The 230,686-nt window shown below is 70.3% G+C and carries 206 protein-coding genes, 6 tRNA genes, 1 other RNA gene and 8 pseudogenes (2 of these 221 only partly in view); 153 read left to right on the plus strand and 68 right to left on the minus strand.

Features of this window, described 5'->3' with window-relative positions:
• Together HNR16_RS05885 and HNR16_RS05890 are read left to right on the plus strand one after the other, a co-directional pair.
• Positions 1-416, plus strand: partial view of a diflavin oxidoreductase gene (locus HNR16_RS05885; RefSeq protein WP_158040912.1) — the 3' portion only. Its footprint begins 1,372 nt before the window's first position; the window shows 416 of its 1,788 coding nt (coding positions 1,373-1,788); its start codon lies off the left edge, out of view; it ends in the stop codon at positions 414-416.
• Between the two features lie 95 nt (positions 417-511).
• Positions 512-1,327, plus strand: coding sequence for a hypothetical protein (locus HNR16_RS05890; RefSeq protein WP_179558128.1), 816 nt, complete (start codon positions 512-514; stop codon positions 1,325-1,327).
• A 4-nt stretch (positions 1,328-1,331) separates the two neighbouring features.
• Here the strand turns inward: HNR16_RS05890 and HNR16_RS05895 are convergent, their stop codons facing one another.
• Positions 1,332-1,763: a hypothetical protein gene (locus tag HNR16_RS05895; protein WP_158040914.1), complete on the minus strand. Its 432-nt coding sequence runs from the start codon at positions 1,761-1,763 to the stop codon at positions 1,332-1,334.
• 154 nt (positions 1,764-1,917) lie between these two features.
• On the opposite strand from HNR16_RS05895, the gene HNR16_RS18765 reads away from it, so the two are divergent.
• From HNR16_RS18765 to HNR16_RS05925, 6 genes are all read left to right on the plus strand, one after another.
• Positions 1,918-3,123 (plus strand): sensor histidine kinase, encoded by a 1,206-nt coding sequence (locus tag HNR16_RS18765; protein ID WP_179558129.1) that lies wholly within the window; start codon positions 1,918-1,920, stop codon positions 3,121-3,123.
• Entirely contained in the window at positions 3,120-3,794 is a 675-nt protein-coding gene (locus HNR16_RS05905) for a response regulator (protein WP_158040916.1), read from the plus strand. The genes HNR16_RS18765 and HNR16_RS05905 overlap by 4 nt, the downstream gene beginning before the upstream one ends.
• 65 nt (positions 3,795-3,859) lie before the next feature.
• A complete protein-coding gene (locus tag HNR16_RS05910; RefSeq protein ID WP_158040917.1) occupies positions 3,860-4,264 on the plus strand; it encodes a TOBE domain-containing protein in 405 nt (134 codons plus the stop codon).
• Complete coding sequence (modA, locus tag HNR16_RS05915; RefSeq protein WP_225737890.1) at positions 4,261-5,109, plus strand: molybdate ABC transporter substrate-binding protein; 849 nt, start codon at positions 4,261-4,263, stop codon at positions 5,107-5,109. The genes HNR16_RS05910 and modA overlap by 4 nt, the downstream gene beginning before the upstream one ends.
• Positions 5,106-5,942 carry an ABC transporter permease gene (locus HNR16_RS05920; RefSeq protein ID WP_158040918.1) on the plus strand — a complete coding sequence of 279 codons (837 nt, stop codon included), beginning with the start codon at positions 5,106-5,108 and terminating at the stop codon, positions 5,940-5,942. Before modA ends, HNR16_RS05920 begins: the two co-directional genes overlap by 4 nt.
• A complete protein-coding gene (locus HNR16_RS05925; protein WP_179558130.1) occupies positions 5,939-7,138 on the plus strand; it encodes an ABC transporter ATP-binding protein in 1,200 nt (399 codons plus the stop codon). The genes HNR16_RS05920 and HNR16_RS05925 overlap by 4 nt, the downstream gene beginning before the upstream one ends.
• Positions 7,139-7,140: 2 nt before the next feature.
• Here HNR16_RS05925 and HNR16_RS05930 read toward each other — a convergent pair whose 3' ends face one another.
• Entirely contained in the window at positions 7,141-7,608 is a 468-nt protein-coding gene (locus HNR16_RS05930; protein ID WP_158040920.1) for a hypothetical protein, read from the minus strand.
• Between the two features lie 183 nt (positions 7,609-7,791).
• On the opposite strand from HNR16_RS05930, the gene HNR16_RS05935 reads away from it, so the two are divergent.
• Complete coding sequence (locus HNR16_RS05935; protein ID WP_158040921.1) at positions 7,792-10,338, plus strand: ATP-dependent Clp protease ATP-binding subunit; 2,547 nt, start codon at positions 7,792-7,794, stop codon at positions 10,336-10,338.
• Between the two features lie 137 nt (positions 10,339-10,475).
• Here HNR16_RS05935 and HNR16_RS05940 read toward each other — a convergent pair whose 3' ends face one another.
• Entirely contained in the window at positions 10,476-11,363 is an 888-nt protein-coding gene (locus HNR16_RS05940; RefSeq protein ID WP_158040922.1) for an ion transporter, read from the minus strand.
• A gap of 55 nt (positions 11,364-11,418) precedes the next feature.
• On the opposite strand from HNR16_RS05940, the gene HNR16_RS05945 reads away from it, so the two are divergent.
• From HNR16_RS05945 to HNR16_RS05960, 4 genes are all read left to right on the plus strand, one after another.
• Complete coding sequence (locus tag HNR16_RS05945; protein ID WP_158040923.1) at positions 11,419-12,243, plus strand: Nif3-like dinuclear metal center hexameric protein; 825 nt, start codon at positions 11,419-11,421, stop codon at positions 12,241-12,243.
• Positions 12,244-12,287: 44 nt separating this feature from the next.
• Entirely contained in the window at positions 12,288-13,025 is a 738-nt protein-coding gene (locus HNR16_RS05950) for a zinc ribbon domain-containing protein (RefSeq protein ID WP_158040924.1), read from the plus strand.
• Positions 13,026-13,060: 35 nt separating this feature from the next.
• An RNA gene (gene rnpB, locus HNR16_RS05955) (RNase P RNA component class A) lies at positions 13,061-13,413 on the plus strand.
• Between the two features lie 77 nt (positions 13,414-13,490).
• Positions 13,491-13,916 (plus strand): hypothetical protein, encoded by a 426-nt coding sequence (locus tag HNR16_RS05960; RefSeq protein ID WP_158040925.1) that lies wholly within the window; start codon positions 13,491-13,493, stop codon positions 13,914-13,916.
• Between the two features lie 66 nt (positions 13,917-13,982).
• Here the strand turns inward: HNR16_RS05960 and ppgK are convergent, their stop codons facing one another.
• Entirely contained in the window at positions 13,983-14,774 is a 792-nt protein-coding gene (gene ppgK / locus HNR16_RS05965) for a polyphosphate--glucose phosphotransferase (RefSeq protein ID WP_158040926.1), read from the minus strand.
• A gap of 19 nt (positions 14,775-14,793) precedes the next feature.
• Positions 14,794-15,672, minus strand: coding sequence for a type I methionyl aminopeptidase (map, locus tag HNR16_RS05970; protein ID WP_158040927.1), 879 nt, complete (start codon positions 15,670-15,672; stop codon positions 14,794-14,796).
• Between the two features lie 11 nt (positions 15,673-15,683).
• On the opposite strand from map, the gene HNR16_RS05975 reads away from it, so the two are divergent.
• Positions 15,684-15,875, plus strand: coding sequence for an SPOR domain-containing protein (locus HNR16_RS05975; RefSeq protein WP_158040928.1), 192 nt, complete (start codon positions 15,684-15,686; stop codon positions 15,873-15,875).
• A gap of 98 nt (positions 15,876-15,973) precedes the next feature.
• On the opposite strand, the gene panB is transcribed toward HNR16_RS05975, so the two are convergent.
• The gene (gene panB / locus HNR16_RS05980) at positions 15,974-16,807 is read right to left on the minus strand and encodes a 3-methyl-2-oxobutanoate hydroxymethyltransferase (RefSeq protein WP_158040929.1); all 834 of its coding nucleotides are present in this window, start codon (positions 16,805-16,807) and stop codon (positions 15,974-15,976) included.
• Between the two features lie 89 nt (positions 16,808-16,896).
• Here panB and HNR16_RS05985 point away from each other — a divergent pair, with 89 nt between their 5' ends.
• Both HNR16_RS05985 and HNR16_RS05990 read left to right on the plus strand, forming a co-directional pair.
• The gene (locus tag HNR16_RS05985; protein ID WP_158040930.1) at positions 16,897-18,234 is read left to right on the plus strand and encodes a glutamine synthetase family protein; all 1,338 of its coding nucleotides are present in this window, start codon (positions 16,897-16,899) and stop codon (positions 18,232-18,234) included.
• 4 nt (positions 18,235-18,238) lie between these two features.
• On the plus strand, positions 18,239-21,247 hold the full coding sequence (locus HNR16_RS05990) for a bifunctional [glutamine synthetase] adenylyltransferase/[glutamine synthetase]-adenylyl-L-tyrosine phosphorylase (protein ID WP_158040931.1): 3,009 nt from the start codon (positions 18,239-18,241) through the stop codon (positions 21,245-21,247).
• A gap of 85 nt (positions 21,248-21,332) precedes the next feature.
• Here HNR16_RS05990 and HNR16_RS05995 read toward each other — a convergent pair whose 3' ends face one another.
• The 3 genes from HNR16_RS05995 to HNR16_RS06005 form a co-directional block, all read right to left on the minus strand.
• The gene (locus HNR16_RS05995) at positions 21,333-21,653 is read right to left on the minus strand and encodes a putative quinol monooxygenase (protein ID WP_158040932.1); all 321 of its coding nucleotides are present in this window, start codon (positions 21,651-21,653) and stop codon (positions 21,333-21,335) included.
• An 81-nt stretch (positions 21,654-21,734) separates the two neighbouring features.
• Entirely contained in the window at positions 21,735-22,175 is a 441-nt protein-coding gene (locus HNR16_RS06000) for a hypothetical protein (RefSeq protein WP_158040933.1), read from the minus strand.
• A gap of 295 nt (positions 22,176-22,470) precedes the next feature.
• Positions 22,471-23,106 (minus strand): NAD(P)-dependent oxidoreductase, encoded by a 636-nt coding sequence (locus tag HNR16_RS06005; RefSeq protein ID WP_158040934.1) that lies wholly within the window; start codon positions 23,104-23,106, stop codon positions 22,471-22,473.
• Between the two features lie 112 nt (positions 23,107-23,218).
• On the opposite strand from HNR16_RS06005, the gene HNR16_RS06010 reads away from it, so the two are divergent.
• A complete protein-coding gene (locus HNR16_RS06010; RefSeq protein ID WP_158040935.1) occupies positions 23,219-23,677 on the plus strand; it encodes a MarR family winged helix-turn-helix transcriptional regulator in 459 nt (152 codons plus the stop codon).
• Positions 23,678-23,757: 80 nt separating this feature from the next.
• Here the strand turns inward: HNR16_RS06010 and glnA are convergent, their stop codons facing one another.
• Positions 23,758-25,182, minus strand: a complete 1,425-nt coding sequence (gene glnA / locus HNR16_RS06015; RefSeq protein ID WP_158040936.1) for a type I glutamate--ammonia ligase — start codon at positions 25,180-25,182, stop codon at positions 23,758-23,760.
• 171 nt (positions 25,183-25,353) lie between these two features.
• Between glnA and HNR16_RS06020 the strand changes: the two genes are divergently transcribed.
• A complete protein-coding gene (locus HNR16_RS06020) occupies positions 25,354-25,779 on the plus strand; it encodes an RDD family protein (RefSeq protein ID WP_158040937.1) in 426 nt (141 codons plus the stop codon).
• A 137-nt stretch (positions 25,780-25,916) separates the two neighbouring features.
• Here the strand turns inward: HNR16_RS06020 and HNR16_RS06025 are convergent, their stop codons facing one another.
• On the minus strand, positions 25,917-26,642 hold the full coding sequence (locus tag HNR16_RS06025) for a DUF4191 domain-containing protein (RefSeq protein ID WP_158040938.1): 726 nt from the start codon (positions 26,640-26,642) through the stop codon (positions 25,917-25,919).
• Positions 26,643-26,866: 224 nt separating this feature from the next.
• Here HNR16_RS06025 and HNR16_RS06030 point away from each other — a divergent pair, with 224 nt between their 5' ends.
• Positions 26,867-28,135, plus strand: coding sequence for a hypothetical protein (locus HNR16_RS06030; RefSeq protein ID WP_158040939.1), 1,269 nt, complete (start codon positions 26,867-26,869; stop codon positions 28,133-28,135).
• Here HNR16_RS06030 and sucB read toward each other — a convergent pair.
• The 4 genes from sucB to HNR16_RS06050 form a co-directional block, all read right to left on the minus strand.
• A complete protein-coding gene (sucB, locus tag HNR16_RS06035) occupies positions 28,132-29,907 on the minus strand; it encodes a 2-oxoglutarate dehydrogenase, E2 component, dihydrolipoamide succinyltransferase (RefSeq protein WP_158040940.1) in 1,776 nt (591 codons plus the stop codon). The genes HNR16_RS06030 and sucB overlap by 4 nt on opposite strands.
• Positions 29,908-29,957: 50 nt before the next feature.
• Positions 29,958-31,331: a dihydrolipoyl dehydrogenase gene (gene lpdA / locus HNR16_RS06040; RefSeq protein WP_158040941.1), complete on the minus strand. Its 1,374-nt coding sequence runs from the start codon at positions 31,329-31,331 to the stop codon at positions 29,958-29,960.
• A 123-nt stretch (positions 31,332-31,454) separates the two neighbouring features.
• Positions 31,455-32,945, minus strand: a complete 1,491-nt coding sequence (locus HNR16_RS06045) for a leucyl aminopeptidase (protein WP_158040942.1) — start codon at positions 32,943-32,945, stop codon at positions 31,455-31,457.
• Positions 32,946-32,955: 10 nt separating this feature from the next.
• Positions 32,956-33,612 (minus strand): hypothetical protein, encoded by a 657-nt coding sequence (locus tag HNR16_RS06050; RefSeq protein ID WP_158040943.1) that lies wholly within the window; start codon positions 33,610-33,612, stop codon positions 32,956-32,958.
• A gap of 162 nt (positions 33,613-33,774) precedes the next feature.
• Between HNR16_RS06050 and HNR16_RS06055 the strand changes: the two genes are divergently transcribed.
• The 3 genes from HNR16_RS06055 to HNR16_RS06065 all read left to right on the plus strand — a co-directional run bounded on the left by HNR16_RS06055 (position 33,775) and on the right by HNR16_RS06065 (position 37,675).
• Complete coding sequence (locus HNR16_RS06055; RefSeq protein WP_158040944.1) at positions 33,775-34,698, plus strand: proteasome assembly chaperone family protein; 924 nt, start codon at positions 33,775-33,777, stop codon at positions 34,696-34,698.
• A 42-nt stretch (positions 34,699-34,740) separates the two neighbouring features.
• Positions 34,741-36,072, plus strand: a complete 1,332-nt coding sequence (locus tag HNR16_RS06060) for an MFS transporter (RefSeq protein WP_158040945.1) — start codon at positions 34,741-34,743, stop codon at positions 36,070-36,072.
• 154 nt (positions 36,073-36,226) lie between these two features.
• Positions 36,227-37,675, plus strand: coding sequence for an RNA polymerase sigma factor (locus tag HNR16_RS06065; protein ID WP_158040946.1), 1,449 nt, complete (start codon positions 36,227-36,229; stop codon positions 37,673-37,675).
• A gap of 116 nt (positions 37,676-37,791) precedes the next feature.
• Here the strand turns inward: HNR16_RS06065 and HNR16_RS06070 are convergent, their stop codons facing one another.
• Positions 37,792-38,046: a DUF7455 domain-containing protein gene (locus HNR16_RS06070; protein WP_225737891.1), complete on the minus strand. Its 255-nt coding sequence runs from the start codon at positions 38,044-38,046 to the stop codon at positions 37,792-37,794.
• Positions 38,047-38,387: 341 nt separating this feature from the next.
• On the opposite strand from HNR16_RS06070, the gene HNR16_RS06075 reads away from it, so the two are divergent.
• Positions 38,388-39,677 carry a Mur ligase family protein gene (locus HNR16_RS06075; protein ID WP_225737892.1) on the plus strand — a complete coding sequence of 430 codons (1,290 nt, stop codon included), beginning with the start codon at positions 38,388-38,390 and terminating at the stop codon, positions 39,675-39,677.
• Positions 39,674-40,429: a type 1 glutamine amidotransferase gene (locus tag HNR16_RS06080; RefSeq protein WP_158040947.1), complete on the plus strand. Its 756-nt coding sequence runs from the start codon at positions 39,674-39,676 to the stop codon at positions 40,427-40,429. Before HNR16_RS06075 ends, HNR16_RS06080 begins: the two co-directional genes overlap by 4 nt.
• Before the next feature lie 77 nt (positions 40,430-40,506).
• Here the strand turns inward: HNR16_RS06080 and HNR16_RS06085 are convergent, their stop codons facing one another.
• Both HNR16_RS06085 and HNR16_RS18770 read right to left on the minus strand, forming a co-directional pair.
• Complete coding sequence (locus HNR16_RS06085; RefSeq protein WP_225737893.1) at positions 40,507-41,568, minus strand: alanine racemase; 1,062 nt, start codon at positions 41,566-41,568, stop codon at positions 40,507-40,509.
• A complete protein-coding gene (locus HNR16_RS18770) occupies positions 41,565-42,215 on the minus strand; it encodes an alanine racemase C-terminal domain-containing protein (protein ID WP_179558131.1) in 651 nt (216 codons plus the stop codon). The genes HNR16_RS06085 and HNR16_RS18770 overlap by 4 nt, the downstream gene beginning before the upstream one ends.
• A 189-nt stretch (positions 42,216-42,404) precedes the next feature.
• On the opposite strand from HNR16_RS18770, the gene HNR16_RS06095 reads away from it, so the two are divergent.
• A complete protein-coding gene (locus HNR16_RS06095; RefSeq protein WP_158040949.1) occupies positions 42,405-44,504 on the plus strand; it encodes a DNA gyrase/topoisomerase IV subunit B in 2,100 nt (699 codons plus the stop codon).
• A gap of 30 nt (positions 44,505-44,534) precedes the next feature.
• Positions 44,535-45,353, plus strand: coding sequence for an HAD-IIA family hydrolase (locus tag HNR16_RS06100; protein ID WP_158040950.1), 819 nt, complete (start codon positions 44,535-44,537; stop codon positions 45,351-45,353).
• Between the two features lie 42 nt (positions 45,354-45,395).
• Here HNR16_RS06100 and HNR16_RS06105 read toward each other — a convergent pair whose 3' ends face one another.
• On the minus strand, positions 45,396-46,358 hold the full coding sequence (locus HNR16_RS06105) for a hypothetical protein (protein ID WP_158040951.1): 963 nt from the start codon (positions 46,356-46,358) through the stop codon (positions 45,396-45,398).
• Positions 46,355-48,832 (minus strand): DNA gyrase/topoisomerase IV subunit A, encoded by a 2,478-nt coding sequence (locus tag HNR16_RS06110; RefSeq protein ID WP_158040952.1) that lies wholly within the window; start codon positions 48,830-48,832, stop codon positions 46,355-46,357. Before HNR16_RS06110 ends, HNR16_RS06105 begins: the two co-directional genes overlap by 4 nt.
• 60 nt (positions 48,833-48,892) lie before the next feature.
• Here HNR16_RS06110 and HNR16_RS06115 point away from each other — a divergent pair, with 60 nt between their 5' ends.
• The gene (locus HNR16_RS06115; protein ID WP_225737894.1) at positions 48,893-50,053 is read left to right on the plus strand and encodes an alkaline phosphatase family protein; all 1,161 of its coding nucleotides are present in this window, start codon (positions 48,893-48,895) and stop codon (positions 50,051-50,053) included.
• Between the two features lie 9 nt (positions 50,054-50,062).
• On the opposite strand, the gene sepH is transcribed toward HNR16_RS06115, so the two are convergent.
• Positions 50,063-51,280 (minus strand): septation protein SepH, encoded by a 1,218-nt coding sequence (sepH, locus tag HNR16_RS06120; protein ID WP_158040954.1) that lies wholly within the window; start codon positions 51,278-51,280, stop codon positions 50,063-50,065.
• Between the two features lie 211 nt (positions 51,281-51,491).
• Between sepH and HNR16_RS06125 the strand changes: the two genes are divergently transcribed.
• Entirely contained in the window at positions 51,492-51,788 is a 297-nt protein-coding gene (locus HNR16_RS06125; RefSeq protein WP_158040955.1) for a DUF4193 domain-containing protein, read from the plus strand.
• Between the two features lie 57 nt (positions 51,789-51,845).
• On the opposite strand, the gene HNR16_RS06130 is transcribed toward HNR16_RS06125, so the two are convergent.
• A complete protein-coding gene (locus tag HNR16_RS06130; protein ID WP_158040956.1) occupies positions 51,846-52,304 on the minus strand; it encodes a DUF3093 domain-containing protein in 459 nt (152 codons plus the stop codon).
• Between the two features lie 92 nt (positions 52,305-52,396).
• Between HNR16_RS06130 and dut the strand changes: the two genes are divergently transcribed.
• The 4 genes from dut (at position 52,397) to HNR16_RS06150 (ending at position 57,404) form a co-directional block, all read left to right on the plus strand.
• Positions 52,397-52,855 carry a dUTP diphosphatase gene (gene dut, locus HNR16_RS06135; protein ID WP_179558132.1) on the plus strand — a complete coding sequence of 153 codons (459 nt, stop codon included), beginning with the start codon at positions 52,397-52,399 and terminating at the stop codon, positions 52,853-52,855.
• Positions 52,842-53,624 (plus strand): DUF3710 domain-containing protein, encoded by a 783-nt coding sequence (locus HNR16_RS06140; protein ID WP_158040957.1) that lies wholly within the window; start codon positions 52,842-52,844, stop codon positions 53,622-53,624. Before dut ends, HNR16_RS06140 begins: the two co-directional genes overlap by 14 nt.
• Positions 53,572-54,447: a DUF3159 domain-containing protein gene (locus HNR16_RS06145; RefSeq protein ID WP_225737895.1), complete on the plus strand. Its 876-nt coding sequence runs from the start codon at positions 53,572-53,574 to the stop codon at positions 54,445-54,447. Before HNR16_RS06140 ends, HNR16_RS06145 begins: the two co-directional genes overlap by 53 nt.
• A gap of 116 nt (positions 54,448-54,563) precedes the next feature.
• The gene (locus HNR16_RS06150; RefSeq protein WP_158040958.1) at positions 54,564-57,404 is read left to right on the plus strand and encodes an aconitate hydratase; all 2,841 of its coding nucleotides are present in this window, start codon (positions 54,564-54,566) and stop codon (positions 57,402-57,404) included.
• Positions 57,405-57,572: 168 nt separating this feature from the next.
• Here the strand turns inward: HNR16_RS06150 and HNR16_RS06155 are convergent, their stop codons facing one another.
• The 4 genes from HNR16_RS06155 to HNR16_RS06170 all read right to left on the minus strand — a co-directional run bounded on the left by HNR16_RS06155 (position 57,573) and on the right by HNR16_RS06170 (position 62,829).
• Positions 57,573-59,714 (minus strand): 3-hydroxyacyl-CoA dehydrogenase NAD-binding domain-containing protein, encoded by a 2,142-nt coding sequence (locus HNR16_RS06155; protein ID WP_225737896.1) that lies wholly within the window; start codon positions 59,712-59,714, stop codon positions 57,573-57,575.
• Between the two features lies 1 nt (position 59,715).
• The gene (locus HNR16_RS06160; protein WP_225737897.1) at positions 59,716-60,942 is read right to left on the minus strand and encodes a thiolase family protein; all 1,227 of its coding nucleotides are present in this window, start codon (positions 60,940-60,942) and stop codon (positions 59,716-59,718) included.
• A 74-nt stretch (positions 60,943-61,016) separates the two neighbouring features.
• On the minus strand, positions 61,017-62,243 hold the full coding sequence (locus tag HNR16_RS06165) for an HRDC domain-containing protein (RefSeq protein ID WP_158040959.1): 1,227 nt from the start codon (positions 62,241-62,243) through the stop codon (positions 61,017-61,019).
• Positions 62,230-62,829, minus strand: a complete 600-nt coding sequence (locus HNR16_RS06170; RefSeq protein WP_179558133.1) for a DUF3000 domain-containing protein — start codon at positions 62,827-62,829, stop codon at positions 62,230-62,232. Before HNR16_RS06170 ends, HNR16_RS06165 begins: the two co-directional genes overlap by 14 nt.
• Before the next feature lie 102 nt (positions 62,830-62,931).
• Here HNR16_RS06170 and HNR16_RS06175 point away from each other — a divergent pair, with 102 nt between their 5' ends.
• Positions 62,932-64,191: an alpha/beta hydrolase family protein gene (locus tag HNR16_RS06175; RefSeq protein WP_158040960.1), complete on the plus strand. Its 1,260-nt coding sequence runs from the start codon at positions 62,932-62,934 to the stop codon at positions 64,189-64,191.
• Here HNR16_RS06175 and HNR16_RS06180 read toward each other — a convergent pair.
• Genes HNR16_RS06180 through HNR16_RS06190 form a run of 3 tightly spaced genes read right to left on the minus strand, consistent with a single transcriptional unit; the run spans position 64,143 to position 66,264 of the window.
• Entirely contained in the window at positions 64,143-64,922 is a 780-nt protein-coding gene (locus tag HNR16_RS06180; protein ID WP_158040961.1) for a RibD family protein, read from the minus strand. The two genes, HNR16_RS06175 and HNR16_RS06180, sit on opposite strands and share 49 nt — an antisense overlap.
• Positions 64,919-65,362 (minus strand): SufE family protein, encoded by a 444-nt coding sequence (locus HNR16_RS06185; protein ID WP_158040962.1) that lies wholly within the window; start codon positions 65,360-65,362, stop codon positions 64,919-64,921. Before HNR16_RS06185 ends, HNR16_RS06180 begins: the two co-directional genes overlap by 4 nt.
• Positions 65,359-66,264, minus strand: coding sequence for a sulfurtransferase (locus HNR16_RS06190; protein WP_158040993.1), 906 nt, complete (start codon positions 66,262-66,264; stop codon positions 65,359-65,361). Before HNR16_RS06190 ends, HNR16_RS06185 begins: the two co-directional genes overlap by 4 nt.
• A 118-nt stretch (positions 66,265-66,382) precedes the next feature.
• Between HNR16_RS06190 and zapE the strand changes: the two genes are divergently transcribed.
• The 3 genes from zapE (at position 66,383) to HNR16_RS06205 (ending at position 69,666) form a co-directional block, all read left to right on the plus strand.
• Positions 66,383-67,504 (plus strand): cell division protein ZapE, encoded by a 1,122-nt coding sequence (gene zapE, locus HNR16_RS06195; RefSeq protein WP_158040963.1) that lies wholly within the window; start codon positions 66,383-66,385, stop codon positions 67,502-67,504.
• Positions 67,505-67,748: 244 nt separating this feature from the next.
• Positions 67,749-68,984 (plus strand): ammonium transporter, encoded by a 1,236-nt coding sequence (locus HNR16_RS06200; RefSeq protein ID WP_158040964.1) that lies wholly within the window; start codon positions 67,749-67,751, stop codon positions 68,982-68,984.
• Between the two features lie 181 nt (positions 68,985-69,165).
• Positions 69,166-69,666 (plus strand): DUF456 domain-containing protein, encoded by a 501-nt coding sequence (locus HNR16_RS06205; RefSeq protein WP_158040965.1) that lies wholly within the window; start codon positions 69,166-69,168, stop codon positions 69,664-69,666.
• Positions 69,667-69,690: 24 nt separating this feature from the next.
• Here HNR16_RS06205 and HNR16_RS06210 read toward each other — a convergent pair whose 3' ends face one another.
• A complete protein-coding gene (locus tag HNR16_RS06210) occupies positions 69,691-70,350 on the minus strand; it encodes a CPBP family intramembrane glutamic endopeptidase (RefSeq protein WP_158040966.1) in 660 nt (219 codons plus the stop codon).
• Positions 70,351-70,510: 160 nt separating this feature from the next.
• Here HNR16_RS06210 and HNR16_RS06215 point away from each other — a divergent pair, with 160 nt between their 5' ends.
• Together HNR16_RS06215 and HNR16_RS06220 are read left to right on the plus strand one after the other, a co-directional pair.
• Positions 70,511-71,557 (plus strand): NAD(P)H-binding protein, encoded by a 1,047-nt coding sequence (locus tag HNR16_RS06215; RefSeq protein WP_158040967.1) that lies wholly within the window; start codon positions 70,511-70,513, stop codon positions 71,555-71,557.
• A 115-nt stretch (positions 71,558-71,672) separates the two neighbouring features.
• Positions 71,673-72,242 (plus strand): TspO/MBR family protein, encoded by a 570-nt coding sequence (locus HNR16_RS06220; protein WP_158040968.1) that lies wholly within the window; start codon positions 71,673-71,675, stop codon positions 72,240-72,242.
• A gap of 160 nt (positions 72,243-72,402) precedes the next feature.
• Here HNR16_RS06220 and HNR16_RS06225 read toward each other — a convergent pair whose 3' ends face one another.
• On the minus strand, positions 72,403-72,684 hold the full coding sequence (locus tag HNR16_RS06225; protein ID WP_158040969.1) for a hypothetical protein: 282 nt from the start codon (positions 72,682-72,684) through the stop codon (positions 72,403-72,405).
• On the opposite strand from HNR16_RS06225, the gene HNR16_RS06230 reads away from it, so the two are divergent.
• Positions 72,676-73,077, plus strand: coding sequence for a hypothetical protein (locus tag HNR16_RS06230; RefSeq protein WP_158040970.1), 402 nt, complete (start codon positions 72,676-72,678; stop codon positions 73,075-73,077). The two genes, HNR16_RS06225 and HNR16_RS06230, sit on opposite strands and share 9 nt — an antisense overlap.
• Positions 73,078-73,097: 20 nt before the next feature.
• Here HNR16_RS06230 and HNR16_RS06235 read toward each other — a convergent pair whose 3' ends face one another.
• The 6 genes from HNR16_RS06235 to HNR16_RS06260 form a co-directional block, all read right to left on the minus strand.
• Positions 73,098-73,547 (minus strand): NUDIX hydrolase, encoded by a 450-nt coding sequence (locus tag HNR16_RS06235; RefSeq protein ID WP_225737898.1) that lies wholly within the window; start codon positions 73,545-73,547, stop codon positions 73,098-73,100.
• Positions 73,548-73,563: 16 nt separating this feature from the next.
• A complete protein-coding gene (locus HNR16_RS06240) occupies positions 73,564-74,382 on the minus strand; it encodes an SDR family NAD(P)-dependent oxidoreductase (RefSeq protein WP_158040972.1) in 819 nt (272 codons plus the stop codon).
• A gap of 68 nt (positions 74,383-74,450) precedes the next feature.
• Complete coding sequence (locus tag HNR16_RS06245; RefSeq protein WP_179558135.1) at positions 74,451-75,194, minus strand: IclR family transcriptional regulator; 744 nt, start codon at positions 75,192-75,194, stop codon at positions 74,451-74,453.
• Between the two features lie 2 nt (positions 75,195-75,196).
• Entirely contained in the window at positions 75,197-75,985 is a 789-nt protein-coding gene (locus HNR16_RS06250) for an IclR family transcriptional regulator (RefSeq protein WP_158040973.1), read from the minus strand.
• An 89-nt stretch (positions 75,986-76,074) separates the two neighbouring features.
• Positions 76,075-77,058 (minus strand): alcohol dehydrogenase catalytic domain-containing protein, encoded by a 984-nt coding sequence (locus HNR16_RS06255; protein WP_158040974.1) that lies wholly within the window; start codon positions 77,056-77,058, stop codon positions 76,075-76,077.
• Between the two features lie 63 nt (positions 77,059-77,121).
• Positions 77,122-78,432 (minus strand): MFS transporter, encoded by a 1,311-nt coding sequence (locus tag HNR16_RS06260; protein ID WP_158040975.1) that lies wholly within the window; start codon positions 78,430-78,432, stop codon positions 77,122-77,124.
• A 150-nt stretch (positions 78,433-78,582) separates the two neighbouring features.
• Between HNR16_RS06260 and HNR16_RS06265 the strand changes: the two genes are divergently transcribed.
• The 3 genes from HNR16_RS06265 (at position 78,583) to HNR16_RS06275 (ending at position 81,366) form a co-directional block, all read left to right on the plus strand.
• Positions 78,583-79,377: an SDR family oxidoreductase gene (locus tag HNR16_RS06265; RefSeq protein WP_158040976.1), complete on the plus strand. Its 795-nt coding sequence runs from the start codon at positions 78,583-78,585 to the stop codon at positions 79,375-79,377.
• Between the two features lie 2 nt (positions 79,378-79,379).
• Positions 79,380-80,399, plus strand: coding sequence for an L-idonate 5-dehydrogenase (locus HNR16_RS06270; protein WP_158040995.1), 1,020 nt, complete (start codon positions 79,380-79,382; stop codon positions 80,397-80,399).
• Positions 80,400-80,778: 379 nt separating this feature from the next.
• Positions 80,779-81,366: a hypothetical protein gene (locus tag HNR16_RS06275; RefSeq protein WP_158040977.1), complete on the plus strand. Its 588-nt coding sequence runs from the start codon at positions 80,779-80,781 to the stop codon at positions 81,364-81,366.
• Positions 81,367-81,571: 205 nt separating this feature from the next.
• On the opposite strand, the gene HNR16_RS06280 is transcribed toward HNR16_RS06275, so the two are convergent.
• Positions 81,572-82,099 carry a hypothetical protein gene (locus HNR16_RS06280; RefSeq protein ID WP_158040978.1) on the minus strand — a complete coding sequence of 176 codons (528 nt, stop codon included), beginning with the start codon at positions 82,097-82,099 and terminating at the stop codon, positions 81,572-81,574.
• Positions 82,100-82,585: 486 nt separating this feature from the next.
• Positions 82,586-84,319, minus strand: a complete 1,734-nt coding sequence (locus HNR16_RS06285; protein ID WP_158040979.1) for an HNH endonuclease signature motif containing protein — start codon at positions 84,317-84,319, stop codon at positions 82,586-82,588.
• 1,242 nt (positions 84,320-85,561) lie between these two features.
• On the opposite strand from HNR16_RS06285, the gene dld reads away from it, so the two are divergent.
• On the plus strand, positions 85,562-87,271 hold the full coding sequence (gene dld, locus HNR16_RS06290) for a D-lactate dehydrogenase (RefSeq protein ID WP_158040981.1): 1,710 nt from the start codon (positions 85,562-85,564) through the stop codon (positions 87,269-87,271).
• A gap of 148 nt (positions 87,272-87,419) precedes the next feature.
• Here dld and HNR16_RS18990 read toward each other — a convergent pair whose 3' ends face one another.
• Positions 87,420-87,983, minus strand: coding sequence for a helix-turn-helix domain-containing protein (locus HNR16_RS18990; protein ID WP_420850443.1), 564 nt, complete (start codon positions 87,981-87,983; stop codon positions 87,420-87,422).
• On the opposite strand from HNR16_RS18990, the gene HNR16_RS06300 reads away from it, so the two are divergent.
• The gene (locus tag HNR16_RS06300) at positions 87,933-89,174 is read left to right on the plus strand and encodes an IS256 family transposase (protein ID WP_158042221.1); all 1,242 of its coding nucleotides are present in this window, start codon (positions 87,933-87,935) and stop codon (positions 89,172-89,174) included. The genes HNR16_RS18990 and HNR16_RS06300 overlap by 51 nt on opposite strands.
• Positions 89,175-89,217: 43 nt before the next feature.
• Here the strand turns inward: HNR16_RS06300 and HNR16_RS18775 are convergent.
• The 6 genes and pseudogenes from HNR16_RS18775 to HNR16_RS06330 form a co-directional block, all read right to left on the minus strand.
• Positions 89,218-89,385 (minus strand): annotated as a pseudogene (locus HNR16_RS18775) (ISL3 family transposase); the annotation flags it as partial.
• Positions 89,386-89,620: 235 nt separating this feature from the next.
• Entirely contained in the window at positions 89,621-90,901 is a 1,281-nt protein-coding gene (locus HNR16_RS06310) for an ISL3 family transposase (RefSeq protein WP_420850444.1), read from the minus strand.
• A gap of 235 nt (positions 90,902-91,136) precedes the next feature.
• A complete protein-coding gene (locus tag HNR16_RS06315; RefSeq protein WP_179558049.1) occupies positions 91,137-91,883 on the minus strand; it encodes an ATP-binding protein in 747 nt (248 codons plus the stop codon).
• Positions 91,880-93,445 (minus strand): IS21 family transposase, encoded by a 1,566-nt coding sequence (istA, locus tag HNR16_RS06320; protein ID WP_179558349.1) that lies wholly within the window; start codon positions 93,443-93,445, stop codon positions 91,880-91,882. Before istA ends, HNR16_RS06315 begins: the two co-directional genes overlap by 4 nt.
• Before the next feature lie 346 nt (positions 93,446-93,791).
• Entirely contained in the window at positions 93,792-95,078 is a 1,287-nt protein-coding gene (locus tag HNR16_RS06325; protein ID WP_218868388.1) for a hypothetical protein, read from the minus strand.
• Positions 95,078-95,920: a hypothetical protein gene (locus HNR16_RS06330; protein ID WP_158042185.1), complete on the minus strand. Its 843-nt coding sequence runs from the start codon at positions 95,918-95,920 to the stop codon at positions 95,078-95,080. Before HNR16_RS06330 ends, HNR16_RS06325 begins: the two co-directional genes overlap by 1 nt.
• A gap of 151 nt (positions 95,921-96,071) precedes the next feature.
• On the opposite strand from HNR16_RS06330, the gene HNR16_RS06335 reads away from it, so the two are divergent.
• The 7 genes and pseudogenes from HNR16_RS06335 to HNR16_RS06365 form a co-directional block, all read left to right on the plus strand.
• Entirely contained in the window at positions 96,072-97,322 is a 1,251-nt protein-coding gene (locus HNR16_RS06335; RefSeq protein ID WP_158042186.1) for a RecB family exonuclease, read from the plus strand.
• A 113-nt stretch (positions 97,323-97,435) separates the two neighbouring features.
• Positions 97,436-98,746, plus strand: coding sequence for an ISL3 family transposase (locus HNR16_RS06340; protein WP_158042187.1), 1,311 nt, complete (start codon positions 97,436-97,438; stop codon positions 98,744-98,746).
• 99 nt (positions 98,747-98,845) lie between these two features.
• Positions 98,846-100,038, plus strand: a protein-coding gene (locus HNR16_RS06345; protein WP_179558137.1) for an IS3 family transposase whose coding sequence is annotated in 2 segments (ribosomal slippage) — positions 98,846-99,130 and positions 99,133-100,038 — 1,191 coding nt in all. Because the reading frame shifts where the segments join, the coding sequence is not laid out codon by codon here.
• Positions 100,039-100,302: 264 nt separating this feature from the next.
• A pseudogene (locus tag HNR16_RS06350) lies at positions 100,303-100,791 on the plus strand (IS21 family transposase); the annotation flags it as partial.
• A 50-nt stretch (positions 100,792-100,841) separates the two neighbouring features.
• Positions 100,842-102,094, plus strand: a protein-coding gene (locus HNR16_RS06355; protein WP_179558138.1) for an IS3 family transposase whose coding sequence is annotated in 2 segments (ribosomal slippage) — positions 100,842-101,124 and positions 101,124-102,094 — 1,254 coding nt in all. Because the reading frame shifts where the segments join, the coding sequence is not laid out codon by codon here.
• Between the two features lie 34 nt (positions 102,095-102,128).
• Positions 102,129-103,214 (plus strand): annotated as a pseudogene (locus tag HNR16_RS06360) (Mu transposase domain-containing protein); the annotation flags it as partial.
• A pseudogene (locus HNR16_RS06365) lies at positions 103,211-103,558 on the plus strand (ATP-binding protein); the annotation flags it as partial. The pseudogenes HNR16_RS06360 and HNR16_RS06365, both read left to right, overlap by 4 nt.
• Before the next feature lie 63 nt (positions 103,559-103,621).
• Here the strand turns inward: HNR16_RS06365 and HNR16_RS06370 are convergent.
• Positions 103,622-104,874, minus strand: a protein-coding gene (locus HNR16_RS06370; protein WP_179558138.1) for an IS3 family transposase whose coding sequence is annotated in 2 segments (ribosomal slippage) — positions 103,622-104,592 and positions 104,592-104,874 — 1,254 coding nt in all. Because the reading frame shifts where the segments join, the coding sequence is not laid out codon by codon here.
• 31 nt (positions 104,875-104,905) lie between these two features.
• On the opposite strand from HNR16_RS06370, the pseudogene HNR16_RS06375 reads away from it, so the two are divergent.
• Positions 104,906-105,328, plus strand: a pseudogene (locus HNR16_RS06375) (ATP-binding protein); the annotation flags it as partial.
• A gap of 122 nt (positions 105,329-105,450) precedes the next feature.
• Here HNR16_RS06375 and HNR16_RS06380 read toward each other — a convergent pair.
• The 3 genes from HNR16_RS06380 to HNR16_RS06390 all read right to left on the minus strand — a co-directional run bounded on the left by HNR16_RS06380 (position 105,451) and on the right by HNR16_RS06390 (position 106,475).
• A complete protein-coding gene (locus HNR16_RS06380) occupies positions 105,451-105,837 on the minus strand; it encodes a hypothetical protein (protein WP_158040366.1) in 387 nt (128 codons plus the stop codon).
• A gap of 38 nt (positions 105,838-105,875) precedes the next feature.
• Positions 105,876-106,094 (minus strand): helix-turn-helix transcriptional regulator, encoded by a 219-nt coding sequence (locus HNR16_RS06385; protein ID WP_158040365.1) that lies wholly within the window; start codon positions 106,092-106,094, stop codon positions 105,876-105,878.
• Positions 106,095-106,399: 305 nt separating this feature from the next.
• Positions 106,400-106,475, minus strand: a tRNA-Val gene (locus tag HNR16_RS06390).
• Between the two features lie 190 nt (positions 106,476-106,665).
• On the opposite strand from HNR16_RS06390, the gene HNR16_RS06395 reads away from it, so the two are divergent.
• The 19 genes and pseudogenes from HNR16_RS06395 to HNR16_RS06485 all read left to right on the plus strand — a co-directional run bounded on the left by HNR16_RS06395 (position 106,666) and on the right by HNR16_RS06485 (position 124,916).
• Positions 106,666-106,738: transfer RNA gene (locus HNR16_RS06395), tRNA-Gly, on the plus strand.
• A gap of 47 nt (positions 106,739-106,785) precedes the next feature.
• A tRNA-Cys gene (locus HNR16_RS06400) sits at positions 106,786-106,856 on the plus strand.
• Between the two features lie 34 nt (positions 106,857-106,890).
• A tRNA-Val gene (locus HNR16_RS06405) sits at positions 106,891-106,962 on the plus strand.
• A gap of 596 nt (positions 106,963-107,558) precedes the next feature.
• On the plus strand, positions 107,559-108,293 hold the full coding sequence (locus HNR16_RS06410; RefSeq protein WP_218868391.1) for a hypothetical protein: 735 nt from the start codon (positions 107,559-107,561) through the stop codon (positions 108,291-108,293).
• Between the two features lie 286 nt (positions 108,294-108,579).
• Positions 108,580-108,652, plus strand: a tRNA-Gly gene (locus tag HNR16_RS06415).
• Between the two features lie 237 nt (positions 108,653-108,889).
• Complete coding sequence (locus tag HNR16_RS06420) at positions 108,890-109,882, plus strand: ADP-ribosylglycohydrolase family protein (protein ID WP_158040364.1); 993 nt, start codon at positions 108,890-108,892, stop codon at positions 109,880-109,882.
• Complete coding sequence (locus tag HNR16_RS06425) at positions 109,777-110,757, plus strand: metallophosphoesterase family protein (protein ID WP_218868392.1); 981 nt, start codon at positions 109,777-109,779, stop codon at positions 110,755-110,757. Before HNR16_RS06420 ends, HNR16_RS06425 begins: the two co-directional genes overlap by 106 nt.
• Positions 110,758-110,847: 90 nt before the next feature.
• On the plus strand, positions 110,848-111,267 hold the full coding sequence (locus HNR16_RS06430) for a hypothetical protein (protein WP_158040363.1): 420 nt from the start codon (positions 110,848-110,850) through the stop codon (positions 111,265-111,267).
• Between the two features lie 227 nt (positions 111,268-111,494).
• Positions 111,495-113,414, plus strand: a complete 1,920-nt coding sequence (gene thrS, locus HNR16_RS06435) for a threonine--tRNA ligase (protein WP_158040377.1) — start codon at positions 111,495-111,497, stop codon at positions 113,412-113,414.
• Positions 113,414-113,989 (plus strand): HIT family protein, encoded by a 576-nt coding sequence (locus HNR16_RS06440; RefSeq protein ID WP_158040362.1) that lies wholly within the window; start codon positions 113,414-113,416, stop codon positions 113,987-113,989. Before thrS ends, HNR16_RS06440 begins: the two co-directional genes overlap by 1 nt.
• Before the next feature lie 90 nt (positions 113,990-114,079).
• Positions 114,080-115,384 carry a M18 family aminopeptidase gene (locus HNR16_RS06445; RefSeq protein ID WP_158040361.1) on the plus strand — a complete coding sequence of 435 codons (1,305 nt, stop codon included), beginning with the start codon at positions 114,080-114,082 and terminating at the stop codon, positions 115,382-115,384.
• Positions 115,385-115,431: 47 nt separating this feature from the next.
• A complete protein-coding gene (locus HNR16_RS06450) occupies positions 115,432-116,193 on the plus strand; it encodes a YebC/PmpR family DNA-binding transcriptional regulator (protein WP_158040360.1) in 762 nt (253 codons plus the stop codon).
• A 127-nt stretch (positions 116,194-116,320) separates the two neighbouring features.
• A complete protein-coding gene (ruvC, locus tag HNR16_RS06455) occupies positions 116,321-116,914 on the plus strand; it encodes a crossover junction endodeoxyribonuclease RuvC (RefSeq protein ID WP_158040359.1) in 594 nt (197 codons plus the stop codon).
• Between the two features lie 88 nt (positions 116,915-117,002).
• On the plus strand, positions 117,003-117,623 hold the full coding sequence (ruvA, locus tag HNR16_RS06460; protein ID WP_158040358.1) for a Holliday junction branch migration protein RuvA: 621 nt from the start codon (positions 117,003-117,005) through the stop codon (positions 117,621-117,623).
• Positions 117,620-118,663, plus strand: a complete 1,044-nt coding sequence (gene ruvB, locus HNR16_RS06465) for a Holliday junction branch migration DNA helicase RuvB (RefSeq protein WP_158040357.1) — start codon at positions 117,620-117,622, stop codon at positions 118,661-118,663. The genes ruvA and ruvB overlap by 4 nt, the downstream gene beginning before the upstream one ends.
• A gap of 79 nt (positions 118,664-118,742) precedes the next feature.
• Positions 118,743-119,267, plus strand: coding sequence for a preprotein translocase subunit YajC (gene yajC / locus HNR16_RS06470; protein WP_179558139.1), 525 nt, complete (start codon positions 118,743-118,745; stop codon positions 119,265-119,267).
• A gap of 43 nt (positions 119,268-119,310) precedes the next feature.
• On the plus strand, positions 119,311-121,308 hold the full coding sequence (gene secD / locus HNR16_RS06475) for a protein translocase subunit SecD (protein WP_158040355.1): 1,998 nt from the start codon (positions 119,311-119,313) through the stop codon (positions 121,306-121,308).
• A pseudogene (gene secF / locus HNR16_RS06480) lies at positions 121,308-122,297 on the plus strand (protein translocase subunit SecF); the annotation flags it as partial. The gene secD and the pseudogene secF, both read left to right, overlap by 1 nt.
• A 384-nt stretch (positions 122,298-122,681) precedes the next feature.
• Positions 122,682-124,916, plus strand: coding sequence for a RelA/SpoT family protein (locus HNR16_RS06485; protein WP_158040354.1), 2,235 nt, complete (start codon positions 122,682-122,684; stop codon positions 124,914-124,916).
• 76 nt (positions 124,917-124,992) lie between these two features.
• Here HNR16_RS06485 and HNR16_RS06490 read toward each other — a convergent pair whose 3' ends face one another.
• From HNR16_RS06490 to HNR16_RS06500, 3 genes are all read right to left on the minus strand, one after another.
• Positions 124,993-125,526, minus strand: coding sequence for a hypothetical protein (locus HNR16_RS06490; RefSeq protein WP_158040353.1), 534 nt, complete (start codon positions 125,524-125,526; stop codon positions 124,993-124,995).
• Positions 125,527-125,653: 127 nt separating this feature from the next.
• Complete coding sequence (locus HNR16_RS06495; RefSeq protein ID WP_158040352.1) at positions 125,654-126,886, minus strand: DUF349 domain-containing protein; 1,233 nt, start codon at positions 126,884-126,886, stop codon at positions 125,654-125,656.
• Between the two features lie 118 nt (positions 126,887-127,004).
• On the minus strand, positions 127,005-127,772 hold the full coding sequence (locus HNR16_RS06500) for a peptidylprolyl isomerase (protein ID WP_225737830.1): 768 nt from the start codon (positions 127,770-127,772) through the stop codon (positions 127,005-127,007).
• A gap of 70 nt (positions 127,773-127,842) precedes the next feature.
• Here HNR16_RS06500 and HNR16_RS06505 point away from each other — a divergent pair, with 70 nt between their 5' ends.
• The 31 genes from HNR16_RS06505 (at position 127,843) to HNR16_RS06655 (ending at position 160,213) form a co-directional block, all read left to right on the plus strand.
• Positions 127,843-129,180 carry a replication-associated recombination protein A gene (locus HNR16_RS06505; protein WP_158040350.1) on the plus strand — a complete coding sequence of 446 codons (1,338 nt, stop codon included), beginning with the start codon at positions 127,843-127,845 and terminating at the stop codon, positions 129,178-129,180.
• Between the two features lie 39 nt (positions 129,181-129,219).
• Positions 129,220-130,482: an MFS transporter gene (locus HNR16_RS06510; protein WP_158040349.1), complete on the plus strand. Its 1,263-nt coding sequence runs from the start codon at positions 129,220-129,222 to the stop codon at positions 130,480-130,482.
• A gap of 207 nt (positions 130,483-130,689) precedes the next feature.
• Positions 130,690-131,319: a 30S ribosomal protein S4 gene (rpsD, locus tag HNR16_RS06515; RefSeq protein WP_158040348.1), complete on the plus strand. Its 630-nt coding sequence runs from the start codon at positions 130,690-130,692 to the stop codon at positions 131,317-131,319.
• Positions 131,320-131,421: 102 nt separating this feature from the next.
• Positions 131,422-131,781, plus strand: coding sequence for a DUF948 domain-containing protein (locus HNR16_RS06520; protein WP_158040347.1), 360 nt, complete (start codon positions 131,422-131,424; stop codon positions 131,779-131,781).
• Entirely contained in the window at positions 131,778-131,996 is a 219-nt protein-coding gene (locus HNR16_RS06525) for a hypothetical protein (RefSeq protein ID WP_158040346.1), read from the plus strand. The genes HNR16_RS06520 and HNR16_RS06525 overlap by 4 nt, the downstream gene beginning before the upstream one ends.
• Before the next feature lie 71 nt (positions 131,997-132,067).
• Positions 132,068-134,734, plus strand: coding sequence for an alanine--tRNA ligase (gene alaS / locus HNR16_RS06530; protein ID WP_158040345.1), 2,667 nt, complete (start codon positions 132,068-132,070; stop codon positions 134,732-134,734).
• Positions 134,735-134,736: 2 nt separating this feature from the next.
• The gene (gene ruvX / locus HNR16_RS06535) at positions 134,737-135,231 is read left to right on the plus strand and encodes a Holliday junction resolvase RuvX (protein WP_158040344.1); all 495 of its coding nucleotides are present in this window, start codon (positions 134,737-134,739) and stop codon (positions 135,229-135,231) included.
• Positions 135,232-135,382: 151 nt separating this feature from the next.
• Entirely contained in the window at positions 135,383-136,408 is a 1,026-nt protein-coding gene (gene mltG / locus HNR16_RS06540) for an endolytic transglycosylase MltG (protein WP_179558141.1), read from the plus strand.
• Positions 136,395-137,252 carry a shikimate dehydrogenase gene (locus HNR16_RS06545; RefSeq protein WP_158040342.1) on the plus strand — a complete coding sequence of 286 codons (858 nt, stop codon included), beginning with the start codon at positions 136,395-136,397 and terminating at the stop codon, positions 137,250-137,252. Before mltG ends, HNR16_RS06545 begins: the two co-directional genes overlap by 14 nt.
• Before the next feature lie 47 nt (positions 137,253-137,299).
• Entirely contained in the window at positions 137,300-138,568 is a 1,269-nt protein-coding gene (gene aroC, locus HNR16_RS06550) for a chorismate synthase (protein ID WP_158040341.1), read from the plus strand.
• Positions 138,565-139,071, plus strand: a complete 507-nt coding sequence (locus tag HNR16_RS06555) for a shikimate kinase (RefSeq protein WP_158040340.1) — start codon at positions 138,565-138,567, stop codon at positions 139,069-139,071. Before aroC ends, HNR16_RS06555 begins: the two co-directional genes overlap by 4 nt.
• Positions 139,068-140,165 carry a 3-dehydroquinate synthase gene (gene aroB / locus HNR16_RS06560; protein ID WP_158040339.1) on the plus strand — a complete coding sequence of 366 codons (1,098 nt, stop codon included), beginning with the start codon at positions 139,068-139,070 and terminating at the stop codon, positions 140,163-140,165. Before HNR16_RS06555 ends, aroB begins: the two co-directional genes overlap by 4 nt.
• 182 nt (positions 140,166-140,347) lie before the next feature.
• Entirely contained in the window at positions 140,348-140,647 is a 300-nt protein-coding gene (locus tag HNR16_RS06565) for a DUF4190 domain-containing protein (protein ID WP_179558142.1), read from the plus strand.
• A gap of 66 nt (positions 140,648-140,713) precedes the next feature.
• The gene (locus tag HNR16_RS06570) at positions 140,714-141,109 is read left to right on the plus strand and encodes a DUF4190 domain-containing protein (protein WP_158040337.1); all 396 of its coding nucleotides are present in this window, start codon (positions 140,714-140,716) and stop codon (positions 141,107-141,109) included.
• 89 nt (positions 141,110-141,198) lie between these two features.
• Entirely contained in the window at positions 141,199-141,774 is a 576-nt protein-coding gene (locus HNR16_RS17805) for a DUF4190 domain-containing protein (RefSeq protein WP_218868393.1), read from the plus strand.
• Between the two features lie 105 nt (positions 141,775-141,879).
• Positions 141,880-142,443, plus strand: a complete 564-nt coding sequence (gene efp, locus HNR16_RS06580) for an elongation factor P (protein ID WP_158040336.1) — start codon at positions 141,880-141,882, stop codon at positions 142,441-142,443.
• On the plus strand, positions 142,443-142,871 hold the full coding sequence (gene nusB, locus HNR16_RS06585; protein ID WP_158040335.1) for a transcription antitermination factor NusB: 429 nt from the start codon (positions 142,443-142,445) through the stop codon (positions 142,869-142,871). The genes efp and nusB overlap by 1 nt, the downstream gene beginning before the upstream one ends.
• A gap of 138 nt (positions 142,872-143,009) precedes the next feature.
• Positions 143,010-143,570: a bifunctional pyr operon transcriptional regulator/uracil phosphoribosyltransferase PyrR gene (gene pyrR, locus HNR16_RS06590; RefSeq protein WP_158040334.1), complete on the plus strand. Its 561-nt coding sequence runs from the start codon at positions 143,010-143,012 to the stop codon at positions 143,568-143,570.
• The gene (locus HNR16_RS06595) at positions 143,567-144,526 is read left to right on the plus strand and encodes an aspartate carbamoyltransferase catalytic subunit (protein WP_158040333.1); all 960 of its coding nucleotides are present in this window, start codon (positions 143,567-143,569) and stop codon (positions 144,524-144,526) included. Before pyrR ends, HNR16_RS06595 begins: the two co-directional genes overlap by 4 nt.
• On the plus strand, positions 144,523-145,884 hold the full coding sequence (locus tag HNR16_RS06600; protein ID WP_158040332.1) for a dihydroorotase: 1,362 nt from the start codon (positions 144,523-144,525) through the stop codon (positions 145,882-145,884). Before HNR16_RS06595 ends, HNR16_RS06600 begins: the two co-directional genes overlap by 4 nt.
• A complete protein-coding gene (locus HNR16_RS06605) occupies positions 145,874-146,407 on the plus strand; it encodes a PH-like domain-containing protein (protein ID WP_158040331.1) in 534 nt (177 codons plus the stop codon). Before HNR16_RS06600 ends, HNR16_RS06605 begins: the two co-directional genes overlap by 11 nt.
• Complete coding sequence (carA, locus tag HNR16_RS06610) at positions 146,404-147,576, plus strand: glutamine-hydrolyzing carbamoyl-phosphate synthase small subunit (RefSeq protein ID WP_158040330.1); 1,173 nt, start codon at positions 146,404-146,406, stop codon at positions 147,574-147,576. The genes HNR16_RS06605 and carA overlap by 4 nt, the downstream gene beginning before the upstream one ends.
• Positions 147,577-147,579: 3 nt before the next feature.
• Positions 147,580-150,885, plus strand: coding sequence for a carbamoyl-phosphate synthase large subunit (carB, locus tag HNR16_RS06615; RefSeq protein ID WP_158040329.1), 3,306 nt, complete (start codon positions 147,580-147,582; stop codon positions 150,883-150,885).
• Entirely contained in the window at positions 150,882-151,772 is an 891-nt protein-coding gene (gene pyrF / locus HNR16_RS06620; RefSeq protein ID WP_158040328.1) for an orotidine-5'-phosphate decarboxylase, read from the plus strand. Before carB ends, pyrF begins: the two co-directional genes overlap by 4 nt.
• Positions 151,769-152,665 carry a guanylate kinase gene (gene gmk, locus HNR16_RS06625; protein WP_158040327.1) on the plus strand — a complete coding sequence of 299 codons (897 nt, stop codon included), beginning with the start codon at positions 151,769-151,771 and terminating at the stop codon, positions 152,663-152,665. Before pyrF ends, gmk begins: the two co-directional genes overlap by 4 nt.
• Positions 152,662-152,991 carry a DNA-directed RNA polymerase subunit omega gene (rpoZ, locus tag HNR16_RS06630; RefSeq protein WP_158040326.1) on the plus strand — a complete coding sequence of 110 codons (330 nt, stop codon included), beginning with the start codon at positions 152,662-152,664 and terminating at the stop codon, positions 152,989-152,991. The genes gmk and rpoZ overlap by 4 nt, the downstream gene beginning before the upstream one ends.
• A 10-nt stretch (positions 152,992-153,001) precedes the next feature.
• Positions 153,002-154,243 carry a bifunctional phosphopantothenoylcysteine decarboxylase/phosphopantothenate--cysteine ligase CoaBC gene (gene coaBC / locus HNR16_RS06635; protein ID WP_225737829.1) on the plus strand — a complete coding sequence of 414 codons (1,242 nt, stop codon included), beginning with the start codon at positions 153,002-153,004 and terminating at the stop codon, positions 154,241-154,243.
• 49 nt (positions 154,244-154,292) lie between these two features.
• Positions 154,293-155,483: a methionine adenosyltransferase gene (gene metK / locus HNR16_RS06640; RefSeq protein WP_158040324.1), complete on the plus strand. Its 1,191-nt coding sequence runs from the start codon at positions 154,293-154,295 to the stop codon at positions 155,481-155,483.
• 5 nt (positions 155,484-155,488) lie between these two features.
• The gene (locus tag HNR16_RS06645; protein ID WP_158040323.1) at positions 155,489-157,489 is read left to right on the plus strand and encodes a primosomal protein N' family DNA-binding protein; all 2,001 of its coding nucleotides are present in this window, start codon (positions 155,489-155,491) and stop codon (positions 157,487-157,489) included.
• A gap of 190 nt (positions 157,490-157,679) precedes the next feature.
• The gene (fmt, locus tag HNR16_RS06650; RefSeq protein ID WP_158040322.1) at positions 157,680-158,615 is read left to right on the plus strand and encodes a methionyl-tRNA formyltransferase; all 936 of its coding nucleotides are present in this window, start codon (positions 157,680-157,682) and stop codon (positions 158,613-158,615) included.
• Positions 158,612-160,213, plus strand: coding sequence for an RsmB/NOP family class I SAM-dependent RNA methyltransferase (locus HNR16_RS06655; RefSeq protein ID WP_158040321.1), 1,602 nt, complete (start codon positions 158,612-158,614; stop codon positions 160,211-160,213). The genes fmt and HNR16_RS06655 overlap by 4 nt, the downstream gene beginning before the upstream one ends.
• Positions 160,214-160,306: 93 nt before the next feature.
• Here the strand turns inward: HNR16_RS06655 and HNR16_RS06660 are convergent, their stop codons facing one another.
• A complete protein-coding gene (locus HNR16_RS06660; protein WP_158040320.1) occupies positions 160,307-161,233 on the minus strand; it encodes a hypothetical protein in 927 nt (308 codons plus the stop codon).
• A gap of 253 nt (positions 161,234-161,486) precedes the next feature.
• Between HNR16_RS06660 and rpe the strand changes: the two genes are divergently transcribed.
• The 14 genes from rpe (at position 161,487) to pyk (ending at position 177,372) form a co-directional block, all read left to right on the plus strand.
• Complete coding sequence (gene rpe / locus HNR16_RS06665) at positions 161,487-162,179, plus strand: ribulose-phosphate 3-epimerase (RefSeq protein ID WP_158040319.1); 693 nt, start codon at positions 161,487-161,489, stop codon at positions 162,177-162,179.
• The gene (locus tag HNR16_RS06670; RefSeq protein ID WP_158040318.1) at positions 162,176-162,439 is read left to right on the plus strand and encodes a phosphoribosyl-ATP diphosphatase; all 264 of its coding nucleotides are present in this window, start codon (positions 162,176-162,178) and stop codon (positions 162,437-162,439) included. Before rpe ends, HNR16_RS06670 begins: the two co-directional genes overlap by 4 nt.
• A gap of 89 nt (positions 162,440-162,528) precedes the next feature.
• On the plus strand, positions 162,529-163,368 hold the full coding sequence (gene hisG, locus HNR16_RS06675) for an ATP phosphoribosyltransferase (RefSeq protein WP_158040375.1): 840 nt from the start codon (positions 162,529-162,531) through the stop codon (positions 163,366-163,368).
• Positions 163,369-163,376: 8 nt separating this feature from the next.
• Positions 163,377-164,174: an imidazole glycerol phosphate synthase subunit HisF gene (gene hisF / locus HNR16_RS06680; protein ID WP_158040317.1), complete on the plus strand. Its 798-nt coding sequence runs from the start codon at positions 163,377-163,379 to the stop codon at positions 164,172-164,174.
• A gap of 26 nt (positions 164,175-164,200) precedes the next feature.
• Positions 164,201-164,566: a phosphoribosyl-AMP cyclohydrolase gene (gene hisI / locus HNR16_RS06685; RefSeq protein ID WP_158040374.1), complete on the plus strand. Its 366-nt coding sequence runs from the start codon at positions 164,201-164,203 to the stop codon at positions 164,564-164,566.
• Positions 164,563-165,417, plus strand: a complete 855-nt coding sequence (locus HNR16_RS06690) for a Trp biosynthesis-associated membrane protein (protein WP_158040316.1) — start codon at positions 164,563-164,565, stop codon at positions 165,415-165,417. The genes hisI and HNR16_RS06690 overlap by 4 nt, the downstream gene beginning before the upstream one ends.
• A gap of 36 nt (positions 165,418-165,453) precedes the next feature.
• Positions 165,454-165,684, plus strand: coding sequence for an HGxxPAAW family protein (locus tag HNR16_RS06695; RefSeq protein WP_158040315.1), 231 nt, complete (start codon positions 165,454-165,456; stop codon positions 165,682-165,684).
• Position 165,685: 1 nt separating this feature from the next.
• Positions 165,686-166,459 (plus strand): indole-3-glycerol phosphate synthase TrpC, encoded by a 774-nt coding sequence (gene trpC, locus HNR16_RS06700; RefSeq protein ID WP_158040314.1) that lies wholly within the window; start codon positions 165,686-165,688, stop codon positions 166,457-166,459.
• Positions 166,456-167,679 (plus strand): tryptophan synthase subunit beta, encoded by a 1,224-nt coding sequence (trpB, locus tag HNR16_RS06705; protein WP_158040313.1) that lies wholly within the window; start codon positions 166,456-166,458, stop codon positions 167,677-167,679. Before trpC ends, trpB begins: the two co-directional genes overlap by 4 nt.
• The gene (trpA, locus tag HNR16_RS06710; RefSeq protein ID WP_158040312.1) at positions 167,676-168,482 is read left to right on the plus strand and encodes a tryptophan synthase subunit alpha; all 807 of its coding nucleotides are present in this window, start codon (positions 167,676-167,678) and stop codon (positions 168,480-168,482) included. Before trpB ends, trpA begins: the two co-directional genes overlap by 4 nt.
• Entirely contained in the window at positions 168,479-169,561 is a 1,083-nt protein-coding gene (gene lgt / locus HNR16_RS06715) for a prolipoprotein diacylglyceryl transferase (protein WP_179558143.1), read from the plus strand. Before trpA ends, lgt begins: the two co-directional genes overlap by 4 nt.
• Positions 169,562-169,871: 310 nt before the next feature.
• Positions 169,872-174,389 (plus strand): glutamate synthase large subunit, encoded by a 4,518-nt coding sequence (gene gltB, locus HNR16_RS06720; protein ID WP_158040373.1) that lies wholly within the window; start codon positions 169,872-169,874, stop codon positions 174,387-174,389.
• Entirely contained in the window at positions 174,382-175,842 is a 1,461-nt protein-coding gene (locus tag HNR16_RS06725) for a glutamate synthase subunit beta (protein WP_158040311.1), read from the plus strand. Before gltB ends, HNR16_RS06725 begins: the two co-directional genes overlap by 8 nt.
• A 72-nt stretch (positions 175,843-175,914) precedes the next feature.
• Positions 175,915-177,372, plus strand: coding sequence for a pyruvate kinase (gene pyk, locus HNR16_RS06730; protein WP_158040310.1), 1,458 nt, complete (start codon positions 175,915-175,917; stop codon positions 177,370-177,372).
• A 104-nt stretch (positions 177,373-177,476) separates the two neighbouring features.
• On the opposite strand, the gene HNR16_RS06735 is transcribed toward pyk, so the two are convergent.
• Positions 177,477-178,256 carry a LysE/ArgO family amino acid transporter gene (locus HNR16_RS06735; RefSeq protein WP_179558144.1) on the minus strand — a complete coding sequence of 260 codons (780 nt, stop codon included), beginning with the start codon at positions 178,254-178,256 and terminating at the stop codon, positions 177,477-177,479.
• A 104-nt stretch (positions 178,257-178,360) separates the two neighbouring features.
• Between HNR16_RS06735 and HNR16_RS06740 the strand changes: the two genes are divergently transcribed.
• The 5 genes from HNR16_RS06740 to HNR16_RS06760 are packed head-to-tail and all read left to right on the plus strand — an operon-like array spanning position 178,361 to position 184,621.
• Complete coding sequence (locus HNR16_RS06740) at positions 178,361-179,290, plus strand: ArgP/LysG family DNA-binding transcriptional regulator (protein WP_179558145.1); 930 nt, start codon at positions 178,361-178,363, stop codon at positions 179,288-179,290.
• Positions 179,291-179,300: 10 nt separating this feature from the next.
• Positions 179,301-180,566 (plus strand): glycosyltransferase family 2 protein, encoded by a 1,266-nt coding sequence (locus HNR16_RS06745; RefSeq protein WP_158040307.1) that lies wholly within the window; start codon positions 179,301-179,303, stop codon positions 180,564-180,566.
• On the plus strand, positions 180,563-182,491 hold the full coding sequence (locus HNR16_RS06750) for a glycosyltransferase (RefSeq protein WP_158040306.1): 1,929 nt from the start codon (positions 180,563-180,565) through the stop codon (positions 182,489-182,491). Before HNR16_RS06745 ends, HNR16_RS06750 begins: the two co-directional genes overlap by 4 nt.
• Positions 182,475-183,704, plus strand: a complete 1,230-nt coding sequence (locus HNR16_RS06755) for a cytochrome P450 (RefSeq protein ID WP_218868394.1) — start codon at positions 182,475-182,477, stop codon at positions 183,702-183,704. Before HNR16_RS06750 ends, HNR16_RS06755 begins: the two co-directional genes overlap by 17 nt.
• Positions 183,704-184,621, plus strand: coding sequence for an NAD-dependent epimerase/dehydratase family protein (locus HNR16_RS06760; RefSeq protein WP_225737834.1), 918 nt, complete (start codon positions 183,704-183,706; stop codon positions 184,619-184,621). The genes HNR16_RS06755 and HNR16_RS06760 overlap by 1 nt, the downstream gene beginning before the upstream one ends.
• Positions 184,622-184,655: 34 nt before the next feature.
• Here the strand turns inward: HNR16_RS06760 and HNR16_RS06765 are convergent, their stop codons facing one another.
• Positions 184,656-185,159, minus strand: a complete 504-nt coding sequence (locus tag HNR16_RS06765) for a phosphoribosyltransferase (protein WP_158040304.1) — start codon at positions 185,157-185,159, stop codon at positions 184,656-184,658.
• 19 nt (positions 185,160-185,178) lie between these two features.
• Positions 185,179-186,126: a LysR family transcriptional regulator gene (locus tag HNR16_RS06770; RefSeq protein WP_158040303.1), complete on the minus strand. Its 948-nt coding sequence runs from the start codon at positions 186,124-186,126 to the stop codon at positions 185,179-185,181.
• A 109-nt stretch (positions 186,127-186,235) separates the two neighbouring features.
• On the opposite strand from HNR16_RS06770, the gene HNR16_RS06775 reads away from it, so the two are divergent.
• The 7 genes and pseudogenes from HNR16_RS06775 (at position 186,236) to HNR16_RS06805 (ending at position 192,210) form a co-directional block, all read left to right on the plus strand.
• Positions 186,236-186,880 carry an SDR family NAD(P)-dependent oxidoreductase gene (locus HNR16_RS06775; RefSeq protein WP_218868395.1) on the plus strand — a complete coding sequence of 215 codons (645 nt, stop codon included), beginning with the start codon at positions 186,236-186,238 and terminating at the stop codon, positions 186,878-186,880.
• A 93-nt stretch (positions 186,881-186,973) separates the two neighbouring features.
• A complete protein-coding gene (locus tag HNR16_RS06780) occupies positions 186,974-187,702 on the plus strand; it encodes an SDR family NAD(P)-dependent oxidoreductase (RefSeq protein ID WP_158040302.1) in 729 nt (242 codons plus the stop codon).
• 58 nt (positions 187,703-187,760) lie between these two features.
• Positions 187,761-188,630, plus strand: coding sequence for an ABC transporter substrate-binding protein (locus HNR16_RS06785; protein WP_158040301.1), 870 nt, complete (start codon positions 187,761-187,763; stop codon positions 188,628-188,630).
• Between the two features lie 79 nt (positions 188,631-188,709).
• The gene (locus HNR16_RS06790; protein WP_276528842.1) at positions 188,710-189,480 is read left to right on the plus strand and encodes an amino acid ABC transporter ATP-binding protein; all 771 of its coding nucleotides are present in this window, start codon (positions 188,710-188,712) and stop codon (positions 189,478-189,480) included.
• Position 189,481: 1 nt separating this feature from the next.
• Complete coding sequence (locus HNR16_RS06795; protein ID WP_158040299.1) at positions 189,482-190,120, plus strand: amino acid ABC transporter permease; 639 nt, start codon at positions 189,482-189,484, stop codon at positions 190,118-190,120.
• A complete protein-coding gene (locus tag HNR16_RS06800) occupies positions 190,120-190,764 on the plus strand; it encodes an amino acid ABC transporter permease (protein WP_158040298.1) in 645 nt (214 codons plus the stop codon). Before HNR16_RS06795 ends, HNR16_RS06800 begins: the two co-directional genes overlap by 1 nt.
• Before the next feature lie 153 nt (positions 190,765-190,917).
• A pseudogene (locus tag HNR16_RS06805) lies at positions 190,918-192,210 on the plus strand (flavin-containing monooxygenase).
• 48 nt (positions 192,211-192,258) lie between these two features.
• On the opposite strand, the gene HNR16_RS06810 reads toward HNR16_RS06805, so the two are convergent.
• Positions 192,259-192,344: transfer RNA gene (locus HNR16_RS06810), tRNA-Leu, on the minus strand.
• 35 nt (positions 192,345-192,379) lie between these two features.
• On the opposite strand from HNR16_RS06810, the gene HNR16_RS06815 reads away from it, so the two are divergent.
• Positions 192,380-193,015 (plus strand): ANTAR domain-containing response regulator, encoded by a 636-nt coding sequence (locus tag HNR16_RS06815; protein WP_158040297.1) that lies wholly within the window; start codon positions 192,380-192,382, stop codon positions 193,013-193,015.
• A 175-nt stretch (positions 193,016-193,190) separates the two neighbouring features.
• Positions 193,191-193,742 (plus strand): GNAT family N-acetyltransferase, encoded by a 552-nt coding sequence (locus tag HNR16_RS06820; protein WP_158040296.1) that lies wholly within the window; start codon positions 193,191-193,193, stop codon positions 193,740-193,742.
• A 146-nt stretch (positions 193,743-193,888) separates the two neighbouring features.
• On the opposite strand, the gene HNR16_RS06825 is transcribed toward HNR16_RS06820, so the two are convergent.
• Positions 193,889-194,350, minus strand: a complete 462-nt coding sequence (locus HNR16_RS06825) for a PaaI family thioesterase (RefSeq protein WP_158040295.1) — start codon at positions 194,348-194,350, stop codon at positions 193,889-193,891.
• A 60-nt stretch (positions 194,351-194,410) separates the two neighbouring features.
• Here HNR16_RS06825 and polA point away from each other — a divergent pair, with 60 nt between their 5' ends.
• The 3 genes from polA (at position 194,411) to HNR16_RS06840 (ending at position 199,573) form a co-directional block, all read left to right on the plus strand.
• Complete coding sequence (gene polA / locus HNR16_RS06830; RefSeq protein WP_179558358.1) at positions 194,411-197,044, plus strand: DNA polymerase I; 2,634 nt, start codon at positions 194,411-194,413, stop codon at positions 197,042-197,044.
• An 80-nt stretch (positions 197,045-197,124) separates the two neighbouring features.
• Entirely contained in the window at positions 197,125-197,880 is a 756-nt protein-coding gene (locus HNR16_RS06835; RefSeq protein WP_263971454.1) for an EI24 domain-containing protein, read from the plus strand.
• Between the two features lie 10 nt (positions 197,881-197,890).
• Entirely contained in the window at positions 197,891-199,573 is a 1,683-nt protein-coding gene (locus tag HNR16_RS06840; protein WP_158040292.1) for a DUF885 domain-containing protein, read from the plus strand.
• Positions 199,574-199,634: 61 nt separating this feature from the next.
• On the opposite strand, the gene HNR16_RS06845 is transcribed toward HNR16_RS06840, so the two are convergent.
• Positions 199,635-200,690 carry an ABC transporter substrate-binding protein gene (locus tag HNR16_RS06845; RefSeq protein ID WP_158040291.1) on the minus strand — a complete coding sequence of 352 codons (1,056 nt, stop codon included), beginning with the start codon at positions 200,688-200,690 and terminating at the stop codon, positions 199,635-199,637.
• Positions 200,691-200,832: 142 nt separating this feature from the next.
• Here HNR16_RS06845 and HNR16_RS06850 point away from each other — a divergent pair, with 142 nt between their 5' ends.
• The 7 genes and pseudogenes from HNR16_RS06850 to rpsA all read left to right on the plus strand — a co-directional run bounded on the left by HNR16_RS06850 (position 200,833) and on the right by rpsA (position 209,330).
• Complete coding sequence (locus HNR16_RS06850) at positions 200,833-201,630, plus strand: AraC family transcriptional regulator (protein ID WP_158040290.1); 798 nt, start codon at positions 200,833-200,835, stop codon at positions 201,628-201,630.
• Between the two features lie 89 nt (positions 201,631-201,719).
• Positions 201,720-202,946: pseudogene (gene fdhA / locus HNR16_RS06855) on the plus strand (formaldehyde dehydrogenase, glutathione-independent).
• 123 nt (positions 202,947-203,069) lie between these two features.
• Positions 203,070-204,296, plus strand: a complete 1,227-nt coding sequence (locus HNR16_RS06860; protein ID WP_158040289.1) for a GAF domain-containing protein — start codon at positions 203,070-203,072, stop codon at positions 204,294-204,296.
• 137 nt (positions 204,297-204,433) lie between these two features.
• Positions 204,434-205,957 (plus strand): acetaldehyde dehydrogenase ExaC, encoded by a 1,524-nt coding sequence (gene exaC, locus HNR16_RS06865; protein ID WP_158040288.1) that lies wholly within the window; start codon positions 204,434-204,436, stop codon positions 205,955-205,957.
• A 115-nt stretch (positions 205,958-206,072) separates the two neighbouring features.
• Positions 206,073-207,107, plus strand: a complete 1,035-nt coding sequence (adhP, locus tag HNR16_RS06870) for an alcohol dehydrogenase AdhP (RefSeq protein ID WP_158040287.1) — start codon at positions 206,073-206,075, stop codon at positions 207,105-207,107.
• 158 nt (positions 207,108-207,265) lie between these two features.
• Positions 207,266-207,679, plus strand: a complete 414-nt coding sequence (locus HNR16_RS06875; protein ID WP_158040286.1) for a DUF779 domain-containing protein — start codon at positions 207,266-207,268, stop codon at positions 207,677-207,679.
• 199 nt (positions 207,680-207,878) lie between these two features.
• Entirely contained in the window at positions 207,879-209,330 is a 1,452-nt protein-coding gene (gene rpsA, locus HNR16_RS06880) for a 30S ribosomal protein S1 (RefSeq protein WP_158040285.1), read from the plus strand.
• Positions 209,331-209,658: 328 nt separating this feature from the next.
• On the opposite strand, the gene HNR16_RS06885 is transcribed toward rpsA, so the two are convergent.
• Positions 209,659-210,309: a DUF4126 domain-containing protein gene (locus HNR16_RS06885; protein ID WP_158040284.1), complete on the minus strand. Its 651-nt coding sequence runs from the start codon at positions 210,307-210,309 to the stop codon at positions 209,659-209,661.
• A 71-nt stretch (positions 210,310-210,380) separates the two neighbouring features.
• Between HNR16_RS06885 and coaE the strand changes: the two genes are divergently transcribed.
• Complete coding sequence (coaE, locus tag HNR16_RS06890) at positions 210,381-211,016, plus strand: dephospho-CoA kinase (RefSeq protein ID WP_158040283.1); 636 nt, start codon at positions 210,381-210,383, stop codon at positions 211,014-211,016.
• Positions 211,017-211,018: 2 nt separating this feature from the next.
• Here the strand turns inward: coaE and HNR16_RS06895 are convergent, their stop codons facing one another.
• Positions 211,019-211,738, minus strand: coding sequence for an IMPACT family protein (locus HNR16_RS06895; RefSeq protein WP_158040282.1), 720 nt, complete (start codon positions 211,736-211,738; stop codon positions 211,019-211,021).
• Between the two features lie 67 nt (positions 211,739-211,805).
• Between HNR16_RS06895 and uvrB the strand changes: the two genes are divergently transcribed.
• Complete coding sequence (gene uvrB / locus HNR16_RS06900) at positions 211,806-213,869, plus strand: excinuclease ABC subunit UvrB (RefSeq protein WP_158040281.1); 2,064 nt, start codon at positions 211,806-211,808, stop codon at positions 213,867-213,869.
• On the opposite strand, the gene HNR16_RS06905 is transcribed toward uvrB, so the two are convergent.
• Entirely contained in the window at positions 213,860-214,558 is a 699-nt protein-coding gene (locus HNR16_RS06905; protein ID WP_225737828.1) for an alpha/beta fold hydrolase, read from the minus strand. The two genes, uvrB and HNR16_RS06905, sit on opposite strands and share 10 nt — an antisense overlap.
• Positions 214,559-214,561: 3 nt before the next feature.
• Positions 214,562-214,729 carry an alpha/beta fold hydrolase gene (locus tag HNR16_RS17815; protein ID WP_218868398.1) on the minus strand — a complete coding sequence of 56 codons (168 nt, stop codon included), beginning with the start codon at positions 214,727-214,729 and terminating at the stop codon, positions 214,562-214,564.
• An 87-nt stretch (positions 214,730-214,816) separates the two neighbouring features.
• Here HNR16_RS17815 and HNR16_RS06910 point away from each other — a divergent pair, with 87 nt between their 5' ends.
• Positions 214,817-215,224 carry a MerR family transcriptional regulator gene (locus HNR16_RS06910; protein ID WP_158040280.1) on the plus strand — a complete coding sequence of 136 codons (408 nt, stop codon included), beginning with the start codon at positions 214,817-214,819 and terminating at the stop codon, positions 215,222-215,224.
• On the opposite strand, the gene HNR16_RS06915 is transcribed toward HNR16_RS06910, so the two are convergent.
• Entirely contained in the window at positions 215,211-216,137 is a 927-nt protein-coding gene (locus HNR16_RS06915) for a hypothetical protein (protein ID WP_158040279.1), read from the minus strand. The genes HNR16_RS06910 and HNR16_RS06915 overlap by 14 nt on opposite strands.
• A 138-nt stretch (positions 216,138-216,275) precedes the next feature.
• Between HNR16_RS06915 and uvrA the strand changes: the two genes are divergently transcribed.
• The 10 genes from uvrA (at position 216,276) to HNR16_RS06965 (ending at position 228,671) form a co-directional block, all read left to right on the plus strand.
• Positions 216,276-219,191: an excinuclease ABC subunit UvrA gene (uvrA, locus tag HNR16_RS06920; RefSeq protein ID WP_225737827.1), complete on the plus strand. Its 2,916-nt coding sequence runs from the start codon at positions 216,276-216,278 to the stop codon at positions 219,189-219,191.
• Between the two features lie 2 nt (positions 219,192-219,193).
• Positions 219,194-221,143 (plus strand): excinuclease ABC subunit UvrC, encoded by a 1,950-nt coding sequence (gene uvrC / locus HNR16_RS06925; RefSeq protein WP_158040277.1) that lies wholly within the window; start codon positions 219,194-219,196, stop codon positions 221,141-221,143.
• 39 nt (positions 221,144-221,182) lie between these two features.
• Positions 221,183-222,067: an RNase adapter RapZ gene (rapZ, locus tag HNR16_RS06930; protein WP_158040276.1), complete on the plus strand. Its 885-nt coding sequence runs from the start codon at positions 221,183-221,185 to the stop codon at positions 222,065-222,067.
• Between the two features lie 45 nt (positions 222,068-222,112).
• Positions 222,113-223,090: a DNA-binding protein WhiA gene (gene whiA / locus HNR16_RS06935; RefSeq protein ID WP_158040275.1), complete on the plus strand. Its 978-nt coding sequence runs from the start codon at positions 222,113-222,115 to the stop codon at positions 223,088-223,090.
• A 179-nt stretch (positions 223,091-223,269) separates the two neighbouring features.
• Entirely contained in the window at positions 223,270-224,271 is a 1,002-nt protein-coding gene (gene gap / locus HNR16_RS06940) for a type I glyceraldehyde-3-phosphate dehydrogenase (protein WP_158040274.1), read from the plus strand.
• A gap of 39 nt (positions 224,272-224,310) precedes the next feature.
• Positions 224,311-225,522 (plus strand): phosphoglycerate kinase, encoded by a 1,212-nt coding sequence (locus HNR16_RS06945; protein ID WP_158040273.1) that lies wholly within the window; start codon positions 224,311-224,313, stop codon positions 225,520-225,522.
• Positions 225,516-226,304 (plus strand): triose-phosphate isomerase, encoded by a 789-nt coding sequence (tpiA, locus tag HNR16_RS06950; protein ID WP_158040272.1) that lies wholly within the window; start codon positions 225,516-225,518, stop codon positions 226,302-226,304. The genes HNR16_RS06945 and tpiA overlap by 7 nt, the downstream gene beginning before the upstream one ends.
• Positions 226,305-226,548: 244 nt before the next feature.
• Complete coding sequence (locus tag HNR16_RS06955) at positions 226,549-227,943, plus strand: aspartate aminotransferase family protein (RefSeq protein ID WP_158040271.1); 1,395 nt, start codon at positions 226,549-226,551, stop codon at positions 227,941-227,943.
• A gap of 102 nt (positions 227,944-228,045) precedes the next feature.
• Positions 228,046-228,297 (plus strand): preprotein translocase subunit SecG, encoded by a 252-nt coding sequence (secG, locus tag HNR16_RS06960; protein WP_158040270.1) that lies wholly within the window; start codon positions 228,046-228,048, stop codon positions 228,295-228,297.
• A gap of 2 nt (positions 228,298-228,299) precedes the next feature.
• Positions 228,300-228,671, plus strand: coding sequence for an RNA polymerase-binding protein RbpA (locus HNR16_RS06965; protein WP_158040269.1), 372 nt, complete (start codon positions 228,300-228,302; stop codon positions 228,669-228,671).
• Positions 228,672-228,764: 93 nt separating this feature from the next.
• Here the strand turns inward: HNR16_RS06965 and HNR16_RS06970 are convergent, their stop codons facing one another.
• From HNR16_RS06970 to HNR16_RS06980, 3 genes are all read right to left on the minus strand, one after another.
• Complete coding sequence (locus tag HNR16_RS06970) at positions 228,765-228,995, minus strand: hypothetical protein (protein WP_158040268.1); 231 nt, start codon at positions 228,993-228,995, stop codon at positions 228,765-228,767.
• A gap of 86 nt (positions 228,996-229,081) precedes the next feature.
• Complete coding sequence (gene pgl, locus HNR16_RS06975; protein ID WP_158040267.1) at positions 229,082-229,864, minus strand: 6-phosphogluconolactonase; 783 nt, start codon at positions 229,862-229,864, stop codon at positions 229,082-229,084.
• On the minus strand, positions 229,861-230,686 hold the 3' portion of the coding sequence (locus tag HNR16_RS06980) for a glucose-6-phosphate dehydrogenase assembly protein OpcA (RefSeq protein ID WP_158040266.1). Its footprint extends 122 nt past the window's final position; only the last 826 of its 948 coding nucleotides appear in the window; the start codon falls outside the window, past its right edge; the stop codon is at positions 229,861-229,863. The genes pgl and HNR16_RS06980 overlap by 4 nt, the downstream gene beginning before the upstream one ends.

Below are 230,686 nucleotides of genomic sequence, written 5' to 3' on the forward strand. Positions count from 1 at the left end.
CGGGTATCGCGCCGTTCAGGGGCTTCCTGCAGGAGCGCGCCGCGTCCGGCGCGACGGGCGGCAACTGGCTCTTCTTCGGCGACCAGCACCGCGCGAGCGACTTCATCTACGAGGACGAGCTCACGGACTACCGCGAACGCGGGCTGCTGACGCGACTCGACCTCGCGTTCTCGCGCGACCAGACGGACAAGATCTACGTCCAGACGCGCATGCGCGAGGCGGCGACCGAGCTGTACCGCTGGGTGGACGAGGGCGCCTACCTCTACGTGTGCGGCGACGCGTCGCGCATGGCGAAGGACGTCGATCGAGCGCTCCACGACGTGGTCGAGTCGGTGCGCGGTCTCGGCGACGACGACGCCGCCGAGTACGTGGCCGCACTCAAACGCGAGAAGCGATACGTGAGGGACGTGTACTGATGGCCGAGCCGCGGGAGCACCGGGGGAGGGGACAGCCGTCAGGAGTCGAGGGCGGGTGCGGCTGCCGCCACGCCGTCCGGGCGTCCGCGGGTGCCGTGTCGACCCTGCTGCCGACGCTCGATCACGTGCTCGCGGTCACGCGCGGTCGCTGGGCGATGCTCGCTGCGGCGGGCCGCTACGCCGTGCCGAGCGTCCGTGGGAACGCGTTCGGGCCGGTGTCCGGACGGACGGTGCTCCGCCTCGATCCGGAGCGCCTCACGGTGGTCCACGAGTCGTGTCCCGGCGAATCGACGCTCTCGTTCGAGGCCACGACCGCGCACACGTCGCACCGTGTCCTCGCCCGGACGGCCGTCGATCGGCTCGTCCTCGACGGGCTCGCGCGACCCGATGCGTTCGACGGCTCGCCGGCGTGCGCCGCGGCCGCACCGGCGCCGCACTGGCGTGCGGGTGACCAGCTCGCACAGCTCGACGCGGGGCTCGCGGGTGAGGGACGTGAGCGGCGACGCGCGCTCACGGACGACGACGCGCCGCTCGCACGCCGATTCGACGATCGCCTCGTGCCCGAGATCCTCGAGCACCTGTGCGCGACCGGCGTCCCGATCGGGGTCGCCGTGTTCGCGCCCGGTGTCGTCCAGCTCGAGACGGGCGTGGTGCACGCGACGTCCGCGGATGAATCGGGCACGCTCACGACCAGGGTCGGCGACGCGACGCTCCGGGTCGCGCTCCCCGCGGTGCGTGACGGGCTGCTCGTCACGACGCACGGCCCTCACGGCCCGACGAGCGCCCTCGAACTGCACGACGACGACGGCGACGTCGTCGCGATGCTCGGACAGTTCGGTCTCGTCCATCCCGAGGTGCATCGCATGTGGGCGCACCTCACGGCATCGCTGCCGGCGGCCGAGCGCGGCTGATCGATCAGGGACGTCCGGCATCCGCCGGCCGCGTCGCCCCGCGCGCAGGCCACAAGCGCCGCACGAGGAGCGCGAGGCCGCCCGCGACGAGCCCCCACACCGCCCCCGTCAGGAGCACGGGCCCTATCGCGATCGGATTCGCGAGCGGGCCCGCGAGTTCGCCGTCGATGATCGGCGAGAGGACACCGCTCAGCAGGATGGCGAGGACGCCGTAGGCGAGCCCGGCGAGCACGAGGGTCAGCAGGGGCTGCGGTGCGCGACCGCGCCCGACGACGATCGCCCACACGAGTGTGATGACGACGGTCAGCCCGATCGGCAGCGCGGGGCCCGTCTCGACCCCGAGCACGGTCAGGACGATTCGAACAGCCGGGCGCACGAGGCCGATGAGTGCGAGGAGGACGACGAGGAGCGGACTGACGGAGCGCAGGCGATTCATGCTCGAGACGCTATGCGGGGCCCCGGGCCGAGCGGATCCGTCGTGCGACCCGATCCCGGTCGCGTCTCGACGACGCGCGGTGTCGTCGGGAGGCGACCGGTTCGACCGCCGGGAGGCCGACGGCGGCCACGGTCGTGCCTCGTACGCTGGAGGTGTGAAGCAGTGGTTCGATCGCGACGGACGCGACGGCGCGGTCGAGGCCCGTCGCCACGGGACGACGCGGCGCGATGTCGCCCTCGCCGTGCTCGTGACGCTCGTGCTCGCCGCCGTCATCGCGCTCTCGGCCGCGGGTTCCCGCACCGCCCCGCCTCCGCTCGCGTTCGTGTTCGCGCTCGGGTTCGGCGCCGTCCTCCTCGCGCGCCGCCGGTTCCCGGTGCTCGTGCTCGCCGTGAGCGTGCTCGCGACCTTCGGGTACTACACCCTCGGTCTGCCGACGATCGGCGTCGCACTGCCCGTCGTCGCCGCGCTCGGTTCGGCGGCCGAGCGTGGCCGGACCGCGTGGGCCATCGGGGCCGGCGTCCTCGTGTTCCTCGTCGCGCTCGCGTTCCGCCTGCGCGACGACCCGCTTCCACTCGGCGCCCTGCTCGGACCGGACGCGATGTCGAACATCGCGCTGCTCGCGGCGGGGATCGCGATCGGGGCCCTCGTGCGTGAACGACGGACGGGTCGTGCGCAACAGCGGCGCATCGCCCTGCTCCGGCAGGAGCAGGCCGAGCGGGAGAGCGCGGCCCGGGTGCAACTCGAACGCGAAGAGCTCTCGCGAGAGCTGCACGACACGATCGGACACGCGCTCTCGGTCATCGCCCTGCACGCGGGCGTCGGCGCGGAGTCGCTCGGTCGGGACGGGAGCGCCGCCGAGGCGGCGTTCGATCGGATCAGAACGCAGAGCACCGCCTCGCTCGACGAACTGCGGACGATGGTTCGCGTCCTCCGCTCCGGCGGCGGGCCGTCACCGGAGCGACGCATCGCCTCGCTCGCGGACGCCCCGCTGCTCGTCGAGCGGGCGAGGGCCACCGGTCTGGCCGTGGAGGCATCGATCGACCTCGACGGTGCGGTGCTCACGTCGGGTGTCGAGGCGGCCGCCTACCGCGTGCTCCAGGAGTCGCTCACGAACGTCCTGCGTCATGCGTGCGCCTCGCGGGTCGAGGTCCGTGTGCGGGTCGAGGACCGCGGGCTCGTCGTCCTGGTCGCCGACGACGGCCGAGGCCCCACCGACGAGGGCGACGACGGGTTCGGCGTCGTCGGCATGACCGAGCGGGTGCGGCTGCTCGGCGGCTCTCTCACGACGCGCCGCGGAACGGACGGCGGAACGGTCGTCGAGGCACGACTGCCGAGCGCTCCGCACGGGGACGACGCATGATCCGCGTCGTGATCGTCGACGACCAGGCGCTCGTCCGGACGGGGCTGCGCATGCTGCTGGAGCACGATTCCGACATCGAGGTGGTCGGCGAGGCCGCGGACGGCGGACGCGGCGTCGACCTCGTGCGCTCGTCGCACCCCGACATCGTGCTCATGGACATCCGGATGCCGCACCTCGACGGTATCGCCGCCACGTCGGCCATCGTCGCGGAGGAGGCCCTGGACGACGTGCGCGTCGTCGTGCTCACGACCTTCGACGACGACGAGGACGTGCTCGCGGCGGTCCGCGCGGGCGCCGTCGGTTACCTGTTGAAGGACGTCGCACCCGACGCACTGCGGGACGCGGTGCGGACGGTCGCGGAGGGAGGCTCGCTGCTCTCGCCCGCGATCGCGGCCACGGTCATGCGCCAGCTCGGCGACCGCCTCGGCGCCTCGGTGCGGCCCGAACTGCTCGAACCGCTCACGGAGCGCGAGCGAGAGGTGCTCGCAGCGATCGCCCGCGGACGGTCGAACGACGAGATCGGACGCGAGCTGCACCTCAGCCCCGCCACGGCACGGACCTACGTGGGGCGTCTGCTCACGAAACTCGGGGTGCGCGACCGCGCCCAGCTCGTCGTGCTCGGCTACGAATCCGGGCTCGTGGTGCCGGGCGACCGACGCGACGGGACCTGAGCCGAACCGCAGCCGCCACTCGTCCGACTTGATCCTGCCGCACATGCGGCCGTATGGTCTCGTTCATGACGCAGTATCGGATCAGTGATGCGGCTGCACTGCTCGGGGTCAGCGACGACACCGTGCGGCGCTGGGTCGCCGACGGCCATCTCACCGCCACCAAGGACGAGTCCGGGCGACAGGTCGTGCCAGGGGCGGAGCTCGCCGAGCGCGCCAAGGCGATCGCCCCGGAGGTCGTCGACCGGTCGCGGGTGCGCCGCAGTGCGCGCAACCGCTTCGTCGGCCTCGTGACCGAGGTCCGGATCGAGGGCCTCATGGCCCAGATCGAGCTGCAGTGCGGCCCGCACCGAGTGGTGTCGCTCATGTCCGCCGAGGCCGCCCGCGAGCTGCAGCTCGAGGTCGGGTCGACGGGTATCGCCGTGGTGAAAGCGACCACGGTCATCATCGAAACGGAAGAGGAAGCCTCGTGAACACGCGAACGGACACCCGCATCGGAACGGGGGCGCGACGCCGCCTCGCCACCGCGACCGCCCTGCTCGGCGCCCTGCTCCTCGCGGGCTGCTCGAGCACGCAGAGCCCGCCCGCGGCGACCGAGTCGACGGACGACTCGGCGCTCACGGGACAGTTGACGATCTACGCCGCCGCGTCGCTCACCGAGGCGTTCGACGAGCTCGCGACGCAGTTCGAGGCGGCGAACCCGGGAGTCGAGGTCGTCCCGATCACCTACGACGGATCGTCCGTCCTCGCGACGCAGCTCATCGGGGGGGCGCCCGCCGACGTCTTCGCGTCCGCCGACCAGAAGAACATGCAGAAGGTCGTCGACGCGGGTCTCGCGGACGAGCCCGTCGATTTCGCGACGAACGTCCTCCAGATCGCCGTGGCGCCGGGGAACCCGCTCGGCATCACGGGGCTCGCCGATCTCGCGGACGGCGTGAAGACGCGGGCCGACGGGAGTCCCGCGTCGGTCGTGCTCTGTGCCCCGGACGTGCCCTGCGGTGCCGCCTCGAAGACGCTCATCGACGCTGCCGGGATCACGGTCACGCCCGTGAGCGAGGAGCAGAACGTGACCTCCGTGCTCACGAAGGTGAAGTCCGGCGAGGCCGATGCCGGTCTCGTGTACGTCACCGACGTGACCGCGGCGGGCGACGCCGTCGAGGGCGTTGCCATCGAGGGGGCGGACGCCGCCACGAACGTCTACCCGGTGACATCGCTCAAGGCCGCGGCCAACCCGGAGGCGGCGGCGGCGTTCGTCGCGTTCGTGACGTCGGCCGAGGGGCAGCAGCTCCTCGACTCCTACGGCTTCGGCGCACCGTGACGAGTGGGCGGACGACGGAGGCGCTCCGCGAGCACACGCGTGCCGCGGGGCGCTTCCCCGTCTGGCTCTACGTCCCCGCCGCGATCGGTGCGCTCACGCTCCTGCTCCCGCTCGCGGCCCTGCTCCTCCGGCTCGACGGGCCCGGCGTCATCGCGTCCGTCACCTCGCCCGCCGCGCTGCAGGCCCTCGGCCTGTCGATCTCGACCGCGTCGGTCGCGACGGTCGTGTGTCTCGTGCTCGGTGTGCCGCTCGCGTTCGTCATCGCGCGCAGCGATCCGCGCCTTGCCGCGGTCCTGCGGACGCTCACGACCCTGCCACTCGTCCTGCCGCCCCTCGTCGGTGGTATCGCACTCCTCTCGCTGCTCGGACGCACGGGGCTGTTCGGCGAGGCGCTCGGCCTCGTCGGCATCCGGATCCCGTTCACGACCGCCGCGGTCGTGATCGCGCAGGTGTTCGTCGCCATGCCCTTCCTCGTCGTGTCCGTCGAGGGCGCGCTCCGCACGGCGGGAACGTCCTACGAGGGCGTCGCCGCGGGGCTCGGTGCGGGCCGGTTCACCGTGTTCCGCCGCATCACGCTGCCGCTCGTCGCCCCCGGACTCGTCTCGGGTGCCGTCCTGTGCTTCGCGCGGGCGCTCGGCGAGTTCGGTGCGACGGCGCTGTTCGCGGGGAACGCCGCGGGGACGACCAGGACCATGCCGCTCGCGATCTACACGGCCTTCAACGGTGCGGGCGTGAGCGAGGACACGGCGATCGCGCTCTCGCTCATGCTGATCGTCGTCGCGGTCGGTGTTCTCGTGCTCATGCGGGGCTGGCGAGCGGACGCGGCACGGTGACCGCGCCGGTCGGGGACACGCTCCGCATCGACGCCGCGCTCGACCGCCCGGGGTTCCGGCTCGAGGTCGCCGTGACCGCGGAGCCGGACGAGGTCGTCGCCGTGCTCGGTCCCAACGGGTCCGGGAAGTCGACCCTACTCGGCCTCGTCTCTGGCGACATCGACCCGACGGACGGGGTCGTGCGGATCGGCGCGCACGAACTGAGCCGGGCGGGGGAGCGCGGCGTTCCACCCGCCGCGCGCGGCGTGGGACTGCTCGGACAGCGCGCCCTGCTCTTCCCGCATCTCAGCGTGCTCGAGAACGTCGCGTTCGGCCCTCGCGCGCAGGGCCGGCGCGCGGCCGACGCCCGGGCCGCCGCGGCGGAGTGGCTCGAGCGCGTCGGCCTCGCGGACTTCGCTGCACGCAGGCCCTCGGAACTCTCGGGCGGCCAGCAACAGCGCGCCGCGCTCGCCCGCGTGCTCGCCGCCCGACCGCGTGTGCTGCTGCTCGACGAGCCTTTCGCTGCGCTCGACGTCGAGGCGGCCGTGCAGATGCGGCGCCTCGTCCGCGAACAGCGCGCCGCGCTCGGCGTCCCGATGCTCCTCGTGACCCACGATCCCGTCGACGTCGTCGTCCTCGCCGATCGGGCGATCGTGCTCGATGCCGGTCGTGTCGTCGACGAGGGCAGCGTGACGGACGTGCTCGGGGCGCCGCGGACCCCGTTCGCGGCTGCGCTCGCCGGAGTGAATCTGCTCGCGGGTCGCGTCGCCGACGACGGGTCGGTCCGGCTCCGCGACGGCCTCGTCCTGCATCCGTCACTCGACGGTGCCGGGGTCGGTGCCGGTGACGAGGTCTCGGTCTCCTTCGCACCGAGCGCCGTGCGCGTACGCGGCATCGCGGCGGGCGGCGGGGACGCGAACGACGCGGGTGCGAACGACGCGGACCGGGAACGGCACGACCACTGGCGAGGCGTCGTGTCGTCGCTCGAGCCCGTGCGGGGAGGCGTGCGTGTCGTGTGCGACGAGCACCCCGGGGTGTCCGCCGATCTGCCGACGGCGTCGGCGCTCGCGCAGGGTGTCGAGCCGGGCGTCGTCGTGCACTTCGCGATCGAGGTGCGTGACATCACGGTTCGGGCGGAGCGCCACGGGGACGGTGCGGAACAGCCGGACGAGCCGCTCGCGACCACGAACCACTCGAGGGACGGCTCGCGCCGCTGAGTTCAGATCGCGTCGTGGCTCGTGCGGATCCCGGCACCCGTGAGGGCCGCGACGAGCGCCGCGAGCGGTGCGAGGGGCGCGGGCACGCCGGAGGCGGGTCGTCCACTTCGCTCGACGACCTCACCGTGCGTGACCGTGCGGTCGCCGATCCGGGCGAGTGGCGAACCCGACCAGACGGCGTCGCGGGACGTCCCCGCGCTAGCCGGCGTCCCCGTGTCGGTATCGGTGTCCGTGAGGACGAGACCGAGGCTCGCGGCGGCGAGCGCACGGCACAGGCCCTCCGTCTCGTCGATCGGCGGCAGCCTGAGCGTGCCCGACTTCGCGTCGTCGGTGTCGGCGAGGTGGCGGACGAGCGTGTCGACCCGACGTGCGAGCTGGGCGATCGTCATGCTCGTGCCCGCCACGTCGACGGTCGCATCGGGTGCCGTCTCGACCGCGGATTCGAGCGCGAAGGGGATGGACAGGCTCATGGCGACCTCCTCGGTGGGTGACAGCACCGTAGTGGATGCGCCCGGGGAGCGCGTGAGGACCGCAGCCGTTCGCCGTCCGTGAACTTGAGCGGAATCGACTCAACAAGCCAGTCCGTGCGGAATACGCTGTGCTCCCCATCGTTGAGTTGAGTAACGCACACTCAAGTTCCAGGGAGGACCACCGTGCCCATTTCCTTCGGCCCGTCGGGCTCCGGCAACGGATCGTTCGACGAGTTCATGGCCCGCTATCTGCAGGGCCAGCGCCAATCCCGTGCGGGGCGTCCCGTCGACGTCTCCCGCCTGCTCAGCCGCCGCACCCACCAGGTCGTCGAATCGGCTGCGAACTACGCCCGCGAACACGGGCACACCGAGGTCGACGCGTTGCACCTGCTGCGCGTGATGATCGACCACCCCCTCATCCGCGAGGCCGTCGAGCGTGAGGGCGGCGACCCCGAGTCGCTCGTCCAGTCGGTCGAGCTCGCGCTGCCCGCCTCCGTCCCGGGCACCGCACCGGAGGAGTCGATCCTGACGACCTCCGCACAGCGCGCGCTCGTCGACGCCTACCAGCTCTCGCGTGCGTTCGGGTCGACCTACATCAACCCGGAGCACCTCTTCGGCGCGCTCGTGCTCGCCGAGGACACCCTGCCCTCGCGCCTGCTCGCGGGCGTCGGCATCACGCCGCGCTCCCTGCAGCGGAGCGCGGAGGAGGCCGCGCGCGCCGCGCAGGACCCCGAGGCGGAGCGTCCCGAGGCGAGCGACTCGGAGACCCCGACGCTCGATGAGTTCGGCACCGACCTCACCGCCCTCGCCGAGGCCGGTGAGCTCGATCCGGTCATTGGGCGTGCCGACGAGATCGCGCAGACCCTCGAGATCCTCGCTCGGCGACGGAAGAACAACCCCGTCCTCGTCGGCGAGGCCGGCGTGGGCAAGACCGCGATCGTCGAGGGGATCGCCCGTGCGATCGCCGCGGACGAGGTGCCCGAGCAGCTGCGCGGCGCGCGCATCGTGTCGCTCGAACTCGGGTCCATGCTCGCGGGCACCCGCTACCGCGGTGATTTCGAGGAACGGCTCACGAAGGTCGTCGACGAGGCGACCGCGCACGCCGACGAGATCATCCTCTTCGTCGACGAGCTCCACACGGTCGTCGGCGCCGGTGGGTCCGGCGAGGGCGGCGGCGTGGACGCGGGCAACATCCTGAAGCCGCGTCTCGCGCGCGGGGAGCTGCGCCTCATCGGCGCGACGACCCTCGACGAGTACCGCCGCATCGAGAAGGACAAGGCGCTCGAGCGGCGCTTCCAGCCCGTCCGCGTCGGGGAGCCGGGACTCGAGGACGCCGTGCGCATCCTGCACGGCATGCGTGATGCCTACGAGTCGCACCACGGCGTCCGGTACACCGACGAGGCCCTGCGTGCCGCGGTCGAACTGTCCGATCGCTACGTCACCGACCGGTTCCTGCCCGACAAGGCGATCGACCTGATCGACCAGGCCGGAGCCCGGCTTCGCCTCCGGCGCGGCCCGGGCACCGACACCGCGAAGCTCCGTGCCGAGCTCGAACACCTCGAGTCGGAGAAGCGCGCCGCGGTCGAGGCCGAGGACTACGAGGCGGCGTCCGAGCTGCGGGACCGCGTCGCGAACGCCCAACGAGCCCTCGACGAGGCGATCGCGGTCGTGAGCGACGACGGTGACGCGGTCATCGACGTCGCCGAGATCGAGGCGATCATCGCGCGTGCCACCGGCATCCCCGCCGGTCGCATCGGCGGCGACGACCGCCGCCGGCTGGCCGCGCTCGAGTCCGAGCTGCACGAGCGCGTGGTCGGACAGGACGAGGCGGTGCGCACGATCGCGACGGCCGTCCGGCGCAGTCGCGCGGGCATGGGCGACGCGAACCGCCCCGTCGGCTCCTTCCTGTTCCTCGGACCGACCGGCGTCGGGAAGACGGAACTCGCGAAGGCGCTCGCCGAGTCGGTGTTCGGTGACGAGCGCGCCTTGATCCGCTTCGACATGAGCGAGTTCGGCGAGCGGCACACCGTCAGTCGGCTCGTCGGTGCCCCTCCCGGATACGTCGGCTACGACGAGGCGGGGCAGCTCACCGAGCGCGTCCGCCGCAACCCGTACTCGGTGATCCTGCTCGACGAGATCGAGAAGGCCCACCCGGACGTGTTCAACCTGCTCCTGCAGGTGCTCGACGACGGTCGACTGACCGATGGTCAGGGACGCACGGTCGACTTCCGCAACACGATCGTCATCATGACCTCCAACCTCGGCAGCGAGTTCCTCGCGAGCCGCGGGGGAGCGCTCGGGTTCGTCGCGAACGACGCCACCGGATTCGGTTCGGACAAGGCGCTGCGCGACCGGGTGATGGGCAAGCTCCGCGAGGCCATGCGGCCGGAGTTCCTCAACCGCATCGACGAGATCGTGCTGTTCCGGAAGCTCGAGCGAGAGCAGCTGCGCGACATCGTCCGCCTGTTGCTGCGGGCCACGAGCGCGCGGCTCGCCGAGCAGGGCATCGGCTTCGAGATCGACGACGCCGCGGTCGACCTCATCGTCGACCACGGCCACGAGCCGGAGTTCGGGGCGCGTCCGCTCCGCCGGGTCATCCAGCGCGAGCTCGACGACCGCCTCGCGGGGCTCATCGTGGCCTCCGAACTCGGTGACGGGGACACGGCGATTGTCGACGTGGACGGCGACACGCTCCGTGTCGTCGCATCGCGTCTGCGACTCGCGGCCTGACCCGAGGACGGAACGACCCCGCCGTGCGCGCACACGGCGGGGTCGTTCGCGTTCGGACGCGTCGGGCGGCTCGGCACCCCGGACGGCTCGGCTCGTCGGACGGTTCACGCCTCGAGCGCACCGGCCCGTCGGACGATTCAGTGTCCCGCGTCGTCGGTGCCTGCGGCACGGGTCCGCGCGAGCTCCTGCGCCTCGCGGAGCCGCGTCACCTCGTCGCGCAGGGCCCGGATCTCCGTGAGGAGGAGGTCGTCGCGTTCGGCGGCGGCATCCCGAGCGGAGGTGTTCGCGTCCGCTCCCGCGACGTCGGTCGCGGCGGCGGCCTGTTCCTCGTCTCGCTGTGTGCTGAGTGCCTCCGTCGTGACCGCGATGAAGAGGTTCAGCACGACGAACGTCGACACGATCGTGTAGAGGATGAAGAACGGCCAGGCCACCGGCTCCTGCTCCGCGAGCGGCATGACGATGTCGAACCAGCCGTCGCCGATGAGCAGCCGGAACAGCGAGATGCCCGAGCGTGCGAGGTCACCGAAGTGATCGGGCCGGATCGACCCGAACAGCGTCGTCGAGACGATCACGAACACGTAGCCGATGATCACGAGCAGACCGGCGATCGACGCGATGCCCGGGATCGCGCTCAGCAGCGCACCGACGACACGGCGCATGGAGTGGACCTGCGACAGGAGCCGCAGCACCCGCAGCACGCGCAGCACACGGACGACCTGCATGCCGGGCAGTGCCGGGACGTACGAGACCGCGACGATGATGAAATCGAACACCGACCAGCCGTCCCGGAAGAACGACCACCCGTAGGCGACGAGGCGGAGCACGATCTCGACGGTGAAGACGCCCACGACGAACCAGTTGAACGCGACGATCACGCCGCCGAACCGGTCCATGACGGCGGGGTAGGTCTCGAGGCCGAGCACGACCGCGTTCACGAGGATGAGGGTCGTGATCGTGTTCTGGAACGTGCGGGACTCGACGATGGTCGCGACGCGTGCGCGAGCGGGGGAGGCTGGAGTCGGCACGGTGCGAGCCTATGAGCTCCCGACGACACGCTGCGTCCGACACTAGGCTGACGTCATGTCCGCGACGCTCCGAGACCTGCTCGACACGTTCGAGGCGATGTGGCCCGCGGGCCGCGCCGAGTCGTGGGACTCGGTCGGGCTCGTGACGGGCGACCCGGCCGCGCCCGTCTCGCGTATCCTGCTCGCGGTCGACGCCGTGGACGAGACGATCGTCGAGGCCGAGGAGCTCGGCGCGGACCTGCTCGTGACGCACCACCCGGTGCTGCTGCGCGGCGTGCACACGATCGCGGAGACGACCGCGAAGGGGAACCTGCTCGCCCGCCTCGTCCGCGCCGGCTGTGCGCTCATGGCCGCACACACGAACGCCGATGTCGTCGAGCGCGGCACGTCCGACGAGCTCGCCCGCCGACTCCGACTCGTCGACACCGAGCCCATCGAGCCCGCCGCCGACGACGCCACCCTCGGCCTCGGTCGCGTCGGTCGGCTGCCCGAGCCGCTCACGCTCGGCGCACTCGCGATCACCGTCGCCAAGATCCTCCCGGCCACCGCGACGGGCGTCCGCGTCGCCGGCGACTTCGACGCCGAGGTCGAGCGCATCGCCGTCTGCGGGGGTGCCGGGGACTCGTTCCTCGCGGACCCGGCCGTCGTCGGCGCCGACGTCTACATCACGAGCGATCTCCGTCACCATCCCGCCTCGGAGGCTCGCGAGCAGGCGCGGCTCGCGGGCGGCCGCCCGTTCCTCGTCGACACGTCGCACTGGGCGAGCGAATGGCTCTTCCTCGACGGCGCCGCCGAGGAGTTGCGTCGCCGCCACCCCGACGTCGAGGTGGTCGTGAGCGAACGCAACACCGACCCCTGGGACTTCGCCGTCCCGCAGTAGCTCCCGGCCGTCGCCCCGCGACGGTCGACGACAATGAGGAGAACATGAAAGCCGATCCCGCCATCCAGCGTCGCCTGCTCGACCTCGCGGCACTCGACGCCTCCCGGGCGCGTCTCCAGCACCGGGCCAACACCATTCCGGAGCAGAAGGCGCTCGGCGAACTCGAACAGGCCCGCGTCGAGCACCGTGCCTGGGTCGCACGCGCCGTCGGTGCGCTCGAGGACGCGCAGACCGAGCTCGCCCGCATCGAGTCCGACACGCAGCTCGTCGAGCAGCGACTCACGCGCGACCGGGACCGGCTCGAGAAGACCTCGTCGGTGAAGGACGTCGCCGCGCTCGAGAGCGAGATCGCGACGCTCACGCGGCGTCGCAGCGATCTCGACGACATCCAGCTCGAGCTGATGGAGCGGGTCGAGGAGCACGAGGCCGAACTCGCGCGCGCCCGCGACGCGCAGCTCGCGGTCGAGCAGGAGGCCGAGGTCCTCATCACGAAGCGCGACGAGGTGCGCCGGGAACTGCAGGCCGAGGCGAAGGTCATCGCCGGGGGACGCGCGACGGTCGTCGCGGACCTCCCCGCCGATCTGCTCGAGCTCTACGAGAAGCAGCGCACGCGCTACGGCGTCGGGGCGGCCGAACTCGTGGGTGCCCTCACGACCGGCTCGAACGTCACGCTCGACAACGTCGATCTCGCGCGCGTCCTCGCCGCGGCACCCGACGATGTCGTCCTGTGCCCAGATTCGAGCGCGATTCTCGTTCGGACGGAGCGTTCCGCGACGGCATGACCCGGCGAGCGTCGGGGTAGGATCGACGAAGCGAACGGGCCGGCCAGACGGTCGCGTCATCCGGCAACGGATGCCGAGGAACGTCCGGGCTCCACAGGGCAGGACGGTGGGTAACACCCACCCGGGGCAACCCGCGAGACAGTGCCACAGAAAACAGACCGCCCCCTCGGGGGTCAGGGTGAAAAGGTGGGGTAAGAGCCCACCGGGTGCCTGGTGACAGGCATCGCACGGTAAACCTCGTCCGGAGCAAGGTCAGACAGGGGACGGTGACGCTGCCCGCCGAGTCCCCGGGTGGACCGCTGGAGGCGTGCGGCGACGTACGCCCGAGAGAGATGGCCGTCACGGGCTTCGGCCCGGACAGAACCCGGCGTACCGGCCGACCCGTTCGCATCGACATCGGTCCGGGAACCACTGCCTCGGACCACGACGCACGCTCGTACGTCTCCGCTCGCGACGGGAGGGACCATGCCGGAGAGCGACGCCCGGGCCGTGCGGTCCGCGTTCATCACGAACGTCGAGGACAGCATCCGTCGCCGTGAGCCCGTCGAGCGGACGTGGGGCGACATCGTCTGGGCGTGGTGCGACGTGGACGGAGCGGTCGTCACGGCGGTCGCCCAGCTCGCGGACATGCCGTTCCCGCTCGGGATCCGGCTCGATTGCAACTGGTCGATGCGTCCCGACGAGTGGGAGTTCCAGGCATGGATGCTCGCCGAGGTCATCATCGAACCGCACGGCACCGACGTGTCGGTCTTCCGCTGCAGCCACGGTGGGATCGGGTGGATGGGGGACCTGGACGGCTTCGAGGATGCCGGGGAGCTCGCGCTCACCGAATCGCGGACCGACCCTGACGTGCCTCGTCCAGGAGCTCGGCGCATCCCCCTCGGGCGGTAGCGCTGATCGCGTACGACACGGACGCGGGGCCCGGCGAACAGGCGCCGGGCCCCGCGTCGCGATCGGTCAGCCCCAGTGCTGGCCCGCGAGCCAGGCCACTCCCACGATGCCCGCGTTGTTGCGCAGCTCCGCCGGGATGATCGGCGTCGTGATGTCGATGAGGTGCAGGAACTCGTCGGCCCGCTTCGAGATGCCGCCCGAGACGACGAACACGTCGGGGGCGAACAGACGCTCGAGGTGACGGTAGTACGGCGTGAGACGGGCCGACCACGTCGCCATGTCGAGGTCTTCGCGCTCACGGACCTTCGCGGACGCGAAACGCTCGTAGTCCTCGTGACCGTCGAGCTGGAGGTGGCCGAGTTCCGTGTTCGGGAAGAGGCGGCCGTCGTGGAAGAGCGCGCTGCCGATGCCCGTCCCGAGGGTCGTTACGAGCACGGCGTCGAGCCGGCCCTTCGCGGCACCATAGTGCACCTCGGCGACACCCGCCGCGTCCGCGTCGTTGACGAGCGTCACCTCGTGGCCGAGGGCGTCGCCGAACAGCGCGGCGGCGTCGAGGCCGAGCCAGCGCTGCGAGATGTTCGCGGCCGAGTGGCTCACGCCGTGCTTGAGGATCGTCGGCAGGCTCACGCCGATCGGCGACGACTTCTTGAGCGGCGTGTCGAGCTCGCGCAGTTCGCCGACCATCGTGACGACGGCGTCCCGGATGTCGCCCGGGTCGCCCCCCTCGGGAGTCGGGATCTTGTGGCGCTTCGTGAGGAGTTCGCCCGTCGCGAGATCGACGACCGCGCCCTTGATGCCCGTTCCGCCGACGTCGATGCCGATCGCGGTGGCGTGCGCTTTGTCCGTGGCCTTGCCCATGCGACGACTCTAGTGGGCGTCACGCACGCGGCGGCAGGGTGAGAATCTCGGTGCGGTCCCCGAGCACGACGATCGTGTGCTCCCACTGCGCGGTGCGCGAGCCGTCGTCGGTCACGATGGTCCAGCCGTCGTCCCACTGGCGCCACCCGGCAGCGCCGCCGAGGGTGAGCATCGGCTCGACCGTGAACACCATGCCGGGCTCGATCACGTCGGCGTACGACGGCGCGTCGTAGTGGGGGATGATGAGCCCCGAGTGGAACGCGGCGCCCACACCGTGCCCCGTGTAGTCCCGCACGACGCCGTAGCCGAAGCGGTTCGCGTACTTCTCGATCACGCGACCGATGACGTTCACCTCACGGCCCGGGCGGGCCGCCTTGATGCCGCGCATCATGGCCTCATGCGTCCGCTCGACGAGCAAGCGGCTCTCCTCGTCGACGTCGCCCACGAGGTACATGCGGTTCGTGTCGCCGTGCATGCCCTCCTGGTAGGCGGTGATGTCGACGTTGAGGATGTCCCCGTCCTCCAGCACGGTGTCGTCGGGGATGCCGTGACAGATGACCTCGTTGAGCGAGGTGCAGATCGACTTCGGGAAGCCCCGATAGTGCAGCGTCGAGGGGTACGCGCCGCGCTCGACCATGAAGTCGTGCGCGATGACGTCGAGCTCATCGGTCGTCACACCGGGACGCACGAACTGCTCGAGGTGCTCGAGGGCCGCGGCGGCGATCGCGCCGGAGCGCCGGATGCGCTCGATCTCGGCCGCGTCGTACACGTCACCGTGGTCGATCGGCTCGGGCCCCGGTCGCCCGACGTACGGCGGACGCGCGATCGACGGCGGCACGCGAAGCTCCGGTGCGACGTTTCCGGGAACGAGCAGGGTCGAGGAGGGGTCCTTGGGCATACGCTAAGCCTATGACCGAGCATCACGACGATCAGTACTGGTTCAACACCCGCACGGGCAAGGTCGAGCGCGGCAATCAGTCGATCGCGAGCGAGCTCCTCGGGCCGTTCGCGACCGAGGCCGAGGCCGCTCGAGCGACCGAGAAGCTGCAGGAGAACGCCCGCCGCTGGGCCGAGGAGGACGCCGCGGAGGACAACTCCTAGCCCCCGACCGATCCGCGACGGGGCCGGACGAGCGATCGCTCGTCCGGCCCCGTTCGTTCCCGGCGGCCCTCGTCGCGGGGCCGGCGCCCGGTGGGCGCTCAGTCGGCGGTCGGGTCGGAGAAGCTCTCAGACGCGGCGGGGAACGTGCCGTCCTTGACGGCGTCGCGGTACGCGGTGGCGGCGTCGAGGAACACGGCCCGTGCATCTGCGAAGGCGCGGACGAAGGACGGCACGCGCCCCGAGCCGAGCCCGAGGGCGTCGGTCCACACGAGGATCTGCCCGTCGCAGCCGGCGCCGGCGCCGATGCCGATCGTCGGGATCTCGAGCTGCGCCGAGACCTCGGCGGCGATCTTCGCGGGCACCATCTCGAGTACGACCGCGAACGCGCCGGCCTCCTGCACGGCGAGCGCATCGCGCAGCAACTGTGCGCGCCCCGTCTCGCCCTTGCCCTGGATGACGTGCCCGCCGAGGCCGTGCTCCGCCTGCGGGGTGAAGCCGATGTGTCCCATGACCGGGATGCCCGCGTCGACGATGCGCCGGATGACGTCGGCACTGCGCTCGCCGCCCTCGAGCTTCACCGCGGCGACCCCCGTCTCCTTCATGAAGCGGACGGCCGTGTCGAGCGCCTGCTCCGGCCCCCGCTCGTAGCTGCCGAACGGCAGGTCCGCGACGACGAGTGCGCGCGACGCGCCGCGGACGACGGCCTTCGCGAGCGTGATGATCTCGTCGACCGTGATCGGCAGCGTCGTGTCGAGACCGAGCACGACGTTCGCGGCCGAATCGCCGACGAGGAGCACGTCGATGCCCGCCTCGTCGAAGATGCGCGCCGTCTGCACGTCGTAGCTCGTGAGCGCCGTGATCTTCTCGCCGGACGCCTTCGCCTGTGCGAAATGACGGATTCGGACACGCTTACGGGCAGCTTGCTCGGACATGCGCTCAGTCTAGGACGCGTCGTCAGCCGCGAGGACGCCGGGACGGATAGCCTGGAGACGCGTTCACCGACGACGAGAGAGGGGTCCACGTGGACAAGCAACAGGATTTCGTGCTCCGCACCATCGAGGACCGCGGGATCAAGTTCATCCGCCTCTGGTTCACGGACGTCCTCGGCACGTTGAAGTCCGTCGCGATCGCCCCCGCCGAGGTCGAGGGCGCGTTCGCCGAGGGCATCGGATTCGACGGGTCCTCGGTCGAGGGCTTCACGCGCCGCACCGAGGCGGACATGCTCGTGCAGCCCGACCCGACGACGTTCCAGGTGCTGCCGTGGCGCGGCGAGATCGACCCGACGGCGCGCATGTTCTGCGACATCCTGACCCCCGAGGGGCAGCCCGCCGTCACCGACCCGCGCAACGTGCTGCGTCGCTCGCTCGACCGGGCCGCGGATCAGGGCTTCACGTTCTACACGCACCCCGAGATCGAGTTCTACCTCCTGAAGTCCGCCGACTACGGCCCCGACGGTCCCCAGCCGGTCGACTCCGCGGGCTACTTCGACAACGTCCCCGGCGGCACCGCGCACGACTTCCGCCGCCGCGCCGTGCGCATCCTCGAGGACCTCGGCATCTCGGTCGAGTTCAGCCACCACGAGGCCGGGCCCGGCCAGAACGAGATCGATCTGCGCTACGCCGACGCGCTCTCGACGGCCGACAACATCATGACGTTCCGCACGGTCGTGAAGGAGGTCGCGATCGAGCAGGGCGTGCACGCGACGTTCATGCCGAAGCCGATCTGGAAGTACCCGGGCTCCGGCATGCACACCCACCTGTCGCTGTTCGAGGGCGACACGAACGCGTTCTACGAGGCCGGTGCCCAGTACCAGCTCTCGAAGATCGGCAAGCACTTCGTCGCCGGCATCCTGCAGCACGCGGCGGAGATCACGGCCGTGACCAACCAGCACGTGAACTCCTACAAGCGCATCTGGGGCGGCGACGAGGCCCCGAGCTTCGTGTGCTGGGGGCACAACAACTCGTCCGCGCTCGTCCGCGTGCCGCGCTACAAGCCCAACAAGGGCGGCTCGGCTCGCGTCGAGTACCGCGGCATGGACGCGGCCGCGAACCCGTATCTCGCGTACGCCGTCCTCCTCGCGGCCGGACTCAAGGGCATCGAGGAGGAGTACGCGCTGCCGCCCGAGGTCGAGGGCGATGTACGTGACCTCACGCCCCGCGAGCGGTCCGTCCTCGGATTCCGCCCCCTGCCCGCGAGCCTCGACGAGGCGATCGCCGTCATGGAGGAATCGGAACTCGTCGCCGACACGCTCGGCGAGCAGGTGTTCTCGTACTTTCTCGCGAACAAGCGGCAGGAGTGGGACCAGTACCGTTCGCAGGTGACACCGTTCGAGCTCGACTCGAGCCTCCGGACCCTCTAGTCCGGTGGCGCGGAACGAGGGACGCGCGCGGCTCGTCCGCGCGGGGTTCGCGGCGCCGACCGCGGCCGAAGCCGACCTGACGCAGCTGTGCGAGCTCCTCGGTGTCGAGCAGGACACGGTGCTCGCGTTCTACGACGAGACGGTGCCCGACCCCGACCAGTCGCTGTGCGAACTCCTGCGGATCGCGCGCGATTCACGGGACGCGCTGCGTCGGGCCGCCGCCGATCCCGCGGTCATCCGCACCGCGGTCCGTGTGCTCGGCGGGTCGAGCGGCCTCGCGTCGTTCCTCCACCGGCACCCGGACCTCCTGCCGAGCGTCCACGACGGGGCTCGCGAACTCGCCGACCGCGCGACGCTGCAGGAGCGCCTCGCGACCGCCGTCGGCGTGACACCCGCCGACCTCGTCGAGGACCGCGGGTACGGTCTCGCGAAGGCGACGATCACGGGCGAGGAGGCGCGGCGCGCGCTGCGCATCGCGTACCGGCTCGAGCTCGCCCGCATCGCGGCCTACGACCTCGGCCGGGCGGCGCCCGCCGACGCGATCAGCCAGGTGAGCCACGCGCTCGCCGACCTCGCGGGCGAGGCACTCGATGCCGCCCTCATGGTCGCGCGCGCCGACGTCTCGGCACCACCGGCCGGATTCGGCCGGTTCCCTGCACACGAGGTCGAGCAGGTTCGCCTCGCCGTCATCGGCATGGGCAAGTCCGGCGCTGAGGAACTCAATTACCTGTCCGACGTCGACGTCATGTTCGTCGTCGCGACGACCGAGGACGGTGAGCTCACGACCGCGCGCGGCGTCGAGATCGGCACGCGCCTCGCGAGCACGACGATGCGCGTCATCGACGACGTCGGCGTGGAGCCCGCCCTGTGGGAGGTCGACGCGAACCTCCGGCCGGAGGGCAAGGACGGCGCACTCGTCCGCACGCTCGACAGCTACGTGTCGTACTACGGGCGCTGGGCGAAGAACTGGGAGTTCCAGGCACTGCTGAAGGCACGGCCGATCGCGGGCGACCTCGACCTGGGCGGCGAGCTCGTCGACCGGCTCTCGCCGCTCGTGTGGGCGAGCGCGGGACGCGACGACTTCGTGGGCCAGGTGCGCGCCATGCGCGAGCGGGTCATGGAGCACATCCCGGCGGACGAGGTCGACATCCAGCTCAAGCTCGGTCCGGGCGGTCTGCGCGATATCGAGTTCACGGTGCAGCTGCTGCAGCTCGCGCACGGCCAGACCGACGAGTCGCTGCGGGTGCGCGGCACGCTCGACGCGCTCGAACGCCTCGCGGACGGAGGCTACATCGCGCGCGACGACGCCTCGGAGTTCGCCGACGACTACCGGTTCCTGCGGTTGCTCGAACACCGCCTGCAATTGCGCGGGCTCCGTCGCACGCACCTCATGCCGCGCGACGAGGAGGGGCTGCGCATCCTCGCTCGTGGCGCGCGATACGAGAACGCCGAGGCGTTGCTCGAGCACTGGCGCGGTGTGAAGCGTCGCGTGCGCGGGTTGCACGAGAAGGTCTTCTACCGGCCGCTCATCGATGCCGTTGCGGCGCTCACGGCCGACAGTTTCCAGCTCACGAGCGACCAGGCCCTCGAACGACTGCGGGCGATCGGCTACCGCGATCCGCGCGGCGCGCTCGGGCACATCCAGGCCCTCATCCGCGGCGTCTCGCGGCGGGCCACCATGCAGCGGAACCTGCTGCCCGTCCTGCTCGACTGGTTCGCGCAGGGGAACGATCCGGATCAGGGCCTGCTCGCGTTCCGCAAGCTGTCGGAGCAGATCGGTGACGCGCCCTGGTATCTCCGATTGCTGCGCGACAGCGCGGCGGCGGCGAAGCGTCTCACGACGCTCCTCACGAACTCGAAGTTCGCGGCCGTGTTCATCGAGCTGTATCCCGAGGCCGTGCGGTGGCTCGACGATGATCGACTGCTCGTGCCGCGCTCGCTCGACGCCCTCCTCGAGGAGGTGCGCGGCACCGTCAAGCGCCACGACGAACCGGAGGCGTTGCAGCGCGCGCTGCGCACGTTCCGTCGCCGCGAGGTGCTCCGCCTCGCGATCGGCACGATGCTGCGCGTCAACGACATCGAGACGACGGGCCGGGGGCTGAGTGACGTCGCCACCGCGACGCTCGCGGGTGCCGAGATCTCGGTCCGGGCGATCGACGACGTCGTGTATCCGCCGTTCGCGATCGTCGCCATGGGCCGCTACGGCGGTGGCGAACTCGGTTTCGGCTCCGACCTCGACGTCATGTACGTCTACGACGACGGTGGCGTCGACGATCCGGCGAAGCTCGCGAAGCAGCTCGTCGCGCGCATCATCGAGTTCACGAGCGATCCGCGCATGCCGATCGACCTCGACGCGGATCTGCGACCGGAGGGCAAGAGCGGGCCGCTCGCACGCTCGTTCGAGGCGTACGTCAGCTACTACGCGAAGTGGTCGCTCGGGTGGGAGGCGCAGGCACTGCTGCGTGCCCGGGCCGTCGTCGGCGATCCCGAGCTGTGTGCACGCTTCGAGGAGCTCGCCGACACGGTGCGGTACCCAGCCGGACTCTCGGAGGACGGGCTCCGGGAGATCCGTCGCATCAAGGCGCGCGTCGAGTCCGAGCGGTTGCCGCGCGGGGTCGACCCGAGGCGGCACCTCAAGCTCGGCCGGGGCTCGCTGAGCGATGTCGAGTGGCTCGTGCAGACGCTCCAGCTGCAGCACGCGTCCGAGGTGCCCGAGCTGCGCACGACGTCGACGCTCGGCGCGCTCCGCGCCGCGACGGACGCGGGGTTCGTCGATGCGGACGACGCCGAGGTACTGCGGGAGGCGTGGGTGCTCGCGTCTCGCGTGCGTTCGGCCGTCTATCTGCAGGGCAACCGCCAGGCAGACGTGCTGCCCGATGTGAGCGCTCGTCTCGAGGGTGTCGCGCGCCTGCTCGGCTACGAGCCGGGCGAGGCACAGGAGCTCGAGTCCGACTACCTCGGCACGACGCGACGCGCGAGGCGCGTGTTCGAACACGACTTCTACGGCGAGTGAGTTCCGGGCGGTTTTCGGGGTTCCGGGGCACCCGGAACCCCGAAAACCGCCCGGAACGTCGTTGCGCGCCGTGGGCGGCGCGGTGTCAGTCGACCTTGAGCTCGCCCATCTCGTCCCAGCCCGAGCCGTCGACGGTGCGGCTGATGATGCGGGGCGTCGAGCGCAGTGCGGGCTTCATGTCGACCATCGCCTTCGCGAAGTGGTCAGAGGACACGTGCGCCTCGGCCGCGTCGTCCTGGAAGGCCTCGATGAGCGTGAACACGCCTGGCTCCTCGACCGAGCGGTTCCACTCGTAGAAGATGTTGCCCGGCTCGGCGCGCGTCGCCTCGGTGAACGACCGCGTGAGATCGAGCCACGAGTCCACGTACTCCGGCTTGACCTCGAACTTCACGACGATGAGGATCATGGTTCCACTCCTTCGGTTTTCGGTGCGCGGCCATGGTGCCGAGCCGGTCGACCCCGCGTCAAACCGAGGCCGGGCGAGTGCTCAGGAAGCGAGGACGACACGCCCCTGCTCCGCCGGATCGACGAGGACGGGCCAGGTCGAACCGGCCGTGTACGGGCCCGGCCCCGAACGATCGAACAGCGCCCCCACCCGCACCCGGTACGGGCCGCGATCGGGCAGCCGGACCTCGAGCACGAGCACGTGCGTGGGGCATCCGGGGCGTGGAGCGGGATCGTCGGTGCGCTTGAGGATCGTCGCCTGGCCACGCGGAGCGGACCCCTGCAGGCGGGCGGCCGCTTGCGCGTCGTCGAATCGGGGCAGACTCGCGGTGTCGTCCGAGGTCCCGGCGTGGGGGAGCGGGAGCCCGGGGTCCGTGTTTCCCGCTGCGCGCTGGGCTTCGAGGTGTGCCGCCCACTCCCGCTGCTGCGCGCCGGCGCCGGTCGCGTCGTTGAGGGCGTTCGTGAGCCGATCGAGGAATCCCATGCCGTGCGCTCCATCCCGAGACGTGTCCACGCTCCTCGTGGTCGGCCGTCGGGGACAGCCTATGCGCGCGTGGTGACGGCCACCGCATGCCGTGTCGCGGCCCGGTCCTCCGCGACCTGGCACGCCGGGCGTTCGATCGTGCGCGCCGTGCCTCACCCGCCGTGGGCTCGCACTCGTCGGGCCTCCCGCGGCCTGGGTCTCGCACGAGGCTCCCGACCGAGTCGGCCGTGACACGGCCTGCGGTCGTTCGCTCGTCGGTGGATTCTCGCCCGCGGCGCGGAGCGCTCCTCGAGTGTCAGTTCGCGACGTACACGTGACGACGGTCGAGGTCGTCGCGCTCGACGATGTCCAATAGCGCTGCGGCCATGTCGGGCGCGGTGATCGACCACCCGCGCCGCAACGGTCCGGCCGTGCTCGAGCGATAGCTCCCGCGGGGGTCGACGGGTCTGATCCGGGGCGCGCGGATGGCGGTCCAGCGCGCTGCGCTCTCCCAGAGCACGATGTCCATGCGACGCATGTCGTCGTACGTGGCGCCGAGGAACCGCTGGAGCAGCGGCAACACGATCCAGAGCTTGACGGGGCCCTGATGCGCCCAGTGCTCCGCCACCTCGGACGAGATCACCACGAGGCGTCCGACACCGTGTCGCGCCATACCGTCCACGATGTTCCGCGTCCCCTGCGAACAGAGCGTCGTCGGGGTCCGTGACGTTCCGATACCGACGCAGCTCACCACGGCATCGGCCCCCTCGAGGACGTTCTGTACGCCCTCGGCATCGAGGACGTCGACGGCCGCGACGCGGAGCCGCGGGATCCCACTGTCGAGCGCTCGAGGATCGCGGGCGACGGCGACCACCTCGAGATCGCGCGCGAGCGCCTGATCCACCACGTGTCGGCCGACGTTGCCGGTTGCCCCGGTCACCACGATGCGCATGTGTCCTCCGTGTGCCTCATCGATCCCGGTTCGGTAGCTAGACTCGACGCCGAACTCATTCTGAATCGGGATCATTCCGAATCGGTAGTAAGTGTAGCCCGAGGAGAGCGCGATGACCGATGAATCGATCGAAGGTGTCCGACGCGCGATGCAGCGGCACCTGGTGCATGCGGTGCTCGGCAACGATCGGGTGGCTCGGGAGCATGGTCTGCTCAGCGCGGACCTGCAGGTGCTCCACCTGCTGGTGCTGCGCGAGGACGTGCGGACCCCGAAGCAGATCAGTGAGGTCACCGGCACGCCGGCGAGTACGGTGACGAAGCTCGTGGACCGTCTCGAGACGGCAGGCTACGTGCGCCGCACGCCCGATCACGCCGACCGCCGCAGAACGCGCATCGAGCCGATTCCCGAGGCGATCGAGGCGCTGCACGTGCACTACGCACGTGCCGATGACGAGTTCGACGAGATGAGCAGCGCGTTCTCGGCGGACGAACTCGCGATCGTGCGGCGATATCTCGACGCCGCCACGGAGTTCTACACGAGGCAGGCGACGACGCCGTCCCGTCTGCCGTGACACGCATCCGACGATGAGCCCGCGTGCACGACGACGCCCCTCGCCGGAGGGCGAGGGGCGTCGTCGATCTGAGCGTCGGATCAGACGCCGTAGTAGAGCTCGAACTCGTAGGGGTGCGGGCGCTGCGCGAGCGGCTGCACCTCGTTCGTGATCTTGTAGTCGATCCAAGTCTCGATGAGGTCCTCGTCGAACACGTTGCCCTGCGTGAGGTACTCGTGGTCGTCCTGCAGCGCCTTGAGTGCCTCGGGGAGGCTCGTCGCGAGCTGCGGGATGCTCTTCGCCTCCTCCGGCGGGAGCTCGTAGAGGTCCTTGTCGATCGGCTCGTGCGGCTCGATGCGGTTCTGGATTCCGTCGAGGCCCGCCATGAGCTGCGCGGCGAAGGCGAGGTACGGGTTCGACGAGGCGTCGGGCGCGCGGAACTCGATGCGCTTGGCCTTCGGGTTCGAGCCCGTGATCGGGATGCGGATGGCCGCGGAGCGGTTACCGGCCGAGTAGACGAGGTTGATGGGGGCCTCGAAGCCCTTGACGAGGCGGTGGTACGAGTTCGCCGTCGGGTTCGTGAACGCGGCGAGCGAGTTCGCGTGGGCGAGGATGCCACCGATGTACCAGCGCGCGAGGTCCGACAGCGAGCCGTAGCCGGCCTCGTCGTAGAACAGCGGGTCGCCGCCCTTCCAGAGCGACTGGTGCGTGTGCATGCCCGAACCGTTGTCACCGAACAGCGGCTTCGGCATGAACGTCGCCGTCTTGCCCCACTGCTGCGCGACGTTCTTGACGATGTACTTGAACTTCAGGATGTCGTCCGCCGCGTGCACCATCGTGTCGAAGCGGTAGTTGATCTCGGCCTGGCCACCCGTGCCGACCTCGTGGTGCGCACGCTCGAGCTGCAGGCCGGCCTTGATGAGCTCGACCGAGATCGCGTCGCGCAGGTCGGCCTGCTTGTCGACGGGGGAGACCGGGAAGTAGCCACCCTTGTAGGGCGTCTTGTTGCCGAGGTTGCCGCCCTCTTCGACACGGCCGGAGTTCCAGGCACCCTCGATCGAGTCGACCTTGTAGAAGCTCTCGTTCGGGACGGTGCTGTAGCGCACGTCGTCGAAGACGTAGAACTCGGCCTCGGGGGCGAAGAACGCAGTGTCCGCGATGCCCGTCGACTCGAGGTACTTCTCGGCCTTCTTCGCGACCTGACGGGGGTCGCGGTGGTAGATCTCACCCGTGCGCGGGTTGTAGATGTCGAAGAGCATGACGAGCGTCTTCTCGGTGCGGAACGGGTCGAGGTACGCCGTCGTCACATCGGGGATGAGCTGCATGTCCGACTCGTGGATGCTCGCGAAGCCGCGAATCGAGGACCCGTCGAAGAGCTGCCCGACGCTGAAGAACTCCTCGTCGACCGTGCTCGCCGGGATGTTGAAGTGCTGCTGCACGCCGGGGAGGTCGGTGAAGCGGATGTCGAGGAAGACCACCTCCTCGTCCTTCAGGAATGCGAGGACTTCTGCGGGGTCTTTGAACATTGCGTCTCCAGATTGGTCGTGGCGGTGGAGGGCGGGACACGGTGCCCCGCGGTGATCACACGCTATGTGCGCGCTGTTGCCCGGTCGTGACTGCCGTGTTTCCTGAATGTTACGCGGAGCGCCCCGTCGCGCGCGGTGAAAGGGGTTGCGCGCGGCCGGTAGACTCGGCGGATGCCCTCGACTGCTCCCGACGCCTCGTTCGCCAGCGCGGAGAACAACTCGTATCCGGGCTACCGCCTCGGGTACCCGGAGGACGGGCCCGGTTCCATCGGCGGCATCGGTCGGCGCATCGGTGGCCTCGTCGTCGACTGGATCTTCGCGATGGGACTCGGCAATCTGTTCTTCGGGGGAGATCCCGTCGCGCTCATGGGCCTCTTCGTCATCGTCACGACCGTGCCGATCATGCTGTTCGGCTCGACGCTCGGTCACCGTCTGTTCGGCCTGCAGCTCACACGCCTCGACGGGGCGGCGCCGGGCCCGTGGCGCCCGCTCGTCAGGCAGGTCCTGCTCGTGCTCGTCATCCCGGCCGCCGTGTGGGACTCGGATCACCGCGGCGGGCACGACATCCTCACGCGGCTCGCACTGCGCCGCCGCTGAGACGCTCGCGGTCCGCCGGGGCCCGCAGCCCGACGTCGCCGGACGACGCACGATCTCCCCGCGGATGGACGGTGCGGCGCGATGCACGAACGCCCCGCCGGAGCGGGGCGTTCGTGTGTGCGAGTCGAGCTGCGGGACTAGCGCATCTGCGACCGCGAGGGACGCATCTTGTACGGGTCGATGCCCTTCGGGATGGGCAGCTGGTTGCCCGAGAGCGACTTGAGGCGATTCGCGACGGCGAGGATCTCGGGCTTCGTGAGCTTCTTGGGAAGCTTGCCGAGCTCGCGCCGCAGCTTCAGCAGCTTGACGTCGCCCTCGCCCGTGCCGACGTGCAGGTGGTGGACGGGGACGTTCGAGAGGAGCCGCTGCGTGCGACGGCGCTCCTCCTCGAAGATGCGCTTGACGCCGCTGGGGGACCCCTCCGTGATGAGGACGACGCCGGGCTTGCCGATCGCGCGATAGACGGCGTCCTGCGTCTTGGCGTTGAACGCGACGGGCATCTCGCTCGTCTGCCACTGACCGCGCAACGAGCTCTGCAGCACCTGGCCCGTCGCGCCCGCGCGGCCCTCGATCTGCGAGAACGCGACCTTCTCGGCACGCCAGTTGAGCGTGAACATGAACAGCAGCAGCCCCGACATCAGGCCGAGCACGATGATGAGGACGAGCATGATGATGTTCGTCCCGAAGAAGATGATCGCAACGGCCACCGCGATCGCGATCGGCACGATGACGGCACCGACGAGCAGCCAGACGGCCGCCTTGTCGTACTTGGCCGTCATCTTGAGAACCTGCCAGATCTGCTTGAACCGGCCGGGTTCCTTCGCAGACGAGTTCGACGATGCTGCGGTCGAGGATTTTGCCATAGTGCGTCCAGGATACCGTTCCGGTCACCATCCATTCACACCCGCGTGCCGACTCGTTCGTCCACAGCGGAGTCGTCGTCCTGACGCGCTGGGGCGGGCGTCCTGCATCCTCGTCCGACGGGCGTGGGGAGGGCGATGTGGACCGGTGGGGACGAGGGGGCCGAGGCCGTGCCGGTGACGTGCTTGCTCGCGTGCGACGCGGCGAGGCCCGTCCGCCGACCGGCGTGGCACCACCGCGAGGTGACGGTTTCGAGTGCGCGTCGGCGGTGGACGCCGACACGGTCGCTGCGCTGCTCGGCGAGGTCGCGGTCCTTCGCGCCCTCGAAGCGGCGGCGGTGGAGGCCGCACCACGTGTCGTGTCCTGTGTTCGGCGCTCCCGCGGCCGGCCCGGAACGAGTGCCGGTCCGGCAGCGGGGCTCGTCGCCGTCTTCGATGTCGCACGGGGGCCACAGCTCGCGGACGTGATCGGCACGCGGGCCGTCCGTCGTGCGGGTCAACTCGTCACCGTGTTCGCGCCGATCGCGGAGGCCCTCGCCGCCGCACATCATGCGGGCGCGGTGCACGGCGACGTCCGCGCCGAACGCGTCCGGTTCGATGCGTCGGGCCGTCCGGAGCTGCAGGGGTGGGGGAGGCCACGGACGGACGGCGCGGTTCCGACCGACGATTGGCGCGCGTTCGATGGGTTGCTCGACGCGGCCTGTCGGAGTGTGGCGGTGACTCCGCCCGGTGGCGTGCATCGCGCGCTCGTGAGCTTGGTCGCACGGGAGACGTCGCCGGACGCGCGTGCGCGCACGGCGGGTTCGCTCGTCGACGAGCTGTACGAGTGGGCGACGCCCGAGGCGGTGGAGCCGTTGGCGACGGACGAGGCGGAGACCACCGGTGACGACGTCGCAGGGGTGCCGCGCACACGGACCGCGTCACCCTCGACGCCGTCGCGGAGGCGGCCCGTCCGGCGGCGGACCGTGGTGCTCGGAGGGATGGCGGTGGTCTTCGGGGGAGCGGCCCTGTGGGTCACCCTCGCCGATCGGAGCGGAACGGAGCCGGACACGGGAAGCGCCGGCCCCGGGGTGACGACCGCACCGGCTGCACCGGCGTCCGCCGAACCAGCACCGGGCAGGACGAACGCAACCGATGCCGGCACGGCACCGGTCGAGGACCTCGTCGCGGGCGCCGAGCGACTGCTCGTCGAACGCGTCGCCTGTATCGAGCGGGGCGATGTGCGGGGGCTCACCGCACTCTACGAGCCGGGCGCGCCGAGCCTCGAGGCGGACCTCGCCGACGTCGCGACCGGACGCGCACCCCTCCTCGGCGCCCCCGAGGACGGCAGTGTCATCGAGCATCCCGACGACACCGAGCTCGCCGACGACACCGAGCACGCCGGAGCGCGCCGCGTCGACTTCGTGACCGTCGGGGAGGACGCCGAACGACATCCGGCCTCCGCCGTGCTCGCGCACGGGGAGGCCGGATGGCTGCTGCGTTCGGTGACGGGCTAGATGCCGAGGTCGCCCTCGAACGCGCCCGCCTCGAGGCGGGCCCGGATCTGGCCGAGGAACCGTGCGGCGTCGGCACCGTCGATGATGCGGTGGTCGTAGCTCAGGGCGAGGTACACGAGCGACCGGATCGCGATCGACTCCTGTCCGTCGTCCGTCTTCACGACCGCCGGACGCTTCGCGACGATGCCCGTACCGAGGATCGCGCTCTGCGGGAGGAACACGACGGGCGTGTCGAACAGCGCGCCGCGCGAACCCGTGTTGGTGACCGTGAACGTACCGCCCGCGAGCTCGTCGGGGAGCAGCTTGTTGTCGCGCGTGCGTCCCGCGAGGTCGGCGATCGCCGCGGTCAGACCCGCGATGTCGAGCGACGCCGCGTCCTTGATGACCGGCGTGAGCAGACCGCGCTCGGTGTCGACCGCCATCGACACGTTCTCCTGTGCCGGGTAGACGATCTCGTCCCCGTCGACCGTCGCGTTGATGATCGGGTACGTCTGCAGCGCCTCGATCGCGGCGAGCGTGAAGAACGGCAGGAACGACAGCTTGTTGCCGGTCTTCTCGAGGAACTGCTCCTTCACGCGGTCACGGAGCTTCGCGATGCGCGTCACGTCGACCTCGACGACCGTCGTGAGCTGCGCCGTCGACGTCATCGACTCGACGGCGCGCTGGGCGACGACCTTGCGCAGGCGCGTCATCTTGGCCCGCGTCCCGCGCAGCGGCGAGACCTCGAGCGGTGCCGGAGCGGCCGCCGCGGTGGGCTTCTCCGACGCGGCGGGCGCGGCCGACGCCTTCTCGGCCGCGGTCTGCACGTCCTCCTTGCGGATGCGACCGCCGACGCCGGTGCCCTGCACCGTCGCGAGGTCGACACCGAGTTCGCCCGCGAGCTTGCGCACGATCGGGGTCACGTAGCGTGCGTTCGACGTCGAGGCCGGAGCGCTCGACGCCGCGTCGGCCGCGGCCTTCGGAGCCGAGGCCGACGCGGCCTCGGACGGCTTCTGCGGTGCGGCCGGCGGCTGCTGCTGGCCGGGACGCTGCGGCTGCACGGGCTGCGTCGGGGCCGGCTCCGTGCGCGCGGGCTGCGGCTCGGGTGCGGCCTCGGGCTCGGGCGCGGGGGCCACGTCGGGCTCCGCGGCGGGCTCGGGCTCGGCCGGTGCGGACTGCGCGCTCGGCGCACCGCTGCCGACACGCGCGAGCACCGCGCCGACGTCGACCGTCTCGTCCTCGCCCACGAGGATCTCCTGCAGGGTCCCGGCGACGGGCGACGGCACTTCGGTGTCGACCTTGTCGGTCGAGACCTCGAGCAGCGGCTCGTCGACGGCGACCTCGTCGCCCACGGCCTTGAGCCAGCGGGTGACGGTGCCCTCGGTCACGCTCTCGCCCAGTGCGGGCAGCGTGATGTCCTGGCTGTCGCCACCGGCGGCCGGTGCCGCATCGGCCGCGGGGGCCGGCTCGGGGGCCGACTCCGCGGCGGGCTCGGCCTGGGCGGGCTCGGCCGCTTCCTCTGCCGGTGCCGCGGGCTCCGCCGACGACGCGCCGGAGCCGTCGCCGATGCGGGCGAGGACGCTGTCGACCTCGACCGTCTCGTCCTCGGGGACGAGGATCTCCTCGATCACGCCGGCGACGGGCGACGGCACCTCGGTGTCGACCTTGTCGGTCGAGACCTCGAGCAGCGGCTCGTCGACCTCGACGGTGTCGCCAACGCCCTTGAGCCACCGGGTCACGGTGCCCTCGGTCACGCTCTCCCCGAGTGCGGGGAGCTTGACGTCTACGCTCATGTTGTTCTCCTCACACGACGGCCCGTGGGCACGTCGTCGGTCTCAGTGGGTCAGATCGCGTGCAGCGGGCGGCCTGCGAGGGCCATCGAGGCCTCGCCGATCGTCTCGCCCTGGGTGGGGTGCGCGTGGACGAGCTGCGCGACGTCCTCGGGGTAGGCCTCCCAGTTGACGATGAGCTGCGCCTCGGAGACGAGCTCGCCGATCCGGGGACCGATCATGTGCACGCCGACGACCGGGCCGTCGTTGAGCCGGATCATCTTCACGAAGCCGCCACCGCCGAGGATCGAGCTCTTCGCGTTGCCCGCGAGGTTGTACTCGTAGCTCGTGATGCGGTCGGCACCGTACTCGGCCTCGGCCTTCGCCTGGCTCAGGCCGACCGAGGCGATCTCGGGCTCGCTGTAGGTGACCTTGGGGACGTTGATGTCGGGGGTCTGCACGGGGTCGAGGCCCGCGATCTGCTCGGCGACGAAGATGCCCTGCTGGTAGCTGCGGTGTGCGAGCTGCAGGCCGGGCGTGATGTCACCGATCGCGTAGACACCGGGCACGTTCGTCTGCTGGTGCTCGTCGACGAGGACGAAGCCGCGGTCGGTCTCGACGCCGACCTCCTCGAGGCCGATGCCCGAGGTGCTCGGGCCGCGTCCCACGGCGACGAGGAGCAGGTCGGCGTCGATCGTCTCGCCCGACTCGAGCGTCACGTGCACGCCCGTGTCGTCCTGCGTGACGCCCTGGAACCGGACGCCGAGCTTGAACGCGATGCCGCGCTTCTTGAACTGGCGCTCGAGCTGCTTCGAGATGGCCTCGTCCTCGGCGGGCGCGAGGTGCGCGAGGCCCTCGATGATGGTCACCTCGGCACCGAACGAGCGCCACACGCTCGCGAACTCGAGGCCGATGACGCCGCCGCCGAGGATCGCGACGCGCTCGGGCAGCCACGTGAGCTGGAGCGCCTGGTCCGAGGTGATCACGTTGCCCGTGATCTCGAGGCCGGGCAGCGACCGGGCGTACGAGCCCGTCGCGAGCACCACGTTCTTCCCGACGAGGGTGTCGTCGCCGACCTTCACGGTCGTGGGGGAGACGAGCGTTCCCGCGCCCTCGACGACGTGCACGCCCTTCGCCTTCAGGAGGCCCTGGAGCCCCTTGTACTTACCGGCGACGACGCCGTCGCGGAACGCGCCGACGCGGTCGATGTCGATGCCCTTGAACTCGGCGTTGACGCCGTAGTTCGACGCCTCGCGGGCGTTGTCGGCGAGCTCGGCCGAGTGGAGCATCGCCTTCGTGGGGATGCAGCCGCGGTGCAGACAGGTGCCCCCGAGCTTGTCCTTCTCGACGAGCGCGACCGTCGAGCCGAGCTGCACGGCTCGAATTGCCGCCGCGTAGCCGGCGCTACCGCCGCCCAGGACGACGAGGTCGAAATTCTGTTCTGACACCCAGGTGCTCCTTCGATCGAGGATTGCAACGGCTCCGGCGTGCGGAGTGGGCACGCCGAAACGCACGCGTACGCGTTCGCCCAGCCTACTACCTGACGGCTGTCGCGGGGACGGTCGAGCGAGTCAGTCGCGCGGCACGAGCGACTCGATGGCCGCGACGAGGGTGCGCACCATGACGCCCGTCGCCCCCTTGGGGGTGACCCCGTACGCGGACCCCGAGTTCATCGACGGGCCGGCGATGTCCAGGTGCACCCACGGGATGGGGCCGCTCCCGTCCGCACGATCACCGACGAAGCGGCTCAGGAACCATGCGGCGACGAGCATGCCGGCGGCACGGTGACCGGGCTTCGCGTTCTTGAGGTCGGCCACGTCCGAGGCCAGGACCGATTCGAGTTCCTCGGGGATCGGCATCGGCCACGCCGGTTCACCGACGGCTGCCGCGGCGTCGAGGACGCGCTGCGTCCAGGCGTCGTCGTTGCCGACGACACCGGTCGTCCGTTCGCCGAGCGCGACGACCTGGGCACCCGTGAGCGTCGCGATGTCGATGATCGCGTCCGGTTGCTCCTCGCTCGCGGTGACGATGCCGTCGGCGAGCACGAGGCGCCCCTCGGCATCCGTGTTCGTCACCTCGACGGTCGTCCCGCCGCGGATCGTGATGATGTCGTCGGGTCGCGTCGCCGAACCCGAGGGCATGTTCTCGGCGAGGCACAGGTACCCCGTGACCGCGACCGGGACCCCGAGCGAGGCGATCGTCGTGACGACCGCGAGCGCGATGGCGGCGCCCGACATGTCGGACTTCATACCGACCATCGAGGTCGGCGGCTTGAGCGAGAGGCCACCGCTGTCGAACGTGATGCCCTTGCCGACGAGCGCGATCCGAGCGACGGCGTGCTCGGGCGACCATGCGAGCCGGACGAACCGCGGCGGACGCACCGAACCGCGGCCGACGGCGAGGATCCCGCCGAAACCGTCCCGTTCGAGCGCCTCCACCCCGAGCGACGTCACGTCGATGCCGACCGCGCGAGCACTCGTTTCCGCCGCCGTCGCGAGCGCGTCCGGGGAGAGATCGTTGGGCGGCGTGTTGACGAGATCACGCGCGAGCCAGACCGCCGAGGCGATCGAGCGGACGCGGCCGAACACGTTCTCCGCCTCGTCGGCGTCGAGCCCGTGGATCGCGAGGCCGGGGACGTCCTGCGGGTGCGTGTCCTCCTCGGAGCGTCCCGTGCGATAGGTGTCGAAGCGATAGAGGCCGAGGGCGAACCCGAGTGCGGCCGCTTCGACGATGTCGGCCGTCGTGGACGGCAGGGCGAGGACGACGGCGCCGTCGTCGCTGCAGGACCTGGCGAGCGAGCCGGCGGCCTCGCGCCAGGACGCGGCCGACGCCTCGTCGCCGAGCCCGACGAAGAGGACGGGGGCGATCGCGTCGTCGATCTGCACGGTGCCCCGGGAGACGCGGCCGCGGGCGCCGCTCACCCGGAGGGGGCCGACGAGGGGGCGGACGGGGTCGAGGGCGTCGTCGCCGAGGACCTCGACGCCGTCCTCGGTCTCTCTCACGCCGACGGCGGTGACGGTGTCCGGGGCGAACAGGGTTTCGGTGGTTTCGAATCGGGGCATGCGCACCGCATCAGCCTACGGCGCCGTGTCCGTCCTGCGTGCGCTCGACGGGCGGGAGTCCGATGACGATCCACGCGTGGGGGAATCGCCGCAGGAGGACCGGCGTCCCGGGCGTGGGGAGGTCGACGTTGCGTCGGCTCCGGAGGTTCGGGCCGATGCGGGCGGACACGATCGTCTCGCCGCCGGCCCGGACCGCGAGGACGAGCGCACGGAGTGCGGCGGGGCGCTCGGGCGACGGGAGCGGTCGCGCCTCGATCACGACCGCCGGTTCGGCGTGCGCCGGGACGTCCAGCCGCGTGTACGCGGCGCGGACGTCCACGAGTTCGGGTCGTCGCCGCCACCGTCGGAGCCCCGTGACCACCGTGCCGACGAACGCGACGAGGAGGACCAGTGCGAGCACCGACACCGCGACGACGAATGCGACGTCGCCGACGAGATCCGAGACCCCGGCCTCGCCGGACAGGGCGAACACCCCGGCGGCGAACGCGATCGCCATGAGCGGATACAGCAGTGCGACGCCCCCGTACGCGAGCACGAGGCGGCGTGCGGAGAGAAGGGGGCCGAACACGAGATCGAGGTCGGCGGGGAGGGCCCCGGAGGGCTCGCTGGCGCACACCACGACCCGGCGCGCCGAGGGCGCCGCGGCGGCCCCGTGCGGCCCGGGCATCGGCCGTCGGGTTCGGTGGTCGGTCCTCGCCGTGTGTGCGTGACTCCTCGGCTGGCATGCGGCCATCCTGCGTCACCGTGTGACGCGTCCGCATCGTGCGACCGACGGAGGGCTCGTGCGACGTGGGGCGGGTGCGGAGGACCGCCCAATACGATCGGAGGCATGGTCGACGTCGGTTTCGTTCGAGAGGGTGCCGCATGGGCGGAGGTCCCGAAGGGGCTCCCGCTGCTCATCGCGCTCGCCGGATTCCGGGACCCGGGCTCGGCGGTCGCGCAGGTCGTCGAGGCGGCCGGTGCGGATCACGACCCGGAGGACGAACCGGAGGTCGTCGTCGCGACGTTCGATCCGGACGAACTGTTCGACTATCGTGCGCGTCGGCCGGTCGTCGAGGTCGACGGGGGCCGCATGGTCGCGCTCGAGACGCCGGGCCTCGTGCTCTCGTTGCGTCACGACGCTCTCGGCCAACCGTTCCTCCTGCTCGCGGGCTTCGAACCCGACTTCCGGTGGCGCGCCTTCACCGACGTCCTCCGCGATCTCGTCGCCGAGTTCGACATCGCGTCGACGACGTGGGTGCAGTCGGTCGCGATGCCCGTTCCGCACACGCGCCCGATCCGATTGAGTGCCGTGGGGAACCGCGCCGATCTCGTCGAGCGACTCGCCGTGTGGACGCCGCACACGCAGGCGCCGGCCCTCGCCGTCCACCAGCTCGCCTTCGCGCTCGCCCGCGACGGTCACCCCGTGCTCGGTCTCGTGGCACTCGTCCCGCACTACGTCGCCGAGGTGCCCGTCCCCGGTGGCGCCGTCGCGCTGCTCGAGGCGCTCACCGAAGCGACGGGCATCGTGCTCGCGACGGACGGGCTCCGCGACGCCGAGCGCGAGTTCCGTCGTGGTGTCGACGAGCAGATCGCGGGGAACGACGAGGTCGTGACGCTCATCGCGGCGCTCGAGCAGCAGCACGACGCGTATCTCGAGGACCTTCCCGACGGTTCCCGGCTCGCGGCGTCGGAGGGGGAACTCCCCGACGCGGAGGAGATCGCGGGCGAACTCGAGCGATTCCTCGCGACACGCCCCGACGACGACGCCTGACCTCCGTCCGGTCGGGGTGCGCGGCGCTGGCATCATGGACGGGTGAAGAGCAGTTCCGCGTACGCGATCATCGCCGTGACGAGTGGCGCGTACCTCGTGGCGGTCGCCCAGCGTTCGTCGCTCGGTGTCGTCGGCGTGCTCGCCGCAGAACGGTTCGAGGCGAGCGCGACCGCGCTGTCGACGCTCGCCGTCGCCCAGCTCGTCGTGTACGCGGGACTCCAGGTTCCCGTGGGCATGCTGCTCGATCGCTTCGGACCGACGAAGCTCATCGCGATCGGTGCCGGACTCATGGCGGTCGGGCAGACGGCGGTCGCGCTCGCGCCCGATCTCGGCGGTGCCGTCGCGGGACGCATGCTCGTCGGGGCGGGCGACGCCACCACCTACGTGTCGGGCCTCCGCCTCATCGCGGCATGGTTCCCGTCGAAACGCGTGCCGATCATGACGCAGTGGTACGGCTCGCTCGGCCAACTCGGCCAGGTCCTCTCGGCCGTCCCGTTCGCGGCACTCCTCGGCACGGTGGGCTGGGTTCCCGCGTTCTGCTCGATCGCGAGCCTCAGCGTCATCGTCCTTGTCGCGGTCCTGATCCTCCTCCGCGACTCCCCGGCGGCACGATCGACGGCACGTCCCGTCGCGTTCGCCGAAGCGTTCCGGGTGCTGCGTGGCGCGCTCGCGAGGCCCGGCACGCGGCTGGGATTCTGGACGCACTTCACGACGCAGTTCCCCATGACCGTGTTCCAGCTCCTCTGGGGCTACCCGTTGCTCGTCACGGGGCTCGGCATGGAACCACTCACGGCGTCCGCACTGCTCCCGGTCATCGTCGTCGCGGGCATGGTCGCAGGGCCACTCATCGGGATCGTGACCGCGCGATTCCCGTTGCGCCGATCGAACGTCGTGCTGCTGCTCGCGGCCATCATGCTCGTCGGGTGGGTCGCGTTCCTCGTCTGGCCGGGCTCACCCCCGTTCTGGGCGGTCGTCGTGCTCCTCGTGCTGATGGGCGCCTGCGGGGTCGGGTCCACCATCGGGTTCGACTTCGCGCGCACTGCGAACCCCGCCTCGAGCTTCGGCTCGGCCTCCGGCTTCGTCAACGTCGGCGGCTTCACCGCGACGTTCACGAGCATGTTCCTCATCGGCCTCCTCCTCGACCTCGGCTCCCGCGGCGGGCTCGAGCCCCTGGACGCCTATCGCGGTGCGTTCTGGGTCGTGCCCGCCGTCATGGTCGTCGGCATGGCCGCGATCGTGATCGTCCGACGGAAAGCGCGCCGACGGCTGGGAGAGGAAGAGGGCATCGTCGTCGATCCGCTCTGGGTTGCGCTCGTCCGTGCGTGGCGGCGTGGCGGGAAGGGCCGTTCCGGGCACGACAGCGCGCCGGAGTAGGCCCACGCATTAGTACGAATACGCTCACGGCGCAAGCGCGATCGAGCGGATCACGCAGAACCGTGACATACTGGATCCTCGGACCCATCATGCCCCTCCCAGGGCTTGACATGGGCCTTCCTTATGCTCGCAGCTCCATGCGAAGGGGTACACCATGCCAACACGCGCAACGCCCGCGGTCGAGACCGCGGAGGCCGAGCAGACGACGTCTGCCGGCACCGCCGCCCGTAAGCCTGCGGCGAAGAAGACGACGACGCGCTCGAAGGCCGCTCCCAAGACGACCACGAAGCGCGCAACCGCCGGTTCGAGCGGCACGAAGACCGCAGCGTCGAAGTCGAGCGGCACCACCGCCAAGACCGCCACCGCGAAGTCGGCCGGTACCAAGACGGCGGCGAAGGCCACGGCCCGGGGCCGCAAGTCGGCGGCCAAGCCCGAGGACGAGCAGGTCCCCGAGGACGACGAGGTCGACACCGAGGCCGTCGAGGACGACGCGGCCACCGACGGCGACGCCGAGACCGACGAGTCGGACGGCGACGACGACAAGGACGACGACGCCGAGAGCTCGACGGACGACACGAACGACGTCATCGCCGCCGGAGCCGCGGCCGAGGCCGCTCGCGCGGCGGGCGCCATCGTCCTCAAGGCGACGGACGACGAGGACGAGACCCCCGTCTACTCGGGCGTCATCACGGGTGCGACCGCCGACCCCGTGAAGGACTACCTGAAGCAGATCGGAAAGGTCCCGCTCCTCAACGCCGAGCAGGAGGTCGACCTCGCGATGCGCATCGAGGCCGGGCTCTTCGCGGAGGACAAGCTCAAGAACACCGAGGTCACCGACAAGAAGCTCGAGCGCGAGCTCAAGTGGATCGTCCGCGACGGTGAGCGCGCCAAGAGCCACCTGCTCGGCGCGAACCTCCGTCTCGTCGTGAGCCTCGCGAAGCGCTACACGGGTCGTGGCATGCAGTTCCTCGACCTCATCCAGGAGGGGAACCTGGGCCTCATCCGTGCGGTCGAGAAGTTCGACTACACGAAGGGCTTCAAGTTCTCGACCTACGCGACGTGGTGGATCCGCCAGGCGATCACGCGTGCGATGGCCGATCAGGCGCGCACGATCCGCATCCCCGTCCACATGGTCGAGGTCATCAACAAGCTCGCGCGCGTGCAGCGGCAGATGCTGCAGGACCTCGGGCGCGAGCCGACGCCCGAGGAGCTCGCGCAGGAGCTCGACATGACGCCCGAGAAGGTCGTCGAGGTGCAGAAGTACGGTCGCGAACCGATCTCGCTGCACACCCCGCTCGGCGAGGACGGCGACAGCGAGTTCGGTGACCTCATCGAGGACACGGAGGCGGTCGTCCCGGCCGACGCCGTGAGCTTCACGATGCTGCAGCGTCAGCTCGAGTCGCTGCTCGACTCGCTCTCGGAGCGCGAGGCGGGCGTCATCCGCATGCGCTTCGGCCTCGGCGACGGCATGCCGAAGACCCTCGATCAGATCGGTGACACGTTCGGTGTCACGCGAGAGCGCATCCGCCAGATCGAGTCGAAGACGATGGCGAAGCTCCGCCACCCCTCGCGTTCGCAGTCGCTGCGCGACTACCTGGAGTGACGTCAGCCGGGCCCGTGGCCCGGTGACACACGACGACGGCGGGGTCCTCTCGGACCCCGCCGTCGTCGTGTGTCGTGGGAACCGAACGGTATCGCCCGATCGGCCCCGCCGACGGATCAGTCGTCCGCGGGCTGGTGCGTGCGGGCGTCCGCGGCGCGGAGCTTCGACGTCTCGTCGTACCAGTCGATGGCCTGAGGGCGCAGCTTGTCGCTGTGCTTCGTCGCGTGGTGGGCGCAGAACAGGAACTCGCCGACATCGAGTCGGACCCGCACGTACGCCTGCGCGCCGCAGGCGTCGCAGCGGTCGAGCGACGTGAGCGGCGTCCTGCTGTCGGTCGCAGCGACTGCCCCGTAGGACATGGTGTCGTTCATGCTGCCTCCTCGTTGGGTCTGGTGGTGACACCATCGTAGGTGCCCGCGGCTCGGGAGCGGTGCACGGTGGCCGGGTTTCGCTGGACGCGTACCGGTCGGGGCGAGGCCCGAGCCGCGAACGAACCGGTTCCCGTCGGTGCGCGCGTCGACGGCCGCCCCGGCGAGTGACCCGCCGGAATCGACCGTGCGATACTTGAGCACCGTGCGCACGGCGTGCGACCCGCGCGGCGGCCGGCGCACATCGCTCGGGGCGTTGACGTCGCGTGCGACGCGAGAGGGGCACCGCGAGTTCGGTGCCGGAGACGAACCGCACCCGTCGGGTGCGTGAGAGGTGCGTGACGGTGGCCGGATTCGACGGCATCAGACGATCGGTCGCGACGGGGCTCGGGCGAGGCGCCCGAGCGGCCATGCGACTTCGCGGCGGAGGATCGGCGGTTCCCGGTCGGGTCGCGCTCGCGATCGACCCGGGCTTCCTGTCGAACGCGGTCGCCGGGCTCCCGCTCGGTGTGATCTTCGTCTCCGGCTCGAACGGGAAATCGACGACGACGCACTTCGTCACGAAGATCCTGCGCGCGCACGGCCTCACCGTCTTCACGAACTCGTCCGGCGGCAACCTGCCGCAGGGCATCGCGTCGTCGATGCTGCCCGACGTGGGGCCGGACGGCCGGCTGAAGGCGGATATCGCCGTGCTCGAGGTCGACGAGGCGTTCGGGCCACAGCTCATCCCGCACCTGCATCCGCGCGGCGTCCTCCTGCTCAACGTGCAGGTGGATCAGCTCAATCGCTTCTTCGACCCGGCCCGGGTCGCGGGATTCCTCGCGACGATCGCCGACGCCTGCGGTGATTTCGTCGTGCTCAACGCCGACGACGACTCGCTGCGTGGACTCGCGACGGGTGTGCGCGCACCGATCGGTTGGTTCGGTGTCGACGCGGCGCTCATCGACGCCTCGCCCAACGGACTCTCGAACGTCGAGGACCTCTCTGGTGGTGCGCCGCTCGTTCCCGTCGATGACCGCACGGTCGAGGTCGTCGCACTCGTCGACGGCGGCGCGCGACTGCGGATCGGCAGCGAGGTGCACGACTTCCGGCTGCCGGCCCGTGGGCTGCACTACGCGATCGATGCCGCGGGGGCCGTCGCGACGGCGGTCCAGATCCTCGGCGTCGACTTCCGTGCGAACACGGCGCGCGATGCGCTCGCCGTCACGGAGACCGTCTTCGGGCGCGGCGAGCTGCTGCGCAACGGTGACGAGGAGATCGAGATCGTCATGATGAAGAACCCGCCGAGCCTGCAGATGAACCTCGACGCACTCGACGAGGTGCCCGAGCAGGTGCTCGTCGCGGTCGACGAGGGCACCCCCGACCCCTCGTGGATGTACGGCATCGACCTCTCCAGGCTCGACCACGCGGACGTCGTGACGGGAACGAAGGCGTGGCAGGTCGCGACGGTGCTCGAGTACGCGGGCATCGACGTGCGGGCGGTCGAACCGTCGACCGGCGCCGCGCTCGACCAGTTCCTCGCCCTGCCGCGCCCCTCGCGGGGACGCAAGCTCATGATCGTGAACTACGAGCAGATGATGAACATCAGGCGCCGACTCGGCGCACCCGGCATCGAGGGGAAGGTCAACTCGTGACGCTCCGTATCGTCCACCTCTTCCCGCGCGAACTCGGCATCAACGGTGACGTCGGCAACGTGACCGCGCTCGTCGAGCGGGCTCGCGAGTACGGCATCGCGACCGAGGTCGTCGACGTCGGTCGCGGCGACGAACTGCCCGCGTCGGCCGACCTCGTGCACATCGGCTCGGGCCCGCTGTCCTCCGTCGAACTCGTGCTGCCGGACGCCGTGCGGCTCGGCGGAACCCTCCGCGCCTGGGCGGCCGACGGCGTTCCGTTCCTCGCGATCGCCGCGGGGTGGGAGGTGCTCGGTCGCTCGATCACGACCGAGGACGGCCGCGTGCTCCAGGGCGCCGGGGTGTTCCCGACCCGCGCGGTCCGGCAGAACGTGCAGGCAGTGGGGGAGACGGTGCTCCGCACGCGCGGCGGCCTGCTCGCGGGCTACGTCAACCAGAACTCGATCACGCAGCTCGAGGACGGCGCCGCCTCGCTCGGTGAAGTCGTCAAGGGCTTCGGCAACGGCGGGATCGAACAGCCCGATCTCGGTCTCGAGGGGGTCGTCGCGGGCTCGCTGTTCGGCACGCACCTGCACGGGACGGCACTCGCCATGAACCCCGGCCTCGCCGACCGACTGCTCACGATCGCCGTGCAACGGCAGGACGCGGGCGCACACCTGCAGCGGCCCTCGGCGGGCGGTCGCCTCGATCGGATCGACCACTTCGCGCGGGGTTCCCGCGAGGCGCTCATGCGGCGCGTCGGCGTCGCCGAGTAGTCGTCGGCGCGAACGCGGGAGGGGCCCGGTGCACTGCACCGGGCCCCCCCCCGCGTCACGTGTGCACGGGGTGCGACTCAGACGACGACGCGTGGCACCCGCGTGGTGACGCCGGTCACGAGCTCGTCCGGGACGGTGTCGTTCCAGGCGGCCCACTCCTCGGCCGTCGGCTCGCCGTCGTCACCGGTGCCGAAGACGATCGCCTCGTCGCCGACGGTGATGCGTGCACCGGAGAGCTCGACGACGGATTCGTCGACACCGACGTGCACGATCGGCTGACGGCGGCCCCCGAGCAGCACCTCGCGTTCGGCACCGGCGAGCGACTGGAGTCCGTCGCCGTAACCGATCGCGATCGTGGCGCGGGCGCCGTCGAGGTGCGTCACGGGCGCGCGCAGGGACATGACCGGCACGAGTCCGAGATCGCGTCCCGAGCGGTCGTGGAACGGGGAGATGCCGTAGGCCGCGATCCCGAATCGCACGAGGTCGAAGCGTGCCGCGGGGAGGTCGATCGCCGCGGACGACGCGGCGAGGTGCAACAGCTCGAACTCGGCACCGAGATCGCGCGCGACGGCGACCGCGGCCTCGAATCGTGCGAGCGCCTCGAGGTCGGCCTCGTGCGAGGTGTCGCTCAGGTGACTCCACGCGCCCACGATGCGGACGAGTCCGGCCCGCTGGAGTTCGAGGGCGTGCTCGACGAGCGTGGGCCAGTCCTCGGGGTTCGCGCCCGAGCGGTGGAGGCCCGTGTCGATCTTGAGATGGACGCGCGCCGGCCCCGCGTCGCCGGCCGAGCGAGCACCCTCCGCGGCGCCGTCGAGGTGCGCGATGAAGGCGGCACCGAGATCGATGCGCTGTTCGACCGCGCTGCGGAAGTCGGCGTCGCGCCCGTGCATCCACGCGAACATCGGCGCGTCGACGCCTGCCGCGCGGAGCGCGAGTCCCGTGCCGATCTCGAGCACACCGAGCCAGCTCGCACCGGATTCGAGTCCCGTCCGGACGCACGAGAGGAGCCCGTGCCCGTAGGCGTCGGACTTGACGGCGAGCATGGTCGCGGCGGGCGCGACGAGCCCCGAGAGCTGCGCGACGTTGTGCCGCAGTGCCTGCTCCGAGATGCGCGCCACAGCGCGCCCGGCCGCGCTCACGCGAGGATCCGCTCGACGGTGGGGGCGATGCGTGCGCAGATCGCGGCAGCGGCGATCCCCGTCGTTCCCGCCCAGTCGAGCACGTGCGGCTCACCGCGGGCCGGATCGCCGAAGAGCACGGCGTCGCTGCCGACCTCGACGTCGGCGCCGTGGACGTCGACCGAGAACTGGTCCATCGAGATCGCGCCCGAGATCGTGCCCGTCACGCCCCCGACGAGCACGGGGGAGCGGTTCGTGGCCCGTCGGACGGCACCGTGGGCGTAGCCGATGCCGACGAGCGCGAGGTTCGTCGCCGCAGTCGTGCGATAGCTGAAGCCGTAGGACACGCCTTCGCCCGCGGCGAGCGTCTTGACGGCGAGCACCTCGGCGGCGAGGCGCAGTGCGGGTGACAGGGAACGATCCGTGAGCCCGAGCAGGGCGGGGCCGACGGCCGCATCGGGCCTCGGGTCACCGGGCTCCGCGATGACCGGGTCGAGGCCGGAGCGGCGGACCTCGTCGGCGTCGTGCGGCGTGGAGACGTAGGCGGTGCGGGTACCCGATACTCCGAGGACGTCCGCGATCCGCCCGGCGCCGTGGCCGTAGGCGCCGGCGCGCAGGTCGACGGGATCGCCGGGTTCGAGGCCGAGCGATGCGATGTTGCGGAGCACCGCTCCACGATGGATGACGGCGACGCGCCGGACGGTTGCCGGCGCGGAGACAGGTGCGTTCACACGTCCCCTTCCTGAGTGCGGGCCAGGCTATCAGGCGGGGTGTCGGCGAGCGCATCGACCGCGCTCCGACTAGCCTCGGCAGGGCGCACGACGCGACGAGCGGCGATGCGGACAGCGAGGAGCACCATGGCCCAACCGACACCCGACGCCTACTCGGCCCGGCACCTCTCGGTGCTCGACGGGCTCGAGGCGGTCCGGAAACGGCCGGGCATGTACATCGGCTCGACCGACTCGCGTGGCCTCATGCACTGCCTGTGGGAGATCATCGACAACTCCGTCGACGAGGCGCTCGGCGGGCACGGCGACCGGATCGGCGTGCACCTGCACCCCGACGGTTCGGTCACGGTCTCGGACCGCGGGCGCGGTGTGCCCGTCGACATCGAGCCGAAGACCGGCCTCAGCGGTGTCGAGGTCGTGTTCACGAAGCTCCACGCCGGCGGCAAGTTCGGTGCCGACAACTACGGTGCGGCCGGTGGTCTGCACGGCGTCGGTGCGTCCGTCGTGAACGCGCTCTCGGAGCGGCTCGACGTCGAGGTCGACCGCGGTGGGCGCACGTACGCGATGAGCTTCCGGCGCGGTGAGCCGGGCCACTTCGAGGACGGTGCCGACGGTCCCCGGCCCGACGCCCCCTTCACGCCCTACACGGAACACTCCGAGTTGCGCGTCGTCGGCAAGGTCGCGAAGGGCGTCACGGGTACACGCGTGCGCTACTGGGCCGATCCGCAGATCTTCATCCGCGGTGCCGAGTTCAAGGCCGACGAGCTGGCCGCCCGCGCCCGGCAGACCGCGTTCCTCGTGCCCGGACTCGACATGGTGATCGAGGACGGTCGCAGCGACGACGCGGCACCCGAGGTGCAGTCGTTCCGCTACGACGGCGGCATCACGGAGTTCGCGGAGTACCTCGCGCCCGATGCCCCCTCGACCGACACATGGCGCATCCAGGGGGAGGGGACGTACGAGGAGACCGTGCCCGTCCTCGACGAACACGGCCACATGGTCTCGACCGACGTGAAGCGCACGATGCACGTCGATATCGCGATGCGCTGGGGAGTCGGCTACGACACGACGCTGCGCTCGTTCGTGAACATCATCGCGACGCCCAAGGGCGGCACCCACGTGACGGGCTTCGAGCAGGGCCTGCTGAAGTTCTTCCGGGCCGAGGTCGAGCGCAATGCCCGACGCCTCAAGGTCGGCAACGACAAGCTCGAGAAGGACGACGTGCTCGCCGGTCTGACCGTCGTCGTCACGGTGCGGCTGCCGGAACCGCAGTTCGAGGGGCAGACGAAGGAGGTGCTCGGTACGCCGCCCGTCCGCGCGATCGTCGCCCGCGAACTCACGAAGGGGCTCACCGCGAAGTTCGCCTCCACGAGCCGGCAGGACAAGGCCGAGGCCTCGCTCCTGCTCGACAAGGTCGTCTCGGAGATGAAGTCGCGCATCTCGGCCCGAGCCCACAAGGAGACGCAGCGACGCAAGAACGCGCTCGAGAACTCGTCGCTGCCGACGAAGCTCGTCGACTGCCGATCGAACGACGTGGCGCGCTCGGAGCTGTTCATCGTCGAGGGCGACTCGGCGCTCGGCACGGCGAAGCCCGCGCGCAACAGCGACTACCAGGCGCTCCTGCCCATCCGCGGCAAGATCCTCAACGTCCAGAAGGCGTCGATCAGTGACATGCTCGGCAACGCCGAGTGCGCGAGCATCATCCAGGTGATCGGTGCGGGGTCCGGGCGGTCCTTCGACCTGGGGGCGGCGCGCTACGGCAAGGTCATCCTCATGAGCGACGCCGATGTCGACGGCGCGCACATCCGAACGCTCCTCCTGACCCTCATCTTCCGGTACATGCGTCCGCTGCTCGACGACGGTCGCGTCTACGCGGCCGTGCCGCCCCTGCACCGAGTCGTCGTCATCAACCCCGGCTCGAAGCCGAACGAGACGATCTACACGTACTCCGAGACCGAGCTGCAGACGCTCCTCGCGAAGCTCCGCAAGCAGAACAAGCGCTACCAGGACCCCATCCAGCGCTACAAGGGACTCGGCGAGATGGACGAGGACCAGCTCTGGACGACGACGATGGACCCGAGCGCCCGACTCCTGCGACGCGTGTCGATCAGCGACGCGGCCGCCGCCGAGCAGATGTTCAACCTGCTCATGGGCACCGAGGTCGCACCCCGCAAGGAGTTCATCATCGACGGCTCCAAGGACATCACCCCGCAACTCATCGATATGTGAACGGTCATCGCCGCGCGGTAGCCTCGACCCATGGCGATCCGCGATCACGTTGAATGCTGGCTGACCGACATGGACGGCGTCCTCGTCAAGGAGGAACACGCTCTGCCGGGTGCGGCCGAGCTGCTCGAGCAGTGGCAGCGGGACGACACGCCCTTTCTCGTGCTCACGAACAACTCGATCTTCACGGCTCGCGATCTCGCGGCCCGCCTGCGGTCGAGCGGCCTCGACGTCCCCGAGCGGGCGATCTGGACGAGCGCACTCGCGACGGCCGACTTCCTGCGCCAGCAGGTGTCGGGCGGCAGCGCATTCGTCGTCGGCGAGGCCGGTCTTCTGACCGCGCTCCACGAGGCGGGCTTCATCATGACGGAGTCGGACCCCGACTTCGTCGTCGTGGGGGAGACGCGCAACTACTCGTTCGAGGCGATCACGAAGGCGATCCGGCTCATCGACCACGGTGCCCGCTTCATCGTGACGAACCCCGACGCGACGGGGCCGAGCACGCACGGCCCCATGCCCGCGACGGGTGCGATCGCCGCGCTCATCACGAAGGCGACCGGCCGGGAGCCGTACGTCGTCGGCAAGCCGAATCCCATGATGTTCCGCTCCGCGCTCAACAAGATCGGCGCCCACTCGCACAACACCGCCATGATCGGCGACCGGATGGACACCGACATCGTCGCGGGCATGGAGGCGGGCCTGCACACGGTGCTCGTCCTGTCCGGAATCGCGACGCGCGACGAGGTGGAACGGTACCCGTTCCGGCCCGACGAGATCATCTCGGGAGTGAGCGAGCTCGTCCGACGCGACGGCGACCCGGAGCCCGAGCAGGTCATCGAGGTCGTCGAGTAGTTCCCACGTCCGGTCGTTCCGCCCGGGCGACGGGCGGTGCCGTCACCGGGGTGCCCGTCGGAGCGCCGCGCGCACCTCGATCCGCTCACCGAGCCGCACGTCGAGCTCCGTGAACCGGACGTCCGGGTCCGCGTGTCCCTCGGGTGTCGCGGCGGCGTCGAGCGGGATGGTTCGCGGTGCGAGCTGCGCGATCCTCGAACGCAGCACGAGGAGGGGGACGGCGACGACCGGGTTCGCGCTCGTGATGCGCAGTCGATCGACGTGGAGCGCGTACGGCGGTCCCTCGAGGCGGGCCGACACGGCGACACGGGCACCGAGCGAGAGCGGACCGCGACCCACGCGCGCATGGACGGTCGCGTCGAAGCGCGTCGGGGACGTCTGAGTCACGTCGACATCGAATGCGCGCAGCCGGAGTCGCATGCGCGCGCACACGAGTTCGGCCACCTCGCGGAGCAGCTCCACGAGTGCGGCGAACGGAGCACCCGCACGGAGGCGCACCTCGAACCGGTCGTCCGCACCGGGGCGGATCCGGTCGAGGACGAGCGCCCCGTCCGCCGTCTCGGACCACTCGAACTCGACGAGCGACACGTCGAGCGTCGCGTCGAACGGGACCCCGGCGATCTCGGCACCCGGCACGTCGAATCGAGCGTGCCGGAGCGTGGCCGGTGTGCGCGTCACGATGTGCGGCTCGGTGTGGCGATCGCCCCGCTCCTGCGGAGCGGCCGGTGCCGGGGGCTCCTCGTCGAGGAGTGCGCCGAGGTCGACGGGCACCCGCAGCTCGCGGATCCCGAGTTCGAGGTCGATCCCTTCCGGGCCGTCGAGTGCGGCACGCCCGTCCGCGTCGAACGTCGCACCTTCGGGGAGCTCCTCGGCGAGGACGTCCCTGATGCGTGCGACGAACGCGTCGCCGGTCGCGGGGCGCGGGACCGAGCCGAACGGGATCCGATCGCTCGGTTCGGTCGCCGCCGACGGTGCCGACGGCGTGGCTCCCTCCCCGTCCGTCATGCGTCCTGCGCGGGTGCGTCGCCGATCGGACCACCGAGTGCGCCGATCACGCGATCGACGGGGATGCCCGAGCCGTCGCGGCGCGCACCACCGTCCGGCAGCGGGCGGGTCGCCCCGTCGGCGCCGAGCGCACGCGGGTCGGGACCGACCCACGCGTCACGCAGGCGGTCCTCGCCGCGCACGAAGCGCTGTGCGCGGACCCCGCCCGTCGCGCGCCCCTTCGCCGGGAACTCCGCGAAGTCGGAGACCTTGGCACTGCCCGGGTCGCTCGCGTCGGCGGAGGATTCGGCGACGGTCACGACCTCGGCGCGCTCCACATCGTCGGCGGGCAGCACGACGAAGCGCGCGACGCTCGCGTCGCCGGTGAGCTTGATGCCGGCCATGCCCGCGGCCTGGCGTCCCTGCGGCCTGACGGCCGAGCCCGCGAAGTGCAGCAACTGGGCGTCGCTCGTGACGAACACGAGCTCGTCGCCGTCGCCGGCCGGCCCGGCGCCGACCACCTCGTCGCCCTGCTTGAGTGCGATGACCTCGAACTCGCGATGCTTGCCGGGGTCGCCGACGGCGACCCGCTTGACGACGCCGAGGCGCGTCCCGATCGCGACCGGGGCCGGATCGTCGAGTGCCACGACCGCCACGACGCGCTCGGTGCGGTCGGTGAGTCCCACGTAGTCGCTCGCCTTCACGCCCGCCGAGAGCTGGACGGAGGCCGCAGGCGCCACGGGGAGCGCGACGACGGGAACGAGGAGGAGCCGTCCGCGGTTCGTGATCGCGCCGATCTCGGCGCGGACGCTCGTGCGGACCTCCGAGACGATCGCATCGTGCTTCGACCGCCGGGCCGGTCGCGGCAGCGGGGCGTCCGGTTTGACGTCGACGCGAAGGATCCGGCCGGTCGCCGACAGCAGGACGCGCGTCGGCGCGTCCGCCTCCTGCAGCGCCTCCGGATCGGTCGGGCCCGCGCGACGTGATGCGGTCACCGCGGTGCCGCCCTCGGTGAGGAGCGTGCGGCGGGGCGTCGCGAACCGTTCCGAGACCTCGGCGAGCTCGGCGCTCACCTGTGCGCGCAGGCGCGCCTCGTCGGCGAGCAGGGCCTCGAGCGTCGCGATCTCCCGACGCAGCTCGTCGGCCTCGGCCTCGAGTTCGAGGCGGGAGAACTTCGTGAGGCGCCGGAGCCGGAGCTCGAGGATGTACTCGGCCTGGGGCTCGGACAGATCGAACACCTGTCGCAGGCGCGCTCGTGCGGCCTCGGCGTCGTCCGAGGTGCGGATGACCTGGATGACCTCGTCGATGTCGAGGATCGCGATGAGCAGGCCCTCGACGAGGTGCAGGCGTTCGCGTCGACGTGCGAGCCGGTACTCGCTGCGGCGGCGGACGACGGACACGCGGTGACCGAGGTAGACGCGCAGCAGCTCCAGGAGGCCGAGCGTCTGCGGCCCGCCGTCGACGAGCGCGACGTTGTTGATGTGGAACGTGTCCTCGAGCGGCGTGTGGCGGTAGAGCTGCTCGAGGACGGCCTCGGGGGCGAAGCCCGTCTTGATCTCGATCACGAGGCGCATGCCGTGTTTGCGGTCCGTCAGATCCGCGACGTCGGCGATGCCCGCGAGCTTCTTCGACTGCACCCCCTGCTTGATCTTCTCGATGACCTTCTCGGGACCGACCATGTAGGGCAGTTCGGTGACGACGATGCCGCTCTTGCGGGCCGTGACCCGCTCGATGGACGTCGTCGCGCGCGTCCGGAACGATCCGCGGCCGGTCGCGTACGCGTCGCGCACGCCGTCGAGCCCGACGATCGTGCCGCCCGTCGGCAGATCGGGCCCGGGGACGAACGCCATGATCTCCTCGAGCGTCGCCTCGGGGTGGTCGAGGAGGTGGCGGGCGCCGGCGATCACCTCGCCGAGGTTGTGGGGTGCCATGTTCGTGGCCATGCCCACGGCGATACCGCTCGCACCGTTGACGAGCAGGTGCGGCCACGCGGCGGGCAGCACCTCGGGTTGCATGATCGAGTTGTCGTAGTTCGGGACGAACTCGACGACGTCCTCGTCGAGGTCGTCGGTCATGGCCATCGCGGCTTCGGCGAGTCGCGCCTCGGTGTACCTCGGCGCCGCGGGCCCGTCGTCGAGCGAGCCGAAGTTGCCGTGGCCGTCGACGGTCGCGAGCCGCTGCACGAACGACTGGGCCATGCGCACGAGCGCGTCGTAGATCGCCGTGTCGCCGTGCGGGTGCAGCTTGCCCATGACGTCGCCGACGACGCGCGCCGACTTCACGTGCCCGCGATCCGGCCGCAGCCCCATCTCGCGCATCTGGAACAGGATGCGTCGCTGCACGGGCTTGAGGCCGTCCCGGGCGTCGGGCAGGGCCCTGGAGTAGATCACCGAGTACGCGTACTCGAGGAACGACGTCGACATCTCCTGCGAGACGTCGACCTCCTCGATGCGTCCGACGGGGGTGTGATCTGGTTCAGCGGGGGTGCGGCTCATGGGACCTGTCGTGCGAGTCGGATCGAAGTTCCCTGTGGAAGACTGGGAACGATGCCGACCATGTTATTGAGTGGCGCGAGCGGTCGCCCGACGCTCGCCGACGTGTTGCCGAATTGTCTCGATGCGCTCCAGGGCGTGGAGGGGCCGCTCGCGCTCCCCGCCGCGAGGTCAGCGGTGGTGCTGCTCGTGGACGGGCTCGGTGCCTCGATGCTCCGTCGACGTGCGGGTCATGCCCGCCACATCATGTCGGGCTGGGCGAAGCGCGACACCGCGTTCTCGTTCCCCTCGACGACGGTCGCGGGCACGACGAGCCTCACGACGGCGGCGCCCGCCGGCGTGCACGGGCTCGTCGGCTACACGGTGTACGACCGCGCAGCGGGCATCGTGCGCAACCAGCTGCACGGCTGGGACGTCGACGGCATGGAGCCCGCACACTGGCAGCCGGCGCCCACGGTTTTCGAACGCCTGGCCGCGGCCGGCGGCCCCGAGCCCTACGTCGTCGCACAGTCCGACTACACCGACTCGGGCCTCACGCGGGCATCGCTCCGTGGCGCGACGTACGTCGTCGGTGAGTCCATGGCCGATCGGGTGGAGGCGACCCTCGACCTCGTCGCGGCGGGGCAGCCGCGCCTCGTGTACTGCTACGTCGCCGAGCTCGACCAGGCGGGGCACCGGTACGGATGGGAGTCCGACGAGTGGCTCATCCGACTCGAGGAACTCGACGCGGCCGTTGGGGACCTCGTCGCGGGACTCCCGCGTGACGTCGGGCTGCTCGTGACCGCCGACCACGGAATGCTCGACATCCCGCCCGAACGTCAGATCCTCGTCGACGAGGACTCGCCGCTGCTCGACGGCGTCGTCGCGGTCGCGGGCGAGCCGCGCCTGCGTCACCTCGCGCTCGACGACGATGCGTCGGCGGACCCGGCGTCGCGCGCGGCGCACGCGCTCGCCGAGCGGTGGCGGGAGTCGGAGGGCAAGCGCGCGACCGTCCTCCTGCGCGAGGAGGCGATCGCCTCGGGCTGGTACGGTGACCCCGCACTCGTGACGCCCGCCGCGGCATCGCGAGTCGGTGACGTCGTCGTCGCGGCGACGAAGCTCGTGACGTACTACCCGCCGGGTGTCCCCGATCGTGCACGACTCATGATCGGGCAACACGGGTCCATCACGCCCGAGGAGACGATCGTCCCCCTCATCAGGAAGGGCGCGTTCGCACGCGTCTGACGCCGTGCGTCAGCGATCGTCGTCGCTGCGTGTCCCGAAGACGATCTCGTCCCAGCTCGGCATCGCTGCCCGTCCGCCGCGCTTCCGACCCAGGGGGCCGGTCGCGTCCTGGCGCGACGAGCGCCCGGGTTCGGGTGTCGTATCGGACTCGAGGCCGGCGAGCGGCACGTCAACGACACGCTCGGTGGTCCGTTCGCTGCGCGGCGCCGGTTCCGGCGCCGACGGGGCGTCGTCCTCGGCGGAGTCGGGAGCGGCCGTCGTCGGGGTGAGCGTGTCGACGGTGTCGTCCTCGGCGTCGCGGGGATCGGCGGGTGTCGTCACGGCGATCGGCCGAAGCGGGGCGACGGGGGAGGTGCGGTGCGTCGGATCGGGCGTCGGCTCGTCGTCCTCGTCGAACTCGTCGTCGTAGGGCGCGAAGCGCTGCGGGTCCCGCTCGCCACGACGACGCCGGAGCGCCTCGAGCAGATCCGCCGTCTCGTCGCGCTGCGCGCGCGACTCGTCGCGAGGAGCGTGACCGATGCTGCTGACGGCAGGACCGAGCCAACCCGCACCACGGGACTCGTCGGCGCGGGAGAGCGGTGCCGACGGCGATGCCTCGTCGTCGACGTCGTCCGCGTCGTCGCGCCGGGCGTCGACCGCGCGGAGGCGCGGAGCCTGCAGCGACGAGAGCTCGCCCTGCTGTGAGAGCGTCACGGCGGAGGCGTTGAGGGGACCGAGCGCATGCGCCTTCGGGTCGAACGACCAGAGCGCGTCGCGCTCGATCTCGTCCACGACGAACTCGAGCGACACTCGCCAGCCGGCCTCCGGGTCCTTCCACGCGTCCCAGCGAACGCCCTGCGCCTCGAGTGATTCGAGTCGTTCGTCGAGTGCCGAGCCGAACGTCGCGTCGTCCTGGTCGAGCGGGTCGATGTCGGGGTGCACGCGAACCGCGACGGCCCTCGCCTGGGTCACGATGTAGTCACGTTCTGCGCGAACAGGGCCCTCGAACCGCTCGACGTCCGCCGGGTCGGCTCCCGTGATCGCGACGACCTCCTCGGCGGTCTTGCCGGCGCGGATGAGCTGCTGGATCTCGCGCGGCGGCACTTTCGGTGCTTCGGCCCGCGGGCGCGCCTTCGGGCGGAGGGCGTCGCGGAGCGCGTCATCGACGCGAAGTCTGAACTGTTCGCCGGAATCGGCGGTGACGATCAGGGCGTCGTCGTCGATGCCGATGAACCTCAGTTCGTGCATGTTCGTTCACCTGGTCCTGCTCGTGACGTGTCCGTGACGCGCACAGCTTCGCACGTTCGACACCGCGTTCCCGGAAGCGATTCCCGCGCGCCGTGGAACCGCTTCACGTGCGTTCGCTCCGGGCGCACGGGAATCGTTTTGCGAATCGTTCGAGGGTCGTGCAAAATGTCCGCGCCGAAGGGAACCCCCTTCGTGGAGAGAGTTGGATGGCATGGCAACTGATTACGACGCCCCGCGGAAGACCGACGACGACGCTGAGTCGATCGAGGCGCTGAAGGAGCGTGTCCCCGACCGGATGTCCGGTGCCGTCGACGCGGAGGACGCGGACAACCCCGGCAGCTTCGATCTGTCGGCCGCGGACCTCGCCGACGTCGAGCTCGAGACAGTCGTCATTCCGCCGCAGGCGGACGAGTTCACGTGTGTCGAGTGCTTCCTCGTGATGCACCGCTCGCAGATGGCCGAGCAGACCAAGCTCGGACCGATCTGCCTCGACTGCGCCTCGCACTGACCCACGCTGCGCCGACGCCGACCGACGAACGGACCCGCCCCGGGGCGGGTCCGTTGTTCACTCCGCGCGGGGTTCGGCGCGTCCGGCGACGATCGCGTCGCGGAGCCGCTCGGGGTGACGCGTCGAGAACAGCCAGTAGGGGACCGGGTCGTGCGGATCGGCGACGTCGACGCGCGCGGACGTGCCGGCCCATCCGCGTAGACAGAGCCACGCTCGCGCGTCGAGGCCGGGGCCCGCTGCCCGTCGCGCGTCGGCGCGAGTCGTGTAGGCCGTCACATCGCCCGTGACCGCGAGCGGCATGCGTGCGCTCCCGACCCGCAGGATCCGATCGGAGACCTCGACGACCGGCGAGGACGCGACGAGCGCGGCCACGACCAGCACGTACAGTGCGATCGCGATCATGGCCCCGACCGTGCGATTGATCGGGGTGAACACGAGGATGACGGCGGGGATGACGAGGGCTCCGGCGACGAAGAACCATACGGAGGGCCAGACCCGTTCCCGGTAACGAACCATGACACCATCACAGCAGATGGGGCGAGCGCTCGCCTGAGTCCCCGGCGAGCGCGGCGTGCACCGGTGACGCCGGGGTGCCGTACGCTCGAAGCGTGAGTACTGCGATCACGGTCCCCGTCGTGGGGCCCACACCCGTCTTCGCGCACCCGGACGACGCGGGTGCCGATCTCGCCGCCGCCGAGGCGGTCGTCCTCGGTCCCGGTGAGCGGTGCACGATCGGGACGGGCGTCCGGGTGGCGCTCCCGAGCGGCACGGTCGGCTTCGTCGTTCCACGCTCCGGCCTCGCCCACCGTCACGGGCTCACCATCGTCAACGCCCCCGGCACGATCGACGCGGGGTACCGCGGCGAGATCCGGGTCGTGTTGCTCAACACCGACCGGGAGTCGAGCTATCGCATCGAGGTCGGCGACCGCATCGCCCAGCTCGTCGTCCTGCAGCTCCCGAGCGTCGAATTCGTGCCCGTCGACGAACTGGACGCCGCCGAGCGCGGCGAGGCCGGGTTCGGTTCGACCGGTATCACCACGAAGGGAGCCCGGGATGGGGCTGTTTGATTTCCGCAAGCGCGGTGCCGACGAGCCCGTCGAGAAGGCCGTCCGCCTGACCGTCGACGACGAACAGCTCGACGAGGACGAGGACGACGACGAGCTCGAGGAGAAGTCGGCCCCGGCCGATCGGGCCGAGAAGGGGCCGTTCGACTCGTCCGAGGCGAACCCCGCGCGTCGATACGTCGATCTCGGCGGCATCAGGATCCCTGCTCGTGAGGGACTCGGCCTGCGCCTCGAGGTCGAGGAGTCGACGAAGCGGCTCGTCGCCGTCGCGCTCGAGTTCGAGGGCTCGCTTCTGCAGGTCCAGGCGTTCGCGGCGCCCCGCTCCGAGGGCCTTTGGCACCCCATCCGCCGGCAGCTCGCCGAGCAGATCACCAAGCAGGGGGGCACGGCGACGGAGGTGAAGGCGAAGATCGGTCCCGTGCTCGAGACGAAGCTGCCCGTCGTCGCACGCGGCGGCCAGGGCGGCCAGACGAGGTCGGCACGCTTCATCGGCGTCGACGGGCCGCGCTGGTTCCTCCGCGGGGTGCTCACGGGGCCGGCGCTCAGCGATCCCGCCGCCACCGCACGGCTCGAGCGACTGTTCCGAAGCATCGTGGTCGTCCGCGGTGACGGTCCGATCCCACCCCGCGAGCTGCTCAAGCTCGTCGTCCCGAAGGCGATGTCGTCGCAGGTGAACGCCGCCGACGCCACACCTGCGGCCAAGGCCGCAGCCGAACCGAGTGAACGCACCACCGGCCGACGACGCCGGTCACGCCGCGATGCCGACGCCTGAGCCGGAACGACGGGAGCCGGGCGATCCCGTCGACGGCACCCTCGACCCCGCCGCGAGCGAGCGCCCCGGTGCGCCTGACGGGGCGTCGGAGGCGGCCCCGGACGGTTCCTCGGACGACCGGGCGACGCCGGACGCGGATGCGCCGGGCGCCTCGGCCCTGACGGACCGGTTCCAGCAGATGGCGCAGGGCGGCCTCGACGGTCGCGCACTCCTCGACGCGATGGGCGGCGTGCGCGGGATCGTGGAGGCGCTGCTCCCGGGCATCGCGTTCCTCGTACTGTTCACGATCACGGGCGACCTCTGGCTCTCGGTCGTCGTGCCGGCGATCATCGGTCTCGGATTCGTCGTCGCGCGGGCCGTGGTCCGACAGAACGTCGGGCCGGCGATCGGCGGTCTCGTGGCGATCGCCGTGAGCGGGGTGCTCGCGCTCCGCACCGGCAACGGGGCGGACTACTACGTGCTCGGCTTCTACACGAACGCGGCCTACGGGGTCGGGTTCCTGCTGTCGATCCTCGTCGGTTGGCCGATCATCGGCTACGTCGCGGGCCTCGCGTACGGCACGGGTGGCCGGTGGCGTACGATCGCCCGCGTCCGCCGCCTCATGCGACTCGCGACATTCGCCTGGGTCGCCTTCTTCGCGCTGCGCCTCGCGGTGCAGTTGCCCCTGTACTTCGCGGGCAACGTCGAGGCGCTCGGCGTCACCCGTCTCGTCATGGGGACACCCATGTACGCCGTGCTCGCCGTGGGCACGGTGCTCTTCGCGCGCGCGGTGTTCCGCGCGTCGGGGCTGACGAATCGGGAGGAACAGGCTAAACTATCTTGATGTCGAGATAACACTCGTTCGTCCTGACCGACCGAACGGGTCGGCTCCGTCGTACCGGAGCCACAGTTCCGAGGTCGACGCGCGGCCGCGCGTCGACGTGCTACGAAGGAGACGACGTGACCGCAGTCAACAGCTTCGGCGCCAAAGACACTCTGCGTGTCGACGACACCGACTACGAGATCTTCCGGATCGACCGGGTGGAGGGCTACGAGAAGCTGCCCTTCAGCCTGAAGGTCCTCCTCGAGAACCTGCTCCGAACCGAGGACGGAGCCAATGTCACCGCCGACCAGATCCGCGCCCTCGGCGGCTGGGTGCCGAGCGCCGACCCCGACACCGAGATCCAGTTCACGCCCGCGCGTGTCGTCATGCAGGACTTCACCGGGGTCCCCTGCATCGTCGACCTCGCCACGATGCGCGAGGCCGTGACCGACCTCGGCGGTGACCCCAACACCGTCAACCCGCTCTCGCCCGCCGAGCTCGTCATCGACCACTCGGTCATGGCGGACCTCTTCGGCACGCCCGACGCGCTCGAGCGCAACATCGAGATCGAGTACCAGCGCAACGGTGAGCGCTACCAGTTCCTCCGCTGGGGCCAGACGGCGTTCGACGACTTCAAGGTCGTCCCGCCCGGCACGGGCATCGTGCACCAGGTGAACATCGAGCACCTCGCGAAGGTCGTCTACGACCGTGAGGTCGACGGCGTGCTGCGTGCCTACCCCGACACGTGCGTCGGTACCGACTCGCACACGACGATGGTCAACGGCCTCGGCGTGCTCGGGTGGGGCGTCGGCGGCATCGAGGCCGAGGCCGCCATGCTCGGCCAGCCCGTCTCGATGCTCATCCCGCGCGTCGTGGGCTTCAAGCTCACGGGCGAGATCCCCGCCGCCGTGACGGCGACGGACGTCGTCCTCACGATCACCGACATGCTCCGCAAGCACGGCGTCGTCGGCAAGTTCGTCGAGTTCTACGGCGAGGGCGTCGCGTCGGTGCCGCTCGCGAACCGCGCGACGATCGGCAACATGAGCCCCGAGTTCGGTTCGACCGCCGCGATGTTCCCGATCGACGACGTCACGCTCGACTACCTGCGCCTCACGGGCCGCGACCCGCAAGCGGTCGCCCTCGTGGAGGAGTACGCGAAGCTCCAGACGCTCTGGCACGAACCCGCCGTCGAGCCGAGCTTCAGCGAGTACCTCGAGCTCGACCTCTCGACGGTCGTGCCGTCGATCGCGGGGCCGAAGCGTCCGCAGGACCGCATCCTCCTCTCGGAGGCGAAGGAGCAGTTCGGCCGCGACATCCTCAACTACGCTACGCCCACGGAGTCGACCGAGATCGTCGACCTCGAGGTCGAGGGCTCGTTCCCGGCGTCCGACCCGGGCGGCGCGCCCGGCGACGAGGTGGCCACGACCTCACCCGTCCTGATCGGCAGCGGTGCACCCGAGGGCGCGTCGAAGCCCGTCCCGGTGACGACGCCCGAGGGGGAGTCGTACATCCTCGATCACGGCGCCGTCACCCTCGCCGCGATCACGTCGTGCACGAACACGTCGAACCCGTCGGTCATGCTCGCAGCGGGGCTCCTCGCGAAGAAGGCCGTCGACCGTGGCCTGCAGCGCAAGCCGTGGGTCAAGACGACCCTCGGCCCGGGCTCGAAGGTCGTCACCGACTACTACGAGAAGTCGGGCCTCGACAAGGCGCTCGAGGCGGTCGGCTTCTATACCGTCGGTTACGGCTGCACGATCTGCATCGGCAACTCGGGTCCGCTCATCGACGAGGTGTCGGCGGCGATCAACGAGAACGACCTCGCGGTCACGGCCGTCCTCTCGGGCAACCGCAACTTCGAGGGCCGCATCAGCCCCGACGTGAAGATGAACTACCTCGCGTCGCCGCCACTCGTCGTCGCGTACGCGCTCGCCGGGTCGATGAACTTCGACTTCGACGAGCAGCCGCTCGGCACCGACCCGTCGGGAGAGAAGGTGTTCCTCAAGGACATCTGGCCCACGCCCGAGGAGGTCCAGGCGGTCATCGACACGTCGATCTCGCGCGAGCAGTTCATCACGCAGTACAAGACGGTCTTCGAGGGCGACGAGCGCTGGCGCAGCCTGCCGACGCCCGAGGACGCGACGTTCCAGTGGGACGAGAACTCGACGTACGTCCGCAAGGCGCCGTACTTCGACGGCCTCGAGCTCGAGTTGACGCCCGTGAGCGACATCTCGGGTGCGCGCGTGCTCGCGACGCTCGGCGACTCCGTCACGACCGACCACATCAGCCCCGCGGGCTCGATCAAGGTCGGCACGCCCGCCGCGCAGTACCTGCAGGAGCACGGCGTGGACCGCAAGGACTTCAACTCCTTCGGCTCGCGTCGTGGGAACCACGAGGTGATGATCCGCGGCACGTTCGCGAACATCCGCCTCAAGAACCTGCTCGTGAGCGCGGTCAACGACGGCAAGGTGATCGAGGGCGGCTTCACGCGCGACTTCACGCAGCCCGAGGGGCCGCAGGCGTACATCTACGACGCGAGCGTGAACTACGCCGAGCAGGACACGCCCCTCGTGATCTTCGGTGGCAAGGAGTACGGCTCGGGCTCGTCGCGCGACTGGGCGGCGAAGGGCACGCGCCTGCTCGGCGTGAAGGCCGTCATCACCGAGAGCTTCGAGCGCATCCACCGCTCGAACCTCATCGGCATGGGTGTCGTCCCGCTCCAGTTCCCCGCAGGGGAGAGCTGGGAGTCGCTCGGCCTCGACGGCACCGAGCGGGTCTCGATCACGGGGCTCGAGCAGCTCAACGAGGGCGTGACGCCGAAGACGGTGCACGTCGTCGCGAACCCGACGGCCCACTCGCCCGAGGGCAAGGCGCCGGTCGAGTTCGACGCGGTCGTCCGCATCGACACGCCCGGTGAGGCCGACTACTACCGCAACGGCGGCATCCTGCAGTACGTGCTGCGGCAGCTCGCCACGGCGTAGCCGACCCACGACGACGGCCCGGTCTCCCTTCGTGGGGGCCGGGCCGTCGTCGTGGGGCCGCGTGAATCGGTTGAAAGCCGGACGTGTTGGCCGATCACTGGGACGGCGGTCGGAAAGAACGCAGTGGGGCCCGACCGTCCGGTCGGGCCCCACGTCTGCTGCTGCGGGTCAGCGGTTCACGGCACCGCGGATCGGTGGCGTGTGGAACGTGCCGCCGAACGCCTTCTCCGACGCGCCCACCCGGTCGAGGTACGGCGTGATGCCGCCCGCCTGGAACGGGTAGCCGGCGCCCAGGAGGAGGCACAGGTCGATGTCCTCGGCCGCGGCGACGACCTCGTCGTCGAGCATGCGCTTGATCTCGTCGGCGAGGCCGAGCTCGACGCGCTCCCGGAACTCCTCGGCCGTCATCGGGGTCGTCCCGCCGGACACGATCTTGAGGGCCTTCTTGTCGTAGCCTTTCACACGACCCTTGCTGTCGCGCTCGAGGATCTTGCCGTACTGGGCGAGCTCGTGCAGGTTCGTCGACTCGAAGAAGCGATCTGGGAACGCCGCGTGGTGCGTGTCGAGCACGTGCGCGCCGACCTTGAGCCCGACGAGCTCGAGCAGCTCGAACGGGGTCATCGGCAGCCCGATGCGGTCGAGCGCGTGGTCGACGACCTCGAAGCTCGTCCCCGTGTCGACCGCGTGCATCGCCTCACCGAGGACCTTCGCCAGGATGCGGTTGACGACGAAGCCGGGCGTGGCCTTCGTGATGACGGCCGTCTTCTTGAGTGCCCTCGCGGTCGCCATGGCGGTCGCGAGCGTCGCGTCGTCGGTCTCGGCCGTGCGTACGACCTCGATGAGCGGCATGACCGCGACCGGGTTGAAGAAGTGGAAGCCCACGAGCCGCTCCGGGTGCTCGAGCACCGAGGCCATCGCCTCGATCGAGAGACCGGAGGTGTTCGTCGCGAGCACCGCCTCGGGCGAGACGATCTTCTCGATCGACGCGAAGACCTCCTGCTTGACGCCGAGCTCCTCGAACACCGCCTCGATCACCCAATCGCAATCGGCGAACTCGGTGCGGTCAGTCGTGCCGTGCACGAGCGCCTTGAGCCGGTTGCGCTCGTCGTCCCCGATGCGGCCCTTGCCGTGCAGCTTGTCGATCTCGTCGTACACGTACGCGAGGCCCTTGTCGACGCGCGCCTGGTCGAGGTCGGTGATCACGACGGGCACCTGCAGGCGGCGCACGAAGAGCGTCGCGAACTGGCTCGCCATGAGACCCGCGCCGACGATGCCCACCTTCGTGACGGGTTTCGCGAGCTTCTTGTCGGGCGCACCGGCGGGCCGCTTCGCGCGCTTTTGCACGAGGTTGAACGCGTAGATCGACGCGACGAACTGGTCGCCCGAGATGAGGTCGGCGAGCGCCTCGTTCTCGGCCTCGAACCCCTTCGCGCGGTCGTTCGACTTCGCGAGCTTGAGGATGTCGAGCGCACGGTACGGCGCGAGCGCGACCGTCCCGAGCTTCTCCTCGAGCGACTTCCGCGCGATGCCGATCGCGATGTCCCACTTCGTGAGGCGCTCGATCTTGCCGGGCACGTTGGGGCGCTCGACCTTCCGGGCCCCCGTCAGGACCTCGTCGGCCCACGTCAACGAGTCCTCGAGGAAGTTGACGGACGGGAAGATCGCGTCGGCGAGCCCGAGCTCCGCGACCTGCGGGCCCTTGAGCATCCGGTTCTGCTTGAGCGGGTTCTCGATGATGACCTTGAGCGCGTTCTCGATGCCGATGAGGTTCGGGACGAGCGTCGCACCGCCCCAGCCGGGCACGAGGCCGAGGAACACCTCGGGCAGCGCGAAGGCGGGCACCGACGCGTCGATCGTGCGGTACGTCGAGTTGAGCCCGATCTCGACGCCGCCGCCGAGCGCGAGCCCGTTCGTGAACGTGAAGGTCGGCACCCCGAACTCGCTGAGCGAACCGAGGACCGTGTGTCCGAGCTCGCCGAGCATGCGCGCGACCTCACGGGACGGGATCTGGTCGACCTGCGAGAGGTCGGCACCCGCCGCGAAGTTGAACCGCTTGCCGGTGATGCCGACGGCCTGGATCTCGCCGCGCGCGGCGCGGTCCTTCAGCTCGTCGAACGTCTCGCCGAGGCCGACGAGCGTGAGCGGACCGAGCGTGTTCGGCCGCGTGTAGTCGTGTCCGTTGTCGAGCGTCACGAGCGCGAGCACGTTGCCCGACGGGAGGGTGACGTCACGCACGAGTCCGCGGGTGACCACCTCGTCGCCGGACGCGGCGAGCAGGGGAGCGAATCGGGTTCGCAGATCGGTCGTCACGTCAGTTCCGTCCCTTCGACGCCGCGGCGCGTGCGTGCTTCTTGCCGTTCCAGTTCGTGTTCTCCCAGATGATCGTGCCGCCCTGGCCGAGGCCCACGCACATCGCCGTCACGCCGTAGCGCACCTCGGGGTGCTCGGCGAACTGACGGCTCAGCTGGTTCATGAGGCGCACGCCCGACGAGGCGAGCGGGTGACCGAACGCGATCGCCCCGCCGTACGGGTTGACCGACGGGTCGTCGTCCGGGATGCCGAAGTGGTCGAGGAACGAGAGCACCTGGACGGCGAACGCCTCGTTGAGCTCGAACAGGCCGATGTCGTCGATCTTGAGGCCCGCACGCTGCAGCGCCTTCTCGGTCGACGGGATCGGGCCGAGGCCCATGACCTCGGGCTCGACACCTGCGAATCCGAAGTTGACCATGCGCATGCGCGGCTTCAGGCCGAACTCCTTCACGGCGGCCGTGGAGGCCAGGATCGACGCGGTCGCGCCGTCGTTGAGGCCCGACGCGTTGCCCGCCGTGACCCGACCGTGCGGCCGGAATGGGGTCTTGAGCGTCGCGAGCGTCTCGCGGTTCGTCTCGGGCCGCAGGCCCTCGTCACGCTCCGCGAGACCCCAGCCCGTGTCGCTCTCGATGGCGACGGGGACGAGGTCCGGTTGGATGAGCCCGGCCTCGTAGGCGGCGGCGGCCTTCTGCTGACTGCGCATCGCGTACTCGTCCGAGCGCTCGCGCGTGAGGCCCGGGAAGCGGTCGTGCAGGCGCTCGGCCGTCTTGCCCATGTTGAGCGCGTCCGCGCTCACGAGCTGCTCCGCGACGAAGCGCGGGTTCGGCTCGGCACCCGAACCGAGGGGGTGGTGTCCCATGTGCTCGACACCGCCCGCGATGGCGACGTCGTAGGCGCCGAAGCCCACGCCGGAGCCCATCGTCGTCGCCGCCGTGAGCGCGCCGGCGCACATGCGGTCGATCGCGAATCCGGGGACGCCGAGGGGGAGCCCCGCGAGGATCGCGGCCGTCCGACCGAGCGTCAGGCCCTGGTCGCCCTCCTGGGTCGTCGCCGCGATCGCGACGTCGTCATAGCGGTCGAGCGGAATCTGCGGGTTGCGGTCGAGCAGTGCCCGGATGGTCTTGACGGAAAGGTCGTCGGCGCGAGTGCGCCAGTACATCCCCTTTTCGCCGGCTCGGCCGAACGGGGTGCGGACCCCGTCGATGAACAAGACGTCGCGATCAGCCACGCTGCCTCCATTGATCGATGCGTGGGCCAATCCTACGAACGTCCGCTGCACGGGCCGATCGAGCGAGGGTGAAGCTACGAAGCCGTCTCGTCCGCGTGCGCAGGTGGTTGGCCGACCTCGACAAACGCGCGGGCCACGAGCTCCGAGACCGCGTCGACCTGCCACGGCCGCGCGCCCGACGCCGCGAGTGCGGCAGCGATCGTCGCCGTGTCGATCGTCGTGGGTGGCTCCCACGCGACGCGACGCAGGTAGTCGGGGGTCAGGACGTTCTCGACGGGCATGCCGAGCGTCTCGGCGACGCGTTCGACGGCGGCGCGTCCTGCCCGCAACCGTGCGTCGGCGTCGGGAGCGCGGTGCGCCCACGAGCGGTGGGGTGGGATCGCGGGGCGCTCGCCTCGTCGTGAGGGCAGATCGGTCGTGCTGCGGCCCGCCTCGATGGCCGCCCACCAGCGGTCCAGTTGCGAGCGCGACTCCCGACCCGTGAACTCCTTGAGCCCCTGGAGGGCGCCGCGGCTCGACGGCATCGCGGCCGCCGCGGCGGTGAGGGCACGATCCGGCACGATCCGGCCGGGTGCGTTGTCCGTCTCCCGTGCGTACGCGTCGCGCGCGAGCCACAGCTCACGGGCGATCGCCTGTGCGCGGGGCGTGCGCAACTTCGAGTAGCCGTTCATGCGGCGCCACGGCTCGGAGCGCTTCGCGCCCAGCTCGCGCACGAGGATGTCGTCGAACTCCTGCCGCGCGAGACCGTCCTTGCCCTGGTCGACGAGGCGCTGGGCCATGAGGTCGCGGACGTCGACGAGCAGTTCGACGTCGAGCGCGGCGTAGGCGAGCCAGCTCGTCGGTAACGGACGCACGGACCAGTCGTCGGCCGAGTGTGCCTTCGCGAGCGTGATGCCGAGCAACTCCTCGACGACCGCGCCGAGGCCGACGCGCTCCATGCCGAGCAGGCGCGCACCGAGTTCGGTGTCGAAGATGGTCGCCGGATCGAGGTCGATCTCGCGGAGGCACGGGAGGTCCTGCGTCGCGGCGTGGAAGACCCACTCCTCGTCGTGGATCGCCTCGCCGAGCGCGGCGAGCGAGCCGATCGGGAGCGGATCGATGAGCAGCGTCCCCGCACCGCGACGGTAGAGCTGGACGAGGTAGGCGCGATCCGAGTAGCGGTAGCCGCTCGCGCGCTCCGCGTCGACCGCGACGGGCCCCTCGCCCTCGGCGATGCGCGCGACGCCGCGCGCGAACGCCTCGGGCGTGTCGATGACCTCGAGGCCGCCGTTCGCGATCCGTGCTTCGTCAGCCTGCGTCACGGGGCCCCCGGCGGTGCCGGATGCTCACGACCCGGTCGGATTCGACGGGCGGGAGGCCGGCGAGCATGCAGACGAGCTCACCCCATGCGGCGGCGTGCGAGCCGAAGTCGTAGTTCCTGGGGGTCCAGGACGCACGCAATTCGATCTGGGAGCCCTCACCCTGCGAGTCGAGTTCGCCGAATCCCTTCGCGTTGACGATCGTCGCCGTGCCGGAGGGATGCTCGAACAGGGCGCCACGGGACTCGAGGGCCTCGACGAGCCACGACCACGCGACGTCCGAGAGGAAGGGATCGACGCCGATCTCGGGTTCGAGGGGCGCCTGAGCGAAGCACACGACGCGATAGCTCCCTCGCCACGCCTCGGGTTCGTCGGGGTCGTGCAGCAGGACGAATCGGCCGGTGCCGAATTCGGAGTCCTCCTCGTGATTCGCGGGGTGCACGTCGCCCGAGAGGGCGATCGCGTCCGGCGCGAGGTTGGAGGGCGGACGGATCTCCGCGACCTCGAGTTCTGAGCGGAAGGTCGCTTCACGGACGGACGCCGCAGCGACCTCGAACCCGTCCGGCGGAACATTCAGTGAGACAACCACGCGATGAGACTATGCTCGTCCTTCATTCGGGACCACGAGGCGCGCCGTCCGTTATCGCGCCGTGTCGGTCCTTTCGTCGTCCGCACCGCGAACGGAGTCCAGATGGTCGTGCGCAGCCGTTCGCCGATCGGGGTCGCCGTCACGTCGATCGGGCTCGGCCTCGGCGCGGGCCTGCTCGCGACGGCGTCAGCGGCGGTCACGGCGAGCGTGCTCATGGCCCGCTCGGTCGTGACGCCCCCGAGGCGGCCGCACGAGCCGCTCCGCGTGCACGCGGTCGATCGGCGAGCGGGCACCGTCACGCTGCGACGCACGCCGGAATCGAGTGCGCCCGGAACGTACTCGATGGTGTTCTCCGGTGGAGCCGGGCGCGCCGTCCTCGGTCCCGTGACGGCGACGAGCGAGCACACGGTGACGCGCCGCTTCGACGGCGAGGAGGGTGCACGCCTCGAGCGCGGCACGTCCGTGCGGGTCGCGTCGGCCCCACAGCGCGGGCCCGCGGACCTCGGCCTGCCCTGGGAATCCGTCGAGGTCCCCACCGTACTCGGCCCGGCACCGGCATGGCTGTTCCCGGCGGAGGGTCCGTCGACCGATTGGGCAGTGCACGTGCACGGCCGGGGCGCCCTCATGACCGAACCGCTCCGATCGATCGGTGCGTTCCACGAGGCCGGTTGGAACTCGCTCGTCATCTCGTACCGCAACGACCCCGGCTCGACGACGTCACCCGATCGCCGCTACGGGCTCGGTGGGACCGAGCGGCGGGACATCGACGCCGCCCTTGCGTGGGCGCGTTCCCGCGGGGCCCGGCGCATCGTGCTCGTCGGATGGTCGATGGGCGGCGCGGCCGTCATGCAGGCGCTCTTCGATTCACCGCACCGGGACCACGTCGTGGGAGTCGTACTCGAATCGCCCGTCGTCTCGTGGTTCTCGACCCTGCGCCATCAGGGAGCGCTCCTGCACATGCCACGCTGGGTGACCCGTCTCGCGATCGGGCTCCTCTCGTCGACGGCGGCCGCGCCGATCGTCGGCGTCGATGCGCCGATCCCGCTCGAGCGCTTCGAGGTGCTTCGACGCACCGACGAGATCCGTGTCCCCGTCCTCCTCATGCACTCGACCGCGGACACCGTCGTGCCGGTCGGTCCGAGCAGGGAGCTCGGGCGCCGGCTGCCCGACCTCGTGCGCTACGTGGAGTTCCCCGCGGGACTCCACACGCGTCTCCACAACGTCGACCCGGAGCGCTGGGATCGTGCCCTGCAGCGGTGGCTCGCGGATCTCGCGAGGGGGACGTGGGCGGGGATCGGGGCGCCTGCGGCCGGTCAGTCCGCCGACGTGGCCGCCCCGCGGCGGGCGACGAGCCGCGAGTAGGCGTATCCGGCGTCGTCGAGTGCGACGAGGACGCGCTCGAACCGGGTCGCGGCCGTCGACGCCGGAAGCTGCGGCGCATCCGAGGGCCCGAACAGCGGTGCCTGTGTGAGGCACGCCTCGTCGAGCAGTTCGGCATCGAGGAACTGGGCGATGAGTGATCCGCCCCCCTCGACGACCAGGCGCTCGAACCCGAGTGCGCGGCACCGTTCGACGACCGTCCCGACGGGGACGCCGCCGCCGGGTGCATCGACGATCTCGACGCGCGCGCCGGGGAGCGTGCGTTCGACGTTCGTCGTCGCGATCGGCGGGCACAGGACGACGACGCCGTGCCGGGCCTCGTCCGGGGTGATGCGGTGCCCCGCGAGTTCGCCCGAACGGGTCACGACGACGAGCGGCGTATCACCCGTCGCCGTGTGCCGCTCCTGACGGAGGGTCGAGGCGCCGACGACGATGGCATCGCTCATCCGCCGGATACGAGTGAGGATGCGGCGGTCGATGCGGTTCGTGACCGAGTCGCTCGTGCCGTCCGGGCCCGTGACGCGCGCATTCAGCGTGCCGAGCATGTTCATGCGGATCCACGGGCCGGCCGGCGTCGCGTACAGCGCATCGATCGCCGCGTCGGACGCGGGGGAGGCGAGGGCGAGCGGAGACGCGTCCGTCCCGCCCCCGAGCTCGTCCGAGCGCCAGAGAATCCGGAGCAGCGTCGCCGCGGGGGACTCGACGTCGGTCACGACGACGTGGCGACGCGCTCCCGCGCCTGCCGCTTCGTTCGTCCGAGCATGCCCACCATGCCGCGCAACCGCAGTGGCGAGACGACCTTCGTCAGCCCGAGGTCGAAGGGCACGTCCTCGGGGATCGCGAGGAGCTCCTCGACGCTCGCACCCTCCACACCCTGCGCCAGGATCGACGCGAAGCCGCGCGTCGTCGGAGCCTCCCGCGGCGCCGTCGCGTGCAGGTGCACGAGACCGGCCTCGTCGACCTCGGTGAAGAGGTAGACGGGGGACTGGCACTCGACGACGCGCTCCAGGAGGTCCGGGTGGTCGGCGTAGCGTGCGGGCAAGTCGGGCAACTCGTTCGCGAATTCCAGCAGGAGCGTCAGGCGCTCGCGCTCCGGGAGCGCGAGGAAGTCGTCACGGATCTCCGCGAACGCGGCGGGCAGCGTGGCCGTCATGCGCGCGGCGCGGGGGCGTCGCCGGGCTCCTCGCCGAGCGCGACGGGTGCGCCCACGAGGCTGCCCCACTCGGTCCACGAGCCGTCGTAGTTGCGCACGTGCTCGAGGCCGAGCAGGTGGGTGAGCGTGAACCACGTGTGGCTCGAACGCTCGCCGATGCGGCAGTACGCGATGACGTCGCTGTCGGGGGCGAGCCCGGCGCCGTCGAAGTAGAGCGCTTCGAGCTCGGCGCGCGGGCGGAACGTTCCGTCCTCGGCGACCGCCTTGCCCCATGGCACCGAGCGCGCCGACGGGATGTGGCCCGCGCGCAGCGCGCCTTCCTCGGGGTAGTCGGGCGCCGTCGTGCGCTCACCCGAGTATTCCTGCGGCGAGCGGACGTCGACGAGCGGCGACCCGAAGTGCGCCGCGACGTCGTCGCGGAACGCGCGGTACGTGCGGTCGTCGCGCTCGACGACCGGGTACTCGGTGGGGGGCGGGACGGGCACCTCGGTCGTGATCCGCCGGCCCTCCGCGATCCAGCGGTCGCGGCCCCCGTCGAGCAGACGCACGTCCTCGTGTCCGAAGAGCGTCGCGAGCCACAGCGCGTACGCCGCCCACCAGTTGTTGCGGTCGCCGTAGATCACGAGCGTGTCGTCGCGAGCGATGCCGCGCTCCGACATGAGCTTCGCGAACTGCTCGCCGTCGACGAAGTCGCGACGGACCGGATCGTTCAGGTCGACGTGCCAGTCGAGCTTCACCGCGCCGGGGATGTGCCCCGTCTCGTAGAGGAGGACGTCCTCGTCGGACTCGATCACGACGAGCCCCTCGTCACCGAGGTGCTCCGCGAGCCACTCGGTCGTGACGAGACGCTCGGGGTGAGCGAACGCCGCGAGTCGCGGATCGGGATCGTGGGCCACGGGCATGGGTGCCTCCTCGGGGTCGGTCACGTGCTCCTCCAGGGTATACACGGGCCGTGACGCGACGGCCGGGTGTGACGTCGCGCGCGACCCGTGGTGTCGGGCGCGCGAAGGGATGCCTAAGATGGATCGGCCGACGGCTGCAGCCGGGGCCACCGGTGCGCCGACGACAACAGGAGAGCTGCCCGTGAGCCCTAACGGCATCGTCCATCTGACCGAGCGATCGCCCGAGGTGTCGGCGCAGGAGATGGTCGCCGCACTCGTGCCGCCGCGGCAGTTCGACACGGCGCGGTTCAGCACCTACCGGCCGGATGCCGAGTATCCCTCGCAGGCCGAGGCTGTTCGTGCGGGTGAGCGGTTCTGCGGCAAGAAGCCGGACAAGTCGACCTCGCCCGGACGCGGATTCTTCTCGCGGCTCAAGCCGGCGCCGCCCGTCAAGCCGGGGCTGTACCTCGACGGCGGATTCGGTGTCGGCAAGACGCACCTCCTCGCGTCGATCTGGCACGACTACCCCGGGCGCAAGTACTTCGGGACGTTCATCGAGTACACGGCGCTCATCGGTGCCCTCGGGTTCCAGAAGGCCGTCACGCAGCTCACGGGTACGAAGCTCATCGCGATCGACGAGTTCGAGCTCGACGATCCGGGCGACACGATGATGATGTCGAAGCTCCTCGGCGAACTCGTCGCGACGGGCACGTCGGTGGCCGCCACGAGCAACACCCCGCCGAACGCACTCGGTGAGGGACGCTTCGCCGCACAGGACTTCCTGCGCGAGATCACGAAGCTCGCCGACGTGTTCGAGACGCTCCGCATCGACGGCACGGACTACCGTCGCCGCGCCATCGACGGCAGCGCGATCGTCACGACGCCCGACGGGATCGAGCGCGAGGTCGCCCAGCGCCTCGAGCTCGGCGAGACGGTCGCGCGCGACGACTTCGGCGCGCTCGTCGACCACCTCGCGAGCGTGCACCCGTCGAAGTACGTCCGGCTCGTCGACGGCCTCGACGCGATCGTCCTCGACGACGTGTTCGAGCTGACCGACCAGAGCCAGGCGCTGCGCTTCGTCGCGTTCGTCGACCGCGTCTACGACGCGCAGGTGCCCGTCATCGCCTCCGGCATCCCGCTCGACCAGATCTTCGGCGGCGGGATGGTCGACGGCGGCTACCGCAAGAAGTACCTCCGCGCGGTCTCGCGACTCATCGCGTCGACGGCGGCCGCCGGCGAACGCGCCGTCCGCGCGAGCTGACGCAGCCACCAACCACGAAACCGGGTGGTTCTCGGGGTTCCGGGCCGCCCGGAACCCCGAGAACCACCCGGTTTTCCGTTCGGGAACGAAACACACCCGTAACGAAGCGGCGCCGACCGAAACGTCGGGGAAACACTCCCGCCGCTCAGCCGATACGAACCGCGCCCAGACTCTTCCCAGGTATCCCGCGTCACGACGCCGACCCGTTCCCTGGGTCACCGCGGGGTGCGGAAGTGAGATTCCTATGGACACCGGTGGAATGGCCTGGCTCCTCATCAGTGCGGCTCTCGTGCTGCTGATGACCCCCGGGCTCGCCTTCTTCTACGGCGGCATGGTGAAGGAGAAGAGCGTCATCTCGATGATGATGCTCAGCTTCGGGGCGCTCGGCCTCATCGCCGTGCTCTGGATCCTCTACGGCTACAGCATGTCGTCCGTCTCCGGCGACAGCTTCTTCCAGTTCGCGGGCAACCCGTTCGCCGACTTCGCGATGACCGACCTCACGAGCGACAACGAGAGTCTCGCGGGCGCCGCATACGGAGCCACCTTCGCGATCATCACGACGGCGCTCATCTCGGGTGCCATCGCCGACCGTGCCAAGTTCGGTTCCTGGCTCCTCTTCGCGGGCATCTTCGCGACCTTCGTGTACTTCCCCGTCGCCGCATGGGTCTGGGGTGGCGGCTGGATCATGCAGCTCGGCACCGCACTCGGCTTCGACGGCGTCGAGGTCATCGACTACGCGGGTGGAACCGCGGTCCACATCAACGCCGGTGCTGCCGCACTCGCGCTCGCCATCGTCCTCGGCCGCCGCGTCGGCTTCGCGGACAAGGGCAAGGAGATGCTGAAGCCGCACAACGTGCCGCTCGTCATGCTCGGCACCGCGCTCCTGTGGTTCGGCTGGTTCGGCTTCAACGCCGGCGCCGAGGGGAACGGCAACCTCATCGAGGGCATCCCCGGCCTCATCTTCGTGAACACGATCGCCGCGCCCGCCGCCGCCATCCTCGGATGGATCGCGGTCGAGAAGATCCGCAACGGCAAGCCGACCGCGATCGGTGCCGCCTCCGGTGCCGTCGCGGGTCTCGTCGCGATCACGCCGGCGTGTGCCGTGCTCACGCCCGGCTGGTCGCTCCTGCTCGGCCTGCTCGCCGGTATCCTCTGCTGCCTCGCGGTGGACCTCAAGTACAAGCTCGGCTACGACGACTCGCTCGACGTCGTGGGACTCCACCTCGTCGGTGGTCTCCTCGGCTCGATCTTCCCGGGCTTCTTCGCCTTCGACACGGGCCTGTTCACGGGCGGCGACGCTCGCCAGCTCGTCGTGCAGGTGATCGCATCGCTCTCGGTGCTCGTGTACTCGTTCGTCGTCAGTTTCCTCGTGGCGTGGGCGATCCAGAAGACGATCGGCTTCCGGATCACGCACGAGGACGAAGCGGCCGGTATCGACGTGGTCGTGCACGGAGAGACCGGCTACGCGCTGGCCCGCTAGCCGGGGCCGGCGTGACCCGGAGCGGGCCGCGTGGAACGGAGTACCGTTCCCGCGGTCCGCTTCGGCGTTCGGGCCGCGCGGAACGGGTAACCGTTCCCGCGGCCCGTCTCGGCGTCCACGGGCCACGCGCCCGGGGTCGCCGCGTCGGGATCGGTGGCGGTCGATCGATACGATCGTGGGCATGACCCCCGATGCCATCGCCGCGATCGTCGCCGTCGTTCTCGCCCTCGTCGGGATCGTGGGGATCATCGTCCCGGTGCTCCCCGGCTCGATCACGATCATGGCCGGGCTCATCGTCTGGGGAATCTGGGGGAGCGGCTGGGCGTGGCTCGCGGTCGGGATCGGCCTCCTGCTCACCGGTACCGGAATGTTCTCGGGATGGATCCTCGCGAAGCGCGGCCTCGACGCCCGCGAGATCCCGAACTGGCCCATCGTCGTCGGCGCCGTGACGGGCATCGTCGGCATGTTCGTCCTGCCGGCGCTCGGGCTTCCGATCGGATTCCTCGCGGGCCTCGTCGTGTGCGAGTACATCCGGCTCCGGGACTGGCGCGAAGCGCTGTCGACGTCGTGGACCACGACGAAGGCGCTCGGCATCGGCATGCTCATCGAGTTCGCGTGTGCATGCCTCGCGCTCTTCGTGCTGGGCGTCTCGATCCTCGGGCACTTCGCTTTCGGCTGGTAGCGGCAGCTCGGCGGCCGCGATCGCTCACCGCCCGACGAGGACGGGGAAGATGCCGATCATCGCCACGGTCCACACGGCGTGCACGATGATCGGCGCCGGCCACCAGCGCGTCCGATCCAGCGTCCACATCGCGACGACACCGAGGACGGCCGCCATGAGCGCGAGTGCGGGAGTGCCCGAGCACAGCGTCACGATCGCGTAGAGCACGGTCGGCACGATCCAGCGCCACCAGCCGCGCAACAGCGTCGGGAACGCGAGGCGGAAGAAGACCTCCTCCGCCGCACCCGTCACGAACGCCACGGCGAGCAGCAGGGCGACGGGTTGCGAGGCCGCCGCGGCGAGCGGAGCAGCCACGAGCGGTGCCGTCGCGGGCCACGAGGACAGGACGAGGCCGCCGACGAGCGATGCGGTCGCGAGTGCGGCCCCCGCGAGCAGCGACGTCAGGACGCGGTGTCGAGCGGGTCGTGGCGGGCTGTCGTCCCGGTCGACCTGCCGACGGATCGCGAGGACGATGCCGCCACCCGTGAACCAGACGGCGCCGAGCAGGAGCGCCCACGCGGAGACCGCGACGCCACCGTCGTCGGCCGCACCGAACGACAGCACGAGAATCGGACCGGCCGCGAGGAGCGCGAGCAGGACGGTCGTCCAAGCACCCACATCGCGGGTGGTCGCGGGCGCGGTCATGATGGCAAGTATCGCGCACGCGCACGATCGATCCTCGAGCCGCGCTGTCGCCGTCACCTAGCACTCCCTGAGACCGGCACCCGGCAGGGGGTGCGAGGATCGGTGCGTCCGACGCCGGTGGTCTTCGACTTCCAGCGCACCGGCGACGACGGGAGTCGACATGCGCGTGCTCGTGATCGGGGCGACCGGCTACATCGGCAGCCGGACCGTCCCCGCGCTCGTCGCGGCGGGCCACGAGGTGACCGCCGGCGCGAGGGAGCCCACAACCCTCGATCGATTCGCGTGGGGTGATCGTGTCGATCGGGTCGAGCTCGACGTGCTCGACGCGGCATCCGTCGATGCGGCCCTCGCCCGCGGCGTCGATGCGCTCGTCTACCTCGTACACGGGATGGGCGGCACCGATTTCCGCCGGACCGACCGGACGGCGGCGACGACGGTCCGGGAGGCCGTGGACGCGCACCGGGTGCCGCGGATCGTCTACGTCTCGGGGATCATCCCGCCGATCGATGAGGGCGAGCTGTCGGAGCACCTCACGTCGCGCCTCGAGGTCGAGCGCCTGCTGTCGTCGGCGTCGGCGACGGTGATCACGCTCCGCGCGGCAATGGTGCTCGGCGCCGGGTCGACGAGTTTCGAGCTCATGGCGCAGCTCGCACAGCGACTGCCGGTGACGATCGTGCCCGATTGGATGGATCACGAGGTCGAGCCGATCGCCGTCGTCGATCTCGTGGCCGTGGTGGCCGGCGCGCTCGAGGCCCGCAGCGGTACCGATCACTTCGACATCGGCGGCGGTGAGCGAATGCCGTACCCGGAGCTCATCGAGCGGTACACGAGGGCCGCCGGGACCCCGAGGTCGCAGATCGACGTGCCCCTGCTTCCCCAGGGCCTCGTCGCGACCGTCGCGTCGTGGCTGGCCGACGTGCCCTCGCCCACCGTCACGGGGCTCATGGAAAGCCTTCGCGAGGACATGGTCGCGAGCGAGCGACGCTGGATCGGTGAACTGGTCGCCGATACGTATCGGACGGTCTCCGTCGAGGACGCGTTCGCCCGGAGCCTCGGTCCGTCGGTGGGGCCGGCGGCCGCGGCATCGGCGGATCCCATGCGGTTGCAACCGGGGGATCACGAGTGGGCGACCGCGGTGGGTGAAGTGCCCGAGCTCGGCGGCGTCCGTGACGCATCGGGGGCGAGGAATCCGTGGGGATCCGACTGATGGCGCGGGGCCGATACCGGGGCCGGTGCGAGGGCCACTCCCGGCGCCGGGGCACGCCGGACGTCGCGACGACGACCGGTGCGTGCGGCGTGGTCACCGAAGTCGGAGCACGACGGTGAGCGCCGACCGGAGGGCACGCAGCGTTTCGACGCCGGGCCCGGCCAGTGGGGCGACGCCGTCGGCCGGACGCCGGGTCGCGGTCGCGCTCCTGCTGGTCGTCACGGTCACCGCCGTCGCGGCTGTCGGCGCACTGAGCAATGCCCCGAACACGGACGGGTGGTACGCGTCGGTCGAGAAGGTGCCGTGGAGTCCACCGAACTGGCTGTTCGCGCCCGTCTGGACGGTGCTCTATCTGTCGATCGCGCTGACGGGGTACCTGTTGTGGCGACGCGGATTCGCGGGGCCGGGACGTCCATCGGCGATGCGACGGCAGCTCACGCTGTTCGTGAGCGCGCTCGTCCTGAACGCGCTGTGGTCGCCCGTCTTCTTCGCGGACTATCCGCTCGTCGGTGTCGCGGCGTGGTGGGGCGGGATGGCGATCATGGTGCTGCTCATCGTGAACGTCGTCGTGCTCGCGTTCGCTGCCCGCAGTGTGTCCGTCGTCGCGGCGGTGCTGCAGGTCCCGTACCTGGCGTGGCTGTGCCTGGCGGCCTCGCTCAACGCGGGCATCATCCTGCGCAACTGACGTCGTGGGCGCTCGCCTCCCGTACCTCATGGCGTCCGGAGCGACGTCACGCCCCGCTTGCGGTCCGCGCTCGGCTCATCGGGCCCGGCGCGGGGCCGGGCGCCCGGGAGCGGCACCCCGTCGGGTCCTCGAGATCGAGACCGGCCGGCTCGTCGTCCCGCTACGCGGCGGCTCGCCGCGCCCGACACGTGCTCAGCGCACCGCGACCGACACGTGTCCGGTACACCGGGACCGACACGCCGGGCGTGCGGCCCCGTTCCGCCATCGACGAGACGCGGCGGGAGTTCGATTTCAGCGTCCTCCGGCCGATGCCGAGCGACCTCGACGACAGCACCACCCACTCACGGTCGTCGAGACCGAGTCCGCCCGCGAGGGGGAGCTCGAACGGCAGCGCGCGGCCGACGCCGAGCTCGAGGAGCTCGCGCTCGACCCCGTGCCGCACGCCGAGGTCATCACGCGGCAGGAGTTCGATCGTCGCGTGGCCGCCTCCGGTGCCGCGGATTGGTTCGAGTGGCGAACCCGCAACTGGGCAACCATGTGGGAGGGGGTGCGCACGGAGGTGCTCCTCGACCGTGGGACCGACATCGTCGTGCGTTTCGAGACGGCGGGGGACGCGTCGCGCGGCGTACTCGAGGAGCTCGTGGGTCGTGGCGTGTCCGTCGTCGGTGGCTTCGTGCACGAGGACGGGTCGAGGTTCGAGCAGTTCGGTGACGCCGACGAGTTCGAGCGGACGTTCGTGCTCGTCGAGACCGAGGAGGACATCGACGGTGAGCCTCGAACGATGCGCCGGATCGAGCTGCGCGATGCGGATGCCCCGGGCTCGGTGTCGGCCTGAGACGAGCCGGACGAGTGCGGTCAGTCGCGCCCCGCCGCGGAGCCGCCCGGCGTGGGAGGGATGAGTCCCGCGCGTTCGAGGTGCTCGGCGAGCGCACTCGTGAGCGGCAGCGAACGGACGTCATCGACGGGGACCCAGCGCACGTCGTCCGCGTCGTCACCCGCGAGGAGCGTGCCGCCGATCGAGGTGGCGAGGAAGTCGTGGATCTCGAACACCCGCCCGTCACCGACGGGGACCGTCGCGACCGAGAGCTCGCGGCCGATGTCGACGAGCAGCCCGGTCTCCTCGAGCGTCTCCCGCGCCGCCGCCTGCGCGAACGTCTCACCGGGTTCGACCTTGCCACCCGGTACGGACCAGCGCCCCCGTTCGGGCTCGCGGCCGCGTCGGACGAGCAGCAGCCGTCCCGTCTCGTCGAACACGACGGCACCGGCCGCCGGCACCGGTTCGCCCACGGCGGGACGTCCGCTCACGAGTACTCCTCCACCCTCAGGTGCGTGCGAGCGTGGACGTCGACGCGGACACCTGATCGTCCACGGCATTGAAGCTGCCGTCGACCGTGATGCCCCCATCGGCATCGAGGACGGCGCCGTTCACGAAACTCGCGTCCGTCGAGAGCAGGAAGGCGATCACCGAGGCGATCTCCTCCGGCTCGCCGAGTCGACGCAGGGGGGTCCGCCCGACGAGCACGGACTCGTCGAGCGCTCCGGTGCGCAGGCCCGCTCGCACCATCTCCGTCGCGATGTAGCCCGGGGCCACCGCGTTGACCCGGACGCCGCGCGGGCCCCACTCGGTCGCGAGCGTTCGGGTCAGGCCGAGGACACCGGCCTTCGCGGTCGCATACGCGAGCCGTCCCGGCAGGCCGAACGTCGAGCCCACGGAGGCGATGTTCACGATCGCCCCGCTGCCGGCGACGAGCGCGGGATATGCCGCCCTGCTGCAGAGCATGGCACCCGTCAGGTGCACATCGAGCTGTCGACGCCACTCGCCGAGGTCGACTCGTTCCGCGGGCGACTTGACGAGGATTCCGGCACCGTTGACGAGACCGGCGAGCACGCCGTGCCGGTCGGCGAGGGAGGCGAATGCCGACTCGACGGCGTCCTCGTCGCAGACGTCGACGTCGGCGAACTCGTGACCACCACTCACGGGTGACGTCGCGTCGAGCTGCGCCGCCGCGTCGCGGGCTCGAGCCCGGGGCAGATCGAGGACGCCCACGCGCACGCCCCGCTCCGCCAGCAGCCGAGCGGTTGCGAGACCGATGCCCTGGGCGGCCCCGGTGACGACCACGACCGGCGGGGTTTCCGTCATGACGCGCATGGTGATGCTCCTTCGCTCTGTGCCCGTCCGCGAGGTCGCGGACGGTTTCGGTTTCGGTTTCACGGTCGATATGCGGCGGAGATCCGTTCGCTCGCCGTTCGCAGGGCCTCGAGCGAGCGGTCGAACGCGCCCATGATCTCGTCGCGCACGCCGGCGACGGAGATCGCGCCGAGGAGGGCCCCCGTGTCGTCGCGCACGTGGACGCCGAGCGCCGCGACCCCCGGGGTGACATCGCCGTCGGAGAGGGCGTATCCCCGTTCCCTGACGAGATGCACATCGGCCCGGAGCTCGTCGTGCGTGCCCATCGTGGCGGCGGTGAGTCGTCGTGAGGGCACGGCCGCGGGTGAGGCGAGCAGCTCGGGGTCGTTGGCGACGATCACCCGTGCGGTGGCACCGGCGTACGGAGGGAGGGTGCCGCCGGGCAACAGCTCCATGAGGCCGATGCTGAGGCCCTGGAACAGCAGCAGGCACACGATCTCGTCGCCGCGTCGGACGCAGAGGTAGACGCTCTGGCCGAGCAAATCGCGCAACTCCCGGAGGATCGGTGCGGCCGCGACCACGAGTGGGTTCTGTCGGGCGGCCGTCGCAGCGAGACTCAGCATCTCGATGGCGAGTCCGACCCGTCCGTCGTCGCCAGTTCGCACGAGTCCGACGTGCTCGGCGGCGTCGACGAGACGGTAGACGCTCGAGCGGGGAACGCTCACGGATCGTGCGATGTCCGGAACGGTTCGAGGACCGTGCGCGCCGAGGAATCCGAGCAGTTCGTCCACGTTGTCGAGGACCTTGATGGATGAGGATGCCACGATCACACTCCCGAGGTCGTGAGGTCCCGCGAGCCGCGGGTGTGTCCGAGGAGCGCACTCACACGGTCCGCCTCCTGCACGACGAGGGCGACCGTGCGGTCGTCGTCGACGATGCCGCGCGCGCGGAGTCCGCTGACGGAGATCGCGGCGACGATCGCCCCGCGGTGATCGAATACGGGCGCCCCGACCGAACGGATGCCGGTTCCCATGCCGTCGTCGGCGACGACGTGGCCGCGCTCGCGGATCTCGGCGAGCTGCGCCAGGAGGTGCGCGCGATCCGCGCCGCCGCGCCCGCTCGCCTCGACGAACGCGGCGACGACGTCGGGATCGGCGAAGGCGAGCAGCACGCGCGGGGTCGCACCGTCGTCGAGCGGCAGCGAGCCGCCGAGGCGCAGCCGTTGGATCTGGACGTCCTGCCCGTCGACGCGCTCGATGCACGTCGCCCGGTTCTCGGTTCGGATGCAGAGGAAGGCCGTCTGTGCGGTGACGTCGTTGAGCGTGCGGAGACTCGGCAGCGCGACGGAGCGCAGTTCGAGCTGCGCTTCGAAACGGTCGCCGAGCCAGATGAACCGCGTACCGAGGCGGTACTCGCCCCGGAGCTCGCCCCGCTCCACCCAGCGGAGTGCGGTGAGGCTCGAGAGCAGTCGGTACACCGAGCTGATCGGTTCGTTGATCTCCGAGGCGAGCATCGCGGCGGTCTTTCCTTCTTCTCCTGTGGCGAGGGCTCGGACGAGCGCCTGCGCCTTGTCGAGGACATGCAGCCCGGACGTCACCTCGGATCGACGCGACATAGGTTCCTCTCACTCTGTGGACATCAGTCGTTGCACAGTATGCGAGGACATACGCCGCTGCAATCAGCCGCTGCAGCCAGCCGCTGTAATCAGGGGGACGGTTCGAGTGCGGCCTTCACCGTGGTGCCCGAGCCGATCGCGTCGAACTCATCCGCGAACTCGGAGAATCCGAAGCCGCGGACGAGCTCGGCGCCGAGATCCGGGTGCCGGACGAGGCTCTCGATGGCGCGTTCGTAGTCGGCGCGGAACGAGCTGTAACTGGTGACGACCTCGATCTCCTTCCGGACGAGATCGTTCATCCGGATCGAGGGTGGGGCACCGTAGAGCGCGACGACGACGAGACGTCCCTGGACCGGGAGCGCGTTCGCGGCGTCGCCGAGCGCGGCGGCGGCGCCGGCCGCCTCGATCCACACGGACGGCACGAACCCCGGGGGGACGGCATCGCGCAGGGGGAGTCCGAGCGCCCCGGTGGGGGCGGACCGGTCGCGGACGTCGGCGGGCGTGCCGACGAGCACGACGTCGGCACCCGCGTCGCGTGCCGCGAGAGCGGCGAGGATGCCGACGGTTCCCGGGCCCGTCACGACGACCGTGTCACCCGGCCCGACGCGACCTCGGGTGACGGCCCGCGCTGCGATCGAGGCCGGTTCGGTGAGGACGGCGGTCACATCGGGGAGCCGGTCGGGCACACGAACGAGGGCGTCGGCCGCGACGACGACGGATGCGGCGGCGCCACCGTCCCTCGACAGGCCGAGGGTGCGCTTGTGCGCGCAACCGTTCGCGTAGTCCCGTGCGCAGGCGTCGCAGGCGCCGCAGCCGGTTTGCGCGATCGGGACGACGCGGTCCCCGACGGCCCACTCGGCGGGGACGTCGGGTCCTGTCCGGGCGATGACCCCGACGATCTCGTGGCCGAGGACGCGGCCGGTCGTCACCCAGTCGTATCCGTCGTCACCGCGCCAAATGTGCGCGTCCGAGCCGCAGAGTCCGCACAATCGGACGTCCAGCAGGACGTCGGTCCCGGTGACCGCGGGGACGGGCCGCTCGACCACCTCGATCCGTCGTGCCCCCGTGGCCACGCGAGCGACGGCTCGCTGTGTGAGAACAGCCGTACCGAGCGCGTTCCCGCCGAGCGCCGCCACTCAGACCACCTCCGAGAGCGGCACCCCGGTGTTCCGCCGCCAGGTCAGCACGATCGCCGACGCGACGAGTGCGAGGACGATGACGTAGACGTTGAACACCCACCCGAGGCCGATGCCGTAGAGCCACGTGCTCAGGTACGAGGCCGTCCCACCGAACAGTGCCACGCCGAGCGAGATCGAGACCCCGAACACGCGAGTTCGGTAGCGATTGGGGATCTGCTCGGAGATCGCGGCCGGTTTCGATCCCGTGATACATCCGACGAGCAGGAGTCCGATGCCCTGGGCGACGAGCAGCGTCCATGGCTCGGTCGTGATGAGGCCCCACAGGGGGAAGACCGTCACGGCGATACCGACGAGCGACACGAGGACGAGCGCGCGGCGACCGAAGATGTCGGAGAGGTGGCCGAGTAGCGGCAGCGCCAGGACGTAGACCACCTGCGCGATCGCGCTCATCATGAAGGCATCGGCCGGGTGCATGCCCACGATGCCGATCGCGTAGACGGCCGCCGACGTGACCCACGTGTAGTACGTGACGGTGGCGCCCGCCTCGACGAAGAAGAGTCGGATCCCCTCGACGACGATCTTGCGGGAACTCCATGTCGCCTGCGTGACCGTCGAGGCCTCGGGGTCGTCCGTCGTGGCGTGGTCGGCCGACTCGACCATGCCGCGCCGGAGGAAGAGGGCGACGACCGCGAGGGCGCCACCGATGAGGAACGGGACGCGCCAGCCCCACTCGTTCATCGCGTCCGTATCGAGCGCCGCCGTGAGCGCGGCCAGGAATCCCGTGGCGATGAGCGAGCCCGTCCCGACGGCGACGAACACGGCGCTCGACCACAGGCCCCGCCGGCGCGGCGGCGCGATCTCGGCGATGTATGCGTATGACGTCGTCGATTCGCCACCGTGCGCGAACCCCTGGATGAGGCGGGCGACGAGCAGCAGCAGCGAAGCGAGCGGACCGATCGCCTCGAACGACGGCGTCAGGCCGATCACGACGCTCCCTGCGGCCATGAGCAGCATAGTCGTGATCAGCACCGCGCGCCGTCCGCGCCGGTCGGCTATGCGTCCGAAGACGATGCCTCCGAGCGGGCGGGCGAGGAACCCGATCGCGAAGACCGCGAGGGTCTGCAAGAGCGCGGACAGCGGATCACCGGACTCGAACAGGGCGGCGGCTATGTACACCGATGCGACGGTGTAGACGGTCCAGTCGTACCACTCGAGGGTGTTCCCGACGCTCATCGCGAGCAGCGACTTGCGCTGGAGTCGCTTGTCGACGTCGGCCACGTGTGGGGCCTCGGTGCGTGCAGTCGTCATTGACTTCCTTCTCTCGTCGTGCCGATGTCCAGTTATTATCACTATGTGGACATCATGTCTGCATGTTGGTAATGTACATGTGTCGACGTGAAACACCTAGCGCCGATTTCGTGGGTCCGCCCGAAGCAGAACAACAACGGAGTGTTGGGTATGGCATTGCAAGACATCGCCGATCGCGTCGCGCTGGTAACGGGCGCGAGCACCGGCATCGGCGCCGGAATCGTGCACCGTCTCCTCGAGTCGGGAGTCCGCGTGCACGGCATCTCGCGGCGGGCGGACGCGCTCGAACGACTCGACCCGGCGGCCGTGCGTGAGGGCAGGTTCGTTCCGCACGCCCTCGACGTGGCCGACACCGCCCGCGTGCGCGCCCTCGCGGCCGAGCTCGCCGTCACTGACCCGATCGACACCCTCGTGTGCGCCGCCGGAACCAACGTCCCCGCGCGCCGGTTCGCCGAACTCACCGACGAGAGCTTCGGCGAGATCATGGCGACCAACGTGACCGGGGTGTTCGCGGTCCTCAGCGCCACGCTGCCGCAGTTGCGTGCGGCAGCGGGCGACGTCGTGATCATCTCGAGCGTGGCAGCGGCGTGGCCCGATCACAGTGGCGCCGCCTATGGGGCCTCGAAGTCCGCTCTGCTCGGGCTCGCGCGTGGGGCCTCGCGCGACGAGCACGGGAACGGGGTCCGGTTCTGTACGATCCTCCCCGGCATCGTCGACACCCCGATCCTCGACAAGCGTCCCTCACCGCCGCCCCGGGAGGTGCGCGACTGGGCGATCCATCCCGACGACATCGCGGAGGCGGTGCACACGGCGATCGCGTTGCCGCCGCGCACGAACATCGCCGAACTGACGGTCGTCGCCACTCGACTGCAGTCGCTCGGCAACACGCAGCAGGCCACGCCGAGTCTCCCTGCCGCACTGACGATCGAGGAGGTCGCGTCGTGACGATGCGAGCGGTCGTCGCTCACGGGGCGGGTGATCTTCGGGTCGAGGACGTTCCCGTTCCCGACGTCGAGGCCGGCGCGGTCCTCGTTCGTGTCGCGTTCGGCGGCATCTGCGGCAGCGACCTGCACTACTACCAGCACGGGCGCAACGGCATCTACGACCTGCGGCGGCCCCTCGTTCTGGGCCACGAGATCGTCGGGACGATCACGGCGGTGGGCGCGGGCGTCGGGGCACCGTACGACGTCGGGGCCGCGGTCGCCCTCCATCCCGCGCGGCCCACACCGAAGCCCGGTGCGACGAAGGCGCTGGGGCTGCACCTCGCGCCGGGCGGGAGCTATCTGGGGAGCGCCTCGACGGACCCGCACACGGATGGCGGGTTCGCCGAGTACGTGGCGGTCGATGCCGACCAGATCCGTCTCCTGCCCGCGGGACTCCCGTTGCGGCGGGCCGTCCTCGCGGAGCCGCTCGCCGTCGCGATCCACGGTGTCGCGCAGGCCGGTGATGTGCTCGGCAGAACGGTGCTCGTGTCGGGTGCTGGTCCGATCGGCTGCCTGAGCGTCGCGGCGTTGCGGGCCGGCGGCGCGGGCACGATCGTGGTGACCGATCTCGCGGAGGAACCGTTGCGGATCGCCCGCGGTGTCGGCGCGACACGGACCGTGCGTCTCGGGGGCGACGCGGTGCTCGAGGAGGAGTCGTTCGATGTGGTCGTCGAGGCATCGGGGGCGCCCGTGGCCCTTGCATCGGCCCTCGGCCTCGTCCGACGCGGTGGAACGATCGTGCAGTTGGGGATGCTTCCCGCGGGTGACCTGTCGTTGCCCATGGCGGCGCTCGTGAGTCGGGAGATCACGCTTCGCGGTTCGCAGCGGTTCGAGCTGGAACTCGATGACGCGATCGCGCTCCTGGCCGCGACGCCCGAGCTGGAGCTCGTCGTGACGCACGAGTTCCCGATCGACCAGGGGGTCGACGCGTTCGACGCCGCCGCGAGCCGTTCGGTCGCGGGGAAGGTCGTGATCGCGGTCTGATGCCGCGCCCGGGTCCCGCGGTCGCCGGCCTTCGGCCGGGACCTGCCGTGACACGGTTCCGCCGGGGCCGTGAGCAAGTGTGTCGATGTCGTGATGACGACACCGTCATGGCCGTTCGACGTATCGGGCCGGCGCGCGTGACGAGCGTCGTCCGGCTGATCGGAGATGACGCGGATGTGCGCGCGATCGCACGAGAGGCCCTCGCGGTACTGCGGAACGGGCCGGAGGCCGGTGCACCGCTGTTTCGGCACCGTCGGTCCTGCATACACGTCGCCGGCGACTCGGAGCGTGCGGTGCCGTCGATGCGCGGCGTGCGGGTGGGCGCACGGGGCGGGCGTGGCGTGGCGCGATATGGGGCGCGTTCCCGGGCGTCGGGCTGATGACGCTCCTGGTCTCGGCCGCGATGCACGGTCCGGCGGGTCGGAAGTATGCGCTCCTGGAGCCCGGTCTCGTGCCGACGGTCGCCCTAGTCGCAGGTGCGATCGCGCTCCTCGCGCTCCTGCTCGCGCTCGTGCTGCGACCGCCGGACCGGGAGAGCGCGCGGATCGGTGAGACCGTGTCCGTGCTCGTCGGCGTGTTCTGCGCAGCGATTCTCGTCCACCGTCTGCTCGTCGGCGCGAACGATGACCGCGGTTACACGCCCGGTGCCCTCGGACCGTCGCTCACGACGACCGGCGTGGCGGTGCCGCTCGTGTCGGGGATCGCGATTCGCGCGGACATCGTGCGTCGGCGTCCGGTGGCATCGGCGGCCGGCAGGGACTCGACCGGGTCGCGCGTCACGATGCGGCGATTGCGTGAGGACGCGGCCTGGGCCGCGACCGCCGCGGGAACGGACGAGGTCTCCGCTCGCGATCGGGCCGGCCGCCTCGATGCGCTCGCCGCGCGGGGGAGTGACCCATCGGCCGTCGCGCAGGCGGGGGCGATGAACCCGCGTGGCGTGGTTGGCGTGGCTCGCCCACGACGGTGAGGTCGACATCACGAACATCGTTCCGCGCACCTGATAGCCGTGTGCGATCCGTGGTCGACGTGGTTCCCGCGCGGACGTGCCGTCGAGCGTTCGTGTGCGAGTTCGTGTTCGTGCCATCGGGCGGGTCGCCGAGTCGGGCATCCGTGTGCGTCGCGCGGCGAAGCTGCGGCCTCCGACACGGCGGCGACCGCTTGGCGTGGGTGACTCACGCGAACGCGTAATAGAACGCGAGGTGCAGGGCCAGGATCAGGTGCAGGGTCGAGAGTCGGTCGCGGAGCGTCGCCTGTACCAGACCGAGCGCGAGGATCGCGAGGCTGGGAAGAAGGTTCGCGGGGGCGAAGCGATCCGGGATGAACAGGGCGTGTCCGAGCCAGAACACGATCGCGGTGGTGACGACGACGGGCCATCGACCGAGCCGTTCCGCGAGGTAACTCTGCAGGAGTCCGAACGTCAGGTAGTCCTGCCAGAACACAGAGACCGCCATCCACCCGATGTAGAGAGGGAGGGGCAGGACGAGTCCGTAGTGGAACGGGAGCGCGACCGCGAGGAGGGCGGGAAGCACGTACGCCCACATCCATCTCGATCTCGCGAACAGCGTCCGGTTGTAGCGGCGGTGGAGCGCGACGAGCACGATCGCAAGGAGCGCCGCGACAACCGTTTCGACGCGGACGGCGGCGCCGAGGTCTGAGCTGATGAGGTGACCGATGCCGTCGGTCAGGAGCCCGGGGGGCAAGGCCCAGAGTCCGAACCAGGCGACGACGGCGACGGGCAGCCCCCAGACGGGGACGCGGCGACCGTCGAGATGGGGGAGGGGGCTGCGCGGGGTCGTTCGAGGGGCTCTGGGGCGAGGTCACGTGAACATCGTGGCAGGCCGGTCGGGGACGTGGTGGACGACGCGGGGACGTGGTGGACGACGCGGCCGGGGATGATCCGCGGGGTCGACGACGTCGGCTGCGGGCGCATCGAGCGCATCGGGCGCATCGGGCGCATCGAGCGCAGGGTCAGGTCTCGCCCGCGTGTGGCGCGGGCGTGCCGTCATCGACGCGCGGGAGGACAGCATCGGGTGTGAGCCAACCGACCTCGCGCGACCTCGCGCGACCTCGCGCGCGCCGCTGTGTTTGGTGATCGTGCCGCTGGGTTCGGTGTGTGCGGGTCTACTTGGTGATCGTGCCGCTCGTGCCGGCCAGCGTCGCTGTTCCCGGTGGTCGTCGTGCCGCGATCAGCAGGGTGGTGGATCGTTCCCGCCGTCGGCTTCGGCATCAGTTCTCGCCCGACTCCGCCGTGGCCTGTGGGCGCCGCGTCGGCGCTGCGCGCTCGGAAGCGCGTCCACGGATTCCGGGCAGGGAGAAGTCTCGAGCTCGGGGTCGAACTCGAACTCCGCTTCCATGCTCGTGCGTGGCCGTTCGGTGACCGGTCGAATGGTCGGTGCGATCGAGTGTTCGGAGGTGTCGAGTGCGCGAACGAGCCCCGTCGGTGATACCGGGCGGTCGTCTCCGTCTGGTGGATGGTCGCCTCGGCCTGGTGGGTGGTCGTGTCCGTCGTCGTGGTAGGCCCATGAGGGTCTGAACCTGGGCCCGACGGGGTTGGGCCGGTCGGAGTAGCGATCGCCGCCCGGTGAGAACCAGACCAACCGTCCCGGTTCGCGTTGTTCGACTCGCCACCGGGTGGCGTGCTTGAAGGTGTGGTGTCGGCGGCACAGGTGCGCCATGTTCCCGAGCGAGGACGTGCCGCCGTCGGTGACCGCGATGGTGTGGTCGATATCGCACCGCCGTGCCGGGCGGGTGCAGCCCGGGAAGCGGCAGTGCCCGTCCCGCACGCGCAGGAACTCGCGCTGCGCCGCCGTCGGGAAGCGCGTGTCGCTCTCGCGAGCGACGCCCGTGATCGGATCGGTCAGCACCCGCAGGAACGACGGCGCACGCGCCGCGAGTTCCCGCGCCTGCTCCACCGGAACCGGCACCACCCCGTCGAGCAGCGCGGGGTCGTCGCCGCCATCGAGGAGTGAGAGCACGGGCACGGTGATCGCGACCCTGGCGTTGATGCCGCCGGCCGCGCCGTGCGGTGACCCGCACCCCTCTGCGGGGTCGCTGGTGAGGACGAGTTCGCACAGCAGGTCGGCGCGGATCTGATCATGCGTCCGGGGCTCATCCGGACCCGCGAGCGCTTTGGCCTGTTCGGTGAGCCGGTCGAGCATTGCCGCGCCGAGGAGGGTGGGGACGAGTGCTTCGAGTCGGCTCATGCCGTCGTCCTCGTGCACGACCCGCACCCCGCGCTGCTCGCGCGCGATCTTGTGGCGCTCGTCGAGACTCTCCCGCATGAGCGTCTGCGCTGCCCGCCGCGCGCGAGCCCGCAACCTGGCGGGCGTCTCCCGCGAGGCCCCGTCGACCACGGCCCGCTCGTACGCTTTGCGGGCGTCGTCGTCGGGGAGGCGTCGTCCTTCAGCGAGGATCACGCGCACGTGCGCGAGGGAGAGGTGCCCATCGCGGAGCATTCCTTCCGTGGCGGGGAACGCGTCGCGCAGCATGAGGCTCTCGCCGAGTTCCCGGGACACGACCGGCTCGGGCCGGCTGGTCGCGAGCGCGAGCTGGGCGGTGCGTTCACGCATCGCCGTCACCACCGCATCATCACTCCCAGGAAACTCCTCCCGAGCCGAAGCGAGGGTCGCTTCGTGGATGAACGCGAGCAGTTCCGCGCGGCGGGCCTCGGCTTTCGCGATGAGTTTGTCTTCGGCGCGGATCGCGTCGAGCGCCAGGTCGAAGGCTTCGTCGTGGGCGCCGATGCCGTCGAGGTGTTGCAGGTGCATCATGAACGCAACGTGCGGCGCGACCGTCGCCTGACCACGCGGCCGAGGACACGCGTCACCACCGGCCGACGGGCGCGCGTCACCGCCGACCGTCGGACGCGCGGTGGCGTCCGGGGCCGGTACGGCAGTGCCGTCGGGCTCGTGATCGTTCATACCCACACCCCATCACCGCCCTCGGACATTGCGATCCGTCGAGGGACACGGGCGGATGATGCCTCGGAACCCGGTAGGCGCGACCCCGAGATCACGATGCGGGGCACGAGACCACCGGCAGCGGGACACGCGCTGGCGTCCGGGGCCGGTACGGCGGCGGTGCCGTCGGGCTCGTGATCGTTCATACCCACACCCCATCACCACCCACGGATATTGCGATCCGTCGAGCGGCACGGACGGATGATGCCTCCGAATCCGGTAGGCGCGACCCCGAGATCGCGATGCGGGGCACGAGACCACCGGCAGCGGGACACGCGCTGGCGTCCGGGTCCAGTGCGGCAGCGGTGCCGTCGGGCTCGTGATCGTTCATACCCACACCCCATCACCACCCAGGGGCAATCCGACCCGGCCCCGGAGCGAAATCGGGAACGGGGTTCGGGCAAACCCGCGAATGGTGGCGCGTTCGACCACCTACCGCGCGAAGGCTCACGCCACCGCCACCGCCACCGCCACCGCCACCGCCACCGCCACCGCTACCGACCGTCGGACGCGGGGTCGCGTCCGGAACCGGTGCGGCGGCGGTGCCGTCGTGTTCGTGTTCGTTCATACCCACACCCCGTCACCACCCACGGACAATCCGACTCGGCCCAGGAGCGGGCGCTTGAACGAGCACGCGACCAGTGACGGCGGAAACCCTCGAACGCTGACAGCTTGACCCACGACCTCCAGCGCGACGGCGCCCGTCACCGGCGCCCGTCACCCGCGCCCGTCGGACGCGGGGAGGCGTCGGGGCCGGGGCTGTGGTGCCGTTGCGCGTGTGGTCGTTCATACCGACACCCCATCACCACCCACGGACATTCCGACCGGTCGCCGGAGCCGCGAGGCCGACCCCTCGGATGCAGGCACACTCGACCACCCCCACGCCACGACCACCCCACGCCGCGACCCCCGCGGCCCCCGTGACGAGTATCGGTCCCGAGTCGCCGTGAAGGACGGAGGACACGATCACCGATGTCCGCCTGCTCGCCGCCACCGCGTGAGGCCATCGGACGCCCCGATGTGACGGCACAGGTCACTCGTCGCCGACGTCCGGCCGTCCCGGGCGGCCCGTCCGACGCAGTGGGAATGACGCGGTGGGAATAGGGTGAATCCTGCACGACGAAGACGAAGCGAGTGTCAGGCGGTGGTGCGACGGATGCGCCTGGCGCCGCCGCGACCACCAGGGAAGGCAGCTGATCGAAGATGCATGATGAGGGATTCCGAGGCTCGAAGGACGCCCTGAACGCGTTCGTCGACATCCTGGGGAAGGCACACGTCCTGACCTCGTCTCGGAGAACGGCCCCGTACGCGAGCGGAAGCCGATTCGGTTCGGGGAAGGTCCTCGCCGTGCTCCGCCCGGGCAGCCTCGTCGACATGTGGCGTGTCCTGCAGGTCTGCGTCGACAAGAACCTCATCGTCATCCCGCAGTCCGCGAACACGGGCCTGACCGGCGGGTCCGGTCCGGGTGACCAGGACTACGACCGCGATGTCGTGATCATCTCGACGATGCGCATCGACGACATCCACCTCATCAACGATGCGCGCGAGGCGGTGTGCCTGGCCGGGTCCAAGCTCTTCGAGCTCGAGGACGCACTCGCTCCGCACGGGCGCGAACCGCACTCGGTGATCGGCTCGACCTCGATCGGTGCCTCGGTGATCGGCGGGATCGCGAACAACTCCGGTGGCAGCCAGGTGCGCAAGGGCCCGGCGTTCACCGAGCACGCGATCTACGCCCGCGTGAACGAGCAGAACAAGGTCGAGCTCGTCAACCACCTGGGCATCGAGCTCGGCGACGATCCCGCGACGGTGCTCGACCGGCTGCAGCGCGGCGACTGGACGGCCGCCGACGTCACGCCGCCGCCGGCCGACTCCGCCGAGACCGACTACGCCGAGCACGTGCGTGAGATCGTCGGCACGCCGGCGCGTTTCAACGCCGACCCGAAGTTCCTCTTCGAGGCATCCGGATGCGCGGGCAAGCTCATGGTGTTCGCCGTGCGGACGCGGACGTTCCCGAAGGATCGCCACACCACGACGTTCTACATCGGCACGAACGATCCCTCGGAGCTCGAGGACCTGCGGCGCGCGGTGCTCGGCGCGGACCGGCAGCTGCCCATCTCGGGCGAGTACTTCGACCGGTCCACGTTCGACCTCGCCGAGAAGTACGGTAAGGACACCTTCGTCGGGCTGAAGTACGCGGGAAGCCGCCAGCTCCGACGCATGTTCGCGCTCAAGACCTGGGCGAACGGCGTGTTCGCGAAGCTGCCGTTCTTCGGCCAGACGTTCGCCGACACGATCGCACAGAAGGCGTTCGGGCTGCTTCCCCAGCAGCTCCCGAAGCGGCTGCTCGACTACCGCGATCGCTTCGAGCACCACCTGATCGTCGAGGTCGGGGAGGACCAGAAGGCGGAGACCGAGGCGTTTCTCACCGCGTTCTTCGCCGAGCCGGGACGCGGCGGCGCCTTCCTCGTGTGCAACGACAACGAGGCGCAGAGCGCGATGCTGCAGCGCTTCGGCGCGGCCAGCGCGATCGCGCGATACTTCAACCTCTACCGCGAGCGTGTCGGCGGGATGATCACCTTCGACGTCGCCATCCGGCGGGACGACGACGACTGGCTCGAGGTCCTGCCGCCCGAGATCGCCGACCAGCTCGAGGTGAGCGCCTACTACGGACACTTCTTCTGCCACGTGCTCCACCAGAACCACGTCGCGAAGAAGGGCGTCGACACGCTCGAACTGAAGAAGCAGATGACGAAACTGCTCGAGGACCGTGGCGCCGCGATCCCCGCCGAGCACAACTACGGCCGCCTCTACGACGCGCCGCCCTCGCTCGTGGAGCACTACAAGGAGCTCGACCCGCTCAACGTCTTCAACGCCGGTGTCGGCAAGACGTCGCCGCACAAGAACTGGAGCTGATCGGGCGCGGCTCGTTGATCGAGCCGTCGCCGTGCACCGCTGTCCGGCAGGGCACCGCGATCGGCTCCGACCCGGACGGCCCCGGGCACGGAATTCGGGGCGGGGATGCGTGCGTTGTCGAGGGCGTCGGCGATCCGGATGGTCGGGGTCAGTCGGACGCCGACCATCCGGAATCCTGTTCCGCGTGTGTGTTCTCGGGGACTTGACGTGCTCGTGACGGTCGGAACCCGTCCCAGAGCGAGGGTTCGCGAACGGCGAGGGCTCTGAGTTCGTCGCGTGTGGAGACGCCGAGTTTTCCGTAGAGATGACGTCTGTGCGTCTTCAGTGTGTTCTCAGTCCGTCCCAGTTCGGCAGCGATCTGTCGGAGGCTGAGGTCTCCGAGCAGCATGCGACAGAGCTCGCGCTCCCGCACGGTGAGATCGAAGCGGGATCGAGGTGAGCCGACACCGATCACGCGTCCGGCGCGTGGAGACAGACGGGGGTCAAGATCGATCGTCGTTGCAACATTCCGTGGAACGAAAAGTGGAACGATCGGCCCGCACGGGTTGCGTCCAATAGCGTGGTGTATGGATCGGGTGGCCGTGTCGCTGCGGACATAGCGACGGTCACCGCGTGATCCTTCGAGAGAACTCTTCACATCCGTCTCGAAAGGACCCCGACGATGACCGTCGCACCCCACGATATCGACCCTGCCCGTTTCCTCGAAGACCACCTGGCGCAAGCGTCTCCGGACCTGCTGCGAGAGATGATGGGCACCTTCATCAATTTGTTGTTGTCCGCGGACGCCGACCAGGTCTGCGGCGCCGCCTACGGCACGATCAGCGTCGACAGGGTGAACCGTCGTAACGGTTACCGCTCGCGCGCGTTCGACACTCGCACTGGCACGATCGACCTCAAGATCCCCAAGCTCCGCTCCGGGACGTACTTCCCGGAGTGGCTGCTGGAGCGGCGCCGCCGCGCGGAGGCCGCGCTGACGACCGTGGTCGCGACGAGCTACCTCCTCGGCGTCTCGACGCGGCGGATGGACGACCTGGTCAAGACCCACGGGATCACCGGGCTCAGCAAGTCGCAGGTGTCGGAGATGGCGAAAGATCTCGACGAGCAGGTCGCCGCGTTCCGCACCCGACCCCTCGACGCCGGCCCGTACTCGTTCGTCGCCGCGGACGCGCTCACCATGAAGGTCCGTGAAGACGGACGAGTCGTGAAGGTCGCGGTGCTGGTCGCGACCGGCGTGAACGCGGACGGTTACCGCGAGATCCTGGGCCTACAGGTCAACTCCACAGAGGACAGCGCCGGGTGGCTCACGTTCTGGCGCGACCTCGTCGCACGCGGCCTTTCCGGCGTGAAGCTCGTCACATCCGACACGCACGCGGGACTGGTCACCGCGATCGGCGCGACCGTCGGCGGCTCCTGGCAGCGCTGCCGCACCCACTACGCCCAGAACCTCATGGCCGTCACACCGCGCAGTTCCTGGCCATGGGTGAAGACCCTCCTCGGAACAGTGTTCGACCAACCCGACGCCGACGCGGTGCACGCCCAGTTCGACCGCGTCCTGGACGCCCTCGGGCACAAGCTCCCGCGCTCGTTCGAGCACCTCGAGGCCGCACGCGAGGAGATCCTCGCGTTCACCGCGTTCCCGAAGAGCGTCTGGCGACAGATCTGGTCCAACAACCCGAACGAACGACTCAACCGCGAGATCCGCCGCCGCACCGACGTCGTGGGGATCTTCCCCAACCGAGACAGCATCATCCGACTCGTCGGCGCCGTCCTCGCAGAGCAACACGACGAATGGGCCGAGCAACGCCGCTACCTCGGCCTCGACGCTCTCGCCGCAGCCCGACGCGTCGGCAAACCCGACATCGAGAAGGTGACCGAACCCGACCTGACAGCCCTCACCGCATAACCCCGAAACACGAAGGATCACACGAACACCGATACACCACCTCCGGGGACTTGACCGCCCCGCAGCGGGAGCACCAACCGTCTGGCTCGATCACCCGGCACTCGATGACCGCCCGATCCGGCTCGACTACCTGCCGCATCGCGACAAGCCCGAGTTCATCGAGACCGCAGAACGCGGACAGGTCAGCAGGGACGAAGGTAGCGTGGAGCACGTCGAGGTCTTTCGGCTGGAAGGCGTAGGAACCTCCATCGTCGGAAGACCTCGACCCCTACCCGGGTAGCGACGCGCTACCCGCCGCTACACCCTCGTTTGCGATGAGCCACTTTGTTCAGGGGAAATATTACCCCTCAACCCCCTTTATCTCTCTCTTGGAAGAAATCAGTCAGTTCCAATGAGTAACTGAGTAGTAGGAGAAAAATCCCTGGTCAGAGCACAAAAAGCACTGCTCAGGGTGCCTGAGTAGGGCGTGAGCAGCCGAGCAGTGCCCCGAACGGGCCTCCGACGCCCCGCCGGGCCCCGTTCGGAAAACCGGCTCTTCGGACATTCGGTGGGGTCATGGGGTGAGGCCTCCGGCGGCGAGGAGCATGCGGAGTCGGTAGTTGTGGCGGTTGCGGTAGCCGGGTATGGAACGAGTCGACGACCTTCTGGGCGATCCGCCGCCCGGCGGCGAGGTCCTTCTGGTGGTAGGTGGAGCGGAGTTGTTGCGCGCACTGCCACGCGATGAACACCTCGTCGTGCGCGGGGTCGGCTTCGATCGCCGCAGTCAGCCGCGTGCGCTGGCGGTCGGTGAGGTTCTCCGCTCCCGCGCGGAGGATGGTCTGGATCCCGTAGAGCGGGTCGCTCTTACGGCCCCGGTGGCCGAGGGTGTCTTGCTGGACGCGCCTGCGGACCTCGTCGACGGCGGCGGTGCCGAGCTTCACAACGTGGAACGCGTCGAGCACCGCGACGGCGTTCTGCAGCTTGTCGTCGATCGCGGTCTTGTAGCCGGCGAACGGATCCAACGCCGCGACCTTCACGCCTCGGCGGAACGCGTCGCCGCGCTCGGCGAGCCAGGACGCGTAGGCCTTCCCCGACCGGCCGGGCACGAGGTCCAGCAGCCTCGCCCGCGTGTTCCCGTGGTTGTCGCGGGTGAGGTCGACCATCCCGGTCAGCTCCTTCGGTCCACGCTTGCGAGGGTCTGTGTGATGCCAGACATGCTCGTCGACTCCGAGCGTGGTCACGCCATCGAACCTGGTCTCGTCCGCGGCGAGCTTCTCCAGTTCCGGTTCGACGGCCCGCCACACCGTCTTCCACGATGTCCCGAGCTGCCGGGCCAGTCCCGCGATGGTCGCGTGCTCGCGACGCAGCTGCCCGATCGCCCACGCGACAGCGCGGGTAGTGATCGAGCCGCGCGGCGCGACCAGTCCAGGGACCTGCTCGACGAACGTCTTCCGCGGGCAGTCGGCATCGCCGCAGCGCCCGACCCGCTGCCGCCACACGATCCGCACCCGCGTCGCTGCGGGCACGTCATGCAACACCCGTCGGCGGCGCCCCCGACCGGCCGCGACGACCCCGCACGACGGGCAACCGGTCGGAGACGGCGGGCTCGAGACCGTGACGACGAGCAGCCCCGAGCGGCGGTCGACATGCTCGACATGGACACCGTCCAGGCCCAGAAGCAAGTCGCAGCGGGAACACGGGCAGGCGGCAGAGCGCGCGTCAGCGCACCCCGAACTATGGTGAGACACGTCGAGGTCCTCGTCATGGAACAGCAGTTGGCGCTACTGATCCTCGGGGACCTCGACCCCTACCCACCGACCATCACCCGGCGAGCCTCACCCCCACCGGATGTCCGAAGTGAGTATTTGGAGTCTTGAGGGCCACTGATTATTGCGGTTCGGGGCCAGCCGATATTTGCTCTCGGGGCCAGGGGTATTGCCGGTGAGCGCCACCCCCGCGGGCGCGACGCTCACCGGCGCCGACTCAGCTGGACGCGGCGGTCTGTTCGCGCATGTTGACGTCGCCGGTCTCGATCCAGAGGGTGTTGTGGACGATGCGGTCCATGATCGCGTCGGCGTGGACCCCGGAGCCGAGGCGCTGGTGCCAGTCCTTCTTCGCATACTGGGTGCAGAACACCGTCGAGGTCGCGTCGTATCGGCGTTCGAGGAGCTCGAGCAGCATGGATCGAACGTCGTCGGTGGGTGGGTCGAGCAGCCATTCATCGATCACGAGGAGCGTGAACGTGCTGTATTTCCGCAGCCACTTCTCCCTGCCGGCGGGCTTGTCTTTCGCCGCGGCCCAGGTCTCTTCGAGGTCGGGCATGCGGATGTAGTGCGCTCGGTAGCGGTGCTGACAGGCCTGTTTCGCCAGCGCCGATCCGAGGTAGCTCTTCCCGGACCCGGTGAACCCTTGGAACACCACGTTTTGCTGCCTGCTGATGAACTGGCAGGTCCCGAGCTGCGCGATCACACCCCGGTCGAGGCCGCGTTGTTCGAGCAGGTCGACCCTGCGCAGGTCCGCGTTCGGGTATCGGAGCCCCGCCCGCCGGATGAGGCCCTCGACTTTCGCGTGGGTGAACGCGGCGTGGGCGTCGTCGACGGCGAGCTTGATGCGCTCTTCGAACACCATCCCCATCGTGAGGGCATCGTCTTGGATGTCGATCGCGTCGACCAGGGCGGAGATGCCCATCTCCCGCAGCTTCCGTTTCGTCTCGGAGTCGAGCCGGCTCATCGGGTGCCTCCGGCGTAGTAGTCGGCGCCGCGGACGTAGCCTGCCGGCTCCTCCCAGACGGATGGTTCGAACCTCGGTTGCCGTCTGCCGTTCTGGTCCTGATTGGAGTCCAGGATCGGCCGCAGATGCGCATACCTGGGCGACCTCACCCGCGACTGCAGCGCGATCCCAGCAGCAGCTTCGACCCGCGCAGCCGAGTAGCGGCGAGTCATCCGCAACACGGCCAGCGCAGCGTCCAAACCCTGCTCGTCGACCGGGACGGACTCGAAGATGCGGTTCACGATCGTCGTGGTGTCCTCCCCGATCCGAGCTGCCCACTCCCGAACCCGCTCCGCGTCCCATTGCCGATACTGGGGTCCGTCGGGCAGATCCGAGTCGTGCGTGCGGTACTCGTTGATCACCCCGGCTGGGGCGAGGAGATGGCTGGTGAGCCGCTGATCGGCGGCGAACACCTCGAGGGTGGTCTCGGTGACGCGCAGGTCGACGTTGCCTCCGATGTTGGCGTAGGGGACGGAGTAGAAGTTCCGCTCGAACACCACGTGCCCGTTGCGCTGAACCTTGCGTCCGTAGTGCCATCGGGAGATCTCGAACCCGACGGCCGGCAGCGGCCGTAGCAGCGGCTTCTCCTCTGCCTCGAACACGGAGAGTCTGGACCCGGCGCGCTTCTGGAACGGCTCGGCGTTGTAAGCGGTGACCCGCTCACGGATCACCGCGCGAAGCTCCGGCAGCGTCGCGAAGGTGCGGTCACGGAGCGTGGCGATCACCGCTGTCGCGACGTTGCCGACAGTGTTCTCGACGCTCGCCTTGTCTTTCGGTTTCGCGGGCCGGCCCGGCAGCACCGCCGCGGAGTAGTGCGCGGCGAGTTCCCGATACGCGTCGTTGAGTACGACCTCACCCTCGGCAGGGTGCTTGATCACCCCGGTCTTCAGGTTGTCCGGCACGATCCTGGGGACGCTGCCGCCGAACCAGTCGAACATCGCCGCGTTCGCCCGCAACCAAGTGTCCTGCCGCATATCCAGGGCCGGTTCAACGAACGCATAGCGGGAGAACGGCAGCGTCGCGACGAACAAGTAGACCCTCATCGCCTGGCCGGTGACCGGATCAGTGAGCCGCATCGTCTTTCCGGACCAGTCGACCTCGACCGTCTGCCCGGCCTTGTGACCGACCCGCGACGCCGCCCCGATCACCAGCACGTGACGCTGATACGACTTGCAGAACCTGTCGTATCCCATCGCCGTCTCACCCCTACTGTGGCAGGCGTCGACATACTCGCCGTGCAGCAGCTTCAACGTGACCCCGACCTTCGCGAGCTCCTTATGGACCTTCTCCCAGTCCGGCTGCGCGTGAACACTGTCATGCTCACCCCGCCCGGGGAACAGCCGCGCATACACGTCCGCCTCATCGAGCGCGGCGACGTCGTCCCAGCCGATGCCCTCCCGGTCAGCGGCATCGAGCACCATCGCCACGCTGGTGCGGGACATACCCTGCGCGGCGATCTGCCGACCCGTGAGCCCCTCCGAGCGCAACCGAAGCACGAGCTTCGCCTTGATCTTGCGTACCATCCGAATCACTCCTTCTGCCGCGTGATCAGCCACACGGCAGAAGGAGCCTAAGAAAGCGGCCCCGAACCCCAATACTCGGTGGCCCTCAACGACGCGATCGCCTCGACGGCAGGGTGGCCCCGAACCCCAATATCAGCGGCCCTCAGAAGCGCGAATACTCATCCGAAGAGCCGGAAAACCCGATCGACCACCACGTCGCACCGTCGAGCGACCGTTCCCGACGGAACCTGCCGCCAGCAGCGAGCTTTGCCACCGCCAGCGGCCGAACACCCCCATCCCGGCACCCGTGGAGGGTCCGTGCCTCCCGGCCCGCCAGAACGGCACAGAAAAGCGCTGGTGAATTGTCCTATTCCGAGACAATTCGAGTGCCGTTGAATTCGGCTCTCGCGGCCTCGATGGACATGTTCAGTGCCCGCGAAGGAGCGGGCTGCCCCTCGCTCGTGCGGTGTTCGAATTCATTCACGGAATTGTCGCGCACGACGCGGTCGGGAAAAGCGACAGGAACCCCGGGAGGCTCAACCACGCCGGCCTCGGGGCCGGCGTCACCCTCCCCGAACGGCGCCGTCCGCACGCAGAGTCCGCTCCCCAGCCGCGCGAAGCTCTGCCGCCCGCCGGAGTCTGCTGGGCTCTCGAAGCTGCGCGACAGGTAGTCGGGCATCGAGATAACCTCGAGCAACTGCCCGGTGAACCGAACGAGGTCGTCGGCGCTCTCGAACGGGCCCGGTTGGGCGATCAGGTGCTCGAACATCGGCGTTGGAATCCCGACCTCGGTGTCGGTCCGGGGGAGCACCACTGACGTCAGCCCGTCCAGAGGACCACGTTCCGGCGCACCGACGTCCGCGCGCAGCTCGGCGATCCCGAGCGCAATCGATTGCAGACTGCCAGCCACCGTGAGGGCACGGAACTCGTCGTCGGCGAGATCGGAGTCCACCGCGTGATCGCGGTCCGGATCGAGGACATGCGCCGACCAGACGGAGTGCGCCCGCCCCCGCTTCCGGTCGAAGAACGCCTCCACCGCCACGTCCAGCGAACCTGGTCCGACGAGCTGCGCGATCACGGCTGGTGCGTCTGCCAACTGCTTCTTCGCTTCTGCGAGCGCGCTCGCGCTGAACCCCTGCGAGCGTCCCTTCGCTTCAATGAGTGCTCGCCCGAAGCCGTTCGTGGGGGTGACGGGGCCGTTCGGCGAGGGATGGAAGCCGATGAGGTCCGGCCGCTCCTTGGCGGGGATCGGACGCCCGAGCATCCGCAGCACCACATCGGCATGCGCGGTCGCCTCGAGCCCGAGAACTTCCTCGGCGACCAGGGAGGCCATCGCGAGCCCGAGGAAGTAGCTCAGCGACGTCTTCTCGCTCGGGTCGAGATGGTCGTAGGAGGCGCTTCGCGACCATCGGTGCCCGACCGCCGTGAGGCTCGACTGCACCATCGCGGTGCGCCATTGCAACTCGAGACCTGGACGATTCGCGCCGCCCGTAAGCGGCGACACCGACCCCGCCTTGATCGCGTGCGCGACGAGCGTTGCTTCGATGCAGCTCACGCTCTCGCTGCGGGCCTTCGGGTGTGCGTTCGGAGCCCCCGAGAACGGCGGCCAGTGCGCAAAGTCGCTTGCCACAAACGGAACCCTGATCGGCGACATCACGCACCTGTCGACTCGTCGTGATCTTCCCGGTCGGGAGGCGTGAGCAGCGACTCCGGCAGGCGGTAGAGCGGCGTGCGCGCCTTCGCGTTCCCGGAGAGCAGGTTCCACCTGCCGATCGCGTGGTCAAGCGCTGTCGCAGCGACGAGACAACCACCGATCAGCAGCTCGCCATTCGGGGCCAGGGCGAGCACCTCACCTCCGCGCGGGGACGGCCCGCGGGAGATGCCGACCGTGCCAACGCGGAGCGCCCACCGCCGGCCATGCGCGAACCCCGAGTGGAGCTTCCAGATCAGGAAGTGAATGTCGCCGGCGTCGACGACGACCTCATCGAGATGCTGGACGAGCTCGGACGAACTCGGCTTGCTCGTCACCGACTTCGCCGTCACCCCAATGTGCGCGGCAAGCTCGACGATTCGGGCGGAGGTCGAGGCGTGATGCTCGCGGTCCCCGCCGAACATCCATTCGTTGCGGGAATCTTCGTGCTGCAGCCGAAGCAACCGCTGCGCTCGCCCGGTGGTGCTGTCCGGTTCGAGGAGCCACACCGCCACTGCAGCGATCTCGAGCGCCGCCCTGATCAAGGTGGAGATCGGGTACGGCGAAACGCCATCGTCCGAGCCAAGCAACTGCGCCGCGGCGTCGAGGTTCGCGAACGATGCGCCGATCACGAGCTGGACGGTCTCGCTCATGAGCCCGCCCTGCACAAGAACGTCGTCCTCATCGAGCTCCGACCCGGGATGCGTGCGGAAGCCGTGACCGCTGCGGAGATCCTCACGCAGGACGTCGAGCCACGAATGGAACAGCTCGGCGGAGTCGTCCGGCCCGACGGGTGAGAACGCCATGCCAGCTCAGCCGCGCACTCGTCCGGCCCGATAGAGCCGCCTGCCCGCCGCGCTACTGATACAGATGAGGGATTCGCTACCGAGCATGTCACGATCCTATGCGGAGACCGCGCCGCGACTGGTAGCGGTCCGCGCCGCGCATAGGTGAGGCATGACCTCGATCGTGCCGCCTCTTACCTCCGCGCCATCCCCACGCAAGGGGCCGACCCTGCCAGTCGAGGGTCTCGCGTTCCGCCGTGACGGCACGCTCGTCGTGACGACGGAGCAGCGGCACAAGTCGACCTATCGCAAGGGGCTGTCGGTGTCAGCAGCGCAGGACCTCGCGAAATGCCCGGCGAGCTGGGCAGGAAAATACGCCGTTCCGGAGGTCCGCAACCTCTTCATGCCGAACGAGCTCGGTACCGGCGCACACTCAGTCCTCGAGGAGCTGTACCAGCTGCCGGGAGCAGAGCGCACCCGTGCACAGGTCGAGCCCCTGCTTGCCGGGGTCACCGAAACAACCTGGTCGACCTACTGTGAGGAGCAGGGGATCGATCGTGACCCGCAGCAGGAGGCGCGCTGGTTCGCTGAGGTTCGCCCGCTCGCCCTCGGCGACTTCGACCTGGAGGACCCCACCAGAGTGAACGTCTTCCGCACCGAGATGAGCGAGCGCGGCCTCGTGCTCCCGAACGGTGTCCCATTCAACGGGGCCATTGACCGAGTCGACATCTCCGAAACCACTGGGCCTGCGGGGGAGGAACGCTACGAGGTCAATGACTACAAGAGCGGTGCCTACCGGAAGCACAACCCTCAGTTCGGTCGAGACAGCAAAGCCGACCAGATCCGCATCTACGCGCAAGCGGTCGCCACAAAACTCGACGTCGAGCGCCCGAAGCGGGGGCGCCTGCTGTACACGGGAGCCGGCGTCGCCCAAGAGGTCGACTGCTCCGACGCCGAGGTCGACATCGCCCTCGGCTGGTTCGCGGCGCAGTGGGAGGACCTCCATCGGTTCCGCGACGCCGCAATGTTCCCTGCGAAGCCATCAGCGCTCTGCTCCTGGTGCCCACTGGTGAACGCCTGCCCGGTCGCTCGCAAAATCAACAAGCCGAACGCTCGCGACCAGGTCGCGAAGGCGCACACCGCGGTCGAGCTCGGCATCCCGGTGCTGCCCCGCATCGCCCCGTATGTCCCCAGCCACCGCCCCGCCGCACCGCGCATAGGTGAGGCGACCCCATCCAAGAAGGAGGACACCGTGACCAGTACCGCAGCGGTCCAGCCGGCCCAGGCGCAGGCCCAGGCGCCCGCGCCGAAGCGGCGCCGTCGAACGAGCTTGTCCCCTACCAGGGCGAGATGGTGCTCAACCTCAACTCTTGGGCCTCGACCCGAGTGTTCGGGCTCGCGTCGCTCGCCTACTCGCATGTGAAAGCGGCTCTTCGCACATGAGCGGGTAGTTGGTTGAGCGCGTCGGTGGGTGGTTGAGGGTCGAGGTCTCCCGATGATGGAAGTTCCTACACTGCCCATCCGGAAGACCTCGACGTGCTCCACGCTACCTTCGCGACTCCTGACCTCACGGTGTTCTGCCGTCTCGACGACCTCGGCCTCGTGGCTGTTGGCCAGTGCCTTGAACCGAATCGGGCGGTGATCGAGTGCCGTGTCGCTGAGCCGGATCCGTGGTGCCGGGGTTGCGGCAGTCAAGCGCTGTCGCGTGGGACGGATACGCGTCTGCTCGCGCATGAGCCGTTCGGCCACCGACCCACGATGTTGCTGGTCCGGGTCCGCCGATACAGGTGCGCGGGGTGCGGGCGTTCCTGGCGCGAAGACCTCGCTGCCGCGGCGCCTGCGCGAGCGAAGCTGTCCCGTCGCGGGATGCGGTGGGCGTTGGAGGGCATCGTGCTCGATCACCTCACCGTGTCGCGCGTCGCCGCGGGACTGGGCGTGTCCTGGCGCACGGCGAACGACGCGGTCCTCGCGGAAGGCAAGCGCGTGCTGATCGACGATCCGACCCGGTTCGACGGCGTCGCCGTGATCGGCGTCGACGAGCACGTCTGGCGACACACCCGCCACGGCGACCGCTACGTCACCGTGATCATCGACCTCACCCCGGTGCGCGAGAAGACGGGGCCGTCCAGGTTGCTGGACATGGTCGAGGGGCGCTCGAAGGCGGTGTTCAAGACCTGGCTCGCCGAGCGCCCGCAACACTGGCGGGACGGGGTGGAGGTCGTCGCGATGGACGGGTTCACCGGGTTCAAGACCGCCGCCACGGAGGAGCTACCCGATGCGGTGACGGTGATGGACCCGTTCCACGTCGTCCGCCTCGCCGGCGACGCCCTCGACGTCTGCCGTCGCCGCGTCCAACGCGACGCGTTCGGCAGACGCGGCCGGAAGGACGACCCGCTCTACAAGGCTCGCCGCACCCTCCACACCGGCGCCGGGCTCCTCACCGAGAAGCAGCAGGCACGTCTGGAAGCACTGTTCGCCGACGAGCAGCATGCCGAGGTCGAAGCAACCTGGGGCATCTACCAGCGGATGGTCACCGCCTACAGGGAACCCGACAAGAAGCTCGGCAAGTTCGCCATGCAGTCCGTGATCGATTCCCTCGCCCGCAGCGTCCCGACCGTGCTCGTCGAGTTGCGCCGGCTCGGCCGAACCCTGAAGCAACGCGCCGCCGACATCCTCGCGTTCTTCGACCGCCCCGGCACCTCGAACGGCCCTACGGAAGCCACCAACGGCCGCCTCGAGCACCTCCGCGGCTCGGCCCTCGGGTTCCGGAACCTGACGAACTACATCGCCCGCTCGCTACTGGAAACCGGCGGATTCAGACCCCAGCTACACCCTCGTTTGCGATGAGCCTTAGGGGCTCATCGCAAACGAGGGTGTGGGACTGCTGCATGGGTAGGTGACATCTGATCTGGCTTGCCCGAGGGGATGGCCTGGAAGGATGGCATCGTGCCAAAGCCCTATCCCACCGAGTTCCGTGACGACGTCGTGCGCGTCGCGCGCAACCGCGAGCCCGGAGTGACGATCGAGCAGATCGCGAAAGACTTCGGGGTCCACCCGATGACGCTGCAGAAGTGGTTGCGTCGCGCCGACATCGACGAGGGCGCGAAGCCCGGCCAGTCGCGGTCCGAGGCGGTCGAGATCCGGGAGCTGAAGAAGCGGAACCGGTTGCTCGAGCAGGAGAATGAGGTTCTTCGGCGGGCGGCGGCGTATCTGTCGCAGGCGAACCTGCCGGGAAAAGGTTCTACCCGCTCGTGACGGAGCTCGACGCTGACGGGATCCCCGTCGTGGTGACGTGTCGGGTTCTCAAGCTCTCCCGCCAGCCCTACTACCGGTGGCTGGCCGACCCCATCACTGAAAGCGAGGTGGTGGAGGCGTATCGCGCGAACGCGCTGTTCGACGCGCATCGCGACGCCCCAGAGTTCGGGCATCGGCTCCTCGCGGACGAGGCACGCGACGCCGGCGAGGCGATGTCGGATCGGACCGCATGGCGGATCGCCTCCATGAACGGGTGGTTCAGCGCGTTCGGCAAACCCAAGCGGGGTAGGAGCCGCCGGCCCGGCCCGCCGGTTCACGACGACCTCTGCGCCGTGGTCGATGAGGACGGTCGGACCCGGCATGTGTTCGCCGCGGACGCGCCGAACCAGCTCTGGCTGACGGACATCACCGAGCACAAGACCGTGGAGGGCAAGCTCTACCTCTGCGCGATCAATGACGTCTACTCCGGCCGGATCGTCGGATACTCGATCGACTCGCGGATGAAGTCGCGGCTGGCCGTTCAGGCGCTCGAGAACGCCGTCCAGGTGCGCGGCGACGTCGCCGGCTGCGTGGTCCATTCGGACAGGGGAGCTCAATTCCGAAGCAGGAAGATGCTCCGCGCTCTGGCCCGCCACCGCATGGTCGGGTCCATGGGCACAGTCGGCTCCAGCGGAGACAACGCCGCGATGGAAAGCTTCTTCGCGTTGCTGCAGAAGAACGTCCTCGACCGCCGCTCCTGGACCACACGCGAACAGCTGCGGATCGCGATAGTGACCTGGATCGAGCGGACCTACCACCGCCGACGCCGTCAAGCCCGCCTGGACCGTTTGACGCCCATCGAGTTCGAGACCATCATAAACACGACCGTCGCACTGGCGGCGTGACTACAACCTGTCACCTATCCGTGCAGCAGACCCTTCACAACCGGGTTGCTGTTCACCAGCTCGTTGGCAACCGCCCAGGTAAACACCGACTTCACGCCGGTACTGAGTATTCGCGCTTCTGAGGGCCGCTGATATTGGGGTTCGGGGCCACCCTGCCGTCGAGGCGATCGCGTCGTTGAGGGCCACCGAGTATTGGGGTTCGGGGCCGCTTTCTTAGGCTCCTTCTGCCGTGTGGCTGATCACGCGGCAGAAGGAGTGATTCGGATGGTACGCAAGATCAAGGCGAAGCTCGTGCTTCGGTTGCGCTCGGAGGGGCTCACGGGTCGGCAGATCGCCGCGCAGGGTATGTCCCGCACCAGCGTGGCGATGGTGCTCGATGCCGCTGACCGGGAGGGCATCGGCTGGGACGACGTCGCCGCGCTCGATGAGGCGGACGTGTATGCGCGGCTGTTCCCCGGGCGGGGTGAGCATGACAGTGTTCACGCGCAGCCGGACTGGGAGAAGGTCCATAAGGAGCTCGCGAAGGTCGGGGTCACGTTGAAGCTGCTGCACGGCGAGTATGTCGACGCCTGCCACAGTAGGGGTGAGACGGCGATGGGATACGACAGGTTCTGCAAGTCGTATCAGCGTCACGTGCTGGTGATCGGGGCGGCGTCGCGGGTCGGTCACAAGGCCGGGCAGACGGTCGAGGTCGACTGGTCCGGAAAGACGATGCGGCTCACTGATCCGGTCACCGGCCAGGCGATGAGGGTTGACTCGCCCCGGTGTGTCCGGAGACAGGATTCCTTGGAAGGATCTGTCTTATGGGACGTCCCAGTAAGTATCCGCGCGAGCTTCGTGAGCGCGCTGTCCGTATGGTCGTCGAGGTGCGGGCCGATTATCCGAGCGAGTATCAGGCGATGACCGCGGTCGCGCAGATGCTCGGCATCGGGTCGCCGGAAACGATTCGCACCTGGATCCGTCGGGAGCAGGTCGACGCGGGAGACCGGCCCGGTGTGACGACTGACGCGGCGGTGGAGATCAAGCGCCTGAAGCGGGAGAACGCCGAGCTGCGGCGGGCGAACGAGATCTTGAAGGCGGCTTCAGCTTTCTTCGCGGCCGAACTCGACCGGCCACACAAGCGATAGTCGCCTTCATCGACGAACACAAGGACCGCACCGAGGGCGGGCTCCGATGGGGTGTCGAGTCGATCTGCGCTGTGCTCACCCAGCACGGCGTGAAGATCGCCCCATCGACCTACTACGACGCCCGCGGGCGCGGACCGTCATCCCAGGCCGTGTCGGATGAGCGGTGGAAGCCGATCATCCTGGCGGCGTGGCAGGCGCACCGCAAGGTGCTCGGGGCCCGAAAGCTCTGGTTGCGGCTCCGCCGTGACGGTCACGACATCGCGCGCTGCACGCTCGAGCGCCTCATGCGTGAGCTTGGGATCGCCGGCGTGCTCCGCGGGAAGCGGAAGCGTCCCGTCGACACGGATCCGCGCGAGACCCGCCCCGCGGACCTCGTCGACCGACACTTCGCCCGGTTCCGCACGAACCAGCTCTGGGTCGCGGACTTCACATACGTGTGGACGTGGTCTGGATGGGTCTACGTCGCGTTCGTCTTCGACGCGCACTCCCGCCGCATCATCGGCTGGCGCGCCGCGACGAGCATGACCACACCGCTCGTGCTCGACTGCCTCGACATGGCTCTCTTCACCCGCCGCCGCGAAGGCATCACCGGGTTCGAGGGGCTCACGCATCACACCGACGCGGGCAGCGTCTACACGTCAATCGCCTTCACCGATCGGCTCGTCGACGAAGGCATCGACCCGTCCGTCGGATCCGTCGGCGACGCCTACGACAACTCTCTCGCGGAATCGCAGATCGGGCTCTACAAGTCCGAACTCATCCACCACGAAGGTCCCTGGCGTGACGTCGATCAGGTCGAGGCGGCGACCGCATCCTGGGTGCTCTGGTTCAACACCGAACGCACCCACGGCTCCATCGACGACCTCACACCCCTCGAGGTCGAGCAACTCGACTACGCTCGCAACGAACCGGTTGAAAGAGCCGGCTGACACCAGCAAACAGCTCTCCGGACATGCCGGGGCGAGTCAGGTCTACTTGTTCGTCGCGACGCTGCCGTTCTCCCGCTATGCGTTCGTTGAACCGGCCCTGGATATGCGGCAGGACACTTGGTTGCGGGCGAACGCGGCGATGTTCGACTGGTTCGGCGGCAGCGTCCCCAGGATCGTGCCGGACAACCTGAAGACCGGGGTGATCAAGCACCCTGCCGAGGGGGAGGTCGTACTCAACGACGCGTATCGGGAACTCGCCGCGCACTACTCCGCGGCGGTGCTGCCGGGCCGGCCCGCGAAACCGAAAGACAAGGCGAGCGTCGAGAACACTGTCGGCAACGTCGCGACAGCGGTGATCGCCACGCTCCGTGACCGCACCTTCGCGACGCTGCCGGAGCTTCGCGCGGTGATCCGTGAGCGGGTCACCGCTTACAACGCCGAGCCGTTCCAGAAGCGCGCCGGGTCCAGACTCTCCGTGTTCGAGGCAGAGGAGAAGCCGCTGCTACGGCCGCTGCCGGCCGTCGGGTTCGAGATCTCCCGATGGCACTACGGACGCAAGGTTCAGCGCAACGGGCACGTGGTGTTCGAGCGGAACTTCTACTCCGTCCCCTACGCCAACATCGGAGGCAACGTCGACCTGCGCGTCACCGAGACCACCCTCGAGGTGTTCGCCGCCGATCAGCGGCTCACCAGCCATCTCCTCGCCCCAGCCGGGGTGATCAACGAGTACCGCACGCACGACTCGGATCTGCCCGACGGACCCCAGTATCGGCAATGGGACGCGGAGCGGGTTCGGGAGTGGGCAGCTCGGATCGGGGAGGACACCACGACGATCGTGAACCGCATCTTCGAGTCCGTCCCGGTCGACGAGCAGGGTTTGGACGCTGCGCTGGCCGTGTTGCGGATGACTCGCCGCTACTCGGCTGCGCGGGTCGAAGCTGCTGCTGGGATCGCGCTGCAGTCGCGGGTGAGGTCGCCCAGGTATGCGCATCTGCGGCCGATCCTGGACTCCAATCAGGACCAGAACGGCAGACGGCAACCGAGGTTCGAACCATCCGTCTGGGAGGAGCCGGCAGGCTACGTCCGCGGCGCCGACTACTACGCCGGAGGCACCCGATGAGCCGGCTCGACTCCGAGACGAAACGGAAGCTGCGGGAGATGGGCATCTCCGCCCTGGTCGACGCGATCGACATCCAAGACGATGCCCTCACGATGGGGATGGTGTTCGAAGAGCGCATCAAGCTCGCCGTCGACGACGCCCACGCCGCGTTCACCCACGCGAAAGTCGAGGGCCTCATCCGGCGGGCGGGGCTCCGATACCCGAACGCGGACCTGCGCAGGGTCGACCTGCTCGAACAACGCGGCCTCGACCGGGGTGTGATCGCGCAGCTCGGGACCTGCCAGTTCATCAGCAGGCAGCAAAACGTGGTGTTCCAAGGGTTCACCGGGTCCGGGAAGAGCTACTGACTCGCCCCGGCATGTCCGGAGTGACTCGCCCCGGCATGTCCGGAGAGCTGTTTGCTGGTGTCAGCCGGCTCTTTCAACCGGTTCGTTGCGAGCGTAGTCGAGTTGCTCGACCTCGAGGGGTGTGAGGTCGTCGATGGAGCCGTGGGTGCGTTCGGTGTTGAACCAGAGCACCCAGGATGCGGTCGCCGCCTCGACCTGATCGACGTCACGCCAGGGACCTTCGTGGTGGATGAGTTCGGACTTGTAGAGCCCGATCTGCGATTCCGCGAGAGAGTTGTCGTAGGCGTCGCCGACGGATCCGACGGACGGGTCGATGCCTTCGTCGACGAGCCGATCGGTGAAGGCGATTGACGTGTAGACGCTGCCCGCGTCGGTGTGATGCGTGAGCCCCTCGAACCCGGTGATGCCTTCGCGGCGGCGGGTGAAGAGAGCCATGTCGAGGCAGTCGAGCACGAGCGGTGTGGTCATGCTCGTCGCGGCGCGCCAGCCGATGATGCGGCGGGAGTGCGCGTCGAAGACGAACGCGACGTAGACCCATCCAGACCACGTCCACACGTATGTGAAGTCCGCGACCCAGAGCTGGTTCGTGCGGAACCGGGCGAAGTGTCGGTCGACGAGGTCCGCGGGGCGGGTCTCGCGCGGATCCGTGTCGACGGGACGCTTCCGCTTCCCGCGGAGCACGCCGGCGATCCCAAGCTCACGCATGAGGCGCTCGAGCGTGCAGCGCGCGATGTCGTGACCGTCACGGCGGAGCCGCAACCAGAGCTTTCGGGCCCCGAGCACCTTGCGGTGCGCCTGCCACGCCGCCAGGATGATCGGCTTCCACCGCTCATCCGACACGGCCTGGGATGACGGTCCGCGCCCGCGGGCGTCGTAGTAGGTCGATGGGGCGATCTTCACGCCGTGCTGGGTGAGCACAGCGCAGATCGACTCGACACCCCATCGGAGCCCGCCCTCGGTGCGGTCCTTGTGTTCGTCGATGAAGGCGACTATCGCTTGTGTGGCCGGTCGAGTTCGGCCGCGAAGAAAGCTGAAGCCGCCTTCAAGATCTCGTTCGCCCGCCGCAGCTCGGCGTTCTCCCGCTTCAGGCGCTTGATCTCCACCGCCGCGTCAGTCGTCACACCGGGCCGGTCTCCCGCGTCGACCTGCTCCCGACGGATCCAGGTGCGAATCGTTTCCGGCGACCCGATGCCGAGCATCTGCGCGACCGCGGTCATCGCCTGATACTCGCTCGGATAATCGGCCCGCACCTCGACGACCATACGGACAGCGCGCTCACGAAGCTCGCGCGGATACTTACTGGGACGTCCCATAAGACAGATCCTTCCAAGGAATCCTGTCTCCGGACACACCGGGGCGAGTCACTACCTCGGATCGGCGCTGGCGAAACAGGCCTGTCAGCACCGCTACCGAGCGCACTACATCCGCATGCCCGACCTCGAAGAGACCTGGGCCGCGGCGAAAGACAAGCCCGCCGGCAGGGAGAAGTGGCTGCGGAAATACAGCACGTTCACGCTCCTCGTGATCGATGAATGGCTGCTCGACCCACCCACCGACGACGTTCGATCCATGCTGCTCGAGCTCCTCGAACGCCGATACGACGCGACCTCGACGGTGTTCTGCACCCAGTATGCGAAGAAGGACTGGCACCAGCGCCTCGGCTCCGGGGTCCACGCCGACGCGATCATGGACCGCATCGTCCACAACACCCTCTGGATCGAGACCGGCGACGTCAACATGCGCGAACAGACCGCCGCGTCCAGCTGAGTCGGCGCCGGTGAGCGTCGCGCCCGCGGGGGTGGCGCTCACCGGCAATACCCCTGGCCCCGAGAGCAAATATCGGCTGGCCCCGAACCGCAATAATCAGTGGCCCTCAAGACTCCAAATACTCAGGTACGGATCCGCACCACCGTCGACCGCTCGTAGCCAGCTGACAGCATCTCGTCGTACCAGCGTTCAAGCATCTGCGGCGTGATCTTCCCCGCGGGGAGCTTCGAGATTCGCTCGGGAAGGTAGGTGGTGACCGCGTACCTGATGGTGTCGAGCGACTGCCCGTTCATCACCCCGTTCTTCGTGTCGAGAAACTTGCTCGCGATCTCCCTGAACGGCAGCGTCTTGCCGACGCGCTTCGAGAACTCACCGTCGCGCAGGGCAAGGTGCTGGTCCTGCTCCCACCGGGTGGCGTCCTGCTTGCGTGAGAACATTTTCGAGGTCACCTCGACGCCGCCGGCGTAGATGCGCACCCGGTACTTCCCGCTCGCCTGCTTCGTAATCATCGGCCATCCTCCACAAACGTCGCGAGCCAGTCGCGCACTCACGGCTCGAAATACCTGACCGACCGCCCCATGCGAAGCGGGTGCTTGGGCCCGCGACCTTCGTGGTTGAAGGCGTAGATGGTGCTCTTCGGCAGCCCGGTCAACGCCACCAGGTCGTCGATCGTGTAGAGACGCCCCAGCGGGCGGTCGGCCTGTTCGAGCTCATCCGGCAGCGAGCGCGGAGAGGCGGATGGTTTCGGGGAGTTCTGGCTGTCCATGCCCGCCCCTATGCACGAGTCCGACCGACGCTCGCGCAGCGGCGACGTCGATGTCTCAACCCCGACGGACGCTTCCGAGCTGCACCGGACGGTGCCGACAGCGAGGGGGGACTGCCTGCCGGTGGAATGCCGGTGAACGTTGCGGGCGGTTGCGGACATGTCGTGGCGGCTTGCCAACAGACCTCGGCGGCAGCGCGCAAGACGGCACCGGCATTGCACCGGCATTCTTGGCGATGCACGGCTGTCGCACAAACGAACAACGCGCGGCCTGGACTGGAAAACCAGTCCTGACCGCGCGTTTCGTGTGGTGGGCGATGCCGGGCTCGAACCGACGACCTCTTCCGTGTGAAGGAAGCGCGCTACCAGCTGCGCCAATCGCCCGCAACGAGCACCTATCCTGCCACAGTTCTCGGGCCCGCCGTGCCGTTCGCACGCGACCCGCCCGGGTTACACGCGTGTAGTTCCTGTGTGACCTGGGGTTTCTTTTTTCGCGGCGGCGTCGTTTTGCATTCGTGCGGGATCGCGTCTAAAGTCAATGACGCGCTGAACGAGGGAAGCCTTGCTCAGACGTGCGGATGTAGCGCAGTTGGTAGCGCATCACCTTGCCAAGGTGAGGGTCGCGAGTTCGAGTCTCGTCATCCGCTCGAGTGTGAGGGCCTTCGGGCCCGAGCGCGGGGTGCAACCCACACGCGGTGACGTGGCCGAGAGGCGAGGCAGCGGCCTGCAAAGCCGTCTACACGGGTTCGAATCCCGTCGTCACCTCTCTCAACTGAAGAAGCTGTCTCGTACGAGATGAGCGCGATTGGCGCAGCGGTAGCGCGCTTCCCTGACACGGAAGAGGTCACTGGTTCGATCCCAGTATCGCGCACTCCCGAGGACCCGCGGATTTCCGCGGGTCCTCTTTGGTTTTTCTCGACACAGGCTTCCCCGCGGCTCGGCGTCACGGTGGCCGGTGCCCGCTCGGCACCGCTCGCCCGGTGCGTGCCTTGCGCATCTCGTTGCATCCCGTTCCGGGTCCGGGTGACATCCACGTCAACGGCGTCGACATCCGGTCCGAGGTGTCGCCCGGACGTGAGTGGCGTCGGGACGTGCTCTCGGCGGAGCTAGACTGCCCCCGCCCACCACCTCGCGTCGAAAGAAGCGCCATGGCCCGCGAACGGACGGCCCTGCCCGACGATTTCGAGGAGATGCTCGAGACGGCCGATATCGAAGAGTTGAAGGTGCTGTTCGAGACGCGCGAGATCGATGCTCGGGGCGGCTACACGAAGGCGACCGCTTCGGATTCACGAACTGCCCCGACGAACTCGTCGTGTGGTTGGTCGAGCGAGGGCTTTCGCCCGACGAACCCGATTCACGTGGCGTCACACCGCTCATGGCGAGGGCGACGCGCCGGTGGCGTTCGCGCGCCGACCAGATTCCGCCCTTCGCTCGCTCGGTGCGCGGGCCGACGATCTCGACGTTGTCATGCGTGAAGCCACCCGTTCCTTCAACGTCGAGGCGGTCAGGATCCTGCTCGCCGAGGGTGCGTCCGTGGACGCCATCGAGGCGACCTCGTCGCCCCTCTTCCTGGCCCTGCGTATCACGGAAAACAAGGACATCACGGAGACGGCACGAATCGCCGAGCTGCTGCTCGCGAACGGGGCGCGGGTCACCCCGGAGACGCGGGAGCAGGTGCAACGAATCGGCAAACGGTTCGAGCACTACCGTGACATCTTCACCAAGGACTCGCTGGACGAGTCCGATGCCGCGCTCAACGAGCTCTACCGGCTCTTCGACGTGGAGCCCGTGCCGCAGCGGGTGCGACACGACGGGGTCTCACCGATCCTCGTCCCCGACGGTGAGTGGTTCGAACAGCACGAGGCCCTGTGGGAGTTTCTGGTACCCGGCATGGAAGCCGCAGGTACGACCCAGGGCGAAGTCATCCGCCTGACGGGCAAACTCGCGCGCGAGATCCTCGACTACGGCAGCATCAACTGGAACCGGAACTTCCGAAAGATGCTGAAGGCGGTTCCCACGTACTTCGACCTCGGCGACTCGTTGCCGGCGAGCGAACTCCGCGAAGCCGCGTCGATCGCACGACGCGGGTGGCGAGGGAGGCTGTCCCGCGAGCAGGTCTATCGGCTCGAGCAGCTCGCGGTCGAGTGGGTCGAACGCAACCCTGACCCGATCGCACTCCCGCGACCGGCGTACATGTACTGATCTCGCCGGCTCGCCGCCCATCGGACCGGGAACACCCGGGTGACGTCGGGTCGTTCGGGCCGAGGCCGAAGCCCGCCCGGGTGAAGCCCACTCGGGTGAAGGCGCGGACCAACGCGCCGGGCCGAGCCTGCCGGCAAAAAGCCGGGTTGTTGCTACCGGGCCCGGGGCCCGGTAGCAACAACCCGGCTTTTTCGGTCCGGTCGGGTCGGGGCGGGTCGGGGTGGGTGGACGGCGGCGGTGCAACGTGCGCTATGCTGTTCCACACCGTTCGGGTTCAGGACGGTACGCGGATGTAGCGCAGTTGGTAGCGCATCACCTTGCCAAGGTGAGGGTCGCGAGTTCGAGTCTCGTCATCCGCTCTCAGTTCCTCGTCACGCGCGGGCGCTCCGCGCTGCGGTCGCACGTTCCGTGCTGCGAGCCGGCGCCGCGCGTCGTTCGGGACCCGCACTCGGCCGGGCCCGCGCTGCCCGCCCGCCCGCTGGCGTGGTGTCGCCCGATCCGGTCGACGTTCGCGCACGTTCCCGCGCCACGTCGGCGGCCCTCGCTAGGCTCGAGCCGCGACCGACGTCGGTCGCCTCGACCCACGGAGGGCCCACATGAGCTCGTTGGATCCGTTCCGCGACCGCGTCGCCGGCGTGCTGCTCGGCCAGGCGTGCGGTGACGCACTCGGCGTTCCCGACGAGTTCGGGCCCGCGCTCCCGGACTCCTACACGCCACGCATGACCGGCGGTGGCCCGTTCGGCTTCGACCCGGGGGAGTACAGCGACGACACCGCGATGGCCGTCTGCATCGCCGAGGTGTCCTCGCGCGGGGCCGACCTGACGGCGGCCGCCTCGCTCGACGAGATCGCCGAGCGCTTCCGCGCCTGGGCCGCCGGATCGAAGGACGTCGGCGCGCAGATCTCGCGCGTCCTCGCCCGCTCCGCGAATCGCCCCGGACCCGCCGGGGCCGCGATGCTCGACGCCTCCCGAGCCGTCGCCGCCGCGAACCCCGGCCACGTCGGCAACGGCGCACTCATGCGCACCGCCGTCGTCGGCCTCACGCGCGTCGCCGATCGCGATGCGACCGCGGCCGCCGCACGAGCCGTCGCCGAACTCACCCACGCCGATCCGCTCGGTCTCGAGGCCGCCGTGCTGTGGAGCGAGGCCGTTCGACTCGCCGTCACCGAGGGGCGCCTCGACCTCGAGTCCGGGCTCGACCTCGTGCCGGTATCGAACCGCGACGCCTGGGCCGACCGCATCGAGGAGGCGACCGACGTCGACCCGCGTCGCTACGAACGCAACGGCTACGTCGTCTGGGCCCTCCAGGCCGCCTGGGCCGCGTGCAGCTGGCGACCCGAACCCGAGAGCGACCCGACGCCGCGGCAGCGGCTCGTGCACGGCATCGAACGCGCCGTCCGCGCCGGCGACGACACCGACACGGTCGCGGCGATCGCGGGCGGGCTCCTCGGCGCGGTCGAGGGCCGCTCGAGCGTCCCCGACCAGTGGGTCGACGACATCCACGGCTACGGCGGACACCGCGCCGACGGCCTCGTCCGGCTCGCCCTCGACACGGCCGAGCACGGCCTCGACCGTTCGGGGGAGCGCTGAGCACGCACCAGGCCGACCACGGTCCGGGGCTCTACGCCATCAGCGATCTCCACGCCGGGTTCGACGGCAACCTCGACGCGATCGATCGCCTCCGTCCGCGAACGGACGGCGACTGGCTCGTCGTCGCCGGCGACGTCGCCGACCGCTTCGGCACGATCGTCGACACGCTCGACCGCCTCCGGGATCGATTCGCCCGCGTCGTCTGGACACCGGGCAACCACGACCTGTGGACCCCGCCGGGTGATCCCGTGCAGGCGCGCGGCGCGGAACGCTACGGTGCGCTCGTCGACGCGCTCCGGCGTCACGACGTCACGACACCCGACGACGACTGGCCCGTGTGGACCTCCGGCGCCGGGCCCGTGACGATCGTCCCGCTCCACCTCCTGTTCGACTACTCGTTCCGCGACACGACCGGGCTCAGCCGACGCGAGGCGGTCGCCGAGGCACGCCGCTCCGGCGTCATGTCCTCGGACGAGGTCTACCTGCACCCCGACCCGTTCGAGTCGCGCGATGCGTGGTCGCGCGCCCTCGTCGACGCCGCCCGCCGTCGACTCGACGCACTCCCGGACGGCGTCCGGACCGTCCTCGTGAACCACTACCCGCTCGAACGAGGCCCGCTCGCGCGCATCCGCCGCGCACAGATCGGCATGTGGGCGGGAACCACCGCCACGGCCGGGTGGGCCGTGCGCTATCGCGCGGAGGCCGTCGTGTACGGCCACCTCCACATCCCCGTCACCGACGTGATCGAGGGGGTCCCGCACCACGAGGTCTCGCTCGGCTACCCGCGCGAGCGCGGTCACGAGTGGTCGCGCCCGCGCCGTGCCCTGCGGCTGCTCGAACCGGGCGGCGCCGACATCGTCGTCACGCCGTCCTGACCCGACGCGCTCAGCGGGTTCACACGCGATATATCGTGAGATCGGGTACATTGCAGATCCCCAGCATCCATCGACCGTGCGGAGGAAGACATGGCCGATTCGACCCGTACCGACGACAAGACGCGCGACGAGAAGGCTCGTTCGAGCTCGACCGGCGAGCAGCAGACCGGCGATGCGCGCCAGCACGCCACCAACGCGCGCGTCGCGCAATTGCGTGGCGGTCTCGAGAAGGCCGTCACCGGCCGCGAGGAGCTCATCAAGACGAAGGCCGTGGAGTTCGCGGAGAAGATCGACGAGCGCACGGGCGGACGTCACCACCAGAAGCTCCGCGTCGCGCTCATGGTCGTCGAATTCGTCGTGGACCGCGTCGGGGGCTCGTCCGCGGCGGGCACCACGAGTGGCGACACCGACTCGAAGCGCGCGCACGGGACGACATCGACGGGACCGACGCGCGGCGCCGCTGAGGAGCCCGAGCAGCTCGGCGAATTCCGCAACATGTCGGACCGCTGAGCGATCCGCGGCACTCGCGCGTCACGCCGAGCGCGGACACGCCTCCCGCCCGGCCGACGTGGCCAGGATTCGGGGAGTTGCGGGACTAGACTGAACGATCGTCCGATCCCGTCCCCGAGGAGTACTTCGTGTCGCACGTCGCCGATCCGTCCACCCAGCCCGACGAGCGTGGCGGCGACGGGACGACGACGGGGTTCGACCACTTCACCGACCGCAACATCGTCGCGATGCGCGTCGACGGTGAACTGCAGGACCTCGCGCGCGAGATCCCCGAGGGGGCCGAGGTCGAGCCCGTCACGATCGACTCCGAGGACGGACTGCGCATCCTCCGTCACTCCACGGCACACGTCATCGCACAGGCCGTGCAGCGCATCAACCCCGAGGCGAAGCTCGGCATCGGGCCGCCCATCACCGACGGGTTCTACTACGACTTCGACGTCGCCGACCCCTTCACGCCCGAGGACCTCAAGGCGATCGAGAAGGAGGCGCAGCGCATCGTCCGCGAGGGACAGCGCTTCGTGCGCCGCGTCGTGAGCGACGACGAGGCGCGCGCCGAGCTCGCGGCCGAGCCGTACAAGCTCGAACTCGTCGGGCTCAAGGGCTCCGGCACCGACGCCGACAACGAGTCGGTCGAGGTCGGCTCCGGCGTGCTCACGATCTACGACAACGTCGACCCCAAGACGGGCGAGCTGAAGTGGAAGGACCTCTGCCAGGGTCCGCACCTGCCGTCCACGCGCCTCATCGGCAACGGCTTCGCCGTCAGCCGCTCGAGCGGCGCCTACTGGCGAGGCTCCGAGAAGAACCCGATGCTGCAGCGCATCTACGGCACCGCCTGGCCGACGAAGGACGAGCTGCGCGCCTACCAGGCACGCATCGAGGAGGCGCAGAAGCGCGACCACCGACGCCTCGGCAAGGAGCTCGACCTCTTCAGCTTCCCCGACGAACTCGGCTCGGGCCTGCCCGTGTTCCACCCGAAGGGCGGCATCATCCGCCTCGAGATGGAAGAGCACTCGCGACGTCGTCACATCGAGGAGGACTACTCCTTCGTCAACACGCCGCACGTCACGAAGGGGCAGCTCTACGAGCTGTCGGGACACCTCGACTGGTACGCCGACGGCATGTTCCCGCCCATGCACGTCGACGAGGAGCGCAACGCCGAGGGCAACATCACGCGCGCCGGGCAGGACTACTACCTGAAGCCCATGAACTGCCCGATGCACAACCTCATCTACGGGCAGAACGCGCACTCCTACCGGGACCTGCCGCTGCGCCTGTTCGAGTTCGGCACCGTCTACCGCTACGAGAAGTCGGGCGTCGTGCACGGCCTCACCCGGGCACGCGGCTTCACGCAGGACGACGCGCACATCTACACGACGCGCGAGGACATGCGCGTCGAGCTCACGCGCACACTCGAATTCGTCCTCGGCCTGCTGAAGGACTACGGGCTCGACGACTTCTACCTCGAGCTCTCGACGAAGAACCCCGACAAGTTCATCGGCGACGAGGACGCGTGGGAGGAAGCGACCGAGACGCTGCGCGAGGTCGCGACGGCCTCCGGGCTCGACCTCGTCCCCGATCCGGGCGGCGCCGCGTTCTACGGCCCGAAGATCTCGGTGCAGGCGCGCGACGCCATCGGCCGCACGTGGCAGATGTCGACCATCCAGCTCGACTTCATGCTGCCCGAGCGCTTCGGCATGGAGTACACGGCGGCCGACGGCTCGCGCCAGCGGCCCGTCATGATCCACCGCGCCCTGTTCGGTTCGATCGAGCGCTTCTTCGGCGTCCTGCTCGAGCACTACGCGGGCGCGTTCCCCGTGTGGCTGTCGCCCGTGCAGGTCGTCGGCGTCCCCGTCGCGGGGGAGTACGCCGAGTACCTCGGCGACGTCATCGACACGCTCCGGGCCCAGGGGGTGCGCGCCGAGCTCGACGTCTCCGACGACCGCATGCCGAAGAAGATCCGCACGCACGCGAAGTCGAAGGTGCCGTTCATCCTCATCGCGGGCGAGGACGACCGGACGGCCGGGACGGTCTCGTTCCGCTTCCGCGACGGGACGCAGCGCAACGGCGTGCCCGTCGACGAGGCGGTCGCCCGGATCCTCGGCGCGATCCGCTCGCACGCACAGGTCACGACCGAAGCCGAGCTGTGATGGCGGGGCTCGGATTCCCGGAGGGCGAACTCGACGGCGTCGAGATCGACCGTTCGACCGATCACGCGCGGGTGCCCGACGAGTTCCAGCGGCTCTGGGCGCCGCACCGGATGACGTACATCGTCGAGGGACAGGATCCCGACCCGACCGCGTGCCCGTTCTGCCGGGGCCCCGAGCTGCCCGACGAGCACTCGCTCATCGTCGCCCGTGGCACGTACGCGTTCGTCGTGATGAACCTGTACCCCTACAACTCGGGCCACCTGCTCGTGTGCCCGTACCGACACATCGCGACGTACGACGAGGCCGACGACGAGGAGATCCTCGAGATCGGCCACCTCACGCAGACCGCGATGCGCGTACTCGGAGCGCAGGCGCACGTCGAGGGATTCAACATCGGCATGAACCAGGGCCGCGTCGCGGGCGCCGGCATCGCCGGCCACCTGCACCAGCACATCGTGCCGCGGTGGGCGCTCGACTCGAACTTCTTCCCGATCATCGCGAAGACGAAGGCGATCCCGGTGCTCATGGGTGATCTGCGCGAATGGATCGCCGACCACTGGCCCGACGCCGACTGAGCCGCCCGGCACCGTCGGACGGTCGTCCGGCGCGCCCGTCGTCGCCCGCACCGACCTCGTCCAGAACCACCACCGTCGAAGGGAACCGAGATGGCCCGACGCCGACCCACCCCCGCCGCGCGCGCCCGTGCCCGCGCGGAAGAGCTCGCCGCATACGTGACCGCGTCGCCGAGCTCGTACCACGCGGCCGCGGAGGCCGCCGCGCGCCTCGAGAACGCGGGCTTCACCGTGCTCGACGAGCGCGCGGCGTGGCCGAACGACCCGGGCGGCTACGTCACCGTCCGCGACGGGGCCTTCATCGCGTGGCGGATCCCCGAACACACCGAACCGCACGTCCCGTTCGCGATCGTCGGCGCCCACACCGACTCGCCGGGGTTCCGGCTCAAGCCGAGCGCCGACCGCGACGCGCACGGCTGGCGGCAGCTCGCGGTCGAGGTGTACGGCGGCCCGCTGCTCAACTCGTGGCTCGACCGCGAACTGCGGCTCGCGGGTCGCGTCGTGCTCCGCGACGGCCGCAGCGTGCTCGTCGCGACCGACGCGGTGGCCCGCATCCCGCAGCTCGCCGTCCACCTCGACCGTTCCGTGAACCAGGACGGCGTCCGGCTCGACGCACAACTCCACACCGCCCCGATCCTCGGCCCCGGATCGGCGCCGTCGGCCGTCGACCTGCTCGCCCAGGCCGCCGAGGTCGATGCCGCCGAGATCGCGGGCTGGGACGTGGGCCTCGCCGACGCCCAGCCGCCGCTCGTCTTCGGTGCGGGACAGGCGATGCTGGCCTCCGGCCGACTCGACAACCTCGTGAGCGTGCACGCCGCGCTCGCCGCGCTCATCGAGACGGTCCCCACCGGCGTCGTCCCCGTCGTCGCGGCGTTCGATCACGAGGAGGTCGGCTCGGACTCCCGTTCCGGCGCCGCCGGCCCCTTCCTCGAGGACGTGCTCGCACGCATCCAGGACGGACTCGGGACGAGCCCGGCAGAACGCGTGCGCTCGTTCGCCGCGAGCTGGTGCGTCTCGAGCGACGTCGGCCACAGCGTCCACCCGAACTACGCCGAACGCCACGACGACTCGGCGCCGCCCATCGCGGGTGGTGGCCCCATCATCAAGATCAACGCGCAGCAGCGCTACGCGACCGATGCGCGCGGCACGGCGCTCTGGAAGCGCGTGTGCGACGAGGCGGGCGTGAAGGTGCAGACCTTCGTGTCGCGCAACACGATCCCGTCCGGCTCCACGATCGGCCCGATCTCGGCGACGCGTCTCGGCATCGCGACGGTCGACGTCGGCATCCCGATCCTGTCGATGCACTCGGCGCGTGAACTCTGCGCCGCGAGCGACGTCGACGACCTGGGACGCGCGCTCGGCGTGTTCCTCGCAGGAGCGTGGCCGGAACACGCCTGAGGCGCGTTCCGTACCATGGACACGACACACAACATTCGAGGGAAGACATGTCCGGACACTCCAAGTGGGCGACCACGAAGCACAAGAAGGCCGTCATCGACGCGCGCCGTGCCAAGTCGTTCGCCAAGCTCATCAAGAACATCGAGGTCGCCGCGAAGATCGGTGGCCCCGACCCGGCCGGCAACCCGACGCTCGCCGACGCCATCCAGAAGGCGAAGAAGACGAGCGTCCCGAACGACAACATCGACCGCGCCGTCAAGCGCGGTGCCGGTCTCACGGGCGAGTCGATCGAGTACACGACCATCATGTACGAGGGCTACGCGCCCGGTGGTGTCGCGCTCCTCATCGAGTGCCTCACCGACAACAAGAACCGCGCGGCGGCCGAGGTGCGCACGGCCATGACGCGCAACAACGGCAACATGGCCGACCCCGGCTCCGTCGCGTTCAACTTCGAGCGCAAGGGCGTCATCATCGTCCCGCACGCCGAGACCCCGACCGAGGACGAGATCCTCGAGGTCGTGCTCGACGCGGGTGCCGAGGAGGTCATCGACCACGGCGAGGTGTTCGAGATCCGCACCGAGGCGCAGGACATGGTCGGTGCCCGCGCGGCGCTCCAGGAGGCCGGCATCGACTACGACCAGGCCGAGGCCGAGTTCGTGCCGAACGTCAAGGTCGAGGCCGACGCCGACACGGCGCGCAAGGTGCTGCGGCTCATCGACGCGCTCGAGGACAGCGACGACGTGCAGAACGTCTACACGAACCTCGACGTCTCGCCCGAGGTACAGGCGGAGCTCGACGCCGACGACTGAGGTCCCGAACGAGCGGCGCCCCACCGATCGGTGGGGCGCCGCTCGCGTTCCGGCGCGGCCGACCCGGCCGACGGTGCCACGGCGATACGATCGAACCGTTCGAGACCATGACGCGGGGAGGGGCGAGATGCGCATCCTCGGCGTCGACCCCGGACTCACCCGCTGCGGTATCGGTGTGATCGACGTCGATGCCGGTCGGCGCGCGCAGTTCGTGCACGTCGAGGTCGTCCGGTCGTCGCGGGACCTTCCGCTCGCCGAGCGGCTCGGCGCCATCGGCCGGGGTGTCGAACGGGCCCTCGACGAGTTCGCGCCCGACCGCGTCGCCCTCGAGCGCGTCTTCGCACAGCACAACCTCCGCAGCGTCATGGGCACCGCCCAGATCTCGGGCGTCGTCCTCTACGCCGCCGATCGTCGCGGGCTCGGGGTCGAACTGCACACGCCGAGCGAGGTGAAGGCGGCGGTCACCGGCTACGGCAGCGCCGAGAAGCAACAGGTGCAGACGATGGTGCAGCGCATCCTGCGCCTCGCCGAGCCGCCGAAGCCCGCCGACGCCGCGGACGCGCTCGCGCTCGCGCTCTGCTCGGCATGGAAGTCGCCCGTCCAGGCCGCCGAGCGCGGCGCCGCCGCGGCCTCGAGTGATGTCTCGGGCGGTCTCACGCCCGCACAGGCGGCGTGGCGTGAGGCCGAACGGCGCGCCGTCGCCGGAGCGCGACGGGGCTGACCGCCGCGTGCCCCGCACGGCCGACGGACCGGGCCGGTTCCCGGAGCGCCTGGGCGCGCCCGGGCACGGGCTCGCTTAGGGTGGCCGGGTGATCGCTTCCCTCCGCGGCACGGTCGTCTCGACCACCGCGTCCAGTGTGCTCCTCGATGTCTCGGGCGTCGGCTACCGCGTTCTCCTGACGCCGAACCACGTGCTCGAACTCCGCAGGGGCGCCGAGGTGACGCTGCTCACGCACCTCGTCGTGCGCGAGGACCAGTGGACGCTCTACGGATTCCGGACCGACGACGAGCTCGAGGTGTTCGAACGACTCATCTCGGTGTCGGGGGTCGGCCCGAAGTCCGCGCTCGGCGTCCTCTCGCAGCTCACGCCCGACGCCGTGGCCCGTGCGGTCGTCGACGAGGACGTCGCCGCGTTCAAGCGCGTGAGCGGCATCGGCCCCAAGAGCGCGGGCCTCATCGTCGTCTCGCTCGCCGGCAAGCTCCGCCCGCCCGCGCACGCAGCCACCGACGGCGACTCGTCGACCTCGGGTGTCCCGCCCGCCGTGCGCACCGACGTCGTGGAGGCGCTCGTCGGCCTCGGCTACGCGGAACGCGTCGCCGCGCCCGTCGTCGAGGACGCCATCGCCGCGCTCGACGACGACGGTGCCGACGTCGCCGCCGTCCTGCGTGCCTCGCTGCGCCTCCTCGGCCCCGCGAAGGGCGCCCGATGAGCGACGACGACCGGCCCGTCAGGCCCGCGGAATCCGAATCGGCGGCCGAGCTCGCGTTCGAGGGCGCCCTCCGGCCCGGGACGCTCGCGGAGTTCGTCGGGCAGCCGAAGGTCCGGACCCAGCTCGAACTCCTCCTCCGAGCCGCCGCGCTGCAGAACCGCACGCCGGACCACATCCTGCTCGCGGGGCCGCCCGGACTCGGCAAGACGACGCTCGCGTACATCGTCGCGACCGAGGCTGGTGCGCCGATCCGGTTGACCTCGGGACCGGCGCTGCAGCACGCGGGCGACCTCGCGTCCGTCCTCTCGAGCCTCGTCCCCGGCGAGGTGCTCTTCATCGACGAGATCCATCGGATGGCGCGGACCGCCGAGGAGATGCTGTACCTCGCGATGGAGGACTACCGCATCGACATCATGGTCGGAAAGGGCGCCGGCGCCACGAGCGTGCCGCTCGAACTCGCCCCCTTCACCGTCGTCGGTGCCACGACCAGGGCGGGCCTCCTGCCGACGCCGCTGCGGGACCGCTTCGGATTCACCGCCCATCTCGAGTTCTACGGCACCGACGACCTGGAGACCGTGCTCACGCGTGCCGCGACGCTCCTCGAACTCGATATCGACGCCATCGCGATCGCCGAGATCGCGGGGCGGAGCCGCGGCACACCCCGCATCGCGAACCGACTGCTCCGGCGGGTCCGCGACTACGCGCTCGTTCACGACACCCCGGCCGACGAGGAGGCCGCGCGGCACGCCCTCCGCGTCTACGACGTCGATTCGCTCGGCCTCGACCGTCTCGACCGCGCGGTCCTCGACGTGCTCATCACCCGCTTCTCGGGTGGCCCCGTCGGCGTCCGGACCCTCGCCGTCACGGTGGGGGAGGAGGCCGAGACGGTCGAGAGCGTGGTCGAGCCGTTCCTCGTGCGCGTCGGCCTCATCGCGCGCACCCAGCGCGGTCGCGTCGCCACCCCGGCCGCCTACGCGCATCTCGGCCACGAGTTCCCGCAGCGTCATGCGGGCGGTGGCCCCCACCTCGACGGCGTATAATCGACTCGTTTGCCGTCACCGCGACGGTCGAACCGCAACCAGCTCGGCGAGGCGTCGAGCACGAAAGGGACTTCCGCCCATGGATCTCACGCTCCTCCTTCCCCTCGCACTGCTCGCGCTCATGCTCGTCTTCATGTGGCGCAGCAACAAGAAGCGACAGGCGCAGGCGCAAGAGACGAAGAGCAAGGCGGTGGTCGGTGCCGAGGTCATGACGCAGGCCGGTATCTACGGCACGATCGTCGACATCGACGCCGACAACAACGTCACGACCATCGAGACGACCCCCGGGACGCGCATCCGCGTCCACTCGGCGACCGTCCTCAACGTCGTGACCCCGAACGTTCCCGACGACGCGTCCGAGCTCATCGGCGACGACCACATCGACGACGAGCGCCACGAGGCCGAGGCGGCCGAGGAGACGCGCGGTCAGGACGCCGACACCGACGCCGACGACGCCGCGTCGTCGGACATCGCGGTCGACCTCGGCAAGCACGAGGACGCCGACACGAACGAGCCCACGGACACCGACGACGACGCCGACTCCGAGCACACCGCGAGCGAGAACCCGCTCGGTAAGTACACCGACCCCGACGCCAAGGCGTAGTCGGTCCCGCACAGTCCCCGAACGGGTCGAAAGGCATACTCCGTTGGCGAAGTCCTCCTCGACCGGGTCGAGCCGTCGTTACGGCACGAGCCCGGTCACGCTCGCGTGGCGCACGCTCACCTGGCTGCTCCTGCTCATCCTCGTCCTCGCCGGTCTCAACTGGTTCTCCGTCTCCTTCCAGGGTGGGCAGTGGACGCCGCGTCTCGCCCTCGACCTCGAGGGCGGCACGCAGGTCGTGCTCGAAGCACAGCTCCCCGAGGGGGCGAGCCCGTCCGGCGAGCAGATGCAGCAGGCCGTGTCCATCATCCGTCAGCGCATCGACGCCACGGGCGTCGCCGAGGCCGAGATCACGACGCAGGGCGGTCGCAACATCGTCGTCTCCGTCCCCGGCGAGATGTCGGATGCACAGCGTGAGAGCGTCGAGGCGTCCGCCAAGCTCGAGTTCCGTCCCGTCCTCGTCACCGACCAGGCGGCGAACTCGCAGATCATCCCGCCGGAGATGCTGCCGGAGGACCTGTCGACCACGCCCACGGCGCCACCGACCGACCCGAGCGACATCAGCCAGGTCACCGACTCGCTCTACGTCGACTTCCTGCAGTTCAACTGCGCCACCGACATCAAGCCCGCGAGCGAGGTCGACCCGACGCAGCCGCTCATCACGTGCGACGACACCGGCACCGAGAAGTACATCCTCGGGCCCGTGGAGGTCGACGGCTCGTCCATCGCGAACGCGTCGAGCGGCCTCGTGACGACGTCGACGGGTGCGACGACGAACCAGTGGGCCGTCAACATCCAGTTCGACGCGCAGGGCACCGAGACGTTCGCGGCCGTCACGCAGCGACTGTACGGCCTCCAGGACCCGCAGAACCGCTTCGCCGTCACGATGGACAACAAGGTCATCGTCGCCCCGTCGACGAACGCGATCATCACGGACGGTAAGCCACAGATCACGGGCAACTTCGACGAGGCGTCCGCGAAGGTCCTCGCCGATCAGCTGAAGTTCGGCGCGCTGCCGTTCAGCTTCACGACGAAGACCTCGACGACGATCTCGGCGACGCTCGGAACCGCGCAGTTGACGAGCGGCCTCATCGCGGGCCTCATCGGCCTCATCCTCGTCGTCCTCTACTCGATCATCCAGTACCGCGTGCTCGGTCTCGTCACGATCGCCTCGCTCGTGTTCTCGGCCGGCATCACCTACCTCTTCGTGACGTATCTGTCCGATCAGCAGGGATATCGATTGTCGCTGGCCGGCGTGGCCGGCCTCATCGTGGCGATCGGTATCACCGCCGACTCGTTCATCGTCTACTTCGAACGAATAAAGGACGAGCTGCGTGACGGGAAGTCGCTCCCGGCCGCCGTCGAGGCGGGCTGGGGACGCGCGATCCGGACGATCCTCGCGTCCGACGCGGTCAACTTCCTCGTGGCAGTCGTGCTGTTCTTCATCGCCGTCGGCAACGTCCGCGGGTTCGCGCTGACACTCGGCATCACGACCGTCATCGACCTCGTCGTCGTGTGCCTGTTCACCCATCCGCTCATGCGTCTGCTCGCACGGACGAGATTCTTCGGTGGCGGTCACCCCGCCTCCGGCCTCGACCCGAAGGCACTCGGCGCCGTCTACCGCGGTCGCGGGACGTTCCGGACCTCGGAGGAGCGCCGAACGGGTGCGAAGCGCGAAGCGGAGCGCCGCAAGACGCTCGCCGAACGCAAGGCGGCCGCGGCAGCGGGCGAACCCCTCGACGAGGAGCCGGACGAGCGGGAGGAGCCCGAGACGACGAAGCGTGGCGGAGCGAAGCGCCGTCGACGCGCAGGCTCCGTCGCGACGCTCGAGAAGCGCGACACCGAGACGAGTGTCGACGAGGACGAGGACGATCGCGACCCCGACGACACCACGGAGGCGAGCGGGACCGACGAGTCCGACACCTCGGACGACAACGATTCCGGCGACACCGCTCCGGACGACATCGAACCGGTCGATGAGGACGCCACACCGCGTCGGACCCGCCGTTCACGGCGGCGCGCGAGCGCGGAGGAGGAGAACTGATGGCCGGCTTCCTGAGCTTCGGTAACGACCTCTACACGGGCGAACGCTCGGTCAACTTCGTCGGACTCCGACGCATCTGGTTCACGGTGGCCGCGCTCGCCGTGCTCCTCTCGATCGCCGCTCCCTTCATCCGTGGCGGCCTCGAACTCGGTATCGAGTTCACCGGTGGGTCCGAGTTCACGGTCTCCGGCGCACAGAACACGGACCAGGCGATCGCGACGGACATCGTCGCCCGGTACACCTCGACGCCCGCCCGCGTCTCGACGCTCGGTGACGGTGCGGTGCGCGTGCAGACCGAGCCGCTGAGCGAGGAGGCGACCTCGGCGGTGCGACAGGAGCTCGCGACCGCCTACGGCATCACCGACATCGACAATGTCGCCGTCTCCACGATCGGCCCCGCATGGGGTCAGGACATCACGAGGCAGATGTCGATCGGGCTCGTCGTGTTCATCGCCATCGCGGCCATCCTCATGGCGCTCTACTTCCGGACGTGGAAGATGTCGCTCGCCGCCCTCGTCGGGCTCGCGCACGACCTCGTCGTCACGGCCGGCATCTACGCGCTGACGGGCGTGGAGGTGACACCGGCGGCCGTCATCGGCTTCCTCACGATCCTCGGGTACTCCCTGTACGACACCGTCGTGGTGTTCGACAAGATCCGCGAGAACACCGAGAACTACACGCCCGACGGCACACGGACGTTCGGAGAGCTCGTCAACCTCGCGATCAACCAGACGCTCGTGCGATCGATCAACACCTCGGTCGTCGCGCTCCTGCCGGTCGCCGCGATCCTCTTCATCGGGGCGTTCATCATGGGCGCCGGGACGCTGCGCGACATCTCGCTCGCGCTGTTCATCGGCATCTTCGTCGGCGCGCTCTCGACGATCTTCCTCGCGGGTCCGATGTACGCGATGCTCCGGTCCTCGGAGCCGAACATCAAGCGGATCGACGGTCGCATCCTGGCCCGGCGCCGGGGCGAGAAGCCCGCCGACGACGGCCCGATCGAGCCGCTCCGGAAGAAGAAGCGCTCGGACGACGACGACATCGACACCAAGCGCGCGGCACGCGCGAGCGGGAGCGAGACCGAGAAGCCGTGGGAACTCGACGTCGACGACGAGGAGCTCATCGACGACCCGGACCTGGACGAGTACGACGACGACGAGGACGACGAGGAGCCGGTCACGACCGCGTCGAAGTCGTCGGGCAAGCGGTCCTCGTCGGGCACGAAGGCCGCGACGCGCGGACAACGCGCGCAGCCGAAGCGGCGTCGCCGCTGAGGGCGAACCGGGGCGTCCGGTCGGCCGTGCTGGTGTAACGTGACAGCACCCTGACCGGCGCCCCGCTCGGTCGGTGCCCGTCGCCGGGAAGGACGTCACGTGAGCGATTCGTCGACCTCGTCGCTGAGGCGTCTCGTGCCGCGCATCTTCGCGAGGTCACCCGAGGCACAGGAGATCGAGACCCTGCTGCGCACGCTGCGTCGGCACGACCCGCGCGCCGACACGGCGCTCGTGCAGCGCGCGTTCGACGTCGCGAAGCGCGCGCACGAGGGGCAGTTCCGTCGGAGCGGCGAACCGTACATCACACATCCCGTGGCGGTCGCGCAGATCCTCGCCGACCTCGGGATCGGCGCCATCACGGTCGCCGCCGCCCTCCTGCACGACACGGTCGAGGACACGGACTACGGACTCGACCAGCTCCGCAGCGAGTTCGGTGACGAGATCGCGATGCTCGTCGACGGCGTCACGAAGCTCGACAAGGTCAAGTACGGCGACAACGCGCAGGCGGAGACCGTCCGCAAGATGGTCGTCGCGATGTCGCGTGACATCCGTGTGCTCGTCATCAAGCTGTCGGACCGCCTGCACAATGCGCGCACGTGGGGCTTCATGAAGCCGGAGTCAGCGAAGCGCAAGGCGAAGGAGACGCTCGAGATCTACGCGCCGCTCGCGCACCGCATGGGGATCCAGGCCATCAAGAACGAGCTCGAGGACCTCTCGTTCGCGGTGCTGCACCCGAAGATCTATTCCGAGATCTCGAATCTCATCGCGCACCGTCAGCCGCAGCGCGAGAAGTACGTGCAGCGGGTGATCGCCGACGTCCGCACCGACCTCACGGCCATGCGCATCAAGGCCGAGGTGTTCGGGCGACCGAAGGAGCTCTATTCGATCTACCAGAAGATGGTGCTGCGGGGACGCGACTTCGACGAGATCTACGACCTCACCGCGATCCGCGTCATCGTCGATTCCGTCCGCGACTGCTATGCCGTGCTCGGCGCGATCCATGCGCGCTGGAACCCCATGCACGGCCGCTTCAAGGACTACATCGCGACCCCGAAGTTCAATCTCTACCAGTCGCTCCACACCACGGTGATCGGACCGGACGGCAAGCCCGTCGAGATCCAGATCCGCACGCACGAGATGCATCAGCGCGCAGAGTACGGTGTCGCTGCGCACTGGATGTACAAGCAGTCCGCCGGCTCTGCCAGGGCGAGCGGCTCGGGGACCGAGATGGCCTGGCTCAAACACCTCAACGACTGGCAGGCCGAGACGACCGATCCGGGGGAGTTCCTGGATTCGCTGCGATTCGAGATCGGCGCGAAGGAGGTCTACGTCTTCACGCCGCAGGGCAAGGTCATCGGCCTGCCCACCGGGGCGACCCCGGTCGACTTCGCCTATGTGATCCACACCGACGTCGGCCACCGGACGATGGGTGCACGCGTCAACGGGCGACTCGTCCCGCTCGATTCGACGCTCGAGAACGGCGACGTGGTCGAGGTCTTCACGTCGAAGAATCCCGACGCGGGACCGAAGCAGGACTGGCTGACGTTCGTGTCGAGCGCGCGGGCGCGCAACAAGATCCGGCAGTGGTTCTCCAAGGAACGTCGTGACGAGGCGATCGAGCAGGGGAAGGACGCCGTCGCGAAGGCGCTCCGGAAGCAGAACCTGCCGCTCAACAAGGACGTCGTCCAGGAGGCATTCTCGACCGTCGCCTCCAACCTCCGCTACACCGATGTGACCGCCCTCTACGCCGCGGTCGGCGACGGACACGTCTCGACCCAGTCGGTCATCGAGAAGCTCCAGCAGGAGCTCCGGGCCGACACGGACGGTCAGGACGACATCTCGGTCGGTGAGTTCACGATGGCCCCGCGCGAGCCACGCGTGAGCGATTCGGGCATCCTCGTGCGCGGTGCACCCGACATCCTCGTCAAGGTCGCGAAGTGCTGCACGCCCGTGCCCGGCGACGAGATCCTCGGATTCGTGACGCGCGGCCAGGGCGTCAGCGTGCACCGTGTCGACTGCTCGAACGTGGCGCACCTCCGCGAGGAGTCGGAGCGACTCATCGAGGTGGAGTGGGCACCCACCTCGTCGAGCGTGTTCCTCGTGAACATCCAGGTCGAGGCGCTCGACCGCTCGGGGCTCCTCATGGACGTGACGCGGATCCTCAGCGAGCATCACGTCAACATCCTCTCCGCGACCGTGCACACATCGAAGGACCGCCTCGCGATCAGCAAGTTCTCGTTCCAGATGGGCGACACGACACACCTCGACCGTGTCCTCAACGCCGTCCGGCGCATCGAGGGCGTCTACGACGTGTACCGCGTGAACGGCGCCTGACCGGTCGCCGGGGAGCGACGCCGGTTCCGGATCACGTCCTGCGTCGTGCGTGCGCTCGGGGACCGCGGTGGCACGGTCAGCGGCATGTTCCCGCGAGTCGTGTCAGCCGCGCCCGCCCGGATCGACTGCCGTGGCGACCGGTGAGGATCGCCACCGCCTCGTCGAGGAGTTCGGGACGGCTGCCCGACATGCGATAGAGCGCCCGCACCCGTGCGAGCGGTGTCTCGCCGCGGGCGAGATCGGCGAGTGTGCGCGCGAGCGTCGTGACGTGCACGGTGCCGAGGAGGACGCGGTGCTCGTGCGGCACGGCGACCTCGCGATACCGCCTGCCGGGCTCGACGGTGTGTCGCCGGTGGCCGCGGGGGACCGCGATCTCGATGCACGGCGGTGGCGCGAGGCCGTCGTGGACCCACGCTGCCGTCTCACGCTCGAGCACCCCCGTCACGGGCACACCCGTGCCGATCGACATGGCACGGATCGTGCCCGTGAAGGGTTCGTCGACGGGAACGTAGCCGACGTCGTTCGCCGTGTGCAGTGGGGTGAGCTCGCCGTCGAGCCGCATGGACTGCAGTTCCTCCGGCGCCAGTGCGGCGAGGCCTCTCGCTTCCATGTGCGGCATTGTGGACCGCGGGTCCGTGTCGGTTCCGCGACCGGGCGCGGTCCTGTGGACAAGCCCGGGCCCACAGACGACGACGGCGCGGCGAGTGATCGCCGCGCCGTCGTCGGGGACGTGTCGCTCAGCCGCCCAGGGCCGCGAGCCAGGATCGCCGCGCCGCGAGCGCGTCCTCGGCCTCGCGCTCGGCCGCCGCGTCGCCGCGAGCCGCGGCCGCGTCACGCTCGGCCTCGAGCTTCGCGATGGCCTCGTGCAGCTGCGCGTGCATCCCCTCGGAGCGCGCCTTCTTCTCGGGGTCGGAGCTGCTCCAGTGGTCGTCGTCGAGCTTGCGCACGTGCTGCTCGACCTGTCGCAGTCGATCCTCGACGGCCTTGAAGCGATCGCGCGGAACGCGCCCGATCTCGTCCCAGCGCCGCTGGATGTCACCAAGCTTCTCGCGCGCCGTCCGGCGGTCCGTGATCTTGAGGATCGGCTGCGCCTCCTCGAGCAGGGCCTCCTTGGCCTCGAGGTTGCCCGACAGCTCCTCGCTCTCGCGCAGGTCGATCTCGCCCTTCGCCTGGAAGAGGACGTCGCCCGCCGCCTTGAACCGGGCCCACAGCGCATCGTCGTACTTGCGGCCGGCCCGGCCGGCGGCCTTCCACTCGTCGAGCAGTCGCCGGTACTCGGCCACCCCGTCGGCTCCGCGCGGTGCGAGCTCCTCGGCGCGCTCGATGATGCGGTTCTTCGCGTCCCGTGCCTGCTTGTGCGTCGCGTCGAGCTCGGCGAAGAAGGCCCGTCGCTCGCTGTCGATCGTGTTGCGGGCCTGTCGGAACCGCTTCCAGAGGGCATTGGCATCCGACTTCGGCAGGCGTGGGCCGGTCTGCTGGTGCGACTGCCACTGTGCGAAGAGATCGTCCATCGCGGCGGACGTCTGCTTCCACTGCACGGAGGCGGGATCCTGTGCGGCGAGGCGCTCCGCCTCGACGACGATCGCCTCGCGCGTGGCGATCGCCTCGGCGAGCTGCGCGCGCGACTCCTGCTGCTGCTGCTCGGTGAGCTCGCTCACGGAGCCACCCAGCGCGCCGAGCCGCGTGCGCAGCGATGCGAGGTCGCCGACGACGTTCGCGCCCTGGAGCTGTTGCTCGAGGTGCGCGACCGAGCGGGCGACGTCGCTCGCGGGCGCGCCGTTGCGGACGCGCTGTTCGAGCACCGAGACCTGACCCTCGAGGTCGGAGAACTTCCGCACGAAGTAGGCGAGAGCCTCCTCCGGCGTACCGTCCGGGTACTGGCCCACCTGGCGCTCGACGCCGTCTTCGACGACATAGACGGTGCCGTCTTCTTCGACGCGGCCCCAGGGGTGTTCAGGGAGTGCAGACATGATCGGGTGTTCCCTCGACGTTAGGCGTGTGCGCTGAGCGCGGTGCAACCAGACTAGGACATCGGCCGGGCCCCGCGATGCAGTTCGCGGCTGAGGTCGGGGCGAGTCACGGACGAGCTCAGGACAGGGAGATCCCCGTGATGACCGCCGGAGCGACAGGAGCACCGTCCGAGGCACCGCCCTGCACGCCCTGGGCCACGATCTGCGACCGCAGTTCGTCGAGTCCGCTCGTGACCGTGCCGAAGATCGTGTAGCCGCCGCCGTCCGTCGGGAGCGTCGTGTCCTCGTAGACGATGAAGAACTGGCTCCCCATGCTGTTCGGGTCCTGCGTGCGGGCCATCGCGATCGTCCCGGCCGGATAGACGCCGTCGGCGGGAGCGTTCTCGATCGGTCCCCACGTGTAGCCGGGGCCGCCCTGGCCCGTGCCCTCCGGATCACCGCACTGGAGGACGTAGAGCCCTTCCGTCGTGAGTCGGTGGCACGCCGTGTCGTCGTAGTAGCCCGACTGGCTGAGCGAGATCATGTTGGCGACCGCCTGCGGCGCCGCGGCGCCGTTCAGGTCGATGCCGAGCTCGAGGGAGCCGTTGAACGTCATCGTCCCGGTCCACGTGCGTCCCTCGGCGAGCGCCGGATCCGGGGCGGTGGCGGCCGGCGTCTCCGCCGACGTGGTCTCCGTGGCCACCGGCTCCGTCACGGGCGCACCGGGGCCGCCGACGAAGAAGAAGACCTGCGCGGCACCCGCGAGCAGTGCGACGACGGCGAGCGTGATGCCCGCCGCGACGTTGTCACGCTTGCGGCGGCGCTGCTGCCGGTCGTTCACCGCCACGCGCGCCTCGAAGGCGCGCTGACGGCGCTTGTTCTCACGGGACTGCTTGCTGGACGCCACGGTACCTCTTCGGGATCGCCGGATGGACGGCGACCACGGTCGCCGGGGTGAGTTTACTAACATCTCGCACATGACGGACGACGGATCGGCACTGCACTCCACGACGGCGCCACTGGCCGTCCGGATGCGACCCCGGTCCCTCGACGAGGTCGTCGGCCAGCGACACCTCATGCGCCCCGGTTCGCCGCTCGTCACGCTCGCCTCGGGGGAGTCCACGCGGGCCGCCGGGACATCGGTCATCCTGTGGGGACCGCCCGGGACGGGGAAGACCACGATCGCGCAGACGATCGCGCACACCTCGAACCGCCGGTTCGTGCAGCTCAGCGCGATCTCGGCGGGCGTCAAGGACGTGCGCGCCGCGATGGACGAGGCCCTCTCGCAGCGCGATCTGTACGGCATGCAGACCGTCCTGTTCCTCGACGAGATCCATCGGTTCACGAAGGCCCAACAGGATGCGCTGCTCCCTGGCGTCGAGAACGGCTGGGTGACGCTCGTCGCGGCGACGACGGAGAACCCGTCGTTCTCCGTCATCACACCCCTCCTCTCGCGCAGCCTGCTGCTCACGCTCCAACCGCTCGACGACGCCGACCTCGCGGAACTCCTCGACCGTGCGGTCGACGATCCGCGCGGCCTCGGCGGCGCACCGGCCCTCGACGACGACGCGAAGCGGGCGATCATCCAGTTCGCCTCGGGCGATGCCCGACGCGCGCTCACGACGCTCGAGGCGTCCGCCGAGTCCGCCGTGACCGAGGGGGCCGGGACCATCACCGCCGAGCACGTGGCGGCCGCGAGCGATCAGGCGCTCCTGCGCTACGACCGCGACGGCGACGAGCACTACGACGTCATCAGCGCGTTCATCAAGTCGATCCGGGGGAGCGATCCCGACGCGGCCGTCCACTACCTGGCGCGCATGATCGTCGCGGGGGAGGACCCGCGCTTCATCGCTCGGCGCCTCATGATCTCGGCGGCCGAGGACATCGGGCTCGCGGACCCCGACGCGCTCGGGGTCGCGGTGGCGGCCGCCCAGACCGTGCAGCTCATCGGGATGCCGGAGGGCCGCATCCCGCTCGCCGAGGCGACGATCTATCTCGCGACCGCACCGAAGTCGAACGCCGCGTACCTCGCGGTCGACGAGGCCATCGCCGACGTCAAGGCGGGGAAGGCCGGTCGGGTGCCCGTCCACCTCCGCGACGCGCACTACGCGGGTGCCAAGAAGCTCGGCCACGGACGCGGCTACCGGTACCCGCACGACGCCGAGCTCGGTGTCGTCGCGCAGCAGTACCTGCCCGACCCGCTCGTGGGGCGCGAGTACTACCGTCCGCGCGCGCTCGGTGGCGAACGCGAGGTGCAGGCGCGCCTCGAGCGCATCCGGCGCATCACGCGCGGTGACGGACCGAAACGGACCTGATCTCGCGACCGTCCGCCGCCGGGCGTAGGGTGACCGCTCGTGGCCGGACTCCGTCAACTCTTCGCCGACACGCGCCCCCTGCGCGTCCCGGCGTTCCGCAGGCTGTGGCTCGCGAACATCGTGACCGTGATCGGCGCCCAATTGACGGTCGTCACGATCCCGGCGCAGATCTACGCCGACACCGGATCGTCCGCGTACGTCGGTCTCACCGGACTGTTCGGTCTCGTGCCGCTCATCGTGTTCGGCCTCTGGGGCGGTGCCCTGGCGGATGCGCTCGACCGGCGCGTGCTCCTCGTCGTCACGACGGGCGGGCTCATCGTGACGAGCGGTCTGCTGTGGGCGCAGGCCGCGGCCGGTTCGACCGACGTGTGGCTGCTCCTCGGCCTGTTCGCCCTGCAGCAGTCGTTCTTCGCGATCGACCAGCCGACCCGGAGCGCCGTGATCCCGCGCCTCGTGCCCGCCGAGCAGCTGCCCGCCGCGAACGCCCTGCAGATGACCGTCGTCCAGGCGGGGGCGATCGCGGGACCGCTCGTCGGCGGCGTGCTGATCCCCTTCATCGGCTTCTCGTGGCTCTATCTCGTCGACACGCTGTGCCTGTTCGCGACGCTCGTGGCCGTGCTGCGGCTGCCGTCGCTGCGCGTGGAGGGGAACGTGCAGGCGCCCGGTCTGCGCTCGGTGATCGACGGGTTCCGGTACCTGCGCCTCCACCCCGTGCTGCTCATGTCGTTCGTCGTCGACATCATCGCGATGCTGTTCGGGATGCCGCGCGCACTCTTCCCCGAGATCGCGCACACGTCGTTCGGGGGCGAGAGCGCGGGCGGCCTCGCGTTCGCCGCGCTCTCCGCCGCGATCCCCGCGGGCGCCGTGCTCGGGGGCATCTTCTCCGGCTGGGTCTCGCGCGTGCGACGCCAGGGCGTCGCGGTCGTGTCGGCGATCGTCGTGTGGGGGCTCGCGGTCGTCGCGTTCGGGATCGCCGCCGGGTTCGGGGGCGGTGTGGCGGGCACCATGCTCGTCGTCGCGGTCCTCGCACTCATGGTGGGCGGTGCGGCCGACATGGCGAGCGCCGCGTTCCGGACGAGCATGCTCCAGAGCGCGGCCGAGGACGCCGTGCGCGGTCGCCTGCAGGGCATCTTCATCGTCGTCGTTGCCGGTGGGCCCCGCCTCGCGGACACCCTGCACGGCGGCGCGGCCTCGGTCGTCGGTGCCGCGCCGGCCGCGGCGGGCGGCGGTGTGCTCGTGATCGTCGTGACGATCGTCGCCGTGCTCCTCGTTCCGTCGTTCCTCCGATACCGCGTCGAGTGAGCTGCCCGAGCGCGCCGAACGTGCTAGTCTCGTTCGGTCCGTCTCCCGGATCGTCGTGCGGCTGCGCGCTCGGGAGGACGACGGAGGCCTGTAGCCGGCCCGTCCCGGACACCCATCGAGTTCGACGCCTCGGAGAAAAGGAAGAGGCGGAGAGCATCACTGTCTGCGCGCTCACGCGCGCCTGAACTCAACTCCGGAAGGAACGACGTGTCCAAGACGTCCCGTACCCGCTCGAAGGTGCGCCAGTCGCGCGCCCTCGGCATCGCACTGACCCCGAAGGCCGCCCGCGCACTCGAGAAGCGTCCCTACGCCCCGGGCGAGCACGGCCGCACGCGCCGCAAGACCGACTCCGACTACGCGGTCCGACTCCGCGAGAAGCAGCGTCTGCGGGCGCAGTACGGTCTGCGCGAGAAGCAGCTCCGCATCGTGTTCGAGGAGGCCCGCCGCCTGCCCGGACTGACCGGTGAGAACCTCGTCGAGCTGCTCGAGCAGCGCCTCGACGCGCTCGTGCTCCGCGCCGGATTCGCGCGCACCACGGCACAGGCGCGCCAGATGGTCGTGCACCGCCACATCCTCGTCGACGGCAAGATCGTCGACCGCCCGAGCTTCCGCGTGAAGCCGGGTCAGACCATCGGCGTCAAGCAGCGCTCCGAGGGCACCGAGCCCTTCCAGGTCGCCGCGGCCGGTGGCCACGCCGAGGTCCTGCCCAAGACGCCGGGCTACCTCGTCGTCGACCTGCCCACGCTGCAGGCCAAGCTCGACCGTCGCCCGAAGCGCGCCGAGGTCCCCGTGACCTGTGAGGTCCAGCTCGTCGTCGAGTACTACGCAGCTCGCTAGTCCGGCCGACGCTACGATTGGGGCGGGTCATCGCACGATGACCCGCCCCTCGTGGCCTCCCACCGGGTCCGAGACCACCCATCGATCGAAACGAGGTTCGCCATGACCGGAGGAGACGTCGCCGGGCTCATCGCCGCGGGCGTGTTCCTGCTGCTCACCGCCCTGCTCGCCGTGCCGCTCATCAAGCTGGGTGGCGTGTTCGACGAGCTCCGCGCGGGCATCCGCGAGTCGGTCGACGCGATCACGCCCACGCTCGCCGAGACGCAGGTGACCGTGCTGGAGGCGAACAAGCAGCTCGCGAAGATCGACACGATCACGACCGACGTCGCCGACACGACGACGAACGTCTCGAGCCTCGTCTCGCTCACGGCGGCGACCGTCGGTGGTCCGCTCATCAAGATCGCCGGCTTCTCGGCCGCCGCGCGCGCCGCGTTCCGCAGCCTCCGCGGGGTCCGCAAGTGAGCGTCGTCCGGGGAACCCTCCTCGTGATCGGCGGCGTCGCCGCCGGCTTCGCGCTCGCCCACCTCGTCAACTCCACCGAGCGGGGCGGTGCCGCCTTCGCCGACCTGAACGCGAAGATCGACGCGTTCCGCGAGGCGGTGCGCGACGGCTACGACGCCCGCACCCAGGAACTGCTCGCCGCGGTCGAGCGCACCCCCGTTCCCGGCGACCGCTGACGCGTCCGTCGCGTCCGTCGCGTCCGTCGCGTCCGCGAACCGAATCCTTCCGAGAGGCCAGAACCCCAGTCATGCAGACCGCCGAGATCCGCCGCCGATTCCTCGACTACTTCGAGCGGCGCGGTCACCAGGTCGTCCCCTCCGCGTCACTCGTGAGCGACGACCCCACCATCCTCTTCACGATCGCGGGCATGGTCCCGTTCATCCCGTACTTCACGGGCGTCGTCCCCGCGCCGTTCCCGCGCGCCACGAGCGTGCAGAAGTGCATCCGGACGCTCGACATCGAAGAGGTCGGCAAGACGCCGCGGCACGGCACGTTCTTCCAGATGTGCGGCAACTTCTCGTTCGGCGACTACTTCAAGCGCGGCGCGATCGAGTTCGCGTGGGAGCTGCTCACGACCCCCGAGGACGAGGGCGGCCTCGGCTTCGACCCCGACGACCTGTGGGTGACCGTCTACGAGGACGACGACGAGGCACGCACGGTGTGGGAGGACGTCATCGGCCTGCCGCACGATCGGGTGCAAGGGCTCGGCATGGGCACGAACTTCTGGTCCGCGGGCGCTGCGGGCAGCCCCGCGGGGCCGTGCTCCGAGATCTTCTTCGACCGGGGCCCCGCCTACGGTATCGAGGGCGGTCCCGCGACGGACGACGACCGCTACGTGGAGATCTGGAACCTCGTCTTCATGCAGTACGAACGCGGCGCGGGGACGTCGAAGGACGACTTCGAACTCGTCCGCGAGCTGCCGAAGAAGAACATCGACACGGGCATGGGGCTCGAGCGCATCGCGTTCCTCAAGCAGGGCGTCGAGAACATGTACGAGATCGACCAGGTGCGGCCCGCGCTCGACGCGGCGGCCTCGCTCGCGGGGACGACGTACGGTGCGGACCACGAGGACGACGTCCGGCTGCGCGTCATCGCGGACCACGTGCGCTCGTCGCTCATGCTCATGTCGGACGGCGTGCAGCCCGGCAACGAGGGCCGCGGGTACATCCTCCGCCGCCTGCTGCGTCGCGTCGTCCGCGCGATGCGCCTCCTCGGCTACGACGCGCCGAGCTTCCCCGTGCTGTTCCCCGCGTCGCGTGACGCCATGAAGGACGCCTACCCCGAGGTCGTCGCGGACTTCGACCGCATCTCCCGGCTCGCCTACGCCGAGGAGGAGACCTTCCGGCGCACGCTCGCGCAGGGCACCGTCATCCTCGACGAGGCCGTCTCCGCGACGAAGCAGGAGGGAGCGACGACGCTGTCCGGCGACACCGCGTTCCTGCTCCACGACACGTTCGGCTTCCCGATCGACCTCACGGTCGAGATGGCCGAGGAGGCCGGGCTGCAGGTCAACCGCGGCGCGTTCGACGAGCTCATGAGCGAGCAGCGCGCACGCGCACGCGCCGACGCGAAGTCGAAGCGCACGGCGCTCGCCGACGTCGGCGTCTACTCGGAGTTCCGGGCCCTCGGCGAGACGCGCTTCGTGGGCTACACCGAACTCGAGCACGAGTCCGAGGTGCTCGGCATCCTCCAGGACGGCCACCCCGTCCGGGAAGCGAGCGCGGGCGCGCAGATCGAGCTCATCCTCGACGAGACCTCGCTGTACGCCGAAGCGGGCGGTCAGGACGCCGACTCGGGTGCGATCGTCGGCCGTTCCGGTGACTTCGCCGCCGAGGTCGTCGACGTGCAGCGCCCCGTCCCCGGGCTCGTGAGCCACACGGTCACCGTCACGCAGGGGCACGTCGCGGTCGGCGACCGCGTCGAGACGGTCGTCGATGCCGCGTACCGCCGTGGGGCGAACCAGGCGCACTCGGCGACCCACCTCATCCACGCCGCCCTCCGCGACACGCTCGGCGACGACGCCCACCAGTCCGGTTCGTACAACCGCGCGGGCTACATGCGACTCGACTTCACATGGTCGCAGGCGCTCTCGCCGGCGACGCGGAGCGAGATCGAGGAGATCGCGAACAACGCGATCCGGCAGGACTACGAGGTCGTGACCCGCGAGCTCCCGATCGACGAGGCCAAGGCCCTCGGGGCACGGGCGCTCTTCGGCGAGAAGTACGGCTCGGTCGTCCGCATGGTGGACATCGGCGGCCCGTGGTCGCGCGAGCTGTGCGGTGGGACGCACGTCGCGCACTCGTCCGAGATCGGGCTCGTCAACCTCGTCGGTGAATCGAGCGTCGGAAGCGCGAACCGGCGCATCGAGTCCCTCGTCGGCCGTGACGCGTTCAAGGACTTCGCCGCGGAGCGCGCGATCGTGCAGACGCTCTCGACGAACCTCAAGACGCCGCGGGGGCAACTCGAACAGCGCGTCGGTGAACTCGTCACGAACCTGAAGGCCGCCGAGCGGCGCATCGCCGAACTCGAGTCGGCACAGCTCGCCCTCCGTGCGCCCGACATCGCGGGTGCCGCGTCGAGGGCGGGAGCCGTGACCCTCGCGGGCGCCGAGGTGGGGGAGATCGCGTCGAGCGACGACCTCCGTTCCCTCGCCCTCGCGGTCCGCGACCGGCTCGGCAGCGTGCCGGCCGTCGTGGCGCTCGGCGCGACGTCGAAGGGCAAGCCCGTCGTCCTCGTCGCCACGAACGAGGCGGCGCGCGGTGCTGGCGTCAAGGCCGGTGCCCTCGTGCGCACGGCCGCGCAGGTGCTCGGCGGCGGCGGTGGCGGACGCGACGACGTCGCTCAGGGCGGTGGACAGGACGCGACGAAGCTCGCCGAGGCGCTGACCGCCGTCGCGCGGCAGTTGGGCGACTGAGCGTGCGGCACGGCACGCGGCTCGGTGTCGACGTCGGGCGCGCGCGCATCGGTGTCGCGCGTTCGGATCCGTCCGGCCTGCTCGCGACGCCCGTCGAGACGGTGCCTCGCGACACCACGAGGGAGCGGCACGTCGCGGCGATCGTCGCGCACGTCGTCGAGACCGACGCGATCGAGGTGCTCGTGGGGCTGCCCCTGTCGCTCGCAGGCGGCGACACGCCGTCGACGACCGATGCCCGCGACGTCGCCGCGGCGATCGCGGAGGCGACCGAGGTACCCGTGCGGCTCGTCGACGAGCGACTCACGACGGTCACCGCGGCGCGACAACTGCGCGACGTGGGGCGCAGCGCCAGCAGATCGCGCGACCGGATCGACCAGATGGCGGCCGTAGTACTCTTGCAGAACGCATTGGACGCCGAACGGTCCACTGGGCGTGAGCCGGGGGCGCCAGTGGAACGAAGGGACGAGGATTCTGTCGGATCAGAACCGAAGCGATGACCAGCACGCGCACGCAGGCGCCGACCCGTTCAGCGAGTTGCTCGCGGGGGAGACGCTGAACTCGGACGGCACGCCGACGAGCAGACGCGCTCGACGTCGCGCGGAGAGCGACGCGAAGCCACGTCGTCGCCGCGGCCCGATCATCGCGATCGTGGTCGTGCTCGCTCTGCTCGTCGCGGGTGGGGGCATCGGCTGGGTCGCGTTCGGCGATCGGATCCAGAGCGTGCTCGGCCTCGATGCGGGCGACTTCGAGGGGGCGGGCAACGGCACCGAGGTCCTCTTCACGGTCGTCGACGGCGACACGGGCACGCAGATCGGCGAACGGCTGACCGAGGAGGGCGTCGTGAAGTCCGTCAAGGCGTTCGTCTCGGCCGTCACCGGCCGCGCCGAGGAGCCCGTCTTCCAGCCCGGCACCTTCAAGCTGCAGGCGGAGATGAGCGCCGACAGCGCGCTCGACGCGCTGCTCGACCCGGCGAACCTCGCCCACTCGACGGTTCTCGTGCGAGAGGGGGAGACCCAGGCCGACGCGTTCAGCGTGATCGAGAGTTCACTCGGCATTCCCGCGACGGAGCTCGAGGCGCTCGCCGCGGATCCGCAATCGTTCGGTCTGCCCGCCGAGGCGACGAGTCTCGAGGGCTTCCTGTTCCCGGCGACCTACGACTTCGAGGACGGCGTCGACGCGCGCACCGTCCTCCAGACCATGGTCGATCGTGCGATGCAATCGCTCGACGAGCACGGCGTCGCGCCGGAATCGCGCTGGGACGTCGTCCGGCTCGCCTCGCTCATCCAGAAGGAAGCCGGCCTGCGCGAGGACTACTACAAGGTGTCGCGCGTCTTCCTCAACCGGCTCGCGATCGACATGCCGCTGCAGTCCGATGCGACCGTCGCGTACGGAACGGGGAACACGCACCGCGTGGAGACGACCGACGCCGAACGCGCCGACGCCTCGAACCCGTTCAACACGTACGTGCACACGGGCATGGTCGCGGGCCCCATCTCGAACCCCGGCGATCTCGCGATCGACGCGGCCGTGAATCCCGCCGACGGGCAGTGGCTCTACTTCGTCACCTGGAACCTCGAGACGGGCGAGACGATCTTCTCGAACACGTACGAGGAGCACCTCGCGGCGGTCGCGAAGTGGCAGCAGTGGATGGCGGAGCACCCTGAGTACGGTTGAGACGCGGCTCGCGGTACTCGGCTCACCGATCGCCCACTCGCGATCGCCCGAGCTGCACACCGCGGCCTACCGTGCCCTCGGACTCGACTGGTCGTACGGGCGCTTCGACGTCGACGAGTCCACGCTCGGGGCGTTCCTCGACGCTCGCGGCGGCGGATGGCGCGGCCTGTCGCTGACGATGCCGCTCAAGTCGGCCGTGATCCCGCGCTGCGCGACGGTTTCGGAGACCGCCGAACTCGCGGGCGCGGTCAACACGCTCGTGTTCGACGACGGCGGCCCGCGAGCCGCGGCGCACGGACACAACACCGACGTCGACGGATTCCGATCGGCGCTGCGTGAAGTGGGTGCCGTGCCGTCACGCGTCGATCTGCTCGGCGCCGGCAACACGGCCGCGTCCGCGGTCGTCGCGGTCGCGGGCCTCGGGGCCCGTCGACTCCGCGTCCTCGCGCGCCGCCCGGAGCGGGCGCGCCCCCTCGCGGATCTCGCCCGTCGCCTCGGACTCGACGTCGAGGTCGTCGAACTCTCGTCGTTCGTCGCCGACGACGAGGTCGACCTCGTCGTGGACACGATCCCCGACGGACGGCACGTGCACGTCCGGTATCCCGCGGACGTCCGAGCGCGGGCGACGCTCTTCGAGGCCGTCTACGATCCGTGGCCGCCCGCGATGGCCGCGTTGTGGCTCGACGTCGGCGGTCGCGTCGTCACGGGGCTCGACCTGCTCGTGCACCAGGCGGTCGGCCAGGTGCGGCTCTTCGTGCGGCCGGAGGACGAGGCCGTCGCGCTGCCGGACGCGACACTCGTCGGCATCATGCGCGCGGCGCTCGGGGTGTCGAGCGGCCACTGACCGACCGCTGCGCCGCCACCGTCCACGCTCGTGGGAAGATGGTTCCCATGCTCAGATGGCTCACGGCGGGCGAATCCCACGGTCCCGAACTCCTCGCGATCATCGAAGGACTCCCCGCGGGCGTTCCCCTCTCGCTCGACGACCTGCGCGCCGATCTCGCGCGGCGCAAGCTCGGCCACGGTCGTGGCGCCCGCATGAAGTTCGAGCAGGACGAACTGCACCTGTCGGCGGGCGTCCGGCACGGGCTCACGATGGGCTCGCCCGTCGGCATCCGCATCGGGAACACGGAGTGGCCGAAGTGGACCGAGGTGATGAGCCCCGAGCCCGTGGACGAGGCCGTGTTCGAGACGGGCCGAGGGCAACGGCTCACGCGCCCGCGCCCGGGACACGCCGACCTGACGGGAATGCAGAAGTACGGGTTCGACGACGCGCGTCCCGTCCTGGAGCGCGCGAGTGCACGTGAGACGGCCGCGCGCGTCGCGCTCGGTGCGATCGCGAAGCGGCTTCTCGCCGAGCTCGGCGTCCGGACCGTGAGCCACACCCTCGCGATCGGGACGGTCCGAGTGCCCGAGGGCACGGCGCTCCCCGCACCCGACGACGTCGATCGGCTCGATGCGGACCCCGTGCGCATCTTCGACAGCGAGACGTCCGAGCGCGCCGTCGCGCTCATCGACGAGGCGCGCAAATCGGGCGACACGCTCGGTGGGGTGACCGAGGTGCTCGTGTACGGGCTCCCACCCGGCCTCGGTTCCTACGTGCAGTGGGATCGTCGCCTCGACGCCGACCTGGCACGGGCGCTCATGAGCATCCAGGCCATCAAGGGCGTCGAGGTCGGCGACGGGTTCGAGACGACGCGGCGGCCCGGCACGGCGGCCCACGACCCCCTGTTCGCGACCGACGACGGCATCGCGCGCTCGTCTGGCCGCGCCGGCGGTATCGAGGGCGGGATGTCGACCGGCGGCGTCCTGCGTGTGCGCGCCGGTATGAAACCCATCGCGACGGTGCCGCGCGCCCTGCACACGGTCGACGTCGCGACGGGCACGGACGCGACCGCGCACCACCAGCGCTCCGACGTGTGCGCCGTCCCGGCATCCGGCGTCGTGGCGGAGGCCATGGTCGCCCTCACGGTCGCCGACGCGCTGCTCCGCAAATTCGGCGGCGACTCGCTCGCCGAGACGCGGCGCAACCTCGACGCGTACGTCGCGGCCGTTCCCGACGCCCTGCGGACGACCCCGGACGAGTTCGACGGTCCGGACGACGACCGAGATGTCGACGACACGCCCATGGGTGACTCGCTGAGCGAGTGGCGGGTATGAGCATCGTCCTCATCGGCCCACCCGCCGCGGGGAAGACGAGAGGCGGGCGGCGGCTCGCCCGTCGGCTCGACGTCGAGTTCGTCGACACCGATCGGGTCATCGTCTCGCGCCACGGACCGATCCCGGATGTCTTCGCGAGCCACGGCGAGAGCGGGTTCCGCGCGATCGAACGCGAGGTCGTCGCCGAGGCGCTCGACGGTGGCGGCGTCGTGTCGCTCGGTGGGGGAGCCGTCATGGACCCGGACACCCAGCGACTGCTGCCGCCGCACACGGTCATCCAGCTCGTCGCGTCGCCCGCGGCGATCGAACGACGCATCCGCGGATCGACGAAGCGTCCGCTGATCCGCAGCATCGACGACTGGCAACGCCTGTACGACGCGCGGCGGGAGACGTACGAGCGACTCGCGACGGTCACCTTCGACACGTCGCACGGAACCATGGCGGCGGTCGTCGCCGACATCGAGCAGTGGGTGCGTGCGCACCGGGAAGAGGACGAGCGATGACCACGTCGACGGACACGACGACGATCGAGATCGCGGGTGCGCACGGGGACGTGGTGATCGGCCACGGGCTCATCGCCCACCTCGACCGGGTGCTGCCGACACTGCTCGCGGACGGCGTCGAGAAGATCCTCATCGTGCACGCGCCCGCACTCGCGAGCATCTCCGAGGCCGTCCGCACGCAGCTCGCCGAGCGGTACCGGGAGGTCCTGCTCGCCGAGATCCCCGATGCGGAGGGTGCGAAGCGCGTCGAGGTGGCGGCGTTCTGCTGGCAGATCCTCGGCCAGGCCGACTTCACGCGTTCGGACGCGGTCGTGACGATCGGTGGCGGCGCGACGACCGATGTCGGGGGATTCATCGCGGCGACGTGGCTGCGCGGCGTGCAGGTCGTCCACGTCCCGACGACCGTGCTCGCGATGGTGGATGCGGCGATCGGCGGCAAGACGGGCATCAACACGAACGAGGGCAAGAACCTCGTCGGCTCGTTCCACGCCCCGGCCGGTGTCGTCGTCGATCTCGACGTGCTCGCGGACCTCCCGAGGAACGAGTTGCTCGCGGGCCTCGCGGAGGTCGTCAAGGCCGGCTTCATCGCCGAGCCGGAGATCCTCGACATCATCGAGACGGACCCCGACCGGGCGACCGATCCGTCGACGCCGGAGTTCCGCCGCATGATCGAGCTCGCGATCGGGGTGAAGGCCCGCGTCGTGAGGGAGGACTTCACCGAACAGGGCCTGCGCGAGATCCTCAACTACGGACACACGCTCGGCCACGCGATCGAGAACGCCGAACGCTACAAGTGGCGCCACGGCGCGGCCGTCGCGATCGGCATGGTGTTCGTCGCCGAGCTCGCGAGGCTGAGCGGGCGCCTGTCCGACGAGGTCGCCGACCGCCACCGTCGCGTGCTCGAGCTGCTCGGTCTCCCGACGGGATACCCCGCTGGGCGCTGGAACACCCTGCTCGCCACGATGCGTCGCGACAAGAAGGCGCGTGGCGCCATGATGCGGTTCGTCGTGCTCGACGACCTCGCGAAGCCGACGATCATGCAGGCGCCCGACGAGTCCCTCCTGTTCGCCGCGTACCAGGAGATCGCCACCTGACGTGCGTGTGTCGGGGTGCGCGGCGTCGGACGAGGACGACCAGCGAACGGTCGCATACGACTCGAGGTCTATTTCCGTCGCACACGTCCCTGGGAGAGTGCCCGTCCGGCACAATGGTGCGTGACTCGACCGATCGCGTTCGAGCAATGACCCCCGGCATGTGCCGCACGCAAGGAGTTCCCGTGTCAGATTCGATCTCGCAGAATCCCTACAACACGAACGTCGCGGACAACCCCGCAGGCCGGACGAACGTCATGGCGATCATCGCGCTCGTCACCGGCATCATCGGGTTCGCGATCGTCCCGGTCGTGCTCGGACACATCGCGCTCAGCCAGATCAAGCGCACGGGTGAGGGCGGCAAGGCGCTGGCGATCGTCGGCCTCGTTCTCGGCTACCTGGGTGTTGCCGGCTGGCTGATCTTCTGGATCCTGTTCGTGGTCATCGGTTCCATCGGCACCTCGGTCGCCACGTACAACTCCTGAGTCCGACTGCGGCGGGGCCCTCCGCCGCGGTCGCGCGAGACCGATCGACGACGAGGACGGCGAACGATGGACACGAACACCCCGGCCCCCGCACCACCGCGACCGACGACCGACGAGCGACCCGCCGACGAGGTCCCCGGTGACGGGCGTGCACTCGTCCCCGCTCCGCCCGTGCCCGCCCCGGCGCCCGTTGACGATCCGACGGCCCGCGGGCTCGCGATCGCGGCCCTCGTGACCGCCGCCGCCGGATTCGGGCCGGTCGCGATCGTCCTCGGCCACATCGCGCTCGTCCGACTCCCCGCAGCCACGGACGGTCGCGGCCTCGCGATCGCCGGGCTCGTCCTCGGCTACATCACGACCGTCGGCTTCGTGATCGGGATGCTCGTCGTGGCGATCATGACGATCCTCCCGATCCTCGTCATCGCGATCATCGCGATCGGCTCGGCCGCCGGCGCGGGGTGACCCGCCGACGGCGCCGATCCGACCACGCCCGCCGAGCGACGAACGAACCGACCGACGACACCCTCGGTGTCAGAAGGAGAAACAGCACGTTGACGAACAATCCCGAGATCCCAGGTGTCCCCAAGCCCGACGGCCTGTCGCCGTACGGGCCCGTCCCGCCGAGCCAGCCCCCACAGGGTGGCCAGGTGACCCCCGACGGCGCGCCCGACCAGAGCCCATACGGTGGTCCCTCACCGTACGGCGCCCCACCGGCCGGCCCCGCACCGTACGGCGCCCCACCGGCCGGCCCCGCACCCTACGGCGCCGCCCCCGGACCCGGTCCGGCGTACGGTGCCGCCCCGTACGGCTCGCCGAACCCCTACCTGCAGCAGCCGCAGCAGCATCGGACGAACCCGCTCGCGGTCGTCGCGATCTGCTGTGCCGGTGGCGGGTTCCTCCTGCAGTGGGTCCTCCCGTTCTTCGGACTCGGCATGGTCGCCGGCGTCGTGTGCGGACACATCGCACTCTCACAGATCTCGCGCACGGGTGAGCAGGGTCGCGGCCTCGCGCTCACGGGCGTCATCATCGGGTACGTGGGGATCGGTATCGGTCTCCTCTGGACCCTGCTGTGGCTGTTGATCTTCGCGCCGCTGTTCGGCTACGGACTCCATTACCCGTCCTACTGATCCGCCCCGTCGCCCGCCCGATCGACGGCCGCCCGATCGACGCGACTCGCCCGAGACCGCTAGACTCTCCCGTCGGGCATTTCCACCGAGCAAAGGACTCACCGAATGGCATCGACCGCCGACATCAAGAACGGCATCGTGATGAAGATCGACGGACAGCTCTGGCAGGTCGTCGAGTTCCAGCACGTCAAGCCGGGCAAGGGCGGCGCGTTCGTCCGGACGAAGATCAAGAACGTCGTCTCGGGGAAGACCGTCGACCGCACCTACAACGCGGGCGCGAAGATCGAGACCGCGACCGTGGACCGTCGCGACTACCAGTACCTCTACCGTGACGGCGACGGCTTCGTGTTCATGGACACGAGCGACTATGACCAGCTCACGCTGAGCGACACGATCGTCGGCGACGCCGCGAACTACCTGCTCGAGCAACAGGAGGTCCAGATCGCGCTGCACGAGGGTGAGCCGCTGTACATCGAACTCCCCGCATCGGTCGTCCTCGAGATCACCTACACCGAGCCCGGCCTCCAGGGTGACCGCTCGAACGCGGGCACGAAGCCCGCGACGGTCGAGACCGGCGCCGAGATCCAGGTTCCCCTGTTCCTCAACCAGGGCACCAAGGTCAAGGTCGACACGCGCACGGGGGACTACCTCGGTCGCGTCAACGACTAGTGAGCGCTCGCACGAAGGCCCGCAAGCGGGCGATCGACGTGCTCTTCGCGGCGGACGTGCGCGACGAGCCCGCGGCCGAACTCCTCGCACAGGAGGCCGAGCGGGCGCGGACCCAGCCGGAGCGTGAGACGAGCTGGCGCTACGCGCGCGAGATCGTCCTCGGCGTGCTCGAGCACCAGGACGAGATCGACGAGCTCCTCACGAGCTATGCGCGCGGATGGACCCTCGAGCGCATGCCCGCACTCGACCGGGCGATCCTCCGCATGGCCGTGTGGGAGATCCGCTGGAACGACGAGGTGCCGACCGCGGTCGCCATCACCGAGGCCGTCGAGGCCGCGAAGCAGTATTCGACCGACGACTCGGGCCGCTTCGTGCACGGCCTCCTGGGCCGGATCGCGGAGAGCGTGCCACCGGTCGTCGAATCGTGAACGGTTCGTCTGCGTCCCGCTGCGAGCGGGACGCAGACGAACCGCGTCCGGCGTCCGGGCGCACCGCGCGGGACTGGTAGGCTCGCGAACGCAGATTTCCTTTAATGACCGTCCCGTGAGGCGGGGAAGGGGGTCGCCTTGAATCAGCGCACCGTGCTGCAGCAGGACGACATCGACCGTGCCCTCGTGCGCATCGCGCACCAGATCCTCGAACACAACCGGGGCGCAGACGAACTCGTGCTCCTCGGGATCCCGTCGCGTGGCGTTCAGCTCGCGAAGCGTCTGGGCGTGAACCTGGCTCGCATCGAAGCGGCCGAGGGGCGGATGCTCGATCCGGATGCCATCACCGGCGCGCTCGACATCACGATGTACCGCGACGACCTGCGTCGACGGACACCGCGCGCGCCGCAGCCGACCCGGATCCCGTCCGGAGGACTCGACGGCCGCACCGTCGTGCTCGTCGACGACGTCCTCTACTCGGGCCGCACGGTCCGTGCGGCGCTCGACGCGATCAGCGCGATCGGGCGTCCCCGGGCGGTCCAGCTCGCCGTGCTCGTCGACCGCGGCCACCGGGAGCTCCCGATCCGCGCGGACTTCGTCGGCAAGAACCTTCCGTCGGCGCGGAGCGAGCGCATCGGCGTCGAGCTGCGAGAACTCGACGGGGAGGATCGCGTCGTGATCTCGGAGGAGGGCGCATGAAGCACCTGCTGTCCACGAAGGAACTCTCCCGCGACGACGCCCTGTTGCTGCTCGACACCGCCGAGGACATGGCCCGGGTCGACCAGCAGGAGGTCCGGCGCCTCCCCGCCCTGCGCGGGATCACGGTCGTGAACCTCTTCTACGAGGACTCGACCCGGACCCGGATCTCGTTCGAGGCCGCCGAGAAGCGGCTGAGCGCCGACGTCATCAACTTCGCCGCGAAGGGATCGAGCGTTTCGAAGGGCGAGAGCCTCAAGGACACGGCACAGACGCTGCGCGCGATCGGTGCCGACGCGGTCGTCATCCGCCACCCCTCGACCGGGGCGCCGCAACTGCTCGCCGAGCGCGGATGGATCAACACGCCGATCCTCAACGCGGGCGACGGCATGCACGAGCATCCGACCCAGGCCCTGCTCGACGCGTTCACGATGCGCCGCCGCCTCCACGGCGTCGACGGCGCGCGGGGACGCGATCTCGACGGCGTCCACGTCGTGATCGTCGGCGACATCCTGCACTCGCGCGTCGCACGGTCCAACGTCTGGCTCCTCACCACGCTCGGCGCGCGCGTCACGCTCGTCGCGCCGCCGACCCTGCTGCCCGCCGACACGAGCGTCTGGCCGGCCGCCATCACGCACGATCTCGACGCGGCACTCGCGGACGCGCCCGACGCCGTCATGCTCCTGCGCATCCAGACCGAACGCATGCACGACGCCTACTTCCCGAACCCGCGCGAGTACGCGCGGCTCTGGGGCCTCGGCGAGGAGCGGTTCCGGGCGCTGCCCGGGCGTACCATGGTGATGCATCCCGGGCCGATGAACCGCGGCCTCGAGATCGCGTCCGTCGCCGCCGACTCCCCGCAGTCCACCGTGCTCGAGCAGGTCGCGAACGGGGTCTCCGTCCGCATGGCGGCGCTCTATCTGCTGTGTTCCGGTCCGCGAGAAGGAGACGAACGATGACGGCGACCCTCTATTCGGGCGCACGCCGCTACGGCGAGGAGACCGTCGACGTGCTCGTCGACGGTGAGACGATCGCGGCGATCGGTGAGCCCGGCACGCTCGACGTGCCCGCCGACGCCGAGCGCATCGACGCGACGGGACTCGTGCTGCTTCCGGGCCTCGTCGACCTGCACACGCATCTGCGTCAACCCGGCTTCGAGTCGAGCGAGACCGTGCTCACGGGCACCAGGGCGGCGGCCCGCGGGGGATTCACGACCGTGTTCGCGATGGCGAACACCCAGCCCGTCCAGGACACCGCGGGCGTCGTCGAGGCCGTCGAGGCACTCGGCCGCGAGGCGGGGTACGCCGACGTCCAACCGATCGGTGCCGTCACGGTCGGCCTCGAGGGGGAGCGCCTGAGCGAACTCGGCGCGATGGCCTCGAGCCGCGCACGCGTGCGCGTCTTCTCGGACGACGGGAAGTGCGTCTTCGACCCGCTCATCATGCGCCGCGCGCTCGAGTACGTGAAGACGTTCGGTGGCGTCGTCGCGCAGCACGCGCAGGACCCGCGGCTCACCGAGGGCGCGCAGATGAACGAGGGGGCCCTCTCGGCCGAGCTCGGCCTCGGTGGCTGGCCCGGCGTCGCCGAGACCTCGATCATCGCCCGCGACGTGTTGCTCGCCGAGCACGTCTCCTCACGCCTGCACGTGTGCCACGTGTCGAAGCGCGAATCGGTCGAGATCGTCCGGTGGGCGAAGGATCGCGGCATCGACGTCACCGCCGAGGTCGCGCCTCATCACCTCATCCTCACCGAGGAGCTCGTGCGCGGTTTCGACGCGCGCTTCAAGGTCAACCCCCCGCTGCGGACCGCCGACGACGTCGAGGCGCTGCGCGACGCGCTCGCCGACGGCACGATCGACATCGTCGCGACCGACCACGCGCCGCACCCGGTCGACGCGAAGGAGACCGAGTGGGACCGGGCCGCGATGGGCATGGTCGGGCTCGAATCCGCCCTGCGCATCGTGGACACGACGATGGTCGCGCCCGTTCGCCTCACCTGGCGCGACGTCGCCCGGGTCCTGTCCGAGACGCCCGCCCGCATCGGCTCCGCGGACTGGGCCGGCCGGCCGCTCGACGCGGGCGAGCCGGCGGACCTCGTGTTCTACGAGCCGGGCGATACGCGCGAGTTCACGACCGACGATCTCTCGGGCAAGTCGATCAACTCGCCGTTCCTCGGACGTGAACTGCCGGGCCGTGTCGTGCACACCGTGCACCGCGGCACGCCGACGCTGCGCGACGGTGTGCTCGCCGATCCCCGGGCCGTCGCCGAGGCGGCGCGGTTCCGGACCGCGCGTTCGGAGGACGTCCGTGGAGCTTGACCCGAAGGTCGTGACGGCCCTGATCCTGTTCGTCGCGGTCGTCGTGTTCACCGTGCTGGCCCTCGTCGGCTGGCGCTCACGACGTCGCGCACAGGCCGGCGTCCCGACGCCGCTCACCCCGCCCGCGGGCCCTGAGCCGACCGATCGCTGGGACGACGTGCACTACGTCGCCACGAGCGAGGCCGCGAGGCCGCTCGAGCGCATCACCGTGCCGCCCCTCGCGTACCGCGGGCGGGCCGAACTCGCACTCGTCGAATCCGGTCTCGCCGTGCGCGTCCGCGGCGCCGACCCGTTCCTGATCCCCGCCGACGCGATCGTCGCCGTCGACGGGGTGACCGCGACGATCGACCGCGTCGTCGAGCGCGGCGGCCTCAGCGCCGTCCGCTGGCGACTCGGCGGCGACGCGCCCGATGCGGTCGAGGTCGAGACCACCTTCCGCATCGTCGACCGCGACGACCGCGAGCGATTCCGCGATCGCCTCGACGCCCTCGTTTCCATCGCACCCCCGGAGGAGAACCGATGACCCGACCCACAGCCGCCGTGCTCGTCCTGGAGGACGGGACGCGATACGAGGGCGACGCCTACGGCGCCGTCGGCACGACGCTCGGCGAGGTGGTGTTCTCGACCGGCATGACGGGCTACCAGGAGACGCTGACCGACCCGAGCTACGCGGGGCAGATCGTCGTCGAGACGGCGCCCCACATCGGCAACACCGGCGTGAACGCGGAGGACATGGAGTCCCGCCGCATCTGGACGGCGGGCTTCGCCGTGCGCGACGCCTCGCGCGTCGTGTCGAACTGGCGCGCCGAGGGCAGCCTCGACGACGCGCTCGCCGACGCCGGTGTCGTCGGTATCCGCTCGATCGACACGCGCGCGATCACGCGGCGCATCCGCTCGGAGGGCGCCATGCGCGGCGGCGTGTTCTCGGGCGAGGCCGCGGGGCTCGAGCCCGAGGAGCAACTGCGACGCGTCCGCGAGCAGGAGCCCATGGCGGGCCGCAACCTGTCCTCGGTCGTCTCGACCGACGCCGCGTACGTCGAACCCGCGACGAGCGAGCGCATCGGCTCGGTCGCGATCATCGACCTCGGCATCAAGCGCGCGACCGTGCACGCTCTCGCCGCGCGCGGCTTCGACGTCCACGTCGTCCCCGCGACGACGACGATCGACGAACTGCGCGCGCTGGCCCCGACCGCCGTGTTCTACTCCAACGGCCCGGGCGACCCGGAGGCGTCGGCCGCACACGTCGAGCTGCTGCAGAGCGTGCTCCGCGACGGGACACCGTTCTTCGGCATCTGCTTCGGCAACCAGCTGCTCGGCCGCGCCCTCGGTTTCGGCACCTACAAGCTCCCGTTCGGCCACCGCGGCATCAACCAGCCCGTGCGCGACCAGGCGACTGGACGCATCGAGATCACCGCCCAGAACCACGGCTTCGCGGTCGACGCACCGATCGGCGAGGTCGTCGACACGCCCGCCGGCTTCGGGCGCGCCGAGGTCAGCTACGTGGGCCTCAACGACCAGGTCGTCGAGGGGCTCCGCTGCCTCGACATCCCCGCCTTCAGCGTCCAGTTCCACCCCGAGGCCGCTGCAGGACCCCACGACTCGGCCGACATCTTCGACCGCTTCCGCGACATGGTGCTCGAGCACCGCCGCACGACCGACGCGCCCGAGGGCGCCGCCGAGGAGAACGCCTGACCTATGCCCAAGCGCACCGACATCAATTCCGTCCTCGTCATCGGCTCCGGCCCGATCGTCATCGGTCAGGCGGCCGAGTTCGACTACTCCGGCACGCAGGCCTGCCGCGTGCTGCGCGAGGAGGGCATCCGCGTCATCCTCGTCAACTCGAACCCCGCGACGATCATGACCGACCCCGACTTCGCCGACGCGACCTACGTCGAGCCCATCACGCCCGAGATCATCGAGAAGATCATCGAGCGTGAGCGTCCCGACGCGATCCTCCCCACGCTCGGCGGTCAGACCGCCCTCAACGCGGCCATCAAGCTGCACGACCTCGGGCTCCTCGAGAAGCACGGCGTCGAACTCATCGGCGCCGACGTCGACGCGATCCGTCGCGGTGAGGACCGCCAGATCTTCAAGGACCTCGTCCTCGAGTGCGGCGCGGACGTCGCTCGATCGCACATCGCCCGCACCGTCGACGAGGCGATCGAGTTCGCCGAGGACCTCGGCTACCCGCTCGTCGTCCGTCCCTCGTTCACGATGGGTGGGCTCGGCTCCGGGTTCGCGTACACGCGCGAGGAGCTCGTGCGCATCACGGAGGACGGGCTGCTCTCGTCGCCCACGAGCGAGGTCCTGCTCGAGGAGTCGATCCTCGGGTGGAAGGAGTACGAGCTCGAGCTCATGCGCGACACGGCCGACAACACGGTCGTCGTGTGCGCGATCGAGAACGTCGACCCCGTCGGGGTGCACACGGGCGACTCGATCACGGTCGCGCCGGCCCTCACGCTCACCGACCGCGAGTTCCAGAACCTGCGCGACATCGGCATCGCGATCATCCGCGCCGTCGGCGTCGACACGGGTGGCTGCAACATCCAGTTCGCGATCGACCCCGACACGGGCCGCGTCATCGTGATCGAGATGAACCCCCGCGTCTCGCGCTCGAGCGCGCTCGCCTCGAAGGCGACGGGCTTCCCGATCGCGAAGATCGCCGCGAAGCTCGCGATCGGCTACCGCCTCGACGAGATCCCGAACGACATCACGAAGGTCACGCCGGCCTCGTTCGAGCCGACGCTCGACTACGTGGCGGTCAAGGTCCCGCGCTTCAACTTCGAGAAGTTCCCGGCAGCCGACCCGACGCTCACGACCACCATGAAGTCGGTCGGCGAGGCGATGGCCCTCGGCCGCAACTTCACGACCGCACTGCAGAAGGCGCTCCGCTCGCTCGAGAAGCGCGGCTCGTCGTTCACGTGGGCCGACGACCCGCGTTCCGTCGACGAGCTGCTGACCGTCATCCGCACCCCGACGGACGGCCGGATCGTCGACGTGCAGATCGCCCTCGCGAAGGGCGCGACACCCGAGCAGGTGTTCGAGGCGACGAAGATCGACCGCTGGTTCATCGACCAGATCGTGCTCGTCAACGAGGTCGCCGACGACATCCGCGAGGCGCCCGCGATCGACGCCGGACTCCTGCGACACGCGAAGCGGCACGGCTTCTCGGACGCACAGATCGGCGAGCTCCGTGGCCTCGGTGAGAGCGACGTGCGCGCGATCCGCTGGAACGCCGGCGTGCACCCCGTCTACAAGACGGTGGACACGTGCGCGGGCGAGTTCCCCGCGTTCACGCCGTACCACTACTCGAGCTACGACACCGAGAACGAGATCGAGCCCTCGGACCGCCGCAAGGTCGTCATCCTCGGCTCCGGCCCGAACCGCATCGGTCAGGGCATCGAGTTCGACTACTCGTGCGTGCACGCCTCGTTCGCCCTGCACGACGCGGGGTACGAGACGATCATGATCAACTGCAACCCCGAGACGGTCTCGACCGACTACGACACCTCGGACCGCCTCTACTTCGAGCCGCTCACGCTCGAGGACGTGCTCGAGATCATCCGCATCGAGCGCGGCCGCGGCGAACTCGTCGGCGTCGTCGTGCAGCTCGGCGGCCAGACCGCGCTCGGACTCGCGAAGGGCCTCGAGGCCGCGGGCGTGCCGATCCTCGGCACGAGCCCCGAGGCGATCGATCTCGCCGAGGAGCGCGGCCTGTTCTCCGCGATCCTCGCCGAGGGCGGACTCACCGCGCCCGACAACGGCACCGCGATCGACCGCCTCGGCGCGCACGAGGTCGCCGAGCGCATCGGCTACCCCGTGCTCGTCCGCCCGAGCTTCGTGCTCGGTGGCCGCGGCATGGAGATCGTCTACGACGCCGAGCAGCTCGACGACTACTTCGAGCGCATCGCGGGACAGGGCATCGTCGGCCCCGCACACCCGCTCCTCGTCGACCGCTTCCTCGACGACGCGACCGAGATCGACGTCGACGCGCTCTATGACGGCGAGGAGCTCTACATCGGCGGCATCATGGAGCACATCGAGGAGGCCGGTATCCACTCCGGCGACTCGGCGTGCACGCTCCCGCCCATCTCGCTCTCGATCGCCGAACTGCGACGCGTGCGCGAGGCGACGCTCAAGATCGCCCAGGGCATCGGCGTGCGCGGACTCCTCAACGTGCAGTTCGCGCTGCACGGCACGACCCTCTACGTCCTCGAGGCGAACCCGCGTGCGTCGCGCACCGTCCCGTTCGTCTCGAAGGCGCTCGGCACGCAGCTCGCGAAGGCCGCCTCACGCGTCATGGTGGGCGACTCGATCGCGACCCTGCGGGCCGAGGGCCTGCTCGCCGCGGAGGACGGGACGCTCCAGCCCGTCGACGCGCCCATCGCGGTCAAGGAGGCCGTGCTCCCGTTCAAGCGCTTCCGCACCGCGGACGGCCGGGTCGTCGACTCGATCCTCGGGCCCGAGATGCGCTCCACGGGCGAGGTCATGGGCATCGACTCGACGTTCCCGCGCGCATTCGCGAAGAGCCAGGCGGCGGCCTACGGCGGCGTCCCCGCGACCGGCACGGTGTTCGTCTCCGTCGCCGACCGGGACAAGCGCTCCATCATCCTCCCCGTCGCACGACTCGTGAGCCTCGGCTTCGACGTCGTCGCGACCGAGGGCACGGCGCTCGTGCTCGCCCGCCACGGGATCACCGCCCGCGTCGTCGGCAAGTACACGAAGCTCATCGACGAGGGGACCTCACAGGATCACGACGGCAACATTGTCGACATGATCCACGGAGGAGAGATCGACATCGTGATCAACACCCCGTCGGGACGCTCCGCGCGCCTCGACGGGTACGAGATCCGCACGGCGACGGTCGCCGCGGACCTCCCGATCTTCACGACGGTCTCCGAGTTGACGGCTGCGGTGGAGTCCTTCACCGCACTGCAGGACGGGGTCACCGTGACCTCGCTCCAGGAGTACAACGACGCGCGAAGGGGAGCCCGGGGATGACCGAAGCGACTGCGGGGGCGGACGAGGTGCAATCGTTCGGCAGCCGATTGAGCGAGACGATCGAACGACGCGGGCACCTGTGCGTCGGCATCGATCCGCACACGTACCTGCTCGAGGAGTGGGGGCTGCCGGTCTCCGCCGTCGGCGCACACGAGTTCGGACTGCGCGTCGTCGAGGCGGCCGCGGGCCGGGTCGGCGTCGTCAAGCCGCAGGTCGCGTTCTACGAGCGCTTCGGCGCGATCGGCTACAAGGTGCTCGAGGACGTCGTCACGGCGGCGCGCGAGGCGGGCCTGCTCGTCATCGCCGACGTCAAACGCGGGGACGTCGACTCGACCCTCGAGGCCTACGGAGAGGCGTGGCTGACGCCGGGCCTGCCCCTCGAAGCCGACGCCATGACCCTCAACCCCTACCAGGGCTTCGACACGCTCGCGCACACGCTCGGACTCGCGAAGACCCACGGCAAGGGACTGTTCATCCTCGCCGCGACCTCCAACCCCGAGTCCGCGAGCGTCCAGACCGCGCGACGCGTCCGCGGCTCGCAGGAGGGCCGGACCGTCGCGGGCGGCATCGCGGCGCGCGCCGCGAAGTGGAACCGGGAGCACGAGACCGGCGACATGGGCTCCGTCGGCGTCGTGCTCGGTGCGACGCTCGACTTCGAGTTCCTCGACATCGACCTCGAGGACCTCGCCCGCGCACCCTCCGCGCCCGTGCTGGCTCCCGGCTTCGGCCACCAGGGCGCAGAGTTCTCCCGCGTGCGGGAGATCTTCGGCCCCGTCGCACCGTCGACGATCGTCACCGCATCGCGAGGCCTGCTGCGTGCCGGGCAGGACGGACTCGCGGAGGCCATCGACCGCCAGGTCGGTGTACTCGAGGAGACGTACCGATGACCGCGGCCCCGCCGCCCGTCGACCGCGCCGCCGCCTCCCGGGCCGCCGTCGCGGCCCGGCGGGCGCGGGCGGAGGTCAAGCGTGCGATCGCCTCGGGGGAGCGCCCGACGGTCGAGGTCCTCGATGCGAGCGCCGACCCCGCGAACGCGGCCGAGCACTCGCTGCGGGTCACGAACTTCCTGCTCGCGATCCCGCACATCGGGCAGACGAAGATGACACGCATCCTCGAACAGCTCGCGATCTCGCCCTCCAAACGACTCGGCGGTCTCGGCGTGAAGCAGCGCGAGCGACTGCGCGAGTTCCTCGTCCGACGTGGCGGTGCCGTCGCGCCCGCCGCACTCACCGTGCTCGCCGGCCCGACCGCCGTCGGCAAGGGCACCGTCGCGGGGTACGTCCGCGACCACTACCCGGAGGTGGCGCTCGCCGTCTCCGTGACGACCCGCGCGCCGAGGCCCGGCGAGATCGAGGGCGTCCACTACCACTTCGTGTCCGACACCGAGTTCGACCGCCTCGTCGACGACGACGAGCTCCTCGAATACGCGACGGTGCACAACTCCTACCGCTACGGCACGCCACGCTCCTCGGTGCGCGCGGCGCTCGAACGCGGGCGCCCCGTGCTGCTCGAGATCGATCTCCAGGGAGCGCGTCAGGTCCGCGAACGCATGCCGGAGGCTAGACTGGTGTTTTTGGCGCCCCCGAGCTGGGACGAACTCGTCCGACGACTCGTCGGCCGTGGCACCGAATCGGCCGAGGAGCAGGCACGCCGACTCCGCACCGCCGAGGTCGAGCTGGCCGCGCAGGACGAGTTCGACGAGCTCGTCGTCAACGACACGGTCCCCGAGGCCGCAGGACGCCTCGTCCACCTCATGGGACTCACGAAGGAGCACGCATGAACGAGAAGCCGCAGGGCATCATCGACCCGCCCATCGACGAACTGCTGACGCGCGTCGACAGCAAGTACCAGCTCGTGATCTTCGCCTCGAAGCGGGCGCGACAGATCAACGACTACTACGCCGATCTCCACGACGGCGCGATCTACAACAACGTCGGGCCGCTCGTCGACTCGTCGATCGACGACAAGCCCCTGTCGATCGCGCTCCGCGAGATCAACGAACAGAAGCTCGTCATGACCGATGCGCCGGAGATCGAGCTCCCCGACGCGGGCGTCGACTTCGGCGAGGAACTCACCTTCGACGACGACGCACCCGCCGCCGAGTAGCACCGGCGTCGTGGCGCAGCAGGAGGAGCACGGGCCCACGTACCGCGTCGTCGTCGGCATCACCGGCGGCATCGCGGCCTACAAGGCCGTCCAGGTGGTTCGCGACCTCGTGCTCGCGGGGCACCACGTCGACGTCGTCCCGACCGGCGCCGCGCTCCGATTCATCGGTCGACCGACGCTCGAGGCGATCTCCCGCAATCCCGTCACGGACGACCTCTTCGACGACGTCGAGGAGGTCCGCCATGTCGCGCTCGGCCAGCGTGCCGACGTCGTCGTCGTCGTCCCCGCCACCGCGAACTCGATCGCGAAGCTCGCGACCGGACTCGCCGACGACCTGCTCGGCACGACCGTGCTCGCCTCGCGCGCGCCGCTCGTCATCGCTCCCGCGATGCACACCGAGATGTGGTCGAACCCCGCGACCCAGGCGAACATCGCCCGACTCGAGGCCCGTGGCGCGACGATCGTCGGGCCCGCCGAAGGGCGCCTGACGGGTCCCGACGAGGGGCCCGGTCGACTCGAGGACCCCGGTGTCGTCGTCGAGGCCGCGCTCACCGCCGCGGGTCGCGGCGTCGCCGAGCGCGCGCGGCCCGTGGGCGACCTCTCGGGCGTCCGGCTCCTCGTGACCGCCGGCGGCACCCGTGAGCCGCTCGACCCCGTCCGGTTCCTCGGCAACCGCTCGTCCGGACGTCAGGGCGTCGCGATCGCGGAGCGGGCTGCGGCGCGCGGCGCCGAGGTGACGCTCATCGGCGCGAACCTCGAAGTTCCCGCGCCCGAGGGCGTCACGACCGTCGTCGTCTCCTCGGCCGCACAGCTCGCGGACGCGTGCGCCGAGGTCGCGTCGCGACACGACGCGATCGTCATGGCGGCCGCCGTCGCCGACTACCGCCCCGAGCACGTCGCGGACGGCAAGATCAAGAAGGAGCAGGCGGGCGACGAGCTCACCATCACCTTCACGAAGAACCCCGACATCCTGCGCGACCTCGCCGCGACCCGAACGCCGGGGCAGACCATCATCGGGTTCGCCGCCGAGACCGAGCCGGACGACGATGCGCTCCGCGCTCTCGCTCGCGCGAAGATCGCCCGCAAGGGCTGCGACTACCTCGTCGTCAATCGCGTCGGCTGGCACGAGGGATTCGCCCGGCCCGACAACCGCATCGAGATCATCGACGCGGCGGGAACGATCGTCGCGGCCCACTCCGGCGACAAGGCGTCCGTCGCCGACGTCGTCCTCGACCTCGTGCGACCCGACTGACCGGCCCACGACCACACTCCCAACCACCCCGTCCCACTGGAGCCACGGCATGCCCGACCTTCGACTGTTCACCTCGGAATCCGTCACCGAGGGGCACCCGGACAAGATCTGCGACCAGATCTCCGACCGCATCCTCGACGCGCTGCTCACGGTCGACCGCGATTCGCGCGTCGCCGTCGAGACCCTCGTCACGACCGGCCAGGTGCACGTCGCGGGTGAGGTGTCGACGTCCGGCTACGCGGACGTCCCCGGCATCGTGCGCGACTGCATCTCCGGCATCGGCTACACCTCGAGCGAGGTCGGCTTCGACGGCTCCTCCTGCGGCGTGTCGGTCTCCATCGGCGAGCAGTCACGCGAGATCGCCGAGGGCGTCGACACGTCCTTCGAGCACCGCGGCGGATCCGTCGAGGAACTCCACCGGCTCGGCGCCGGGGATCAGGGCATCATGTTCGGCTACGCGAGCCGCGAGACCGACGTCTACATGCCGATGCCGATCTGGCTCGCGCACCGCATGAGCGAGCGCCTCGCCGCGGTCCGCAAATCGGGCGAACTCGACTACCTCCGCCCCGACGGGAAGACGCAGGTCACGGTCGGCTACGAGGGCGACACCCCCCGCACGGTCGAGACGGTCGTGCTCTCCACGCAGCACGACCCCGACGTGACGCAGGAGCGCATCGCCCACGACGTCACCGAACACGTCATCCGTCCCGTCCTCGACCTCGTGGACCTCGATTCGGGTTCGCCGCTCGTGCTCGTCAACCCGTCCGGCAGCTTCATCGACGGCGGCCCCCGCGCCGACGCCGGACTCACCGGTCGGAAGATCATCGTCGACACCTACGGCGGCATGGCCCGCCACGGCGGCGGCGCGTTCAGCGGCAAGGACCCCTCGAAGGTCGACCGCTCCGGCGCGTACGCGATGCGCTGGGTCGCGAAGAACGTCGTCGCGGCCGGTCTCGCGGACCGCCTCGAACTGCAGGTCGCCTACGCGATCGGGAAGGCCGAGCCCGTGGGGCTCTACGTCGAGTCGTTCGGCACCGAGCACGTGCCCGCGACGGAGATCGTCCGCGCCGTGCGCGAGGTCTTCGACCTCCGCCCGAACGCGATCATCAGCGAGCTCGACCTGCTCCGGCCGATCTACCACCAGACCTCGGCCTACGGCCACTTCGGTCGCGAGCTGCCCGACTTCACGTGGGAGCGCCTCGACCGGGTCGACGCGCTGCGCGCCGCGGTCGGCGCCTGAGCACGGTGCCCGCCGACGCGCCGGACGTCGCGCGGGTCGTCGTCGCGACGCCGCTCCCGCAGCTCGACCGGCTCCTCGAGTACCGCGTCCCCGCGGCGCTCGTCGGGCGCGTCGGGCCGGGGATGCGCGTCCGCGTGCCGCTGCGCTCGGGCAAGCGCGTCCTGCCCGCGTACGTCGTCGAGGTGGTCGACGAGGCCGAGTACGCCGGCGATCTCGCCGAGATCGAGGAACTCGTCTCGGAGGCACCCGTCCTGACCCCGGAGATCGCCGCGCTCGCGCGCGAGGTCGCGGACCGTCAGGCCGGCACCGCGGCGGACGTCCTCCGCCTCGCGATCCCGGAGCGTTCGGTGCGCGTCGAGCAGCGATGGCTCGAGGTGCGGGGGGAGCCCGTGGCGCGGGACGCGGAAACCGTGATCGACATCCCGGAGCCACCGGCCACCTACACCCCCGACGACTGGGCCGAGCTGACGGGCGGCGACGACCGACGGATCGCCCTTCGCGTGCCCACCGGCGTCGACACCGTGCACCCGCCGGGCCGGCGGGAACCGGTCGGTGTGCCGAGGGCCCTCGGCCTCATCGCCGACCTCGCGACCACGTACGTGGCCGCAGGACGCGATGTCATCGTCGCCGTCCCGGACTTCCGCGACGTCGAGCTCCTCGGTGCCGCGCTCGAGGTGCGCCTGCCCGCGGACCGCATCCGACGGCTCGACACGCGCGCGAAGCCCGCGGTCCGCTATCGCGACTTCCTCGCGTGCCTCGGCGACGAGGCCGGCGTCGTCATCGGCACGCGATCCGTCGTCTACGCGCCCGCGTCGCGGCTCGCGTGCGTCATCGTGTGGGACGACGGCGACGACTCCTTCGAGGAACCGCTCGCCCCGTACGCGCACACGCGCGAGGTCGCGCTCGCCCGCCAGCGCCGCGAGGGGACGACGCTCGTCCTCGCCGCCCACGCGCCGAGCGTCGAGACGGAGCGGCTCGTCGAGATCGGCTGGCTGCGCCCCGTCGCACCGACGCGGTTCCGGCCACCGAAGATCGTCCCCTCGAACGCCGTCATCGGCGACGAGGCGGGCGCCCGTGGCGCACGCATCCCGTCCGCGGCCTGGCGGCTCGCGCGCGAGGCACTCGACTCGGGTCCCGTCCTCGTCCAGGTCGCGCGAGCGGGCTACGTCCCCGGCCTCGCGTGCGACTCGTGTCGCACACTCGCACGCTGTCGCGCGTGCGGCGGGCCGCTGCGACTCGCGCGCGCGGGCGCCGCGCCGACGTGCGCGGTGTGCGGGACGACGAACGCCGGCTGGCGGTGCCCCGAGTGCGGCGGCGAGCGACTCCGCTCGATCGCGGTCGGCGCGGGACGCACCGCGGAGGAGCTCGGACGCGCGTTCCCCGGTGTGCGTGTCGTCGTGGCGGACGGCGAGACGGGACTCGTCTCGATCGGCGCGGCTCCCGCGCTCGTCGTCTCGACCCGCGGCGCCGAACCCGTCCCGGCGCAGGGCTACCGCGCGGTCCTGCTGCTCGACGGCGAACGGCTCCTCGCGCGGGAGGCACTCGACGTCGGTCTCGAGGCGCTGCGCTACTGGTCGTCCGCGGCCGCCCTCCTCGCCGACAGGGGGTCCGCCGTCCTCGTCGGCGCCGAGGAGGGGCCCGGACGCGCGCTCGTCGACTGGCGGCAACCCGCGTACGCCGCCGCCGAGCTCGCCGACCGGCGCGCGCTCGAGTTCCCGCCCGCGGTGCGCGTCGGCACGGTCAGCGGGACCGCCGCCGAGGTCGATCGAGCGCTCGACGCGGTGCGTGATCTCGACGGCGTCCGGATCCTCGGCCCGGTGCCCGACGACGACGGATCCGTCCGCGCCACGATCAGGTTCGGGTACGCGGCCGGGGCGGAGGTCGCGCGACGCCTCAAGGTCGAGATCGTGAAGGCAGCGACCTCGGGGCGGCCGGCGGTCGCCGGTCGTCCACGCGGACGCGGATCGACCCTGCGCGTCAGGCTCGATCCGCCGCACCTGTTCTGAGGCCCCGTCACGCGCCCCGGCACGCCGGTTCGATCGCCGTCGAGTGCACCGGCGACGATCGCCCCCGCCCGGCCCGCGCGAGTCGCGGGGTGTCCCCGGATCGTCCCGCTCACGGGCCCGGACCGTGCCCGTCCTAGAATTCCCCGGGGGCCCGGACCCCGAACCCCACCAGCCGCAAGGAGTCGCACACATGCGAATCGTGTTCGCCGGAACGCCGCCCGTCGCGGTCCCGACACTCGATGCCCTCGTCGACGCGGGCCACGAGATCGTGGCCGTCGTCACCCGCCCCGATGCCCCCGTGGGGAGGCGGCGGCGCCTCACACCGTCCGCCGTCGCGGCGAGGGCCGCCGAGCTCGGCCTCCCGATCGTGCACGCCACCGCGCTCGGCGCGGACGAGACGGCGCGCATCGCGACGCTCGCCCCCGAGCTCGGCGTCATCGTCGCCTACGGCGGCCTCGTGCGCGAACCGCTCCTGTCGACGCCAGCGCACGGCTGGATCAACCTGCACTTCTCGCTCCTACCGCGCTGGCGCGGAGCCGCCCCCGTGCAGCGCGCCCTCATGGCCGGTGAGCGGACGACGGGCGTCTCGGTGTTCACACTCGAGGAGGGGCTCGACACGGGTCCACTCCACCTGCAGCGCGAGGTCCCGATCGGCGACGGCGAGACGGCCGACGAGTTGCTCGAACGGCTCGGCGTGGACGGCGCCGACGACGTGCGGGCGGCCGTCGACGCGATCGCCGCCGGCACGGCGTCACCGTCACCGCAACTGGGCGAGCCGACCACCGCCGCGAAACTCACCACCGCCGACGGCCACATCGACTGGCGCGGCCCGGCGGACGTCGTCCACGCCCGCATCCGGGGCGTCACGAGCGAGCCGGGCGCGAGCAGCGCGCTCGGTGACGGCCGCCTCAAGATCCTGCGCGCCGGACGCCCGGACGACGACCTCGCGCGCCTCGCACCGTCCGCGCTCGGACCGGGCGAGGTCGTGTGGGCCGGCAAGCGCGTGCTCGTCGGAACCGGCGACCGACCCCTCGAACTGCTCGAGGTGCAACCGCCCGGCAAGCGACCCATGCGGGCCGCCGACTGGCTGCGCGGCGTCGCCGACGGACGGGCGGTGCTCTCGTGACGCGCGACGGTGACGGCTCGGGCAAGCGCCCACGGGGCGGGGCATCCGGCCGGAACGGCTCGGGCGGCGACGGGTCCGGGAGGGGCGGCCCGGGCGGGGGCGGCTCGCCGCGCAACGGCGCGGGACGTGGCGGGGCACGGCACGACGCGGCCGAACGCGCTCGCCCCGAGCGGCGTGGGCCGTCCCGCGGGGGCGGCGGCGCGACGGCGGCCCGCCGCGTCGCGTACGACGTGCTGCACGCCGTCGACACCGACGAGGCGTACGCGAACCTGCTCCTGCCGCACCGGATCGCCGAGGCGCGACTGAGCGCCGCCGACGCGGGGCTCGCGACCGAACTCTGCTTCGGAACGCTCCGTGGCCGCGGCACCTACGACGCGATCATCGCGCTCGCCGCCGACCGGTCGATCGACCTGATCGACGCACCCGTGCGGGACGTGCTCCGGCTGGGCGCCCACCAGCTCCTGGCCACGCGCGTCGCGCCCCACGCCGCCGTCAACGAGACCGTCGAGCTCGCGCGCGAGGTCGCCTCACGCGGGGCCGCAGGGTTCGTCAATGCGGTCATGCGCACCGTCTCGCGGACCTCCCTCGACGATTGGCGCGCGCGCTTCGCCGAGCGCCTCGACGGCGATGCGCTCGTCGAGGCCACCACCTCGCATCCGGCCTGGATCGTCCGCGCCCTTCGCGATGCGCTCACGGCCGAGGGGCGGCAGGACGAACTCGATGCGCTCGTGGCCGCCGACAACGCCTCGCCGCGGGTCGGGCTCGTCGCGCTGCCGGGATTCGCCGACGCGGCATCGCTGCTCGACGCGCACCCGGATCTGCTCGAGGAGGGCACCGCGAGCCCGCTCGGTCTCCGACTGCTGCGCGGCGACCCGTCAGCGGTCGCCGAGGTCGCGGACGGCACCGTGCGCGTGCAGGACGAGGGCTCGCAGCTCGTCGCGCTCGCACTGGCGGCGTCGACGCCGATCGTGCCGGGGGAGCGGTGGCTCGATCTGTGCGCCGGTCCCGGTGGGAAGGCCGCGCTGCTCGCGGCGCTCGCGCGACGCGACGGCACCGAACTCGTCGCGAACGAGGTGCAGCCGGCGCGCGCCCGCCTCGTTCGGCGGGCGCTCGAGCCGCTCCGGCTCGGCGTGCCCGTGAGCGAGCTCGACGGGCGGGAGATCGGTGAGCTCGAACCCGCCCGGTACGACCGCGTGCTCGTCGACGCCCCCTGCACGGGGCTCGGTGCGCTCCGCCGTCGTCCGGAGTCGCGCTGGCGCAAGTCGCCCGTCGATGTCGGCGCGCTCGTCGAGATCCAGGAGGCGCTCCTCGACGCCGCGCTCGACGCGACCCGTCCGGGCGGTGTCGTGGCGTACGTCACGTGTTCGCCGCACCTCGCCGAGACGACGGGCGTCGTCCGCCGGGCGCTTCGTCGCGACGACGTCGAGGCGCTCGACGCCGAGGCGGTCGTGCGCGCGGTCGCCCGTCCGGGCCTCGAGCTCGCGCACCGTCCGCTCACGCCCGCCGACGGTTCGGGCCACGGCACGTCCGTGCAATTGTGGCCCCACCGCAACGGCACCGACGCGATGTTCCTCGCGCTCCTCCGCCGCACCCCCTGACCGGCCCCGGCCGCCCCACAGAATTCCGGGTGGTTCTCGGGCTTCCGGGTGCCCCGGAACCCCGAGAACCACCCGGAACCCGGATGCCGACGTTCACTCGGCCGGGCCTCGGGGCACCAGCTTGGCCAGGTCGCGGCAGAGTTCCGCGAAGGCCGGGCCGCCGAGGTCGTCGATCGTCACGCGGATCACGTGCCAACCACCTCCGCGCAGTCGCCGACCGCGCGTGATATCGCGCCGGAATCTCGTGCGCTCCCGGTGCACGTCCCCCTCGTACTCCAGGATCACGCGTTCGTCGCGGTAGACGAGGTCGCCGTGCAGTGTCCGACCATCGGCGGCCGCGACCGCACCGCCCACTTCGGGCTCGGGGAAACCCGCCGCGACGAGCCGCCTACGCAGTCTCGTCTCGAGCGGCGACTCGACGCCGGGCCGCGCGCGGAGCGCCGCCTCGCGCAGCAGTGCCACGGCGGTCAGGCCGCGGAGGCCGGCCACCCGTCGCCGCAGGGCTTCGAAGCCGACATACGGGCGACGACCGACGAGTCCGGGATAGTTCGTCGAACGCGTCACGAGCGCGTCCGCGGCCTCGGTGAGCTCATCGACGTCGAGCCAGCGTGCGAGCGTGATCCACGTCGTGAACGGGCTCGTCAGGGGCATCCCCGAAACACGGACGACGCGCCACAGGTCGGGCCGGATCCGGGTGCCGCGCACGGTGCGAGCGCGAGGCGGCGTGGCGGGATCGGCGACCGCGACGTGCACGGTGTCAAGTCCGTGGAGCCGTGCAGGCAGCGGGAGGCCGTACACGTGCGCGGCCGAGGGGCCCGTCAGCGCCTGATCACGTCGCAGCCGCGGGACGAAGGCTCGACAGAACCCGACATCGTCCTCGACGGGCGTCGCGGTGCGGACGCCGTGGTGCGGTCGGTGCAGTTCGTCGCCGCGCAGGCGGTCGGGCGTGAGCCCCGCGCGCAGCCCCTCGGCGACGCGGAACGGCCCAGGTGGGATCGGGACATGGAATCGAGCAGTCATGGCCCGAGCGTGCCCGGCCCCGGCCGCCCCAGGGCACGGCCGACGAGGACCGGTGGACGACGGCGATCCACATCCCGGACGACGGCACCGCGACGATCCCGCGTTCCGGGTGGTTTTCGGGGTTCCGGGTGCCCCGGAACCCCGAAAACCACCCGGAATTCGGCTGGGGTGAGTGCGGCGAGGGTGGGGCGACGGGTGGGGCGGGGGAGGGTGGGCGGGGGATGGGGCCGATGGGCGGCGGTAGGGTCGGGGCATGGGTGCACGCATCAATCCCTCGCTCCTGGCCGCCGATTTCGCCTCGCTCGGGACGGAGCTCGAGCGGATCTCGAGCGCGGACGCGGCGCACGTCGACGTCATGGACGGCCACTTCGTGCCGAACCTCACGATCGGTGTGCCCGTCGTCGAACGGCTCCAGGCCGTGAGCCCCGTCCCGCTCGATCTGCACCTCATGATCGAGGACCCCGACCGCTGGGCACTCGACTACGCCGACCTCGGCGTCTGGTCGATCACGTTCCACGCCGAGGCCGTCACCGCACCCGTCACGCTCGCGCGGCGACTCCGCGAGAAGGGTGTGCGTGCCGGCATCGCGATCCGCCCCGGCACCCCGTTCGAGGCGGTCGAGGAGATCATCGGCTCGTTCGATCAGCTGCTCGTCATGACGGTCGAGCCCGGCTTCGGCGGCCAGTCGTTCATGCCCGAGACCATGCCGAAACTGCGTCGAGCCGCGGAGTACGCGAAGCGCACGGGCCTCGAGCTGCAACTGCAGGTCGACGGCGGGATCACGAGCGACACGATCGGCATCGCCGCCGAGCACGGGGCCGACACGTTCGTCGCCGGCTCGGCCGTGTTCCGCGGCGAGCCGTCGGAGCGTATCGCCGAGCTGCGTGCCGCCGCGGCGGCGCATGCGCACGGGACGACGACCGAGGCGACTACGCTGTCGGTGTGAAGACGTTCGATGGACTGTTCGACGAGTTGAGCGAGAAGGCGCGTGTGCGCCCCGAGGGGTCGGGAACGGTCCGGGAGCTCGACTCCGGGGTCCATGGCATCGGGAAGAAGATCGTCGAGGAGGCCGCCGAGGTCTGGATGGCGTGCGAGTACGAGACGGACGCCGAGGCCGCGGAGGAGATGTCGCAGCTCATCTACCATCTCCAGGTCATGATGATCGCGAAGGGCCTCACGCCCGCCGACGTGTACCGCTACCTCTGACCCACCGCGACGGCCGTCCCCCGGCGACCGCACCCGATGACACCCTGACGACGGAGGTCCGCTCCGTGAAGACGAAGGAACCTGAACGCATGCTGCGCATCGCCGTGCCCAACAAGGGCATGCTCTCCGTGACGGCCGACGAGATGTTGCAGGAGGCCGGCTACCGCGGTCGCCACGACAGCCGCGAACTCGTCGCGATCGACCCGCGGAACAACGTCGAGTTCTTCTACCTGCGCCCGCGGGACATCGCGACGTACGTCGGCTCGGGCGTGCTCGACATCGGTGTCACGGGCCGCGATCTGCTGCTCGACGCCGAGTCCGAGGCGACCGAGGTGCGCGCCCTCGACTTCGGCGACTCGACGTTCCGCTTCGCGGGCCCGGCCGGACAGTTCACCGACGTCTCGCAATTGCAGGGCAAGCGCGTCGCGACGAGCTACGAGGGGCTGCTGCGCACGTGGTTCGACGAGCACGGTATCGACGCGACGCTCGTGAAGCTCGACGGTGCCGTCGAGTCGGCGATCCGGCTCGGGGTCGCGGACGCCGTGGCCGACGTCGTCTCGACTGGCGGCACGCTCCGCAAGGCGGGGCTCGAGGTGTTCGGCCCCGTGATCCTCGAATCCACGGCCGTCCTCATCTCGACACCCGAGAAGGTCGACGCCGCTGCGACGCTCATCGGCCGGCTCGAGGGCGTCCTCGTCGCACGCAAGTACGCGCTCATGGACTACGACATCCCGACCGACCGCGTCGAGCAGGCGGTCGCCGTGACGCCGGGGTTCCAGTCGCCGACCATCTCGCCACTGCGCGACACCGAGTGGGTCGCGGTGCGCTCGATGGTGCCCGTCGGCGACGTGAACGCCATCATGGACGAACTGCACGGCCTCGGGGCACGGGCGATCATCGTGACCGCCCTCCAGGCCGCGCGGATGTAGGGGGAGCGATGACCACGACCGGGAGCGGACTCGCGGTCCGCGTCATCCCCTGCCTCGACGTGGCCGGTGGCCGCGTCGTCAAGGGCGTCAACTTCCTCGATCTGCAGGACGCCGGCAACCCCGTCGAGCTGGCGTCGCTGTACGCGCAGCAGGGTGCCGACGAGCTCACGTTCCTCGACGTGACCGCGACGAGCGACGACCGCGCGACGACGTTCGACCTCGTGACCCGCACGGCCGAGCAGGTGTTCATCCCGCTCACGGTCGGCGGAGGCGTGCGATCGGTCGAGGACGTGCGTCGCCTCCTCGCCTCGGGGGCCGACAAGATCGGCGTGAACTCGGCGGCGATCGCGCGCCCGGACCTGCTCGACGAGATCAGCTCCGTGTTCGGCAATCAGGTGCTCGTGCTCTCGCTCGACATCAAGCGCTCGCCGCGCACGGCGTCCGGCTTCGTCGTGACGACCCACGGTGGCCGTCGCGAGACCGACCTGGACGCGCTCGAGTGGGCCGTCGAGGCGACCTCGCGGGGTGCGGGCGAGCTGCTCGTGAACTCCATGGACGCGGACGGCACGAAGCGCGGCTTCGATCTCGAGCTCATCCGGCTCGTGCGGGCCTGCGCGGACGTGCCGGTCATCGCCTCGGGCGGTGCGGGCGCGGTCGGGGACTTCGCGCCGGCGGTCCACGCGGGCGCCGACGCCGTCCTCGCGGCGAGCGTGTTCCACCACCGCGAGCTCACGATCGGCGAGGTGAAGTCGGCGCTCGCCGCCGACGGGCTGACCGTCCGCGAGGTCGGGGAGGTGGGCGTGTGAGCACGAACGAACGCGTCCTCGCGGAGCTGTCGCCGCAACAGATCGACGAGATCGTCGCGGCCGTGCACTTCGATGACGGCGGGCTCGTCCCGACGGTCGTCACGCAGTTCGACACGGGTGAGCTGCTCATGCTCGCCTACATGAGCGATGCGTCGCTGCGGCGGACGCTCGCGGAGCGTCGGGCCGTGTACTGGTCGCGCTCCCGGCAGGAGCTGTGGCGGAAGGGCGACACGTCGGGGAACACCCAGCGCGTCGTCGCGCTCGCCGTCGACTGCGACGCCGACTCCCTGCACCTCGAGGTCGATCAGCACGGCCCCGCGTGCCACACGGGCACGCGGACGTGCTTCGACGGTGATCCGCTCGCCGTGCGGTTCACGGCCCCGGACGCATGACGGGCGGGGCGCTCGACGGCAAGCGGGCGAAGCGCATCGCGCTGCTCGCGCTCGTCGCCGGCGCCGGGATCGCGATCCTCGCGTGGTCGCAGACGTGGTTCACGTTCGAGATCGCCCTCGATCCGGGGACGACGCCCGGTTCGTCCCGCGGTGAGACGGCCGCGCCGGCGCTCATGGCGCTCGCACTCGCGGGGCTCGCGGGCGTCGCGGGCCTCGCGCTCGCCGGCCCGGTGTTCCGGATCGTGCTCGGCGCGCTCGAGGCCCTGCTCGGCGGGACGGTGCTGCTCGTGACGGGGGTCGCGCTCGCCTCGCCCCTCGGCGCCGTGAGCGCGGACGTCGCGGAGAAGACGGGCGTGAGCGGCGTCCACGCGACGTCGGCGCTCGTCGTCGAGGGATCGCTCGTCGCGTCGCCGTGGCCGTGGGTCGCGATCCTCGCCGGTGTCGTGCTCGTCGCGGCCGGGTGCTGGACGATCGCGACCGGCCGACGCTGGCCGGGTTCGTCGCGCAAGTACGGCGCGCGGTTCGAGGACACCGCGGGCGGCGATGCGGCTCCCCGGGAGCGCGCCGTCGGCGACGACCGCGTCGACCAGTGGGACGCGCTGAGTCACGGTGACGATCCGACGGGCGCCGATGCGGTCGGCGCCGAGCCGCCGACCGACGCGACGATCGCTCCGGACGACGCGGTGGACGACGGGGCGACCGTCGACGACGGGACGGGCACCGAGGCCGCGCCCACCGCGCGGACGACGACCACCGATGCGGTGACACCCGCGGACGCGGCGACGACGGATCCGGTCGCCACCGACGCCGAGCGGCGCGAGCCGGACGACGGGGCGGCGCGAGATCGGTAGACTGGACCCGCCATCAGCGCGACAAGGAGCACACGCATGACCGAGAAGGCCGTCACCACCGCCGCCCAGGAACACCACGAGGACGAGGGGCACTCGGTCGCGGCCTGGACGAGCGTCGTGGTCATGCTCGTCGGCGTCACGCTCGGCACCTTCGGGATCTGGTTCGCGAACGAGGTGCTCGTCTGGGTCGGCGTAGGCCTGCTCGTCGTCGGCGCGATCCTGTGGCCCGTCCTCCGCGCGGCGGGCTTCGGTCCGAAGGTCGACTAGGGTGCTCGCCGAACTCTACGAGGGAGCGCTCGAGGACGCCGCACGCCGCCGGGAGGCCCGCCCGACCGCCGAGGTCGAGCGGGCCGCGCTCGACCGTGCGCGCGCGCTCGACGGGTACGCGGCACTCGCACGCACCGACCGGATCAACGTCATCGCCGAGGTGAAGCGCGCGAGCCCCTCTCGCGGTCACCTCGCGGACATCGCGGATCCGACCGCGCTCGCGCGGACGTACGCGTCGGCCGGTGCGGCGGCGATCTCCGTGCTCACGGAGGAGCGTCGCTTCAAGGGCTCGCTCGACGATCTCGCGGCCGTGCGGGCGACGGTCGACGTGCCCGTCCTCCGGAAGGAGTTCATCGCCGAGGAGTATCAGTTGCTCGAGGCGCGGGCCGCCGGTGCGGACCTCGCCCTGCTCATCGTCGCGGGCCTCGACCAGGCACTGCTCGAACGCCTCGCGCGCTTCACCGAGCAGCTCGGCATGACGCCGCTCGTCGAGGCCCACACGCGGGACGAGCTGCTGCGCGGTCTCGACGCGGGCGCCCGCGTGCTCGGCGTCAACGCGCGCGACCTGACCACATTCGAACTGCGTCCCGAGATCTTCGCCGAACTCGCACCCCTGTACCCCGAGGGGGTCGTGCGGGTCGCCGAGTCGGCGGTCCTCGAGCCCGCCCACGTCCGGCGCTACGTCGACGCGGGCGCCGACGCGGTCCTCATCGGCGAGGCGCTCGTGACGAACGGCGACCCCGCAACGACCCTGGAGAGCTTCCTCAACGCATGAGCGTATACACCGACGCAACCGGCCCGTACTACGGCTCCTTCGGCGGACGATTCGTCCCAGAGAGCCTCATCGCCGCGCTCGACGAGCTCACCGTCGCGTGGGACGAGGCGCGCGCGGATCCCGCCTTCGCGGCCGAGCTCGACGATCTGCACCGCAACTACTCGGGTCGTCCCTCGCTCCTCACGGAGGCGCCTCGCTTCGCCCGGCACGCGGGTGGCGCCCGCATCCTGCTCAAGCGCGAGGACCTCAACCACACCGGCTCCCACAAGATCAACAACGTGCTCGGACAGGCGCTCCTCACGAAGCGCATCGGCAAGACGCGCGTGATCGCCGAGACGGGCGCCGGGCAGCACGGCGTCGCGACCGCGACGGCCGCCGCACTGTTCGGCCTCGAGTGCACGATCTTCATGGGCGCGGTCGACACGGCCCGCCAAGCCCTCAACGTCGCGCGCATGCGCCTGCTCGGTGCCGAGGTCGTGTCCGTCGAGGCCGGTTCGGCGACCCTCAAGGACGCCATCAACGAGGCGCTGCGCGACTGGGTCGCCCAGGTCGAGACGACGAACTACATCTTCGGCACGGCCGCTGGTCCCCACCCCTTCCCGGCGATGGTCCGCGATCTGCAGGCGATCATCGGACAGGAGGCGCGCGCGCAGGTGCTCGAACAGACGGGCGCGTTGCCGACCGCCGTCGCGGCGTGCATCGGCGGCGGCTCGAACGCGATCGGTACGTTCACGGCCTTCCTCGACGACGAGTCGGTGGCCCTCTACGGGTACGAGGCGGCGGGCGACGGGGTCGAGACCCCGCGGCACGCCGCGACGATCGGCCAGGGGCGGCCGGGCGTGCTGCACGGCTCCCGCACGCTCCTGCTGCAGGACGAGGACGGGCAGACGATCGAGTCGCACTCGATCTCGGCCGGCCTCGACTACCCGGGCGTCGGGCCGGAGCACTCCTGGCTCGCGCAGCTCGGGCGGGTGAACTACCTGCCCGTCACGGACGCCGCCGCGATGGAGGCGTTCCGGCTCCTCGCACGCACGGAGGGCATCATCCCGGCGATCGAGTCGGCCCACGCCCTCGCGGGCGTCATCGACCTCGGCCGCGAGCTCGGCCCCGACGCGACGATCCTCGTGTGCCTCTCGGGCCGCGGGGACAAGGACATGGAGACCGCCGCCGAGTACTTCCACCTCGGCGAGGCGGATCGCACCGAGGGGGGCGCCAAGTGACCACGACGACCCAGAGCCCGGTCGCCGACGCGATCGACGCCGCGCGGCGGGACCGCGGGGGCGCCCTCATCGGCTACCTGCCCGCGGGATTCCCCGACCTCGACACGTCGGTCGAGGCCGCCGTCGCCGTCCTCGAATCGGGATTCGACGTCCTCGAGTTCGGTATGCCCTACTCCGACCCCGTCATGGACGGCCCCGTCATCCAGGCCGCGACAGTCGAGGCGCTCGAGAACGGATTCCGCGTCGCGGACGTGTTCGAGGCGATCCGCCGCGTGCGGGCCCGCGTGGACAAGCCCGTCGTCGTCATGACGTACTGGAACCTCGTCCTCCAGCACGGCGTCGAGCAGTTCGCCCGCGAGCTGCGCGAGGCCGGCGGAGCGGGACTCATCACGCCCGACCTCGTGCCGGACGAGGGTGCCGACTGGATCGCCGCGGCCGACGAGTACGGCCTCGACCGCATCTTCCTCGCCGCGCCGACATCGAGCGACGAACGACTGCGCATGATCACGGAGCGCTCACGCGGCTTCGTGTACACCGTCTCGACGATGGGCATCACGGGGGCCCGCTCGGACATCGACGCCGCGGCACGCTCGCTCGCCGATCGACTCCACGCGGCCGGTTGCGCACGCGCGTGCGTCGGGATCGGCATCTCGACGCCCGAGCAGGTGCACGAGGTGCTCGGCTACGCGGAGGGCGCGATCGTCGGTTCGGTCCTCGTCCGGGCGCTCGCCGACGGCGGCGTCGACGAGGTGCGCCGCGTCGCGACGGCACTCGCCGCGGGGACCGCGAGGGACGCATCGTGATCGCCGCGGCAGGCATCCCCAGCCCGCCGCTGGAGTGGTCGTCGTTCGATCTCGGCCCACTCACGATCCACACCTACGCGCTCATCATCGTCGCCGGCATGATCGTCGCGACGATCTGGACCGACCGTCGACTCCGCGCCCGCGGCGCCGAACCGTGGGTCGTGATCGACATCGTCGTGTGGGCCGTCATCCTCGGTCTCCTCGGTGCCCGGCTGTACCACGTGTTCACCCACCCCGCGGACTACTTCTACGAGGGGGCGAACCCGCTCCGCATCTTCTTCATCTGGGAGGGCGGCAACGCGATCATCGGGTCGCTCATCGGTGGGGCGATCGGTGCGTGGTTCGGTTGCCGCGCGGCGGGAATCCGGTTCTGGAGCTTCGCGGACGCCCTCGCGCCGGCGCTCCTGCTCGCGCAGGCGATCGGCCGACTCGGCAACTACTTCAACCACGAGCTGTTCGGCCAGCCGACCGATCTGCCCTGGGGGCTGCAGATCGAGGCGTCGAACGCCGCCTATCCGGCCGGGCTCCCCGAGGGCGTCCTGTTCCACCCCACGTTCCTGTACGAGATGATCTGGAACCTCATCGGGGTGTTCGTCATCCTCGGGCTCGAACGCGTCGTGCGCCTGCGCTGGGGCCGCGGGATCGCCGTCTACTTCATCTGGTACGGCATCGGTCGCATGTGGATCGAGTCGCTCCGTATCGACTACTCCGAGATCATCCTGGGCATGCGCACGAACGTGTTCGGTGCGCTGTGCCTCGTGATCCTCGGCATCGTCATCTGGATCGTGCAGACTCGTCGTCATCCCGAACTGGAGGAATCCGTGCTGACACCGAAGAAGCGAGAAGAGCTGGAGCGGATCGCGGCCGAGCAGGACGCGCGCAACACCGAGGCGACCGATGCCGACGATCAGGCGATCGATGGTGGCGCGGCGAGCGAGACGCCCGACGACCCCGAACCCGCGACGGCGGCCGAGACGAGCGATGCCGAGGCGGCCGCGCTGCGGTTCGACGAGCGCGAACTCGGCGAGGACGCCGACGCCGCGACGAGTGACGCCGAGGGTGAACGCCCCGCGAACTGAACGCCGCCCGTCCACGCGCTGCACCGGTGCTCCCACGGGATTCCCGGTGCGGGCGCGATCGACGCCCGACGATCGTGCGCGTCTCCCCGGACGACTCGCACATCACTGCGACGCCGGGACGCCGAGGCGCCGAAACATTCCCGTAACAGGCGCGCGCTTATCCTGAAAGTCGGAATCCCGCACGCCGGACCTGGCCCGGGCGTTCGCGCTCGCATGAACGTCCCGGCGCCTCCTCACCATTCACGACACCGAGGAGCCGACCTTGACTCACGCACGACCGCCGTTCGACGGCCTTCCTGCAGCGTCCGGGATGTACGACCCCGTCCACGAGAAGGACGCCTGTGGTCTCGCCATGGTCGCGACGCTCCGTGGCACGCCGGGTCACGACATCATCGATCACGCCCTGGACGCCCTGCGTAACATGGAGCACCGCGGCGCGGTGGGCTCCGACGCCGGCACGGGTGACGGCGCCGGCATCCTCACGCAGATCCCGGACGCGTTCTTCCGCGCCGTCTCGGGCTTCGAGCTGCCGAGCGAGGGCCGCTACGCGGTGGGCAACGCGTTCCTGCCGACCGATCCGCAGGAGCGCGCCCGCGTGAAGGAGGGCATCGCCGAGGTCGCCGCGCGCGAGGAACTGCGCATCATCGGATGGCGCGAGGTGCCCGTCTTCCCCGACGAGCTCGGCAAGCTCGCGCTCGCCGCGATGCCGCGCATCGAGCAGCTCTACATCCGTTCGGAGCGGCAGAACTACCGCGGCAACCCGCGAAAGGGCGTCGCGCTCGATCGGCAGTGCTACCGCCTGCGCAAGCAGGTCGAGCACGAGTTCGACGTGTACTTCATGTCGCTGTCGTGCCGCACGATCACGTACAAGGGCATGGTGACGACGCTCCAGCTGGAGCCGTTCTACCCCGATCTGCAGGACGAGCGCTTCGCGTCGCGCCTCGCGATCGTGCACTCGCGCTACTCGACGAACACGTTCCCGTCGTGGCCCCTCGCACAGCCGCTGCGCATGATGGCGCACAACGGCGAGATCAACACGGTGCGCGGCAACCGCAACTGGATGCGCGCCCGGCAGTCGCAGCTCGAGAGCGATCTGCTCGGCGACGTGAGCGATCTGTTCCCGATCATCACGGAGGGGCGCAGCGACTCGGCGTCGTTCGACGAGGTGCTCGAGCTGCTCACCCTCTCGGGCCGTTCGCTCGCGCACGCCGTGCACATGATGGTGCCCTCCGCGTGGGAGACGGCCGACGACCTGCCGGCCGAGGTGCGCGATTTCTACGAGTACCACTCGATGTTCATGGAGCCGTGGGACGGCCCCGCCGCGATGAGCTTCACCGACGGCCGGTACGTGTGCGCCACGCTCGACCGAAACGGCCTGCGTCCCGGTCGCTTCGTCGTGACCGACGACGGGCTCGTCGTCCTCGGCTCCGAGGTCGGCGTGCTGCAGCTCGACCCCGCGTCGATCGTGCGCAAGGGCCGGCTGCGTCCGGGCCAGGTGCTGCTCGTCGACACCGAGGTGGGGCGCCTCATCGGCGACACGGAGGTCAAGCACGACCTCGCCGAGCTGAGCCCGTGGGGGGACTGGCTCGACGAGGGCCGCATCAACCTCGCCGAACTGCCCGAGCGTGAGCACGTCACGCACACGGCGGCCTCGGTCGAGCGTCGTCAGCGTGCGTTCGGTTACACCGAGGAGGAGCTGCGCATCATGCTCGCGCCGATGGCGCGCATGGGCGCGGAGCCGATCGGCGCGATGGGCACCGACACGCCCATCGCGGCGCTCGCCGAGCGGCCCCGGCTGCTGTTCGACTACTTCACGCAGAACTTCGCGCAGGTCACGAACCCGCCGCTCGACGCGATCCGCGAGGAGGTCGTCACGAGCATGACGACCTCGATCGGCCCGAGCGAGAACCTGCTCGACTCGGGTCCGGAGCACGCACGGCAGGTCGTGCTCGACTTCCCCGTGATCGACAACGACCAGCTCGCGAAGATTCAGCACATCGAGCAGCGTCCCGGTATCGACGCCTCGCGGACGCTCCGCGGCCTCTACCGCGTCGACGACGGGGTCGAGGGCCTCGTGGCCCGCCTCGAGGAGCTGTTCGAGGAGGCCGACCGCGCGATCGACGAGGGTGTGGGCTTCCTCATCCTCTCCGACCGCGACGGCAACCGCGACCACGCGCCGATCCCCTCGCTGCTCATGACGAGCGCCGTGCACCACCACCTCATCCGCACCGAGCGACGCATGCGCGTCGGGCTCGTCGTGGAGGCGGGCGACGTCCGCGAGGTGCACCACGTCGCGGCGCTCATCGGCTACGGTGCGGCAGCCGTGAACCCCTACCTCGCCATGGAGTCGTGCGAGGACATGGTGCGTTCGGGCCAGCTCCCGACCGTCACGGCGGAGAAGGCGGTCTCGAACGTCATCAAGGCGCTCGGCAAGGGCGTCCTCAAGATCATGTCGAAGATGGGTATCTCGGCCGTCTCGTCCTACGCGGGCGCCCAGACGTTCGAGGCCGTGGGACTCTCGCGCTCGCTCGTCGACACGTACTTCACCGGCACGACGACGCGCATCGGCGGCATCGACCTCGAGGTCATCGCCGCCGAGAACGAGCGTCGCCACCGTCGCGCGTACCCGCTCGACGCGGCACCCGCCGCGCACCGTCCGCTCGACATCGGCGGCGAGTACCAGTGGCGCCGCGAGGGGCCGCCGCACCTCTTCAACCCCGACACGGTGTTCCGGCTGCAGCACGCGACGCGTGAGCGCCGCTACGACATCTTCAAGCAGTACACGGGGCTCGTCGACGATCAGGCGCGCGAGGCGATGACCCTCCGCGGGCTGTTCCGGTTCCGGTCCGATCGCGAGCCGATCTCGATCGACGAGGTCGAGCCCGCCTCGGCGATCCTGCGTCGCTTCTCGACGGGCGCCATGAGCTACGGCTCGATCTCGAAGGAGGCGCACGAGACGCTCGCGATCGCGATGAACCGCATCGGCGGCAAGTCGAACACGGGGGAGGGCGGCGAGGACGTCGACCGGCTCCTCGATCCCGAGCGTCGCAGCGCGATCAAGCAGGTCGCCTCGGGTCGCTTCGGCGTCACGAGCATGTACCTGACGCACGCCGACGACATCCAGATCAAGCTCGCGCAGGGTGCGAAGCCCGGTGAGGGCGGGCAGCTGCCGCCGACGAAGGTGTACCCGTGGGTCGCTCGCACACGGCATGCTACGCCCGGCGTCGGGCTCATCTCCCCGCCGCCGCACCACGACATCTACTCGATCGAGGACCTGAAGCAGCTCATCTTCGACCTCAAGCGTGCGAACCCGTCGGCTCGCGTGCACGTCAAGCTCGTGAGCGAGGCGGGGATCGGCGCGGTCGCGGCGGGTGTGACGAAGGCGCTCGCCGACGTCGTGCTCGTGTCGGGCCACGACGGCGGGACCGGCGCATCGCCGCTCAACTCGCTCAAGCACGCCGGCACGCCGTGGGAGATGGGCCTCGCGGAGACGCAGCAGACCCTCATGCTCAACGGGCTGCGCGACCGCGTGGTCGTGCAGGTCGACGGGCAACTGAAGACGGGGCGCGACGTCATCGTCGGTGCGCTCCTCGGTGGTGAGGAGTTCGGCTTCGCGACGGCGGCGCTCGTCGTCGAGGGGTGCATCATGATGCGCGTGTGCCACCTTGACACGTGCCCCGTGGGTGTCGCGACCCAGAACCCGGAGCTGCGTCAGCGGTTCCGCGGTCAGGCCGACCACGTGGTCAACTTCTTCGAGTTCATCGCCGAGGAGGTGCGCGAGCACCTCGCTTCGCTCGGGTACCGCTCCCTCGACGAGATCATCGGCCGCAGCGAACTGCTCGAGGCCGACGAGGCCGTCCGGCACTGGAAGACCGAGGGGCTCGACCTCGAGCCCGTGCTCCGCGGCCCCGTGTTCGCGGACGACGAGCCGCGCCTCAACCAGCGCGGCCAGGACCACGAGCTCGACGAGCACTTCGACCAGCAGTTGCTGCACGCGGCGTCCGCGGAGGCGACCGCCGAGGAGCGCACGTTCGACCTCGAGGTGCACAACACCGACCGTGCCGTCGGCACGATGCTCGGACACCACGTCACGCGCATCCACGGCGAACACGGCCTGCCCACGGGCTCGATCGACATCGTGCTGCACGGGACGGCCGGGCAGTCGCTCGGTGCGTTCCTGCCCGCCGGTATCCGCATCCGCCTGTTCGGCGACGCGAACGACTACGTCGGCAAGGGCCTCTCGGGTGGTGAGATCGTCGTCCGCCCCGACGAGCGCGCAACGTTCGACGCGGCCAAGAACGTGATCGCCGGCAACGTCATCGGCTACGGCGCGACGAGCGGCACGATGTTCCTCTCGGGGGTCGTCGGTGAACGCTTCCTCGTACGCAACTCGGGTGCGACCGCTGTCGCCGAGGCCGTGGGCGACCACGCCCTCGAGTACATGACGGGCGGCCAGGCCGTCGTCCTCGGGACGACCGGGAAGAACTTCGGTGCCGGGATGTCCGGCGGCGTCGCGTTCGTCCACAAGCTGCTGCGCAACCTCGTGAACCCCGACTCGCTCGCGACGGGTGAGCTGCAACTGCTGCCGCTCACCGACGCCGACGCCGACATCCTCCGCGATCTGCTCGAGCAGCACCTCGCGGCCACCGACTCGGCCCGCGCCGTGAAGCTGCTCGAACGCTTCGACGAGGCCGTGGGCGAGTTCACCAAGGTCCTGCCGCGCGACTACGCCGCGGTGACCGACATCCGACGTGAAGCCGTGGAGAACGGCATGGACCCCGACGACCACGACACGTGGGAGCGGATTCTGGAGGCGACCCGTGGCTGACCCCCGTGGATTCCTGAACAACCGGGAGCGCGAGCTCCCGAAGCGCCGTCCGGTGCCCGTGCGCATCATGGACTACCGCGAGGTGTACGAGTCGCAGGATCCGGCGCAGTTGCGTCGGCAGGCGAGCCGCTGCATGGACTGCGGGATCCCGTTCTGCCACCAGGGTTGCCCGCTCGGCAACCTGATCCCGGAGTGGAACGACCTGACGTACCGCGGCGACATGCGCGGTGCCTCCGAGCGCCTCCACGCGACGAACAACTTCCCGGAGTTCACGGGTCGGCTGTGCCCGGCACCGTGCGAGGCGTCGTGCGTGCTCGGCATCAACCAGCCGCCCGTCACGATCAAGCGCGTCGAGCAGGAGATCGCCGACGCCGCGTTCGCGAACGACTGGGTCGAGCCGCACCCGCCGGAGCGCCTCACGGGCAAGACGGTCGCGGTCGTCGGCTCCGGCCCGGCCGGACTCGCGGCCGCGCAGCAGCTCACGCGCGCCGGCCACACGGTCGCCGTGTTCGAGCGCGACGACCGCATCGGTGGACTCCTGCGCTACGGCATCCCCGACTTCAAGATGGAGAAGTCGGTGCTCGACGCGCGCCTCGCGCAGATGCGTGCCGAGGGAACGCGGTTCCGTCCGGGCGTCGAGATCGGTGCCGACATCGGCTGGGACGAGCTCCGTCGCCGCTACGACGCGATCGTCGTGTGCACGGGCGCAACGGTTCCGCGCGAGTTGCCCGTTCCGGGGCGCGAGTACAAGGGCGTGCACTTCGCCATGGAGTACCTCGTGCAGTCGAACCGTTTCGTCGCGGGCGACGACCTCGCGTCACAGATCACGGCGGAGGACAAGCACGTCATCGTCATCGGTGGCGGCGACACGGGTGCCGACTGCATCGGGACCGCCCACCGCCAGGGTGCCGCATCGGTCACGAACCTCGCGATCGGCAAGCAGCCGCCCGCCGACCGCCCGGCACACCAGCCGTGGCCCATGTTCCCGACCGTGTTCGAGGTCTCGAGCTCGCACGAGGAGGGTGGCGAGCGCACGTTCCAGGCGTCGACCGTCGAATTCGTCACGGACGGCTCCGGACGCGTGACCGCCCTCCGACTCGCCGACACGGCGTTCCTCGAGGACGGCCGTCGCGTGCCCGCCGAGGGCACCGAACGCGACATCCCCGCGGATCTCGTCCTCATCGCGATGGGGTTCACGGGCCCCGAGCAGGACGCGCTGGCCGGACAGCTGGGGCTCGGCTTCACGAACCGCGGCGCGCTCGAGCGCGAGCACGACTACTCGACGGACGTGCCGGGTGTGTTCGTCGCCGGGGACGTCGGCCGCGGCCAGTCGCTCATCGTCTGGGCGATCGCGGAGGGACGTGCCGCGGCCGCGAGCGTCGACCGGTATCTTGAAGGCGTCACGGTCCTGCCCGAACCAGTCAGGGCCGACGATCGTGCGATCGCGATCTGACAGAACTCCTCGATCGCCGGTGGGTCGGCCCGTCGGCCGCCCATCACCTTCCAACCCCTTCGGAGGACGTCCATGACTCGTCGTGCCAAGATCGTCGCCACGCTCGGACCAGCGGTCGCCACACCGGCCGGTATCAGCCGCCTCATCCAGGCGGGCGTCAACGTCACCCGACTCAACATGAGTCACGGCAACCACGAGGTACACGAAGCGAACTTCCGCATGGTCCGCACGGCGGCAGAGGAGGCATCGCTCCCGATCGCGATCCTCGCCGACCTGCAGGGCCCCAAGATCCGCCTGGCGACCTTCGTCGACGGCCCGCACCACCTCGAGGTGGGCGACGTCTTCAAGATCACGAACCAGGACGTCCCGGGCACCAAGGAGATCGTCGGCACGACCTACAAGGGTCTGCCCGAGGACGTCCGGCCCGGTGACCCGCTGCTCATCGACGACGGCAAGGTGCTGCTGCGCGTGCAGTCCACCGACGGCACGACGGTGACCACGACCGTCGAGGTGCCGGGAGCCGTCTCGAACAACAAGGGCATCAACCTGCCCGGCGTCGCCGTCAACGTGCCCGCGCTGTCGGAGAAGGACGAGGACGACCTGCGCTGGGCACTGCGCATGGGTGCCGACATCATCGCGCTCTCGTTCGTCCGAGGTCCCGAGGACATCACGCGCGTGCACGAGATCATGGCGGAGCAGGGCGTCACCGCTCCCGTCATCGCGAAGATCGAGAAGCCGCAGGCGGTCGAGCGCCTCCCCGAGATCGTCGACGCGTTCGACGGCATCATGGTCGCGCGCGGCGACCTCGGCGTCGAGCTGCCCCTCGAGGCCGTGCCGATCGTGCAGAAGCGCGCGATCGAACTCGCCCGCCGCCGCGCGAAGCCCGTCATCGTCGCGACGCAGATGCTCGAGACGATGATCGAGAACCCGCGGCCCACGCGCGCCGAGGCGAGCGACTGCGCGAACGCCGTCCTCGACGGTGCCGACGCGCTCATGCTCTCGGGCGAGACGAGCGTCGGGGCGCACCCCTTCGCCGCTGTCGAGACGATGGCTCGCATCATCCGGTCGACGGAGGAGCACGGGCTCGACCGCATCCCGCCGCTCGGCACGAAGCCGTTCACGCAGGGCGGGGCGATCACGCTCGCGGCCGCCGAGGTGGGCGAGTTCCTCGGCGCGAAGTACTACTGCGTGTTCACGGAGTCGGGTGACTCGGTGCGCCGCATGTCGCGCCTGCGCGCCGAGATCCCCATCCTGGGGTTCACGCCGCGCGAGTCGATCCGTCGGCGGATGAACCTCTACTGGGGCGTCACGCCGTACCTCGTCGACCGCGTGACCCACACCGACGAGATGTTCCGTCAGGTCGACCAGGCCGTCCTCGACCGGGGGCTCGCGGAACGCGGCGACAAGGTCGTCATCATCGCCGGTATGCCTCCCGGCATCGCTGGCTCGACGAACGACATGCGCGTGCACCGCATCGGTGACGCGGTCGACGCGGCGGCGCCCGCCTACGAGGGGCGCCACCGCCGCTGATCCGGGCGCGACGCGAGCGGGCGGGGACCACGGTCCCCGCCCGCTTCCGTGTCCGGTTCGCGCATCGCGCGCGCCGACCGCGCGGATCGCACCGATCGCAGGCGTCAGGCGAACACGAGCCGTGCGGCGATGACGAGCATGACGACGGCGATCCCGATGTCGAGCACCTGCCACGAACGCGGCGAGGCGAAGAACGGGCGCAGGCGGCGAGCGCCGTAGCCGAGCAGCGGGAACCACAGCGAGCTCGCGACGACGCCGCCCGCGAGGAACACCCAGCGCAGCGTCTCGCCGTGCGTGTTGGCGATCGCGCCGAGCAGGACCACCGTGTCGATGTAGCAGTGCGGGTTGAGGTAGGTCACGGCGAGGATCGAGAGGAGCGCGGCGCGGCGGCCCGTGCCGGGCACGGCACGCTCGGCGCCGTCGGTCGCGCTCGTCGCCGCGGGTGCGCTGCCCGCTCCCGCGATCGTGCCCCGGGCGGGCCCACCGGGCGAGCGTGCGACGTCGACGGTGCCGAGCGCGGCTGTCGTGGCCATCTCCCGCCGCACGGGTGTCGCGTCGTGCGAACGCTCGTCGGCGTCGTCGACCACGAGCGCGCTCGGGCGGAACGCGCGGCGGATCGCGTGCGCCGCGTAGAGCACGAGGAACGCGGCCCCGGCCCACGAGGCGATCGTGACGGCCGCGGGCGCCGCCTCGACGAGCGCGCCGATGCCGAGCACGCCGAGCGTCATGAGCAGGATGTCGGAGGCGACGCAGACGACGACCATCATGCCGACGTTCCGTCCGCGGATGCCGGCTCGCAGGAGCAGCGCGTTCTGCGCACCGATCGCGACGATGAGCGCGAGCGTGTTGCCGAACCCCGAGAGCCACACCGTGACGAGATCCATGCCGGTCCTTCCTCCGTGTGCCGACGTGTGCCGACACGTGGAGCGTATGAGGGCTCCGGTCATGAATCCAGCGAATGTTCGTGAGGCCCCATAAGCTGAGCTTCATGTTGCCCGTCACGATCGAACAGCTCGACACCCTCGACGCCGTCATCCGCGAGGGCTCGTTCGAGCGGGCGGCTCGTGCGCTCCGCATCACGCCCTCGGCCGTGTCCCAGCGCATGAAGGCGCTCGAGGAGACCGTCGGACGGATCGTCGTTCGCCGGTCGACGCCGACGGCGGTCACGGACGCCGGCGCGACGCTCCTGCGCTACGCGCGGCAGGTCCGCCTCCTCGGGGAGGAGGCCCGGCGGGAGCTGGGCGGCGACGAGGACGGGACCGGCTGGACCGAGGTCCCCATCGCCGTGAGCGCCGAGTCGCTCGAGCTCTGGTTCCTCGATCTCGTGGATCACCTCCCCGCCGACTCGCGGATCGCGCTCCGGCTCTTCCGCGTCGACGAGCACCACACGACGGAGCCGCTGCGGGACGGGAGCGTGTTCGCGGCGATCACGGTGTCGCCCGAAGCGGTGCAGGGCTGCTCCGTCGAGTCGCTCGGCGTGATGCCCTACGTCGCCGTCGCGACACCGGAGCTCGTCGCGCTCGCCGCGGACGAGGGCATCGAGCGCGTTCCCGTCATCGACTTCGACGACGCCGACCCGCTCCAGCGCCGGTTCCTGAAGCAGCTCGGTGCCCGGAATCCCGTGACCGGGTACGTGCTGCCGACGACGGCCGCGTTCGCGTCGGGGATCCGGCGCGGTCTCGGGTGGGGGTTCATGCCCGCGACCGCCGTCGCCGAGGAGCTGGCCGACGGCCGACTCGCCCCGATCCTGCCGGGCGCGAGCGTCACGGTCCCGCTGTACCTCCAGCGCTGGAACATCGCCTCGACGGTGCTCGACACCGTCTCGGAGGCCGTGCGACGCGCGGCGGCGGCACACCTCGTGACGGGCTCGGCGCACGTCCCTCGTCCGGAGGACGCGGGGTTCGCCGCGGGGCACTAGCATCCTGAGCGTGCCCGCCGACCCTCGACCCCCGTCGCAGTCACGAGGTGCGCCCCGACGCCGGCACGCCGCGTCCGTGCTCGCCGCCGTGACGGGCGGTGCGTATCTCGTCCTGCGCGCGACGCAGCTCGTCCGCGCTCGGGCGCGACGCACGCCCGACGGACCGCCCCCGATGCGGAGCCGGGTGCGCATCGTCCAGCCGATCCGTTCCGGCGACCCGAGCCTCGCCGCGACCCTCGCGACGTCCGTGCGGCTCGCCGCGGACGCGCACCACGAGATCGTGCTCGAGTGGCTCGTCGACGACGACGACCGGGTCGCGGAGGAGACCTGCACGCGCATTCGCGCCGACGCACCGGCGGATGTGACGGTCCGCGTCGTCACGTGCCCGCCCGCACCCGCGGACGTCAATCCGAAGACGTGGAAGCTCGCGCGAGCGACCGATCAGGGCGCGGCCCCGCACCCGGACGAGAACGGCTCGGACGTGCTCGTCGTCCTCGACGACGACACCGAGCTCACCGTGGACGGCCTCGACGCGCTCGTGGCGGGACTCGCGGGCGGGGCGGCGATCGCCACGGGCCTGCCCGCGTACCGCCGGGCGGGCACGCCGTGGTCACGCCTGACGGCGGACTGGGTGAACACCTCCGCGGTCCCGACCTACCTCGGCATGCCCGGTGCGCCGCTCAGCGTGAACGGCATGTGCTACGCCGTCCGGCCCGCCGAGCTCCGGGCACGGGGAGGCTTCGATGCGATCGCGGCGGAACTGACGGACGATTTCGCGATCGCGCGACTCGTCGGACGCGACGGAACGGCCATCGTGCAGACGAGCCGACCGCAGTGGATCTCGACGCACGTGCCGGATCTCGGCGCGTACCTCCGGCTCATGCACCGGTGGATGACGTTCGCCCTCGTGCTCCTGCGTCGCATCGACGCGCCGTCGCGTCGCCGCGTCGTGACGCAACTCGGCCTGCCACCGGTCCTGCTCGCCGTCACGCTCGCATGCGCCGCGCAGGCCGCGCCCGTGGGCGCGCTCGTCGCGATCGGGGTCCTCGCGGGACGCGCGGTGGTGCTCCGGGAGGGCCGGCGACTCGTGGGCGGCCGGGCCCGGACCGCCGATGTCGAGGCGTTCGCCGGCGGGTTCGTGACCGAGCTCGCCCAGCCGTTGCACGCGCTGCACGCCGCCCTCGACCCCGTCGTCACCTGGCGTGGTCACCGATTCGGGGTCGCGCGCGACGGGACGTTCCAGGACGTCGGACGGACGGGCGGTCGCGGCGCATGAAGCCGTTCCAGGTGATCGTCCTCTCCGGCGGCGCACGGTGGGGGACCCGGAGCGTCGGTCGGACGCAGCGGCGTGTCCTCGCGTCGGTCGGGGTGCGCGACGGTGAGCTCGTGGGTGTCGAGTTCCCGTTCGGCCGGCCGGTTCGGCCCGCCCGACGCACGAGCATCGTCGTCTCGTCCGCCGTCAACGGGCTGCGGTACGCGCGCTCACTGCTCCCGCTCCGCGCGTTCCGCGACCGGCTTCTGCCGCTGCTCGGCGACGCGGAGCGCACGCTCGTCGTCGCGCGCAGCCAGGGACTCCACCTCCTGGAACGCGCGAACGTCCCCGATGCGCTTCTCGAACGGCTCCGCGTCGTCGCACTCGGGCCGATCTCGCCGACCCTCCTGCGCGGTGGTCGCCCCGTTCCCGCCGCGGACCTCGTGACGGTGCTCGGCCGACGCGACGCGTTCGCGGCCAGGACGGCGCCGTCGCTCGAGGCCGGTGTCGACGCCGACCACTTGGGCTATCTCGACGATCCGGGCGTCCATCGCATCCTGCGCGACGCCGTCCGGCGGACGCGCGAGGAGGGGGAGCGGGCGGCCGCTCATCGTGCCGAGCGCGCACCCCGGATCGTGCTCGCGGCGCCCCCGTTCTCGGGGCACCTGCACCCGCTGCTCGGGGTGGCCGACGCCCTCCGCGTCGCCGGGGCACAGCTCGTCGTGTGCAGCACGGCGGACCGGCGCGGCGAGATCGAGGCGGAGGGGTTCGCCTTCGAACCGCTCGCACCTGGCCGGGAGCACGAGGTCTGGGCCATGAGCGAGATCGATCACCGGCGCGGCGTGAAGGCGGTCGCCATGTGGCGGGAACTGCGCCGGAACCTGCGGGTGGCGCGCGACATCGTTCCCGAACTCGAGGACGTCGTGCGCCGCTTCGACGCGGACGGGATCGTCGCGGACTTCACGCTGCCGCACGCGGGTGTCGCCGCCGAGCTTACGGGACGTGCGTGGATCACGACGATGCCGAGTCCGTGTGCGATCGAGTGTGCCGACGGGCCGCCGAGCTACTGCGGCGGCCTCACGCCGGACGCGACACCGCGGGGTCGGCTGCGCGACGCGGCGTTCCGGCTCGCGGTGCGCGCGTTCAAGTTCGTCGCGCACCGGCTCGTCGCCGATCTTGCGCGCGACGAGATCCCCGCCGTGTACCGCGCGGACGGCTCGGAACGCGCCTATTCCCCGCAGCGCGTGCTGTGTCTCGGCGAGCGCTCGTTCGAGTTCGCGACGCGCTGGCCGCGTGCCGTGCGCTTCACGGGGCCGGTCAGGTACACCCCGCGCGGCGCGCTGCGGCGTTCCGGGGCGCCCGAACGACTGCGGCGGGAACCGGGCCCCCTCGTGGTGCTCTCGTTCGGCACCCACCTCGCGCACGTCAAGCGGGACCTGGGGCCCGTCCTCGATCGACTCCGCGCCCTCGTGCCGGAGGCCGACGTCGTCGTCGCGGCGGGGCGCCCGGACGCCGACGCGATGCACGTGCCCGGTGCGGACGAGCGGCTCCGTATCGTCCCCTACCTCGACTACGACGGCCTCGACGAGGCCGACGTCGTCGTGCACCACGGCGGTGCGGGCATCACGTGGGCGGCGCTCGCGTCCGGCCGTCGCCAGATCGTCGTCCCCGCCGATCACGACCAGTTCGATTTCGCCGCGCGACTCGCGTACCGGGGCCTCGCCGTGCGCGTGGACGAGCCGGCCGACGTCCCCGCTGCACTCCGCCGGCTGCTCGACGAACCCGATCCCGCCGCCGGGGAGCGAGCACGGTGGGCCCGGCGGCTGTCCGCGAACGACGGTGCCGCGCGCGCGGCGGCGCAGGTCCTCCTCGATGTGGTCGGCACGGAGCGTTCCGCCGATGTCGTCCGGGCCGGGCGGGAGGAGGGTCATCGTGTCGCGACTCACTGATCGGGGTGGCGTGAGGTCCACCGGGACCGCGCCGCGCACGGCGTCGAACCTCCATCGCGTCCACGAGGAGCGCGTCTTCCGGGCGGCACACCCCGTCGCGTACCCGTTACTGTGCCGCATCCGCGTCCCGGTGCTGCGCGTGCCCGGCGTCGGGGTCGTCGTCCGCGACACGCGACTCATACGCCGGGTGCTGCTCGACGGCGACACCTTCGACAAGACCGGACCGGGGTCACCGGCCGACCTCTGGACGCCCATCCTCGGCCCCTCGGTGCTCCTCAACATGGAGGGTGCCGATCATGCGTCCCTCCGCCGCAAGCTCGCGCCGCTGTTCACGCCCTCGGCAGTGGCGCACCTCGCCGATGCCGGGCTCGCGCCGCTCCTCGCGGACGCGGTCCGTCGCCTGCGGGGCGGTGAGACGGTCGACGTCGTCGCGCTCGCCCGCTCGTGCGCGTCGCGGCTGATCGCCGAACTCGCCGGGCTGCCGCAGGACACCCTCGACGACGAACTGTTCGCGCGCATCACCCGCATCACCGGCATGGTGCGGCTGACGAGCTCGAGGTTCTCGCCGCGACAGGTGGGAGCGGCCCGCTCGATCCTCGCCGACCTCACGACCGGTGCCGCGACGGCCTACCGGGCGGGGGACGAGTCGACGGTCCCCGGACGGATGCGGCAGCTCGGACTCAGCGAGCGCGAGGCGCTCGGCGCCGTCGGTGCCTTCGTCCTCACGGGAACGGAGACGCTCGTGGCCTTCATCCCGCGGCTCGTGGCGATCCTCGTGGATTCCGGATGGTTCGAGCGCCTTCGGGCCGAGCTGGAGCTCCGGGACGAGCTCGTCCAGGAGGGACTGCGCGTGACGACCCCCTCACCCGTCATGCTGCGCAGCGTCCGCGGCCCCTCGACGCTCGGCGACGTCGCGGTCAGGCGCGGCGATCGGCTCGTGCTCGCCAACTTCCTCGCGAATCGCGGCCCCGGTGATTTCGCGCCGGGGCGAGGCCGGGCGGCGGGCCAGAAACAGCTCTGGTTCGGCGCGGGGCCCCACTTCTGTCTCGGTGCACCGCTCGCGCTCGCGCAGATCGCCAGGGTGCTCGACGCGCTCGTCGAGGGTACGGCCGACGGCCCCGCGGAGGTCACGGCGCGGCGCCCCGCCCGTGGGGTCCTGATCCCCGGCTACCGCGAACTCCTGCTCCGGCGCGCCGACGGGGCCAGGCCGTGATGCGCGTCGCGGTCACGGGCGCGAGCGGGTTCGTCGGCGGTGCCATCGCGTCCGCGCTCGCCGACGAGGGCTTCGACGTGACGGGGTACGGGCGGCGCGGTGACGGCTGGCGACACGAGCGCGGACGGTACGTCCGGAGCGATCTCGTCGCGTGCACCGGGCCGCTCGCGGACGTCGACGTCGTCGTGAACGCCGCGGCGACGACCGACGAGCAGGCGAGCGTCGGCGACGCGTTCGCGATCAACGCGGACGTGCCGCGTCGGCTCCCGTCGCTCTTCCCGGGGGCCCGCATCGTGCATCTGTCCTCGTCGAGCGTGTACGACGCCGAGGGGACCAGGCGAGGGCTGCGCGAGGACGCCCCGCGTCCGCGACGCCACCTGGGGAGCTACCCCGCGTCGAAGGCCGCGGGCGACCGTGCGGCCCTCGCGGCCGGCGCCGTCGTGCTCCGGCCGCACGCGGTCTACGGCCCCGGCGACACGACGCTCTTGCCCCGCTTCGCCGCGCTCGTGCGGGACGGGTTGCTCCCGCTCCCGGGCGGTGCCCGCTCCTGGCACACGCTCACCCGGGTCGAGTCGATCGCGGAGGCCACGCTCCTCGTGCTCGCGGCACGTCCCGCGAGCGGAGTCTACAACATCGCGGACGACGGGTCGACGCGTCTCGACCGCGTCCTGTGCGAGGCGCTGCGGTATCGCTCGGGGCGGCACACGCGGGTCGTGTCGGTTCCCCTCGGTGTCGCGTGGGCGGTCGCGCGTGCGGGGGAGCGGGCGCGACGCACGGGCCTCGTCGAGCGCGTGCCGCTGACGCCCTACGCGCTCACGCAGGTCGTGAGCGACTGCACGCTCGACACCTCGAGGGCGCGGGCCGCGTTCGGCTTCGTGCCGCGGCACACCGACGTCTCGGACGCCGCGACGTGGTGAGGTCCGGCGACGTGGTGGGGCTCCGGCGACGGGGTCAGCGCGCCGCGTCGCCGGGCGCGACGTCCGAGCGCGTGACGGGCGGCAGTACCGACCACGGGAAGTCGATCCACCGATCCGTCCGACGCCAGGCGTAGTCGGGCGCGACGATCGAGCGAGGCTTCTCGTAGATGACGACGGTGCGGGACTCGGCGACCGTGTCGGCGCAGAACTTCCGGACGAGTTCGAGTGTCTTGCCCGTATCGGCAACGTCGTCGGCGATGAGGACGCGCATGCCGCTCAGATCGACGGCCGCGGGGGTCGGCGGCAGCATGACGGGCATCTCGAGGCGTTCGTCGACGCCCGTGTAGAACTCGACGTTGACGACCGAGAGGTTCTTCACGCCCAGTGCGTACCCGAGTCCCATGCCGAGCCCGAGACCGCCCCGCGCGATCGACAGGATGAGGTCGGGGACGTAGTCGTCGTCGGCGATGGTCTGCGCGAGATCGCGCACCGACTCACCGAATCGCTCGTAGCTCAGGACCTCGCGCTCACTCGTCACGCAGGCATCGTCCCACGGATCACTCGCCGACCGACAGCCCCCGGCCCGCGGATGCCGTCGCTTCGAGTCGCCGCAGGATGCGGTGCGCGACCGAGATGAACTCGGCCGTCGCGGGGGAGGGCGCACCGCCGCGTCGGGTCACGAACGCGTAGTGCTCACGGTGCGGCGGGTCGAGGACGGCCCAGTGCAGCTCACCGCGTTCGAGCTGCGCGCGGGCGACGTGCCACGAGACGAACGTGTCGCCGAGTCCCTCGGTCGCGAGCCGCAGCGCGTGGGTCTGGAACTCGACCTCGATGATCGGCTCGAGGCGGAGGCCGACGCGCTGTGCCCGTTCGAAGAGCGACACCCTGAGCGGATCGCGCATGCCCCAACTCGCCTCGGACAGGATGAGCGGCCGCCGCATCGCACCCTCGATGTCGATCGATCTGCCCTCGGGGATGGGTTCGCGCGACACGAAGACCGCCTCGTCGGAGAAGACGGTCGGCGTGATGGCGAGCTCGCGTTCGTCGACGGGGAGTTGGACGAGCCCCGCCTCGAGATCGCCCGAGCGGACGGCGTCGGCGACCTCGGACGAGTTGAGTCCGGCCACCCGGATCCGCACGCGTGGACTGAGCCGCCGGAACTCACCGATGAGGTCGGTCAGCAGGTACAGGTGCGCGCTGCTGAACGTCCCGAACGCGACGGTGCCCTCCTCGACCGAGCGCAGTCGTCGGCTCCACTCGGCGAAGTCCCGCACGTTCTGGATCGCGCCCTCGGCGAGGGGGAGCAATTGCTTGCCCGCGTCGGTCAGCAGAAGGCCCCGCGAGGTCCTCGTGAACAGCGGCATGCCGAGGTTCTGTTCGAGGTTCGCGATCTGCTCGGACAGGCTCGGTTGGGCGATGTGGAGTTCCGCGGCCGCGCCGGCGAAGGTGCCGACCCGGCTCGCGGCCAGGAAGTACTCGAGCTGACGTGTCGACGGCAGGGCCATGCCCACACCATTCCATAGGTTTTTCCGATGTCCAAGGTCTGGATTTCAGCATTGTCCTGTGTCGAGTGACGCGGTTGCCTGGGATCACCAACCCAGCAGGAGGCCGCCGATGGACAACACACTCGCTCGAACCGCCCTCGTCACGGGCGCCGCATCGGGCATGGGGCTCGCGACGGTCGAGCGGCTCGTCGCCGCCGGTTGGCGTGTCCTCGCCCTCGACGTCGCCGCCACGGCGGCCGACGCGAGTGCACCGTCCGGGGCGGGCGTCGTCGTCCCGATCGTGGCCGACGTCCGGTCGCGTGAGGCCGTGTCGGCCGCGATCGACTCGGCGCTCGACGCCGACGGCCGCATCGACCTCGTCGCGAACATCGCCGGGGTCTACCCGCCGACGACCCTCGAGACCTTCGACGAGTCGACCTATCGCCGCGTCTTCGACATCAACGTGCTCGGCGTCGTCAACGTCGTCGTGGCCGCACGGCCGCGTCTCGGGGACGGGTCGAGCGTCGTCAACTTCGCCTCCGTCGACGCGTTCGAGGTGTCGCCCGGCCAACTGCTCTACGGCGCATCGAAGGCGGCCGTCGTGATGCTCACGAAGTCGCTCGCCCTCGAGCTCGCACCGGCCGGCATCCGCGTGAACGGCATCGCGCCCGGCTGGGTCGCGACACCGGGCAACGCCGCGACCGGGCGCATGGCGGCCGCCGAAGCGAGCATCCCGCTCGGTCGTGTCGCCCGGCCGACGGAGATCGCCGCATAGGTGGAGTTGCTCGCCGATCCCGCGACGACCTCGTTCCTCACGGGGGAGACCATCGTGCTCTCCGGCGGCGCCGTCATCAGATAAGGAGTCGACATGCGACCCGAAACCTCGATCGTCATCACCGGTGCGGCACGCGGCCAGGGCGCCGCGCACGCCGCCGAACTCGCGCGTCCCGGGGTGCGCATCATCATGACCGACGTGCTCGACGACGACGGGGAGCGCGCCGCGGCGGTCCTCCGCGCAGCGGGCGGCGACGTCGTCTACCGGCATCTCGACGTGAGCGATCCCGCCGGCTGGGCGGCACTCGCCGACGAGCTCCGGCACGGTGACGCGCCCGTCAGCGGCCTCGTCAACAACGCCGGGATCCTGCGCCACGCGAGCATCGCCGACACGCCCCTCTCCGTGCTCGAACTTCACGAGCGCGTCAACGTCCACGGCCCGTTCCTCGGTATGCAGGCCCTCGGCCCGCTCATGGCGGGGGCCGGTCGCGGCTCGATCGTCAACGTCGCCTCGACGGCGGCCCTCGTCGGTTCGGCCGGCTACCTCGCCTACTCGGCGAGCAAGGCGGCCGTCATCGGCATGACGCGGGTCGCGGCCGTCGAGTTCGCGCCCGTCGTGCGCGTCAACGCGATCTGCCCCGGCGGCGTCGCAACGCCGATGAACGACGACGAGCCCGAGGGCGGATCGTCCACCGGAACACCCCTCGGCCGTCGCGCGAGCGTCGAGGAGATCTCGCCGCTCATCGCGTTCCTGCTCTCCGAACGGTCCTCGTTCGTGACCGGCTCGATTCTCACCATCGACGGCGGACTCACCGCCGTCTGATGCCTCCCGCGGGGCGCGCAACGGAGCCGCCGTACGGGAACAACCGGAAGGAAACACCATGAAACCCAACCGAACCGCGACCCGGATCGCCGCGATCGCCGCGACGGCACTCGTCGCCTGCACCCTCGTCGCGTGCACGGAGACGACAACGGCGACGACCGTCGACGAGAACTGCACGCCCGCACACGAGGGGCTCTCGACCGTGTCGGCGGGCACCCTCACGGTCGGCGTTCCCGAGAACCTGCCGTACACGCGCACCGAGGGGACCGATGCGAGCGGCTTCGAGATCGACCTCGTCCGGAAACTCGCCGAGGCCGAGTGCCTCGCACTCGCGTTCGTCCCGATCACCTACGCCAACGGCATCCCGATGATCAGCGAACAGCACAGCGTCGACCTGATCACCGGCGGCTGGTACGTGACCGAGGAACGCGCGCAGCAGGTCGGATTCACGACGCCCACCTACTTCGATTCCATGGCCATCATCTCGAAGGACGGCATCTCGACGGTCGCCGGACTGGAAGGGATCGGTGCCGTGGGCAGCGGTGCCGGGTTCTCGTGGGAGGCCGACATGTCCGCGATCCTCGGCTCGAACCTGCAGACCTATCCGAGCACCGTCGAGATCAAGCAGGACCTGCTCAACGGTCGGCTCCAGGCGGGGCTCGACGGGTACGCCGTCGCGGTCGAGGCTTACAAGGACACCGACTACCAGGTGAAGATCGCCGAGCCGGACGACCGCGTCGCGATCACGACGGACGCACCCGTCATCGCGTTCCCGATCGACAAGGACAACCAGGCGCTGAACGACGCACTCAGCGAACAGATCGACGCGTTCCGCGAGGACGGGACGCTCGCCGAGATCGTCGCCGCGTCCGAGCTGCCGGACAGCCTCGTCGTGCCCGCCGACCGAGCGGCGACGTCCATCCGCTGACGCTCGACGGGGACGGCACGGCGACCGTTCCGTCCCCGTCCGGACGACGAGGAATCATCCATGAACGCACCACTCATCAATCACCAGCACCATCTCGACGCCGCAGTCCCGGGTCGAGATCTCCCACCTCAAGAAGCACTTCGGCGACAACGAGGTGCTCAAGGACATCTCGATGACGGTCGAGCCGGGCAGCGTGACGGCCCTCATCGGCCCGTCCGGATCGGGCAAGAGCACCCTCCTGCGCTGCGTCAACCTGCTCGAGACACCCGACTCCGGGAGCGTCTCGGTCGGTGACCTCACGATCACCGCGGGCGATTCGGTCCACGCCGCCGACCTGCTGTCCCTGCGGCGCAGGGTCGGCATGGTCTTCCAGTCCTTCAACCTGTTCCCGCACTTCACGGTGCTGCGCAACGTCGCGTTCCCGCAGGAGCGGATCCTGGGGCGGAGCCGGGCCGAGGCGGAGGAGCGGGCCATGACGCTGCTCGGCCGGGTCGGGCTCGCGGACAAGGCCCAGCAGCACCCGGCCCGCTGCTCGGGCGGACAGCAGCAGCGCATCGCGATCGTGCGCGCACTCGCCCTCGAACCGCAGGCGATGCTCTTCGACGAGCCAACGAGCGCCCTCGATCCCGAGGTCGGCATCGAGGTGCTCGCGGTCATGCGCGAACTCGCGGACTCGGGCATGACCATGATCGTCGTCACGCACGAGATGCAGTTCGCGCGCGACGTCTCCGACCACCTCGTGGTCATGGCGGACGGGTACATCGTCGAGGAGGGCGACCTGCGCGCCATCATGTCCGACCCGCAGCACGAACGCACCAAGCGGTTCCTGAGCGCGGTCCTGGAGCGATGACATGAACGTCTTCCTCGCCGTGCTCGCCGGCCTGCCGATGACCCTGCTCGTCACGGTCGTCGCGTTCGCGATCGGGCTCGTCGGCGGCATCCCGCTCATGCTCGGGTTGCGTTCGCCGATCACCGCCGTGCGGCTCGCCGTGCGCTTTGTCGTCGACCTCGTCCGGGGTGTCCCACCGATCGTGTGGCTGTTCCTCATCTACTTCGGTGTGCAACTCGGCACGGTGCGCCTCACGTCGTTCACGGCCGCCGTCATCGGGCTCGGCATCATCTCGAGCGCCTACCTCGCCGAGATCTACCGAGGCGGCTTCGCGGTGCTGCCGGCCGGTCAGGCGGAGGCGGCCGAGGCACTCGGCCTCGGGAGGTCGACGACCTTCTTCCGGGTGCTCTCACCGCAGGCGTTCACGACCGCGATGCCCTCGATGACGACCTACCTCCTGAGCCTCGTGAAGGACTCGTCCATCGCGTCGACGATCGGGGTCATGGACATGGTCTTCATGTCGAACCAGTTCGCCCGACAGAACCCGCAGGTGGCCGGCTACGTCCCGTTCCTCGTCGCGGCCGGCGTCTACCTCGTCGTGAGCGTGCCGATCGCGATCGCGGCACGCCGACTCGACACCCGACTCCGGGCAGGTGCGTGATGGACGTCCTCGAGTTCCTCCCGAAGCTCCTCGACGGCCTGCTCGTGAGCCTGCAGCTCACGGTCATCTCGCTCGTGTTCGGCTACGTCATCGGGACGCTGTTCGCCCTCGGTGTCTCATCCCGCAACCCGTGGCTGCACTGGCCCTGCCTCGTGCTCGTCGAGATCGGCCGCGGCATCCCGGCGCTCGTCGTGCTCTACATGGTCTACTACGGCCTCCCGGCCTTCGGACTGCCGTTCGACAACTTCACCTCCGCGGCCGCGGGCCTCACGTTCACCGTGGCGGCCTACTCGTCGGAGATGATCCGGGCCGGCATCGCGTCGGTTCCCCGCGGTCAGCGCGAGGCGTCCGCCGCGCTCGGACTGAGCCCGACCACGACCTTCCTGCGGGTCGTGCTGCCGCAGGGGCTGCGCTCCTCCATCCCCGCGCTCATGGGACTCGCGATCATGTCCTTCCAGGGCACGTCGCTCGCCTACTCGATCTCCGTGAACGAGCTCATGAGCCAGGCCTACCAGGTGTCGACGACGACGTTCCAGTACCTCGCGGTCTATGCGCTCGCTGGTCTCGTCTTCGCCGCGATCGCCGTCCCCGCGACATGGCTGTCGGTCGGTGTCGAGCGCCGTCTCTCACGCGGGTTCCGCTGACCGAGCAGCGGGTGCGCGGGCCGTCGCGCACCCGCACCCGCACCCCGGTGGACGGTCCGGGTGACCAACCGTCCGACGCGTTCCGGCCCCCGCCGGAACGTCCCCCGGGGGCCGCGACGTCGACCCCCGCCATCGGAAAGGAAGCACACGCCCATGTCCCGCTACTGCGTCATCGGAGCCGGTGCCGCCGGCATGGCCGCCCTCGTGAAGCTGACCGAAGCCGGTCTCGACGCGGACTGCTTCGAGCGGACGGACCGCGTCGGCGGCCACTGGAACACCGACTACGAGGCCCTCCACCTCATCACCTCCCGCGACATGACCCACTTCGACGGCTTCCCGATGCCGCCGGAGTAGCCCCACTTCCCACGACGCACGCAGGTCGTCGACTACCTCCGGTCGTATGCGAGCGCGCACGAGCTGTACGATCGCATCGAATTCGGCGTGACGGTCGACGCGGTCGAACCGCTCGGGACGAGCGGCCCCGTCGGCTCCGCGGGCTGGATCGTCTCGCTCTCCGACGGACGGCGCCTCGAGTACGACGGCGTCCTCGTCGCGAACGGACACCTCTGGGACCGCAAGGTCCCGGACTTCCCCGGCACGTTCGACGGCACGCAACTCCACTCGAGCGAGTACACGAACACCGACGATCTCGCGGGCCCGCGAGTCCTCGTCGTCGGCGCCGGCAACTCGGCGTGCGACCTCGCGGTCGATGCCGCGCAGCACCGCTACGAGGTCGACATCGTGATCCGCGAGGGCACCTACTTCCAGCCGAAGACGTACTTCGGCGTGCCCCGCCAGGAGGTGTCCTGGCTGAAGGAGTTCGCACCGGACGAGGTCGATCTGCTCACCCGACTGCTCGCACGGGTCTCGATCGGGGAGTGGTTCGACTACCCGGGAATGCCCGAGCCCCCGGTCCGGACGCTCGCGGAGGGTCGCACCGTCGTCAACGACCTGCTGCTCTACTGGGTACATCACGGCCGCGTGTCGGTCGTCCCGGGCATCGAACGGCTCGAGGGTCGTTCGGTGCGGTTCACCGACGGTACGGTGCGCGACTACGACACGATCCTGTGGGCGACCGGATTCCACGCGAGTGTGCCGTTCCTCGACGAGTCACTCGTCGAGCGTCGTCGTGGCGTGCCGCTCCGGTACGCGGCGGGCATCGTCCCCAAGGGCCTCGAGAAGCTGTACTACATCGGGCTCAGCGCGCCGCGTGGGCCGCAGATCCCGGTCTACGGCGTGCAGGCGACTCGGGCGATCCGCATGATCCGGCTGCACGAGGACTCCCCACACGGGTTCGCCGCGGTGACGGAGTACCTCTCGGGGCTCCAGGACGCGGACGACCGCATCGACATCGTTCGTGCGACGTGGGAGGAGCAACTGTCCGACACCGACCGGCTCCTCGACGCGTTCGAGCGCGCCCGCTCCGGCGCGAACGCGACCGTCTGACCCGCCGGCCCGGGGCCGTGCGTCGTCACGGCCCCGGGCCCCTCCATCTGGTGCCGGCTGAGGGACTCGAACCCTCACACCCTCTCGGATAGCGCATTTTGAGTGCGCCGCGTCTGCCATTCCGCCAAGCCGGCCCGTTCGATCGATCACCATACCGTAGGCTTTCACCGTGACTGAAGAAGCATCGCAGGCCCCGCGGAGAGTCGTCGTCGCCGAGGACGAGTCGCTCATCCGGCTCGACATCGTCGAGATCCTCCGCGACAACGGATTCGACGTCGTCGGAGAGGCGGGTGACGGCGAGACCGCCGTGGCCCTGGCGAAGGAGCTCCGCCCCGACCTCGTCATCATGGACGTCAAGATGCCGCAGCTCGACGGCATCTCGGCGGCGCAGCAGCTGAGCGACGGCAATATCGCGCCGGTCGTGCTGCTGACGGCGTTCAGCCAGAAGGAGCTCGTCGAGCGGGCCACGGAGGCGGGCGCACTCGCGTACGTCGTGAAGCCGTTCACGCAGAACGACCTCCTCCCGGCCATCGAGATCGCCCTCGCCCGCCACGCCCAGTTCATCGCGCTCGAGGCCGAGGTCGCCGACCTCACCGACCGCTTCGAGACCCGCAAGCAGGTCGACCGCGCGAAGGGCCTCCTGACCGCGAAGATGGGCCTCTCGGAGCCCGAGGCGTTCCGGTGGATCCAGAAGGCCTCGATGGACCGTCGACTCACGATGCTCGAGGTGGCCCAGGCCGTCATCCAGCAGCTGTCCGCACCGAAGAAGGGGCGCGGCAACGACGACGAGAAGGACGCGGACTGACCCGTCCACGTCATCGTGACGACGGTGCCGGAACGACATCCGTCGTCGCGGACGTCATGACGCCGCACCCGATGGGTTCGCCCGGCGACGCAGCGTCGCGTCGGCGGACGGACCGATCGGAGCCCGATCGCATGCACCGCGGGAGTGCGCGGACGATGAGCCCGACTGGTTCGACATGACCCGGGTCACACTCGCTCGGCTCGATGCGCGAGGTGCGGACCGCGACCAGCTCGTGCGATTCCTCACGAGCGAACGCTTCCCGTTCCACGTGGCGTCGCATCCCGACCGCGCGACGGTCCTCGAGCGCATCGACCGCGGCGACTTCGACGAGCGAGGTCGCCTGGTGCGCTGGGTCCGCACCGACGGAGCCGACACCGTCGGCCTCCTGCGCGTCGAGGACGCGGACGATCCGACCCCGATGCTCGACCTCCGGCTCGGTGAGGCCCACCGTGGACGGGGGCTCGGGACCGCGGCGCTCCGCCGCGCGTGCGATCTCGTCTTCGGTACGTTGCCGGACGTCGATCGATTCGAGGGTTCCACGCGCTCGGACAACGTCGCGATGCGCCGGGCGTTCCGGCGCGCGGGATGGGTCAAGGAGGCCGTCCACCGGGAGGCCTGGCCGGGACGTGACGGTGCACGGTTCGATGCGATCGGCTACGCGATGCTGCGCGGCGATTGGCAGCGCGGCACGGTCACGCCCGTTCGCTGGACGGACGAGATCGACTGACGATTTCGTCCGACCCCGCCGCGGTGTCCCAGGCGGTCACGCCGCACACCGAACGGCTGCGGCCCGTGAACGGCCGACACGCCCCGAACGAGCGCGTGTACGAACGCAATATTTGCACCCGCGCACGGATCGGCCGCCGAGGCCCGCTAGCGTGCGTCGCGGAGGTAGTTCGTGATGCGGATCGTCGACAGGCGACGCCCGTCGGCGTCGGTCACGACGATCTCGTGCACGGCCGTCGACCCGCCGAGGTGGATCGCCGTGCACGTGCCCGTCACCCACCCGGTCTTCGCCGAGCCCGTGTGCGTCGCGTTGAGGTCGACCCCGACGGCGTAGCGGCCGGGGCCCGCGTGCAGGTTCGCGGCGAACGATCCCAGTGTCTCGCCGAGGGCCGCGGACGCACCGCCGTGGAGCAGACCGAACGGCTGGGTGTTGCGGGCCACGGGCATGACGGCGACCGCCCGCTCGGCCGAGAGCTCGACGAAGCGCACACCCATCGACGTCGCGAGGGTCCCGACCGGCGTGCCGCGAAGGAGCGCCGCCTGATCCGGCACCCGCAGTCCGTTCACGATCTCCGGTTCCGCATCCTGCACCGGGTTCTCGGATCCCATGGTCCTCCTCGACCGCGCCGCTAGGCTGACCCCGTGTCAGCGACAGCTCAGCCTACCCTCATGGTCATCGACGGTCACTCGCTCGCCTTCCGCGCGTTCTTCGCGCTCCCGGTCGACAGCTTCGTGACGGCCGACGGCCAGCACACGAACGGCATCCACGGCTTCATCTCGATGCTCATCAACCTGCTGAAGGAGGAGAAGCCGACGCACCTGGCCGTGGCCTTCGACATCTCGCGACACTCCTTCCGGACGCGCGAGTACCCCGAGTACAAGGCGACGCGCGATGCGACGCCGCCCGAGTTCAAGGGCCAGATCCCCCTTCTGCAGGACGCCCTCCACGCGATGGGCATCCAGACGATCACGAAGGAGGACTACGAGGCCGACGACATCCTCGCGACCCTCGCGACGGAGGGCCGTGAGGCGGGCTACCGCGTGCTCGTCGTCTCGGGCGACCGCGACAGCATCCAGATGGTGAACGACGAGGTCACGCTCCTGTACCCGTCGACGCAGGGCGTCTCGAAGCTCACGCGCTACGACCCTGAGAAGGTGTTCGAGCGCTACGCCGTGCGCCCCGAGCAGTACCCCGACGTCGCGGCCCTCGTGGGGGAGAAGAGCGACAACCTCCCCGGCGTGCCCAAGGTGGGGGAGAAGACCGCCGCGAAGTGGCTCGCGAAGTGGGACTCGCTGCAGGGCATCCTCGATCACGAGGACGAGATCCCGGGCAAGGTCGGCGAGTCGTTCCGCGAGCACAAGGGCGAGGCGATCCGCAACCGGAAGCTCAACCGACTCGTGACCGACGTCGAGCTCCCGGTCGGGCCGAAGGACCTCGAGCGCGGCCAGATCGATGTCGCGAAGGTCCGGGAGGTGTTCACTCGTCTCCAGTTCCGCACGCTGCAGGAGCGCGTCCTGGCACTCGCCGCCGACGCACCCGAGCAGTCGGGCGCGGACGAGGCGGCCGAGGCGGCGCCCGTGCGCGGTGAACTGCTCGACGAGGAACTCGAGCTCTGGATCGCGCGAGCCGTCGAGGCGGCCCCGGACGGTCTCGCGCTCACCGTGCGTCAGTCCGACGGCGCGGTCACCGAGATCGGCGTCGCGGGCGAGACCGAGGCGACCGCGCTCGGCTGGTTGCCCGAACGGGCCGACTACGCCCCCTTCGAGTCCTGGCTCGCCTCCGACGCGCCCAAGCTGCTCTTCGACGCGAAGCCGCAGGTCGAGGCGCTGCGGCGCGCGGGGCTCGAGATCGGCGGCGAACTCCGCGACGCCCAGGTCGCCGCGTGGCTGCACCGCCCGCAGAACCCGCCGAAGCGACTCGCCGAGCTCGTCCAGCAGCAGCTCGACGAGGCCCTTCCCGAGGGCGACCCGAACGAGCTCGTCCCGCTCGACGAGTCCGTCTCCTACGCCGCCTCGGACGCGTGGTTCACACGCCGGGCCACGCTCGCCGCGATCGAGCGGCTCGCGGAGCCGGTGCGCGGGGTCTTCGACGACATCGAGACGCCGCTCGTCCCCGTGCTCGCCCGCATGGAACTGCAGGGCGTGACGATCGACCGAGCGTTCCTCCAGGGTCTCGCCGACGACCTCAGCGAGCGCATCCGGTGCTACGAGGCCGAGGCCTTCGAGGCGGCGGGCGGTGAACCGTTCAACCTCGGCTCGCCGAAGCAATTGCAGACCGTGCTGTTCGAGCGACTCGAGATGCCGAAGACACGCAAGACGAAGACGGGGTTCTCGACCGACGCGGAGTCGCTCGCGGAGCTCGAACGCTCGACCCCGCACCCGTTCCTCGGTGCGCTCCGGCGTCACCGCGACGCGGTCAAGCTGCGGCAGATCATGGAGACGCTCCTCAAGTCGATCGGCGACGACTCCCGCATCCACACGACGTACGTGCAGGTGGGCTCCGCATCGGGCCGCCTGAGCTCGACCGATCCGAACCTGCAGAACATCCCCATCCGCTCGAGCGAGGGGCGGCAGATCCGCCGGGCGTTCGTGCACGGCCCCGACTTCGTCGAACTCCTCACGGCCGACTACTCGCAGATCGAGATGCGCATCATGGCGCACCTCTCGGGCGACCAGGAGCTCATCGCCGCCTTCAACCGCGGCGAGGACCTGCACCGCTTCGTCGGTTCCCGCGTCTTCGGCGTGGAGCCCGCCGACGTGACGTCGGACATGCGCTCGAAGGTCAAGGCGATGTCGTACGGCCTCGCGTACGGCCTCAGCGCGTTCGGTCTGTCCAAGCAGTTGCAGATCGACGTCGCCGAGGCGAAGCGGCTCATGATCGAGTACTTCGAGCGGTTCGGGAAGGTGCGCGACTACCTGCGCGACGTCGTCGCGCAGGCGCGGGAGGACGGCTACACGCAGACCATCTTCGGTCGCCGTCGCCCGTTCCCCGACCTCAGCTCGCCCAACCGCATCGCGCGCGAGAACGCCGAGCGTGCGGCCCTCAACTCCCCGATCCAGGGCTCGGCCGCCGACATCATCAAGCGTGCCATGATCGCGATCGACCGACGCATCGCCGACGAGGGACTCGACAGTCGCATGCTGCTGCAGGTGCACGACGAACTCGTGCTCGAGGTCGCGGCGGGGGAGGGCGACCGTCTGGAGGCGCTCGTGCGCGAGGAGATGTCGGGTGCCGCCGATCTCAGCGTGCCGCTCGACGTGCAGGTCGGCCGCGGCCCGAACTGGGACGAGGCGGGACACTGAGCGCACCGGGCCCAGCGCCGTCGTCGCCGCTCCCGCAGCACGGTGTCCTGGGCGAGTTCCTCGCGGGCGTCGGCACGTACCTGCGCGGATTCCGCATGTACGCGACGAGCCCGGGGCTCATGCTCCTCGGTGCGCTCCCGGCGCTCATCGTCGGACTCGTGTTCCTCGCTGCACTCGTCGTGCTCGCACTCAACGCGACACACCTCGCGGAGCTCCCGACGCCGTTCTCGGTGAGCTGGGACGAGGGATGGCGGACCGCGCTGCGGGCGCTCGTCGCCGTCGGACTCTTCGCCGCGGGCGTCGCGCTCGGCGTCGTGACGTACGCCGCGCTGACGCTCACGATCGGTGCCCCCTTCTACGAGCGCATCCAGGTCGCGACCGAGCAGCGACTCGGCGGCATCGACCGACCCGTCGAGTTGCCGTTCTGGGCCTCCGTCCGCCGGAGCATCGCCGACGGCCTCCGACTCCTGCTCGTCGCGGCCGCGACGGCACTCGTGGTGTTCCTCGCCGGCCTCGTCCCCGTGGTCGGGAGCGTCGTGGGCTGGACGCTCGGCGCGCTGTTCGGAGGCCGTGCCCTCGCGCTCGAGCTCACGGGCACCGCGGGGGACGCGCGTGGCATGACCCTCGCCGCGCGTCGGCGTCTGCTGCGCTCGCGCCGGGCACGGTCGATCGGCTTCGGCGTGTGTGCCTACCTCACGTTCCTCGTGCCGGGCGGGGCCGTCATCGGCACCCCAGCGGCCTCCGCCGCCGGCACGATCCTGCTCCGCGAACTGCGCGGCGAAGCGACGACCCGCTCGTCGGGCCTCGCCTCGAGGGTGGAGGGGCGCCCGGCGTAGGATCGCGTGCATGACGACGAGCGCTCCCGCACCACGAACCCCGTCCGACGTCGACCGCATCGCCGAGGCGTGGCACGCGACGAGCGTGGAGCTGCGGCCCGAGCGGCGCGTGGAGCTCGGGCTCGAGGGTGATCGCAGCGCGTACGGCGACTACTCGCCGGCCCGATTCGACGCGGAGCGCGCGGCCGCGCAGCACGTGCTCGAGGAGCTCGACGGGGTCGAGCCCGTCGACGACGTCGACCGGGTGACCCTCCTCGAGCTGCGGCGCACGCTCGGCCTCGAGCTCGAGTCGCTCGACGCGCAGCTCGGCTACCGCGATCTGTCGAACATCGCGTCCCCCGCACAGGACGTCCGCATGACGTTCGACCTCATGCCGACCGCGACGAGCGACGACCTCGATGCGATCGCCCGCCGACTCGCGAACGTGCCCGCAGCGCTGCGCGGATACACCGAGACGCTCCGCGAGGGGATCCGTCGCGGCGTCGTCCCGGCCCGCCGCCAGGTCGAGGAGGTCATCACGCAGACCCGTGCCTATGCGACGCCCGGCGGCTTCTTCACGGGGCTGACGCAGCTCGCCCCCGAGGGCGTCGACGTGAGCGAGGGCCTCCGGGCCGATCTCGAACGTGGCGCGTCCGAGGCCGAGGGGGCGTACGGCGACCTCGCCGCGTTCCTCACCGACGAGCTCGCACCCGCCGCGACCGAGGTGGACGCCGTCGGGCGCACCCACTACGCGCTCGCGTCGCGTGGCTTCCTCGGTGCGGCCGTCGATCTCGACGAGACCTACGAGTGGGGGCTCGCCGAACTCGCACGCATGGTCGCCGAGCAGGAGTCGATCGCGAACGAGATCCTGCCCGGCGCGAGCGTCGGGGAGGCGATCGACCACCTCGACGCCGACCCGGCCCGCAAGCTGCACGGCACCGACGCGCTCCGGGCGTGGATGCAGACCACGAGCGATGCCGCGGTCGAGGCGCTCGCCGGCAGCCACTTCGACATCCCGGAGCCGCTGCGTCGGCTCGAGTGCCTCATCGCGCCGACCGAGGAGGGCGCGATCTACTACACGGGCCCGTCCGAGGACTTCTCGCGGCCCGGACGCATGTGGTGGTCCGTCACTCCGGGCGTCACCGAGTTCGACACGTGGCGCGAACTGACGACGGTCTACCACGAGGGTGTGCCGGGCCACCACCTGCAGGTCGGCCGGGCGACGTATCTGCACGAGCAGCTCAACTCCTGGCGGCGCGACAACTGGACGAGCGGCCACGGCGAGGGCTGGGCGCTCTACGCCGAGCGGCTCATGGAGGGCCTGGGCTTCCTCGCGGACCCGGCCGACCGCCTCGGCATGCTCGACGGTCAGCGCATGCGCGCCGCTCGCGTCGTGCTCGACATCGGCGTGCACCTCGGCAAGGAGGTGCCGGAGGGCGGCCGCGTGTGGGACTACGACTACGCGCTCGACTTCCTCGGCCGGCACGTCAACATGCCCGCCGGATTCGTGCGCTTCGAGGTGAACCGGTACTTCGGCTGGCCCGGACAGGCGCCCTCGTACAAGATCGGACAGCGGGTGTGGGAGGAGCTGCGTGACGAGTCGGCTCGGCGGGAGGGCGACGCGTTCGACCTCCGCGCGTGGCACTCGCGCGCGCTCGACCTCGGTGGCGTCGGCCTCGACACGCTCCGCGAGGTGCTCGCTCCCGCCGAATGAGGACCGAGTGGGGACCGTGTGAGGCGGGCGGGAGCACCTCGCGGCGCGCACGCCCCTCGGGTCAGGCGCCGCCGAGGTGTTGGGCGAGGATCGGCACCAGCACGTCACCGACGGCCTGGCGACCGAGCGGCCCCGCACTCAGGGCGCGCGTGAAGTGTCCGACGAAGGGGATCTCCGTCCCCTCGTACCCGATGTACTCGTCCGTGTTGTTGTCGAGTTCGGCGAACTTCCCGGCCTGCACGGCCCGGATGCCCTGGAACAGCGGGTTCCCGACGAACGCGCCGTAGGCGGCCTGGTCCTGGCTCTGGTCGACGAGGACGACCACGTCGCCGTCGACCCGGCCGACGAGCTCGGGCGTCAGATTCGATCCCGGCCCGAGCCCCGCGCCGGTCGGGTTCGGCGCGAAGCCGAACTCCCCGAACAGCGACTCGGCCGCGGAACCCTCGTAGTTGATGACGCCGAACTCGCCCGGGCCCCAGAAGACCATGTACGCGACGAGCGCGTCCGCGAACTCGGGGTGCGCTTCGCGCACCGAGGCGGTGTAGGCGTCGTAGTCGTCCTCCACCTGCTGGGCGCGGTCCTGCAGATCGAGTGCCGAACCCAGCAGGTGGATCTGGTCTCGCCAGTCGGAGATACCGCCGTCGTCCCGCGGGACACCGATCACCGGTGCGATCTGCTGGAGCTCGGCGAGGTTGTCCTGAACGGCGGAACTCGTGTAGATGAGGTCGGGCTCCACGGCGGCGATCCGTTCGAGCGGGAACTGCTCGTCCGAGATCGACCAGACGGACTCGATCGCCTGCGCGTCGAGGGCCCAGGGGAACAGACTGATCTGCTCGTCCGTGCCGACCGGGGTGATGCCGAGCGCGCCGAAGACGTCGGCACCCCAGGACTCGGCGAGGACGATGCGCGTCGGGCGCTCCTCGAGCGTGACCTCACCGAAACCGGACTCGATCGTGAGCGGATAGCTCACGGCCCCCTCCGCCTCGGGCAGGAGCGTCGGGTCCTCTGGCGCCGACGCCGCCGAGCCGGTGCCGCACGCGGCGAGCGTCGCCACGAGGAGTCCCGCGAGAGCGGTCGCGGCCACCCGGAGGAGATTCGTCGGTGCGGAGGTGTTCATCGTTGTCCTCTCGGAAGGCGTGCGATCGCGACCGAGGCCGCGCGAGCTACGCTCGTCTTCCGTGGATTAGGTCAGGCTCACCTTCGCTCCGACACCGATTCGGCCCGATCGTGCGCCGTTCGCGCCGAGCTCGTTCGGCGCGATGACCGAAGCCGTCCAGGGGGAGGAGCTGCCCGTGAGCCGGGACGAGGAGGCGGACACGATCGCTCCGCGACCGACCGGATTCGAGTACGCGCTGCCCGCGGTGCGCGTCGACGAACGGCGGGAGACACACGTGCACCTGCTGCTGTGGCAGGCCTACGGCACGGCCCACGTCACCGTCGAGGGGAGGAGCCACGACCTCGAACGCGGCCAGGCGCTCTGGATCCCCGCAGGTCGTCGGCACCACTTCACGGTGCATCGGAACTCGGTCCTCACGCCGCTCTTCTTCGCGATCGAGGAGGTGGACTTCGCGAGCGAGCCGATCGTCGTCGAGATCTCGGGAACGCTCGCCGTGCTCCTGCTCGCGCACGACGTCGCGACACACACGCTCATCGAGCCGGAGACGGAGATCCGGCGACACATCTTCGACGCGATCGAACGCTCCCTCGAGCCGGACGTCCGACCCCCAATGCCGTCGAGTCCCGCCGCGCGACGCGTCGCGGAGTGCCTGCTCGCGGATCCGGCGGACCGCCGTGGCGTCGTGGAGCTCGCCGCGTGGGCACACTCCTCACCCCGGAGCCTCCAGCGCGCGTTCGCCAGCGAGACCGGTGCGACGTTCCGCGAGTGGCGAATCCGCAGCCGCGTCGACGCGGCGGCGGGCCTCCTGCGCCGTGGGTGCACCGTGGAGGCGGCGGCCCACGGGGTGGGCTACACGAACGTCAACGCGTTCCGACGCGTCTTCCTCACACGGTTCGGACTCTCGCCCACGGCCTACGCGGAGCGCGTCCTCGCAGGCTGACCCACCGCAAATGTTGCGGACAGTGCGACGTGTCGCGGGATAACATATGCGAACGCACAGATCGTGCGAGGGGATCAAGGAGGATCACCATGGCAGGCAATCGCGCCGTCGCATACACCGGACCAGGCATGGTCGAGGTCACGGACACCGACTACCCGACGTTCGAACTCAAGGACGGACCGGGCGTCAACCCGGCCAACATCGGCCGGAAGGTGCCCCACGGCGCCATCATCCGGACCATCGCGACGAACATCTGCGGCTCCGACCAGCACATGGTGCGCGGCCGCACCACCGCGCCGGCGGGACTCGTCCTCGGCCACGAGATCACCGGCGAGGTCGTCGAGGTCGGCCCCGACGTCGAATTCATCCGGGTCGGGGACATCGTCTCCGTCCCCTTCAACATCGCGTGCGGCCGGTGCCGCAACTGCAAGGAGCGCAAGACCGGGATCTGCCTCAACGTCAACCCGGACCGCCCGGGCAGCGCCTACGGCTACGTCGACATGGGCGGCTGGGTCGGCGGCCAGGCCGAGTACGTGCTCGCCCCCTAGGCGGACTGGAACCTCCTGAAGTTCCCCGATCGCGACCAGGCGCTCGAGAAGATCCTCGACCTCACGATGCTCTCCGACATCTTCCCGACCGGATTCCACGGCGCCGTCACCGCGGGCGTGGGCGTCGGCTCGACCGTGTACGTCGCGGGCGCCGGCCCCGTCGGGCTCGCGGCCGCGACGGGCGCCCAACTGCTCGGTGCGGCCGTCGTGATCGTCGGCGACATGAACGAGGACCGGCTCGCGCAGGCGCGCAGTTTCGGCTGCGAGACGATCGACCTGACGAAGGGCGACCCCGGTGAGCAGATCGAACAGATCCTCGGGGTGCCCGAGGTCGATTGCGGTGTCGACGCGGTCGGGTTCGAGGCGCGCGGGCACGGTGGCGATGCCGGCCACGAGGCACCGGCGACCGTCCTGAACTCGCTCATGGACATCACCGCGGCGGGCGGGGCCCTCGGTATTCCGGGCCTCTACGTGACGGGCGACCCGGGCGGCATCGACGAGGCGGCGCAGAAGGGCTCGCTCTCGCTCAGCCTCGGCACCGGGTGGGCCAAATCGCTCTCGTTCACGACCGGCCAGTGTCCCGTCATGAAGTACCACCGTGGCCTCATGATGGCGATCCTGCACGACCGGGTGTCGATCGGGAAGAACGTGAACGCGACCGTCATCTCGCTGGAGGACGCACCCGAGGGGTATGCGGCCTTCGACGCGGGGGCCTCGAAGAAGTTCGTCCTCAACCCGAACGGCTACCTCGACGACCTCGTGGCGTGAACGTCCGGGGGCGACGGGCCGCACCGTCCGGCCCGTCGCCCCCGGGTGCCCTTCGGGCGACGACGACTATGCTCGTGTGATCGCCACCGCGGACGGACCGGTGACGACGCGACAGGAGACGCCATGGACTGCACGGCGCGCGGAACGGCCCGCATGCCCGACGTCGTCGCCGAGTCGCGCGAGCGCTCCATCCGCCTGCTCGGCTCACCCGAACGTGCGCGCCCCGACGTGGCGGACGCCGAACGCGATCTCGCCGCGCTGCGCGCCGCCCATCCGCTGTCCGAGGTCTACGACGTCGTCGACGAACTGCTCGTCCGGCCCGCGACCGACACGGGGCTCATCCTGGCCGTCACCGACGACGCCGGACGGCTCGTGTGGGTCGAGGGCGACCGGACGGCACAACGACGTGCGGAAGAGATGGCCTTCGTGCCGGGCGCCGACTGGTCGGAGGCGCACGTCGGCACGAGTGCGCCGGGAACAGCGCTCGCCTCGGGCGGGGACGTGCAGGTCGTGGGGGAGGAGCATTTCGCCCCCTCGGTGCACGCCTGGAGCTGCAGCGCCGTCCCGATCCGCGATCCCGGGACGCGCCGCGTGCTCGGCGCGGTCGACCTCACGGGTGACGCGGCGGCCGTCTCACCGCACACCCTCCCGCTCCTCCGCGCCGCGGTCGCCGCGATCGAGGGGGCGCTCGCGAACCGCGGTCGCGCCGGCGCATCCGTCGGCCGCCGCGAATCGCGCGTCCATCCCTCCGGCCCCAGGCTCCGGCTCCTCGGTCGCGACAGCGCACTCCTCGAGGCGGACGACGGCAGAACCCTCGAGCTCAGCCGCCGGCACAGCGAGATCCTCCTCCTGCTCGCCGCACACCCGACCGGCCTCAGCGGCCCCGAACTCGGCGTACTCCTCTACGCGGACGGCGCACGCGGCGTCACCCTCCGCGCCGAGCTCACGCGCCTGCGCGCCGTGCTCGCGGGCTTCGACGCACCACTCGGCCTGCTCTCGCAGCCGTACCGACTCGACCGCTCCCTCGTGACGGATGCGGCGGAGGTCGTGCGTGCCGTGGATCGCGGCAAGCACCGGCAGGCCCTGCGCGACTACGTCGGCGCCCCCCTGCCCGCCTCCGAGGCACCCGGCGTCGAGACGATCCGCGAGCGGACGCGTTCGACGCTGCGGGAATCCGTCCTCGGCCAGGGCAGCGCCGACGCGGTCCTCGCGTACCTCGAGGTGCCCGGGCACGAGGACGACATGCAGGCCAACCGGGAGGCGCTGCGGCTCCTCCCGATGCGGTCCCCGAAGCGGGCCGGCATCGTGGCCCGGCTCGAGTCGCTCGGCGCGGACGCCGAGGGCCGCTGACCCGCGATCGGGCCGAGCTGCACGTCACCTGAGTGCGGCATCCCCGTTGCAACCCCGCTGCAACCCTTCGACGGATAGCGTCACGGCAACGCGCAGCATCCGCGCGCCCCCACGACGACGAAGTCGAAGGAGCAGTCATGACCGTCTACGCAAACCCCGGTTCCGAGGGTTCGAAGGTCACGTTCAAACCACGCTACGAGAACTACATCGGCGGCGAATGGGTCGCCCCCGCCCGCGGTGAGTACTTCGAGAACATCACGCCGGTCACGGGCCAGGTCTTCACCGAGGTCGCGCGCGGCACCGAGGAGGACATCGAGAAGGCCCTCGATGCCGCTCACGCCGCCGCCCCCGCCTGGGGCAAGACCTCGCCCGCGGAGCGAGCCCTCGTCCTCAACCGCATCGCGGACCGCATGGAGGAGAACCTCGAGACGCTCGCCGTCGCCGAGACCTGGGACAACGGCAAGGCCGTCCGCGAGACGCTCAACGCCGACATCCCGCTCGCGATCGACCACTTCCGCTACTTCGCCGGCGCGCTCCGTGCCCAGGAGGGCACGCTCAGCCAGCTCGACGAGAACACGGTCGCGTACCACTTCCACGAGCCGCTCGGTGTCGTGGGACAGATCATCCCGTGGAACTTCCCGATCCTCATGGCGGTCTGGAAGCTCGCCCCCGCCCTCGCGGCCGGCAACGCGGTCGTGCTGAAGCCGGCCGAGCAGACGCCCGCGTCGATCCTCGTCCTGTTCGAGATCATCGGCGACCTCCTGCCCCCGGGCGTCGTCAACATCGTGAACGGCTTCGGCGTCGAGGCGGGCAAGCCGCTCGCCTCGAACAAGCGCATCGCGAAGATCGCGTTCACGGGTGAGACGACGACGGGGCGCCTCATCATGCAGTACGCCTCGCAGAACATCATCCCGGTCACGCTCGAACTCGGCGGCAAGAGCCCGAACATCTTCTTCGAGGACATCGCCGCGAAGGACGACGCGTTCTACGACAAGGCCCAGGAGGGCTTCGTCCTGTTCGCCCTCAACCAGGGCGAGGTCTGCACCTGCCCGTCGCGCGCGCTCATCCAGTCGTCGATCTACGACTCGTTCCTCGAGACCGTCACGGAGCGCACGAAGCGCATCGTGCAGGGAAACCCGCTCGACACCGACACGATGATGGGCGCGCAGGCCTCGAACGACCAGTTCGAGAAGATCCTGAGCTACATCGACATCGGGCAGCAGGAGGGCGCGAAGATCCGGATCGGTGGCGCGAAGGCCGAGCTCGAGGGCGAGCTCGCAGGCGGCTACTACATCCAGCCGACGATCTTCGAGGGTGACAACTCGATGCGCATCTTCCAGGAGGAGATCTTCGGGCCCGTCGTCTCGGTGACGCGCTTCGACGACTACGACGAGGCGATCCGCATCGCGAACGACACGCTCTACGGCCTCGGCTCGGGCGTGTGGGCGCGCTCCGGCAACACGGCCTATCGCGCGGGTCGCGACATCCAGGCGGGTCGCGTGTGGGTCAACCAGTACCACGCGTATCCCGCGCACTCCGCGTTCGGCGGCTACAAGTCCTCGGGCATCGGCCGCGAGAACCACCTCATGATGCTCGACCACTACCAGCAGACGAAGAACCTCCTCGTGAGCTACAGCGAGGACAAGCTCGGCTTCTTCTGATCCGAGCCCCGGCCACCCGGGGCTCCCGCCGAGCCCCGGGTGGCCGGCCCCCGCTCGCGACGTCGATGGGCGACGTCGCGGGCAGCCAGCAATCCCCCTATTCAAAGGAGAAGACATGACCGGAACGAACATCCGCGCGGCGATCGTCCGCGAGTTCGGTGCCCCCCTCGAGGTCGACCAGTACGAACTGCCCGAGCCCGGGCCGCACCAGGCGCTCGTGCGCGTGCTCACGAGCGGCGTCTGCCACACGGACCTTCACGCGGCCGAGGGTGACTGGCCCGTCAAGCCGTCCCCGCCGTTCGTCCCCGGCCACGAGGGCGTCGGCATCGTCGAGGCCGTCGGCCCCGACGTGACCGATGTGCAGGTCGGCGACCTCATCGGCAACGCCTGGCTGTGGAGTGCGTGCGGCGAGTGCGAGTACTGCGAGTCGGGCTGGGAGACGCTCTGCGAGGCGCAGCAGAACGGCGGCTACTCGGTCGACGGCTCGTTCGGCGACCACATGATCGTCGACACCCGCTACGCCGCGCGCGTGCCGGAGGGCGCGGACCCCCTCGAAGTCGCTCCCGTGCTGTGCGCGGGCGTCACGGTCTACAAGGCGCTCAAGCGCACCGAGGCGCGGCCCGGCCAGTGGGTCGCGATCACGGGGATCGGTGGACTCGGGCACATCGCGGTCCAGTACGCCGTCGCGATGGGACTCCGGGTCGTCGCGGTCGACGTCTCCGACGAGAAGCTCGAGCTCGCCAAGAAGCACGGCGCCGAGGTGACGGTGAACGCCCGCGAGGTCGATCCGATCGCCGCCGTGCACGAGGCGACGGGCGGCACGCACGCGGTCGTCGTGACCGCGGTGCATCCCGCCGCGTTCGGTCAGGCGATCGGGTTCACGAGACGTGGCGGAACGATCGTGTTCGTGGGTCTGCCCCCGGGGGACTTCCCCGCGCCGATCTTCGACATCGTGCTCAAGGGCCTCACGATCCGCGGGTCGATCGTCGGGACGCGCCGCGATCTCGCGGAGGCGCTCGACTTCTACGCGCGCGGTCTCATCCACCCGACCGTGACCGCGCGCCCGCTCGAGGACATCAACGCCGTGTTCGACGAGATGCGGGCCGGCAAGATCGACGGCCGCGTCGTCGTCGACTTCCGCGAGAACTGACGGAACCGCGCGAGGGGCGGTCGGCGTCCCCCGGGCCGCCCGCCCCTCGCGCACCCGTCCGGCCCGGCTCGGGCGTCGGCTCCCAGCCGGCGCGCGTATCGTGCCGGGCACGCGCACCGGTCGCCCCGGTCGCGCCAGTCACCGGCGAGGAGGCCGACATGACCACGAGCACCGCTGACCTCGCATCACGCCCCACGCTGCCGGGCGAGTCCACGTCACGCGTCGCGCTCACACCGAGCGCCGTCGAACTGCTGCAGAAGCTGACGGTGCGGCACGGCCCGCTCATGTTCCACCAATCGGGCGGTTGCTGCGACGGCTCCGCCCCCATGTGTTACCCGGCCGGCGAGTTCCTCACGGGCGATGCCGACGTGCTGCTCGGGGTCTTCGACGTGCCCGGTGCCGGCGAGATCGAGTTCTGGATGTCGCGCGAACAGTTCGAGTACTGGAAGCACACGAAGCTCACGGTCGACGTCGTGGACGGCCGCGGCTCGGGCTTCTCCGTCGAGGCGCCGGAGGGCAAGCGATTCCTGATCCGTTCGACGCTCCACGACTTCGGCGGCGACGCGGACTGACGACGGGACGACGCACCCGGGCAGCGGGCCCGGGGAGCGGCGGGAACACGGCGGCCGACACTTGAGTCGACTTGCGGTATGGGCTATGCTTTCAGGGCACTTCCGTGCGACTTCATATCCGTTTCTCGGGCGGATACCCCGCTCCCGCGGGGTGTGACCCGCCCGAGCCGAGTTCCCATCCGCCTGGAGCAAAACCTACATGACCACCACCACGACCGAACAGGCCGCCAAGCAGGTCGCCATCAACGACATCGGATCTGCTGAGGACTTCCTGGCCGCGGTCGAGAAGACGCTGAAGTTCTTCAACGACGGCGATCTCATCGAAGGCACCGTCGTTCGCATCGACCGCGACGAGGTCCTCCTCGACGTCGGGTACAAGACGGAGGGTGTCATCCCTTCGCGCGAGCTCTCCATCAAGCACGACGTCGACCCCAACGAGGTCGTCGAGGTCGGCGACACCGTCGAGGCCCTCGTCCTCCAGAAGGAGGACAAGGAAGGCCGTCTGATCCTGTCGAAGAAGCGTGCGCAGTACGAGCGCGCGTGGGGCGACGTGGAGAAGATCAAGGAAGAGGACGGCGTCGTCACCGGCACCGTCATCGAGGTCGTCAAGGGCGGCCTCATCGTCGACATCGGCCTCCGCGGCTTCCTCCCCGCCTCGCTCATCGAGCTGCGCCGTGTGCGCGACCTCACGCCCTACCTCGGGCAGGAGATCGAGGCAAAGATCCTCGAGCTCGACAAGAACCGCAACAACGTGGTGCTCTCGCGCCGCGCGCTGCTCGAGCAGACCCAGTCGGAGACGCGCTCGAACTTCCTCGGCCAGCTCCAGAAGGGCCAGGTCCGCAAGGGCGTCGTGTCCTCGATCGTCAACTTCGGCGCGTTCGTCGACCTCGGCGGGGTCGACGGCCTCGTCCACGTCTCCGAGCTCTCGTGGAAGCACATCGAGCACGCCTCCGAGGTCGTCGAGGTCGGCCAGGAGGTCACCGTCGAGATCCTCGAGGTCGACCTCGACCGCGAGCGTGTCTCGCTCTCGCTCAAGGCGACGCAGGAAGACCCGTGGCAGGTGCTCGCCCGCACCCACGCCATCGGTCAGATCGCACCGGGCAAGGTCACGAAGCTCGTTCCGTTCGGCGCGTTCGTTCGCGTCGCGGACGGCATCGAGGGTCTCGTCCACATCTCGGAGCTCTCGACGGGTCACGTCGAGCTCGCCGAGCAGGTCGTCTCGGTCGGCCAGGAGCTGTTCGTCAAGATCATCGACATCGACCTCGACCGTCGCCGCATCTCCCTCTCGCTCAAGCAGGCGAACGAGGGCGTCGACCCCGAGGGCACGGAGTTCGACCCGGCGCTCTACGGCATGCTCGCCGAGTACGACGAGCAGGGGAACTACAAGTACCCCGACGGGTTCGACCCCGAGACGAACGAGTGGAAGGAAGGCTTCGACGAGCAGCGCGAGGCATGGGAGCGCGAGTACGCGCTCGCCCAGTCGCGCTGGGAGGCCCACAAGGCGCAGGTCGCCTCGGCCATCGAGGCCGAGCAGACCGCCGACCAGGGCCCCACGGGCTCGTCGTCGTTCACGAGCGACGCGAACGGCGCCGGCACCCTCGCCGACGACGAGTCGCTCGCCGCGCTCCGCGAGAAGCTCGCAGGCAACTAGCCCGCAGCACACCGCAGTAACGCCGAATGGGCGGACCCACCGGGTCCGCCCATTCGGCGTTCCGCGCCGGCCTCGCGATCCGATGTCGGCGGCATACCCGGTCGGCGCCCCGCGCTCGGCCATCGATCCCGCCGGCACCCGACGCCCCATTGGTCCCGTGACCCGTCGGTCCGTCGGTCCGGCGGTCCGGCGGTCCGGCGGTCCGGCGGTCCGCCGATCGCCATCGTGCTCCCGGGTCGAGCGACCGCGTGAACGCGGATGCCCCCACCGACGACGACCCCCGCGCACGTGCGCGGGGGCCGTTCCGGGAACCGCCGTCGGCCGAGCCTCAGGACGCCGCGGGTGCGGGCGGCAGGGGAGGCACGGGTGGCTCGGAGCCCGAGGCCCGCGCGCGACGTGCATCGCGGATCCGCCGCATCCGACGGAACAGGACCCAGAAGAGCAGGCCGAGCACGAGCAGGAACACGATCACGAGCACGGGCACGATGATCGCCGCGAACGTGAGCCCGACGCTCATCGCGTCCTCGGTGACGCTCAGCGCGGGCGCGGCCGCGCCCGCCGTCACGACGTTCGCACCCGCACGCGTCCCCGCCTTTAACAGGTGCGTCGCGAGTGCGACGACCACACCGATCGCCACGGGCACCCACGCGTTCGACGTGAAGAACGACGCCGGGTCCGTCACGGCCGCCGTCTGGCTGCTCGCGCCGGCACCGAACACGATGCCGCCCGCCGCGGGGCGCACGACGGTCTGGATGATGTCGTTCACGTGATCGACCGCCGGGACCTTGTCCGCGACGACGTCGAGCACGAGCAGGACGCCGATGATGACCATGACCCACTCGTTCGACAGCCACTCCCATCCCGCGGGGAGCGTCACGAGCGAGGTGAATCTGGCGAGGAGCCCCATGGCGAGCATGGGGATGAACGCATTGAGCCCACTCGCGGTCGCGAGTCCGGCGCCTGTCAGGATCTCGAGCATTGGTGTCCCTTCCACCGGTACACAAGTAGTGTGGCAGCACACGCGCGGATCCGGCGGATTGGAGCCCCCTGATGACGACGATCGCACTGACCGGCGGCATCGCCTCCGGGAAGTCCACCATCTCCGAACGACTGCGCGAACTCGGCGCCGTCGTCCTCGACGCCGACCGCTTCGCGCGCGACGCGGTCGAACCCGGTACACGCGGGCTGCAGCGGATCCGCGAGCACTTCGGTGAACGCGTCATCCGTCCCGACGGGACCCTCGACCGCGCCGCACTCGCCGCGATCGTCTTCCACGACGAGGACGAGCGCAAGGTGCTCAACGACATCACACACCCCGAGATCGCGCGGCTCACGAACGAGCGCAAGGCCGCGATCCGCGCCGAGGACCCCGAGGCGGTGATCGTGCACGACATCGCCCTCCTCGCCGAGGGACGCTTCAACTACGACTACGACGAGATCTGGGTCGCGGACGCTCCCGCGTCCGAGCGGCTGCGCCGACTCGTGGAGGAGCGCGGCATGGACGCCGTCGAGGCCCGTGGCCGCATCGAGGCGCAGGTCTCCGACGACGAGCGTCGGGCCATCGCCGACGTGATCATCGACACCGCCGTCCCACTGGCGGAGACGCTCGCGCAGGTCGACGACCTGTGGGCGCAACTGGACCGCCACTCGGTCGACGACCGCACGACGGAACGCTACGGCGCCTGAGCTCAGGGCTTCGGCACGACGGGCCCGTCCACCCACGTCGTGCCGAGCGCGCGCGGGACCGCCGAGCCGGCCGTCACGGCCGCGACCCGCGCCGCGACGGCCGACCGCTCGGCCTCGAGATCCGGCACCGCGAGACGCAGCACGACGTTCGCACCGTACTCGGCCTCCAGCACGCCGACGCCCGCGGCACGCAACTCGTTCTCCCAGCGGCCCGCATCCGCGTGCGGCGCGTCGACACCGAGGATGCGCATCCGCTCCCGGCGCCGCGCGCCTGCCGCATCGAGCGACTGCGACACGACCTCGGAGTAGGCGCGGACGAGGCCGCCCGCCCCGAGCAGGACGCCACCGAACCAGCGCACGACGACCGCGACGACGTCGCTCAGATCGGCCTGATCGGCGCCGCCCGGCCCGGGATACGAGTGCAACCGCATGGCGTCGAGCATCGGGACGCCCGCCGTCCCCGACGGCTCACCGTCGTCGCTCGATCGCTGCACCTCGCGGTGCGGCCCGACGAGGAACGCCGAGCAGTGGTGACGCGCGAGCCGGTGTTCGGCCCGGACCTGCGCGACGACCGCCCGCGCGGCCGCCTCGTCCGGGGCGCGACGCAGGACGCAGCGGAACCGGGAGCGCTTGATCTCGATCTCGTGCTCGACGTCGCGCGCGATGACGGTGTACGCGGCGGGGGAGCGGTCGTCGATCGGCGCTGCGCTCGGGTCCGGCATGCGACCGAGTGTAGGCCCGGAGCGAACTCCGGCGCCGATGTCCGTGGTGACGCCTACCCTTGGTCGCATGGAACTTCGCAGGAGCGTGCGGCCGTTCGAGGTCGTCAGCGAGTACTCGCCCTCGGGCGACCAACCGCAGGCGATCGCCGAGCTCACCCAGCGGCTCAACGCCGGTGAGGCCGATGTCGTGCTGCTCGGCGCGACGGGAACGGGCAAGTCCGCGACGACTGCCTGGCTCATCGAACAGGTGCAGCGTCCGACGCTCGTCCTCGCCCACAACAAGACGCTCGCCGCGCAGCTCGCGACCGAGTTCCGCTCGCTGTTGCCGAACAACGCCGTCGAGTACTTCGTCTCGTACTACGACTACTACCAGCCCGAGGCGTACGTCCCGCAGACCGACACCTTCATCGAGAAGGACTCGTCGATCAACGAAGAGGTCGAGCGCCTTCGCCACTCGACCACGAATGCGTTGCTCAGTCGCCGCGACGTCGTCGTCGTCTCGACCGTCTCGTGCATCTACGGCCTCGGCAAGCCCGAGGAGTACTACAACTCGATGACCGCGCTGCAGGTCGGCGACCGCGTCGACCGGCAGGAGCTCATCCGCAAGTTCGTCTCCATGCAGTACACGCGCAACGACGTCGCGTTCCAGCGCGGCACGTTCCGCGTCCGGGGTGACACGATCGAGATCATCCCCATGTACGAGGAGCTCGCGATCCGCGTCGAGCTGTTCGGCGACGAGATCGACGCGATCTCGGCCCTCAATCCGCTCACGGGCGACGTCGTGCGCGAGATGGAGGCCGTGACGGTCTTCCCCGGCTCCCACTACGTCGCGGCCGACGAGGTCATGCGCCGCGCGATGGGCACGATCACCGAGGAGCTGGATGACCGCCTGACGGTGCTCGAACGCGAACAGAAGCTGCTCGAGGCGCAGCGCCTCCGCATGCGCACGAGCTTCGACCTCGAGATGATGGAGCAGATCGGCTTCTGCTCCGGCATCGAGAACTACTCACGCCACATCGACGGCCGGGCCCCGGGCGAGGCGCCGCACTGCCTGCTCGACTACTTCCCCGACGACTTCCTCATGGTCATCGACGAGTCGCACGTGACGGTCCCGCAGATCGGCGCGATGTACGAGGGTGACGCCTCGCGCAAGCGCACGCTCGTCGATCACGGATTCCGACTGCCCTCGGCGCTCGACAACCGCCCGCTCACGTGGGAGGAGTTCAAGGAGCGCGTCGGCCAGACCGTCTACCTCTCGGCGACGCCGGGCAAGTACGAGCTCTCGCAGGCGGACGGCGTCGTCGAGCAGATCATCCGCCCGACCGGTCTCGTCGACCCCGAGATCGTCGTCAAGCCCGCGAAGGGGCAGATCGACGATCTGCTCGAGGAGATCCGGACGCGCGTCGAGCGTGACGAGCGGGTGCTCGTCACGACGCTCACGAAGCGCATGGCGGAAGACCTGACGGAGTTCCTCGGCGAGCACGGCGTGCGGGTGCGCTACCTGCACTCGGACGTCGACACCCTCCGACGCGTCGAGCTGCTGAGCGAGCTCCGGGCGGGCGTCTACGACGTGCTCGTCGGCATCAACCTGCTGCGCGAGGGGCTCGACCTCCCCGAGGTCTCGCTCGTCGCGATCCTCGACGCCGACAAGCAGGGCTTCCTGCGGTCCGCGACCTCGCTCATCCAGACGATCGGCCGCGCGGCGCGAAACGTCTCGGGCGAGGTCCACATGTATGCCGACGAGCGCAGCGACGCCATGAACCAGGCCATCGACGAGACGAACCGGCGGCGCGAGCGGCAGATCGCCTACAACCTCGAACACGGCATCGATCCGCAGCCACTGCGCAAGAAGATCTCCGACATCACCGAGTCGCTCGTGCGCGAGGGGCAGGACACGCAGCAGCTCCTCGCGAAACGCGAGGGCCGCAAGCGCTCGCCGACGCCGACGCTCAAGCGGGAGGGCATCGCGGCCTCGGGGGCGAACGAGCTCGAGGGCATGATCGAGGACCTGAACCAGCAGATGCTCGACGCCGCCGCCGAGCTCAAGTTCGAGCTCGCCGCGCGCCTGCGTGACGAGCTGTCCGAGCTCAAGCGCGATCTGCGGGCGATGGAGAAGGCCGGTCACGCCTGAGCGATCGTCCCCGCCCTGCCCTCCGGCACGGTGTTCGCGTCCAGCGAGGAGCGGAGCAGTCGACCGAACGCGGTCGGCGACTCGAGCGGCACGAGGTGCCCGCACCCGTCGAACAGCACCGGGGCGCGTGATCGGGGGAGCGCCGCCGCGAGCCGATCGGCCTGTTCCACGGGGATCCACGGGTCGTCCGTCCCCCACGCGACGAGAGCGGGTTCGTCCACCTCGCCGAGCCGTCCGACGAGCTCGCGCGTGCGGGCACCGTCGTCGGCGAGCGCGCCGATCTGTCGGACGAACGCGCGTCGACCGTTCGCACCGCGCCACGGTTGCACGAGCGCATCGATCACCTCGGCATCGAGTGGTCGGCGGGGCGCCCCCTGGATGTACGCCCTGACGAGCGCGGCGTGCAGGGGCTCCGGGATGGCACCGAACACGTCCTCGTGATCGGCGACGAGTCGGAAGAAGTCGGACCCCCACGGGTCGAGCAGGACGACGTCGAGCAGCAGCAGCGAGGCGAACGCGCGTCCCGAATCGAGGCGGGCGCCGAGCGCGACCGCACCGCCGATGTCGTGGGCGACGACGTGGGGGCGTCGGAGCTTCCAGTGCTCGAGCAGGCCGGCCAGCCGCGCCGACTGGCTCGCGAGATCGAGGGGTGTCTCGGCCACGGAGATCGATGCGCCGTAGCCGGCCATGTCTCACAGGTGCACGCGGTGGCTGTCGCGCACGGCATCGACCGCGCGATGCCAGACGGCCGACGACCAGGGCGTCCCGTGGCAGAACACGACGTCGCCACGGGACGCTCCGACGGGTTCGACGACGACGGTGTGGAGTGCGACCCCGTCGATCGTGACGAACTCGGTCATGACCGGTGGCGGGAGGGTCGGGAGTGACGGGATGGTCGGCACGGTAGATCTTCAGGTCGACCCGAGGTCAAGCGTCAAGATCGTCGCATGAGGATCGGTGACGCGGCCGCCGCGATCGGGGCATCGCCCCACGTGCTCCGGCACTGGCACGACGAGGGGGTGGTGGTTCCCGATCGGACGCCCTCGGGACGGCGCGAGTACCGACCCGAGCACGTCGAACGCCTCCGCATCGTGCGCGCGTGCCAGGACGCCGGGCTGTCGCTCGCGGAGATCCGCGGTGTGCTCCACCGGGACGAGGCCGGTCGGTCCGAGATCGTCCGAGCGAGGCTCGCCGAGGTCCGGCGGCGACTGGCACACCTCGCCGCGACGGAACGATTCCTCGAGCACGTGCTCGATTGTCGGCACGACCTCGTGTCGGCGTGCGACGAGTGCTCCGACTATGCGCGTCCCGACGGCGCGCGACGCCGAGGCCCCGACGCGATCACTCGGGCGTGATGGATTTCGTCCCGACCATGACCGAGTTCTCCGAACCACCCGATAGTGGGCTCATCGCTTTGAACCAGGCCTGCGCGAACGGGCGCACCTCTTCGACGCGAACGCCGGTCTGGAACTCGTCCGGGACCGGGACGCTGATGGAGCCGCTGCAGTATGCATAGGCCTGCATGTGGAGCCTCGCGTCGGGGACCGCGGCGACGAAGTCGAGCGTCGCCGCCGCCATGTCGGGAAGGCAGGCGGCACCCAACTGGTCGTTGTGGACGTCCACGAGCGACGTCGACGGGGTCCCGCTGCTCAGGTCCGCGAGCGTCCCGTCCGCATGTCCCGCGGCGACGTGTGCGTCCGTATAGACAGGCCCGTCGAGCAGCGGCAGCACGGACTCGGCGGTGGTGAAGAGCGTCGCCGGATCGTCGCTCGACAACCGCACATCGATGTCGATGCGGGGCCCGGAGTGGGTGACGCCCAATGAGACGTCCACCGCGTCACCGAACGGCACGAGCGATTCCGCGAGATCGAGTGCCCCCTGCGTCAACTCCGTCGTCGGTCCGTACGTGTCGAGCGAAAGGGTGAGGCCGAAGGGGAGTCCGGTGTCGATACCGAGCCTGAGCGCTCGCGCGTCGGGGAGATCTGCCATGTATCGCGCCCGCGCCGACTCGACGAGGGACGGCACATCGGTGCCGGGCGCGACCGTGATGTCACCGACGATCGCGTCGGTACGCATGCCCGGATCGGCCGACTCGTACGACAATCGGACGCTGTCGACCCCGGGTTGTTGCGCGAGCCACTCCATGTAGTCGGACGCCTCACCACTGCGGTCGTTCGACGCGTGCAGGATCCACGTGAACACGGAGCATCCGGTGAGTGCCGCGACGCACGCAGCGGCGATCGCCACCGATGCCAGAAGCCTTCGCATGCGACGAGTGTACGAACGTCGTCGTCGGCCGTCGTCACCCGTGGGATGAACGCACCTCGTCCTCGCGACGCACCCGCCGGGCGACGCCCTCGGCGAACCCGGACGTCTCGTGTCCGGGGGCGGACGTACACTGCTTCGGTGGCAGAATCCCTCCAGCCGACCCCCCTCCGCTCCTCGTCCGACACGCTCCGTGTGCAGGGCGCGCGCGTGCACAATCTTCGCAACGTGGACCTCGAGATCCCGCGCGACAGCCTCGTGGTGTTCACCGGGCTGTCCGGCTCGGGCAAGTCATCGCTCGCGTTCGACACGATCTTCGCCGAGGGGCAGCGCCGCTACGTCGAGTCGCTCTCCGCCTACGCGCGGCAGTTCCTCGGCCAGGTCGACCGGCCCGACGTGGACTTCATCGAGGGACTGAGCCCGGCCGTGTCGATCGATCAGAAATCGACGAACCGCAACCCTCGCTCGACGGTCGGCACGATCACCGAGATCTACGACTATCTCCGGCTGCTCTGGGCGCGAATCGGCGTGCCGCACTGCCCGATCTGCGGCGAGGTCATCTCGCGTCAGACCGTGCAGCAGATCGCCGACCGGCTCATGACCCTCGAGGACGGCACCCGCTATCAGGTGCTCGCTCCGGTCGTGCAGCAGAAGAAGGGGGAGTTCGTCGACCTCTTCGCGCAGCTCAGCTCACAGGGCTTCGCGCGTGCGATCGTCGACGGCGAACGCGTCCAGCTCTCGAGCCCGCCCGCACTCAAGAAGTCCTACAAGCACGACATCGCCGTCGTCGTCGACCGCCTCGTCGCGTCACCCGACGGCCTCGATCGGCTCACGGACTCCCTCGAGACCGCCCTGCGCCTCGCGGAGGGCATCGTCCGGATCGACCTCGTCGATGTGGAGGGCGACGAGGGCGTCCTCTCGTTCAGCGAGTTCCTCTCGTGCCCGAACGACCACCCGATCGCCCTCACCGAGATCGAACCGCGCACGTTCTCGTTCAACGCGCCGTTCGGCGCGTGCCAGACGTGCGACGGGCTCGGCACGCGCATGTCGGTGGATCGCGAACTCCTGCTCGACGACGAGGCCGCCTCGATCGCCGACGGCGTCATCCTGCCCTGGAGTTCGCAGGGCAAGAGCCTCTACCAGTACTACGAGCGCCTGCTCGTCGGGCTCAGCGAGGAACTCGACTTCAAGCTCACGACGCCGTGGAACAAGCTCCGTGAGGACGTTCGCGAGGCGATCCTCGACGGCCGCGACTACAAGGTGCGCGTCAAGTACAAGAACCGCTTCGGTCGGCAGATGACCTACGGCTCGGGCTTCGAGGGTGTCATCCCCTACATCGAGCGCCAGTACCGCGAGGCCGACAGTGACGCGACGCGCGCCCGCTGGGCCGAGTACCTCCGCGAGGTACCGTGCCCCGCGTGCGGCGGTGCCAGGCTCCGCCCCGAGGTGCTCGCCGTCAAGGTGCACGGCCGTTCGATCGCCGACGTCACGTGGGACTCGCTCACGGACGCCCTCGAGTTCATGAACACGGTGCAGCTCACCGAGCGCGAGGCGAAGATCGCCGCACAGGTGCTGCGCGAGATCCGTGTGCGCCTCGAGTTCCTCATCGAGGTCGGCCTGTCCTACCTCGATCTCGCGCGCGCCGCCGGCACGCTCTCGGGCGGCGAGGCGCAGCGCATCCGACTCGCGACGCAGATCGGCTCGGGGCTCACGGGCGTGCTCTACGTCCTCGACGAGCCGTCGATCGGGCTGCACCAGCGCGACAACCGGCGACTGATCGATACCCTCGTGAAGCTCCGCGACCTCGGCAACACGCTCGTCGTCGTCGAGCACGACGAGGACACGATCCGGACGGCAGACTGGATCGTCGACATCGGCCCCGGCGCGGGAGAGCACGGCGGCCGCGTCGTGCACTCGGGGGGATACGAGGAGCTGCTCGCGAACCGGGAGTCCGTCACGGGCGACTACCTCGCCGGGCGCCGAGCGATCGAGACACCGGCGAAGCGCCGCAAGATCGACCGCAAGCGTCGCCTGCAGGTCGTCGGGGCGCGCGCGAACAACCTCAAGGACGTCACCGCGACGTTCCCGCTCGGGGTCCTCACCGCCGTGACGGGCGTCTCCGGCTCGGGCAAGTCGAGCCTCGTGAACGACATCCTCTACAAGGTGCTCGCATCGAAGCTCAACGGGGCGCGCACCGTCCCCGGCAAGCACACGCGCGTCACCGGTCTCGACCAGCTCGACAAGGTCGTGCACGTCGACCAGAACCCCATCGGCCGCACCCCGCGCTCGAACCCGGCGACCTACACGGGCGTCTTCGATCGCATCCGCACGCTCTTCGCCGAGACGCCCGAGGCGAAGGTGCGCGGCTACCAGCCCGGCCGCTTCTCGTTCAACGTGAAGGGCGGCCGGTGCGAGGCGTGCTCGGGCGACGGCACGATCAAGATCGAGATGAACTTCCTGCCCGACGTCTACGTCGCGTGCGAGGTGTGCGGCGGTTCGCGCTACAACCGCGAGACGCTCAGCGTGCACTACAAGGGCAAGAACATCGCCGAGGTACTCGACATGCCGATCGCCGAGGCGGCCGACTTCTTCGAGCCGATCACGGCGATCCACCGCTACCTCAAGACGCTGGTCGAGGTCGGCCTCGGCTACGTGCGTCTCGGCCAGTCGGCGACGACCCTCTCGGGCGGCGAGGCCCAGCGCGTGAAGCTCGCGACCGAACTCCAGAAGCGCTCGAACGGTCGCAGCATCTACGTACTCGACGAGCCGACGACGGGGCTGCACTTCGAGGACGTGCGCAAGCTGCTGCTCGTGCTCGGCGGTCTCGTCGACAAGGGCAACACGGTCATCGTCATCGAGCACAACCTCGACGTCATCAAGTCGGCCGATCACGTCATCGACCTCGGCCCCGAGGGTGGATCGGGCGGCGGCGAGATCATCGCGACCGGAACCCCCGAGCAGGTCGCGGCGAACCCGGCGAGCCACACGGGCCGGTTCCTCGCCGAGATCTTCGAACGGGAGTCGGAGGGCGCCAACCGCGAGCTCGTGGCGGGCTGACCGTGGCCGACGAACTCCCGTACCGTCCCCGCACGGGCGACATCCCGACGGCACCCGGCGTCTACCGCTTCCTCGGCCCCGACGGCCGCGTGCTGTACGTGGGCAAGGCGAAGAGCCTGCGCCAGCGTCTCAGCAACTACTTCGCCCCGCTCGCGACGCTCCACGAGCGCACGCGGGCGATGGTGACGAGTGCCGTCGACGTCGAGTGGACCGTCGTCCGGAACGAGACCGAGTCGCTCCAGCTCGAGTACACCTGGATCCAGGAGTTCTCGCCGCCGTTCAACGTGCGCTTCAAGGACGACAAGAGTTACCCGTTCATGGTCGTCACGCTCGCCGACGAAGCGCCTCGCGTCATGGTGTCGCGCAACACCCGCATCCGTGGCGCGAAGTACTTCGGCCCGTATCCGAAGGTGTGGGCGGTGAGCGAGACGATCGACCTCATGGTGCGCGTCTTCCCGGTCCGCACCTGCAACGACGCCGACTACAAGCGCGCCATGACGACGGGCAAGCCGTGCTTCGCGGGCCAGATCGGCCGCTGCGGTGGCCCGTGTTCCGGTCGGCAGACGATCGAGCAGCACCGGCGCACGATCGACGACTTCGTGCGCTTCATGGAGAGCTACGACCGGGCGTTCGTCGAGGACTTCGAGCAGCGCATGCGCGACGCTGCCGCCGCGCAGCGCTACGAGGAGGCCGCCTCGTGGCGCGATCGGATCGCGGCCCTCGAGAACGTGCTCGAACGGTCGACCGTCGTCCTGCCGGACCGCACCGATCTCGACCTCTACGGCATCGTCGAGGACGAGCTCACCGCCTCGATCCAGCTCTTCACGGTGCGCGGCGGCCGCGTGCGCGGTGTGCGCGGCTGGGTCGTCGACAAGGAGCTCGAGCTCGACACGGGAACGCTCGTCCAGCAGACCCTCCAGCAGGTCTACGCGCACGAGGGGCACCGGCCGGCGAGCGAGATCGTCGTGCCCGTCCTCCCGGACGATGCGGAGGCCCTCGGCACGTGGCTCGGCGAGCTGCGCTCGACACGCGTCACGCTGCGGACCGCGCAGCGAGGACCGAAGCGCGAACTGCAGGAAACGGCGACCCTGAACGCGGCGGGCGCCCTCACGCAGTACAAGCTCAAGCGCACGGCCGACTACGTCGCGCGCACCGAGGCGCTCACCGACATCCAGGACGCGCTCGGCATGGACGAGGCGCCCCTGCGCATCGAGAGCTTCGACATCTCGCACCTGCAGGGCACGGGCATCGTCGGCTCGATGGTCGTCTTCGAGGACGGACTGCCGAAGAAGAACCACTATCGCCGATTCAGCATCGCGGAGTCGCGCGACGACACCGACTCGATGCACCAGGTGCTCACGAGGCGACTCGCGTACCTGCGCGAGGACGAGACGGCACCCGCCGCGACGTCGTCGCCTGCCGCGACCGACGCGAGCGACGCGACGGACGCGACCGACGCGGAGGCCGCGGTCGTGCCGGACAAGCGCTCCCGGTTCTCGTATCGCCCCCAGCTGCTCCTCATCGACGGTGGCGCGCCCCAGGTCGCGGCCGCGCAGCGCGCGCTCGACGAATCGGGCGTCGAGGGCATCGCGATCGCCGGCATCGCGAAGCGCCTCGAGGAGCTCTGGCAACCGGGGGAGGAGTTCCCCGTCATCCTGCCGCGCGGCTCCGAGGCCCTGTTCCTCCTGCAGCGCGTACGCGACGAGGCACACCGCTTCGCCATCACGCACCAGCGGACGACCCGCAAGCGCGGACTCGCGACGCAATTGGAGGACGTGCCCGGGCTCGGTCCCGTCCGCGTGCAGACCCTGCTCAAGCACTTCGGCTCCGTGAAGCGGTTGCGCGAGGCCGACGAGGCGACGCTGCTCGAGGCTCCCGGCTTCGGCCCCACGACCGCGCGCGCGATCCTGCAGGTGCTGCACGGCGACGGCGGGGGTCCCGCACCCGGGTAGTCTTGGTGGGCGACACGGCGGCGACGAATCGAGGGCGACATGACTGGCGGGGACAACGAGACCGAGCGCCAGCAACTGGTGATCGTGACCGGCATGTCGGGCGCAGGCCGCTCGACCGCGTGCAAGGCGCTCGAGGACCTCGACTGGTTCGTGGTCGACAACCTGCCGCCCCAGATGATCGTGCCGCTCGTCGAGATCGCGGGGAAGGCGAGTGATTCGATCCCGAAGCTCGCCGTCGCGGTCGACGTGCGCGGCGGCCGGCTGCTCGAGTCGTTCAGTCCCTTCGTAAGTGCCCTGCGCGAGAGCCTCGACGTTCGCGTCCTGTTCCTCGACGCCACCGACGACGCACTCGTCCGGCGCTTCGAATCCGTGCGGCGGCCGCACCCACTCCAATCGGACGGCACGATCCTCGACGGCATCGAGCACGAGCGCGCGCGCCTGCAGGAGATCCGCGAGGCGGCCGACATCGTCATCGACACGTCCGAGCTCAACGTCCACCAGCTCGCGCACCGCATCATCGAGCGGTTCGGTGCGCCCGATCAGCACCGCATCTCACTCACCGTGCAGAGCTTCGGCTTCAAGTACGGCATCCCGACCGACGCCGACGTCGTCGCGGACATGCGATTCCTGCCGAACCCGTTCTGGGAGCCGGAGCTGCGCCAGTTCAACGGTCGGGACGCGCGGGTCTCCGAGTACGTGCTCGGCCAGCCGGGCGCCGCGGAATTCAGCGAGCACTTCATCGAGATGCTCGACCCCGTGCTTCGGGGATACGATCGCGAGAACAAACGTCACGCCACGATCGCGATCGGTTGCACCGGGGGGAAGCACCGATCCGTCGCCATGACGGAGCACATCGCCGCGCAGTTGCGCGGCCGCGACGACGTGACGGTGAGTGTGCGCCACCGCGACCTCGGTCGCGAGTAACGCGTCGCCACGAGCAACAACATCCCCCGAGGAGAGAGGAAATCGGTGACACTCACCGCAGACGTCAAGCACGAGCTGATGCAGGTCCGAGCGAAGACCACCCAGGCACGCGCGGCGGAGGTCGCGTCCCTGCTTCGCTTCGCAGGAGGACTGCAACTCATCTCAGGCCGCATCGCCGTCGAGGCGCAGGTGGACTCGGAGGGGCTCGCACGACGACTCGGCAGGGAGTTGCTCGAGCTGTACGGTGTGCGGGCGAAGATCTCGATCGTCGCCGGGACCGCCGGCCGGCCGGGCGAGAGCTTCCTGCTGCGCGTCATGGACAACGGTGAGACGCTCGCCCGCCAGACGGGCCTCATGGACGCGCGCCGGCGAACCGTGCGCGGACTCCCGAACCGGCTCACGACCGGGAACCGCGAGGACCTGACGGCCGTGTGGCGCGGCGCGTTCCTCGCGGCGGGCTCCCTCACCGACCCGGGCCGCTCGAGCGCGCTCGAGATCATCACGCCCAACAGCGAGTCGGCGATGGCCCTCGTCGGGGCCGCCGGCAGGCTCGGCGTCTCCGCACGCTCGCGCGAGGTCCGCGGCGTGCACCGTGTCGTCATCCGCGACGGCGAGGCGATCTCGACCATGCTGGGGCTCATCGGCGCGACCGCGACGGTCGAGAGCTGGGAGAGCATGCGACAGCGTCGCGAGACGCGCGCGACCGCGAACCGTCTCGTGAACTTCGACGACGCGAACCTCCGCCGCTCGGCCCAGGCCGCGGTCACGGCGTGCGCCCGCGTCGAACGTGCCCTCGAGATCCTCGGTGACGACGCACCCGACCACCTCAAGTACGCCGGACGCCTGCGGCTCGAGCACCGTGACGCATCGCTCGACGAGCTCGGCCGGCACGCCGATCCGCCCATGACGAAGGACGCCGTCGCAGGCCGCATCCGTCGCCTCCTCGCCCTCGCCGACAAGCAGGCGGCGGACGAGAACGTTCCCGGCACCGACGCGAACCTGCCGACCCTGGACGAGATCTGAGTCGGACGGGCCCGGTCGACGCACTTCCCGGCATTCCGGACACCCGTCGACACTAGGCTGACCCCGGGTGCGGTCGTTCGACACCGCCGCACCCGGGATCCGCCCGGTCGGGCGTTCGCGACACGCCGTCGCGGATTCGATCGACGCGGTCCGACGACAGTACGACGAAGGGTCAACTCGTGACGAAGATCGCCATCAACGGATTCGGACGCATCGGTCGCAGCTACGCTCGCGCCCTGCTCCAGGAGAACAACGACCTCGAGCTGGTCGCCATCAACGACCTGACCGACAACCGCACGCTCGCCCACCTGCTCAAGTACGACTCCACCTCCGGCGTCCTCCCGAACGACGTCACGTACGACGAGGAGAACATCTACGTCGACGGCCACCTCATCGACGCGCTCGCCGAGCCCGACCCCGCGAAGCTCCCGTGGAAGGAGCTCGGCGTCGAGATCGTGCTCGAGTGCACGGGCCGCTTCAACGATCCCGCGAAGGCCCGCGCGCACATCGAGGCCGGCGCGAAGAAGGTCATCCTGTCGGCGCCCGCGAAGGGTGACGCCCCCACGTTCGTCTTCGGCGTCAACCACCAGGACTACGACCCCGCGACGGACGACGTGATCTCGAACGCGTCGTGCACGACGAACTGCCTGGCGCCGCTCGTCAAGGTCTTCGACGACGCGTTCGGTATCGAGTCCGGTCTCATGACGACCGTGCACGCCTACACGTCGGACCAGCGCCTGCAGGACGCGCCCCACAGCGACCTCCGCCGTGCCCGTGCCGCGGCACTCAGCATCATCCCGACGTCGACGGGTGCCGCGAAGGCGATCGGGCTCGTCCTGCCCAAGCTCAAGGGTCGCCTCGACGGCTTCGCCCTTCGTGTTCCGGTCGAGACGGGCTCCATCACCGACCTCACGGTCGAGACGTCGCGCGAGCTCACGGTCGACGAGGTGAACGCCGTCTTCCGCGACGCGGCCGACAACGAGTTCAAGGGCATCCTGAAGTACAACGAGGACCCGATCGTCTCGCGCGACATCGTCGGCGAATCGCACTCCAGCATCTTCGACGCACCCCTCACGCGCGTGATCGGCAACCAGGTCAAGATCTCCGCCTGGTACGACAACGAGTGGGGCTACACGGAGCGGCTCATCGACCTGACCGAGTACGTGGCCTCGAAGCTGTAGGACCCCGTCGAACGACCTCCAAGAGAAAGGCCACATCGAATGCCGTTGCGCACACTCGATTCGCTCGGTGACCTGGCGGGGCGGACGGTCATCGTCCGCTGCGACCTGAACGTGCCCCTGAGCGACGGAGCGATCACCGACGACGGGCGCGTCCGCGCCTCGCTGGGCACCATCCAGGCGCTCCGCGACGCCGGTGCGAAGATCGTCGTCATCTCCCACCTCGGACGCCCCAAGGGCGAACCGGACCCGCAGTACTCGCTCGCGCCCGCCGTGACGCGACTCGGCGAGCTGCTCGGTGTCGAGGTCCCGCTCGCGAGCGACACCGTCGGCCCGGACGCGCAGCGACTCGTCGCCTCGCTCGAGAACGGCGGCGTCGTCGCGCTCGAGAACCTCCGCTTCAACCCGGGGGAGACGAGCAAGGACGAGGGCGAGCGGACCGCGTTCGCCGAGCAGCTCGCGGCGCTCGGCGACGCGTTCGTCTCGGACGGCTTCGGGGTCGTCCACCGCCGCCAGGCCTCCGTGTACGAGCTCGCGAAGCTCCTGCCGTCGGCGGCCGGCCTGCTCGTCGCGGCCGAGGTCGATGTGCTCGAACGTCTCACGACGGATGTCGCGCGGCCGTACACGGTCGTCCTCGGTGGCTCGAAGGTCTCCGACAAGCTCGGCGTCATCGAGCATCTGCTCCCGAAGGTCGATTCGCTCGTCATCGGGGGCGGCATGGTCTACACGTTCCTCGCCGCGCAGGGGCACGCCGTGGGCGCCTCGCTGCTCGAGGAGGACCAGATCCCGACCGTGCAGGGCTACTTCGCCGACGCCGCCGAGCGGAACGTCACGATCGTCCTCCCGAGCGACATCGTCGTGGCCGAGCGGTTCGCCGCCGACGCGCCGCACGAGGTCGTCTCGGCCGACGCGATCGAGTCGAGCGCGTTCGGCGCGAGCGGCATCGGCCTCGACATCGGACCGGAGGCGTCCTCGACGTTCGCGGCCGCGATCGAGGCGTCGCACACCGTGTTCTGGAACGGCCCGATGGGCGTGTTCGAGTTCCCTGCGTTCGCGAGCGGGACCCGCGCGGTCGCGGAGGCGCTCACGAAGGTCGACGGCCTCTCGGTCGTCGGTGGCGGCGACTCGGCCGCCGCGGTCCGTACGCTCGGTTTCGCCGATGCGGACTTCGGCCACATTTCTACTGGTGGCGGTGCGAGCCTCGAATTCCTCGAGGGCAAGCGACTGCCGGGACTGGAGGTCCTCGGATGGTGACCACGCGTACCCCGCTCATGGCGGGCAACTGGAAGATGAACTTCGACCACCTGCAGGCGATCGCCTTCGTGCAGAAGCTCGCCTGGACGCTCAAGGACGCGAAGCACGATTACGCGGACGTGGAGGTCGCGGTGTTCCCGCCCTTCACCGATCTGCGCAGCGTGCAAACGCTCGTCGAGGCCGACAAGCTCCCGATCGCGTACGGCGGGCAGGACCTCTCGGAGCACGACGCGGGCGCGTACACGGGCGAGATCAGCGGGCAGTTCCTCGCCGCGCTCGGCAGCCGCTACGTGATCGTCGGCCACTCGGAACGCCGTCAGTACCACGGTGAGGACGATGCGCTGCTCGGCCGTAAGGTCGCCGCCGCGGTCCGCAACGGTGTCGTGCCGGTGCTGTGCGTCGGTGAGACCGCCGAGGACCTCGAGGCGCACGGGGCGGCCGCCGTGCCCGTGCAGCAGCTGCGGGACGCACTCGCGGCCGCGGGCGAGGTCCCGGAGCTCGTCGTCGCGTACGAGCCCGTCTGGGCGATCGGCTCGGGGCAGGCCGCGACGCCCGAGCAGGCACAGACCGTGTGCCGTGCGCTGCGCGACGAGCTGCGCACGGTCGTCGGTGACGAGTTCGCCGATGCCACGCGCATCCTCTACGGCGGTTCGGTGAAGGCCGAGAACATCGCCGGGTTCATGCGCGAGCCCGACGTCGACGGTGCCCTCGTCGGCGGCGCGAGCCTCAAGATCGACGACTTCGCGTCGATCGTGCGCTTCCGCTCACACGTCGGCTCCTGAGCCGTCACCCGATGCCCGGACCGCCTCGTGGTCCGGGCATCGGCGTTCCCGCGAGCTTCCCGAGTGAACCGTCCGGCCGGACGGTTCAGCTTGCCCACGGCCCCTCGGGCGAGGACAATCGAGGAGGGCGCACCGTCCGCCGCACTCCGGGTCGATGCTGCGACCCCGCGGAGGACGACGCCCCCTCCCGGCACGGCGCCGGGACGACTCGAGCCGCGCAGCGGCAGAATCAGAGGGATACCCGATGACCACGACCGAGCAGCACGTGACGCAGACGTCGGAACTGCAGGACAAGGCCCGCGACCACCTGTGGATGCACTTCACCCGCCAGTCGACGATGGCCGAACAGGGCGTCCCGATCATCGTCCGCGGTGAGGGCCATCACATCTGGGACGCCGCGGGCCGCCGCTACTTCGACGGCCTGTCGGGCCTCTTCGTCGTGAACGCCGGCCACGGCCGTCGTCGGCTGGCCGAGGCCGCCGCGAAGCAGGCCTCCGAGCTCGCCTACTTCCCGCTCTGGTCCTACGCACACCCCGCCGCGATCGAACTCGCCGCGCGCCTCGCCGACCTCGCGCCCGGATCGCTCAACCGCGTCTTCTTCACGAGCGGCGGCGGCGAGGCCGTCGAGACCGCCTTCAAGCTCGCGAAGAACTACTTCAAGCTCACGGGCCGGCCGGGTAAGCACAAGGTCATCTCGCGCGCCGTGGCCTACCACGGCACCACGCAGGGTGCACTCGCGATCACGGGGCTCCCGGGCATCAAGGCCCAGTTCGAGCCCGTCACGCCCGGCGGTTTCCGCGTACCGAACACGAACCTGTACCGCGCGAGCGAGATGGGGGCGCCGACCGATCCCGTCGAGTTCGGTCGCTGGGCCGCGGACCGCATCGAGGAGCAGATCCTCTTCGAGGGCCCCGACACGGTCGCCGCCGTGTTCCTCGAGCCGGTACAGAACTCGGGTGGCTGCTTCCCGCCCCCTCCCGGCTACTTCGAGCGCGTGCGCGAGATCTGCGACCGGCACGACGTCCTGCTCGTCTCCGACGAGGTGATCTGTGCGTTCGGCCGCATCGGGCACACGTTCGCGTGCGAGCAGTACGGCTACGAGCCCGACATCATCACGTGCGCGAAGGGCATCACGAGCGGGTACGCACCCCTCGGTGCCGCGATCGTGAGCGACCGCGTCTACGAGCCGTTCGCGACGGGCACGGAATCGTTCGCGCACGGTTACACCTTCGGTGGCCACCCGGTCTCGTGCGCCGTCGCGCTCGAGAACCTCGACATCTTCGAGGAGGAGGGGCTGAACGAGAACGTGCGCACGAACTCGCCGCTCTTCCGCGCCGAACTCGAGAAGCTGCTCGACATCCCGATCGTCGGCGATGTCCGCGGTGACGGCTACTTCTTCGGCATCGAACTCGTGAAGGACACGGACACGCGTCAGACGTTCTCGGACGACGAGGCGGAGCGTCTGCTCCGTGGCTTCCTGTCGGGCGCGCTGTACGACGCGGGCATCTACTGCCGCGCCGACGACCGGGGCGACCCCGTCATCCAGCTCGCCCCGCCGCTGACAATCGGTCCCGCCGAGTTCACCGAGATCGGGCAGATGCTGCGCGGTGTGCTCGAGGAGGCCTCGAACCGGCTCTGAGCCCACCCGACCGCGTCGCGGACCGCGGCGGGCCGTCCTCGCCTATACTTGAGGGCGGTCCGTCCGCGGTCCGTTTCGTCTTCCGCCCTCGAGAGGTTGTTCGTGGATATCGTCCTCGTGGTACTCCAGGTGCTGCTGGCCATCACCAGCGTGCTCCTGATCCTGTTCGTTCTGCTGCACCGCGGTCGCGGCGGCGGGCTCTCCGACATGTTCGGCGGTGGCGTGACGAGCAACATCGGCTCCTCCGGTGTCGCGGAGAAGAACCTCAACCGGATCACGGTGTGGCTCGCGATCATCTGGGTCCTGTGCATCGTGTTCATGGGCCTCATCATCAAGCTCCAGTCGGGGGTGTGACCGTGGCTCAGGGAGGCAGCGCCATCCGCGGTTCGCGCGTCGGTTCGGGCCCCATGGGGGAGATGGACCACGGCGTCCACGCCGAACGCATCCTCGTTCGGTACTGGGACGCGCTCGGCAACGAGACCGTCCGGTACTTCTCGGCCGAGGTCGCCGACGCCGACATCCCGGAGATCATCGACTGCCCCGTCTCGGGTCTGCCCGCGGGGCGCGACAAGGACAACCCGCCGTCGGAATCGCGCAACGAGCCCTACAAGACGCACCTCGCCTACGTGAAGGAGCGTCGCACGGACGAGGAGGGCGAGCAGCTCCTCCAGGAGGCGCTGCAGAAGCTCCGCGAGCGTCGTGGCACGCTCAAGCGTTCGGAGAAGTAGCCCTCGAGCATTCGATCCCGCCCCGCCCGGCCGTCGTGCCGCGCGGGGCGTGTTCGTCCCGCCCGCACGTTCGTGCTCGGCGCGGGAACGGGGTCAGCCGCGGGAGAGGCGCGATCCGCCGTAGCGGCGGTGCACGGCCTGTCGCGACACGCCCAGGGCCGCGGCGATCCCCGCCCAGCTGACTCCCGCGATGCGGGCGCGCCGCACGGCCACCGCCTCCCGTCGTGCCAGCTCGCGTGAGAGCTGTGCGGTCGCGCTGAGCGCGCGCAGCGGGTCGTCGTCGTCCGCCTGTTCCACGAACATGGTCATCGTCGTCACGTCCATCCGTCGGCTCCGTCCACCTGTGTCAATGCATGTTGACACTCGGTCGACGGCGGACGCAACGGAATCACCGTATTCGCGGCGCGGTCTCAGTCGGCGAGCGCCGTTCGGGCCGCCTCGTCGACGACGAACAGCGTCTCGTCGGTGCCGCGCACCGCACCGAGCGGGCTCGTCCGCGCGTCCACGCCGGGGGTGAGCGCCACGCGCAGCGCCTCGGCCTTGCCCTCGCCCGTGACGATCGCCCACACGCGCTGCGCGGCGTCGATCGCGTCGAACGTGAGCGTCACGCGCTCCGGCGGGGGCTTGGGGGAGTCGGCGACCGCGACGACGACACGTCCCGCGATGGCCTCCGGGTCCCGGCCGGGGAAGAGGGAGGCCGTGTGGCCGTCCGGGCCCGCACCGAGCAGGACGAGGTCCAACGAGGGCAGTGCGCCGGGCGTCCTGGAGCGCGGCGGCACGTTGACGCGCAGCTCGCGCTCGTACGCCGCCGCGGCTTCGTCGAGCGAGACGCCGATCTCGCTCGACAGGGTGGAGTGCAGGTGGGTCGGGACGAAGCCCTTCGCGCCACGCAGCACGCTGGCGACGGCCGCGGCGTTCCGATCGTCGTGGCCTCGCGGAACGAAGCGTTCGTCGGCGAACCAGACGTGCACGTGCGACCAGTCGACGCCGGCACCGTCGGCCGCGGCGACGATCGCCGGCATGACGGACGTCGCGACCGAGCCCCCCGACACGGCGATGTGCGTCTCCGCCGGCGCGTCCTCGCGGGGCTCCACGAGGCCGCGCTCGGTGGCGAAGCGGACGAAGCGCTCGGCCGTGAGCCGTGCCGCGTCGGCCGCGTCGGTACCCGTGACGATCTCGCGCTCGACGGTCATTCCGCGCGCTCCCGACACAGCTCCGGCACGCCCCGCTGCAACACCTCGCCGTAGATCCGATCGGGCGCGAGCGAGCGGAGCTCCTCGGTGAGCACGTCCGTGAGGTCACGCACGGGCATCGGGATGTACTGCTCCGGCTGCCCGGGCTGCGTCAGGCGAACCGTCGAGTCGGCCACCCGGTCGAGCTCGATCGTGCCCGACTCGCGCACGAGTCGGACGGTCTGGAGGCCGGAGGTCCGATTGCGCGAGCCGTCCTCGCTGTGCTGCAGCGTGACGGGCACGCGCAGCGCGAGCTCGAGCCACGCCGCCATGAGCACGGCCGACGACGAGTCGGCTCGGCCGACGACCTCCACCGACAGGACCGGCTCGAACGGCGGCTGATCGAGAACCGCCGCGAGTTGCGCTCGCCACATCGTAAGGCGCGTCCACGCGAGATCGGAATCCCCGGGCTCGAAGCCGTCGCCGAGGCGCTCGAGCGCCGCGACGGGGTCCTGCTCGTCACGGGAATCCGAGATGCGCAATTGCGCGATGCGCCCGAGCGACGAGCTCGCGGGGGAGCCGAGCACCTCGTCGGGCCACCATGCGACGACGGGCGCGTCGGGCAGCAGCAGGGCCTGCACGAGCGTCTCCGTGTCGGCCGCCGCGGCGCCGGACACGTGCAGCACGACGACGTCGCTCGCGCCCGCGTCACCGCCCACGCGGATCTCCGCGTCGACGCGTGCGCGCTCGCTGTCGGGCGCGACGACGTCGACGACGATGACGCGCATGGGGTGCTCACCGGAGGCCGCGTTCGCGGCCGACACGGCGGCCTCGTGCATACGC

The sequence above is a fragment of the Pseudoclavibacter chungangensis genome (assembly GCF_013410545.1).
GTDB classification, from domain to species: domain Bacteria; phylum Actinomycetota; class Actinomycetes; order Actinomycetales; family Microbacteriaceae; genus Pseudoclavibacter; species Pseudoclavibacter chungangensis.

Excerpts from the sequence above, each read along its gene's own strand:
- HNR16_RS05895 (WP_158040914.1), bottom strand. The coding sequence starts at position 1,763 with ATGAATCGCCTGCGCTCCGTCAGTCCGCTCCTCGTCGTCCTCCTCGCA.
- HNR16_RS05905 (WP_158040916.1), top strand. The coding sequence starts at position 3,120 with ATGATCCGCGTCGTGATCGTCGACGACCAGGCGCTCGTCCGGACGGGG.
- HNR16_RS05910 (WP_158040917.1), top strand. The coding sequence starts at position 3,860 with ATGACGCAGTATCGGATCAGTGATGCGGCTGCACTGCTCGGGGTCAGC.
- HNR16_RS05930 (WP_158040920.1), bottom strand. The coding sequence starts at position 7,608 with ATGAGCCTGTCCATCCCCTTCGCGCTCGAATCCGCGGTCGAGACGGCA.
- HNR16_RS05945 (WP_158040923.1), top strand. The coding sequence starts at position 11,419 with ATGTCCGCGACGCTCCGAGACCTGCTCGACACGTTCGAGGCGATGTGG.
- HNR16_RS05950 (WP_158040924.1), top strand. The coding sequence starts at position 12,288 with ATGAAAGCCGATCCCGCCATCCAGCGTCGCCTGCTCGACCTCGCGGCA.
- HNR16_RS05960 (WP_158040925.1), top strand. The coding sequence starts at position 13,491 with ATGCCGGAGAGCGACGCCCGGGCCGTGCGGTCCGCGTTCATCACGAAC.
- ppgK (WP_158040926.1), bottom strand. The coding sequence starts at position 14,774 with ATGGGCAAGGCCACGGACAAAGCGCACGCCACCGCGATCGGCATCGAC.
- map (WP_158040927.1), bottom strand. The coding sequence starts at position 15,672 with ATGCCCAAGGACCCCTCCTCGACCCTGCTCGTTCCCGGAAACGTCGCA.
- HNR16_RS05975 (WP_158040928.1), top strand. The coding sequence starts at position 15,684 with ATGACCGAGCATCACGACGATCAGTACTGGTTCAACACCCGCACGGGC.
- panB (WP_158040929.1), bottom strand. The coding sequence starts at position 16,807 with ATGTCCGAGCAAGCTGCCCGTAAGCGTGTCCGAATCCGTCATTTCGCA.
- HNR16_RS05995 (WP_158040932.1), bottom strand. The coding sequence starts at position 21,653 with ATGATCCTCATCGTCGTGAAGTTCGAGGTCAAGCCGGAGTACGTGGAC.
- HNR16_RS06000 (WP_158040933.1), bottom strand. The coding sequence starts at position 22,175 with ATGGGATTCCTCGATCGGCTCACGAACGCCCTCAACGACGCGACCGGC.
- HNR16_RS06005 (WP_158040934.1), bottom strand. The coding sequence starts at position 23,106 with ATGCGCATCGTGGTGACCGGGGCAACCGGCAACGTCGGCCGACACGTG.
- HNR16_RS06010 (WP_158040935.1), top strand. The coding sequence starts at position 23,219 with ATGACCGATGAATCGATCGAAGGTGTCCGACGCGCGATGCAGCGGCAC.
- glnA (WP_158040936.1), bottom strand. The coding sequence starts at position 25,182 with ATGTTCAAAGACCCCGCAGAAGTCCTCGCATTCCTGAAGGACGAGGAG.
- HNR16_RS06020 (WP_158040937.1), top strand. The coding sequence starts at position 25,354 with ATGCCCTCGACTGCTCCCGACGCCTCGTTCGCCAGCGCGGAGAACAAC.
- HNR16_RS06025 (WP_158040938.1), bottom strand. The coding sequence starts at position 26,642 with ATGGCAAAATCCTCGACCGCAGCATCGTCGAACTCGTCTGCGAAGGAA.
- sucB (WP_158040940.1), bottom strand. The coding sequence starts at position 29,907 with ATGAGCGTAGACGTCAAGCTCCCCGCACTCGGGGAGAGCGTGACCGAG.
- HNR16_RS06045 (WP_158040942.1), bottom strand. The coding sequence starts at position 32,945 with ATGCCCCGATTCGAAACCACCGAAACCCTGTTCGCCCCGGACACCGTC.
- HNR16_RS06050 (WP_158040943.1), bottom strand. The coding sequence starts at position 33,612 with ATGCCCGGGCCGCACGGGGCCGCCGCGGCGCCCTCGGCGCGCCGGGTC.
- HNR16_RS06055 (WP_158040944.1), top strand. The coding sequence starts at position 33,775 with ATGGTCGACGTCGGTTTCGTTCGAGAGGGTGCCGCATGGGCGGAGGTC.
- HNR16_RS06065 (WP_158040946.1), top strand. The coding sequence starts at position 36,227 with ATGCCAACACGCGCAACGCCCGCGGTCGAGACCGCGGAGGCCGAGCAG.
- HNR16_RS06070 (WP_225737891.1), bottom strand. The coding sequence starts at position 38,046 with ATGAACGACACCATGTCCTACGGGGCAGTCGCTGCGACCGACAGCAGG.
- HNR16_RS06095 (WP_158040949.1), top strand. The coding sequence starts at position 42,405 with ATGGCCCAACCGACACCCGACGCCTACTCGGCCCGGCACCTCTCGGTG.
- HNR16_RS06100 (WP_158040950.1), top strand. The coding sequence starts at position 44,535 with ATGGCGATCCGCGATCACGTTGAATGCTGGCTGACCGACATGGACGGC.
- HNR16_RS06105 (WP_158040951.1), bottom strand. The coding sequence starts at position 46,358 with ATGACGGACGGGGAGGGAGCCACGCCGTCGGCACCGTCGGCGGCGACC.
- HNR16_RS06110 (WP_158040952.1), bottom strand. The coding sequence starts at position 48,832 with ATGAGCCGCACCCCCGCTGAACCAGATCACACCCCCGTCGGACGCATC.
- HNR16_RS06115 (WP_225737894.1), top strand. The coding sequence starts at position 48,893 with ATGTTATTGAGTGGCGCGAGCGGTCGCCCGACGCTCGCCGACGTGTTG.
- sepH (WP_158040954.1), bottom strand. The coding sequence starts at position 51,280 with ATGCACGAACTGAGGTTCATCGGCATCGACGACGACGCCCTGATCGTC.
- HNR16_RS06125 (WP_158040955.1), top strand. The coding sequence starts at position 51,492 with ATGGCAACTGATTACGACGCCCCGCGGAAGACCGACGACGACGCTGAG.
- HNR16_RS06130 (WP_158040956.1), bottom strand. The coding sequence starts at position 52,304 with ATGGTTCGTTACCGGGAACGGGTCTGGCCCTCCGTATGGTTCTTCGTC.
- HNR16_RS06140 (WP_158040957.1), top strand. The coding sequence starts at position 52,842 with ATGGGGCTGTTTGATTTCCGCAAGCGCGGTGCCGACGAGCCCGTCGAG.
- HNR16_RS06175 (WP_158040960.1), top strand. The coding sequence starts at position 62,932 with ATGGTCGTGCGCAGCCGTTCGCCGATCGGGGTCGCCGTCACGTCGATC.
- HNR16_RS06185 (WP_158040962.1), bottom strand. The coding sequence starts at position 65,362 with ATGACGGCCACGCTGCCCGCCGCGTTCGCGGAGATCCGTGACGACTTC.
- HNR16_RS06190 (WP_158040993.1), bottom strand. The coding sequence starts at position 66,264 with ATGCCCGTGGCCCACGATCCCGATCCGCGACTCGCGGCGTTCGCTCAC.
- zapE (WP_158040963.1), top strand. The coding sequence starts at position 66,383 with ATGGATCGGCCGACGGCTGCAGCCGGGGCCACCGGTGCGCCGACGACA.
- HNR16_RS06200 (WP_158040964.1), top strand. The coding sequence starts at position 67,749 with ATGGACACCGGTGGAATGGCCTGGCTCCTCATCAGTGCGGCTCTCGTG.
- HNR16_RS06205 (WP_158040965.1), top strand. The coding sequence starts at position 69,166 with ATGACCCCCGATGCCATCGCCGCGATCGTCGCCGTCGTTCTCGCCCTC.
- HNR16_RS06210 (WP_158040966.1), bottom strand. The coding sequence starts at position 70,350 with ATGACCGCGCCCGCGACCACCCGCGATGTGGGTGCTTGGACGACCGTC.
- HNR16_RS06215 (WP_158040967.1), top strand. The coding sequence starts at position 70,511 with ATGCGCGTGCTCGTGATCGGGGCGACCGGCTACATCGGCAGCCGGACC.
- HNR16_RS06240 (WP_158040972.1), bottom strand. The coding sequence starts at position 74,382 with ATGACGGAAACCCCGCCGGTCGTGGTCGTCACCGGGGCCGCCCAGGGC.
- HNR16_RS06250 (WP_158040973.1), bottom strand. The coding sequence starts at position 75,985 with ATGTCGCGTCGATCCGAGGTGACGTCCGGGCTGCATGTCCTCGACAAG.
- HNR16_RS06260 (WP_158040975.1), bottom strand. The coding sequence starts at position 78,432 with ATGACGACTGCACGCACCGAGGCCCCACACGTGGCCGACGTCGACAAG.
- HNR16_RS06265 (WP_158040976.1), top strand. The coding sequence starts at position 78,583 with ATGGCATTGCAAGACATCGCCGATCGCGTCGCGCTGGTAACGGGCGCG.
- HNR16_RS06270 (WP_158040995.1), top strand. The coding sequence starts at position 79,380 with ATGCGAGCGGTCGTCGCTCACGGGGCGGGTGATCTTCGGGTCGAGGAC.
- HNR16_RS06275 (WP_158040977.1), top strand. The coding sequence starts at position 80,779 with ATGACGCTCCTGGTCTCGGCCGCGATGCACGGTCCGGCGGGTCGGAAG.
- HNR16_RS06285 (WP_158040979.1), bottom strand. The coding sequence starts at position 84,319 with ATGAACGATCACGAGCCCGACGGCACTGCCGTACCGGCCCCGGACGCC.
- dld (WP_158040981.1), top strand. The coding sequence starts at position 85,562 with ATGCATGATGAGGGATTCCGAGGCTCGAAGGACGCCCTGAACGCGTTC.
- HNR16_RS06300 (WP_158042221.1), top strand. The coding sequence starts at position 87,933 with ATGACCGTCGCACCCCACGATATCGACCCTGCCCGTTTCCTCGAAGAC.
- HNR16_RS06315 (WP_179558049.1), bottom strand. The coding sequence starts at position 91,883 with ATGAGCCGGCTCGACTCCGAGACGAAACGGAAGCTGCGGGAGATGGGC.
- istA (WP_179558349.1), bottom strand. The coding sequence starts at position 93,445 with ATGGTACGCAAGATCAAGGCGAAGCTCGTGCTTCGGTTGCGCTCGGAG.
- HNR16_RS06325 (WP_218868388.1), bottom strand. The coding sequence starts at position 95,078 with ATGTCGCCGATCAGGGTTCCGTTTGTGGCAAGCGACTTTGCGCACTGG.
- HNR16_RS06330 (WP_158042185.1), bottom strand. The coding sequence starts at position 95,920 with ATGGCGTTCTCACCCGTCGGGCCGGACGACTCCGCCGAGCTGTTCCAT.
- HNR16_RS06335 (WP_158042186.1), top strand. The coding sequence starts at position 96,072 with ATGACCTCGATCGTGCCGCCTCTTACCTCCGCGCCATCCCCACGCAAG.
- HNR16_RS06380 (WP_158040366.1), bottom strand. The coding sequence starts at position 105,837 with ATGATTACGAAGCAGGCGAGCGGGAAGTACCGGGTGCGCATCTACGCC.
- HNR16_RS06385 (WP_158040365.1), bottom strand. The coding sequence starts at position 106,094 with ATGGACAGCCAGAACTCCCCGAAACCATCCGCCTCTCCGCGCTCGCTG.
- HNR16_RS06410 (WP_218868391.1), top strand. The coding sequence starts at position 107,559 with ATGCGTGAAGCCACCCGTTCCTTCAACGTCGAGGCGGTCAGGATCCTG.
- HNR16_RS06420 (WP_158040364.1), top strand. The coding sequence starts at position 108,890 with ATGAGCTCGTTGGATCCGTTCCGCGACCGCGTCGCCGGCGTGCTGCTC.
- HNR16_RS06430 (WP_158040363.1), top strand. The coding sequence starts at position 110,848 with ATGGCCGATTCGACCCGTACCGACGACAAGACGCGCGACGAGAAGGCT.
- thrS (WP_158040377.1), top strand. The coding sequence starts at position 111,495 with ATGCGCGTCGACGGTGAACTGCAGGACCTCGCGCGCGAGATCCCCGAG.
- HNR16_RS06440 (WP_158040362.1), top strand. The coding sequence starts at position 113,414 with ATGGCGGGGCTCGGATTCCCGGAGGGCGAACTCGACGGCGTCGAGATC.
- HNR16_RS06445 (WP_158040361.1), top strand. The coding sequence starts at position 114,080 with ATGGCCCGACGCCGACCCACCCCCGCCGCGCGCGCCCGTGCCCGCGCG.
- HNR16_RS06450 (WP_158040360.1), top strand. The coding sequence starts at position 115,432 with ATGTCCGGACACTCCAAGTGGGCGACCACGAAGCACAAGAAGGCCGTC.
- ruvC (WP_158040359.1), top strand. The coding sequence starts at position 116,321 with ATGCGCATCCTCGGCGTCGACCCCGGACTCACCCGCTGCGGTATCGGT.
- ruvB (WP_158040357.1), top strand. The coding sequence starts at position 117,620 with ATGAGCGACGACGACCGGCCCGTCAGGCCCGCGGAATCCGAATCGGCG.
- yajC (WP_179558139.1), top strand. The coding sequence starts at position 118,743 with ATGGATCTCACGCTCCTCCTTCCCCTCGCACTGCTCGCGCTCATGCTC.
- HNR16_RS06490 (WP_158040353.1), bottom strand. The coding sequence starts at position 125,526 with ATGGAAGCGAGAGGCCTCGCCGCACTGGCGCCGGAGGAACTGCAGTCC.
- HNR16_RS06495 (WP_158040352.1), bottom strand. The coding sequence starts at position 126,886 with ATGTCTGCACTCCCTGAACACCCCTGGGGCCGCGTCGAAGAAGACGGC.
- HNR16_RS06505 (WP_158040350.1), top strand. The coding sequence starts at position 127,843 with ATGACGGACGACGGATCGGCACTGCACTCCACGACGGCGCCACTGGCC.
- HNR16_RS06520 (WP_158040347.1), top strand. The coding sequence starts at position 131,422 with ATGACCGGAGGAGACGTCGCCGGGCTCATCGCCGCGGGCGTGTTCCTG.
- alaS (WP_158040345.1), top strand. The coding sequence starts at position 132,068 with ATGCAGACCGCCGAGATCCGCCGCCGATTCCTCGACTACTTCGAGCGG.
- aroC (WP_158040341.1), top strand. The coding sequence starts at position 137,300 with ATGCTCAGATGGCTCACGGCGGGCGAATCCCACGGTCCCGAACTCCTC.
- HNR16_RS06555 (WP_158040340.1), top strand. The coding sequence starts at position 138,565 with ATGAGCATCGTCCTCATCGGCCCACCCGCCGCGGGGAAGACGAGAGGC.
- aroB (WP_158040339.1), top strand. The coding sequence starts at position 139,068 with ATGACCACGTCGACGGACACGACGACGATCGAGATCGCGGGTGCGCAC.
- HNR16_RS06570 (WP_158040337.1), top strand. The coding sequence starts at position 140,714 with ATGGACACGAACACCCCGGCCCCCGCACCACCGCGACCGACGACCGAC.
- efp (WP_158040336.1), top strand. The coding sequence starts at position 141,880 with ATGGCATCGACCGCCGACATCAAGAACGGCATCGTGATGAAGATCGAC.
- HNR16_RS06595 (WP_158040333.1), top strand. The coding sequence starts at position 143,567 with ATGAAGCACCTGCTGTCCACGAAGGAACTCTCCCGCGACGACGCCCTG.
- HNR16_RS06600 (WP_158040332.1), top strand. The coding sequence starts at position 144,523 with ATGACGGCGACCCTCTATTCGGGCGCACGCCGCTACGGCGAGGAGACC.
- carA (WP_158040330.1), top strand. The coding sequence starts at position 146,404 with ATGACCCGACCCACAGCCGCCGTGCTCGTCCTGGAGGACGGGACGCGA.
- carB (WP_158040329.1), top strand. The coding sequence starts at position 147,580 with ATGCCCAAGCGCACCGACATCAATTCCGTCCTCGTCATCGGCTCCGGC.
- pyrF (WP_158040328.1), top strand. The coding sequence starts at position 150,882 with ATGACCGAAGCGACTGCGGGGGCGGACGAGGTGCAATCGTTCGGCAGC.
- gmk (WP_158040327.1), top strand. The coding sequence starts at position 151,769 with ATGACCGCGGCCCCGCCGCCCGTCGACCGCGCCGCCGCCTCCCGGGCC.
- rpoZ (WP_158040326.1), top strand. The coding sequence starts at position 152,662 with ATGAACGAGAAGCCGCAGGGCATCATCGACCCGCCCATCGACGAACTG.
- metK (WP_158040324.1), top strand. The coding sequence starts at position 154,293 with ATGCCCGACCTTCGACTGTTCACCTCGGAATCCGTCACCGAGGGGCAC.
- fmt (WP_158040322.1), top strand. The coding sequence starts at position 157,680 with ATGCGAATCGTGTTCGCCGGAACGCCGCCCGTCGCGGTCCCGACACTC.
- HNR16_RS06660 (WP_158040320.1), bottom strand. The coding sequence starts at position 161,233 with ATGACTGCTCGATTCCATGTCCCGATCCCACCTGGGCCGTTCCGCGTC.
- rpe (WP_158040319.1), top strand. The coding sequence starts at position 161,487 with ATGGGTGCACGCATCAATCCCTCGCTCCTGGCCGCCGATTTCGCCTCG.
- hisG (WP_158040375.1), top strand. The coding sequence starts at position 162,529 with ATGCTGCGCATCGCCGTGCCCAACAAGGGCATGCTCTCCGTGACGGCC.
- hisF (WP_158040317.1), top strand. The coding sequence starts at position 163,377 with ATGACCACGACCGGGAGCGGACTCGCGGTCCGCGTCATCCCCTGCCTC.
- HNR16_RS06690 (WP_158040316.1), top strand. The coding sequence starts at position 164,563 with ATGACGGGCGGGGCGCTCGACGGCAAGCGGGCGAAGCGCATCGCGCTG.
- HNR16_RS06695 (WP_158040315.1), top strand. The coding sequence starts at position 165,454 with ATGACCGAGAAGGCCGTCACCACCGCCGCCCAGGAACACCACGAGGAC.
- trpB (WP_158040313.1), top strand. The coding sequence starts at position 166,456 with ATGAGCGTATACACCGACGCAACCGGCCCGTACTACGGCTCCTTCGGC.
- gltB (WP_158040373.1), top strand. The coding sequence starts at position 169,872 with ATGTACGACCCCGTCCACGAGAAGGACGCCTGTGGTCTCGCCATGGTC.
- pyk (WP_158040310.1), top strand. The coding sequence starts at position 175,915 with ATGACTCGTCGTGCCAAGATCGTCGCCACGCTCGGACCAGCGGTCGCC.
- HNR16_RS06735 (WP_179558144.1), bottom strand. The coding sequence starts at position 178,256 with ATGGATCTCGTCACGGTGTGGCTCTCGGGGTTCGGCAACACGCTCGCG.
- HNR16_RS06740 (WP_179558145.1), top strand. The coding sequence starts at position 178,361 with ATGTTGCCCGTCACGATCGAACAGCTCGACACCCTCGACGCCGTCATC.
- HNR16_RS06750 (WP_158040306.1), top strand. The coding sequence starts at position 180,563 with ATGAAGCCGTTCCAGGTGATCGTCCTCTCCGGCGGCGCACGGTGGGGG.
- HNR16_RS06760 (WP_225737834.1), top strand. The coding sequence starts at position 183,704 with ATGCGCGTCGCGGTCACGGGCGCGAGCGGGTTCGTCGGCGGTGCCATC.
- HNR16_RS06770 (WP_158040303.1), bottom strand. The coding sequence starts at position 186,126 with ATGGCCCTGCCGTCGACACGTCAGCTCGAGTACTTCCTGGCCGCGAGC.
- HNR16_RS06775 (WP_218868395.1), top strand. The coding sequence starts at position 186,236 with ATGGACAACACACTCGCTCGAACCGCCCTCGTCACGGGCGCCGCATCG.
- HNR16_RS06780 (WP_158040302.1), top strand. The coding sequence starts at position 186,974 with ATGCGACCCGAAACCTCGATCGTCATCACCGGTGCGGCACGCGGCCAG.
- HNR16_RS06785 (WP_158040301.1), top strand. The coding sequence starts at position 187,761 with ATGAAACCCAACCGAACCGCGACCCGGATCGCCGCGATCGCCGCGACG.
- HNR16_RS06795 (WP_158040299.1), top strand. The coding sequence starts at position 189,482 with ATGAACGTCTTCCTCGCCGTGCTCGCCGGCCTGCCGATGACCCTGCTC.
- HNR16_RS06800 (WP_158040298.1), top strand. The coding sequence starts at position 190,120 with ATGGACGTCCTCGAGTTCCTCCCGAAGCTCCTCGACGGCCTGCTCGTG.
- HNR16_RS06820 (WP_158040296.1), top strand. The coding sequence starts at position 193,191 with ATGACCCGGGTCACACTCGCTCGGCTCGATGCGCGAGGTGCGGACCGC.
- HNR16_RS06825 (WP_158040295.1), bottom strand. The coding sequence starts at position 194,350 with ATGGGATCCGAGAACCCGGTGCAGGATGCGGAACCGGAGATCGTGAAC.
- polA (WP_179558358.1), top strand. The coding sequence starts at position 194,411 with ATGGTCATCGACGGTCACTCGCTCGCCTTCCGCGCGTTCTTCGCGCTC.
- HNR16_RS06840 (WP_158040292.1), top strand. The coding sequence starts at position 197,891 with ATGACGACGAGCGCTCCCGCACCACGAACCCCGTCCGACGTCGACCGC.
- HNR16_RS06845 (WP_158040291.1), bottom strand. The coding sequence starts at position 200,690 with ATGAACACCTCCGCACCGACGAATCTCCTCCGGGTGGCCGCGACCGCT.
- HNR16_RS06850 (WP_158040290.1), top strand. The coding sequence starts at position 200,833 with ATGACCGAAGCCGTCCAGGGGGAGGAGCTGCCCGTGAGCCGGGACGAG.
- HNR16_RS06860 (WP_158040289.1), top strand. The coding sequence starts at position 203,070 with ATGGACTGCACGGCGCGCGGAACGGCCCGCATGCCCGACGTCGTCGCC.
- exaC (WP_158040288.1), top strand. The coding sequence starts at position 204,434 with ATGACCGTCTACGCAAACCCCGGTTCCGAGGGTTCGAAGGTCACGTTC.
- adhP (WP_158040287.1), top strand. The coding sequence starts at position 206,073 with ATGACCGGAACGAACATCCGCGCGGCGATCGTCCGCGAGTTCGGTGCC.
- HNR16_RS06875 (WP_158040286.1), top strand. The coding sequence starts at position 207,266 with ATGACCACGAGCACCGCTGACCTCGCATCACGCCCCACGCTGCCGGGC.
- rpsA (WP_158040285.1), top strand. The coding sequence starts at position 207,879 with ATGACCACCACCACGACCGAACAGGCCGCCAAGCAGGTCGCCATCAAC.
- HNR16_RS06885 (WP_158040284.1), bottom strand. The coding sequence starts at position 210,309 with ATGCTCGAGATCCTGACAGGCGCCGGACTCGCGACCGCGAGTGGGCTC.
- coaE (WP_158040283.1), top strand. The coding sequence starts at position 210,381 with ATGACGACGATCGCACTGACCGGCGGCATCGCCTCCGGGAAGTCCACC.
- HNR16_RS06895 (WP_158040282.1), bottom strand. The coding sequence starts at position 211,738 with ATGCCGGACCCGAGCGCAGCGCCGATCGACGACCGCTCCCCCGCCGCG.
- uvrB (WP_158040281.1), top strand. The coding sequence starts at position 211,806 with ATGGAACTTCGCAGGAGCGTGCGGCCGTTCGAGGTCGTCAGCGAGTAC.
- HNR16_RS06905 (WP_225737828.1), bottom strand. The coding sequence starts at position 214,558 with ATGGCCGGCTACGGCGCATCGATCTCCGTGGCCGAGACACCCCTCGAT.
- HNR16_RS17815 (WP_218868398.1), bottom strand. The coding sequence starts at position 214,729 with ATGACCGAGTTCGTCACGATCGACGGGGTCGCACTCCACACCGTCGTC.
- HNR16_RS06910 (WP_158040280.1), top strand. The coding sequence starts at position 214,817 with ATGAGGATCGGTGACGCGGCCGCCGCGATCGGGGCATCGCCCCACGTG.
- HNR16_RS06915 (WP_158040279.1), bottom strand. The coding sequence starts at position 216,137 with ATGCGAAGGCTTCTGGCATCGGTGGCGATCGCCGCTGCGTGCGTCGCG.
- rapZ (WP_158040276.1), top strand. The coding sequence starts at position 221,183 with ATGACTGGCGGGGACAACGAGACCGAGCGCCAGCAACTGGTGATCGTG.
- HNR16_RS06945 (WP_158040273.1), top strand. The coding sequence starts at position 224,311 with ATGCCGTTGCGCACACTCGATTCGCTCGGTGACCTGGCGGGGCGGACG.
- tpiA (WP_158040272.1), top strand. The coding sequence starts at position 225,516 with ATGGTGACCACGCGTACCCCGCTCATGGCGGGCAACTGGAAGATGAAC.
- HNR16_RS06955 (WP_158040271.1), top strand. The coding sequence starts at position 226,549 with ATGACCACGACCGAGCAGCACGTGACGCAGACGTCGGAACTGCAGGAC.
- HNR16_RS06970 (WP_158040268.1), bottom strand. The coding sequence starts at position 228,995 with ATGGACGTGACGACGATGACCATGTTCGTGGAACAGGCGGACGACGAC.
- pgl (WP_158040267.1), bottom strand. The coding sequence starts at position 229,864 with ATGACCGTCGAGCGCGAGATCGTCACGGGTACCGACGCGGCCGACGCG.